Annotated in this window: 207 protein-coding genes, 2 tRNA genes and 1 other RNA gene (1 of these 210 cut by a window edge); 90 read left to right on the top strand and 120 right to left on the bottom strand. The window is 63.6% G+C overall.

All coding sequences use genetic code 11. The annotated features are described in order from the left end of the window. On the bottom strand, positions 1-1,270 hold the 5' portion of the coding sequence (gene cqsA / locus ACQ3C8_RS02580; protein ID WP_428852341.1) for an alpha-hydroxyketone-type quorum-sensing autoinducer synthase. The gene continues 77 nt to the left of window position 1, outside the view; 1,270 of the gene's 1,347 nt are visible here — the first part of the coding sequence; it begins with the start codon at positions 1,268-1,270; its stop codon lies off the left edge, out of view. Positions 1,271-1,398: 128 nt separating this feature from the next. On the opposite strand from cqsA, the gene ACQ3C8_RS02575 reads away from it, so the two are divergent. Beyond that, complete coding sequence (locus tag ACQ3C8_RS02575; protein ID WP_428852340.1) at positions 1,399-2,154, top strand: 5'-methylthioadenosine/adenosylhomocysteine nucleosidase; 756 nt, start codon at positions 1,399-1,401, stop codon at positions 2,152-2,154. Between the two features lie 58 nt (positions 2,155-2,212). On the opposite strand, the gene ACQ3C8_RS02570 is transcribed toward ACQ3C8_RS02575, so the two are convergent. From ACQ3C8_RS02570 to recA, 8 genes are all read right to left on the bottom strand, one after another. After that, entirely contained in the window at positions 2,213-3,904 is a 1,692-nt protein-coding gene (locus ACQ3C8_RS02570; RefSeq protein WP_428852339.1) for a Wzy polymerase domain-containing protein, read from the bottom strand. 248 nt (positions 3,905-4,152) lie between these two features. Then, on the bottom strand, positions 4,153-4,620 hold the full coding sequence (locus ACQ3C8_RS02565) for a pilin (protein WP_428852338.1): 468 nt from the start codon (positions 4,618-4,620) through the stop codon (positions 4,153-4,155). A gap of 213 nt (positions 4,621-4,833) precedes the next feature. After that, positions 4,834-5,529, bottom strand: a complete 696-nt coding sequence (locus ACQ3C8_RS02560; RefSeq protein WP_009523063.1) for a TerC family protein — start codon at positions 5,527-5,529, stop codon at positions 4,834-4,836. 263 nt (positions 5,530-5,792) lie between these two features. Continuing rightward, positions 5,793-6,686, bottom strand: a complete 894-nt coding sequence (gene sucD / locus ACQ3C8_RS02555) for a succinate--CoA ligase subunit alpha (protein WP_428852337.1) — start codon at positions 6,684-6,686, stop codon at positions 5,793-5,795. A gap of 28 nt (positions 6,687-6,714) precedes the next feature. Next, entirely contained in the window at positions 6,715-7,875 is a 1,161-nt protein-coding gene (sucC, locus tag ACQ3C8_RS02550) for an ADP-forming succinate--CoA ligase subunit beta (protein WP_009523061.1), read from the bottom strand. 72 nt (positions 7,876-7,947) lie between these two features. Next, positions 7,948-8,595 carry a DUF2889 domain-containing protein gene (locus tag ACQ3C8_RS02545; protein ID WP_083840404.1) on the bottom strand — a complete coding sequence of 216 codons (648 nt, stop codon included), beginning with the start codon at positions 8,593-8,595 and terminating at the stop codon, positions 7,948-7,950. Positions 8,596-8,715: 120 nt separating this feature from the next. Continuing rightward, complete coding sequence (gene recX, locus ACQ3C8_RS02540; RefSeq protein ID WP_428852336.1) at positions 8,716-9,231, bottom strand: recombination regulator RecX; 516 nt, start codon at positions 9,229-9,231, stop codon at positions 8,716-8,718. Between the two features lie 48 nt (positions 9,232-9,279). After that, positions 9,280-10,416 (bottom strand): recombinase RecA, encoded by a 1,137-nt coding sequence (gene recA, locus ACQ3C8_RS02535; RefSeq protein ID WP_009523058.1) that lies wholly within the window; start codon positions 10,414-10,416, stop codon positions 9,280-9,282. Between the two features lie 276 nt (positions 10,417-10,692). Here recA and ACQ3C8_RS02530 point away from each other — a divergent pair, with 276 nt between their 5' ends. The 5 genes from ACQ3C8_RS02530 to ACQ3C8_RS02510 all read left to right on the top strand — a co-directional run bounded on the left by ACQ3C8_RS02530 (position 10,693) and on the right by ACQ3C8_RS02510 (position 15,451). Continuing rightward, positions 10,693-11,397 carry a response regulator gene (locus tag ACQ3C8_RS02530; protein WP_428852335.1) on the top strand — a complete coding sequence of 235 codons (705 nt, stop codon included), beginning with the start codon at positions 10,693-10,695 and terminating at the stop codon, positions 11,395-11,397. Beyond that, positions 11,394-12,986: a sensor histidine kinase gene (locus ACQ3C8_RS02525; RefSeq protein ID WP_009523056.1), complete on the top strand. Its 1,593-nt coding sequence runs from the start codon at positions 11,394-11,396 to the stop codon at positions 12,984-12,986. The genes ACQ3C8_RS02530 and ACQ3C8_RS02525 overlap by 4 nt, the downstream gene beginning before the upstream one ends. 10 nt (positions 12,987-12,996) lie before the next feature. After that, positions 12,997-13,317 carry a DUF4212 domain-containing protein gene (locus tag ACQ3C8_RS02520; protein WP_009523055.1) on the top strand — a complete coding sequence of 107 codons (321 nt, stop codon included), beginning with the start codon at positions 12,997-12,999 and terminating at the stop codon, positions 13,315-13,317. A gap of 189 nt (positions 13,318-13,506) precedes the next feature. Next, entirely contained in the window at positions 13,507-15,183 is a 1,677-nt protein-coding gene (locus ACQ3C8_RS02515) for an MFS transporter (protein WP_009523054.1), read from the top strand. A 191-nt stretch (positions 15,184-15,374) separates the two neighbouring features. Continuing rightward, a tRNA-Met gene (locus tag ACQ3C8_RS02510) sits at positions 15,375-15,451 on the top strand. Positions 15,452-15,949: 498 nt separating this feature from the next. On the opposite strand, the gene ACQ3C8_RS02505 is transcribed toward ACQ3C8_RS02510, so the two are convergent. Next, positions 15,950-17,311 (bottom strand): Rieske 2Fe-2S domain-containing protein, encoded by a 1,362-nt coding sequence (locus ACQ3C8_RS02505; RefSeq protein ID WP_428852334.1) that lies wholly within the window; start codon positions 17,309-17,311, stop codon positions 15,950-15,952. 46 nt (positions 17,312-17,357) lie between these two features. On the opposite strand from ACQ3C8_RS02505, the gene ACQ3C8_RS02500 reads away from it, so the two are divergent. Continuing rightward, positions 17,358-17,909: a DUF1294 domain-containing protein gene (locus ACQ3C8_RS02500; protein ID WP_428852333.1), complete on the top strand. Its 552-nt coding sequence runs from the start codon at positions 17,358-17,360 to the stop codon at positions 17,907-17,909. Between the two features lie 94 nt (positions 17,910-18,003). Here ACQ3C8_RS02500 and ACQ3C8_RS02495 read toward each other — a convergent pair whose 3' ends face one another. The 15 genes from ACQ3C8_RS02495 to ACQ3C8_RS02425 all read right to left on the bottom strand — a co-directional run bounded on the left by ACQ3C8_RS02495 (position 18,004) and on the right by ACQ3C8_RS02425 (position 33,093). Next, complete coding sequence (locus ACQ3C8_RS02495; RefSeq protein WP_428852332.1) at positions 18,004-18,384, bottom strand: carboxymuconolactone decarboxylase family protein; 381 nt, start codon at positions 18,382-18,384, stop codon at positions 18,004-18,006. 14 nt (positions 18,385-18,398) lie between these two features. Further along, positions 18,399-20,021: a GMC family oxidoreductase gene (locus tag ACQ3C8_RS02490; protein ID WP_428852331.1), complete on the bottom strand. Its 1,623-nt coding sequence runs from the start codon at positions 20,019-20,021 to the stop codon at positions 18,399-18,401. Next, positions 20,018-21,718 (bottom strand): thiamine pyrophosphate-binding protein, encoded by a 1,701-nt coding sequence (locus ACQ3C8_RS02485; RefSeq protein WP_428852330.1) that lies wholly within the window; start codon positions 21,716-21,718, stop codon positions 20,018-20,020. Before ACQ3C8_RS02485 ends, ACQ3C8_RS02490 begins: the two co-directional genes overlap by 4 nt. Before the next feature lie 15 nt (positions 21,719-21,733). After that, positions 21,734-22,714: a tripartite tricarboxylate transporter substrate binding protein gene (locus ACQ3C8_RS02480; RefSeq protein ID WP_428852329.1), complete on the bottom strand. Its 981-nt coding sequence runs from the start codon at positions 22,712-22,714 to the stop codon at positions 21,734-21,736. Positions 22,715-22,797: 83 nt separating this feature from the next. Continuing rightward, complete coding sequence (locus tag ACQ3C8_RS02475; protein WP_428852328.1) at positions 22,798-23,532, bottom strand: GntR family transcriptional regulator; 735 nt, start codon at positions 23,530-23,532, stop codon at positions 22,798-22,800. Positions 23,533-23,708: 176 nt separating this feature from the next. Then, entirely contained in the window at positions 23,709-24,563 is an 855-nt protein-coding gene (locus tag ACQ3C8_RS02470; RefSeq protein WP_009523047.1) for an amidohydrolase family protein, read from the bottom strand. Between the two features lie 57 nt (positions 24,564-24,620). Then, positions 24,621-25,526, bottom strand: a complete 906-nt coding sequence (locus tag ACQ3C8_RS02465) for an ABC transporter ATP-binding protein (protein WP_428852327.1) — start codon at positions 25,524-25,526, stop codon at positions 24,621-24,623. A gap of 9 nt (positions 25,527-25,535) precedes the next feature. Then, positions 25,536-26,366: an ABC transporter permease gene (locus tag ACQ3C8_RS02460; protein WP_009523045.1), complete on the bottom strand. Its 831-nt coding sequence runs from the start codon at positions 26,364-26,366 to the stop codon at positions 25,536-25,538. A gap of 8 nt (positions 26,367-26,374) precedes the next feature. Next, positions 26,375-27,250: an ABC transporter ATP-binding protein gene (locus ACQ3C8_RS02455; RefSeq protein WP_009523044.1), complete on the bottom strand. Its 876-nt coding sequence runs from the start codon at positions 27,248-27,250 to the stop codon at positions 26,375-26,377. Beyond that, on the bottom strand, positions 27,250-28,584 hold the full coding sequence (locus tag ACQ3C8_RS02450; RefSeq protein WP_009523043.1) for an ABC transporter permease subunit: 1,335 nt from the start codon (positions 28,582-28,584) through the stop codon (positions 27,250-27,252). The genes ACQ3C8_RS02455 and ACQ3C8_RS02450 overlap by 1 nt, the downstream gene beginning before the upstream one ends. A gap of 108 nt (positions 28,585-28,692) precedes the next feature. After that, positions 28,693-29,826, bottom strand: a complete 1,134-nt coding sequence (locus ACQ3C8_RS02445; RefSeq protein WP_428852326.1) for an ABC transporter substrate-binding protein — start codon at positions 29,824-29,826, stop codon at positions 28,693-28,695. Positions 29,827-29,991: 165 nt separating this feature from the next. Then, the gene (locus ACQ3C8_RS02440; RefSeq protein ID WP_009523041.1) at positions 29,992-30,324 is read right to left on the bottom strand and encodes a Rieske 2Fe-2S domain-containing protein; all 333 of its coding nucleotides are present in this window, start codon (positions 30,322-30,324) and stop codon (positions 29,992-29,994) included. Between the two features lie 10 nt (positions 30,325-30,334). Beyond that, complete coding sequence (locus ACQ3C8_RS02435; RefSeq protein ID WP_428852325.1) at positions 30,335-31,366, bottom strand: 2Fe-2S iron-sulfur cluster binding domain-containing protein; 1,032 nt, start codon at positions 31,364-31,366, stop codon at positions 30,335-30,337. 17 nt (positions 31,367-31,383) lie between these two features. Continuing rightward, positions 31,384-31,845 carry an aromatic-ring-hydroxylating dioxygenase subunit beta gene (locus tag ACQ3C8_RS02430; RefSeq protein ID WP_009523039.1) on the bottom strand — a complete coding sequence of 154 codons (462 nt, stop codon included), beginning with the start codon at positions 31,843-31,845 and terminating at the stop codon, positions 31,384-31,386. A gap of 39 nt (positions 31,846-31,884) precedes the next feature. Next, entirely contained in the window at positions 31,885-33,093 is a 1,209-nt protein-coding gene (locus ACQ3C8_RS02425; protein ID WP_428852324.1) for an aromatic ring-hydroxylating oxygenase subunit alpha, read from the bottom strand. A gap of 537 nt (positions 33,094-33,630) precedes the next feature. Here ACQ3C8_RS02425 and ACQ3C8_RS02420 point away from each other — a divergent pair. From ACQ3C8_RS02420 to ACQ3C8_RS02410, 3 genes are all read left to right on the top strand, one after another. Continuing rightward, positions 33,631-35,451, top strand: a complete 1,821-nt coding sequence (locus tag ACQ3C8_RS02420; protein ID WP_037030318.1) for a sulfate permease — start codon at positions 33,631-33,633, stop codon at positions 35,449-35,451. Positions 35,452-35,517: 66 nt separating this feature from the next. Next, complete coding sequence (locus ACQ3C8_RS02415; RefSeq protein WP_009523036.1) at positions 35,518-35,997, top strand: Crp/Fnr family transcriptional regulator; 480 nt, start codon at positions 35,518-35,520, stop codon at positions 35,995-35,997. A gap of 52 nt (positions 35,998-36,049) precedes the next feature. Further along, on the top strand, positions 36,050-36,802 hold the full coding sequence (locus tag ACQ3C8_RS02410) for a sulfite exporter TauE/SafE family protein (RefSeq protein ID WP_009523035.1): 753 nt from the start codon (positions 36,050-36,052) through the stop codon (positions 36,800-36,802). A 15-nt stretch (positions 36,803-36,817) separates the two neighbouring features. On the opposite strand, the gene ACQ3C8_RS02405 is transcribed toward ACQ3C8_RS02410, so the two are convergent. The 5 genes from ACQ3C8_RS02405 to ACQ3C8_RS02385 form a co-directional block, all read right to left on the bottom strand. Continuing rightward, entirely contained in the window at positions 36,818-38,206 is a 1,389-nt protein-coding gene (locus ACQ3C8_RS02405) for a sigma-54-dependent transcriptional regulator (RefSeq protein ID WP_009523034.1), read from the bottom strand. Between the two features lie 17 nt (positions 38,207-38,223). Next, positions 38,224-39,252 carry a sensor histidine kinase gene (locus ACQ3C8_RS02400; RefSeq protein ID WP_428852323.1) on the bottom strand — a complete coding sequence of 343 codons (1,029 nt, stop codon included), beginning with the start codon at positions 39,250-39,252 and terminating at the stop codon, positions 38,224-38,226. Between the two features lie 111 nt (positions 39,253-39,363). Beyond that, entirely contained in the window at positions 39,364-40,539 is a 1,176-nt protein-coding gene (locus ACQ3C8_RS02395) for an NAD(P)/FAD-dependent oxidoreductase (protein WP_428852322.1), read from the bottom strand. Next, a complete protein-coding gene (gene amaB, locus ACQ3C8_RS02390) occupies positions 40,536-42,089 on the bottom strand; it encodes an L-piperidine-6-carboxylate dehydrogenase (RefSeq protein WP_428852321.1) in 1,554 nt (517 codons plus the stop codon). The genes ACQ3C8_RS02395 and amaB overlap by 4 nt, the downstream gene beginning before the upstream one ends. 31 nt (positions 42,090-42,120) lie before the next feature. Beyond that, positions 42,121-42,564, bottom strand: a complete 444-nt coding sequence (locus tag ACQ3C8_RS02385) for an Lrp/AsnC family transcriptional regulator (RefSeq protein ID WP_428852320.1) — start codon at positions 42,562-42,564, stop codon at positions 42,121-42,123. A gap of 290 nt (positions 42,565-42,854) precedes the next feature. Between ACQ3C8_RS02385 and ACQ3C8_RS02380 the strand changes: the two genes are divergently transcribed. The 4 genes from ACQ3C8_RS02380 to infA all read left to right on the top strand — a co-directional run bounded on the left by ACQ3C8_RS02380 (position 42,855) and on the right by infA (position 46,139). Then, positions 42,855-43,754: a dimethylarginine dimethylaminohydrolase family protein gene (locus ACQ3C8_RS02380; protein ID WP_428852319.1), complete on the top strand. Its 900-nt coding sequence runs from the start codon at positions 42,855-42,857 to the stop codon at positions 43,752-43,754. Positions 43,755-43,865: 111 nt separating this feature from the next. After that, positions 43,866-44,948: an ornithine cyclodeaminase gene (locus tag ACQ3C8_RS02375; protein ID WP_428852318.1), complete on the top strand. Its 1,083-nt coding sequence runs from the start codon at positions 43,866-43,868 to the stop codon at positions 44,946-44,948. 208 nt (positions 44,949-45,156) lie between these two features. After that, positions 45,157-45,363, top strand: a complete 207-nt coding sequence (locus tag ACQ3C8_RS02370; protein ID WP_009523027.1) for a cold-shock protein — start codon at positions 45,157-45,159, stop codon at positions 45,361-45,363. 506 nt (positions 45,364-45,869) lie between these two features. Then, entirely contained in the window at positions 45,870-46,139 is a 270-nt protein-coding gene (gene infA / locus ACQ3C8_RS02365) for a translation initiation factor IF-1 (protein ID WP_009523026.1), read from the top strand. Positions 46,140-46,276: 137 nt separating this feature from the next. Here infA and ACQ3C8_RS02360 read toward each other — a convergent pair whose 3' ends face one another. Then, positions 46,277-46,807, bottom strand: a complete 531-nt coding sequence (locus tag ACQ3C8_RS02360; protein ID WP_428852317.1) for a Spy/CpxP family protein refolding chaperone — start codon at positions 46,805-46,807, stop codon at positions 46,277-46,279. A gap of 211 nt (positions 46,808-47,018) precedes the next feature. Here ACQ3C8_RS02360 and ACQ3C8_RS02355 point away from each other — a divergent pair, with 211 nt between their 5' ends. Together ACQ3C8_RS02355 and ACQ3C8_RS02350 are read left to right on the top strand one after the other, a co-directional pair. Next, a complete protein-coding gene (locus tag ACQ3C8_RS02355; protein WP_009523024.1) occupies positions 47,019-47,705 on the top strand; it encodes a response regulator transcription factor in 687 nt (228 codons plus the stop codon). 12 nt (positions 47,706-47,717) lie between these two features. Further along, positions 47,718-49,139, top strand: coding sequence for an ATP-binding protein (locus tag ACQ3C8_RS02350; RefSeq protein ID WP_428852316.1), 1,422 nt, complete (start codon positions 47,718-47,720; stop codon positions 49,137-49,139). Between the two features lie 42 nt (positions 49,140-49,181). On the opposite strand, the gene ACQ3C8_RS02345 is transcribed toward ACQ3C8_RS02350, so the two are convergent. Both ACQ3C8_RS02345 and ACQ3C8_RS02340 read right to left on the bottom strand, forming a co-directional pair. Then, entirely contained in the window at positions 49,182-50,240 is a 1,059-nt protein-coding gene (locus ACQ3C8_RS02345; protein WP_428852315.1) for a serine/threonine protein kinase, read from the bottom strand. A gap of 11 nt (positions 50,241-50,251) precedes the next feature. Next, positions 50,252-51,802 carry a DEAD/DEAH box helicase gene (locus ACQ3C8_RS02340; RefSeq protein ID WP_428852314.1) on the bottom strand — a complete coding sequence of 517 codons (1,551 nt, stop codon included), beginning with the start codon at positions 51,800-51,802 and terminating at the stop codon, positions 50,252-50,254. Between the two features lie 229 nt (positions 51,803-52,031). On the opposite strand from ACQ3C8_RS02340, the gene ACQ3C8_RS02335 reads away from it, so the two are divergent. The 7 genes from ACQ3C8_RS02335 to ACQ3C8_RS02305 all read left to right on the top strand — a co-directional run bounded on the left by ACQ3C8_RS02335 (position 52,032) and on the right by ACQ3C8_RS02305 (position 58,077). Then, the gene (locus ACQ3C8_RS02335; RefSeq protein ID WP_428852313.1) at positions 52,032-52,379 is read left to right on the top strand and encodes a hypothetical protein; all 348 of its coding nucleotides are present in this window, start codon (positions 52,032-52,034) and stop codon (positions 52,377-52,379) included. 60 nt (positions 52,380-52,439) lie between these two features. Next, positions 52,440-53,810: a tRNA (N6-isopentenyl adenosine(37)-C2)-methylthiotransferase MiaB gene (gene miaB / locus ACQ3C8_RS02330; RefSeq protein ID WP_009523019.1), complete on the top strand. Its 1,371-nt coding sequence runs from the start codon at positions 52,440-52,442 to the stop codon at positions 53,808-53,810. Positions 53,811-53,821: 11 nt separating this feature from the next. Beyond that, positions 53,822-54,835 (top strand): PhoH family protein, encoded by a 1,014-nt coding sequence (locus ACQ3C8_RS02325; RefSeq protein WP_428852312.1) that lies wholly within the window; start codon positions 53,822-53,824, stop codon positions 54,833-54,835. A gap of 2 nt (positions 54,836-54,837) precedes the next feature. Beyond that, the gene (gene ybeY, locus ACQ3C8_RS02320) at positions 54,838-55,296 is read left to right on the top strand and encodes an rRNA maturation RNase YbeY (protein ID WP_009523017.1); all 459 of its coding nucleotides are present in this window, start codon (positions 54,838-54,840) and stop codon (positions 55,294-55,296) included. Between the two features lie 189 nt (positions 55,297-55,485). Next, complete coding sequence (gene ruvA, locus ACQ3C8_RS02315) at positions 55,486-56,064, top strand: Holliday junction branch migration protein RuvA (protein ID WP_009523016.1); 579 nt, start codon at positions 55,486-55,488, stop codon at positions 56,062-56,064. 44 nt (positions 56,065-56,108) lie between these two features. Further along, positions 56,109-57,167, top strand: a complete 1,059-nt coding sequence (ruvB, locus tag ACQ3C8_RS02310) for a Holliday junction branch migration DNA helicase RuvB (protein WP_009523015.1) — start codon at positions 56,109-56,111, stop codon at positions 57,165-57,167. A gap of 157 nt (positions 57,168-57,324) precedes the next feature. Further along, on the top strand, positions 57,325-58,077 hold the full coding sequence (locus tag ACQ3C8_RS02305) for a queuosine precursor transporter (RefSeq protein ID WP_009523014.1): 753 nt from the start codon (positions 57,325-57,327) through the stop codon (positions 58,075-58,077). A 33-nt stretch (positions 58,078-58,110) separates the two neighbouring features. On the opposite strand, the gene ACQ3C8_RS02300 is transcribed toward ACQ3C8_RS02305, so the two are convergent. Genes ACQ3C8_RS02300 through tyrS form a run of 3 tightly spaced genes read right to left on the bottom strand, consistent with a single transcriptional unit; the run spans position 58,111 to position 60,524 of the window. After that, on the bottom strand, positions 58,111-58,788 hold the full coding sequence (locus tag ACQ3C8_RS02300; RefSeq protein ID WP_428852311.1) for a histidine phosphatase family protein: 678 nt from the start codon (positions 58,786-58,788) through the stop codon (positions 58,111-58,113). Then, entirely contained in the window at positions 58,785-59,267 is a 483-nt protein-coding gene (dtd, locus tag ACQ3C8_RS02295) for a D-aminoacyl-tRNA deacylase (protein ID WP_428852310.1), read from the bottom strand. The genes ACQ3C8_RS02300 and dtd overlap by 4 nt, the downstream gene beginning before the upstream one ends. 3 nt (positions 59,268-59,270) lie before the next feature. Then, on the bottom strand, positions 59,271-60,524 hold the full coding sequence (gene tyrS, locus ACQ3C8_RS02290; protein WP_009523011.1) for a tyrosine--tRNA ligase: 1,254 nt from the start codon (positions 60,522-60,524) through the stop codon (positions 59,271-59,273). Between the two features lie 201 nt (positions 60,525-60,725). Between tyrS and ACQ3C8_RS02285 the strand changes: the two genes are divergently transcribed. From ACQ3C8_RS02285 to ACQ3C8_RS02275, 3 genes are all read left to right on the top strand, one after another. Beyond that, a complete protein-coding gene (locus ACQ3C8_RS02285; protein ID WP_009523010.1) occupies positions 60,726-62,102 on the top strand; it encodes a M23 family metallopeptidase in 1,377 nt (458 codons plus the stop codon). 176 nt (positions 62,103-62,278) lie between these two features. Continuing rightward, positions 62,279-63,442: an anhydro-N-acetylmuramic acid kinase gene (locus tag ACQ3C8_RS02280; RefSeq protein ID WP_428852309.1), complete on the top strand. Its 1,164-nt coding sequence runs from the start codon at positions 62,279-62,281 to the stop codon at positions 63,440-63,442. Positions 63,443-63,605: 163 nt separating this feature from the next. After that, on the top strand, positions 63,606-66,095 hold the full coding sequence (locus ACQ3C8_RS02275) for a heavy metal translocating P-type ATPase (protein ID WP_428852308.1): 2,490 nt from the start codon (positions 63,606-63,608) through the stop codon (positions 66,093-66,095). A 168-nt stretch (positions 66,096-66,263) separates the two neighbouring features. On the opposite strand, the gene erpA is transcribed toward ACQ3C8_RS02275, so the two are convergent. The 3 genes from erpA to rplM all read right to left on the bottom strand — a co-directional run bounded on the left by erpA (position 66,264) and on the right by rplM (position 67,825). Next, positions 66,264-66,638, bottom strand: a complete 375-nt coding sequence (erpA, locus tag ACQ3C8_RS02270; RefSeq protein ID WP_009523007.1) for an iron-sulfur cluster insertion protein ErpA — start codon at positions 66,636-66,638, stop codon at positions 66,264-66,266. A gap of 354 nt (positions 66,639-66,992) precedes the next feature. Continuing rightward, positions 66,993-67,385 (bottom strand): 30S ribosomal protein S9, encoded by a 393-nt coding sequence (rpsI, locus tag ACQ3C8_RS02265; RefSeq protein WP_009523006.1) that lies wholly within the window; start codon positions 67,383-67,385, stop codon positions 66,993-66,995. Between the two features lie 11 nt (positions 67,386-67,396). Beyond that, positions 67,397-67,825: a 50S ribosomal protein L13 gene (gene rplM / locus ACQ3C8_RS02260; protein WP_009523005.1), complete on the bottom strand. Its 429-nt coding sequence runs from the start codon at positions 67,823-67,825 to the stop codon at positions 67,397-67,399. A gap of 642 nt (positions 67,826-68,467) precedes the next feature. Between rplM and ACQ3C8_RS02255 the strand changes: the two genes are divergently transcribed. Further along, entirely contained in the window at positions 68,468-68,890 is a 423-nt protein-coding gene (locus ACQ3C8_RS02255; RefSeq protein WP_009523004.1) for an OsmC family protein, read from the top strand. A gap of 62 nt (positions 68,891-68,952) precedes the next feature. Here the strand turns inward: ACQ3C8_RS02255 and rnpB are convergent. From rnpB to ACQ3C8_RS02230, 5 genes are all read right to left on the bottom strand, one after another. After that, positions 68,953-69,269, bottom strand: an RNA gene (rnpB, locus tag ACQ3C8_RS02250) — RNase P RNA component class A. A 30-nt stretch (positions 69,270-69,299) separates the two neighbouring features. Continuing rightward, positions 69,300-70,139 (bottom strand): DUF3025 domain-containing protein, encoded by an 840-nt coding sequence (locus ACQ3C8_RS02245; RefSeq protein ID WP_428852307.1) that lies wholly within the window; start codon positions 70,137-70,139, stop codon positions 69,300-69,302. Continuing rightward, positions 70,124-71,185: a dihydroorotase gene (gene pyrC / locus ACQ3C8_RS02240; protein WP_428852306.1), complete on the bottom strand. Its 1,062-nt coding sequence runs from the start codon at positions 71,183-71,185 to the stop codon at positions 70,124-70,126. The genes ACQ3C8_RS02245 and pyrC overlap by 16 nt, the downstream gene beginning before the upstream one ends. 3 nt (positions 71,186-71,188) lie before the next feature. Further along, positions 71,189-72,499 (bottom strand): glycerate kinase type-2 family protein, encoded by a 1,311-nt coding sequence (locus tag ACQ3C8_RS02235; protein ID WP_009523001.1) that lies wholly within the window; start codon positions 72,497-72,499, stop codon positions 71,189-71,191. Further along, on the bottom strand, positions 72,496-73,569 hold the full coding sequence (locus tag ACQ3C8_RS02230) for a tartrate dehydrogenase (protein ID WP_009523000.1): 1,074 nt from the start codon (positions 73,567-73,569) through the stop codon (positions 72,496-72,498). The genes ACQ3C8_RS02235 and ACQ3C8_RS02230 overlap by 4 nt, the downstream gene beginning before the upstream one ends. Positions 73,570-73,765: 196 nt before the next feature. On the opposite strand from ACQ3C8_RS02230, the gene ACQ3C8_RS02225 reads away from it, so the two are divergent. Next, positions 73,766-74,596, top strand: coding sequence for a class II glutamine amidotransferase (locus ACQ3C8_RS02225; protein WP_037030305.1), 831 nt, complete (start codon positions 73,766-73,768; stop codon positions 74,594-74,596). A gap of 330 nt (positions 74,597-74,926) precedes the next feature. On the opposite strand, the gene ACQ3C8_RS02220 is transcribed toward ACQ3C8_RS02225, so the two are convergent. The 7 genes from ACQ3C8_RS02220 to ACQ3C8_RS02190 all read right to left on the bottom strand — a co-directional run bounded on the left by ACQ3C8_RS02220 (position 74,927) and on the right by ACQ3C8_RS02190 (position 82,603). Next, on the bottom strand, positions 74,927-75,661 hold the full coding sequence (locus ACQ3C8_RS02220) for an amino acid ABC transporter ATP-binding protein (RefSeq protein WP_009522998.1): 735 nt from the start codon (positions 75,659-75,661) through the stop codon (positions 74,927-74,929). Continuing rightward, positions 75,658-76,341, bottom strand: coding sequence for a glutamate/aspartate ABC transporter permease GltK (gene gltK / locus ACQ3C8_RS02215; protein ID WP_009522997.1), 684 nt, complete (start codon positions 76,339-76,341; stop codon positions 75,658-75,660). Before gltK ends, ACQ3C8_RS02220 begins: the two co-directional genes overlap by 4 nt. A 9-nt stretch (positions 76,342-76,350) precedes the next feature. After that, on the bottom strand, positions 76,351-77,079 hold the full coding sequence (locus tag ACQ3C8_RS02210) for an amino acid ABC transporter permease (protein ID WP_009522996.1): 729 nt from the start codon (positions 77,077-77,079) through the stop codon (positions 76,351-76,353). Positions 77,080-77,142: 63 nt separating this feature from the next. Next, a complete protein-coding gene (locus ACQ3C8_RS02205; protein WP_428852305.1) occupies positions 77,143-78,039 on the bottom strand; it encodes a glutamate/aspartate ABC transporter substrate-binding protein in 897 nt (298 codons plus the stop codon). Positions 78,040-78,210: 171 nt separating this feature from the next. Then, on the bottom strand, positions 78,211-79,515 hold the full coding sequence (locus tag ACQ3C8_RS02200; protein WP_009522994.1) for a Glu/Leu/Phe/Val family dehydrogenase: 1,305 nt from the start codon (positions 79,513-79,515) through the stop codon (positions 78,211-78,213). A 127-nt stretch (positions 79,516-79,642) separates the two neighbouring features. Then, entirely contained in the window at positions 79,643-80,581 is a 939-nt protein-coding gene (locus ACQ3C8_RS02195) for a LysR family transcriptional regulator (protein WP_428852304.1), read from the bottom strand. 165 nt (positions 80,582-80,746) lie between these two features. Beyond that, complete coding sequence (locus tag ACQ3C8_RS02190) at positions 80,747-82,603, bottom strand: ABCB family ABC transporter ATP-binding protein/permease (protein ID WP_428852303.1); 1,857 nt, start codon at positions 82,601-82,603, stop codon at positions 80,747-80,749. A 183-nt stretch (positions 82,604-82,786) separates the two neighbouring features. On the opposite strand from ACQ3C8_RS02190, the gene ACQ3C8_RS02185 reads away from it, so the two are divergent. Beyond that, positions 82,787-83,218 (top strand): acyl-CoA thioesterase, encoded by a 432-nt coding sequence (locus ACQ3C8_RS02185; RefSeq protein ID WP_428852302.1) that lies wholly within the window; start codon positions 82,787-82,789, stop codon positions 83,216-83,218. 53 nt (positions 83,219-83,271) lie between these two features. On the opposite strand, the gene ACQ3C8_RS02180 is transcribed toward ACQ3C8_RS02185, so the two are convergent. The 10 genes from ACQ3C8_RS02180 to ACQ3C8_RS02135 all read right to left on the bottom strand — a co-directional run bounded on the left by ACQ3C8_RS02180 (position 83,272) and on the right by ACQ3C8_RS02135 (position 95,398). Continuing rightward, positions 83,272-84,036 carry an enoyl-CoA hydratase gene (locus tag ACQ3C8_RS02180; RefSeq protein ID WP_428852301.1) on the bottom strand — a complete coding sequence of 255 codons (765 nt, stop codon included), beginning with the start codon at positions 84,034-84,036 and terminating at the stop codon, positions 83,272-83,274. A 37-nt stretch (positions 84,037-84,073) separates the two neighbouring features. Beyond that, a complete protein-coding gene (locus tag ACQ3C8_RS02175) occupies positions 84,074-85,270 on the bottom strand; it encodes an acetyl-CoA C-acyltransferase (protein WP_428852300.1) in 1,197 nt (398 codons plus the stop codon). A 26-nt stretch (positions 85,271-85,296) separates the two neighbouring features. Next, a complete protein-coding gene (locus ACQ3C8_RS02170; protein ID WP_428852299.1) occupies positions 85,297-87,729 on the bottom strand; it encodes a 3-hydroxyacyl-CoA dehydrogenase NAD-binding domain-containing protein in 2,433 nt (810 codons plus the stop codon). 88 nt (positions 87,730-87,817) lie between these two features. After that, entirely contained in the window at positions 87,818-89,605 is a 1,788-nt protein-coding gene (locus tag ACQ3C8_RS02165) for an acyl-CoA dehydrogenase C-terminal domain-containing protein (RefSeq protein ID WP_428852298.1), read from the bottom strand. 52 nt (positions 89,606-89,657) lie between these two features. Beyond that, positions 89,658-90,248 carry a TetR/AcrR family transcriptional regulator gene (locus ACQ3C8_RS02160; protein ID WP_428853016.1) on the bottom strand — a complete coding sequence of 197 codons (591 nt, stop codon included), beginning with the start codon at positions 90,246-90,248 and terminating at the stop codon, positions 89,658-89,660. A gap of 344 nt (positions 90,249-90,592) precedes the next feature. Further along, the gene (gene clsB, locus ACQ3C8_RS02155; RefSeq protein ID WP_428852297.1) at positions 90,593-91,864 is read right to left on the bottom strand and encodes a cardiolipin synthase ClsB; all 1,272 of its coding nucleotides are present in this window, start codon (positions 91,862-91,864) and stop codon (positions 90,593-90,595) included. Positions 91,865-91,891: 27 nt separating this feature from the next. Further along, positions 91,892-92,632, bottom strand: a complete 741-nt coding sequence (locus ACQ3C8_RS02150) for an endonuclease/exonuclease/phosphatase family protein (RefSeq protein ID WP_009522984.1) — start codon at positions 92,630-92,632, stop codon at positions 91,892-91,894. A 31-nt stretch (positions 92,633-92,663) separates the two neighbouring features. Next, on the bottom strand, positions 92,664-93,137 hold the full coding sequence (nudB, locus tag ACQ3C8_RS02145; RefSeq protein ID WP_428852296.1) for a dihydroneopterin triphosphate diphosphatase: 474 nt from the start codon (positions 93,135-93,137) through the stop codon (positions 92,664-92,666). 41 nt (positions 93,138-93,178) lie between these two features. Next, entirely contained in the window at positions 93,179-94,141 is a 963-nt protein-coding gene (locus tag ACQ3C8_RS02140) for a hypothetical protein (RefSeq protein ID WP_428852295.1), read from the bottom strand. Positions 94,142-94,327: 186 nt separating this feature from the next. Continuing rightward, positions 94,328-95,398: a sensor domain-containing diguanylate cyclase gene (locus ACQ3C8_RS02135; RefSeq protein ID WP_428852294.1), complete on the bottom strand. Its 1,071-nt coding sequence runs from the start codon at positions 95,396-95,398 to the stop codon at positions 94,328-94,330. 151 nt (positions 95,399-95,549) lie between these two features. On the opposite strand from ACQ3C8_RS02135, the gene ACQ3C8_RS02130 reads away from it, so the two are divergent. Both ACQ3C8_RS02130 and ACQ3C8_RS02125 read left to right on the top strand, forming a co-directional pair. Next, positions 95,550-95,891, top strand: coding sequence for a zinc ribbon domain-containing protein YjdM (locus ACQ3C8_RS02130; protein WP_428853015.1), 342 nt, complete (start codon positions 95,550-95,552; stop codon positions 95,889-95,891). 318 nt (positions 95,892-96,209) lie between these two features. Further along, positions 96,210-97,247 (top strand): hypothetical protein, encoded by a 1,038-nt coding sequence (locus ACQ3C8_RS02125; RefSeq protein WP_428852293.1) that lies wholly within the window; start codon positions 96,210-96,212, stop codon positions 97,245-97,247. Positions 97,248-97,388: 141 nt separating this feature from the next. Here the strand turns inward: ACQ3C8_RS02125 and aspS are convergent, their stop codons facing one another. The 10 genes from aspS to ACQ3C8_RS02075 form a co-directional block, all read right to left on the bottom strand. After that, positions 97,389-99,191, bottom strand: a complete 1,803-nt coding sequence (aspS, locus tag ACQ3C8_RS02120; protein WP_428852292.1) for an aspartate--tRNA ligase — start codon at positions 99,189-99,191, stop codon at positions 97,389-97,391. 34 nt (positions 99,192-99,225) lie between these two features. Continuing rightward, complete coding sequence (locus tag ACQ3C8_RS02115) at positions 99,226-99,936, bottom strand: DUF502 domain-containing protein (protein WP_428852291.1); 711 nt, start codon at positions 99,934-99,936, stop codon at positions 99,226-99,228. A gap of 35 nt (positions 99,937-99,971) precedes the next feature. Beyond that, complete coding sequence (locus ACQ3C8_RS02110; RefSeq protein ID WP_428852290.1) at positions 99,972-100,316, bottom strand: FmdB family zinc ribbon protein; 345 nt, start codon at positions 100,314-100,316, stop codon at positions 99,972-99,974. Between the two features lie 242 nt (positions 100,317-100,558). Then, positions 100,559-101,995, bottom strand: coding sequence for a sodium:solute symporter family protein (locus ACQ3C8_RS02105; RefSeq protein ID WP_428852289.1), 1,437 nt, complete (start codon positions 101,993-101,995; stop codon positions 100,559-100,561). Positions 101,996-102,189: 194 nt separating this feature from the next. After that, a complete protein-coding gene (gene ubiB, locus ACQ3C8_RS02100) occupies positions 102,190-103,764 on the bottom strand; it encodes a ubiquinone biosynthesis regulatory protein kinase UbiB (RefSeq protein WP_428852288.1) in 1,575 nt (524 codons plus the stop codon). Continuing rightward, the gene (locus tag ACQ3C8_RS02095; RefSeq protein WP_428852287.1) at positions 103,761-104,477 is read right to left on the bottom strand and encodes a ubiquinone biosynthesis accessory factor UbiJ; all 717 of its coding nucleotides are present in this window, start codon (positions 104,475-104,477) and stop codon (positions 103,761-103,763) included. Before ACQ3C8_RS02095 ends, ubiB begins: the two co-directional genes overlap by 4 nt. Before the next feature lie 181 nt (positions 104,478-104,658). Continuing rightward, positions 104,659-105,630, bottom strand: a complete 972-nt coding sequence (locus ACQ3C8_RS02090) for a Tim44 domain-containing protein (RefSeq protein WP_428852286.1) — start codon at positions 105,628-105,630, stop codon at positions 104,659-104,661. 18 nt (positions 105,631-105,648) lie between these two features. Continuing rightward, positions 105,649-106,380 (bottom strand): bifunctional demethylmenaquinone methyltransferase/2-methoxy-6-polyprenyl-1,4-benzoquinol methylase UbiE, encoded by a 732-nt coding sequence (gene ubiE, locus ACQ3C8_RS02085; RefSeq protein WP_009522969.1) that lies wholly within the window; start codon positions 106,378-106,380, stop codon positions 105,649-105,651. Between the two features lie 12 nt (positions 106,381-106,392). Then, positions 106,393-106,812 (bottom strand): gamma-butyrobetaine hydroxylase-like domain-containing protein, encoded by a 420-nt coding sequence (locus ACQ3C8_RS02080; RefSeq protein WP_009522968.1) that lies wholly within the window; start codon positions 106,810-106,812, stop codon positions 106,393-106,395. 36 nt (positions 106,813-106,848) lie between these two features. After that, a complete protein-coding gene (locus ACQ3C8_RS02075) occupies positions 106,849-108,774 on the bottom strand; it encodes an ABC transporter ATP-binding protein/permease (protein WP_428852285.1) in 1,926 nt (641 codons plus the stop codon). 172 nt (positions 108,775-108,946) lie between these two features. Between ACQ3C8_RS02075 and ACQ3C8_RS02070 the strand changes: the two genes are divergently transcribed. From ACQ3C8_RS02070 to ACQ3C8_RS02045, 6 genes are all read left to right on the top strand, one after another. After that, complete coding sequence (locus tag ACQ3C8_RS02070) at positions 108,947-109,450, top strand: sigma-70 family RNA polymerase sigma factor (RefSeq protein ID WP_428852284.1); 504 nt, start codon at positions 108,947-108,949, stop codon at positions 109,448-109,450. 2 nt (positions 109,451-109,452) lie between these two features. Beyond that, positions 109,453-110,253, top strand: a complete 801-nt coding sequence (locus ACQ3C8_RS02065; protein ID WP_428852283.1) for a FecR family protein — start codon at positions 109,453-109,455, stop codon at positions 110,251-110,253. Positions 110,254-110,325: 72 nt separating this feature from the next. Beyond that, on the top strand, positions 110,326-112,485 hold the full coding sequence (locus ACQ3C8_RS02060; protein ID WP_428852282.1) for a TonB-dependent receptor: 2,160 nt from the start codon (positions 110,326-110,328) through the stop codon (positions 112,483-112,485). 197 nt (positions 112,486-112,682) lie between these two features. After that, positions 112,683-113,456 (top strand): SDR family oxidoreductase, encoded by a 774-nt coding sequence (locus ACQ3C8_RS02055; RefSeq protein WP_428852281.1) that lies wholly within the window; start codon positions 112,683-112,685, stop codon positions 113,454-113,456. An 83-nt stretch (positions 113,457-113,539) separates the two neighbouring features. Continuing rightward, positions 113,540-114,115, top strand: a complete 576-nt coding sequence (locus ACQ3C8_RS02050) for a DUF924 family protein (RefSeq protein ID WP_428852280.1) — start codon at positions 113,540-113,542, stop codon at positions 114,113-114,115. Positions 114,116-114,153: 38 nt separating this feature from the next. Continuing rightward, a complete protein-coding gene (locus ACQ3C8_RS02045) occupies positions 114,154-115,080 on the top strand; it encodes a LysR family transcriptional regulator (protein WP_428852279.1) in 927 nt (308 codons plus the stop codon). Between the two features lie 70 nt (positions 115,081-115,150). Here the strand turns inward: ACQ3C8_RS02045 and ACQ3C8_RS02040 are convergent, their stop codons facing one another. From ACQ3C8_RS02040 to ACQ3C8_RS02025, 4 genes are all read right to left on the bottom strand, one after another. Continuing rightward, entirely contained in the window at positions 115,151-115,615 is a 465-nt protein-coding gene (locus ACQ3C8_RS02040) for an HIT family protein (protein WP_428852278.1), read from the bottom strand. Beyond that, positions 115,612-119,601, bottom strand: coding sequence for a DUF3683 domain-containing protein (locus tag ACQ3C8_RS02035; RefSeq protein WP_428852277.1), 3,990 nt, complete (start codon positions 119,599-119,601; stop codon positions 115,612-115,614). Before ACQ3C8_RS02035 ends, ACQ3C8_RS02040 begins: the two co-directional genes overlap by 4 nt. A gap of 272 nt (positions 119,602-119,873) precedes the next feature. Further along, a complete protein-coding gene (locus ACQ3C8_RS02030; RefSeq protein WP_009522958.1) occupies positions 119,874-120,554 on the bottom strand; it encodes a response regulator transcription factor in 681 nt (226 codons plus the stop codon). Between the two features lie 388 nt (positions 120,555-120,942). Continuing rightward, a complete protein-coding gene (locus ACQ3C8_RS02025) occupies positions 120,943-121,521 on the bottom strand; it encodes a YqaA family protein (RefSeq protein WP_428852276.1) in 579 nt (192 codons plus the stop codon). 196 nt (positions 121,522-121,717) lie between these two features. Here ACQ3C8_RS02025 and ilvA point away from each other — a divergent pair, with 196 nt between their 5' ends. Both ilvA and queF read left to right on the top strand, forming a co-directional pair. After that, a complete protein-coding gene (ilvA, locus tag ACQ3C8_RS02020; RefSeq protein ID WP_428852275.1) occupies positions 121,718-123,238 on the top strand; it encodes a threonine ammonia-lyase, biosynthetic in 1,521 nt (506 codons plus the stop codon). A 31-nt stretch (positions 123,239-123,269) separates the two neighbouring features. Further along, positions 123,270-124,103 carry an NADPH-dependent 7-cyano-7-deazaguanine reductase QueF gene (queF, locus tag ACQ3C8_RS02015; RefSeq protein WP_428852274.1) on the top strand — a complete coding sequence of 278 codons (834 nt, stop codon included), beginning with the start codon at positions 123,270-123,272 and terminating at the stop codon, positions 124,101-124,103. A 344-nt stretch (positions 124,104-124,447) separates the two neighbouring features. Here queF and ACQ3C8_RS02010 read toward each other — a convergent pair whose 3' ends face one another. Then, positions 124,448-125,629: an ankyrin repeat domain-containing protein gene (locus ACQ3C8_RS02010; RefSeq protein WP_428852273.1), complete on the bottom strand. Its 1,182-nt coding sequence runs from the start codon at positions 125,627-125,629 to the stop codon at positions 124,448-124,450. Positions 125,630-125,959: 330 nt separating this feature from the next. Beyond that, on the bottom strand, positions 125,960-126,325 hold the full coding sequence (locus ACQ3C8_RS02005) for a hypothetical protein (RefSeq protein WP_428852272.1): 366 nt from the start codon (positions 126,323-126,325) through the stop codon (positions 125,960-125,962). Positions 126,326-126,416: 91 nt separating this feature from the next. Between ACQ3C8_RS02005 and ACQ3C8_RS02000 the strand changes: the two genes are divergently transcribed. Next, positions 126,417-126,662 (top strand): helix-turn-helix domain-containing protein, encoded by a 246-nt coding sequence (locus ACQ3C8_RS02000; RefSeq protein ID WP_009522952.1) that lies wholly within the window; start codon positions 126,417-126,419, stop codon positions 126,660-126,662. A 257-nt stretch (positions 126,663-126,919) separates the two neighbouring features. Here ACQ3C8_RS02000 and ACQ3C8_RS01995 read toward each other — a convergent pair whose 3' ends face one another. Together ACQ3C8_RS01995 and ACQ3C8_RS01990 are read right to left on the bottom strand one after the other, a co-directional pair. Beyond that, positions 126,920-127,942, bottom strand: a complete 1,023-nt coding sequence (locus ACQ3C8_RS01995) for a TerC family protein (RefSeq protein WP_428852271.1) — start codon at positions 127,940-127,942, stop codon at positions 126,920-126,922. 423 nt (positions 127,943-128,365) lie between these two features. Next, the gene (locus ACQ3C8_RS01990; protein WP_428852270.1) at positions 128,366-129,811 is read right to left on the bottom strand and encodes an ankyrin repeat domain-containing protein; all 1,446 of its coding nucleotides are present in this window, start codon (positions 129,809-129,811) and stop codon (positions 128,366-128,368) included. A 115-nt stretch (positions 129,812-129,926) separates the two neighbouring features. On the opposite strand from ACQ3C8_RS01990, the gene ACQ3C8_RS01985 reads away from it, so the two are divergent. The 4 genes from ACQ3C8_RS01985 (at position 129,927) to ACQ3C8_RS01970 (ending at position 134,065) form a co-directional block, all read left to right on the top strand. After that, positions 129,927-130,688 carry a sulfite exporter TauE/SafE family protein gene (locus tag ACQ3C8_RS01985; protein WP_009522950.1) on the top strand — a complete coding sequence of 254 codons (762 nt, stop codon included), beginning with the start codon at positions 129,927-129,929 and terminating at the stop codon, positions 130,686-130,688. A 233-nt stretch (positions 130,689-130,921) separates the two neighbouring features. Then, positions 130,922-131,287: a DUF805 domain-containing protein gene (locus tag ACQ3C8_RS01980; RefSeq protein ID WP_428852269.1), complete on the top strand. Its 366-nt coding sequence runs from the start codon at positions 130,922-130,924 to the stop codon at positions 131,285-131,287. Positions 131,288-131,551: 264 nt separating this feature from the next. Further along, positions 131,552-133,369 carry a sensor domain-containing diguanylate cyclase gene (locus ACQ3C8_RS01975; protein ID WP_428852268.1) on the top strand — a complete coding sequence of 606 codons (1,818 nt, stop codon included), beginning with the start codon at positions 131,552-131,554 and terminating at the stop codon, positions 133,367-133,369. A 243-nt stretch (positions 133,370-133,612) separates the two neighbouring features. After that, positions 133,613-134,065, top strand: coding sequence for an SH3 domain-containing protein (locus ACQ3C8_RS01970; RefSeq protein ID WP_428852267.1), 453 nt, complete (start codon positions 133,613-133,615; stop codon positions 134,063-134,065). A 24-nt stretch (positions 134,066-134,089) separates the two neighbouring features. Here the strand turns inward: ACQ3C8_RS01970 and ACQ3C8_RS01965 are convergent, their stop codons facing one another. From ACQ3C8_RS01965 to ACQ3C8_RS01935, 7 genes are all read right to left on the bottom strand, one after another. Continuing rightward, positions 134,090-135,646: an alkaline phosphatase D family protein gene (locus ACQ3C8_RS01965; RefSeq protein WP_428852266.1), complete on the bottom strand. Its 1,557-nt coding sequence runs from the start codon at positions 135,644-135,646 to the stop codon at positions 134,090-134,092. A gap of 153 nt (positions 135,647-135,799) precedes the next feature. Continuing rightward, positions 135,800-136,795, bottom strand: a complete 996-nt coding sequence (locus ACQ3C8_RS01960) for a Bug family tripartite tricarboxylate transporter substrate binding protein (RefSeq protein WP_428852265.1) — start codon at positions 136,793-136,795, stop codon at positions 135,800-135,802. A 67-nt stretch (positions 136,796-136,862) separates the two neighbouring features. Continuing rightward, positions 136,863-139,007 carry an acetate--CoA ligase family protein gene (locus ACQ3C8_RS01955; protein ID WP_428852264.1) on the bottom strand — a complete coding sequence of 715 codons (2,145 nt, stop codon included), beginning with the start codon at positions 139,005-139,007 and terminating at the stop codon, positions 136,863-136,865. Then, positions 139,004-140,239 (bottom strand): acyl-CoA dehydrogenase, encoded by a 1,236-nt coding sequence (locus tag ACQ3C8_RS01950; RefSeq protein WP_428853014.1) that lies wholly within the window; start codon positions 140,237-140,239, stop codon positions 139,004-139,006. The genes ACQ3C8_RS01955 and ACQ3C8_RS01950 overlap by 4 nt, the downstream gene beginning before the upstream one ends. 17 nt (positions 140,240-140,256) lie before the next feature. Beyond that, positions 140,257-141,465 carry a 3-oxoadipyl-CoA thiolase gene (locus ACQ3C8_RS01945; protein ID WP_009522942.1) on the bottom strand — a complete coding sequence of 403 codons (1,209 nt, stop codon included), beginning with the start codon at positions 141,463-141,465 and terminating at the stop codon, positions 140,257-140,259. A gap of 118 nt (positions 141,466-141,583) precedes the next feature. Continuing rightward, a complete protein-coding gene (locus ACQ3C8_RS01940; protein WP_428852263.1) occupies positions 141,584-143,092 on the bottom strand; it encodes a 3-hydroxyacyl-CoA dehydrogenase in 1,509 nt (502 codons plus the stop codon). Between the two features lie 5 nt (positions 143,093-143,097). Next, complete coding sequence (locus ACQ3C8_RS01935; RefSeq protein ID WP_428852262.1) at positions 143,098-143,880, bottom strand: enoyl-CoA hydratase-related protein; 783 nt, start codon at positions 143,878-143,880, stop codon at positions 143,098-143,100. A 120-nt stretch (positions 143,881-144,000) separates the two neighbouring features. On the opposite strand from ACQ3C8_RS01935, the gene ACQ3C8_RS01930 reads away from it, so the two are divergent. The 5 genes from ACQ3C8_RS01930 to ACQ3C8_RS01910 all read left to right on the top strand — a co-directional run bounded on the left by ACQ3C8_RS01930 (position 144,001) and on the right by ACQ3C8_RS01910 (position 148,241). Continuing rightward, positions 144,001-144,906 carry a LysR family transcriptional regulator gene (locus ACQ3C8_RS01930; RefSeq protein WP_428852261.1) on the top strand — a complete coding sequence of 302 codons (906 nt, stop codon included), beginning with the start codon at positions 144,001-144,003 and terminating at the stop codon, positions 144,904-144,906. Positions 144,907-145,206: 300 nt separating this feature from the next. Continuing rightward, positions 145,207-146,157 carry an AEC family transporter gene (locus ACQ3C8_RS01925; RefSeq protein WP_428852260.1) on the top strand — a complete coding sequence of 317 codons (951 nt, stop codon included), beginning with the start codon at positions 145,207-145,209 and terminating at the stop codon, positions 146,155-146,157. Positions 146,158-146,502: 345 nt separating this feature from the next. After that, positions 146,503-147,219, top strand: a complete 717-nt coding sequence (locus tag ACQ3C8_RS01920; RefSeq protein WP_428852259.1) for an RNA polymerase sigma factor — start codon at positions 146,503-146,505, stop codon at positions 147,217-147,219. A 36-nt stretch (positions 147,220-147,255) separates the two neighbouring features. After that, on the top strand, positions 147,256-147,834 hold the full coding sequence (locus tag ACQ3C8_RS01915; RefSeq protein ID WP_428852258.1) for a ferritin-like domain-containing protein: 579 nt from the start codon (positions 147,256-147,258) through the stop codon (positions 147,832-147,834). After that, complete coding sequence (locus ACQ3C8_RS01910) at positions 147,831-148,241, top strand: c-type cytochrome (protein ID WP_428852257.1); 411 nt, start codon at positions 147,831-147,833, stop codon at positions 148,239-148,241. Before ACQ3C8_RS01915 ends, ACQ3C8_RS01910 begins: the two co-directional genes overlap by 4 nt. 143 nt (positions 148,242-148,384) lie before the next feature. On the opposite strand, the gene ACQ3C8_RS01905 is transcribed toward ACQ3C8_RS01910, so the two are convergent. Further along, positions 148,385-149,560: a hypothetical protein gene (locus ACQ3C8_RS01905; protein WP_428852256.1), complete on the bottom strand. Its 1,176-nt coding sequence runs from the start codon at positions 149,558-149,560 to the stop codon at positions 148,385-148,387. Positions 149,561-149,662: 102 nt separating this feature from the next. On the opposite strand from ACQ3C8_RS01905, the gene ACQ3C8_RS01900 reads away from it, so the two are divergent. After that, on the top strand, positions 149,663-150,295 hold the full coding sequence (locus tag ACQ3C8_RS01900; RefSeq protein WP_428852255.1) for a hypothetical protein: 633 nt from the start codon (positions 149,663-149,665) through the stop codon (positions 150,293-150,295). 234 nt (positions 150,296-150,529) lie between these two features. Here ACQ3C8_RS01900 and ACQ3C8_RS01895 read toward each other — a convergent pair whose 3' ends face one another. Next, positions 150,530-151,057: a single-stranded DNA-binding protein gene (locus ACQ3C8_RS01895; protein WP_428852254.1), complete on the bottom strand. Its 528-nt coding sequence runs from the start codon at positions 151,055-151,057 to the stop codon at positions 150,530-150,532. A 112-nt stretch (positions 151,058-151,169) separates the two neighbouring features. After that, positions 151,170-152,396 carry an MFS transporter gene (locus tag ACQ3C8_RS01890; RefSeq protein ID WP_428852253.1) on the bottom strand — a complete coding sequence of 409 codons (1,227 nt, stop codon included), beginning with the start codon at positions 152,394-152,396 and terminating at the stop codon, positions 151,170-151,172. Positions 152,397-152,678: 282 nt separating this feature from the next. Here ACQ3C8_RS01890 and uvrA point away from each other — a divergent pair, with 282 nt between their 5' ends. Beyond that, entirely contained in the window at positions 152,679-155,552 is a 2,874-nt protein-coding gene (gene uvrA, locus ACQ3C8_RS01885) for an excinuclease ABC subunit UvrA (protein WP_428852252.1), read from the top strand. 18 nt (positions 155,553-155,570) lie between these two features. On the opposite strand, the gene ACQ3C8_RS01880 is transcribed toward uvrA, so the two are convergent. After that, positions 155,571-159,110 (bottom strand): ankyrin repeat domain-containing protein, encoded by a 3,540-nt coding sequence (locus tag ACQ3C8_RS01880; protein WP_428852251.1) that lies wholly within the window; start codon positions 159,108-159,110, stop codon positions 155,571-155,573. A gap of 258 nt (positions 159,111-159,368) precedes the next feature. Continuing rightward, positions 159,369-161,033, bottom strand: a complete 1,665-nt coding sequence (locus ACQ3C8_RS01875) for a Na/Pi cotransporter family protein (RefSeq protein WP_009522929.1) — start codon at positions 161,031-161,033, stop codon at positions 159,369-159,371. A gap of 167 nt (positions 161,034-161,200) precedes the next feature. Here ACQ3C8_RS01875 and ypfJ point away from each other — a divergent pair, with 167 nt between their 5' ends. Together ypfJ and ACQ3C8_RS01865 are read left to right on the top strand one after the other, a co-directional pair. Beyond that, entirely contained in the window at positions 161,201-162,070 is an 870-nt protein-coding gene (gene ypfJ / locus ACQ3C8_RS01870) for a KPN_02809 family neutral zinc metallopeptidase (protein ID WP_428852250.1), read from the top strand. Further along, positions 162,067-162,585, top strand: a complete 519-nt coding sequence (locus ACQ3C8_RS01865) for a GNAT family N-acetyltransferase (protein ID WP_009521117.1) — start codon at positions 162,067-162,069, stop codon at positions 162,583-162,585. Before ypfJ ends, ACQ3C8_RS01865 begins: the two co-directional genes overlap by 4 nt. Positions 162,586-162,627: 42 nt before the next feature. Here the strand turns inward: ACQ3C8_RS01865 and ACQ3C8_RS01860 are convergent, their stop codons facing one another. After that, on the bottom strand, positions 162,628-164,268 hold the full coding sequence (locus tag ACQ3C8_RS01860) for an MFS transporter (RefSeq protein WP_428852249.1): 1,641 nt from the start codon (positions 164,266-164,268) through the stop codon (positions 162,628-162,630). A gap of 214 nt (positions 164,269-164,482) precedes the next feature. Here ACQ3C8_RS01860 and ACQ3C8_RS01855 point away from each other — a divergent pair, with 214 nt between their 5' ends. Together ACQ3C8_RS01855 and ACQ3C8_RS01850 are read left to right on the top strand one after the other, a co-directional pair. Further along, on the top strand, positions 164,483-164,911 hold the full coding sequence (locus ACQ3C8_RS01855; RefSeq protein WP_009521115.1) for a hypothetical protein: 429 nt from the start codon (positions 164,483-164,485) through the stop codon (positions 164,909-164,911). Positions 164,912-164,990: 79 nt separating this feature from the next. Further along, complete coding sequence (locus tag ACQ3C8_RS01850) at positions 164,991-165,725, top strand: DUF502 domain-containing protein (RefSeq protein WP_428849664.1); 735 nt, start codon at positions 164,991-164,993, stop codon at positions 165,723-165,725. A 76-nt stretch (positions 165,726-165,801) separates the two neighbouring features. Here ACQ3C8_RS01850 and ACQ3C8_RS01845 read toward each other — a convergent pair whose 3' ends face one another. The 4 genes from ACQ3C8_RS01845 to ACQ3C8_RS01830 form a co-directional block, all read right to left on the bottom strand. After that, positions 165,802-166,374 carry an adenine phosphoribosyltransferase gene (locus ACQ3C8_RS01845; protein WP_428852248.1) on the bottom strand — a complete coding sequence of 191 codons (573 nt, stop codon included), beginning with the start codon at positions 166,372-166,374 and terminating at the stop codon, positions 165,802-165,804. 121 nt (positions 166,375-166,495) lie between these two features. After that, positions 166,496-166,777: a BrnA antitoxin family protein gene (locus ACQ3C8_RS01840; RefSeq protein WP_428852247.1), complete on the bottom strand. Its 282-nt coding sequence runs from the start codon at positions 166,775-166,777 to the stop codon at positions 166,496-166,498. Continuing rightward, positions 166,764-167,030, bottom strand: a complete 267-nt coding sequence (locus ACQ3C8_RS01835) for a BrnT family toxin (protein ID WP_428852246.1) — start codon at positions 167,028-167,030, stop codon at positions 166,764-166,766. The genes ACQ3C8_RS01840 and ACQ3C8_RS01835 overlap by 14 nt, the downstream gene beginning before the upstream one ends. A gap of 143 nt (positions 167,031-167,173) precedes the next feature. Further along, positions 167,174-169,153, bottom strand: coding sequence for a monovalent cation:proton antiporter-2 (CPA2) family protein (locus ACQ3C8_RS01830; protein WP_428852245.1), 1,980 nt, complete (start codon positions 169,151-169,153; stop codon positions 167,174-167,176). 104 nt (positions 169,154-169,257) lie between these two features. Here ACQ3C8_RS01830 and ACQ3C8_RS01825 point away from each other — a divergent pair, with 104 nt between their 5' ends. The 12 genes from ACQ3C8_RS01825 to ACQ3C8_RS01770 all read left to right on the top strand — a co-directional run bounded on the left by ACQ3C8_RS01825 (position 169,258) and on the right by ACQ3C8_RS01770 (position 179,116). Beyond that, complete coding sequence (locus ACQ3C8_RS01825) at positions 169,258-170,241, top strand: KpsF/GutQ family sugar-phosphate isomerase (protein ID WP_428852244.1); 984 nt, start codon at positions 169,258-169,260, stop codon at positions 170,239-170,241. Positions 170,242-170,243: 2 nt separating this feature from the next. Then, entirely contained in the window at positions 170,244-170,849 is a 606-nt protein-coding gene (locus ACQ3C8_RS01820) for a KdsC family phosphatase (RefSeq protein ID WP_428852243.1), read from the top strand. Between the two features lie 84 nt (positions 170,850-170,933). After that, complete coding sequence (gene lptC / locus ACQ3C8_RS01815) at positions 170,934-171,509, top strand: LPS export ABC transporter periplasmic protein LptC (protein WP_050980988.1); 576 nt, start codon at positions 170,934-170,936, stop codon at positions 171,507-171,509. A gap of 90 nt (positions 171,510-171,599) precedes the next feature. Then, positions 171,600-172,244 (top strand): lipopolysaccharide transport periplasmic protein LptA, encoded by a 645-nt coding sequence (gene lptA / locus ACQ3C8_RS01810; RefSeq protein WP_428853013.1) that lies wholly within the window; start codon positions 171,600-171,602, stop codon positions 172,242-172,244. Between the two features lie 37 nt (positions 172,245-172,281). After that, entirely contained in the window at positions 172,282-173,064 is a 783-nt protein-coding gene (lptB, locus tag ACQ3C8_RS01805; RefSeq protein ID WP_009521104.1) for an LPS export ABC transporter ATP-binding protein, read from the top strand. A gap of 179 nt (positions 173,065-173,243) precedes the next feature. Then, positions 173,244-174,737 (top strand): RNA polymerase factor sigma-54, encoded by a 1,494-nt coding sequence (locus ACQ3C8_RS01800; RefSeq protein WP_428852242.1) that lies wholly within the window; start codon positions 173,244-173,246, stop codon positions 174,735-174,737. Between the two features lie 45 nt (positions 174,738-174,782). After that, positions 174,783-175,133 (top strand): ribosome hibernation-promoting factor, HPF/YfiA family, encoded by a 351-nt coding sequence (gene hpf, locus ACQ3C8_RS01795; protein ID WP_009521102.1) that lies wholly within the window; start codon positions 174,783-174,785, stop codon positions 175,131-175,133. Positions 175,134-175,371: 238 nt separating this feature from the next. Further along, a complete protein-coding gene (ptsN, locus tag ACQ3C8_RS01790; RefSeq protein ID WP_428852241.1) occupies positions 175,372-175,827 on the top strand; it encodes a PTS IIA-like nitrogen regulatory protein PtsN in 456 nt (151 codons plus the stop codon). Between the two features lie 52 nt (positions 175,828-175,879). After that, a complete protein-coding gene (gene hprK / locus ACQ3C8_RS01785) occupies positions 175,880-176,851 on the top strand; it encodes an HPr(Ser) kinase/phosphatase (protein ID WP_009521100.1) in 972 nt (323 codons plus the stop codon). 135 nt (positions 176,852-176,986) lie between these two features. Beyond that, a complete protein-coding gene (locus tag ACQ3C8_RS01780; protein ID WP_009521099.1) occupies positions 176,987-177,313 on the top strand; it encodes a PsiF family protein in 327 nt (108 codons plus the stop codon). Between the two features lie 230 nt (positions 177,314-177,543). Then, positions 177,544-178,431 carry an RNase adapter RapZ gene (gene rapZ, locus ACQ3C8_RS01775; protein WP_009521098.1) on the top strand — a complete coding sequence of 296 codons (888 nt, stop codon included), beginning with the start codon at positions 177,544-177,546 and terminating at the stop codon, positions 178,429-178,431. Between the two features lie 52 nt (positions 178,432-178,483). Then, a complete protein-coding gene (locus ACQ3C8_RS01770; RefSeq protein WP_428852240.1) occupies positions 178,484-179,116 on the top strand; it encodes an LON peptidase substrate-binding domain-containing protein in 633 nt (210 codons plus the stop codon). Positions 179,117-179,178: 62 nt separating this feature from the next. Here the strand turns inward: ACQ3C8_RS01770 and mutY are convergent, their stop codons facing one another. The 3 genes from mutY to mutM form a co-directional block, all read right to left on the bottom strand. Next, complete coding sequence (gene mutY, locus ACQ3C8_RS01765) at positions 179,179-180,336, bottom strand: A/G-specific adenine glycosylase (protein WP_428852239.1); 1,158 nt, start codon at positions 180,334-180,336, stop codon at positions 179,179-179,181. A 121-nt stretch (positions 180,337-180,457) separates the two neighbouring features. After that, positions 180,458-182,389, bottom strand: a complete 1,932-nt coding sequence (locus ACQ3C8_RS01760; protein WP_428852238.1) for a dynamin family protein — start codon at positions 182,387-182,389, stop codon at positions 180,458-180,460. A gap of 230 nt (positions 182,390-182,619) precedes the next feature. Beyond that, positions 182,620-183,465 (bottom strand): bifunctional DNA-formamidopyrimidine glycosylase/DNA-(apurinic or apyrimidinic site) lyase, encoded by an 846-nt coding sequence (gene mutM, locus ACQ3C8_RS01755; protein WP_428852237.1) that lies wholly within the window; start codon positions 183,463-183,465, stop codon positions 182,620-182,622. A 95-nt stretch (positions 183,466-183,560) separates the two neighbouring features. Here mutM and ACQ3C8_RS01750 point away from each other — a divergent pair, with 95 nt between their 5' ends. The 9 genes from ACQ3C8_RS01750 to ACQ3C8_RS01710 all read left to right on the top strand — a co-directional run bounded on the left by ACQ3C8_RS01750 (position 183,561) and on the right by ACQ3C8_RS01710 (position 194,015). Then, positions 183,561-185,366 carry a tetratricopeptide repeat protein gene (locus tag ACQ3C8_RS01750; protein WP_428852236.1) on the top strand — a complete coding sequence of 602 codons (1,806 nt, stop codon included), beginning with the start codon at positions 183,561-183,563 and terminating at the stop codon, positions 185,364-185,366. Further along, on the top strand, positions 185,363-185,962 hold the full coding sequence (gene lolB / locus ACQ3C8_RS01745; RefSeq protein WP_428852235.1) for a lipoprotein insertase outer membrane protein LolB: 600 nt from the start codon (positions 185,363-185,365) through the stop codon (positions 185,960-185,962). Before ACQ3C8_RS01750 ends, lolB begins: the two co-directional genes overlap by 4 nt. 118 nt (positions 185,963-186,080) lie before the next feature. Next, complete coding sequence (ispE, locus tag ACQ3C8_RS01740; RefSeq protein WP_428852234.1) at positions 186,081-186,950, top strand: 4-(cytidine 5'-diphospho)-2-C-methyl-D-erythritol kinase; 870 nt, start codon at positions 186,081-186,083, stop codon at positions 186,948-186,950. 72 nt (positions 186,951-187,022) lie between these two features. Further along, positions 187,023-187,099: transfer RNA gene (locus ACQ3C8_RS01735), tRNA-Gln, on the top strand. 102 nt (positions 187,100-187,201) lie between these two features. Continuing rightward, on the top strand, positions 187,202-188,158 hold the full coding sequence (locus tag ACQ3C8_RS01730; protein WP_009521090.1) for a ribose-phosphate pyrophosphokinase: 957 nt from the start codon (positions 187,202-187,204) through the stop codon (positions 188,156-188,158). 141 nt (positions 188,159-188,299) lie between these two features. Beyond that, positions 188,300-188,920, top strand: a complete 621-nt coding sequence (locus tag ACQ3C8_RS01725) for a 50S ribosomal protein L25/general stress protein Ctc (protein WP_428852233.1) — start codon at positions 188,300-188,302, stop codon at positions 188,918-188,920. 158 nt (positions 188,921-189,078) lie between these two features. Further along, positions 189,079-189,681 carry an aminoacyl-tRNA hydrolase gene (gene pth / locus ACQ3C8_RS01720; protein ID WP_428852232.1) on the top strand — a complete coding sequence of 201 codons (603 nt, stop codon included), beginning with the start codon at positions 189,079-189,081 and terminating at the stop codon, positions 189,679-189,681. 193 nt (positions 189,682-189,874) lie between these two features. Next, positions 189,875-191,953 carry a PhoX family protein gene (locus ACQ3C8_RS01715; RefSeq protein WP_009521087.1) on the top strand — a complete coding sequence of 693 codons (2,079 nt, stop codon included), beginning with the start codon at positions 189,875-189,877 and terminating at the stop codon, positions 191,951-191,953. A gap of 274 nt (positions 191,954-192,227) precedes the next feature. Beyond that, the gene (locus ACQ3C8_RS01710; protein WP_428849663.1) at positions 192,228-194,015 is read left to right on the top strand and encodes a BCCT family transporter; all 1,788 of its coding nucleotides are present in this window, start codon (positions 192,228-192,230) and stop codon (positions 194,013-194,015) included. A 155-nt stretch (positions 194,016-194,170) separates the two neighbouring features. On the opposite strand, the gene ACQ3C8_RS01705 is transcribed toward ACQ3C8_RS01710, so the two are convergent. The 5 genes from ACQ3C8_RS01705 to ACQ3C8_RS01685 form a co-directional block, all read right to left on the bottom strand. Continuing rightward, positions 194,171-194,422 carry a YfhL family 4Fe-4S dicluster ferredoxin gene (locus ACQ3C8_RS01705; protein WP_009521085.1) on the bottom strand — a complete coding sequence of 84 codons (252 nt, stop codon included), beginning with the start codon at positions 194,420-194,422 and terminating at the stop codon, positions 194,171-194,173. A gap of 39 nt (positions 194,423-194,461) precedes the next feature. Next, a complete protein-coding gene (gene coaD, locus ACQ3C8_RS01700; RefSeq protein WP_009521084.1) occupies positions 194,462-194,947 on the bottom strand; it encodes a pantetheine-phosphate adenylyltransferase in 486 nt (161 codons plus the stop codon). Between the two features lie 102 nt (positions 194,948-195,049). Then, on the bottom strand, positions 195,050-195,676 hold the full coding sequence (rsmD, locus tag ACQ3C8_RS01695) for a 16S rRNA (guanine(966)-N(2))-methyltransferase RsmD (RefSeq protein WP_428852231.1): 627 nt from the start codon (positions 195,674-195,676) through the stop codon (positions 195,050-195,052). Positions 195,677-195,802: 126 nt separating this feature from the next. Beyond that, positions 195,803-197,158 carry a M16 family metallopeptidase gene (locus tag ACQ3C8_RS01690; protein WP_428853012.1) on the bottom strand — a complete coding sequence of 452 codons (1,356 nt, stop codon included), beginning with the start codon at positions 197,156-197,158 and terminating at the stop codon, positions 195,803-195,805. 31 nt (positions 197,159-197,189) lie between these two features. Beyond that, the gene (locus ACQ3C8_RS01685; RefSeq protein ID WP_428852230.1) at positions 197,190-198,725 is read right to left on the bottom strand and encodes a M16 family metallopeptidase; all 1,536 of its coding nucleotides are present in this window, start codon (positions 198,723-198,725) and stop codon (positions 197,190-197,192) included. Between the two features lie 85 nt (positions 198,726-198,810). Between ACQ3C8_RS01685 and ftsY the strand changes: the two genes are divergently transcribed. Both ftsY and ACQ3C8_RS01675 read left to right on the top strand, forming a co-directional pair. Beyond that, a complete protein-coding gene (gene ftsY, locus ACQ3C8_RS01680; protein ID WP_428852229.1) occupies positions 198,811-199,977 on the top strand; it encodes a signal recognition particle-docking protein FtsY in 1,167 nt (388 codons plus the stop codon). 389 nt (positions 199,978-200,366) lie between these two features. Beyond that, positions 200,367-204,842, top strand: a complete 4,476-nt coding sequence (locus ACQ3C8_RS01675) for a hypothetical protein (protein ID WP_428852228.1) — start codon at positions 200,367-200,369, stop codon at positions 204,840-204,842. A gap of 84 nt (positions 204,843-204,926) precedes the next feature. On the opposite strand, the gene maiA is transcribed toward ACQ3C8_RS01675, so the two are convergent. Together maiA and ACQ3C8_RS01665 are read right to left on the bottom strand one after the other, a co-directional pair. Then, positions 204,927-205,571, bottom strand: a complete 645-nt coding sequence (maiA, locus tag ACQ3C8_RS01670) for a maleylacetoacetate isomerase (protein ID WP_009521078.1) — start codon at positions 205,569-205,571, stop codon at positions 204,927-204,929. A 9-nt stretch (positions 205,572-205,580) separates the two neighbouring features. Then, a complete protein-coding gene (locus ACQ3C8_RS01665) occupies positions 205,581-206,282 on the bottom strand; it encodes a fumarylacetoacetate hydrolase family protein (protein ID WP_428852227.1) in 702 nt (233 codons plus the stop codon). Between the two features lie 162 nt (positions 206,283-206,444). Here ACQ3C8_RS01665 and ACQ3C8_RS01660 point away from each other — a divergent pair, with 162 nt between their 5' ends. The 5 genes from ACQ3C8_RS01660 (at position 206,445) to ybiB (ending at position 211,602) form a co-directional block, all read left to right on the top strand. Further along, positions 206,445-207,059 carry an ANTAR domain-containing response regulator gene (locus tag ACQ3C8_RS01660; RefSeq protein WP_037029150.1) on the top strand — a complete coding sequence of 205 codons (615 nt, stop codon included), beginning with the start codon at positions 206,445-206,447 and terminating at the stop codon, positions 207,057-207,059. A gap of 348 nt (positions 207,060-207,407) precedes the next feature. Further along, complete coding sequence (locus ACQ3C8_RS01655; RefSeq protein ID WP_428852226.1) at positions 207,408-208,703, top strand: CmpA/NrtA family ABC transporter substrate-binding protein; 1,296 nt, start codon at positions 207,408-207,410, stop codon at positions 208,701-208,703. Between the two features lie 107 nt (positions 208,704-208,810). Further along, positions 208,811-209,737, top strand: coding sequence for a nitrate ABC transporter permease (gene ntrB, locus ACQ3C8_RS01650; protein WP_428853011.1), 927 nt, complete (start codon positions 208,811-208,813; stop codon positions 209,735-209,737). A gap of 10 nt (positions 209,738-209,747) precedes the next feature. Next, positions 209,748-210,551, top strand: a complete 804-nt coding sequence (locus tag ACQ3C8_RS01645) for an ABC transporter ATP-binding protein (RefSeq protein ID WP_428852225.1) — start codon at positions 209,748-209,750, stop codon at positions 210,549-210,551. An 88-nt stretch (positions 210,552-210,639) separates the two neighbouring features. Further along, a complete protein-coding gene (gene ybiB, locus ACQ3C8_RS01640) occupies positions 210,640-211,602 on the top strand; it encodes a DNA-binding protein YbiB (RefSeq protein WP_428852224.1) in 963 nt (320 codons plus the stop codon). A 49-nt stretch (positions 211,603-211,651) separates the two neighbouring features. Here the strand turns inward: ybiB and ACQ3C8_RS01635 are convergent, their stop codons facing one another. Continuing rightward, entirely contained in the window at positions 211,652-212,542 is an 891-nt protein-coding gene (locus ACQ3C8_RS01635) for a pirin family protein (RefSeq protein WP_428852223.1), read from the bottom strand. A 243-nt stretch (positions 212,543-212,785) separates the two neighbouring features. Between ACQ3C8_RS01635 and rpoH the strand changes: the two genes are divergently transcribed. Next, positions 212,786-213,712 carry an RNA polymerase sigma factor RpoH gene (gene rpoH / locus ACQ3C8_RS01630; RefSeq protein WP_009521070.1) on the top strand — a complete coding sequence of 309 codons (927 nt, stop codon included), beginning with the start codon at positions 212,786-212,788 and terminating at the stop codon, positions 213,710-213,712. Between the two features lie 147 nt (positions 213,713-213,859). On the opposite strand, the gene ACQ3C8_RS01625 is transcribed toward rpoH, so the two are convergent. The 5 genes from ACQ3C8_RS01625 to ACQ3C8_RS01605 all read right to left on the bottom strand — a co-directional run bounded on the left by ACQ3C8_RS01625 (position 213,860) and on the right by ACQ3C8_RS01605 (position 218,109). Then, a complete protein-coding gene (locus ACQ3C8_RS01625) occupies positions 213,860-214,453 on the bottom strand; it encodes an SCO family protein (protein ID WP_009521069.1) in 594 nt (197 codons plus the stop codon). Between the two features lie 26 nt (positions 214,454-214,479). Next, a complete protein-coding gene (locus tag ACQ3C8_RS01620) occupies positions 214,480-215,412 on the bottom strand; it encodes a heme o synthase (protein WP_009521068.1) in 933 nt (310 codons plus the stop codon). Next, on the bottom strand, positions 215,409-216,509 hold the full coding sequence (locus ACQ3C8_RS01615; protein WP_428852222.1) for a COX15/CtaA family protein: 1,101 nt from the start codon (positions 216,507-216,509) through the stop codon (positions 215,409-215,411). Before ACQ3C8_RS01615 ends, ACQ3C8_RS01620 begins: the two co-directional genes overlap by 4 nt. A gap of 41 nt (positions 216,510-216,550) precedes the next feature. After that, entirely contained in the window at positions 216,551-217,210 is a 660-nt protein-coding gene (locus ACQ3C8_RS01610) for an SCO family protein (RefSeq protein ID WP_428852221.1), read from the bottom strand. An 89-nt stretch (positions 217,211-217,299) separates the two neighbouring features. Further along, positions 217,300-218,109 carry an SURF1 family protein gene (locus ACQ3C8_RS01605; RefSeq protein ID WP_428852220.1) on the bottom strand — a complete coding sequence of 270 codons (810 nt, stop codon included), beginning with the start codon at positions 218,107-218,109 and terminating at the stop codon, positions 217,300-217,302. A gap of 145 nt (positions 218,110-218,254) precedes the next feature. On the opposite strand from ACQ3C8_RS01605, the gene ACQ3C8_RS01600 reads away from it, so the two are divergent. Then, positions 218,255-218,464 (top strand): twin transmembrane helix small protein, encoded by a 210-nt coding sequence (locus ACQ3C8_RS01600; RefSeq protein WP_009521064.1) that lies wholly within the window; start codon positions 218,255-218,257, stop codon positions 218,462-218,464. Positions 218,465-218,671: 207 nt separating this feature from the next. Here ACQ3C8_RS01600 and ACQ3C8_RS01595 read toward each other — a convergent pair whose 3' ends face one another. The 8 genes from ACQ3C8_RS01595 to ACQ3C8_RS01560 all read right to left on the bottom strand — a co-directional run bounded on the left by ACQ3C8_RS01595 (position 218,672) and on the right by ACQ3C8_RS01560 (position 225,239). Further along, on the bottom strand, positions 218,672-219,532 hold the full coding sequence (locus ACQ3C8_RS01595; RefSeq protein ID WP_009521063.1) for a cytochrome c oxidase subunit 3: 861 nt from the start codon (positions 219,530-219,532) through the stop codon (positions 218,672-218,674). A gap of 80 nt (positions 219,533-219,612) precedes the next feature. Then, positions 219,613-219,828 carry a DUF2970 domain-containing protein gene (locus tag ACQ3C8_RS01590; RefSeq protein ID WP_009521062.1) on the bottom strand — a complete coding sequence of 72 codons (216 nt, stop codon included), beginning with the start codon at positions 219,826-219,828 and terminating at the stop codon, positions 219,613-219,615. Beyond that, positions 219,829-220,437, bottom strand: a complete 609-nt coding sequence (locus ACQ3C8_RS01585) for a cytochrome c oxidase assembly protein (RefSeq protein ID WP_009521061.1) — start codon at positions 220,435-220,437, stop codon at positions 219,829-219,831. It abuts the gene before it with no gap. A 22-nt stretch (positions 220,438-220,459) separates the two neighbouring features. Continuing rightward, complete coding sequence (locus tag ACQ3C8_RS01580) at positions 220,460-220,600, bottom strand: cytochrome oxidase small assembly protein (RefSeq protein WP_428852219.1); 141 nt, start codon at positions 220,598-220,600, stop codon at positions 220,460-220,462. Between the two features lie 56 nt (positions 220,601-220,656). Beyond that, entirely contained in the window at positions 220,657-222,261 is a 1,605-nt protein-coding gene (gene ctaD / locus ACQ3C8_RS01575; RefSeq protein ID WP_009521060.1) for a cytochrome c oxidase subunit I, read from the bottom strand. Positions 222,262-222,302: 41 nt separating this feature from the next. Beyond that, a complete protein-coding gene (gene coxB / locus ACQ3C8_RS01570; RefSeq protein WP_037029143.1) occupies positions 222,303-223,565 on the bottom strand; it encodes a cytochrome c oxidase subunit II in 1,263 nt (420 codons plus the stop codon). A gap of 52 nt (positions 223,566-223,617) precedes the next feature. Then, positions 223,618-224,121 (bottom strand): DUF2244 domain-containing protein, encoded by a 504-nt coding sequence (locus ACQ3C8_RS01565; protein WP_037029050.1) that lies wholly within the window; start codon positions 224,119-224,121, stop codon positions 223,618-223,620. Positions 224,122-224,324: 203 nt separating this feature from the next. Beyond that, positions 224,325-225,239: a methyltransferase domain-containing protein gene (locus ACQ3C8_RS01560; protein WP_428852218.1), complete on the bottom strand. Its 915-nt coding sequence runs from the start codon at positions 225,237-225,239 to the stop codon at positions 224,325-224,327. Positions 225,240-225,361: 122 nt separating this feature from the next. Between ACQ3C8_RS01560 and ACQ3C8_RS01555 the strand changes: the two genes are divergently transcribed. From ACQ3C8_RS01555 to ACQ3C8_RS01535, 5 genes are all read left to right on the top strand, one after another. Then, on the top strand, positions 225,362-226,153 hold the full coding sequence (locus ACQ3C8_RS01555) for a ComF family protein (protein WP_428852217.1): 792 nt from the start codon (positions 225,362-225,364) through the stop codon (positions 226,151-226,153). A gap of 208 nt (positions 226,154-226,361) precedes the next feature. Beyond that, entirely contained in the window at positions 226,362-227,150 is a 789-nt protein-coding gene (locus tag ACQ3C8_RS01550; protein WP_428852216.1) for a hypothetical protein, read from the top strand. A gap of 35 nt (positions 227,151-227,185) precedes the next feature. Continuing rightward, positions 227,186-227,836 carry a hypothetical protein gene (locus ACQ3C8_RS01545; RefSeq protein WP_428852215.1) on the top strand — a complete coding sequence of 217 codons (651 nt, stop codon included), beginning with the start codon at positions 227,186-227,188 and terminating at the stop codon, positions 227,834-227,836. Positions 227,837-227,842: 6 nt separating this feature from the next. Next, positions 227,843-228,181, top strand: a complete 339-nt coding sequence (locus tag ACQ3C8_RS01540) for a hypothetical protein (RefSeq protein WP_428852214.1) — start codon at positions 227,843-227,845, stop codon at positions 228,179-228,181. Continuing rightward, on the top strand, positions 228,166-229,137 hold the full coding sequence (locus tag ACQ3C8_RS01535) for a hypothetical protein (protein ID WP_428852213.1): 972 nt from the start codon (positions 228,166-228,168) through the stop codon (positions 229,135-229,137). Before ACQ3C8_RS01540 ends, ACQ3C8_RS01535 begins: the two co-directional genes overlap by 16 nt. Positions 229,138-229,224: the final 87 nt, after the last annotated feature.

The raw sequence follows: 229,224 nt of genomic DNA, 5'->3' as shown, positions 1-229,224 counted from the left end.
CCGAGACGGCCGGCGCCGCAGTGCGGCGGTTACGCACGCGCTTGCTGGACGACCAGTTCGGCAGGTCGACCTCTTCGCGGATCTCGGCACACACCTCCAGCACCCGGTCAATCTCGATATCGGTCAGTCCCGAGTTCAGCGTCAAGCGCATCAGCGAACGGTTCTTGGGCGTAGCCGGTGCGCAGAACACCGCCCCGAACACGCCGCGCGACTGCAAGGCATTGCGCAGCACCATGGTCTGCGGCTCCGTGCCGGCTTCCAGCGCGATGATCTGTTCCGTGCCGTCCGACACGTTGTAGCCGAGTTCCGTGAGGGCCTCGCGGACCCGCTTGGTCTGGGCCTTCAGGCGCGTCCGGCGGTCGTCGGCCTGGCTGATGAAATCGAGGGCCGCGTCGAACCAGGCAATTTCGTGCTGCAGCAGGCATGAGCTGAAGACAGCCGGGCGGGCTTCGGAGAAGAAATAACCCTTGAAACGCGTCGAGCAGGTGATGAAACCGGCACGTCCGGCAAACGTTTTGGCCAGCGAGGCGGTCCGGAAGTGCACGCGGTCGGACAGGCCGAGTTCCGCGACCAGACCTGCGCCGTGCGGGCCGTGGGTGCCCAGCGAGTGGGATTCGTCCACCACCAGGATGCTGCCGGTGCGCTCCGCGACCTCGACGAACGCTTCGAGCGGACAGACGCTGCCGTTGATGCTGTACACCGAATCGACCACGATGACGCCCGGACCATGCTTGTTGATCTGGCGCTCGGCATGCACGGCATCGTTGTGCATGAACGGAATACTGCGGGCATTTGCCGCGTGCGCGCCTTCCCAGAGCGATACGTGGGCCATCATGTCCAGGTACACCGGGGCATCCGGACCGGCAATGCTCTGCAGCAGGCCGATGTTGGCGCACCAGCCGGATTGCGAGATCAGTCCATCCTCGGCACCCATGAAATTGGCCAGTTTCTTCTCGAGGCGGGCCTGGGGCGTATCGCCGTGCATGAACACCCCGGACATCAGGATGTCGCCGCCACCCAGCAGCACGCGCGACTGCGCCTTGAGCAGTTCCGGCTCATGCAGCAGGCACAGATAGTCATTATTGGACAGGTGAATGGCATCTGCCCCCGGTGTCATGCCGTGCAGCAGGTGATCGCCGCCCCATAGTTTTTCAACGCGATCCACATAGTGCCCATTGAGTCGCGTGCTCACGAAGGCAGGCATGCGGTTCTCTGCGCGATCGGCAGAGTCGGTAGGGAGCGCGGAAGCTTTATCGTCCTGCGGCAGCATGTTCATTCCTTATGAAAATGGAGAGTCGCTTTTTTCAATGCCCTGAACTACGATGACGCGTTGCACAACCGGATCGCGTGGCATCGCCGGTACATTGACATTACACACTGGAATTGTTCTTTTCAAACATGACAATCGGTCTGATCGCAGCAATGCACGACGAAATCGCTTCCTTGCTGCAGCATATGGATGCATACGGCAGTGTCCGTCACATCGGTATGCGTGACTATTACATCGGCCAGATTTATGGGCAAGATGTGGTCGTGGTACTGGCCCGGGTCGGCAAGGTAGCGGCGGCGGCGACCACGGTCACCCTGATCCGCGACTTCTCCGTCGATACGGTGGTCATGACCGGCCTGGCTGGCGGCCTGGCGCGGGGGGTGGCCGTCGGGGACATCGTTGTCGCGGATCGCTTGCTGCAACACGATCTTGACGGTCGGCCGTTCTGGCCGCAATACCAGGTTCCCCTACTGGACCAGGCCGAATTCCCCTGTGATCCAACCCTGCGCAAACGCCTCGAACAGGCGGCCGCATCCTTTCTCCAAGAGGATTTTGAAGCACGTTTGGACACCGACACCCGAACCCGCTTTCGTCTCAAAAACCCCACACTTCATACCGGAATGATCGCCAGCGGCGACCGGTTCATCGGCGACAGCGGAGCCGTCTCGCAATTGCAGGCCAGCCTGCCGGCAGCGCTGTGCGTGGAAATGGAGGGCGCGGCGGTGACGCAGGTCTGCCACGAGTACGGCGTGCCCTGCGCCATCATGCGTACGGTCTCCGACCGCGCCGATGACACTGCGCATCTCGATTTCTCGGCTTTTCTGCGGGACGTGGCGAGCGTCTATTCCGCTGGCGTGATCCAGCGCTTTCTCGAAGCTGCCTGACCCGCGCCGGGCAGCAGGCAGGGCACCTGCGCGTTGAATCGGGTGCAGACGGCGCCGCTCAGCGCCCGGCTGGCAACTCCGGCGGCGTGCAATAAGGCTGCGGCCGTTCGGCTGCCGGCAGCGTGGCGCATAGACGGAGCGTCTGGAAACGCTCCCCGACCGGATTGATCCAGTAGTAGAACCGCAGGTCTTCGATCATGCGTTGCGCTGCAGCCGTATCGCCCTGCATGGCCGTCAGCAGGGCAGTCCGCTGGATCAGCGAAGGGGTCGGCAACACGCGCAACGCTGTCAGATGGCGCGCCAGCGCTTCGGCGGCGTTGGCCCGGCTCAGGGGCATGCGTGCCGTCTGCCGCTGTTCGGCAATATCGCGGAACCAGAACCGTGGACGTACCGGGATAGTCGGGTTGAAAGTCGCAGCCCGTGTCACGTCCTCGGCGCGCTGGTAGTCAATCATCACCGCCGCCAGTCCGGCGCCGCCGACCACCGCACACACGACAGCCCAGCCACGCCAGTTGGCGAGACGCCCCCATATGCCCCGCAGCGGCCAGCCGCCGGGCTCCAGCCACCCCAGCAGAAAGCAGAACAGCAGGAAGAAATACAGGTAATGCAGCGGGTATTCGAGCATCGAATGCGCGCACAGCATGGCCAGCCAACTCAGCCCGAGCAGCGTGGCGGGGCGGCGCGCCCGGTCGGCTGTGCCAACGGCTCCGATTGTCATACGCAGTACGCGCCAGAACCATGCGCCCAGCGTCAGCAACACGCTGCCCGCGCCGATCGTGCCCGTCTTGGCCAGCAGATCGAGCACCTGGTTGTGCGCCTGCTGCGCCAGCTCCACCGTCATGCCAACGGATCGCAACTGCCGCCACTGCTCGATACCGAACTCCATCCAGCCCACCCCGAACCAGGGATGCGTCATGAACATCATCCAGGCATGCCGCCACAGCGCGGCCCGCGCCGAACCGGCATCACCCTCTTCCAGCCGCGCGACGGCGTCGAACAGCTTCCAGCCAAATTCCCGGCTGGCCTCGAGCACCAGCGGCTGCAGGAAAAAGTACATCGGCACCAGCGCCAGGCTGAAGAACACCAGCGCCGCACGCCGCCTGCGCGACGTCGCGAACTCCCATGACAAACCCGCCAGCATCAGGCCCAGCAGCGTGGCCAGCCCGAGATGTACCACACCCGTCCTGGAGCCCGTGAGGATAATCCCAAACACCAGGCACACCGCGGGAACGAGTGCCACAGACAACCGCAGCCGCCGCGCCGCAGCCAGATACACCAGTGCCGCCAACCCGAGGCCATGTACCGTGGCCTGGTGGTTGGGCTGGTTGAGATTTCCCCACAGGCGTCGCTGTTCCGTGGGGAAGTACTCCGACACCAGGCCAAAAAAGGAAAATTCCGCGCGGAACAGCTGCACCACCTGCGCCGCCACGCCCAGCAGGCTGGCCGCCAGCAGCGCCCACGCGATCATGCTCGCGGCATGCAGGGCCTCGTCGCGCGCGCGGACGAGATAACCGCACAGGATGGTGGCCGCGCCGAGCAGAAAGACCAGCGGCGTCAGTCCGGCCAGATCGTTCTGGAATGGACGAATCCACAGGAACTGGACAGCGGTAACGAGCGCCAACGCGAGCGGAAAGAGCACGACTGGAGGCACCGCCGGCATGGGCGTACGCTGCTTGCGGGTCCACAGCAAATAGACGAAGGACAAGGTCCACAGGGCTGCGGCCCACCACTCCCCCGAGAATGTGGACAAAGGCTGCCTGTGAATGGAGACGATAAATGGCATCGCCAATGCAAGAAGCAGTGGCCACCAGGCAATCAAGGGAGAGGATGACGGGAAAGTCGGCGTGGACGGACGGATCACGGGAGGAGCGGGGAGAAATGCCCGGCAGGCGGTCGATACCACGTGTGGCGTGTGTTGCGACCACGCATCTTACGACAAAAAAGGCGCCCGAAGGCGCCTTTTCCATGCAGGAATTCGAGTAGCGAACTACTCTCTCCTTAGTTCTTAACGTAGCCTTGGGTCAAGCAGCCGCCCGAGTAGGCCCACTGCAGCTTGTCGCTAGCATCGGCGGCGGGGGTCATAGTACAGGTTTCTGTCGCGAGAATGCCTTTGAATGCGTTCGGCGTCGCCACGATCACACCATCCGTAACCGTGAGCGAATTGAAGGCACCGGTCGTGACTGCGGTGGGAGCTGCAGGAATACCAGCCGCACCAGCGTCACAAGTAGCCAATTTTGCGGCAGCCGTAGCGCCATCGGCAGACTGATAGCAAATATCGACAGCGAGCTTGTAGGGAGCCATGGCATTGATGACTTCGGTATAAGCCGCTTTCTTCACGTAATTTTGGTAAGCCGGCACTGCGATAGCAGCCAAGATACCGATGATCGCCACAACGATCATCAGCTCGATCAGCGTAAAACCCTTCTGGACGCGCCGAGCGGTACGGCAGAGTTGTTGCATTTTCATTTGGTGACCCCTCGAAAATTCTTAAAGCACACGCGTGCGGGGGATCACAGAGCACACAGCGTGCCAGCCCCATTTGCTGGGGAAAATGACAAAATTTGTGCACTGCCACGTCGGGTCGCCAATAAAAACTGCCAGATTCCGTCACCTGGAGTGACAAAATCTGGCAGTTTTTCATGACGGGCGATCAACACCGCCTGTCAGGTGTTGCACTATTCAGGCAGCGGCACGCGCCTGGCGACGCTGCAGGTAGGTACCCAGGCCGACCACGATAACCGCGCCCAGCGCACCGGCGATCAGGCCTGCGTGCTGCACGTTGTCGGCAAACCAGGCGGCATCGACCGGATCGGAGATGAACATTTCGCCGGCAAGATAACCGAGCAGTGCCGCACCCAGCGTGATGATGATCGGGAAACGCTCCATGACCTTGAGCAGCAGCGTGCTGCCGAAGATGATCAGCGGAATGCTGATGCCCAGGCCCAGGATCAGCAGGGTCACCTGGCTACCCGGAGGGCCATTCTGCGCGGCAGCGGCCACGGCCATGACGTTGTCCAGCGACATCACCAGGTCGGCGATCAGGATGGTCTGGATAGCAGCCCAGATCGAAGCCTTGGCCGCGTGTGACTCATCCTCGTCGCCCTCGTTCAGCAGCTGTACGCCAATGTAGATCAGCAGCATGGCGCCGACGATCTTGAGCCATGGCAACGTCAGCAACTTGACGGCAGCGACGGTCAGCACGATCCGCATGATGATGGCAGCGGCGCTACCCCAGAAGATCGCAAGTTTCTGTTGCTTGGGCGGCAGGCTGCGGGAAGCCAGGGCGATGACCACGGCGTTGTCGCCGGACAGCACGATATTGGTCAGGATGATCGACCCCAGGGCGAACCAGAAGGCGGAAGATGAGAAGTCCAAAAGAATACTCCGTGAAGTGAACGCAGACCGGTGGATGCAAACCGGCGGTCGGAAAGCGGCGGACAAAAAAACCGTGCCACAGAGTGTGCGCGTTGAACCTTTCGATTTCTTTTCAGTCGCGCTTCGGGTTTTCCCTAAAAACGGGGTTTTTGCATCACTTTCCCATAAAAAAGTGATCAATGAATAATTTGTTGCCCGACAGTCCAACAAGAACAGCCAACAAAAAAGGAGGCCGAAGCCTCCTTTTTGAACAACAGCCCCGATTACAGCAAGCCCTTGAGCAGCTTGCCCATTTCGGACGGGTTGCGGGTCACGGTGAAACCGCATTCTTCCATGATGGCCAGCTTGGCGTCAGCCGTGTCGGCACCGCCCGAGATCAGCGCGCCGGCGTGGCCCATGCGCTTGCCCGGAGGCGCAGTCACGCCAGCGATGAAGCCCACGATCGGCTTCTTCATGTTGTCCTTGCACCACCGGGCGGCTTCTGCCTCGTCCGGACCGCCGATCTCGCCGATCATGATCACGGCATCGGTGTCGGGATCGTCGTTGAAGGCCTTCATCACGTCGATGTGCTTGAGGCCGTTGATCGGGTCGCCACCGATGCCGACGGCGGACGACTGGCCGATACCGAGTTCGGTCAGCTGGGCCACGGCTTCATAGGTCAGGGTACCGGAGCGCGACACCACGCCGACGCGGCCCTTCATGTGGATGTGGCCGGGCATGATGCCGATCTTGATTTCGTCGGGCGTGATCAGGCCGGGGCAGTTCGGGCCCAGCAGCAGGGTTTTCTTGCCGCCGGCAGCTTCCTTGGCCTTCATCTTGTTGCGCACTTCCAGCATGTCGCGCACGGGGATACCTTCAGTGATACAGATCGCCAGGTCCAGGTCGGCTTCGACAGCTTCCCAGATAGCGGCGGCCGCGCCTGCGGGCGGCACGTAGATCACCGAGACGGTGGCGCCAGTCTGGGCGGCTGCTTCCTTCACCGTGCCGTAGATGGGAATGTCCGAGAACTTCTCGCCTGCCTTCTTCGGGTTCACGCCGGCGACAAAGGCGTTCTTACCGTTCGCGTAGGCCTGGCAACCCAGGGTGTGGAATTGGCCGGTCTTGCCCGTGATGCCCTGGGTGATGACCTTGGTGTCCTTGTTGATGTAGATGCTCATGTTCGTATCCTTATCCTTGGGCAGCGGCTTACTTGACGGCAGCGACGATCTTGGTCGCGGCTTCGGCCATGGTGTCGGCGGAGATGATCGGCAGACCGGATTCGGCCAGCATCTTCTTGCCCAGTTCTTCGTTCGTACCCTTCATGCGCACGACCAGCGGCACGGAGAGATTCACGGCCTTGCAGGCGGTGATCACGCCTTCGGCGATGGTGTCGCACTTCATGATGCCGCCGAAGATGTTGACCAGGATGCCCTTCACTTCAGGGTTCTTCAGCATGATCTTGAACGCTTCGGTGACCTTCTCGGCCGTGGCGCCACCGCCCACGTCCAGGAAGTTGGCCGGCTCGCCGCCGAACAGCTTGATGGTGTCCATGGTCGACATGGCCAGGCCGGCGCCATTCACCAGGCAGCCGATGTTGCCGTCCAGGCTGATGTAGGCCAGGTCGAACTTGGAAGCCTCGACTTCAGCCGGATCTTCTTCGTCCAGGTCGCGGTAGGCCACGATTTCCGGGTGACGGAACAGGGCGTTGGAGTCAAAGTTGAACTTGGCGTCCAGGGCGATGAGGTTGCCCTTGCTATCGCAGTTCAGCGGGTTGATCTCGACCAGCGATGCGTCGGTTTCCATGTAGCACTTGTACAGGTTGGCGAACAGCTCCACAGCCTGGTCCACCGAGGCGCCCGTCAGGCCGATGGCCGCGGCGACCTTCTTCGACTGCTCGGCGGTGATGCCGGTCAGCGGATCGATGTATTCGGTGATGATCTTTTCCGGCGTGGAGTGTGCAACTTCTTCGATATCCATGCCGCCTTCGCTCGAGGCGATCAGCGCAACCTTCTGCGTACCGCGGTCGGTCACCAGGGAAACGTAGAGTTCATTCTTGATATCGGCGCCGTCTTCGATGTAGAGACGATTGACCTTCTGGCCTTCCGGACCAGTCTGGTGCGTGACCAGCTGCATGCCGAGGATGTTGGACGCGTAGGTCTTGACCTCGTCCATGTTCTTGGCCACTTTCACGCCGCCGCCCTTGCCGCGGCCACCTGCGTGGATCTGCGCCTTCACGACCCACACCGGGCCGCCGAGCTGCTCTGCTGCCTTGAGGGCTTCTTCCACGGAGAAAGCGGGGATACCGCGCGGCACCGGCACATTGTATTTGCGCAGGATTTCCTTGCCCTGATACTCATGGATCTTCATGCGTGTTCCTTTTTACGAGGCTGAAGGTGTTGTTGAATGGGATTCTTGAATCTGGATGCCGATCGGGGAAGATCAGGCGGGAGGCTCCCGATTCTCGTCGGTGACCGGCAGTTTAGCCAGTTCCTCGGAGAAGCTGCCGCGTTCGCTGGCATCTGCGGGCCGATGCCCATACCAGCGCGGGAAGTATTCGCGGACAGCGTCGCCCTGGAAACTCAGTGCATGGCAGCGGTTGAGCTGCGGCGGCGGCTGATTACCGTGGGCTGGGTCACTTGCGGGATCGCGCGTTCGAATGACCTCGCCAGCAAATGCCTGGAAAGCCACGGTCGGCAACAGGCCGCACAGTTCGGTGAGATGGGTGCATCCGTCCGTCCCGCCCAAACGGGCCCGCGCGGCGGCCCGGAATTGCTTGAGCAGGTTCAGCCCGATCAGCTGCCGATACGCCGGCTCGATCGCCTCGCAGTACCCGGGGTACGGGTTCCAGTCGGAACTGGCCGCGGCGTCGACGATATTGAATTGGGTATCGATGGTGATACGTAGCGACAGATCATGGAGCGGTGTGCCCTCCGGACGGAGCTGACCTGTGAAGAGCATCAGGTCACGCGCCTTCATGTCCTTCAGGCGCGTATCGATATCCCATAGTCCGTCGTCCCGCAGAAACACTTCTGCCGTGATGGCGCGAGTATGGCGCAGGGTACGGTTAACGGGCTGGGGAAGTGGCATACACCGGAATGGATACATCCGAAACAATCCCGCGATTCTAGCATGCCAGGCAGCGAGGCTGAGCGCCCCGAGTTCGCAGTGTGGAATTGTGAGGCGCCCGGATCCCATAAATTGGGAAAATCAGGCTTCGAAATCGTCCGGGTCGGTATCATACGGCGAAGGATCCAACGTCTGGTCCAATGTCTCGAGCCAGTCCTTGGCGCCGCGCACGACCTGCCCGACAACGGCAGAGGAAAACCCGCGTGCGAGGAGAAAGCGAACCTGCTTGGCCCGCGCGGCGGCGTCTTCCGCAGGTGCGGCAAAGCGCTTGTGCCAAACGGCCCGGGCACGCTGCAACTCGGTGTCTTGCAAGCGCTGACGCGCTTCGGCCAGGGTATCGGCATCGAGTTGGTGAGCGCCAAGCTCCTGCATGACCCGGCGGGTCCCATAGCGGCCGCCGCGCCGGTGCAGGACACTTTGAGCAAACCGGGTATCGGATAGCCAGTTTTCCCGCTCCAGCGCGTCGAGCAGCAGCGACACCTCTTCCTCGGACGCGGCGTGCGGCGCCAGCTTGCGCGCCAGTTCCGCACGGCTATGCTCTCGTCGGGAGAGATAACCAACGGCGCGGGCTTTCAGGCTCAGAGGTGGGCGGGGCATGGCGCAGGCTGGCGCAGGCAACCGCGCCAGCCGGGGAGCTCAGGTGAATCAGCCTTCGGCCGCCAGCTTGTCGGCCGGTTTGCGGGCGGCGGCTTTTTCCGCTTTCTCGGCCTTGTCCTCTTTGCTACCGGCCTCAGCCTTGGCGGGGCCGTCGGCCTGCATCAGCGAGATACCAAGCTGTTCGCGGATGCGGTTTTCGATTTCACGCGCCAGGTCAGGGTTCTCGCGCAGGTATTCGCGGACGTTGTCCTTGCCCTGCCCGATCCGGTCACCGTTGTAGCTGTACCAGGCACCCGCCTTGTCGACGATCTTGCCTTCCACGCCCAGGTCGATGATCTCGCCTTCGCGCGAAATGCCCTCGCCGTACAGGATGTCGAAAATGGATTCGCGGAACGGCGGAGACACCTTGTTCTTGACGACCTTGACCTTGGTTTCGTTGCCGATGACCTCGTCACCGCGCTTGATCGAGCCGATACGGCGAATATCCAGCCGTACCGACGCATAGAACTTGAGCGCATTGCCGCCGGTGGTAGTCTCGGGCGAGCCGAACATGACACCGATCTTCATGCGGATCTGGTTGATGAAGATCACCAGGCAGTTGGTGCGCTTGATGGTGCCGGTCAGCTTGCGCAGCGCCTGGCTCATCAGGCGGGCTTGCAGGCCGGGCAGCGAATCGCCCATTTCACCTTCGATTTCGGCACGCGGCACAAGCGCTGCCACGGAGTCGATCACAATCATGTCGACCGAACCGGAACGCACAAGGGCGTCGGTAATCTCGAGCGCCTGTTCGCCGGTATCCGGCTGGGAAATCAGCAGGTCCTGGGTATTGACGCCCAGCTTCGCCGCGTAGTTGACGTCGAGCGCATGCTCGGCATCGATGAAGGCGCAAGTACCGCCGAGCTTCTGCATTTCCGCGACAACCTGCAGGGTCAGCGTGGTTTTGCCCGACGATTCCGGCCCGTAGATTTCGACCACCCGGCCTCGCGGCAGGCCGCCGACGCCAAGGGCGATGTCGAGACCCAGCGACCCGGTGGAGACGACCTGGATATCTTCCTGGGGACCGCCGTCGCCCAGGCGCATGACCGAGCCCTTGCCGAACTGCTTCTCGATCTGTGCCAGCGCGGCAGCCAGCGCTTTTTGCTTTTCGGCGTTCATGCCTGCACCGGCCTTTTTGCTGTCGTCCATGGTCGTCCTTTTGCCAAATTGGTGTATAAATGGTTCGCGGAACAGGGCGCAGAGCGGTACGGCACGGAGATGCGCGGCTTTGCCGTGCCACCTGTCCCGCTGCGGTTGTCCCGTTCGCCTATAACATTACGAGACACACTGAATTCCGAAACTGCAGGTACTGTATAAAAAAACAGTGTTTTTAGCAAGCCTTGCGGCTGGCGCTGCGTTGCAATTTTACCCGCCGCCCGGCCCAAACTGCGGCGCGGCAGTGAAACAGGGTGTCAGGAGACTACGATGCGCATTCTGATCGCCGAGGACGACCACGTCCTTGCCGATGGACTGACCCGTTCGCTGCGTCAGTCCGGTTATGCCGTGGACCATGTCGCGCATGGCCTGGAAGCCGATTCCGCCCTGTCCACCCAGAGTTTCGACCTGCTCATCCTCGATCTCGGCCTGCCGCGCATGTCGGGGCTGGAGGTCCTGAGGCGCCTGCGCGCGCGCAATTCCTTGCTTCCGGTGCTGATCCTGACGGCAGCCGACAGCGTCGGCGAACGCGTCAAGGGACTTGACCTCGGCGCGGACGATTACATGGCCAAGCCTTTTGCCCTCTCGGAACTGGAGGCACGTGTGCGGGCGCTGGTCCGGCGCGGGGCGGGCGGCGGTGCGGCACTGATCCGCCACGGCCCGCTGGCCTTTGACCAGGTCGGGCGCATCGCGTATATCGACGACCAGATGCTCGAATTGTCGGCACGCGAACTGGGCCTGCTGGAGATCTTGCTGTCGCGCACCGGGCGGCTGGTATCGAAGGAACAGCTGGTCGACCACCTGTGCGAATGGGGCGAGGAAGTCAGCAATAACGCCATCGAGGTCTACGTCCACCGCCTGCGCAAGAAGATCGAGGTCAACGGGATCCGCATCGCGACAGTGCGCGGGCTGGGCTACTGCCTCGAGAAGTATCAGGCCACGCCAGCCACCACACCCACGCCCGACGCTGTATGAGTCTCCTGCACCGGCTACGCGCACCGTGGACCTCCTGGTCCCCGGCGGCCCATCGGCGGCGTGCGCCCAAGCGCCCGGTACCGCCCGCCAGCGATGCGGAACTAGAACGCGAGTTGCAGCAGATCCTGCCGAACGAAGAACTGCAGTCCAATGCCACGGTACCGCGCTCGCTGTTCGGCGAGATCCTCGACTGGATGCTGGCGCCGCTGCTTCTGCTCTGGCCCTTGAGCATTGCCGTGACCTATCTCGCCGCCAAGGCGATCGCCAATGGGCCATTCGACCGCGCACTGGAGACCAGCGCCATCGTGCTGTCGCAACAGGTACGCGAGGTCAACGGCCGCGTGGTGCTGCAGCTACCGCTCTCCGCCAAGGAAATCCTGCGCGCCGATGAACGCGACAACATTTACTTCCAGGTGCTCGGCACGCGTGGCGAATTCATCAGCGGAGACCCGGACCTGCCGCTGCCGATCGACACCGAGCAGCCCTACAGCGGCCTGGTGCACCTGCGCGACGACAAGCTCGGCGGCAACGATATCCGCGTCGCGCATACCTATATCAGCATACCGGGCGTGGGCGGCAATGCTCCGGTACTGGTGCAGGTGGCCGAGACACTGGACAAACGCGCCCAACTCGCCAACGAGATCATCAAGGGTGTGATCTTGCCGCAGTTCGTCATCCTGCCGCTCGCCGTAGTGCTCGTGTGGTTCGGGCTGGCGCGCGGGCTGGCGCCGCTGACCGCCTTGCAGCAACGCATCCACGCGCGCAATCCGGCCGATACGAGCCCGATCAATGAACGCGCTACGCCACAGGAAATCACGCCGCTGGTCGTGTCGTTCAACGAGATGCTGGCACGTGTCGAACAGTCAGTGAATTCGCAGAAGCGGTTCATCGCCGATGCCGCGCATCAAATGAAGACACCGCTGGCTGGCCTGCGCATGCAGGCCGAACTGGCGCAGCGCGAGCAGTCCCCTGACGAACTGCGCCGGTCGCTGGCGCACATCGCCAACAGTTCGAACCGCACCGCGCATCTTGTCAAGCAATTGCTTTCGCTGGCCCGCATGGAGAACGCCAGTGCCAGCCAGGCCATGGCCCCCACCGACCTGGTGGCGCTGACACGCGAAGTGGTCACGGGCTGGCTGTCCCAGGCGTGGGCACGGCAGATTGATCTGGGCGTGGAAGTGCCGGCCATGCCAGTGCTGATCCTCGGCAACAGCCTGATGTTGACCGAGATGCTCGGCAACCTGATCGACAATGCCATCAGTTACACCCCCAACGGTGGCCATGTCACGGTACGCGTCCACGCCAATTCGGCGGAACGCGAGGTCATGCTTGAAGTCGACGATACCGGCCCCGGCATTCCGGTCGCGGAACGCGAACGGGTCATGGAGCGCTTCTACCGCATTCTCGGCAGTGGCATCGAAGGTAGCGGCCTGGGGCTCGCCATCGTGCGCGAGATCGTGCAGCAACATGGGGGCACGGTCAGCATCCTCGACCACGTGTACGCCTACGAGCCCGTCCGCAGCGGCACGCGTATCCGCATCATGCTGCCGCGCCTGCAGGCGCGCGGCGCCGATGCAGAGCTGGCCTGAGGACATCCGCATGAACCCGCCCGAGCGCCCCACCGCTTCTTCCGATCGCCGCCGCTGGCGCATCAACCTGTCCTGGATCGGCGCGCTGTTGCTGGTCTGGTTCCTGGTGACCTTCGTGATCAGCTGGCACGCCCGCGCGCTGACCTTTCCCTTCTTCCAGTGGCCGTTCTCGTTCTGGGTCGGCGCGCAAGGTGCCCTGATTGTCTATCTGCTCATCATCGTGCTCTACGCCTGGCGCATGAACCGGCTCGACCGCGAAGCCGAGGCCGAGGCTGCCGCGGCCGCCACCACCGAACCGGCGCCTCCCACCGCACCACCTCCAGACGCCTGAGCCGGAAAACCGGCACTCCGATACGCCTGCAGGCATTCGCGTATACCCGTATCCATCCCGCGTTTTGCTGTCAGACCACCGTAAGGTTGGGCTCCCACAATCAACTCGACTTCGGATCACTTGCCAACCCGGCAAGATCTCCGGCATGGCGCCGGCGCTCCGGGGACATAGACAAAACGAGGAGACAACATGGCTACTGCGCAAGCTGCGACGCCACTACCGAAGGCGTCGACACCGATGACCGCCGAAGAGAAGAAGGTGATCTTCGCCTCGTCTCTCGGTACGGTGTTCGAATGGTATGACTTCTATCTGTACGGCTCGCTGGCGGCCATCATCGCCAAGCAATTCTTCTCCGGACTCGATCCAACCTCCGCCTTCATCTTTGCGCTGCTTGCCTTTGCCGCCGGTTTCATCGTGCGCCCCTTCGGCGCACTGGTATTCGGCCGCCTGGGTGACATGATCGGCCGCAAGTACACCTTCCTGGTGACCATCCTGATCATGGGCGCGTCGACGTTTATCGTCGGCCTGCTGCCAAGCTACGCGACCATTGGCGTCGCGGCACCGGTCATCCTCATCGCCCTGCGCATGCTGCAAGGCCTGGCGCTCGGCGGCGAGTATGGCGGCGCAGCGACTTATGTGGCCGAACATGCGCCGCATGGCAAGCGCGGCGCGTTCACCTCGTGGATCCAGACGACGGCCACGCTCGGCCTGTTCCTCTCGCTGATCATCATCCTGATCTGCCGCGAGCTGACTGGCCCGAACTTCGAGGTCTGGGGATGGCGTATCCCCTTCCTGCTGTCGATCGTGCTGCTCGGCATTTCGGTTTACATCCGGCTGTCGATGAACGAGTCGCCAGCCTTCCAGAAGATGAAGTCGGAAGGCAAGACCTCCAAGGCGCCGCTGACGGAATCCTTTGGCCAATGGCGCAACCTGAAGATCGTCATCCTCGCGCTGATCGGCCTGACCGCCGGCCAGGCCGTGGTGTGGTACACGGGCCAGTTCTACGCGCTGTTCTTCCTGACGCAGGTGCTAAAGGTCGACCCCAAGACCGCCAACCTGATGATCGCCGCCGCGCTGGTCATTGGTACGCCGTTCTTCGTGGTGTTCGGCGCGCTGTCCGATCGCATCGGCCGCAAGTGGATCATCCTGGCCGGCTGCGCGCTCGCCATCCTGACCTACTTCCCGCTGTTCAAGGCGCTCACGCACTACGCCAACCCGGCCCTCGAGCGTGCCATCCAGACGGCACCGGTCAAGGTCGTGGTCGACCCGAAGGAATGTACCTTCCAGTTCAACCCGACGGGCACCGCCAAGTTCACCAGCTCGTGCGATATCGCCAAGCAGGTCCTGTCGCTCAACTCCGCCAGCTATGACGCGGAAGATGCAGCTGCAGGCACCGTGGCCACGGTCCATATCGGCGACAAGGTGATCACCGGCTACAGCTCGAAGGGCCTGCCGGCCGACGAAGCCAAGGCCAAGGATGCGGCCTTCAAGAAGGACGTGTCCGAAGCGCTCAAGGCCGCGGGCTACCCAGCCAAGGCCGATCCGGCGCAGATGAACACGCCGATGGTCATCGTCATCCTGGTCATCCTGGTGCTGTATGTGACCATGGTGTACGGCCCCATCGCGGCGATGCTCGTCGAGATGTTCCCGACCCGCATCCGCTACACCTCCATGTCGCTGCCGTACCACATCGGCAATGGCTGGTTCGGCGGCCTGCTGCCCACCATTTCCTTCGCCCTGGTGGCACAGAACGGCAACATCTATCACGGCCTCTGGTACCCGATCATCATCGCGGCCATGACGCTGGTGGTGGGTGGTCTGTTCATCAAGGAAACCAAGGACCGCGACATCTACGCCGACGATTAACCGGGAGCAATCGTTCCTCCATGTTGGGCGGACTTCGGTCCGCCTTTTTTTATGCTGCCGGGCAAGCGGCGCGGTGATGGCCGCCTGAGGGTCCGCAACCTCGCCCCCCACGCGCCCCTGGAACGAAGCCTGTAACGGTGCGGCAGGATCGCTTGACAGCCCAGAAAAGACTGTTTACTATTCCGCTTCTTGGCGAATTAGCTCAGTCGGTTAGAGCGACGGAATCATAATCCGCAGGTCCGGGGTTCGAGTCCCTGATTCGCCACCAAACAAATCAAGGGGTTACAGTGTTCTACGCTGTGACCCCTTGTTCGTTTTTGGCGCCATGTAAGCGTCCTGTAAGCGAATTGCGACGACGTGCCGAGCCTCGCGTCATGATCCCGAGCATGTCCGCTACGCAACGCTAATGTCTAGCTGTTCGCCAACCTTGTATTTTTGCCCAATCAAAGCCATCCTTGCCTTCCACTTCGCCAGAAATAAAGGTACGCGCACGCGTCGGCCCTTGCTCGCTAATATGGATCTCCGTATGTCTCGCCGACGAACCGAATACCAGGTAGCAGTTGGCCGTTGTTGATCCAGGCAATAGGTAGAGCGAGATCACATGCTTGGCATAACAAGCTCTCATCGATTTTCCGTCTAGCTCTTCAGGTAACGATATCGCTTCGCCGCCCTAGTGAGGCGCACGACCTCGCCACCCTTTCCAGGCGCCATTGTTGATAACCGACAAGCATTTCCAGCCTCACGCGCGCGCGTACTGGTTGCAAAACTAGCTGCAGGCAGCTCTTTTCAGCCTCTTGCTAGCCTGCTTACCTTTGGCGAGAGGCTCCTCCTTTGCCCAGAATTCAGGACGCATCCTCGCCTCGCCCAAAAGCAACCGTTCGAGTACCCGCCCCCGGCACTCTGCCGGCCTCCTCTCCATCGCAAGCATTTTCACCAGTTCAGGGCACACCCACACCGACAACGGACTGAATCCCGCTGCACGCATCCTGGCCTTGTATTTCTTCAGCCTTTCAGCGTTCGCTGACGGTTTAGCAGAAGTCTTCAGGCCCATGGCATCACCTCCCGAATGAGAGTCGCCAGCCTCCCGAAGAATTTTCCGGAACAGGTAGACGCCGACATCACCAGACGTTGGGTTTTCGAGAGCATGAATTGCGATTGGCCGCTGACTGACGATTGCCTCATAATCGCCTGGGGCACGCCTGGCAATTTCGTATGGACGATTGCCAACTTGTGCTTCCAGGAAATCCATGTCATTCCAGCCCACGCGTTCACGGCGCCCCTTCCCAAGGGGATCAGTTTTCTTACCGAACATGCGCCATCCGAAGACGATGGAATTAGTATTGTCTACAGGCACATACCAACGCACCATGTGAACGCGGTGGAAGAGTCGCCGCTCCTTTCCATCTTCAAAGAGATAGGCATGGTGTGTCATGTTCGGCAGGGCACACTCATTCATACGCCACCAAACCAAGTCATCGCTGGTTCGCCGCCCAGCCACAAACACCATGGCGGTTGCGTCGCGAACCGGGAAATAATCGATCACCGGTACAGAGCCAAACGAAGGTAATGTTAGCGGGCCTAGATCTAAGTCGGCAGGAACTTCCCCAGGGAACAAGGTCGCAGGCTGATGGAGGACGCTCGTATGCATCTGGTCTGCAATGTTGTCAAGGATCTGCAACCAATTGCAGGGGAAGACATTAGTGAAGGGCACAAACTCCGTTTCACCATCCGGCTCAAACGCGTCCCACAGTTCGAACGGAGGCCGTTGGTCCGACGGGCCCATATATGCAAAGACGAGCCCATCGCGCTCCAACGCTGGATAAGCTCCCTGACAGACGGATTTGCAAAGTCGGGCTCCTTTGTCTGGCTCCGTGGGCGCTTCGAGCAACGTACCATCAACAGCGTAGTGGAAACCGTGATAGCAGCAACGAATTCCGTGGTGCTGAATTACACCATATTCGAGGGAAGCTCCACGATGCGCACAGTGGCGATGCATTACACCAACCTGACCCGAGAGATCTCGAAATGCGATCAGGTCTTCACCAAGAATCCGGATGGGATGCGGAACATCCTTAAGTTGATTCGATAGACAAACGGGCTGCCAGAACCTTCTGAGATATTCACCCAACGGGGTACCAGGCAGTACGTGAGTAATTTCGGCATCCTCGGCCTTCGTGTCTCGCCGCTGGTATGGCTTTATCGATATCCATGCGGAACTGGACAACGTGTTCTGTCATGCCAGCGCCCTGCGCAACCGGGGAATCTCGCCCAAACCGGGCGACCGCGTCATCTTCGAATTGAGCCGGGATGCCCAGGGCAGGGTGTGCGCCGTGAATGTCAACGTCCTGGGAGCGCCCCCTCCCCGGACCAGCATCAGCCCGGCCCCCCTGCTGTTCGGCTGCATCGCGCTGAGCGCCTTCATCGTGGCAGGTGTCCTGGGTGCCTTGCCACCCGTCATCGGCTGGAGCACATCGGTCATGAGCGCGCTCGCCGTGTTGGCTTATTACTCAGACAAGCAAGCGGCAACCCGGAATGCCCGGCGCACTCCCGAACACTCGCTGCACCTGCTGGCACTGATGGGAGGATGGCCGGGAGCGCTGATCGCCCAGCAACTGTTTCGCCACAAGAATCGCAAAACGAGCTTTCAGGTGACGTTCTGGAGCACCGTGGCGTTGCACTCCGCTGCCGTTGCCGCGTGGGTGGCACATTCAACCGGATTGGTCTGATTGGCGCCGTATCGAGGAGCGGACTGACGTCCGATCGACGGTCAAGCCGTGTCGAACAGCTGCCAACCGGTGCGGAGCGCTCCGCGGGCGTGCCTCAAGACTTGGCCTGATGCGCCGCCATCTCCTCCATCAGGATCGGCACCGCCATATTGCAGGCGTGAATACCCATTACGGTCGTCAACTGGATGGCCTCCAGGATCTCGTCCTGGGTCGCGCCGTGATTCAGCGCGTTGCGGATGTGCCGGCGCACGCCAGGACCGTAGAGATGCGTGGTCGCCGCGTTGATGGCGATCATGATCAGCTCCTTGACCTTCTGCGGCAGCGGGCCGTTACGGTGGGGCACGCTGCGGAAGGCCAGGTACGCTTCCATGAATTCGGGATCGAGCTCGCGCATCTGGTCCCACAACACGTTCCAGTCGCCCTTGGCGATATGTTCCTCGCACAACGGCGTGGGAATGCGGGGAGTCTCTGACATGGTGTCTCCTGTCATTATTTTGCAGCCGCCAGCAGCATGTCGGCAGCGCGTTCGCCGATCATGATGGAAGGGGCATTGGTATTGGATGAGGCGATCGTCGGCATGACCGAGGCATCTGCCACGCGCAAGCCGGCGATGCCGTGGACACGCAGCTGCGAATCCACGACGGCGGAATCCGGGCGGCCCATGCGGCAGGTCCCGACCGTATGCCATGCCGTCTGGCCGATTTCCTTGGCGTACTCCAGCAAGGCCTCGTCGCTCATCGCAGCAGGGCCGGGGCGGTTCTCCTCGATCACCACTTCGCGCATGCGAGGCTGGTCGGCAATTTCCCGAATCAGGCGCAGCATGTTGACGGTCGTCTGCGCATCGCGCGGATCGGCCAGGTAGTTGGGCTGGATCGACGGCGCCGCGTTCGGGTCGGATGATGTGCAGTGGATACTGCCGCGCGAATGCGGATACAGCATGAAGCCGCCGACCGAGAATCCGGACCACGGATCCATCCCGGCGATCTTGCTGCGCGAGTAGCGGTCCGCACCGCTGATGTGATAGATGCGGATCATCACATCCGGATGTGTTGCCGCAGTCGACGAGCGCGTAATGGCATGTGCGGTCGACGACGTGCCAGCCAGCAAGCCCTTGCGCCGGAACAGATACGACATGCCGGCGCGCAGCTTGTGCCACGGGCTATTCATCAGGTCGTTGATGGTCTCCGGTACGCGGGTCTTGTAGGTGCAGCGTACCTGCAAGTGATCCGACATGTGCTCGCCAACGGCCGGCAGATCGTGGTGCACCGGAATGCCCAGCGCAGCCAGCCGGTCGCGCTGCCCGATGCCGGACAGCTCGAGCAGTTGCGGCGACTGGATCGCACCCGCGCTCAAGACCACTTCGTGGCGCGCATTGGCGACCCGCAGCTGGCCTTGCCACATATACTCGACGCCCGTGCAGCGCTTGCCCTTGAGCAGCACACGGTGAACGCGCGCATGGGTGCGGATGACGAGGTTGCTGCGCTTGCGCGCCTCTTTGAGGTAGCCGACGGCGGCACTCCAGCGCCGCCCCTTGTACGCGGTCTGTTCAAGATAGCGCACGCCTTCGTAGCTGACGGCGTTATAGTCGGGCGTCTCGCTGATGCCATAGCTCTTGCACGCATCGATCCAGGCATCCGAGATCGTATCGGGCTCGCGTGCCGCACGATCAGTAATCCGGATCGGGCCGTCATGTCCACGGCGCGGATGGTTGCTGTACTCCGTCGATTCGAGTTTCTTGAAGTACGGCAGGACATCCGCGAAGCTCCATCCGTCGACGCCCATGCCTGCCCAGCTGTCATACTCGGCGGGATCGCCCCACACATAGGCCATGCCGTTCAACGCGCTCGACCCGCCCAGCACCTTGCCGCGCGGCCAATAGATGTTCTGGCCGTGCATGTGCTTCTGGGGATCCGTCATGAAGCGCCACGCGTACTTGTCGTTGGTCAGCAGCTTGCCGACGCCCAGGGGGATGTGGATCCACACATGGTTGTCGGCGCCGCCGCCTTCGAGCAGCAACACCCGGTGCCGCCCGCTCTCGGTGAGACGTGCTGCGATCGCGCAGCCGGCCGAGCCGGCGCCGATCACGACAAAGTCAAAATCCTCAGCAGTCATTTGGCACCCGTGGCGCGATGCTTGAAGGAATCACGGCGGAAGCTGTACAGCGCATTCGGATCGACCTGCACATCGACGATGGCCGGCTGGCCGCAGGCCACGGCATCCGCCACAGTCTTGGCAAGATCGGCGGCACGCTCGACGCGGAAGCCACGCGCGCCCCACAGCTCGGCCAGCTTGTCGTACGGCGGGTTCGGCACGTCGGCGCCGAGATAACGCTGGCCGAAAAAGTCACGCTGGTAGGCTTTTTCAGCCCCCCAGCACCCGTTGTTCATGACGATGCAGACGGTGTTGATGCCATTTGCCACAGCCGTACCGATCTCGCTGCTGGTCATGCCGAACCCGCCGTCGCCCATCAGGCTGACCACGGTACGCTTCGGCTCTGCCAGTTTCACCCCCAGGCCGCACGCATACGAAAAACCCACGAGACCGAAATCGAGCGGCGTGAACAGGGCCGGCGACTGGTGATAGTTGAGTTGATCGGTGGCCTGCAGACACAGCGTGCCGGCGTCCATGGTGAACATTGCATCCTGCGGCAGCACGTCGCGCAGGGTCTTGAACAGGAAGCCGGGCTGCAGCGGATCCTGCGGACTGCCCGCCTCGCGGTCGCGTGTTTCGAGCAGTGCCTTGCGACGTGCGACAAAGCCGTCCGTCCAGCTGTTCACATCCGCGCCTGGACCATGATCACGCAGCGCGTCGAGCAGGTCTTCCGCCACCGTGCCGGCATCGCCGAGCACCCCGACGGAGACCGGGAAGAACCGGCCGATGGCAGTCGGCTCGGACTCGACCTGGATGATGTCCGCTGCGGCATTGATGTTCTCGGCCGAGTAGAAGGTCGTGTTGAAACCCAGGCGCGTACCGAGCGCCAGGATGACATCGGCCTGGCGTGCCAGGTCGGATGCCACCACATTGCCGCGCGGACCCATCTGGCCGGCATACAGCGGATGGCCGCACGGGATCGCGTCGCCATGCCCGGGTGACATCGCCACGGGCGCGTTCAGGCGCTCTGCCAGCTTGAGCACGATCGCATGGTGGCGGCCGTTCTTGACACCCCCGCCGGCGACGATCAGCGGCTTCTTCGCATTGCGCAACAGTGCGGCGGCGCGCTCGGTCACGCCACGCGGCGCACCGAAACCGACCTCCAGCTGGCGGCCGGCCGGGGTATAGCTTTCTGCCGATGCGGGTACGTTCTCGGCCAGCAGGTCACGCGGCAGATTCAGCAGCACGGGGCCACGGCGTGGGCTCAGCGCGGTGCGGAATGCCTCGCGCATCATCTCGGGAATCCGCGACGATTGCGTCAGCGTCCAGGTCTTCTTGGTGACAGGCTTGAACAGCGATTGCTGATCGACCTCCTGGAAGGCATCGCGATAGATGTGCGCCGACGACAGCGAACCGGCTAGCGCCACCACCGGCGAATAGGCTGCATAAGCCTGCGCGAGGCCGGTCACGAGGTTGGTGGCGCCGGGGCCATTCTGCCCGGCGAGGAACACGCCGGCCTGGCCAGAAGCGCGGGCGAAGCCATCCGCCATGTGCACACCGGTGCGTTCGTCGCGCACGCCGATGAAGCGGATCGAATCGGCATCGTACAGGGCATCGAAAATTTCCATGCCGGCCGAACCGATCAACCCGAATACGTGCGAGGTCTCTTCGATCTTGAGGGATTCGACAACGGCTTGGCCGCCGGTCATTGCGTTCATGCTCATGCTCTCCAGTTATTCTGCTGCAGCGCCGCTGCTCTTGACGATCTGGCCCATCTTGTCGATGTCCTTGGCGATGAAGCGGTCGAACTCCGCCAGCTCCAGCTTCTGCGGCACGAGGCCCTGCGCCAGCAGCTTCTCGCGCACTTCCGGCATCGCCGACACGGCACGTACTTCACGCGCCAGATACTCCATTACGGGCTTCGGTGTCTTGGACGACATGACCAGCGCGTACCAGATGCTGTAGTCGACATTGGGAATGCCCTGTTCATGCACGGTGGGCACGTTTGGCATCATCGGCGAGCGCTCCATGCCGGTGACACCAAGCGCGCGCAGCTGGCCCGACTTGGTGAACGGCAGCGCCAGGCCAACCGGCGGGAACGAAGCATCGAGTCGTCCACCCACGGTTTCCGCCGTGGCTTCCTGCACGCCCTTGTACGGCACGTGCAGCATCTTGATGCCAGCTTCCTGGTTGAAATATTCCGCCGCCAGATGGGTCGCTGCGCCAATGCCAGCCGAGCCGTAGCTCATTTCACCCGGCTTGCTCTTGGCCATCGCCACGAATTCCTTGACGTTCTTGGCCGGATGGTTGGCATTGACCACCAGCACGGTCGGCGAGCTCGCCAGCAGGGCCAGGCCCGAGAAATCGCGCTTGGTGTCGTACGGCAGCTTCGATTGCAGGGTCTGGTTGACCGAGTGCGACGACGACACGAACAGGATCGACGTGCCATCGGCCGGGGCTTTCAGCAGCAGTTGCGAAGCAACCACGCCACCGGCGCCGGGCCGGTTCTCAACCAGTACAGGCTGGCCCAGCCGGGGCGAGAGTTTTTCCGCGTAGATGCGGGCGATGATGTCGGTCAGCGCGCCTGCGGAAAACGGCACGATGATGCGAATCGGCTTGGCGGGCAGCCTGTTGTCGGGCTGGGCAAATGCCGTACTGGCGCCCAAGGCGCACAGGAGGGCAACAGCCGTTGCCCGGATCGATGTCAGTTTCATTGTCTCGGCTCCACTGTCGTTATTTAAAATGTCGACATTCTAACTATAGTCGATCGCAACAGGACTTGCAAGGGCGCGAACGCTCAGGAAGTGATCGTCTGCGGCGTGTTGCCTGCCGGCGCCTTGGCGTCCGGCTGCGCTTCCAGCCGGGCGAAGGCAACCATGGCCGCGTCGCGGTTCTCCAGTGCCAGTTTGCGATGTGCCGTGCCGGCCGCCTCGGCGTTGCCGGCAATGATCGCCTCGACGATCTTGTGCCAGCTGGCCATGGACGCCGCCCGCCGCTCTGGCGTGGCAAGGCCCATGCGGATATAACGCCCGATCCGCAGCGCAAAGTCGCGCACATACTCGGCCAGCACCACGTTCCCCGACATCTCCATGATGTATGCCACCAGTTCGCCGCTCAGCGTGGCATAGGATGAAAGATCGTCGATCACCGCCTCGAGCCGCTCCAGGTAGCTGCGCAGCGCAGCGGCGTGCGCGGGTGTGCAATGCGCGGCAGCCAGTCCTGAGCCGGTGGTCAGCAGGGAGGCGCGCACTTCATAGAGATCATTCAACTCCTGCGCCGAAAGCCGCGTCACGTGAGCGCCGCGTTGCGGCAGGATGGTCACGAGCCCGCGCTGCTCGAGCAGGCGCAAGGCTTCGCGCACGGTGGCGCGGCTAACGCCGAAGGCAGCAGCCAGTTCGGTTTCCCGCAGGCGCGCGCCCGGCAGGAAACTGCCCTCGGTGATGGATTGACCGAGCTGTTCGGCAATCTGCAGCGGCAACGTCTGAAACAGGTGCGGCTCGAATTTGGCTGGCATGGCAATGGTTGATGACATCTTGAATGTCGGCATTGTCGCAGGTTTTCACGTCCCTGCGCCGGCCAACCCCATGCCTCATCGTCCCATCCGGGGCGCGGACACCCCTCACTGCCCTGCTTCGTTCCTGGGCGATCCCCAAGAAAAAGGGGCGGCTTGCGCCGCCCCTGCCGCGGAGGGTGGAAATGCTGCGGCGGTCAAACAGACAGTTTGAGTACGCGCTTGGCGTTCTTGTACATCACCTTGTCGATGGCGTTCGACGAGAAACCCAGCTTGCCGTAATCCTCCACCGACTGGCCCATCGGACGGAACGGATAGGAGCTGCCGAAGAGAATCTGTTCGCCCATGGTGCCGTTGGCGGCTTCCACATACAGCCCGCCGCCCGGCCCGAAGATATACATGTCCGGCACGATATGGACGTTCTCGTAGCGCAGCGCCACGCCGAGGATCTCGTTCACATATGGATAGAAGCCGTGATAGCAGACGATGGTCAGCGTTGGAAAGGAACGGGCAATATTGGCCACGGCCGACGGATGCACCAGGTCATGATTTGCGGCAGTCGGGCCGGACATGATGGTGACCGGCACGCCCAGCTTGTCGCACGCGTCATATACCGGATAGAACTGACGGTCGTCCGCCGCCACCGGCGGGCTGCCAAATGCTGGCTCGACGTTGATGCCCTTCAGCTTTAGCTTTTCCACCGCACGCTCGACTTCATTCACAGCGGCACGGATGCCCATCGCATACGGATCAACCGAGCCGATGCCGATCAGCTCCTTGAACGGATCAGTCATGCTCTTGATCTCGTCATTCGTATGCTTGATCCCCGGGGTGTCGCGGCCCACCACGACCGAGGCCGTGATGCCAGTCCCCTTGATTTCCTTGACGAACTCCTCGGCGCTCGACGAGCGCGTGAAATGCTCCTTGTCCTTCGAGCCGACGCGCCCGTTCAGCCATTTCACGACTTCGAACGACGGCGTACCCGGCGTCTTGCCGTAAAAGTCATGCAAAAAAGCCGGCCGGCTACGCATGTCGATGATCTTTTGTGCCATGTTGCGATTCTCCTGAGCGTGTGATCGGAGTGAAACAAACTGCCTGGTTCGGAACGGTCATTCAGCCGCTGTAGCGTTCTTGCGCTTGGCATAGGCCTCGACGAAATCGGCCGCTGCCTTGCTGCCGCCGGAGAACGACTTCATCGCCTCCTCATGCAGCAGGGACAGTGCCTGCATCTTCACGTCGTTGGCGCGGTCGCTGGTGAAGAAGCTCGACAGCGAGCGCGGACGCGGCACATCCACCTCGATCACGGCGCGCACCTGCATCGGGGTGTTCGTCATGATCAGCAGGCGGTCTGCCAGGTACACCGCCTCGTCAATGTCGGTGGTCACGAAGAAGTTCGTGCGATGAGATTCCTCAAACAGCTTCGCGTAGTACTCCCACATCAACTCCTTTGACATGGCATCGAGCCCCCGGAACGGCTCGTCCAGCACCATCACCTCGGGGTTGTTGATCATGGCGCGAGCCAGCTCGGCGCGGCGCTGCATGCCGCCGGACAGCTGTGTCGGATACTTGTCGCGGAACGCGGTGAGACCAACCTTGTCGAGCAGGAAGTTCGCCATGTCGCGCGTCTTCTGGTTGTCCTCCCCGCGGGCGCGCGGACCGTACATGATGTTGTCGTAGGTCGTCATCCACGGAAACAGTGCGGACTCCTGAAACACCACCAGGCGATCTCGCCCCGGATGCGTCACGGGCTTGCCGTTGAGGGTGATCTTGCCGGACGTCGGCGATTCAAATCCGGCGATCAGCCTGATCAGGCTACTCTTGCCGCAACCAGACGGACCGATCATCACAGTCAGCTTGCTGCGCTCGATCAGGAATGAACAATCCTTGATCACATCCTTGGCGAACGGACCCTTGCCATACGTTTTGCACACATGTTCGAGCTTGATCTCGCCAGCGGTCACCGCCAATTTCTTGCCGGTGGTATCCACCGGACGTTCTTCGAGTACTGCGGCCATTTCTGCCTCCTATCGCGTCCGCAACCACGGCGTAAAGAATCCGCCCATGCCACGCAGCAATTCACTGCACGCGTAACCGGCGATACCAATACTGATCATGCCCACCACGATCTGGTCGTAAGATCCGCCCACATACGAGTTCCAGATAAAGAAGCCCAGGCCGCCGCCGGAGCCGCTTCCACCGCCGCCTCCACCACCGCCCGAAATCATCTCCGCAGCGACCACCACGTTCCACGTGATACCCATGCCCACCGACGACCCGACCACGATGGAAGGCACCGTTGCCGGCAACACCACGCGGCGGAAGATATCCCATTGGGACGAGCCCATCGCCTGGGCCGACTGGAAGTACCGGATGTCAATCGACTTCGCACCGCCAAGCACGTTGATCACGATAGTGAAGAACGCGCCGAGGAAGGTCACAAAGGCAATCGAAAGTTCCTGCGTCGGCCAGAAGATGATGGCTGCCGGCACCCAGGCCAGCGGCGGGATCGGCCGGAGGATCTCGAAGGTCGGGAACGTAATGCCGTAGAACACGCGGCTAACCGCCATGAGCAAGCCAAGCGGAATGCCGATCACCATCGCCGCGATGAAGCCCGACATCACACGCATCGTGCTCAGGTACCAGCTCGACCAGTAGCCGGCATCCCCCAGCAATCCGCCCCATGCCACCATTACTGACGACGGCGCCGGTACGTTGCCAATCCACGGCAGGCGTACACCTAGCCACTGCTCAGAACGCGAGCCGATTTCCCAGAGAACAAGGAAGACGATGATCGAGATCAATGCACGCCTGCCGGCCCGGCCAAAGAGCGCTGCTTTCCAACGTTTTGCCTTCATATGGCCTCCTAGCCTTCTTTCTCGCCAGCGGCGAACGATTTACGCGCTTCCTCGTGTACGGCCTCCGAGGTCTCGTCGAGGATCTCCCGGAAACGCGGGCTGGTGAGCACGCTGTAGTCGCGGGGGTGTGGAATATCCACCTCAAGGATCTTCTTGGGGCGGCAGGGGCGCGAGGTCATGATCACCAGACGGTGCCCCAGGAAGATCGCCTCTTCCAGGTCATGTGTGATGAAGAAGATCGTCACCTTGTTCTTGTAGTAGATATCCAGGAGCGCCTCGTGCATCACTGAACGCGTGAGCGAATCGAGCGCGCGGTACGGCTCGTCGAACAGCAGCACTTTGGGCTCGTTCATCAGGGCGCGCACGATTTCGACCCGGCGGCGCAAACCTGATGACACTTCACCTGGATAGTTATGCTCGGTGCCGCTCAGTCCCGCATCCGCCATCATGCTGCGGGCCTTCTCGTAGATTTCCTTCTTGCTCATCTTGCCCTGCATGAGCGGACCGAAAGCAACGTTCTCGAGATTGGTCTTCCAGGGAAACAGCGCGCCGTTCTGGAACACCACGATGCGGTCTGCACCAGGATCTGCTTTGGGCTTCTCCGGGCTGCACAGCACCTCGCCATCCATGCGGATGGTTCCTGACGTAATACTGTGGAAGCCCGCGATGGCATTGAGCAAGGTCGTCTTGCCGCAACCGGATGGCCCCACGATCATGCAGATTTCACCGGCTGGAATATCCAGCGTGCAGTGGTCTACGGCCATCACCGCCGCGCCATCCGGATCGTAGATCTTGACGACGTCATCGATCTGGATCGCTCCGCCACGCGCCGCGTTGCTCGGCACGATCAGGCGATCATCTAGTGTTTCAAGTACGGCACTCATCAGCGACCTCCAATCGATTCTTCACGCACACGCCACTGCATCAGGTAATCACCCAGCACACGGACCATCGCACTGGTGACGTAACCCACCACGCCCAAGGTCACCATGCCGATGATGATGGTCGGATAGCGCACCATCGTGTACGACGTATTGATGACGTATCCCAGGCCGTACTGCCCAGAAACCATTTCCCCCGCGACCAGTGAGAACCACGCAACACCGACCGAGATCTGCAGCCCGGTGAATACAAACGGCAGCGAGCCGGGCACGATGACTTCCTTGAATACCTGCCAGCGGCTCGCACCCAGACAGGCGGCGGCACGCGTGTAGGATTCATCGATCGACTCCACGCCGAGCATGGTATTCAGAGCGGTGGCGAAGAACGATGCGAGAAAAGTCAGGAAGATCACCGGTGTTTCCGAGCCGGAAAACATCAGAATGGCCAGCGGGACCCAAGCCAGGATCGGGATCGGGCGCAGCAGCTCAAAGATCGGAAACACGTATTCCCGGAATGTGCGCGACCAGCCGAGGAACAGGCCCAACGGCACGCCCAGCGCCGTCGCTAGCAAGAACGCGATCGCCACGCGCCGGATACTTACCCAGATGTGCTGGTAGTACTCAGGTGTGTAGATCGACATACCGTAGATCGGATCACGGCTCAGGTATTCCGAGACCACGGTGGTCAGGCCTGGCATGTCCTGGAAACGTGGCAGCTTCCAGACCTCGACGGTGAAGTACCAGAAACCGAGGAACAGCGCGAAGCCAATCATCATGAGATAGGGCTTGGGGCTCTTCATCCACTCGCTGACGCGATACATCATCAGGCCGACGCCTGTCAGGACGGCAGTCTCTTTCTCGCCCTGGATCATTTCCTGGTTGGCTATCCGGTACACGTGTTCGGCCTCCTTGGGCAGGCTGAAGTCCTGGCGAATCATCGCGGCAAAGCCGCCCATGACGGCGTTACCGATGGCCGGGAACTTGCGGAACAGGTTGATCATGCTGTCGCCATCGATGACGACGACTTCGGTTCTTTCGAGGCAGGTGGTGGTGGCCAGGTGCCGCCGGCTGCCTTCCAGCACCGATGCCCAGCCGAATACGTCCCCACTGCGCATGGTGCGGTCGGGATCCTGCGACTGGGACGCGTCACCCAATGAATGGCGCACGCTGCCAGACGCAACGATATAGATGTTGCGGGCCGGATCGCCGATCTTGTAGACCACGTCGCCGGCATTGAAGATGACCCGGCGCGAGAGGCCGGTAATCTTGGAGATGAAGTCGTCCGGCGCCATCCGGAATGGCGCCGCACTCTTCAGCAAAACGTCGAGTTGTTCCATAGGTCCCTCTGCGACATCGATGCCGTCGAACGCGGCTGTTAGGGTCCGTCGTGATGCACCTGGCCATCCGCACCGGCCTGGCGCGGCACGGACGGCGAGATACGACCGTTACTTGCCTTTGAACTCGGACTCGGCCAATGCCGTGACCTGGCCGATCGGGCTCTGGAGGCCACGCTCATTCAGGACCGCCTTGGCGAGATCCGGCATCACCGCATCAGGTCGCAGGGACTCCACATTGATACTCTTGATGGAGAAGAGGAACTTCGATGCCTTGTTGATCAGGTTCATGGCATCGTCATTGATGATGTACGGCATGTGCAGACGCGTAGGTGCGCCGCCGACCGTCGCAGGATTCTGGCCATAGAGGGATGCCCACATCATCTTTTCCGTAAGGCCGGTAGTCTGCTTCGCGGCCATGCGCGCGACCTCGGCGGCATTCTTCGGATCGGCCAGGAACAGCTGGGCGTCAAGCTCGGCATTGAGCCAGGCCTTGACGATGTCGGGACGCTGCTTGATCAGGTCCGCACGCATCGTGAGGAAGCCGCCATCACGCTCCTTGATGACTTCACCCGAGACGATCCGCTTGGCCAGGCCTTCCTGCACAAGGCGCGACGCCATCGGCTCCCAGACCACGGCCGCATCGATCTTCTTGGCACGGAAGCCGCTGGTGATGACTTCAAGGTTCTGATTCAGGTAAGCGGCAGGCTGTACCTTCTCGGCCTTGAAGATTTCCTGGGCAAAACGGTCGGAGCAGCTACCCTTCGGTACCGCTACCTGCTTGCCATCGAGCCACTTGATCGCATCCTTTTGCGATGCGAACTGCGGTGCATCCGGACGGGCCAGGAAAATATTGCACTGGTCCGTTCCCATACCCAGTGTCGCTACGATGCGGATATCGGCAACATCCTGCTTGGTAGTCGCGACAATACCGGGCATGTCACCAACGTAGCCAATATGCTGCTTGCCTGCCAGCATGGCGTTGACGATGATGGCGCCTTGCAGGCCGATGGCGAAATCGACGGTGGAACCCTTCGGCAGATACTTCTCGTAGAACTTCTTGTCGCGCATTACCACACCCGACCAGGACTGGGTGTAGTAAGGCTGGTAACCGATCACCAGCTTGACCGGCTCGCCGACTTTTCCATAATCGATGTCGGCTGCGAGGGTAGGAGTGGTACTGGCAAATGCCAGACCGAGCGAAAGCAAAATACGGGGAATCCAACGACTGCTGCGGTACGTCATGATCAATTCCTCCTTATGGGGAGAGCACCTGTCCTGCTACAGGGAGCGCTCGGGTTGCCTCTGTCTCTCGATATGAATCTCTTTCTTCTAATGGTGAAACCAGCACGCGCGGTGCTGTGCTGCAAGAACGCGCCCTGCGACGCGTGAAACGTTGGCTTGTGCGGCTTAACCGCCGTTTGAACTCAATGCTTCGGAACGGACGAGAAAGATGTCGCCATCCTGCACGTCGATGTCATAGCGCTCGAGCGGCGCTTCGGCCAGTCCGATTGCATCCCCGGTGGTGATGTCCCACTGCCAGAGGTGCTGATGGCAGGTCAGCGTGGAACCATCGAAGTAACCTTCGTCGAGGCATACATCCTGGTGCGGACATAGTCCCTGGTAGGCGTAGTAACACTCGCCCGCATTGGCCACCAGTACTTTCGTGCCATCGTCGATGTCATAGCTCTTCATGCCATTGGCCGGGATATCCTCAGCCTTGCAGATATGGATTTTCTTCATCGACGGCTCCTTAGCTGAACTTGTCGTAGCGGATATTCGCGGGTGAGACCCGCGCCTGCAGGAGCAGGCGGACCGACGCATCTACCGCCGGCGGCGGACCAGCGAGATAGGCGCGGATATTCTGTAGCCGGCCGGCCATGCCGCGAGCGGCGGCTTCGTGCACAAAACCATGGTCGAATGCCAGCAGGGGATAGTCGTCGATGAACGCCGGCGTGGCAGTCTCGTCCGAGAACACGACGGTGACGCGCAAGCGGACACCGCACTGCTCACGCAGGCGGCAGAAGGCGTCGAGAAAGAAAGCGTCGCGCATGGTCCGCACGCCGAAATAGACGTCGCCATCATGCGCATCGAAATACCCGTCGCGCGCGGCACGGGTCAAGATCGACATCATGCCGGCAATGCCGCTGCCGCCGGCAATGCACAGGATGTCGTGCTCCGTGTCGGCACTGAAGGTGGCGTGCCCGATGGGTCCGAACACATCCACCGCGGTACCCGCGCGCTCCGCCGCGAACAGCCAGTCCGATACGGCGCCGCCGGGTTTCTTCTTGATAACGAATTCCAGGACGTTGGTCGTCGGTGCATAGTTGACCATCGACCAGCCGCGATAGCCATCGATGCCGGGCACGCGGACCAGCGCGAACTGCCCGGCTTCGAACTGGATGTCGCGCGGCAGCTCGATCCAGATCGACATCACGTCGTGGGTCAGTTTTTCGGTCCGGATGATCCTGCCCGGCATGGCGGCCGGCAAAGCTGCCGGCACGCCATTGACCGGGCGGGCCACTTCGATTTCGAGATCGCCCATCGCCGAGCACTGGCAAAGCAGAAACTCCCCTTCCTGCTTGAGGTACTTCCGCCCTGGCGCATCCGGCCAGTGATCGATGATTTCACCGGAGACCAGCTTGGCCTTGCAGGTGCCGCAGGTGCCGCTGGCACACTCGTATGGCAATCCGATTCCATGGCACAGCCCGCCGTACAGCAGCCGGTCATCGCTGCCGACGGCATAGGCATGTGTTCCGTTTCGTGCGTTGATCTGGATTTTCAAGGGGACCCCCGCACGCGTCAGAATGGAATGTGGTAGCCGTATCCGAGCATGCGTGTCTCCAGGTGAATATTGCGATTCAACAGTTTGGGCCCGTCATCGTCGAGCTTGATGGTGTCGTACATCCGGCCCACCGCAAACAGCTCGGTGGCACCACCCTCGAGCTGCGTGCGGAAAACCTGCAGGCCGCTGACGACCTCGGCCTGGTTCTTGGCGGGATCCTCTTTCACCATCTGCACGGTGGCATGACGGGTGATCGGCGACTTGTCGCTGTTGTGGCGCGGCAGGTTGGTGAAGAGCGTCTTCATGCCTTCCTTGTCATGCTCCAGCCACGTCATCTTTTTACGGATTTCCGGGCTGTACGCCGTGATCGAGTACGAGAAATCCGTATCGCACAGGTTCAGGAAGCCATCGAAGTTCTTGTCATCGAGCTCCATGCACGACTGGTAGATCAGTTCACTGATGCGGTTGCGCGAATCCATGTGGGGTCCTCTTGATTTCGGGATGTCGGGAAACAACGCTCAGGCCACGGCCTGTTCCTTGATCTGTCCATACGGGTCGTACGCCTTGCGGCCCATACGGCGGCTCCATTCCGCGTAGAAGTGACGCATGCCGCCTTCATCGTGGATGGTCATGTTCTCTTCGCGGCCATGCAGCACCCATTTGCTGTCGGTGCGCTCGCGCATCGCCAGGCCCTGGCCATGGCAGCCAAGCAGATCCTCGTGCAGGTTGCGGCCGAACGGTCCCCAGATGGTGTTGTGGTCGCGGATGCGCTCGGCGCGCTCGGCCGGCGTGTCGCGCTTCAGGCCCAGGCCGCGGAACTCGATCATCAGCTTGTTGGGACCAAGCGGAATCGCGGTGTCCATGCGCAATACCGACGTGCGCAGGTTATAGGTCATGCCCGGGAAGATATCGATCAGCACCCAGCCGCCCGGCGCCAGACCAGGCCAGCCCACGCCGCGCTCCTTGCTGCCCTCGTAGGCGTCGTACTTGATCGACATGGAGCCCACCGAGGCATGGCCGTTGGGATAGCCGGTGTACTTGCGGTCGAAGTAGCCCGGCTGGATCATGCCGGTGATGCGATTGAAGTAGTGCATGTAGTCGTGATAAAACTCGCTGTTCGTGTCATGCCACAGCTTGTAGTTGGTATTCACGACCGCGCGGTGGTAGTGGAACACTTCCAGCGGTTCGCTCAGGTGCTCGTCGAGCATGCTCATGGCGTCGCCGATGTACTCCTTCAGCGTGCAGCTATCGTCGTCGACGTTGACCCAGGCGAAACCGCCGTAGCCGACTTCGGTCTTCACTTCACGCAGGCCGGCATGCTGGCAGTCGAAGCGGTCCTGGTAGCCCTGCTTGCCGCGCGAGATGTCGACGCAGTCGCCCATCGAATCGAAAGACCACGCGTGGAAGATGCAGGTGATGCGCTTGGCATTGCCGACCGGTTCGTACAGCAGCGTGTTGCCGCGGTGCGGACAGATGTTATAGAAGCTGCGCACCTTCATGTCTTCGCCACGAATGACGATCAGCGGCGCGCCGCCAGGATGCTGGAAAGTGCGGTAATCGAACGGATTCGGAATCTCCGATTCATGGCAAGCGATGATCCAGCACTTGTTGAAGATCTTGTCCTGCTCTTCGCGGAACAGGCCTTCGTCGGTGTAGATACTCGTTTCCACGAAATGTGACGTCGGGAAATTCGGGACTTCTTTCCATTCAATCGAATTGCGTGCCATCTCTTGACTCCTTTGCTATGCAGCCGGACGGGTTACAGGACTCGACACGTGCGAGACGTTCTGTCGTGGTTAAGCAGCCTCCGTGCCATGCCTGCCAAAATTGCCGGAAAGCCTTTTGCCATCGTGATCGGGCACGTCAGGCGAAGTGAAACGAAAAACGTGATTACGTTTCGATTTGAACCAGGGGGTCGAGGTCGCGTTTCTATTCGAAACGCTGGCTGGCATGGCGGTGGGCAAGTGCGCTGTGCTGCGCAGCTACAACGCGGATTTCGCGGAATCGGAGGAGCGAGGTAAGATCGGGGGTCGGCGCCCTGGAGACGCGCGCGCCGACCTGAAACGGATTCGTTGGCACCTTGCTTGCTTGGCCTTCCGGAACATCGCGCTCACACGGCCAGCGGCATCTCCCGGTGCCAGGCCTGACGCGGCAGACGGAGAATCAAAACGGACAAGCAGCCAGGAACAGCCTTCGAAACAATCCTGCGCGAGGTGCAACGCCACGCGCATGAAAAAACTGACAAAGAAACAGGCTAACCTCAAGTGAAACACAGCTTCAATTCCCAAGGCCGGCTGCAACGCATGCTGCCGATGACCGTCTGGTGGAACCGCGTCAACCGTGAATCCTTGCGGGCCGACGTGCTCGCCGGCCTCAGCGGTACCATCATTCTCGTTCCCCAGGCCGTGGCCTATGCCACCATCGCCGGCCTGCCGCCGGAATATGGTTTGTACACGGCCATCGTGCCGGTGATTCTGGCCGCACTCTTTGGCTCGTCCTGGCATTTGGTATCGGGCCCGACGGCGGCACTGTCCATCGTCCTGTTCGCGACTCTGAGCCCGCTGGCCGATCCGGGCTCCGCGCACTACGTGACGCTGGCGATGACCCTCACCTTCCTGGTGGGCATCCTGCAGCTGGCCATGGGGCTAGCGCGCCTGGGCTCACTGGTGAACTTCATTTCACACAGCGTGGTGATTGGCTTTACGGCGGGTGCCGGGATCCTGATCGCGGTCAGCCAGTTCAAGAACTTCCTCGGTCTGTCGATTCCCTCCAAGGCCGGTTTCATTGAAACCCTGCAGGGCGTATTCCAGAATCTCGGCGATCTCAATCCGTTTTCGGTCGCGGTCGGAACCGTGACATTGCTGGCTGGCATCTTGACGCGCCGCTATGTGCCGCAGATCCCGTTCATGATCGCCGCCATGCTGGTGGGCAGCCTGTTCGCCGCGGCGCTGACGGCGCTCTTCGGCACTGCGGCGAGCGTTGCCACGGTTACGGCGATTCCGCGCAGCCTGCCGCCGATCTCGCATCCTGATTTTTCGATGGACACCATCCGCCAGCTGTCCACGATTGCACTGGCCGTGGCAATGCTGTCCCTGACAGAAGCGCTGTCCATTGCACGGGCGGTGGCGCTCAAGTCCGGGCAGCGCATCGACGGCAACCAGGAGTTCGTCGGCCAGGGCCTCGCCAATTTCTTCGGCAGTTTCTTCTCGGGTTATGTCTCCAGCGGCTCGTTCACGCGCAGCGGCATCAACTACACCGCGGGCGCGCGCACGCCGCTGGCCGCCGTGTTCTCGTCGCTGTTCCTGGTCCTGACGCTGCTGGTATTCGCGCCGCTGGTGAGTTACCTGCCGATCGCCTCGATGGCAGCGTTGCTGTTCATGGTGGCCTACTCGCTGATCGACACCCACCACATCAAGGCCATCGCCAAGACGAGCCGCACGGAGAGTGCGGTGCTGTGGGTGACGCTGTTCGCCACGCTGTTCCTCGATCTCGAGTTCGCTATCTATGTCGGCGTGCTGCTGTCACTGATCTTCTACATCCGCCGCACCGCCCAGCCGAACATCCGCAGCGGCATGCCGGCGCCCGGGGACGACACGTACCATTTCGTGCCCGCAGACGGCAAACCGGAATGCCCGCAACTCAAGATCGCCTTTGTGGATGGCTCGCTGTATTTCGGCGCAGTCGACCACGTGCAGCAAACCCTGCAGAGCATCGACGCCGAACAGCCGACACAGAAGCACGTGCTGATCCTGGCGTCCGGTATCAACTTCGTCGATGTCGCGGGCGCGCACATGTTTGCCGAGGAAGCCAAGCGCCGCCGTGCCATGGGCGGCGGCCTGTACTTCCATCGCCTGAAGGCTCCGGTGGTGCAGGACCTGGCCAAGGGCGGCCAGCTCGAGGAAATCGGCGAGGAAAACCTGTTCGAAATGCGCCAGAACGTGATGGATCGGCTGTACGCAAAGCTGGATCCAACGATCTGCCGCAATTGTCCGCATCGCGTCTTCCGCCAGTGCCACGGCTATCTTCCAAATGGCGAGGCGCGGGAGGAGTCGCCCAGCGAGGCGCCGACGCGCATCAGCGCGTAGCACAGTAGCTGGCGCGCAACCCGGCGCCAGCCAGCAACCAAGCACAAGTGCATGGAAGGAGGAATCATGGACGAGCAACCGAAGATTCTGACGATCGTGAACGAGCCGACCGTTGCCCCTGTCGATCTGCTGGCGCGCGCGCAGTTCTTCGCCGGACTCACGCGACTGCAGTTGCAGCGCATCGCCGCGATCAGCGTGATCCACACGTATGACAAGGATGCCCACATCTACCGCACCGGCGAGATTGCACAGCATCTCTATGTCCTGGCACAGGGCATGGTGCGGTTTGCGGTGGGCCTGGGCGGGCGCGACAACCCCGGCAGCGATATCCTCCACCGCCACGAGGTCTTCGGCTGGGCGGCCATGACGCCCAGCGACAATATCCGCATCGCCAATGCAACCTGCCTGACGCCGTGCACGGTACTGGCCATCAACGGCCGTGAACTGATCGGGCTGATGGAGCAGGACCAGCCGATGGGCTACCAGATCATGAAGCAGCTGGTAGGCCTGATCACGGGCACCTTCACGGCTTCCGTAGCCGGCTGACCCTTTCACTCAATCTGGCCTGCGCGGTCATGCCGGCGGGCGGAGACCTTCTATGCTGCCGCTCCTGCTCCTGATTTCGCTCGGCGTCGGTGTGCTGATCGGCGCCGTCGGCGTCGGCGGCGTGCTGCTGATTCCCGCGCTCAATGTCACAGCTGGCCTGACGATCCAGCAATCGATGGCGACGGCGCTGTTCACATTCATCTTTACCGGCATCGTCGGCACCTGGCTATTCCAGAAGCGCGGCAGTATCGATTGGGGCATCACCGTGCCGCTCTGCATCGGCGCCGCGCTGTTCGGCTTTCTCGGGGCGTGGGCCAACACATGGCTCGACAGCCGTGTGCTAACGCTGATTCTCGCCGGGCTGATCGTGTTCGCTGGCGTTTACACCCTGAGGGGCAGCACCGGCAGCCACCAGGAAGCCTTTGCGGGACAACGCCGCCGCCAGCAGTGGCTGCTCGCGGCCATCGGGGCGGCCGTCGGATTCGGCTCGGGACTCACCGGCGTCGGCGGCCCTGCATTGTCCGTGCCGCTGTTATTGCTGTTTGGTTTCTCTCCACTGTCTGCCATCGGTGCAAGCCAGGTGATCCAGATCCTCGCCTCCGTTTCCGGTACGCTGGGCAACCTGCAGTTCGGCACCATCGATTTCAAGCTCGCAGCCATCGTTGCCGTCGTAGAAGTCATCGGCGTGGTGATCGGCGTGCGTATCGTGCACGCCGTCAATGCGCAGGTATTGCGCAAGGCCGTGGCGATACTCTGCCTGCTGGTCGGTGCGGGACTGGCACTGCGCGCATTCGGCATACTCTGATTTTCTGCAACAGTCTCAGACCGGTTCCTGCGTGGAGCCGTCCTTGGTCATGCCCCAGCGGCGGCGGCGCTCCCACAGCGCCTTGCGGCCAATGCCAAGCAATGCCGCCAGCTCTACTTCGCTGTGCGTATCCTGGTAGAGCAGGATGCATTCCTTGATGTATTCCTCGATCGACAGCGGTTTCTGCGCACGTTCCAGACGCGGTCCGGAGCGGCGCTCGTTGAGCGTCAACTCGGCGAGATCATCGCGCGTCAGCATCTCTGAATCAGCGAGGATGACCACGCGCTCGATGAGGTTCTCCAGTTCGCGGATATTGCCTGGCCAGTCGTGCGCCATCAGCGCCTCGATAAAGTCTCGCCGCATGGTGTAACGGCTGGATGTGCGCCGGCTGTGTGCGCGTAGAAAGTGTTCGGCCAGTAGTTCGATATCGCGGCCGCGCTCGCGCAACGGCGGCACCTGGATGGTGATCACGTTGAGGCGGTAGTACAGGTCTGCGCGGAAATTGCCGGCGGCGGCTTCGGCCTTGAGATCGCGGTTGCTGGCGGCGAGAAAGCGGGTGTCCGTGACATAGCTTTGCGTGGAGCCGAGCGGCCGCACCTGGCGTTCCTGGATGACGCGCAGCAGCTTGACCTGCACATGCAGCGGCAGCTCGGAAATTTCGTCGAGGAAGAGCGTGCCGCCGCTCGCCTCACGGATCAGCCCTTCGCTGGCACTGACAGCGCCGGTGTAAGCGCCCTTGGCGTGGCCGAACAGTTCCGACTCGACCAGGTCGGCGGGAATCGCTCCGCAGTTGACCGGCACAAACGGCCGGTCGGCGCGGTCGCCACCAAAGTGGATGGCCTGTGCCACCAGCTCCTTGCCGGTGCCGCTCTCACCCTGGATCAGGACGTTCGCATCAGTGTGCGCCACGCGCTGGATCACCGTGCGCAGCCGTTGCACAGCATCGCTCTCGCCGATGATCTGGTTCTTCGTGAAGACCTTCTTCAGGCTGCGCTTGAGCACAGCGTTCTCGCGGTGCGTGCGGCGCTCGCTCAGGGCGCGGCGCACGGAGAACATGAAGTCGTCATTGTCGAACGGCTTGATGATGTAGTCGTTGGCGCCGCGCCGCAGCGCCTGGATGGCAGTTTCCACCGACGAGAAACTGGTCATGAGAATCACCGGGATTTCGCGGTCCTTTTGCTTCACAGCCGCGATGATGTCGAGACCGCTCAGGTCCGGCAACTTGAGATCGGTGATGACCAGATCGAAATCCTTCTGGAACAGGCAATCAAGCCCGGCCTGCCCGGTGTGGTACAGGTTGCACTCATAGCCAGCACTGGTCAGCAGCATTTCGACGCATTCGCCGATGCTCACATCGTCGTCGACTACCAGGATGCGTTCCATCACCGCTGGCCGGTTCGCCATGCCACCTCCTGCGCGACTCACTGGTCGCGGAATGCGGGCAGGCCAATCTCGAAGCAGGCGCCCAACCCGGGATTGTTGCGCGCGCTGATGGTACCGCCATGCTCGCGCAGAATTTCACTGCAGATCGCCAGGCCGAGGCCCGTGCCCTTGCCCGTGACCTTGGTGGTGAAGAAGGGCTCGAAGATGCGCTCGAGCATGGCCGGGTCGATCCCCGGTCCATCGTCCATGACCATGACACTGACGGTGTTGCCAGACACTACCGACGTGATGCGGATATGCCCCGCGCCGTTCATGGCTTGGGCGCCGTTGATCAGGATATTGGTAAACACTTCCTGCAACTGCCCCGCATGCGCATAGACGATGGCTTCGGGGTTCTCCTGCAGGTCGACGGTCACGCCGCTAAAGCGCGCATCCGGCAGCAGTACGGCCAGCGCTTCGCTGATGGCGTAGTCCACGGGCAACGCCGTACGCGGCGCGTCGCCCACGCGCGAGAACTCCACCAGACGGCGCGAGATGTCCATCAGGCGCTGCACATTGGAGGAAATATTGGCGAGCCCCTTGCGTACCGTTTCCGGACTAAGGCGATCGCCGGACAAGAGGATCTGTACCATCGAGCGCATGGCGGTGAGCGGGTTGCTCACTTCGTGGCTGACCCCAGCGATCATGAATCCCAGCGTCGCCAGGCGGTTGGTCTGGATATCGGCGACCTTGCGGGCACGAATGGCGTTGCGGTCTTCGATGATCAGGCAGAACCCTTCAGGCAGGGCACGCAGGTGCAGGCGCTCGTGCGTGACGCCGGCGATGGTCTCGCGTGTGACGTCGCATTGCTGCGGTGCAATCCATGGCGCTTCACCGCCGAGCGCGATGATGTATTCCGGTATCAGGTCGGCAAGATGCCGGCCGATGGTCTCCGTATCGAGCCCGAGCTTGTGCGCCTCTCCCCCAACACTCGTGATCCGCCCATCGAAACCCATTACCACGGCGGGCCATGGCAGCAGTTCGATGAACGCAAGCAGAGCATCGTCCGAGAAAGCGATAGATTTCATGGCTCCATGGGGATAAAGACCGCGATCCGTCGGCAAGCCGAACGTCGCGGTCAATTTTTCTGGCAACCATAACGCGTAACGCACGCTGGCGCAATCCTTTTGCCGGCCCCATCAGATGATGTTGCGCTCCATCAGGGGACGCCGTTCCGATATTCGGGAAAAGGCAAGCGGCGAAAGATCAAGTGAACGGTAGCCGCCGAGCAGCATGAGTTCGGCCAGCCCACGTCCGACCGCTGGCGCATGCTGCAGGCCATGGCCTGAGAAGCCATTGGCAAAGTACAGATTAGGGCAGTCCGCATGCAAGCCGAGGATCGCGTTGTGATCGAACACATTCATCTCGTAATAGCCTGCCCACGCGCCCGTCAGGCGCACGGCCGCAAACGCCGGTACACGCTGCGCCAGCGCTGGCCATACCAGGCTCTCGAACGCGCCAATATCGGGATCCAGCGGCAAGTCGTCGAGATCGTCGGCCGGCGCAGGAGCATAACCACACAGGAACTGCTCACCTTCCGGACGGAACCACAATCCACCCGGATCGATGACCAGCGGGCAGCGCGGCAGCCGCTCTGGGCAGGTGAAACTGAACACCGTCCGCCGCCGCGCGTGCACCGGCAGTTCGATGCCAGCCCAGCGTGCAACGACCGCCGCCCACGGACCGGCAGCATTGACGGCCATATCGCAGTGCAACGCTGCACCCTCGCGCACCGTCACGCCCGCTACGCGGGAACCACGTCTTACAAACCCGCTCGCTTCCGCATGGACAAATGCCACACCCTGCGCACGCGCTTTCGTGCGAAAAGCCTGCAACACACTGTAGCCGTCATACCAGCCCTCGCCCGCTCGGCCGAGCGCGCCGCAACGCAGGCCGCGGGTAGCCAGCCACGGAAAGGCCATGCGCAGTTGCGTGGACGACAGCAGATCGACCGCGACGCCGTGCGCATGTTGCATGCGCACATTCTCTTGCAAGGACGCCGCACCGGCCGTACTTGCCAGGAACAGATAACCGGGCTCGACCAGCCCGATGTCGGGCGCCGTTTCGCCCACGCGCAACTGCGTGCCGATGTGCCTGAAGAAGTCGATGCCGTACTGCGACATGCGGATGTTCACCGGTGTCGAGAACTGCTGGCGAATCGAGCTGGCGGAACGTGCGGACGAGGCATTGCCATATGTAGGGTCGCGCTCCAGCACGGTGACCTCGCATGCGCCCGGCGTCTGCGTGAGGAAGGTGGCGATGGCGCTGCCGATGACACCACCGCCGATGATGACGATGCGGAGTGGCGTGCTCATGATGAGCCTTGCGGACTGGGAGCGGTGTCCGCGAAGTCGAATCGGACGCCCTGCGCCAGCGGCAGGCTATCGCCGTAGTTGATGGTGTTGGTGGCGCGCCGCATGTAGCTGCGCCATGCATCCGAACCGGCTTCGCGGCCGCCGCCCGTGGCTTTCTCGCCGCCGAAGGCGCCGCCGATCTCCGCGCCCGAGGTGCCGATATTGACGTTGGCGATACCGCAGTCGCCCCCCGCGCTCGACATGAAACGCTCCGCTTCCTGCATGTCGCGCGTGAAGATGGCGGACGACAATCCTTGCGGCACCGCGTTGTGCAGCGCAATCGCCGTCTCGAACGCGTCGTATTCCAGCAGATAGAGAATCGGCGCGAACGTCTCGCGTTGCATCACGGCGGTTTGTGCAGGCATGCGCACCAGAGCCGGCGCGGCGTACCAGCCGCCGGCAACCGGGGTGCAACGCGTCCCGCCACAGAGAACTTCGCCGCCTTCGCGACGCGCCTGTGCGAGTGCGGCCTGCATGGCGTCGAACGCCTCGGCGTCGATCAAGGGGCCGACCAGCGTTGCCGGATCAAGCGGATGGCCGACCTGGATCGAGGCATAGATGTGCTGCAGTCGTGCCGTCAGTTGCACGCTGATGTCGCGGTGCACGATGAGGCGGCGCAGCGTGGTGCAACGCTGGCCGGCCGTGCCGGCCGCTGAGAAAGTGATGGCGCGCGCGGCCAGCTCCAGGTCGGCGCTCGGCGTGACGATCATGGCATTGTTGCCCCCCAGTTCGAGAATCGACCGGCCGAAACGCGCTGCCACCTGCGCGCCCACCTGCTGCCCCATGCGGCTGCTGCCGGTGGCGCTAAGCACTGGCACCTGCGGCGACTGCGCGAGCACCGCGCCGATCTCCGCGCCACCCGGCAGCACCGCATGCAATCCAGGCCATAGTTGTGCTGCTGGCAGATCGTGCTGCGCGGCGAATGCAGCCCAGGCGCGCTCCAGCAGACGGCTACAGGCCAGCGCGGTAAGCGGAGTTTTCTCCGAGGGCTTCCAGACGATGCTGTTGCCGCACACCAGTGCGAGGGTTGCATTCCACGCCCATACCGCCACCGGGAAATTGAAGGCGGTGATGATGCCGGTGACACCGAGCGGATGCCATGTCTCCATCATGCGGTGCGCGGTCCGCTCGGAAGCAATGGTGCAGCCATAGAGCTGGCGCGAGAGGCCGACGGCGAAATCGCAGATGTCGATCATCTCCTGCACTTCGCCCAGCCCTTCGGACAGTATCTTGCCGCTTTCCCACGTCACCAGCGCGCCCAGTGCCGGTTTGTGGGCGCGCAGTTGCAGCCCGAGTTCGCGCACCAGTTCGCCGCGTACCGGCGGCGGCACGGTGCGCCACTGCAGGAATGCCGCATGCGCATGCGCGATCGCCTGCTGGGCGACAGGGGGCGATGCAGGCTCGAGGCTGCCCAGCAGTGTGCCGTCGATCGGCGAATGGACTTGTTGCGATCCGGACGCGAATGGCGCAGGTTCGCCGAACAAGGCAGTGAAGATGTCCGCAGGCTGCATGGTCGGTCCTCCGGCAAAGCGGTGGCTGTCCCTATACCTTATGCGTAGACAGGAGAATGTGCGTTTCCGTGTTGACAATGCCCTTGATCAGGCGGATGCGGCCGAGCGCCCGGTCGAAGGCCTCGAGGTTGTCGGCGCTGATCTCGGCCACCACATCCCAGCGGCCATTGGTGGAATGCAACGCCGTCACGGCGGGTTCGCCGCGCAGCGCGCGAATGACGTCCGGCGCGCAGCTACCTTCCACCACGATGGTCATCCAGGCGCGAATGCGGTTGGGTTGGGCTGACTGGCGCAGGCGCACGGTGTAGCCGGCGATGACCCCACTGTGCTCGAGCCGCGCGAGCCGGTTCTGAACGGTACCACGCGAAACGCGCAGCTTGCCCGCCAGCGCCGATACACTGAGGCGCGCGTTATCGCGCAGCAGGCCGATGAGCTGCCGGTCGGTATCGTCGAGCCTGATCTGGTCGTCGTCCATGGCATGCCTCCTGAATGGCCAAGAAGCCAAGGGCCAGAGAGTCTAAGGCCACCTGCCCGATACCCCTGCGCCCCTTGGCATCGGTGGCGATAGCGCCGCCACGGCAGTCTGACGGGTACGCACGGCACGGCACGGCACGGCACGGCACCTGTCAGTCTGCTGGCCCTTATTGATCATTATGGGCAATTTCCTGGCGAATTGAAGCACTTTTGAGGCTTCTGCCTGGGCATGCCGTCGACTACGCTATCTATACGGGACACCCTCGCCCCGCCCCGACTGGAGACGCGCCCATGGTCACTACGCCGCAGTTCCTGATGGTCTCGCCAACTTGCTTCGATGTGTCGTATCACATCAATCCGTGGATGCGGCCGGATGCCTGGCAGGAAGATCCGGATGCGATGCGTCAACGGGCGCTGGCGGCGGCCGAGGCCTTGCGCGCGAGTATCGAACAGGCCGGCGGAAGCGTGGAAATGGCGGATGGGGTGCCTGGCCTGCCCGATATGGTGTTTCCCGCCAACGCCGCCGTGGTGCTGGATGGCAAAGCCATGATGGCGCGCTGTCGCTATCCGGAGCGTCAGGGTGAGGAAGTGCACTTCCTGACGCTGTTCCGCACGCTGCAACAGCGCGGCCTGATCCGGGAAATCGTGACGCTCCCACCCGGCTGCTTTCAGGAGGGTGCCGGCGACTGCATCTGGGATGCCGGCCGCCAGCATTTCTGGGCCGGCTTCGGTCCGCGCTCGTCGCGCAGTTCGCTGGAAGCCATCGCAGCGACCTTCGACAAGCGGGTGGTGCCACTGGAGCTGGCCACCGAGCGCTGCTATCACCTCGATGTCTGCTTCTGCCTGCTGAGCGGCGGCGAGATCCTCTACCTGCCTTCCGCGCTCACGCCGCAGGCCTTGCGCACGCTGCGCAGGACGGTGAACCCGGACATGCTGATCGAAGCCACGGAAGACGACCTGCTGCACTTCAATATCAACGCTGTCAGCCTGGGCCGGGAGATCATCACCAGCCTGTGCACGCCAGCCTTGCGACAACGGTTGCAGGCGCGCGGCTATCACGTCACCGAAGTGGATCTTGCGCCGTTCATGCTGTCCGGCGGCGGCGCGTACTGCATGACCTTGCGGCTCGACCGGAGCAGCGCACCGCAACATGGCGCGCTCCATCCCACGCTGGCGGATGCGGCGCACTAGCCATCGATAGCGCGTGGGGTAAAACAGCGGGAGGCGGTACGTACTTGAAAGCGGTACTTGGGGACGATACCTGGGGGCGATGCCGGGAAGCTCGGCGCTGGGAGAACCATCATGACACGCTATCTGGATGTTCAGCACATGCGACAGCTTTGCGCGCGGGTCGGCATTGCTGAGCTGCTGCGCCGTATCGCAGCGGCGATCGAGGCGGATTTCCGGCGCTGGCCCGATTTCGAGAAATCGCCGCGCATCGCACGCTATGCCCGGGAGGGGGTGATCGAGCTGATGCCTGTGGCCGACCGCAGCCATTTCAGCTTCAAGTACGTCAACGGCCATCCCGGCAATCCGCGCCATGGGCTGCCGACCGTGATGGCTTTTGGCGTGCTGTCGGACATGCACACTGGCTACCCGCTGCTGTTGAGTGAACTCACCCTGACCACCGCGCTGCGCACGGCGGCCACCTCGGCACTGGCAGCGCGTTTACTGGGCCGACCCGACGCACGCTGCATGGCCATCATCGGCAACGGCGCACAAAGCGACTTCCAGGCTCTGGCCTTTATGACCCTGCTCGGCGTGCGCGCCCTACGCCTATATGACATTGACCCGGCCGCCATGCGCAAGCTGGCCGACAATCTCTGCGCCGTGTGCGCCGCGAGCGGCATGCCGCCTCCCGAAATCCGGTTGTGCGGCTCGCCGCGCGAAGCGGCGGCGGGTGCCGATATCGTCACGACCCTCACCGCGGCCCAGGCGCGCGCCGAGGTGCTGACGCCCGACATGCTGCTGCCCGGCGTACACGTCAATGCCGTCGGTGGAGATAGTCCGGGCAAGACGGAATTGCACCGCGACATTCTCAAAAATTCGAAAGTATTCGTGGAATATTTACCGCAGACACGCGTCGAGGGCGAGATTCAACAAATACCGGAACCAAATGCCACCGAATTATGGAACGTTCTCAACGGTACCCGTCCCGGACGAACCTCAGAGCATGACATCACGGTCTTCGATTCGGTCGGTTTTGCACTCGAGGATTTCTCGGCATTGCGGGTGCTTTTCGAATTGAGCAGTGCGCTGGAAATCGGTAGCCAGCTCGACCTGATCGCGACTCCCGATTCACCCAAAAATCTCTTCGGCCTGCTGCGACATGCACCATCTGAGCCCAGTCCTGACAAGGCTTGCGCACTCACGCCGTGCATGTGATGCACTGTCCTCGGGATTTCCCTGAGAGGCGTCACAAACTGGTTGACGCCTAGAAAATTTATCCGTATAACGACTCGTGCAGGATCTTAGGGTAAGTGAGGTTGGTGTTCAGTTGATCGCTCATGCGGTTGGTATGTCGATTGTCTGCTTCCTGGATCTTCGTATGCAAGCGAGCGAAAGCTCATATCAACACTATTAAGGAAGTAACATGGCAACGGGTACCGTTAAGTGGTTTAACGACGCAAAAGGTTTTGGCTTCATTACCCCGGAAGACGGCGGTGAAGATCTGTTCGCACACTTTTCCGCCATTGCCGGCACGGGCTTCAAGTCGCTGGCCGAAGGCGCCAAGGTGAGCTTCGATGTGACGACTGGTCCGAAAGGCCGTCAGGCTTCGAACATCCAGGTCATTGGTTAATACCAGCCAGCACCGGAAAGCCCCCGCACTGCGGGGGCTTTTTCTTTGTGGCAGCCCATGTGCCGCCATCATGCCGATGTGCGGTCCGCGCCCTTCCAGGCTGGGACTTTCGCTGTTGCGCCGCATCAAATATAATGACGGATTGCACGGGTTCGCTTGAATCCACAATCATCAAAGAAGCGCGATCAAAATGAAGTAACCCGGTTCTGGCCGGGTGCGGCGACAGGCCGTACGACGAGCATGGCAAGGCGCTCACCGGTGCCAGAATCATTTTGATCGCGTTTCCAATTCTCGCCCGCTTCGCCCCGCCTCGCGTGGCATCCGCTCTGACGAAGCGCCTCGAACTCCTGATGCCGGCCGCGCCCCTCGGGCTGCTGGCCACGCCCGGCCCGTCTGCCGGAACCTCGCGCCTCTGGCGCGACCGCACGCACCCTGCGTCCTCCGCACACGGCCCGCCGCCTGTGCGGCAACACCGCGCTGCCTGAGCGCATAGAAGGAAAAGCAATATGTCAAAAGAAGATCTGATCGAACTGGAAGGCGTGGTTGCCGAAGTGCTGCCCGATACCCGTTTTCGCGTCATGCTGGAAAACGGCGTCGAAGTCGGCGCATATGCTTCGGGAAAGATGCGCAAGCACCGTATCCGTATTCTCGCCGGCGACAAAGTCACCATCGAGATGTCCCCGTATGACCTGACCAAGGCACGGATCAGTTTCCGCCACAAGGATGAGCGCCCGTCCGGCGCCCCGCGTCCGCAACGGCCGGGACAGCGCCGCTAAGGCGTACGCGGTACCGTTCTTGCACAGCCGGCCGGTCTGGCCGCTGCCTGGGCAGGCGTGGACCGCACAAGAAAAAAGCACCCCGCAGGGTGCTTTTTTTTGGCCGGATGGACTGACGCGCCGCGTACCGACCAGACTCAGGCCGGCTGGCGCATCCCGCGTTCGCCGCGCTCCGCCCGCTCTTGCTGGCGCTTTAGCACCTGCTGGCGTTGCTCCGGCGTCAGCAGCGCGAAAATCTTCTGCTGCGTCTCGGCGCGCATCACGCTCAGCGAGGCCCGTGCCTGGGCTTCGGCCCCCGCCAGCTGGCGAGCCTTGGCGGCGTCGAAGGTAGTCGCCAGGCTCAGCTTGCGCAGTTCGGCCCGATTGGCGCGCACGATCTTCATCTGATCGCGCACGGCGGGCATTTGCGCATGGCGGATCTTGAAGATCTGATCCTTTTGCGCGTCACTCAGGTTGAGGCCGCGCATCATCATGCCGTCGCCACGATGATGGCCACGATGGCCGAAATGATGCTTGCCGCGCTCGCCACCGTCATGCTTGTGCATCGCACGCTCGCCCGCAGCCGGCGGTTGTCCCTGGGGTGGCGCCGATTGGGCGGAAACCGCACCGGCACCCAGCAGGGCAGCGGAGGTCATCAGAACGGTGAGATAACGCTTGGTCGTGATCATGTCGAGCTCCTTCTTTCTGGTTGGGTCCGGCCGCCGCGGGAGTGAGTGCGACGCCGAACCATGGATCGAAGTGTCGGCGATGCCCGCGTAAAGTGGGGTGAATGGAGCGTAAAGATCGCGTAAAGAATGTGAGAAAGCCCGGCGGCCGGTTGGCACACCCGGCCTGATCGGGGAAGATAACGTTACCGGAACGCTATCTAGAGGAAAGGCTGTGCGGATTGTACTGGTCGACGACGACACCGAGCTCTGCGCCATGCTGGCGGAATACCTCGCCACTGAAGGCTTCGAGACCGACACGCTGCATGACGGCGAAGCCGGCGTGAAAGCGGCTCTGTCCGGCGACTATGCGGCCGTGGTGCTCGACATCATGATGCCCCGCCTGAACGGCATCGATGCCCTGCGACGCATCCGCCAGAGCAGCCGCATCCCCGTCATCATGCTAACCGCCAAGGGCGACGACATCGACCGCATCGTCGGTCTCGAACTCGGCGCGGACGACTACGTGCCCAAGCCCTGCTCGCCGCGCGAACTGGTGGCGCGCCTGAGGGCCATCCTGCGGCGGTCCGGCGATGCGGCACGGCAAAGCCGTACCACCGAGCCGGCCGCACTCGGCCCGATCCGCGTCTATCCTGAGCAGCGCCGCGCCGAATGGGAGGGCACGCCGCTGGAATTGACGAGCGCCGAATTCAACCTCCTGGAAATGCTGGTGGCCGGCGCCGGACGCGTGCTGACCAAGGCAGCCCTGTGCGAGGGCGCGCTCGGCCGTCCGCATACGCGTTACGACCGCAGCGTCGACGTCCACATGAGTAACCTGCGCCAGAAGCTGGCAGCCTTTGCGGATGGCCAGGCGCCGATCCATACGGTGCGCGGCGTCGGCTACAAGATGGCATTCGAGTAAATCAGAGTCAGCATGGGCCGCCTGTTCTGGAAGATCCTCATCGCCTTGTGGCTGACGCTGATCGGCGTGTCGATTGCCGTCGGCTTCGTGATCGCGCTCTACAACGAATCACGCGCACCCGCGCCTGAAGAACTGGCGAGCGGCCCGCGCATCGCGCTCATGACGAGCGCCGCATCCAATGCCCTGCGCTTTGGCGGCACCCCCGCCTTCGAGGCCCTGCTGGCCGACTGGCCACGCTTCACGCGCGAGCGGCTGTTCGCGGTCGACGGCCAAGGCGCGGACGTACTCGGGCGCACGGTGCCTGCTGCCGCCCTGGCCCGCGCCCGCACGCTCAGCAACGAGCCGCAGCAGGCCGATGACAGCAGCCAGGACCCACGCCGCAGGCCCACCGTGCAGATTGCCACCACCCCGGCCGGTCAGGACATGCTGGTGTTCATCGCCGCCCCCGATGGCGTGGCAGCCGACCGCCGTGGACCGCCTGGGCGCAACCGGCCTGGCACCATCGCCGGCGTACCGATTCCCCCCCTTCTGATCAGCGGCGTGGCCGCACTGGTGTTCGCCGCCCTCATGGCGTGGTACCTCTCGCGCCCCATCCGCACGCTGCGCCGTGCCTTCGACCGGCTCGCCCAGGGCGACCTCGAGACACGCGTCGCGCACGAGATGGGTAAGCGCCGTGACGAAGTGGCCGACCTCGGCCGGGATTTCGACCACATGGCAGCGCGTCTCAGCCATCTGGTCTCCGCCCAGCGCCAGTTGCTGCACGATGTCTCACACGAACTGCGCTCGCCGCTCGCGCGCCTGCAGGTCGCCATCGGGCTGGCCCGCCAGAGCGATATGGCACCGGATGGCCCGACCGCAGCGGCCTTCGAGCGCATCGAGCGCGAGTCCAACCGTCTCGACCTGCTGGTCGGCGAGCTGCTGACGCTGTCGCGCCTCGAGGCACGCGCCGATGCGGCGGGCGATGAGTATTTCGACATGCTGGAACTGACCGAAGCGGTGCTCGACGACGCGCGCTTCGAAGCCGAGAACGCCGGCATCAGCTTGCGGTATGCGCAGGAAGGCTGCACGGCCGATAGCGAGGCGCTGGTGCGCGGGCGGGCCGAGCTCTTGCATCGCGCGCTGGAAAACATCGTGCGCAATGCATTGAAGTATTCACAAACGGGCCAGTCGGTGGATGTCATGCTGCACTGCGCACCGCAGCGCGTCTGCATCTCGGTCAGCGACCAAGGCCCCGGCGTACCGCCCGGGCAGATTGACGCGATCTTCGAACCTTTCGTCCGGCTCGGCAATGCGCCGGCCAATGGCGGCTATGGACTGGGACTGGCAATCGCGCAGCGCGCCGTACTGGCGCATGGCGGCACGATCGTAGCGGCCAACCGGCCGGCGGGAGGATTGATGGTGACCATGACGCTGCCGTTGGCCGCGGGCGCCTGACAGCCAGCGGACAGAAACGCAGACGTTGCCAGGCAGCGCCCGTCATGCGGCGAGCGGCGGTTCCTGCATCAACGCGACCTGCTCGCGCAATTCCAGAATGCGGTCCTGCCAGTAGCGCGGCGTATCGAACCACGGGAAGGCGGCCTTGAACGCCGGGTCATCCCAGCGACGCGCCAGCCAGCCGGAGTAATGGATCAGGCGCAGCGTGCGCAGCGCTTCCACCAGATGGAGTTCGCGCGGATCGAAGCTGCAGAAATCCTCGTAGCCCGCGAGGATATCGCCGAGCTGGCGCGTCATCGCGGCACGGTCGCCGGACAGCAGCATCCACAGATCCTGCACCGCCGGACCCATGCAGCTATCGTCGAAGTCGACGAAATGCGGGCCCGGCAAGACGCCCGCGCCGTAACGCGGAACATCGGCCTCGTCGATCCACAGCACGTTGCCCGCATGGCAGTCGCCATGCAGGCGCAAAAGATTGACGTTACCGGCGCGCGCATAGCAGGCCTGCACGGCTTCCAGCGCCTGATCGACAACACTGCGCCACGCCGGCAACAGCTCCGGCGGAATCATGTCATGCGCCAGCAGCCAGTCGCGCGGCGCATGGCCGAATGAATCGATATCGAGGGTCAGGCGATGGCGGTAGGGTTCGAGTGTGCCCAAAGCGTGGATGCGCCCAAGAAAGCGGCCCATCCATTGCAACGTATCGGGCTGGTCGAGCGCCGGGACGCGGCCAGGACAACGCGGAAAAACCGCGAAGGCAAAGCCACCGTACTCGGGCAGCGTGCAGCTGCCACGGTCGTCTGCCAGCTGCCCCACAAACTCGGCCGCGAATGCCAGCGGCGGCACGGCCGGAATTTCCGCATCGGCCAGTTGCTGTACAAAGCGGTGCTCTTCGAGGATCGCCTCGCGCGTCCAGCGGCCAGGACGATAGAACTTGGCCACCAGCGGCGCACTCTCTTCCATGCCGACCTGGTAGACACGGTTTTCGTAGCTGTTGAGGGCGAGCAGCCGCCCGTCCGGCCGCAGCCCCACCGACTCGAGTGCCTCGAGGATCCGTTCCGGCGAGAGACCCGCGTACGGGACAGTGGGATCGGCGGCCATGGGCAGACGCCTCAGGACTTGTTGCCGCCGCCCAGCAGAGCGGCATGTGGCCGACGGGTGCGCCCCGCGGCTGAATGACCAGCCGGAGCATCCTGCCGCGCCGCGGGCTGCGCGGGTCGGGCCTGCGGTGCACGCGCCGGCGCGCCGTGACGCGGCGCCGGTGTGGACGCGGGACGGCCTTGTCCATTGCCCTGCACAGGCTTGCCACGGGCATGTGCGCTGCCGGCATCCGCACGAGCCGGGTTGCCACTGCTGTTGCCGCGATTGCCGGACGCGCCCTCGTGGCGGGGCTGGCCTTGCGGGGCCGGCGCCTTGGCTTGGCGCGGCGCATTATTCGCGGGATTGCGCGGCGCCCTGGGCGCGCCTCGCGGCGCGTTGCGCGACTGGCGGCCATTGGGGATCGGTTCGGCGGCGATCGTCGGATCGGGTTCGAAGCCCGGCAACACGGTGCGTGGCAGCTCGCGCTTGATCAGGCGTTCGATGTCGCGCAGCAGGCCATGTTCATCGATGCAGACCAGCGAGATCGCTTCGCCTTCCGCTCCGGCCCGGCCCGTGCGGCCAATGCGATGCACGTAGTCTTCGGACACATTGGGCAGATCGAAATTAACGACGTGCGGCAACTGGTCGATGTCGATGCCACGCGCGGCGATATCGGTCGCCACCAGCACGCGCAGCGTGCCGCCCTTGAATTCGCTCAGGGCACGCGTGCGCGCCGACTGGCTCTTGTTGCCATGGATCGCCAGTGCGGGAATGCCGTCCTTGCTCAACTGTTCAGCCAGGCGGTTGGCGCCGTGCTTGGTACGCGTGAACACCAGCACCTGGTGCCAGTCATGCGTCTTCACCAGATGCGCAAGCAGTTCGCGCTTGCGTTCGCGGTCGACCGGATAGATGCGCTGCGCCACGGTTTCCGCCGTGGTGTTGCGGCGCGCCACTTCGATCGAGACGGGCTGGTCCAGCAGCTTGTCGGCCAGCGCACGGATCTCGTCGGAGAAGGTAGCAGAGAACAGCAGGTTCTGGCGCTTCTGCGGCAGCAGGGCCAGCACCTTGCGGATATCGTGGATGAAGCCCATGTCGAGCATGCGATCGGCTTCATCGAGCACGAGGATCTCGATGTTCGACAGGTCGATGGTGCGCTGCCCGGCGTGGTCGAGCAGGCGGCCCGGCGTGGCGACGACGATGTCCACGCCCTTGCGCAGCAGGTCGACCTGCGGGTTGATGCCGACGCCGCCGAACATCACCATGGAACGCAGCGGCAGGTACTTGCCGTAATCGCGCACACTCTCCTCGACCTGCGCAGCCAGTTCGCGCGTCGGCGTCAGCACGAGTGCGCGCGGCAGGCGACGGTTGCCGGCCTGCGCGGCAGCGGTGCCGGACAGGCGCTGCAGCAGCGGCAGCGTGAAGCCGGCGGTCTTGCCGGTGCCGGTCTGCGCGCCGGCCAGCAGGTCGCCGCCGCCGAGCACGGCGGGAATGGCCTGGCGCTGGATGGGGGTGGGCACGGTATAGCCGAGTTCGGTCACCGCACGCACGAGTTTGTCGGACAAGCCGAGTTCAGAAAAGGACATGAATGGATTCAATGGGCACCGGCCTGCGCACAGTGGGTGCGCCAATCACAGGCGGTGTCTGGACATAAGGCGGGGCGACTGGCCCGCAGGCTGCAGGGAAGAAACCCTGCAAGAAGTGGCGTAGTGTACCAGCCTTCTTGCTCCACCCTGCCCGGCCTGGCCCGGCGGTGCGCCACAGCATGCCACAACCCGGTAAAATGGCGGACTGCCCCGTTTCCATGGATCCCTGATGCCTGCTCGCCTGCACTCCCCGTTTTTGCGCGTCCGTGCGCGTCTGGCGACCGGGCTGCTGTGCGGCCTGCTCACATGGTCCGCCCTTGCGCAGACCGCACGCGTGATCCCTGCCGATGCCAAGCGCAGCCAGTTCACCGTGACGTCGAACACCACCGCCACGGTCGGCAACCAGACGCTGCGTTTCGCGCCCGGCCTGCGCATCATTTCGCAGGAGAACCGTCTCGTGCGTCCGCAGCAGCTGGCCGAGCAGACACTGGCCGTGCGCTACAAGCTGGACCTGTACGGCCAGCTGCTCACGGTCTGGATCCTCACCGACGAGGAACGGCGGCGCAGCGAACCCTGAACCTCCCTGATTCACCCCAAGCCCTGATGCCCCCAGGTCAACCACTGAGAACGGCATACCATGCAAAGCAAACCGCAAAAGAAAGTCTTCATCAAAACCTTTGGCTGCCAGATGAACGAGTACGACTCGGACAAGATGGCCGATGTGCTCAACGCCGCCGAAGGCATGATCCCCACCGACCGGCCGGAAGACGCCGACGTGATCCTGTTCAACACTTGCTCGGTGCGCGAGAAGGCGCAGGAGAAGGTGTTTTCCGACCTGGGCCGCATGCGCCTGCTGAAGCAGGAAAAACCTGACCTCGTGATCGGCGTTGGCGGCTGTGTCGCCAGCCAGGAAGGCGCCAGCATCGTGGCACGCGCGCCGTATGTCGACGTGGTGTTCGGCCCGCAGACGCTGCACCGCCTGCCGGACATGCTGGAAAAGCGGCGCGCCACTGGCCGCTCGCAGGTCGATATCTCCTTCCCGGAAATCGAGAAGTTCGATCACCTGCCGCCAGCCCGCGTCGAAGGTGCAACGGCATTCGTGTCGATCATGGAAGGCTGCTCGAAATACTGCAGCTATTGCGTGGTACCGTTCACGCGAGGGGAGGAAGTGTCGCGCCCGTTCGACGACGTGCTGGCGGAAGTCGCGGGGCTGGCCGAACAGGGCGTGCGCGAGGTGACGCTGCTGGGCCAGAACGTGAATGCCTATCGCGGCGCCATGACGCGTGATGCCAGCGAACTCGCCGACTTCGCGCTGTTGATCGAGTATGTGGCCGAAATCCCCGGTATCGAGCGCATCCGCTACACCACAAGCCACCCGAAGGAATTCACGCCGCGCCTGATCGAGACGTATGCCAAGGTGCCAAAGCTGGTGAACCATCTGCACCTGCCCGTGCAGCACGGCTCTGACCGCATCCTGATGGCCATGAAGCGCGGCTACACGATCCTCGAATACAAGAGCATCATCCGCAAGCTGCGCGCCATCCGTCCGGACATTTCGCTGTCGTCGGACTTCATCGTCGGCTTTCCCGGCGAAACCGACGATGATTTCGACAAGATGATGGACCTGATCGAGAGCACTGGTTTCGATACCTCGTTCAGCTTCATCTTCAGCCCGCGCCCCGGCACGCCGGCCGCCAACCTGGCGGACGACACGCCGCACGCCGTCAAGCTCAAGCGCCTGCAGCACCTGCAAGCGACCATCGAGGCCAACGTGCAGCGCATCAGCGAAAGCATGGTCGGCTCGGTGCAGCGCATTCTCGTAGAGGGTGCCGCACGCAAGGATCCCAACGAGCTGAGCGGCCGCACGGAGAACAACCGCGTGGTCAACTTCCCCGTCGCACACGTGCCGGAAGCGCGCCGCACCCAGCTGATCGGCCAGATGCTCGATGTGAAGATCACGCTGGCCTACCCGCACTCGCTGCGTGGCGAAATCGTTGCCACGCAGTAACACCATCCGCCATGGCCAAGATAAATAAATCCCTCGCTGCCGAATTCGTCGCTCCCAAGGACGACAATGCCCGCCTGCAGAACCTGTGCGGCCCGCTCGACGAGAACCTGCGGCAAATCGAGCAGGCGCTGGACGTGACCATCCAGCGCCGTGGCCACCGCTTTACGGTGCGCGGCACACAGGCACAGCAGGGTGCCAACGCACTCGAGACGTTCTACAACCGAGCGCGCTCGCCGCTTTCGGTCGATGAAATCCAGCTCGGCCTGGTGGAGACGCGGCAGGTCGCAGCACACGGCGCGTATCTGCCGGAACTCGAAGATGAAGACGGCGCCCCGCTCGACGAGAACGACGTATCCCCGGCGCTGCAGACCCGCCGCAGCGACCTGCATGGCCGCACGGCAATGCAGCGCGAGTACCTGCGCAATATCCTGTCGCACGACCTGACCTTCGGCATCGGCCCGGCCGGCACCGGCAAGACCTATCTCGCCGTGGCGTGCGCGGTTGACGCGCTGGAGCGCGATGCGGTCAAGCGCATCGTGCTGACACGGCCGGCAGTGGAAGCCGGCGAGCGCCTTGGCTTCCTGCCGGGCGATCTGGCGCAGAAGGTCGATCCCTACCTGCGTCCGCTGTATGACGCACTCTACGATCTGCTCGGCTTCGACAAGACGCAGAAGATGTTCGAGCGGCAGATGATCGAAGTCGCGCCGCTCGCCTACATGCGCGGGCGTACGCTGAACCATGCCTTCATCATCCTCGACGAGGCGCAGAACACCACGCCCGAGCAGATGAAGATGTTCCTGACGCGCATTGGCTTCGGCTCGCGCGCCGTGGTGACTGGCGATACCACGCAGATCGACCTGCCGCGCGGCCAGAAGAGCGGCTTGATCGAATCGCAGCATGTGCTGGGCAATGTGCGCGGCGTGGCCGCCACGCATTTCTCGGCAGCTGACGTCGTGCGCCATCCGCTCGTCGCACGCATCGTCGAAGCCTACGACGCCTATCACGCGCAGCACCGGGACGAATGACCATGCCGAAACTTTCACTGTCCGTGCAAGCTGGCAGGGGCACCCGCCAGCGACCCGGCGTGCCACGTCGCCCGCAGGTCCTTGCGTGGCTCAGGCCCGCGCTGTTTGCCGATGCCGAATTCACCGTCCGTTTCGTCGACGAGGAAGAGGGCCGCGCGCTCAATCGCACCTATCGTGGCAAGGATTACGCCACCAATGTGCTGACCTTCGCCTATGCCGAGAACGAGGACGATCCGGTGCGCGGCGACATCGTGCTGTGCTGCCCGGTGGTGGAACGCGAGGCCGCCGAGCAGGGCAAGCCGCTCGAGGCCCATTACGCGCATCTGGTCGTGCACGGCGCGCTGCATGCGCAAGGCTACGATCACGAGGACGAGGACGAAGCGCAGGAAATGGAAGCACTCGAAACCGAGTTGCTCGCCACGCTGGGTTATCCCGATCCCTATGCAGACCATGCGGCATGACCACTTGCGGTAGCCCGTCCAAGGCGTGGCAGTACATGCAGGATGACGCTGCAGATGGCCTGTCGCCTGCACGGCTCGATCAGGCTGCCTTGAGCGCCTGTCATGGGCCGGAACCCGCCCCTCTTTTTCATCCCTTGCGTCGGGCGCGCGCCCACGCCACACCTGGCCATGTGGCCCTAGGAGAGTGACATGATCGGTCGCATCGTCGGCACCCTGGTCGAAAAGAATCCGCCCTATCTGCTGGTGGATTGCCAGGGCGTCGGCTACGAGATCGCGGTGCCGATGAGCACCTTCTACCAGTTGCCGGGTACCGGCGAGCGCGTGACGCTGCTCACCCAGCTGATCGTGCGCGAGGATGCCCATCTGCTGTATGGCTTCGGCACGGCCAGCGAGCGCGATGCCTTCCGCGAACTGATCAAGATCACCGGCATCGGCGCGCGCATGGCGCTGGCGGTGCTGTCGGGCCTGTCGGTAGCGGAACTGGCCCAGGTGGTGACGCTGCAGGAAGCGGGCCGCCTGACCCGCATCCCCGGCATTGGCAAGAAAACCGCCGAGCGCCTGCTGCTGGAGCTGAAAGGCAAGCTTGGCGCCGACCTCGGCGCAGCCGGCATCAGCGGTCCGGCGGATGCCACGGCGGACATCCTCAATGCCCTGCTCGCGCTCGGCTACTCCGATAAGGAGGCAACCCTGGCGGTCAAGCAGGTGCCGGCAGGCACGGGCGTCTCCGACGGCATCAAGCTGGCGCTCAAGGCACTGTCGAAGAGCTGAGCGACAAACCCACCCATGGATGACCGGCACGGTACACTAGCGCCATGATCGAAACCGACAAACTGGGCGACCGCCTGATCTCCGCCGCTCCCGCCTCGGCACGCGAGGAGGCGTTCGAACGCGCGCTGCGCCCGAAGCTGCTGGACGAGTATGTCGGCCAGGAAAAGATCCGTGGCCAGCTGGACATCTTCATGACCGCGGCACGCCGCCGCCAGGAGCCGCTCGACCACGTGCTGCTGTTCGGCCCGCCGGGCCTCGGCAAGACCACGCTGGCGCACATCGTGGCACGCGAGATGGGCGTCAACCTGCGCCAGACGTCGGGTCCGGTGTTGGAGCGTCCCGGCGACCTGGCAGCGCTGCTGACCAACCTCGAAGCCAACGATGTGCTGTTCATCGACGAAATTCACCGGCTCTCGCCGGTGGTCGAGGAAATCCTGTATCCCGCGCTCGAGGACTACCAGATCGACATCATGATCGGCGAAGGCCCGGCCGCGCGCTCGGTCAAGCTCGACCTGCAGCCGTTCACACTAGTCGGTGCGACCACGCGCGCCGGCATGCTGACCAATCCGCTGCGCGACCGCTTCGGCATCGTGGCGCGCCTGGAGTTCTATACCGCGCCGGAACTGGCGCGCATCGTCACCCGTTCGGCCGGGCTGCTGAATGCAGACATCGCCGAGGACGGCGCGCTCGAGATCGCACGCCGCGCGCGCGGTACGCCGCGGATCGCCAACCGCCTGCTGCGGCGCGTGCGCGACTATGCCGAGGTCAAGGCCGACGGTACCATCACGCGCGAAGTGGCGGATGCCGCGCTAAGCATGCTCGATGTGGACGCGGTGGGTTTCGACCTGATGGACCGCAAGCTGCTCGAAGCCATCCTGCACAAGTTCGACGGCGGGCCGGTGGGCGTGGACAATCTGGCCGCCGCCATCGGCGAGGAGCGTGACACCATCGAGGACGTGCTCGAGCCGTACCTGATCCAGCAGGGCTATCTGCAGCGCACGCCGCGCGGCCGTGTGGCGACGCTGCTGGCGTATCGCCACTTCGGGCTGGCCGCACCGCAAGGCGCGCAGGATCCGTCGGGCGACCTGTGGAATCCGGCCTGACCGCCCTCCCGCGCCATCGCGAGCCGACCGCCCACGATCATGTACCGGCACCTGCGCCATACTGCCGCCCGACGGCAAGCGCATGGCGCGGCACCGCCCAGACGGTGTGCGCGCGGGTGAGCGCGGCTCCTCCTTTCCAACCAATCCGAGACGCTTGATGCCGACGCCTGCTTCTGCTGCTTCCGACGCTCCTGCCGCTCCCACCCCGCGTGTGCCGCGCACCTACCGCTACTACGATTTCGTCATGGTGGCCTTTGTCACTGTGCTGCTGTGCTCCAATCTGATCGGCGCGGCCAAGGCGGCGGAGGTGACACTGCCGGTGATCGGCACGGTCACGTTCGGCGCGGGCGTGCTGTTCTTTCCGATTTCCTACGTGTTCGGCGACATCCTGACCGAGGTGTACGGCTACGGCCGCGACCGCCGGGTGGTGTGGGCCGGCTTCGGCGCGCTGGCCTTCGCCACCTTCATGGCTTTCGTGGTGGTCAACCTGCCCGTGGCCTCGTTCATGAGCAGTTACCAGAAGAGCCTCGAGGAGGTGTTCGGCAATACCTGGCGTATCGCCGCGGGTTCGCTGATCGCCTTCTGGTGCGGCAGCTTCTCGAACAGCTTCGTGATGGCCAAGATGAAGATCTGGACGGCCGGCAAGTGGCTGTGGACACGCACCATTGGCTCGACCATGGTGGGCGAGCTGGTGGATTCCTCGCTGTTCTACATCATCGCCTTCTACGGCATCTGGCCGACGCAGCAGATCATCGCCGTGGCGATTGCGCAGTATGTGCTGAAGACCGGTTGGGAAGTGGTAATGACGCCGGTGACGTATCGCGTTGTCGCTTTCCTGAAAAAAGCCGAGAACGAGGACTACTACGACCACCACACGCGCTTCACGCCGTTCCGCGTGCGTGTGGACTGAACGGGCTGACAGCGCCCCGCGGTGCGGGGGCGCTCAGGCGCGGTCGATTTCGTCGAGCGCCAGTCCCGCGAGATGCTCCGCTTCACCCCAGCTAACCAGATGCAGCCGCCCACCGGCATACTCCAGGCGATTGATCGCCGCATTCAGCAAGTCAGCCGTGCGCGGGCCATGCATGGGCGCACCGCTGGCGGCACGGTACAGGCAATCGAGCACGCCGCCATGGGTGACGATGGCCACCACTTGTCCAAGGTGCCGGCGCGCGATAGCGGTCACAGCGTCGAGCACGCGGCGGTGGAAATCAGCCAGCGTTTCGCCGCCAGGCGGGCCGTAGTCCAGATCGTGGGCGCGCCAGCGGGCATAACCAGCCGGATCGGCCGCCTCGACTTCGCCATGCAGCATGCCCTCGAACGCCCCGAAGGCACGCTCACGCAGGGCCGGATCGAGATGCACCGGTAGGCCACGGCCATGGCTCATACCCTCCGCCGTCTTGCGTGCGCGCTGCAGGTCGCTGGCATAGATCGCGTCGAGCGGCTCATGCGCCAGCGCCGGCCCGAGGCTTGCCGCCTGGACCGCGCCGCGTGCGTTCAGGTCGATGTCGAGATGCCCCTGCCAGCGCCGCTCGCGGTTCCAGGCGGTTTCGCCATGGCGGATCACCAGTAGGCGGGTACTGTCCGGTGGGAGGGATGCCTGCTTTGCAGGACCGTCCGTCATGCCGCGCCTCCGGGCGGCGGGATGCGCAGCCAGAAGGTGACCGGGCCATCATTGGTCAGGCTGACCTGCATGTCGGCGGCGAAGATACCGGTGGCCACCTCGCCCTGCTGGCCATGCTGGCGGCGTGCCTCGGCCACGAAATGTTCATACAGGCGCTGGCCGGTCGCCGGATCGGCGGCAGGCGTAAAGCTGGGCCGGGCGCCGCTGCGCGTGTCGGCGGCCAAGGTGAATTGCGACACAATCAACAATCCTGCCGCTTCGCCGGCTGCGGCGCGCTGGCGCAGCGACAGGTTCATCTTGCCAGCGGCATCGGAAAACACGCGATAGCCCAGCAGCTTGTCGAGCAGCCGCACGGATTCCGCCTCGGTATCGCCGCGCTCCGCGCACACCAGCGCCAGCAGGCCGGGACCGATCTCTCCCACCGTGGCTCCCGCGACATCGACACGGGCCTGGGTGACCCGCTGGATCAGGCCGATCATGCGTCAGGCCAGCGTGACGCGGGCAAAGCGGCGCTTGCCGACCTGTACCACATACGTGCCGGCATCGACCTTCAGACCCTTGTCAGAAATCACCGTGCCGTCGATGCGTACGCCGCCCTGCTCGATGTTGCGGTTGGCCTCGGAGGTCGACGGGCACAGGTTGGCCTGCTTGAGCAGCTGGGCGATAGCCAGTGGCGCACCGGACAGGCTGACTTCCGGAATGTCGTCCGGGACCCCGCCGCGTGCGCGGTGATTGAAATCTTCCAGGGCTTTTTCGGCGTCGGCCTGGCTGTGGAAGCGCGCCACGATCTCCTGGGCCAGCAGCACCTTCATGTCGCGCGGGTTGCGGCCCTGGGCCACCTCGGCGCGCATGCCGGCGATTTCCGCCTCGGGGCGGAACGACAGCAGCGTGAAATACCGCCACATCAAATCGTCCGAAATACTCATCAGCTTGCCGAACATTTCGGAGGGCGCTTCCGAGATGCCGACATAGTTGCCCTTGGACTTGGACATCTTTTCCACGCCGTCCAGCCCTTCGAGCAGGGGCATGGTCAGGATGCACTGCGGCTCCTGGCCGTATTCCTTCTGCAGTTCGCGGCCGACCAGCAGGTTGAACTTCTGGTCGGTGCCGCCGAGCTCCAGGTCGGCCTTGAGGGCCACGGAATCGTAGCCCTGCATAAGCGGATAGAGGAACTCATGCACCGAAATGGGAATCCCAGCCCGGTAGCGTTTGGTGAAATCGTCGCGCTCCATCATGCGCGCGACGGTATAGCGGGCCGCCAGCTGGATCATCCCGCGGGCGCCGAGCGGGTCGCACCACTCGCTGTTGTAGCGGATTTCAGTGCGGGCCGGATCGAGCACCATGCTGGCCTGACGGTAATAGGTCTGGGCGTTGAACTCGATCTGCTCGCGCGTCAGCGGCGGCCGCGTGGCGTTGCGGCCGGACGGATCGCCAATGGTGGAGGTGAAGTCGCCGATCAGGAAAATCACCTGGTGGCCCAGATCCTGCAACTGGCGCATCTTGTTCAGCACCACGGTGTGGCCGATGTGGATATCGGGCGCGGTCGGGTCGAGTCCGAGCTTGATGCGCAGCGGTTGGCCGGTGGCAGCGCTGCGTGCCAGCTTCTGCTCCCACTCCGCGGCGATCAGCAGCTCGTCGCAGCCGCGCTGGGACACCTGCATGGCATGGCGCACGGCGTCGGTAACAGGAAATGGCGTGGCTCCGGGAACCGGCGCACCGGAAGTAGACACAGACATGAGGTAAGTATTTGAATGAATTGGTTCTTTGAAAGGAGACCCGGACAAGTTTGCTATACTTCCGGTCAACCGTTTTCCTGCCAAAGGCGCGGAAAGCCGGTTCCTCAACAAGCAGGGTTGACGTCGCACCTCTCGGGGGAGAGGTCTGGATCACTCGGATCCGGCGCGGCGCCAGCGCTCAACGAATAGTGATTTTACGTGATGTGGCAAAAACTCCGCGAGTTTTTCGCGCGTGAGTTGGTGATCCTCGTCGATCCGACGAATACGCTGCATGCGCGCCGGCGCAAGCAGGTAACGGCGGTGATCGGTTCAACCTTTGCGCTCGGCATGGCCGCAGCGATGGGCGTGGCGCCCGGGGTACCGAACGACGATCCCAACCAACCACGTGTGGCTGAAACCATCAAACTGCCTGATTTGCGCGCCCAGCTGGACCAGCTGGTAGAAGCCGATCAGACCTTCATCCGCCAGGAACGGATGCAGCGTGGCGAAACCGTCGCTTCGCTGCTACGCCGCCTCTCGGTTCAGGATCCCGATGCCGAGGCGTTCATCCGCCGCAATGCAACCGCGCGCAGCCTGTTCGACCTGAAGCCCGGCCAGACCGTGCTGGCCGAAACCGACAGCCGCAATACGCTGATATCGCTGCAGGCCGTGCTGGGTGGCGATGCCGCCACGTCACGCCAGCTGGTGGTCGAACGTGTCAAGAACACCGCTGAACCGACCTACCGCGCGCGTATCGACTCGGTCAACAACGAAATCCGCCATGAAATGCGCTCGGGCGAGTTCCGCCGGGGCTTTTTCAATGGCATGGATGCCGCCAACGTGCCGGATGCGGTGGTCGACCAGGTCGTCTCGATCTTCTCGGGCGTGATCGACTTCCACCACGACATCGATCCGGGCGACCGCTTCCGCATCGTCTACGAAGCCGGTTTCCAGGACGGCGAGTTCGTGCGCAACGGCCGCGTGGTGGCCGTGGAGCTGATCAACAACAACCGCGTGCACCAGGCCCTGTGGTACAGCCGCGGGGACAATGGCGGCGCCTACTACACCTTTGACGGCCGCAGCATGAAGCGTGCCTTCCTGCGGGCCCCGATCGAGTTCTCGCGCATGTCGTCGGGCTTCGGCGGCCGCAACCACCCGATCTATGACAAGTGGCATACGCACAAGGGCGTGGATTTCGCCGCGCCGGCCGGTACCAAGGTATTCGCCTCGGGCGACGGCACGGTGCAGTTCACCGGGCAGCAGAATGGGTACGGCAACCTGATCATCCTGCAGCATGGCCGCGGCTACTCGACGTACTATGCCCACCTGTCGGGCTTCGCCTCCGGTCTCAAGCCGGGCCAGCGCGTCTCGCAGGGCGAGGTGATCGGCTACGTGGGCTCCACGGGCTGGGCCACCGGGCCGCACCTGCACTACGAATTCCGCGTGGACAACGTGCCACAGAACCCCCTGATGGCGGGCGATGTCGCGAGCCCAGCGCTCACCGGCAAGTCGCGAGAACAGTTCCTGGCCTATACGGCGCAGATGCTGTCGCGCATCAACGCACTGCGGACCTTTAACGTGCTGGCCTCGAACAACTGAGCACGACCGCTCCGCGCCTGGGGCGATCCCCCCGCTGCAACACCAGCTGTCACGCCCGCCGCATTCCGGCGGGCGTTTTTCATTGTCGAGCGCGGATGCGCCAGAAGCCATGCCCGGCAAGCATCGGGGCACGCGCGGGAGGGGCATTTTTCACGGACCTGCGGTAAGCTAGCCGCATGCCATCCGACACCCGCTCTTCCCCTCCTTCCCCGGCGCATCCTGCCTCCCGGCGCTTCATCGGACTGATGTCCGGCACCAGCCTCGATGGGGTCGACGGTGTCCTGGTGGAGTTTTCCGGCGACGGTCCCGTGGTCATGGCGGCGGCCTACCGTGAGTTTCCGGCGGCCTTGCGTGACGCTCTGCTTGCCCTGCAGTCCAGCGGAGCGGATGAGATTCATCGCGAGGCGCTGGCGGCCAACGCGCTGGCGCGCTGCTATGCCGACTGCGTTGCGCAATTGCTTGCCAACAGCCAAGCCGCGCCGGGCAGCGTATGCGCCATCGGCGCCCACGGCCAAACCATCCGCCACCAGCCCGGCCTGCACGACGGCGTCGGCTATACGCGGCAAACCCAGCATCCCGCGCTGCTGGCCGAGCTGACAGGCATCTCCGTGGTGGCCGACTTCCGCAGCCGCGATATCGCGGCGGGCGGCCAGGGTGCGCCGCTGGTGCCCGCTTTCCATCAGGCCCTGTTTGGCGGTGCGCCGGATACCCGCGTGGCCTGCAACCTGGGCGGGTTCTCCAATATCAGCATCCTGCCGCCCGCCGGCAGTACCGCGCCGGTACGCGGCTTCGACTGTGGCCCGGGCAATGTCCTGCTCGACCTGTGGGTGCAGCGCCATCGCGGCACGACCTACGATGCGGGCGGTGCATGGGCGCAGACAGGTACGGTACATGCCGGACTGCTGGCGCATCTGCTGGAAGATCCGTACTTCGCCCAGCAACCGCCAAAGAGCACCGGCCGCGACCTGTTCAATGCAGCATGGCTGGACGAACGTCTGCAAGCGTTTCCCACCCTGCTGCCCGCCGATGTGCAAGCCACCCTGGTTGCCCTGACTGGGGAGGCGATCGCCCGCGATATCCGCAGCCACGCACCCGACGCGCGAAGCCTCATCCTCTGTGGCGGCGGCGCTCGCAATGCCGCTGTGGTGACCTATCTGCGCGAGGCGCTGCCGGCGGTCGCCGTCAGTACTTCCGCCGAGCATGGTGTGCCGCCCCAGCAGATCGAGGCGCTGGCCTTTGCCTGGCTGGCGCGCCAATGCATCGAGGGCCTGCCGGGGAATGAGCCGGCCGTCACCGGAGCGCACGGTCCGCGCATCCTGGGTGCCCTGTATCCGGCCTGAGCATCTCCCGCTCCGTTTCCCTGTTCCTTTGGCCCTGCCGCGCCGTGCCCGGTTGCCCTGACCGCATGCTGCCTTCAAGGGTAGAGGGGCTTGACCTTGCCATGATCGGAAGCTTTACAGTAGCTGGCAAGATGCAACGAATCCTCGATTGCAAGGAGCGGAAATGAGCGCAAACCAGACAGGACAGCAGACCGTCAGCCTGCCGGTCGACGGCATGACGTGCGCGTCATGCGTGGGCCGTGTGGAACGGGCGCTGAAGGCGGTGCCGGGCGTGCACAGCGCCAGCGTCAATTTGGCCACCGAGCGCGCCGATGTGACGTTCGAGCGCACGCCAGACCTGGGAGCCGCCGTACAGGCAGCGGTCCAGGCGATCGCCAAGGCCGGCTACAGCGTGGTCCAGCAGGAGATCGTCCTGAGCGTGAGCGGCATGACCTGCGCTTCGTGCGTAGGCCGAGTGGAACGCGCGCTGAAGGCAGTACCCGGCGTCCAGGAGGCGAGCGTCAACCTGACCACCGAACAGGCGCATGTACGCGCCGCCGGCGGCGTGGAGGCCGCAGCCTTGATTGCAGCCGTGGCCAAGGCCGGCTACAGCGCCCAGCGGCTGGACAGCCAACGCAGCGGAACGGATGTGGTGGCGGAGCGCCAGGCCGAAGAATTGCGCGTGCTCAAACGCGACCTGGGCGTGGCCACGCTGTTTGCCCTGCCGGTCTTTATCCTCGAGATGGGCAGCCATCTGGTGCCAGCCTTCCACCATGTCATCGCCAACAGCCTCGGCACCCAGAACAGTTGGCTGCTGCAGTTCGTGCTGACGACCATCGTGCTGTTCGGGCCAGGCCGCCGCTTTTACCTGAAGGGCATCCCCGCCCTGCTGCGCGGCGCACCCGACATGAATTCGCTGGTGGCAGTCGGTACCGCTGCCGCTTACCTGTATTCGGTGGTCGCCACCTTCGCCGCGCACTTGCTGCCAGCCGGCACAGTCAATGTCTATTACGAGGCAGCGGCCGTCATCATCGCGCTGATCCTGCTCGGCCGCTTCCTCGAGGCGCGCGCCAAGGGCAATACTTCGGCCGCCATCAAGCGCCTGCTCGGCCTGCAGGCCAAGACGGCACGCGTGGTGCGCGATGGCGCAGCACAGGAATTGCCGATTGAAGCGGTCGTGCGCGGCGATCTCATCGACGTACGGCCCGGCGAGCGCATCCCTGTGGATGGCGAGGTGCTGGAAGGACACAGTTTTGTCGATGAATCGATGATCAGCGGTGAACCGGTGCCCGTGGAAAAGCAGCCCGGCGCCAACGTCGTGGGCGGCACGGTCAACCAGAATGGCGCACTGACCTTCCGTGCCACGCAGGTCGGCAACGACACCGTGCTGGCACAGATCATCCGCATGGTCGAACAGGCGCAGGGCTCCAAGCTGCCGATCCAGGCGCTGGTGGACCGCATCACCATGTGGTTCGTGCCGGCCGTGATGGCAGCCGCCGCCCTGACCTTCGTGGTGTGGCTGATCTTCGGCCCGTCGCCGGCCCTGACCTTTGCGCTGGTCAACGCGGTCGCGGTGCTGATCATCGCCTGCCCGTGCGCCATGGGGCTCGCCACCCCCACCTCGATCATGGTCGGTACCGGCCGCGCGGCACAGATGGGCGTGCTGTTCCGCAAGGGCGAGGCGCTGCAGTCGCTCAAGGATGCGGCGGTCATCGCCGTCGACAAGACCGGCACCCTGACCAAGGGCCGTCCGGAACTGACGGACCTCGTCCTCGCCCCGGGCTTCGAGCGTCCGGCGGTCCTGCGACAGGTGGCGACGGTCGAGAACAAGTCGGAACATCCGATCGCGCAGGCCATCGTCACCGCCGCGACAGCGGAAGGACTGACGCTCGGCACGCTGGACCGTTTCGAGTCGGTGACTGGCTTCGGCGTACGCGCCGAGGTGGATGGCGTACGCGTGGAAATCGGCGCAGACCGCTTCATGACACGCCTCGGCCTCGACCCCGCGCAATTCTCGGGCGAGGCTACGCGCCTCGGCGATCAGGGCAAGACGCCACTGTATGCCGCCATCGATGGACAGCTGGCTGCGATGATCGCGGTCGCCGATCCGATCAAGGACACCACGGCCGCCGCCATCGCCACCTTGCACCGGCAGGGCCTGAAGGTCGCCATGATCACCGGCGACAATCGCCGCACCGGGGAGGCCATCGCCCGCCAGCTCGGCATCGACGAGGTGATTGCGGAAGTGCTGCCTGACGGCAAGGTCGATGCCGTGAAGCGGCTCAAGCAGGAGCACGGCCCGGTAGCGTACGTGGGCGACGGCATCAACGATGCGCCGGCGCTGGCGGAAGCCGATGTCGGCATCGCCATTGGCACCGGCACGGACATCGCCATCGAGGCGGCGGACGTGGTGCTGATGTCCGGCGACCTGGGTGGCGTGCCCAATGCGCTGGCACTGTCGCGTGCCACACTGGCCAACATCCGCCAGAACCTGTTCTGGGCTTTTGCCTACAACGTGGCGCTGATTCCGGTCGCCGCCGGTATCCTGTATCCGCTCAACGGTACCTTACTGTCGCCAGTATTTGCCGCTGGGGCGATGGCGCTGTCCAGCGTCTTTGTGCTGAGCAATGCACTGCGGCTGCGCCGCTTCACGCCGCCCGCAGCGCATGTGTAAGCCCGGCCGGCTACCGGGAGCGATGCGATGGGTTGCGGGATCCGGACGTTCCACCCCGTCGGGGCTCTTGGAGCCTATCGTCGGACAATAAAAAACCCCGCGATGCGGGGTTTTTCAATCGGGCCAGTGCTTCGCGAGAGCCTCTTGTGAGGCCGGAGGGAATCCGCCTCAGACCGAGAACGATGAGCCGCAGCCGCAGCTGGTGGTCGCGTTCGGATTTTTGATGACGAACTGGGCGCCGCTGATGTCTTCCTTGTAGTCGATCTCCGCGCCAACCAGGTACTGGAAGCTCATGGAGTCGATCAACAGGGTCACGCCATTCTTTTCCATGGCGGTATCATCTTCGTTCACATCCTCGTCGAACGTGAAACCGTACTGGAAGCCAGAACAGCCACCGCCCTGCACGAACACGCGCAGTTTCAGGGCCGGATTGCCCTCCTCATCGATCAGTTGCTTGACCTTGCCCGCCGCGCTGTCAGTGAACACCAGCGGCGACGGAACCTCGCTCATGTCGGCAGCGGTTGCTTCGGCGACTTCGCTCATTGGGTTCTCCTGTAGGGGTTGTACAACGACATTCTAAGCCTTTCGGACAGTTTGTGCCGGAAGGACCAAATTCAATAGGGGCAATCCTTGGCTGGGCGCGGATATGGTCTTTTGCGGCGCACAGGGCTTTTGCGATACCCCTCCCCTGCAGCACCCGTGCGCGCTTGGAGGCAAGGTGTGTCCGCCACGCTGGAGCGGTCACAGCGGCCGCCGAACAACCCCGCCGGGGCGTACGTCGCCTCATCCGGCCTGGAAAACCAGTACACGTGGCCGAAAAAAAGCCGCACAGCAAACTGTGCGGCTTTTTCGCTGCGCTTCCGGACCATATGGGCCGGACACACGCTCCGGAAGCGATTAACGCTTCGAGAACTGCTTGGCGCGGCGGGCCTTGCGCAGACCGACCTTCTTACGCTCGACTTCACGCGCATCGCGCGTCACGAAGCCAGCGTTCGACAGCGCCGACTTCAGCGTGGCGTCATAGTCGATCAGGGCGCGCGTGATGCCGTGGCGGACAGCGCCAGCCTGGCCGGTTTCACCACCACCCGACACGTTGACCTTGATGTCGAACGTTGCGGCATTTTCAGTCAGTTCGAGCGGCTGGCGCACGATCATCAGCGAGGTTTCGCGAGCGAAATACTCGGTGATGGGCTTGCCATTGACGACGATATCGCCCTTGCCCGATTTGATGAACACACGAGCCACTGCGCTCTTGCGGCGGCCGGTACCATAGTTCCAGTTTCCGATCATGGCTGGGCCCCTTAGATTTCAAGCGCTTTCGGCTGCTGCGCGGTATGCGGATGATCAGCGTCGGCGTACACCTTCAGCTTCTTGATCATCGCGTAGCCCAGCGGACCCTTCGGCAACATGCCCTTCACGGCCTTTTCCAGGGCGCGGCCCGGGAAACGCTGCTGCATCTTGTCGAAACTGATTTCGCGGATACCACCCGGATAGCCGGTGTGGCGATAGTAGATCTTGTCGGTCGCTTTCGCGCCCGTCACGCGCAGCTTGCCTGCGTTGACAACGATGATGTAGTCACCCGTGTCGACGTGCGGAGTAAATTCCGGCTTGTGCTTGCCGCGCAGTCGGCGTGCCACTTCGCTGGCAACACGGCCGAGGACTTTGTCCGTCGCGTCAATCACGAACCACTCGCGCTCGACCTCTGCAGGCTTGGCGGAAAAGGTTTTCATGATATTTCCTGACATTGAATGCGCCCGATTTCGGTCTTGCATCGCATGACGTTCATATGCGCCGCTTGATACAAGCCGCCCTGCCGCACGCGCTATAGCGCACGGATTTCCCCCATGGGCAACGGGGAAACCGAGGATTCTATCCATAAACCCTTGAAAAAACAAGGAATATCGGCAAGCAATGTAAAAAGACGAAAAAAAACCCAAGCCGCGAGGCTTGGGTTTAAATCCACCAAAGGAGGAGGGTGGAGGAGACACTGGGAGACTGACAACTCAGAGGCGTCGCTTAAGCCACATTACCTTGCCTAGCGGAACTCATGAAGTGCGTCAATCAATGGTTCCCATTATACACAACCGGTTGTGCAACGCAAGATAAGTTGTCGCGTGAAATGCCGTTTTGTATTGTAAAAAATAGTTTCACCGGCCATAAATCAGGATTAATTCCTTATAAATCAATTGTTTAATACGAGTTGCGTAGCCGCGACAGACCACCTTTAGAGGGTAAACTCAACCCCGCCCCACCATGGTGCAGCGGCCGTCACGTGCTGCACTGCAGCAATTCCATTCCACTCTGGCCCTGTACATTGGGTAGTCGCAGAATCGGTACAATCGTTTCTTGTTTACCACTCAACGGAATGCGTCATGGAATGCAAGGTCAGCTGGATGGGCCCACAGGGCATGAGTTTTATCGCGGAGACGGGCAGCGGCCACATCGTAGCCATGGACGGCGCACCGGAAGGGGGCGGCAATAATCTCGCCCCACGCCCGATGGAGATGGTGCTCCTTGGCACTGGCGGTTGCACCGCCTATGACGTGGTACTGATCCTCAAGCGCAGCCGCCAGGATGTGCTGGGCTGCACCGTCCGCCTGGAAGCCGAACGCGCAGGCGAAGATCCCAAGGTATTTACGCGCATCGTGTTCCACTTTACCGTGACCGGGCGCAACCTGAAGCGGGAGACGGTGGAGCGTGCGATCCAGCTGTCACACGACAAGTACTGCTCGGCCTCGATCATGCTGGCCAAGTCGGCGGAAATGAGCCATACCCTGGAAATCGTCGAGGCCTGAGGCCCTCGACCGGCAGGACGCCGGGAACGATGCGCACGAAAGCCTGCGCAAGCATGGAAAAAGGGCGAAGCAGGTCGATAAGCCGGATTCTGTGCAGTACGCGAAGCCGCGTACCGTGGCAATCATTCATCTGGACCGGCCGTTACCGGCCGGTTCTAGCTCCCTACCCGCAGGCTCGGCGGGCCGCTTCAATGCCTGCCTACTTGGGATTGCTCCGGGTGGAGGTTACCGCGTTTCACCGTAACTGAATACGCTCGTCTCTGTGGCCCTGTTCCTCGCGTCACCGCGGATGGTCGTTAGCCATCACCCTGCCCTGTGGAGTCCGGACTTTCCTCCCCTTCCGCGCATGCGCGGAAGCAGCGATTGCCTGTCCTGCTTCGCGGGGCGCAGTCTACCACCATCCCATCATTCATGCGATGCGCGCCGACCGGGCATCGCGCCGCCCCGGCCGGAAGACGGTCGCGTCCGCGTAGAACGCAGGATCGCTATTGCCTGACCACCATCCCGGAATGCCGAGTACCGGCAAGGGTGTGAGCATGCGGCTGGCAAGCGGTGTCGCCGCGAGGGCGCCAGCAAGGTCAGCATCCGGCCATCGCGGCGCGGCAGGGCCATCAGACAGCCAGGCGTGCGCCGTGATACCACGGTAGGGAGAAACCAGTTTTTCCAGCAAAGCGTGACCAAAGATCAGCACCCGGCAATCCGCCCAGGCGGCGCGGCGCGTCACGAACAACCGGTGCCACGAAAAAGCGCGCAGATCCGCATGCAGTCCGGCATCGGCGGACATCACGAGCGCTGCGTTTTCGTCGAACAGCGTCGCCGCATCGCGCACCGCGCCACGCACCTGTTGGCCATGCAGCGCAATCTGCTCCGCCTGCACGGCATTGAGCCGCGCCTTGGTCTGCGGAAAATGCAGCCAGATCAGGGCATTGAAGAAATCGTGCAGGTTGTCGCGCGTCGGTACGCCGCCGGTCGCATGGATGTGCGTTTCGTAGGCCACGCCCCTCGGGAGTTCCGACTGGGCAATGAAGTGCACGCGATGGCCGGCCGCATTGACCAGGCCCCGACAATCAGCTTCTGCGCTGAGCAGCGTGGTGAGTGTGGCCCCGGAGCGGACGGCTTCGGCCAGCGGCTCACCGATGGTGCGATATGGTGCCAGCCAGGGCTGCGACCAATCGATATCGGCCAGTGGACCGGGCCACGCGGCAATCGCGGGCCCGGGCGCTGCACCGTGCCTCAGAGCGCCTTCCACCGCATCGTTTCACCACCGCGCAGCGGCACGATGGTGGTATCGCCAAACGGCATCTCGGCCGGCAACTGCCAGTCCATGCGCTTGAGCGTGAGGGTGCCGGTATTGCGCGGCAGGCCGTAGAAGTCGGCGCCGTGGAAGCTGGCAAACCCTTCCAGTCGATCGAGCGCGCCCGCATCCTCGAAAGCCTCCGCGTACAGCTCCATGGCGTTGGCCGCGCTGTAGCAGCCGGCGCAGCCGCAGGCGTGCTCCTTCAGGCCCTTGGCGTGCGGCGCACTGTCGGTCCCGAGGAAGAAACGCGGATTGCCGGACGTAGCGGCTGCCACCAGGGCCAGACGGTGTTCTTCGCGCTTGAGCACCGGCAGGCAATAGAAATGCGGCCGGATGCCACCCACGAATAGCGCATTGCGGTTGTACAGCAAATGCTGCGGCGTGATCGTGGCGGCGATCGGCCCCTCGGCGTCGCGCACGTACTCCGCCGCCTGGCGCGTGGTGATGTGCTCGAACACGATCTTCAGCGCCGGGAATTGGCGGCGCAGCGGAATCAACACCTTGTCGATGAACACCGCTTCGCGGTCGAAGGTATCGACGGCCGAATCGGCGACCTCGCCATGGACCAGCAGCGGCATGCCCACCGCCTGCATGCGCTCGAGTACGGCGCTGCAGCGCGCGAGATCGGTCACGCCAGCATCGCTGTTGGTGGTCGCACCGGCCGGATACAGCTTGAGCGCATGGATAAAGCCACTCTCATGGGCTGTGGTGATTTCCTCGGCGCGCGTATTGTCGGTGAGGTACAGCGTCATCAGCGGCTCGAACGACATGCCAGCTGGCAATGCATCGAGGATGCGCTGACGGTAGCCGCGCGCCTGCTCGGTGGTGACCACCGGCGGGCGCAAGTTCGGCATGATGATGGCGCGTGCGAACTGGCGCGCGGTTTCCGGCAGGATACTGGCGATGATGTTGCCGTCGCGCAGATGCAGGTGCAGATCGTCGGGTCGGGTGATGGTCAGCGTATCCGGCGTCGCGATGGAGGTCGTTTGAGTAGTCATGGCTTACAGGATCAGGATGGCGCGATAGTCGTTGACGTTCGTGTAGGTCGGGCCGGTGGTCACCAGGTCGTCGCTGGCGGCAAAGAAGCCGAAGGCATCATGCGCATCAAGCTGGCCACGCGGTGTCATGCCGGCAGTCGCTGCGCGTTGCGCAGTCTGCGGGTCGAGCAGTCCGCCGGCATTGTCCTCGGAACCGTCGATGCCATCGGTATCCGCAGCCAGCGCGTAGAGACCTGGCATGCCTTCAAGCTCGCAGGCCAGCGACAGCAGGAATTCAGTACAGCGCCCGCCCCGCCCCTTCACGCCGGCAGGCAAGGTGACCGTGCACTCGCCACCCGAAATCAACGCAACGGGCGCAGCGGCCGGCGTGCCGTGCTGGCGGATCTGGCGCACCAGCGCAGCGTACACCTTGGCGACTTCGCGCGCCTCGCCGGTCACCGTGTCGCCGAGCATCATCACCGGGATGCCGGCTGCCGCGAACTGCGCGGCACCGGCCTCCAGGCTCGCCTGGGCGGTCGCGATCAGGCGGTTGGTGACGCGCGCGAAGCAGGGGTCGCCTGGCTTGGGCGTCTCCGGCAGTTCGCCGCGCGCACCGCGCTCCAGCCGCGTGCGCACCGGTGCTGGCACGTCGGCCTGATAGCGCTCGAGAATCGCCAGCGCATCCGCATAGGTGCTGGGATCGGGCACTGTCGGGCCGCTCGCGATGGCGCTCGGATCGTCGCCTGCCACATCAGAAATGATCAGCGACACCACCGGGGCGCGGCTCGCATGCGCCAGCCAGCCGCCCTGGATGCGCGACAGGTGCTTGCGCACCACATTCATCTCGGTAATCGGCGCGCCGCAACGCAGCAGCGCATCGGTGGTCGCACGCAGGTCGTCCATGGTCAGGCCGTCGGCAGGCAGGGACAGCAGGCTCGAACCGCCGCCGGACACCAGCACCACCAGCAGGTCTTCGCTGCCGAGCTCGGAAACCGCCGCGAGAATGTCACGCGATGCCGCCTCGCCAGCAGCGTCCGGCACGGGATGGCCCGCCTCGACCACCCGAATGTGATTGGTCGGCAAGGCATGGTGATAGCGCGTCACGACAATGCCCGACACCTCGACCTTGCCGGCACATGCCTGTTCCAGCGCCACCGCCATGGCGCCACCGGCCTTGCCTGCGCCGACCGCCAGTACGCGCCGGTACCCCGTCAGGTCGGGCAGGTGCTGCGCCAGCATCTGGCGCGGGTCGGCCGCTGCCACGGCAGCGTCGAAACTGCGGCGCAGGAGTGCCCGTGCCTGCTCGGTTGCCTGTGTGGTCTCGCCCTGGCTCATAGCGCCTCCGCAATCGCCTTGCCGAGGTCTGCCGTGCCCGCCGTGCCCCCGATGTCACGCGTCAGCGGCGCGTGGGCCGGGCCTGCGGCGAGCACGCGCTCGATCGCATCGAGAACGGCCGCGCCCGCCTCCGGATAACCGAGGTGCTCCAGCATCATGCCGCCGCACCAGATCTGGCCGATCGGATTGGCAATGCCCTTGCCGGCAATATCCGGCGCCGAGCCGTGCACCGGCTCGAACAGGCTGGGATAGGTGCGGTCCGGATTGATATTGGCCGACGGCGCCACGCCGATCGTCCCGGTACAGGCCGGGCCGAGATCGGACAGGATGTCGCCGAACAGGTTGCTGGCCACGACCACGTCGAACCAGTCCGGATGCAGCACAAAATTGGCCGTCAGGATGTCGATGTGATACTTGTCGACCTTGATGTCTGCGTAGCGCTGGGCCATAGCCTCCACACGCTCGTCCCAGTACGGCATGGTGATGGCGATACCGTTCGACTTGGTCGCGGACGTCAGGTGCTTTTTCGGGCGCTTTTGCGCCAGATCGAAGGCGAACTTGAGGATCCGGTCGACGCCGACACGCGACATCACGGTTTCCTGCAGCACCACCTCACGGTCGGTGCCGGCAAACATGCGGCCGCCGACGCTGGAATACTCGCCCTCGGTGTTCTCGCGCACCACGTAGAAATCGATGTCGCCAGGCTTGCGGTTGGCCAGCGGGCACGGAATACCCGGCATCAGGCGCACCGGCCGCAGGTTCACGTACTGGTCGAATTCGCGGCGGAACAACAGCAGCGAGCCCCACAGGGACACGTGATCGGCAATGCCGGCCGGCCAGCCAACCGCGCCGAAATATAGCGCATCGTAGCCGCGCAGCGTGTCGAACCAGTTGTCCGGCAGCATCTTGCCGTGCTTCTGGTAGTACTCGTAGCTGGAAAAATCGAACCAGTCCCACTTGAAATCGATGCCGAACTTGCGGGCTGCGGCGTCCATGACACGGACGCCTTCCGGCATCACCTCCTTACCGATTCCATCTCCGGGAATCACGGCAATACGAAATTGGGACATAGTCTCTGTTGATTGAATGGTCGGTACGGCAATCGATCCGCTACGCCCGGGGCGGCACGCCGGCCGGACAAGCAAGGCACGGAACCGGAACGTGGAACCAGGGCACGGAATCGGGACACAGCCGCGCGGCCGCTTGGCACCGGGGCCGCGGAGCGCGATAATGCGTATTCTATTGCATCCTGTCCGGACCTCCGTCATGTGCCAGCTGCTGGGCATGAACTGCGCCACCCCTACCGACATCACGTTCTCGCTGACCGGCTTTGCCGCGCGCGGCGGCGTCACCGACCACCATGCCGACGGTTTCGGCGTGGCGTTCTTCGAGGAAAAGGCCTGCCGCCTGTTCATCGATAACGCTTCTTCCGCCACTTCGCCAGTGGCAGAGCTGGTCAAACGCTACCCGATCAAGTCGAAGAATGTCATCTCGCATATCCGCAAGGCGACCCAGGGGCCGGTCCTGCTGGAGAACTGCCATCCATTCATGCGGGAACTGTGGGGCCGGCACTGGATCTTCGCCCACAACGGCGATCTCAAGACCTTCCAGCCCTTCCTCGGCGGCGTCTACCAGCCGGTCGGCGATACCGACAGCGAACTGGCGTTCTGCACCATCATGCAGGCGTTGCGCAAGCGCTTTCCCGGTTCGCAGCCGCCACTGAACGAGCTGTTCCACGCGCTGGCCGACATCACGCGGGAGATCACGCTGCACGGCGTGTTCAATTACCTGCTATGCAATGGACAGGCGCTATTCGCGCACTGCTCGACCAACCTGTACTACATCGTGCGCGAATGGCCTTTCTCGACCGCGCACCTGATCGACGCTGACATGACCATCGACTTCGCCCAGGTCACCACCGAAGACGACCGTGTCGCCGTCATTGCGACGGCGCCGCTGACCGACGACGAGGTGTGGACGCGTTTCGAACCGGGCGAGCTGCTGATGTTCCGCGACGGCAAGCTCGAGCTGCGCACCATCGTCCCGATTCCCGAATCGGTCCGCCTCGCCAATGCGGCCAATACCGCCTGTACCTGAGCATCACGTACAAACGGTTTGCATGGGCGCGCACCACGGATGCCAGCACGGGGACAGCACACCTCGGCGTGAGTTGTTGCCAGACAATAGAGCCTGCAGGGCGCCCGTCGGACCACGCGCCTGGCATGTCGATACCGTCAGACCACCCACGGCGGTACCTCGCCGACTCGCCGCAATCCCGCGACGCTGATTGCATCACACCACCTGATGCGCCGAGCCGTCCTTGCGGCAAGCCATAAAAAAGGACGCCGAAGCGTCCTTTTTATGGCTTGCCGCCGCCCCCGGTTGGAGCGGCGCCACGCGCCGGATGCCACCCGAAGGTGACGTCGCTCAATGTGCGAGGATTTTCGACAGGAACTGCCGCGCCCGCTCCGAGCGTGCACTGATATTGCCGAAGAACTCCTCTTTCTCGCAGTCTTCCACGATCGCACCCTGGTCCATGAAGATCACGCGGTTGGCGACCTTGCGTGCAAACCCCATTTCGTGGGTCACGCACATCATGGTCATGCCTTCATGCGCGAGTTCGACCATCACGTCCAGCACCTCGTTGACCATTTCCGGATCAAGCGCCGAGGTCGGCTCGTCGAACAGCATGCAGATCGGATCCATCGACAGCGCCCGGGCAATCGCCACGCGCTGCTGCTGGCCACCCGAGAGCTGGCCCGGGAATTTGTCGGCCTGCGCCTTCAGACCCACCCGCTCGAGATACTTCATGCCATGCGCGACGGCTTCTTCCTTGTTGCGCCCCAGCACCTTGACCTGAGCGATGGTCAGGTTCTCCCGGATCGACAGGTGTGGAAACAGTTCGAAGTTCTGGAAGACCATGCCCACGCGCGAACGCAGCTTCGACAGATTGGTCTTGGGGCTGCCCACCGAGGTGCCGTCGACCGTGATGTCACCTTTCTGGAACGGCTCAAGGCCATTCACCGTCTTGATCAGCGTCGACTTGCCAGAGCCGGAGGGGCCGCACACCACCACGACCTCACCTTTCTTGACGTTTGTCGTGCAATCGTTCAAGACCTGAAACGTGCCGTACCACTTGGAGACATTCTTGATTTCGATCATACAGATACCTTTTTCTGGAAACGCTTGACCAGCAGCGAAGCACTGAAGCAGATGACAAAGTACACGGCGCCCGCAAACAACAGCATTTCAACGATGCTGCCGTCCCGTTCGCCCACGCCGTAAGCCTGTCCGAAGAAATCGGCCAGCGCACTCACGTACACCAGCGAGGTATCCTGAAACAGGATGATGCCTTGCGTGAGCAGCAACGGCACCATGTTGCGGAAGGCCTGCGGCAGCACCACCAGGCGCATCGACTGGAAGTACGTCATGCCCAGCGCATTGGCCGCGGCCATCTGGCCCTTCGACACGCTCTGGATGCCCGCCCGGATGATTTCCGAGTAATAGGCAGCCTCGAACATCGAGAAGGCAATGAGCGCCGATGTCATGCGCAGATCGGTCGAAGGCGACAGATTGAGCATGCTGGTCAGGAACTGCGGAATGATGAGGAAGAACCACAGCAGCACCATCACCAGCGGAATGGAGCGGAACAGGTTCACATACCCGGTTGCGAACCACGACAGCACCTTCAGGCTGGACAGGCGCATCATCGCGAGGATCGTACCCCACACGATCCCCACCACGACGGCCGTCGCGGTGATCTTGAGCGATACCATCATGCCCTCGCCCAGCACATGCAGGGTCTCGGGCGTAATCGAACTGAAATCAAAAGCGTATGCCATGTCCGTGCCTCACTTTCCGCCGATGTAGCCCGGAACGCGCGTGCGCCCCTCGATCCACCGCATGACGAGCATCACCGTGGCGTTGATGACCAGATACAGCAACGTCACGGCAATGAATGCCTCATACGGCTGCGCGGTATAGTCCACCAGCTGGCGCCCTTGCGCCGCCAGTTCCAGCAGGCCGATCGTCGACGCAACCGCGGAATTCTTGAAGATATTCAGGAATTCCGATGTCAGCGGCGGCACGATGATGCGGTACGCCATCGGCAAAAGCACGTAGCGGTAGGTCTGCGGCAGCGTGAAACCCATCGCCAGTCCGGCGTAGCGCTGGCCGCGCGGCAGCGAATTGATACCCGAACGCACCTGCTCGCACACCCGGGCGGCGGTGAAGGTGCCGAGGCACAGCATGCCGGCCAGGAACTGCTGGGCGAACGGATTCATCTGCTTGATCGCCTCGCCGAACGGCAGCAGTTCGGGCATGACGAAATACCAGATGAAGAGCTGCACGAGCAGCGGAATATTGCGGAAAATCTCGACGTAGGTCGCCGCGATCCCGGAGATCCATCGATTGGGCATGGTACGCATCACGCCCAGGACCGAGCCGATGATGAGGGCAATGATCCAGGCCGACAGGCCGACAGTGATGGTCGTGAACAGCCCGGAGATCAGCCAGTCAAGATAGGTCTCACTACCGGAGGCGTCGGCGAAGAATACGCCCCAATTCCAGTGGTAATTCATGTTGCTTCCTCAAAAAGAAACGGAAGGACTTGCCTTCCGTTTCAGCCACGCACTTCCGGCCTGTCAGTCGAATGCCTTGTCGTTCGGATTCTTGAAGAGGGCCTTCATGTCCTCCGACAGCTTGAAGTCGAGGTTCAGGCCGCGCGGCGGAACCGGCTGCTCGAACCACTTCTTGTACATGGCATCGATTTCGCCCGACTTCATCAAGCCGGTGATGGTTGTGTCAGCAATCTTCTTGAACGGGGCATCGTCCTTGCGCAGCATGCAGCCGTAGGCTTCACGCGATTGCGGCTTGCCCACCACGACCCATTCGGCCGGGTTGCGCGCCTTGGCGCGTTCGCCATACAGCAGTGCATCATCCATCATGAACGCGGCGGCGCGGCCCGACTGGAGAGTCAGGAACGACTGGCCATGGTCCTTGGTGCTGATGATGTTCATGCCGAGCTTCTGCTCGTCATTGATCGAACGCAGCAGGCGCTCGGACGTGGTGCCCGCGGTGGTCACGACGTTCTTGCCCTTCAGGTCGGCAAAATCCTTGATGCCGCTGTCGGCCTTGGTCAGCAGACGCGTGCCGATGACGAAGATTGTGGTCGAGAAGGACACCTGCTTCTGACGCTCGAGGTTATTGGTGGTGGAGCCACACTCGATGTCGATGGTGCCGTTCTGCAGCAGCGTGATACGGTTCTGCGAGGTGATCGGAATTTCCTTGACCTGCAGGTTCGGCAGGTTCAACTGCTTCTTGATCGCCTCGACGATCTTCATGTTGATGTCGTAGGAATAACCGACCTGCCGGACGCCGCCGAGATTGTAGTTGAACGGAATCGACGACTCGCGGACGCCGAGCGTGATGACGCCGGTTTCCTTGATCTTCTGCAGCGTGCCTGTCAATTGCTGGGCATGTGCGACCCCGCTTGCGATACCTGCGGCGACCAGCAGCGTTGCCAACTTGACCAATTTCATGAAGATCTCCTTGACCAAAAAAGAAGTGAGAGACTAGCTTATATATCCCCCAGAAATCACAGTATTACGCACGGCTCCAGTGATTTCAACGGGTTTTTCCCTGAGCATTTCCTCTGCACAAGCGGGTTGACGGCAGCCGAAACCGCTGGTCCACCCGCCCGCGCCCGCCCGTCAGGGGTAGAGGCCGCGCATCTCACGCGCCTGCAGGATGCGGGTACAGGCGACGATGAATGCCGCGGTCCGCAAGGTCACATGATTGTCCTGCGCAACCTGCCAGATGGCGCGGAATGCTTCCTGCATAATGCGTACCAGGCGCTGGTTGATTTCTTCCTCGGTCCAGAAGAAGCTGGAGAAATCCTGCACCCACTCGAAATAGGACACGGTCACGCCGCCGGCATTGGCGATCACGTCCGGCGCGACGAGGATATTGCGTTCGCGCAGGATATCGTCGGCTTCGGGGGTGGTCGGGCCGTTTGCCCCTTCGATGACCATCCTGGCACGGATATGGGGCGCGTTGTCCTTCGTGATCTGTCCTTCCAGCGCAGCCGGAATGAGGAATTCGCAATCCAGTTGCCAGAACTGGTCAGCCGGCAGCGACTCGGCGCTGAAGCCCGCTACCGAACCGTTCTGCGCCACGTGCGTGATCAGTGCAGGAATATCGAGCCCGCCCGGCGCGTAGACCACGCCCTTGTGGTCCTGCACGGCAATCACGTGCGCCCCCGCGTCATGGAACAGCCGCGCGGCCACGCTGCCGACATTGCCGAAGCCCTGAACCACCACGCGCGCACCCTTGATTTCCACGCCGAGATTGCGCGCCGCTTCCGTTCCCACCACAAACACACCCCGGCCGGTGGCCTCGCGGCGTCCCAGGCTGCCACCGAGCGAAATCGGCTTGCCCGTGACTACCCCGGTCGCCGTGGAACCTGAATTCTGCGAGTAGGTGTCCATCATCCATGCCATGACCTGCTCGTTGGTATTCACGTCCGGCGCGGGAATGTCCTTGTTCGGTCCGATGATAATGTTGATTTCGCTGGTGTAGCGGCGCGTCAGCCGTTCCAGCTCCGCGCCCGACAGCAGGCGCGGATCGACCCGCACCCCGCCCTTGGCGCCGCCGTACGGTACATTGACGGCCGCGTTCTTGACCGACATCCATGCAGACAGCGCCATCACTTCGGACAGGGTGACATCCTGGTGGAAACGCACGCCGCCCTTGCCAGGGCCGCGCGAAGTATTGTGTTGGACGCGGTAGCCTTCGAAATGGGCGATGGTGCCGTTATCGAGTTCGATGGGCACATCGACGATCAGCGAGCGCTTGGGCCGCTTGAGGGTTTCCACCCAGCGGGCCAGCGAGCCGAGATAAGGCGTGACGCGGTCGACCTGTTCGAGGTAGATCCCCCAGGGTCCGAGGGCATCGGGCCGCAGGTACGACGGCAGGGCATGTTTGGGAGCAGACGAGGGAGGTTGGGAATGCGACATGGCAAGAGCTTCCTTGTGAGAAATTGCCGCCAGCATAGGGCAAGCATTTGCGCGAAATCCAATGCCGTTTTGACATTGCCCCATGCATGTCTTGCATAAGAACATGTTGGAGGCATTCTACTCCGATCTATCGTGATTGCGAGAGCGCCTGCCAGATACGGTCGACCAGCGCGCGCCGCGGGGCCTGGGTCGTCGGCCGCTCGCCCTGCCCGTCGGGATGCTGACGGTACAGGCGCAGTTCGACCTCCACCGAATAGTCGACGTCCGGCGCATGGTCGGCCCGCACCAGGCGACCCGCCAGGACCTCCTCGCGCACCGCCTTGTCCGGCAGGAAAGCCAAGCCATGCCCGGCCAGCGCCATGGCCTTCAGCGCTTCGGCCATGTCCGTTTCGTAGACTTTGTCGAGCGCCGGCCGCCGGGGCAACTCGGTAAGCACGGTGTCCACCACCCGCCCCAGGAACGCACCAGGCGCATAGGCCAGGTAAGGTACCGCGCCGTCTCCGAGCAGCCCGAACTGCGCGCGGCCCGAGGCATCGGGAATGCTGTAGGGCGCCAGCCGCTCGACCCCGAGCGGCAGCATGTCATAGCGCAGCGGATCGAGCTGCACCGGCTGGCGCGCATGGTGGTAGCACATCATCAGGTCGCACCCCCCCTCCACCAGGGTCAGAACGGCGTCGTGCACATTGAGCGCGCGTAGCCGGCACGGCAGGCGGCCGATCTGCTGCTCGATTTGGCTGAGCCAGCGCGGAAAGAATGTTAGCGACAGATTGTGCGGCACAGCAAAGTCGATCATGCTGCCCTGCCCGGACGATTGGCCGCGCAGCAGTTCGCGGGTTTCGCCGATCTGCGCCAGCATGGCCAGGGCCTGCTCGTAGAATACGTGGCCAGCTGGCGTGAGGCGAGTCGGATAGCTCGAGCGATCGATCAGCTCCGTGCCCAGCCAGGCCTCGAGGGACTGGATGCGGCGTGAAAAAGCGGGTTGCGTGACATTACGCAGGCTGGCCGAACGCGAAAAGCTCTGCGTTTCGGCCAGGCTGACGAAATCCTCGAGCCATTTGGTATCCATCCACACATTATGCAGGGGATCCCAGACGAGCTCCACAACAGGCGCGGCCGGCCCCGTCAGGCATGCGCCCGTCCACCGGGACGGACATCCGGCATCGCACCATCGCTGCCAAGGCCCATGCGCCGGACCATCCGGGGCAACCCGATGGCTGCCCCAGCCTGCATGTCAGCCGGCATCCACCGTGGCAGCAGACGCATCGCGCGCCTGGATGCGCCACATCTCCGCATACTTGCCGTTGAGCCGCATCAGGGCCTCGTGCGTACCACGCTCGACGATCCGGCCGTGGTCGAGCACGAGGATCTGGTCGGCCTGCACGACCGTCGACAGGCGGTGGGCGATGACCAGTGTCGTGCGCGTTTCGGCCAGTCGCATCAGCTCCGCCTGGATGGCCTGCTCGGTACGCGAATCCAGTGCCGAGGTCGCTTCGTCGAAGATCAGGATCGGCGGATTCTTGAGCAGCGTCCGGGCAATCGCCACGCGCTGCTTTTCGCCGCCAGACAGTTTCAGGCCACGCTCGCCCACCGGCGTGTCGTAGCCCTCCGGCAACTCGCTCACGAACTGATGGATCTGCGCCGCCTTGGCCGCCGCGATGACTTCCTCGCGCGACGCCTCGGGCCGGCCATAGGCGATGTTGTAGTAGATGCTGTCGTTGAACAGCACGGTATCCTGCGGCACGATGCCGATGGCGCCGCGCAGGCTGGCCTGCGTCACGTCGCGCAGATCCTGCCCGTCGATCAGGATCGCGCCACCGCTGACATCGTAGAAGCGGAACAGCAAGCGTGCGAGCGTGGACTTGCCGGAACCGCTGTGCCCCACCACCGCGGTGGTCGTGCCAGCCGGCACGGCGAAATCGACATCGAACAGGATCTGGCGGTTAGCCTCGTAGGAAAACTCCACATGCGAGAAGCGCACCGCGCCACCCCGGACGTGCAGAGGCTGCGCGTCGGGCCGGTCCGCCACTTCGCGCTCGGTTTCCATCAGCAGGAACATGCGGTCCATGTCGGCCAGCGACTGCTTGATCTCGCGGTAGATCACGCCCAGGAAATTGAGCGGGATGTACAGCTGGATCATCAGCGTATTGACCAGTACCAGATCGCCCAGCGTCATGCTGCCGTCGACCACGCCCTGCGTGGCGCGCCACAGGATGAGGATCAGGCCGATGGCGATGATCGTCTGCTGGCCAAAGTTGAGCAGGAACAGCGAGTTCTGCGAGCGGATCGCCGCGGTACGGTAGGTCTTGAGATTCTCGTCGTAACGGCTCGCTTCGAAGGCTTCGTTGCCGAAGTACTTCACCGTCTCGAAATTCAGCAGCGAGTCGATCGCCTTCTGGTTGGCGCGCGAATCGAGCTCGTTCATGCGGCGGCGGAAATGCATCCGCCACTCGGTCACCAGAATCGTGAATACGATGTAGCCAACCAGTGCGCCAAGCGTGATGATTGCAAACCAGATGTCATAGCGCACGACGAAAAAGCCCATCACCAGCGCGACCTCGATCAGCGTCGGCAGGATGCTGTAGAGCGAGTACGAAATCAGTGACTGGATGCCACGCGAACCGCGTTCGATATCGCGGCTCATGCCGCCCGTCTGGCGCGCCAGATGAAAGCGCAGCGACAGGCTGTGCAAATGCTCGAACACCTGCAGGGCGATGCGCCGGACCGCATTGGCGGTCACCTTGGAGAACAGCACCTCGCGCAGTTCGGTAAACAGCGAGGCGGACAGCCGCAACACGCCGTACCCCACGATCAGCGCGACCGGCACCACCAGCAGCGCGCGCGGATCGCCCGTGCTGAGGTTCATGCGGTCGATCAGCTGCTTGAGCAGGATCGGCACGCCAAGGTTGGCGACCTTGGCACCGATCAGGCAGCTCAGTGCCAGCAGGACCCGCCACTTGTACTGCCACAGGTAGGGCAGCAGGTTGCGGATGGTTTGCCAGTCGGTGTGGCTGGCCGGACGGCTGGGTTGGCCCGGCAGGCGAACAGAAGACGGAATGGGCGGATCGCCCGCGGAGGAATACCGGCGCATGGAAAGACATCCTTGAGAGACCACTATTGTCCCAGAGAACGCCCTGCCGCGCCGGCCGGTTCCCGATACAATGATGGCTAGGCCGACGGCCTGCCAGGCAGGTGGGGAAACCGCCGCGCGCATGGTCCGCTTCCCGGCCCGCCGATTGCCACCCGGCCAACCGATCTCCGCAATCCTCCCGCCATGACTGCCAACGACGCCTCGCACCAGATCGTTTCCCTGCCCGCCGGCAAGATGCCCGAACTGCGAGTGATCCCGATGCCTGCCGACGCCAACATGTACGGCGACGTATTCGGCGGCTGGATCATGGCGCAGGTCGACCTGGCCGGGTCGATCCCCGCCTTGCGGCGCGCCAGGGGACGCGTGGCCACCATCGCGGTCAACTCGTTCGTGTTCAAGAATCCGGTATTCGTCGGCGACCTGCTGAATTTCTACGCGGAGGTCATCCGCGTGGGCCGCACCTCGATCACGGTGGAAGTGGAGGTCTATGCCCAGCGCATGACCGATGCCGAGCAGACGGTCAAGGTGACCGAGGCCACGCTCACCTACGTGGCAACGGACGAGAACCGGCAGCCGCGCATGGTACCAGCGTTGCACGACGCTCCTGCCGACTGATGGCTGGCCACCGCTGAGGGGCCAGAACGCACGTCACGCCTCCTGCGGCGGAATCAGTCGAAAACGGAAAAATCCGGCACCCGCTTCTCGAAGAACGCCGCGAAGGCTTCCTTTGCCGCCGGCTCGCGCAGCATGCGACCAAACACCTCGACCTCCAGCGCAATCTGCGCTGCGATCGCGTCGGCCTGCTGCTGCTTCATCAGGCGCTTGGTGGCGCGCAGCGAGGGCGCGGGCAATCTCACCAGACGGGCCACGCGCTCGCTCACCCGTGCGTCGAGCTCTGCAGCCGGCACCACCGCATTGACCAGCCCCATGTCGAGCGCCGCCTGTGCAGTGAACGGCTCGCCGAACATCAGCAGCTCAGCCGCCTTGCGCGGGCCGACGACGGTCGCCAGCAGCGTGCTCGACGCTGCCTCGGGGCACAGCCCCAGTTGCACGAACGGCAACGAGAAACGCGCGGTGTCGCTGGCGTAGACCAGATCGCAATGCAGCAGCAGCGTGGTGCCGATGCCGACCGCCACGCCACTGACCGACGCCACCAGCGGCTTGGGGCAGGTGCTGACGGCACGCAGGAAGCGGAACACCGGCGCATCGTCGCCAAGCGGCGGGCGCTGCATGAAGTCTTCGAGATCATTGCCGGCCGTAAAGGCCTCCGCATGCCCCGCGATCACAATCACGCGCACCGCCGGATCGTGTTCCGCCTCCGCCAACGCATCGGCAAGCACTGCGTACATCTCCGCCGTAATGGCGTTCTTGCGCACGGGCCGGTCAAAGCGCAGCGTCATCACGCCGGCGGCAATCTCCACTGCAATGCTCATGGCACGCTCCGCTCTGGTGTGTTCCTGCTGCGTGTGATCACACGCGCTCGAAAATGCCGGCCGCACCCATGCCGGTACCGACGCACATCGTCACCATGCCGTACTTCAGCTGGCGGCGGCGCAGCGCGTGCACCACGGTCGCGGAGCGGATCGCACCGGTCGCGCCGAGCGGATGGCCCAGCGCAATCGCCCCGCCCATCGGGTTGACCTTGCCGGTATCGAGCTGCAGATCGTTGATCACGGCCAGCGACTGCGCGGCAAAGGCTTCGTTGAGTTCGATCCAGTCCATCTGGTCGAGCGTCATGCCGGCTGCCTTGAGCGCGGCGGGAATGGCTTCCTTCGGGCCGATGCCCATGATCTCCGGCGGCACGCCGCGCACCGCGAACGACACAAAGCGCGCCAGCGGCTGCAGGTTGAACTGCTTGAGGATCTTCTCGCTGACGACGATCAGCGCACCCGCACCATCGGACATCTGCGAACTGGTGCCGGCGGTGACGCTGCCCTTTGCCGCGAACACCGGGCGCAGCCGCGCCAGGCCCTCGAGACTTGTATCGGGGCGCGGACCTTCATCGAGCGCGATGGTGCGCGATTGGGTCTCGATCTGGCCGGTCGCCAGATTCGCGGTGCGTTCGATGGTTTCGATGGGCGTGATCTCGTCGGCGAACTCGCCCGCCTGCTGCGCGGCCAGCGCCTTCTGGTGCGACGCCAGCGCGAACGCATCCTGCGCCTCGCGGCTCACCTTCCATTGCTGCGCCACCTTCTCGGCGGTCAGGCCCATGCCATAGGCAATGCCGACGTTCTCGTCGCGCTCGAAGATCGCGGGCGACATCGACGGCGTGTTGCCCATCATTGGCACCATGCTCATCGACTCGACGCCGCCAGCGATGATCACATCGGCCTCGCCCACGCGAATGCGGTCCGCCGCCATCGCCACGGCACTCAGGCCGGAGGCACAGAAGCGGTTCACGGTAATGCCGCCGACGGTGTTCGGCAGGCCCGACAGCAGCGTGCCGATGCGCGCCACGTTGAGGCCCTGCTGCGCCTCCGGAATGGCGCAGCCGACGATGGCATCCTGGATCACCTGCGGGTCAAGATCCGGTACCTGGGCCACGGCGGCGCGCAGGATGGTGGCCAGCAGGTCGTCCGGCCGGGTATGACGGAACGCACCCTTGGGCGCCTTGCCGATGGGCGTGCGCGTGGCGGCGACGATGTAAGCGTCTTGCAGCTGTTTCATGTTCTCTCCAACCTCGGGTGACGGTGTCAGTTGCGGACCGGCTTGCCGGTCTGCAGCATGCCCATGATGCGTTCCTGTGTCTTCGACGTGCCGAGCAGTTCGACAAAGGCCTTGCGCTCCAGCGCCAGCAGCCATGCCTCGTCGACCAGCGTGCCGGCCTCGACCGCGCCGCCGCAGACCACTTCGGCAATGCGCGAAGCAATCATGAAGTCATGCTGCGAGATGAAGCCGCCGTCGCGCATATTGACCAGCGACGCCTGGATCGTGGCAATGCCCGAGCGACCCGCCACCGGAATGCCGGCGGGCTTGAGCGGCGCACGGTAACCCGCGGCGGCCAGCGCCTGCACTTCGCGCTGGGCCACGTCGAGCAGCTCATGCACATTGAACACGATGGTGTCCGATGGCAGCAGATAGCCCATGCGCTGCGCCTCGAGCGCCGAGCCCGAGATCTTGGCCATGGCCGCGTTCTGGAAACGTGCCGTGAGGAACTGCAGGTAATTGGTGCTGCCGGCCGCCTGGGCAGCCTGCGCGGCACGCACGGCGATCTCCTTCAGCCCGCCGCCGGCCGGCACGAGGCCGACGCCGACTTCGACCAGACCGATATACGTTTCCATCGCCGCCACGCGCTTGCTCGCATGCAGCAGCAATTCGCAGCCGCCGCCAAGGGCAATGCCGGATGCAGCCGCCACCACCGGCACCGCCGCATACTTGATGCGCATCATGCCGTCCTGGAAGCCCTTCACGAACGGATCGATGCCCTTGGCACCGCCCATCATGAAGGCCGGCATGGCCGCCTCCAGATTCGCGCCGGCCGAGAAGGGGCCACCCGGCGTACCGAGCTGCAGCGACGTCGGCTGCCACACCACCAGGCCGGCGTAGTCGCGCTCCGCCAGTTCCACGGCGCGCATCAGGCCGGCGATCGTATCGGGGCCGATGGTGTTCATCTTGCTCTTGAACGAGGCGATCAGCACATCGCCCCGGCCTGCGCGGTCATCGACCCACAGGCGCACTGCCTCGTCTTCATGTACCGTCTTGCCGGCACTGCGCGCATCCCGCGCGGCCGTCCCGAACAGGCTTGCACGGAAGGCCTGGCGGCCATACACCGGCAAATCCTGGCGACCCACGAAACCGCGCGCCGCCGGCGACCACGAGCCCTGCGGCGCATGCACGCCGCCCTGCTCGGCCACAGGTCCGCTGAATACCCAGTCAGGCAGCGGCGCAATGGCCAATGCCTTGCCGGTGTCGATGTCTTCCTTCACCCACTGGGCGATGTCCTTCCATCCGGCCGCCTGCCAGTCCTCGAACGGACCGGTGGTCCAGCCGAAGCCCCAGCGAATGGCGAGATCGACATCTGCTGCCGATTCGGCAATGTCCTGCAGGTACACGGCGATGTAATGGAACACATCGCGGAACACCGCCCACAGGAACTGCGCCTGCGGATTGGTGGACTCGCGCAGCAGGCGGAAGCGCTCGGCCGGCGCTTTCTTCAGCATGCGCACGACGATCTCGTCAGCCTTGCCCGCGGACGGCACATAGTTGCCCGTGGCCGGATCGAGTACCTGGATGTCCTTGCCGACCTTCTTGTAGAAACCGGCCCCGCTCTTCTGTCCGAGCGCACCGGCCTCGACCAGCCTGGCGAGCACCGGCGGCGTCGCGTACACAGGGGCGAACGGATCGTCCTTGAGGTTGTCCTGCATCGTCTTGATGACGTGGCCCATGGTATCCAGGCCCACCACGTCGGCAGTGCGGAAGGTGGCCGACTTGGCGCGGCCCAGCTTGGAACCGGTGAGGTCGTCGACCACGTCGTACGGAATGCCATACTTTGCGCTTTCCGCGAACACCGCAAGGATCGAGAAGATGCCCACGCGGTTGGCGATGAAGTTCGGCGTGTCCTTGGCGCGCACCACACCTTTGCCGACCGTGCTGGTAAGGAAGGTTTCGAGGCGGTCGAGAATCTGCGGATGCGTGCTGGCCGTGGGAATCAGTTCGACCAGGTGCATGTAGCGCGGCGGGTTGAAGAAATGCACACCGCAGAAGCGCGCCTTCAGCTCGGCGTCGAAACCGTCCGACAGTGCATTGATCGACAGGCCCGAGGTATTGGTCGCAAAAATCGCATGCGGGGCGATGTGCGGTGCGACCTTGGCATACAGGTCGTGCTTCCAGTCCATGCGCTCGGCGATGGCTTCGATGACGACATCGCACTCGCCCAGCTTCGCCAGGTCGTCCTCGTAGTTGGCCGCCTCGATCAGCGCCGCGTCGTCGGCCACGCCGAGCGGCGCGGGCGAGAGCTTGCGCAGGTTATCGATGGCGCGCAGCACGATGCCGTTCTTGGGACCTTCCTTGGCGGGCAGGTCGAACAGCACGACCGGTACCTTGGCGTTGATAAGGTGCGCGGCGATCTGCGCACCCATGACGCCAGCGCCCAGCACGGCGACTTTCTTCACGACGAAATTGCTCATGGTCTTCCCGATTGTCTCAATGTGAGTCACATCGTCCTGCCTGTGCCGGATGGCGGGCAGGACGCACAGGCATCAGAACGGATGCAAATCAGAACAGATCTGCATCCAGCGCCATCAGCGACGCCGAACCGGAACGGGCAGCACGGATCTGCATCGCGGTTTCCGGTAGCAGGCGCGCAAAATAGAAACGCGCCGTGGCCAGCTTGGCGACATAAAAAGCATCGCCCGAGGCGGATTTTTCCAGCGCGATCTTCGCCATGCGCGCCCAGAAGTAGGCGAACACCAGATGCCCGACCACGCGCAGGTACGGCACGGCGGCCGCGCCTGCCTCGTCCTGGTTCTGCATGGCCTTCATGCCGATTTCCATGGTGAGCTTGGTCACTTTTTCACCAAGATCGGCGAGCGGGTTGACGAACTCCTGCATGGCCTCGTTGGTTCCTTCTTCCTCGATGAAGTCCTGTACCAGCTTGCCGAATTTCTTCAGCTTCGCGCCCATGTCGCCGAGCACCTTGCGGCCCAGCAGGTCGAGCGACTGGATGGTGTTGGTCCCTTCGTAGATCATGTTGATGCGCGCATCGCGCACATACTGTTCCATGCCCCACTCGGCGATATAACCGTGGCCGCCGTACACCTGCATGGCTTCGTTGGTGGCGATGAAAGCATTGTCGGTCAGGAAGGCCTTGACCACCGGCGTGAGCAGGGCCACCAGATCGGCCGCTTCCTTGCGTGCAGCCTCGTCGGGGTGCGACAGCTCGATATCGATCTGCGTTGCGATCCAGTACGAGAAAGCCCGGCCGCCTTCGGCGTAGGCGCGCTGCGTCAGCAGCATGCGGCGCACGTCGGGATGGACGATGATCGGATCGGCCGGCTTGTCAGGCGCCTTCGGCCCGGTAAGCGCGCGCATCTGCAGGCGCTCCTTGGCATAGGTGACGGAATTCTGATACGCCACTTCGGTGAGGCCGAGGCCCTGCATGCCGACGCCAAGGCGGGCCGCATTCATCATCACGAACATGGCGTTGAGACCCTTGTTGGGCTCTCCCACCAGCCAGCCGCGCGCACCGTCGAGATTCATGACGCAGGTGGCGTTGCCGTGAATGCCCATTTTGTGTTCGATCGAACCGCAGGCGATGCCATTACGCTCGCCTACTGCACCATTGGCATCGGGAATGAACTTTGGCACGATGAACAGGGAGATACCCTTGGTGCCCGCCGGGGCGTCCGGCAGGCGCGCCAGCACAAGATGGAGGATGTTCTCCGCCATGTCGTGCTCGCCGCTGGAAATGAAGATCTTGGTGCCGGTCAGGCGATACGCGCCGTCGGCATCGGGCTCGGCCTTGGTACGCAGGATGCCAAGGTCGGTACCACAGTGCGGCTCGGTCAGGCACATGGTGCCGGTCCATACGCCACTGACGAGTTTTTCGAGATACAGTTTCTTCTGTTCGTCGGTGCCATGCGCGTGCAGGCATTCATAGGCACCATGCGACAGGCCAGGATACATGGTCCACGCCTGATTGGCCGAGTTCAGCATTTCATACACGGCGTTATTCACCAGCACAGGCAGGCCCTGGCCACCGTAAGCCGGATCGCAACCGAGCGCCGGCCAGCCGGCTTCGACATACTGCTGGTAGGCCTCGCGGAAACCGCTGGGCGTGGTGACCACGCCATTGCCTGCGTACTTGCAACCCTCGCGGTCGCCCACCTGGTTCAGCGGGAAGATGACTTCGCTGCAGAACTTGCCGGCTTCTTCCACCACCTGGTTGATGGTCTCGGCGTCGATCTCGGCATGCGGCGGCAGCGTCTTGAGCGTTCCCTCCACATCCAGAAGTTCATGCAGGACGAACTGCATGTCTCGCAACGGTGCGGAATATTGGCCCATCGATCACTCCTCCAGAATCAATGTTGAGTCAGCCGCCGCACCGCGCCACGCGTCAAATGCGGTACGACTCGATCAGTTTGTGCAACGCCGCCATCGCCAGTTCGGCGCTACGCGGCAAACGCAGGAAACGCGCGTCGTGATGCAGGCTTAATTCAATACCATACATCTCGAACAACATCATTTCAGGATCGGCATCCGCACGCAGATGCCCCTCCTCCTTCGCCTGGTTGATCGCCCGCGTCAGCGCCGTGCGCCAGATGGTGACGATCTTCACCAGTTCCTGCCGTACCGGACTTTCCGGACGGTCATCGTATTCCACCGCGCCGCTGATGAAAATGCATCCGGTCGAGACTTCGCGGATACGTTTCTCCATCCAGCGTCGCGCAAAACCGAGCAGTCTCGGCAGTCCCCGCGGCTCGGTGAGGCTCGGGAAAAACACTTCCTGCTCGAAGCGGCGGCGATATTCGTGCACCACTTCCACCTGCAGGTCCTCACGCGATCCAAAGTGCGCGAAGACACCGCTCTTGCTCATCTGCATGCGCTCGGCCAGCAGACCGATCGTCAGCCCTTCCAGGCCGTTGCGCGAGGCCAGATCCAGCGCTGTGTCGAGGATCGCTGCGCGCGTCAGTTCACCCTTGCGCATGGGGGCGGAAGCCGTTACGGCTACCGCGGCGTCCGGCCGGGCGGTTTGGGTTGTCATCATTTCTCTCCGTTCTTTCCGGGCCTCGCCGGCATGCAGGCATGGCACTCAAAGGCATGCCGCACTGCCGTCTGGCCCGTGTCGTTTCAGTCTAGCGCAGAATCGAACGGTCGTTCAGATTATTGGCGGGGACCTCGCCTGCGGGCAAGACAATTATTAGAAAGCCATTTCTAAAGTCAGCATGCTGATGCGCCGCCATACGCGCACGCAATCGCAGCATCAATGCCTCACATCACCGTCTCCACCGGAACATCCACTGCCCGCGACCCACATGAATGGAACCGGGCTCAATAACGGCCCGCATGGCCGCTAATCATGACGCCGGCGCTGACCAATCCATACGCCAGCCAGTCGAGTGCGCGCCGCCAGCGCGGACGTCGGTCATGCAGTTCGCGCTCCACCGCCACACTGCGCGCGGTCATCGCCAGTTCGAGTGCGTCACGCAAGGAGGCGCTGAAGGCATCGTCCCACACCACCAGGTTCGCCTCGCGCGCCAGCAGCAGGCTGAAGGGATCGATATTGCTCGAGCCGACCGTGGCCCAGACCTCGTCGACCACGGCAACCTTGGCGTGCAAGAAGCTGTCGGTATATTCATAGATCTCCACACCGGCATTGAGCAGCTGGCCATACAGCGCCTGCGTGGCATGGTGCTGCAGCCGGTATTCGACCTGTCCCTGCAACAGCAGGCGCACTCGTACGCCGCGTCGCCGACAGGCCAGCAAGGCCCGACGAAAACGCAGGCCTGGCAGGAAATAGGCATTGGCAATGATCACGTCGTGCCGGGCATTGCCCAGGGCGACGAGATATTCGCGCTCGATAGCGCGGCGGTTGCGCACGTTGTCGCGTAATACCAGGGCGGCGCGTACACCCTCATGGATGGACAGTGTGCCGGCCGCGACCTCGGGCTGCGCATCCGTAGCCGCAACAGCGTGAGCGCCTGAGCCCGACGGTGGCGCCGGGGCACGCTCCACCCGACCCGCGCCGCTGAAGCGCGTCCACAGCACGCGCATCGTTTCCACGATCTGGGCCACGATCGGCCCTTCGACGCGTACGGCAAAATCGTAGCGCGGACCATAGCCCGAATCCTGCAGCGGCGCGTGGTTCAGGTCGTCGATGATATTGATGCCACCGACAAAGCCGAGACGGTCGTCGATCACGGCCAGCTTGCGATGCAGGCGGCGCAGGTAGCGGCGGCGTGGCACCCACCAGCGTACCGGCCGGAACACACGGTAGTGCACGCCGGCCTCGCGGAAGGCGCTGATCACCTCCGGCGGCGGCTCGCCGGTACCGATGCCATCGACCACCACATACACTTCCACGCCACGCCGGGCCGCCTCCACCAGCGCGCGCGTCACGCATTCGCCGGACGCATCGTGCGTATAGATATACGTCTCCATACGCACACTGCGCGTCGCGGCATCGATGGCTTCGCACAACGCGGGGAAATAGAATTCGCCACAGCACAGCAGGTCGACGCGGTTACCGGCTACCGCGCGATTGCGTCGCCACGCCCTGCGCAGCGCGCGGATCGGGCGTTTCAGTGGAGACCGCATCGGCATCAGGGACAGGGCCGCGCCAACACGGGATCAGGACGCGCTGGCCAGCTCGGCCATGAGAGGCACATGGTCGGAGCGCAAGGCCCAGTCGCGGCCACGCAAGGCCTGCGCACTGCGGACATCAAAGCCGCGCACGTAGATCCGGTCCAACTGCCACACTGGCAAGTGGCTGGGAAACGTACACAGCGTGCCCTCGCAGACATGGGCCACTTCCACCGCGCCCAGCGCCGAACAGATGCGGTCATCGAGGCGATTGTTCCAGTCGTTGAAATCACCCGCGATGATGAGTGGCGCATCGGCCGGCACCACCGACTTCACCCGGCGGATCAGCGCATCCGCCTGGCGCTGGCGGCTACGCGCAAACAGCCCGAAGTGCACGCACATCAGATGCGCCTCCACGCCTTCGACGTCGATCATCGCGTGCAGCAGCCCGCGCTGCTCGAAACGGTGATCGGAGATATCGAGGTTCTCGGACATCAGGATGGGATAGCGCGACAGGATCGCATTGCCATGATGGCCGTGGTCATACACGGCGTTCTGCCCGTACACGGAGTGCGGATAGGCATCGGTCGCCAGATAGTTGAGCTGGGTATGATCTGCGTCGAAGATCGCGGCAGCCACCAGGCGATCGTTGCGGTCCTGCACTTCCTGCAGGAACACCAGATCGGCATCCATGGCATGCAGCCCCTGGCGCACGACGTCGATACGCGAACGACGTGCCAGGCCAGTGACGCCTTTGTGGATGTTATAGGTGGCGACGGTGAGTTTCATGCCGGGTCGACTGCCATGCGGGTTCGTTCGTTCAGGCGTGGGAGTTCAGGCTGGAGTCCGTGGCGCACGCCCGCCGCGGCAATTGCAGGATAGCCTCCCCGTTGCTACGCGAGAAGCAGCGCTCCGCCGCAGCCTCGTAAGGCAGCCAGAGCGATTGCAGATGCTCGCGCGGCGCGAGTGTGACCGCGCAACGCTGCGGCACGCACAAGCCGAACCAGTGCTCGGTATTGCGCGTGACACCCGGCGCATAACGGTGCCGCCATTGGGGATAGATTTCGTACTCGATGTGATGGCCCCAGTCCGACAGTACGCCATCGCGCAGCGTCAGGCCGGTTTCCTCGCCGACTTCGCGCCATGCCGTCTCCCGCAGCGGCTCGTCCAGCAGGTCGCGGCTACCGGTCACCGATTGCCAGAATCCCGGATGGTCAGCCCGCTCCAGCAGCAGCACATCGAGCGCTGGCGTGTGGATGACAACGAGTACGGATTCCGGAATTTTGTAGGCCATGCCGATAGCTTACCGCATTCGGATACGCACTGGCTGCAACCCTACGGGGCGACCCGGATGGCCGCCGGATCCACGGCCCCATCTGCCTGTGCAGCGCGGCTACTGTTCCCGGGTCCGTCAGCCAGCCCGCCGGCCAGCCACTCGGCCGATTCACCATGCCCCCAGGCGGCGCGCAGACGGGCCACCAGGGGAATGGCTGCGGACTCGTACGCCTGGGTCGCGGCATCGGCTGCCCGCTGTAGCGCCGCGGCAAGCGCCGCTGCTTCTTGTTGCAGGCGAGTCTGGCGCTCAAGTGCCGCGGCCTCGCGCGACCCGAGCGCGTTGTACTCCTGGATGAGCAGGCGCTGCAGGTCGGCCTGGTCATCACGTCCGTTGGCCTGCTCGAAACGGGCCGTAATCGCGGCACTGGCCTGGCGCGCCTGGCGCAATTCTTCGCCAGCCTCACGGCAGACATCGTCGGCCTTCTGAGCGGCACGGCGTTGCGCCGCCAGTTCACGCGCATGGTGGTCGTACACACGCTGCGCTTCCAGCACTGCCTGGACCGTGTGCTGTGGCGCCACGACCAGCAGGGGATCGGCAACACCGGAGACCGGCACACGCGTCAGCGCCTCTTCCGGCAGACGCACATTACCGAGATCGCCAAGACGCCGCAAACGCGCATCGACCGCGGCAATGGTCTGCAGCCCCAATTGCCGCAGCAGCTCAGCCCGCTGCCCGGTACTGTCACCCTGCTTCGGCAAAACAGGCTCGGCCGCAAGCGAACCGAGGGCCGGCTCATGCATTGCCGGCACATGCCCGCCGCGCGCCGCCGCTGCGATCTCGGGCACGCAGGCGGCCACCGTGGTCGCCACCGATTCCGACATAGCGCGTGCTGCCTTGCGGCTCAGCAGGACAAACTGCACACGCGCCAGAATGATCACCACCAGTCCCGCCCCCAGCCATGCCAGCAAGCTGTCCGCATGCGCCGTGATCCATGCGCTGATCCATTGATAGTCGATGTTCACCGGCCTCTCCCTTGCCTGTTATTCGGACATTAAGAAAAGACTTCGCACAACAGGCGTTCGTTCCAAACCGTAACATTTGGCTACACGTTATGGCTCAACCTGCTGGATCTTCAACGCATGTCCGAGGGGAAGCAACCTCTGCCACAAAGCGCCGCATCGCGATGCCGCCACGAATGTAGTACGGAATCACCCCAAGCCGGGACGCGCCAGCGCCTGTCCATGCCGACGTAATCGCTTGTCTGCATACATGCGCTCGTCCGCATGGCAAAGCGCCCGGTCAGGGTCGAGATCGTCAGGATTCAATATCACACCACCCACGCTGGCACCCGCATAGGCGACTACGTGGTCACCCAGCACAAACTCGCCAATCGTGGTGCCGAGCAAACGCTGCCGGCACGCCTGCAAGGCCGCGCGTGCCTCGCTGTGCTCGATGCATGGCCCCTCGGCTGCAGCCGCTGCCGTGAAGCGCGGCCCCAGGCCGACCACCGCGAACTCGTCGCCGCCAATACGCGCCAGCATGTCCGTTTGCCGCACGGCCGCCTGCAGGCGCTGACCGATCTCGCGCAAGAACAGGTCGCCACACTGATGGCCGTAGGTATCATTGATCTGCTTGAAGTGATCCAGGTCGATCATCACGACCAGCACGCTGCGGCACTCCGCGCGGGCACGCATGATCAGCTGCGACAGCGTTTCGAACAAAGCACGGCGGTTCGGCAAGCCGGTCAACGTGTCGGTCATCGCATGATGCGCAAGTTGCCGGTTGGCGGCTTGCAGATGGTCCAGCAGTAACTCGCGCTCAAGGAAGTTGCCGACCAGCGTCGAAAACAGTCTCAGCAATTTCACGGCACGCTCATCCACGCTGCGCCGGTCGGCACTGGCGCCACACAGCGTACCGAGCAGCGCGCCGGACACCGACCGCACCGGTGTGCTGAGATAGGTCTGGATGCCCAGTTGCCTGGCCGCATCGGAATCACCCCAGCACGCAGCCACATGATCGGTAAACATGCGCTCCTCGTCGAGCGCACGCTTGCACAGCGTATCTTCCCACGGCACGGTCAGCCCTTCCGGAATCGTCATGTCCCCGGTATTGCGGGCGAAACGCACATGCTGCACATTGCGGTCGAGATCAATCGAAGTGAGATAGGTCGATTCGAGACCGGTCACCTCGCTCAGCATCTCCAGCAATGGACGGGTCAGTTCTTCGGTCGACCGGGCGGCGGCATACGACTCCGACAGCCGGTTCAGAAGCGGATCCAAAACAGAATTCTCCAATACACAGTACGAGTACTGGAGCAGTATGCCAGAGCGTTCCGGCGACGGGATCATCCGCGATCAGCCCGGCACCACGCAAGGCCGCAGTATACTTTCGCTCTTTGATGGCCTTGGCCAAGCACCACGAGGACGACACATGAGCACTTTACCTCCCTGCCCGAAATGCCATTCCGAGTTGACGTATGAAGATGGGAGCCTCTACGTCTGCCCGGAGTGCGCGCATGAATGGTCGGCACAGGCTGCCGATCCGACAGAGACAGCAGGCAAGGTGTATCGCGATTCAGCCGGAAACGTATTGGAGGATGGGGATACTGTCACCGTCATCAAGGACCTGAAGCTGAAGGGGTCGGCTGGCGTCATCAAGATGGGCACCAAGGTCAAGAATATCCGGCTGGTCGACAGCGATCACGATATCGATTGCAAGATTGACGGCTTTGGCTCCATGAGCCTGAAATCCGAATTCGTGAAGAAGGTGTGACGAAGGGGCGTGGCACATGTACTGCCCGAAAGGGGAAACACGGCAGGCCTTTTCCAGGTAGCGCCCCGGCCTGGTGTTTGTAAGGCATCCAGATGTGCGCAGGCGGGCTGCGTGTGCTGCGTTTTTGGAAAAGCGATCCTGTCGCAGATCACATCAGTACCTGCCACCGGCCATCATCATGGCGCTGCGATCAAGACTGCGGGCGATGTTGTCGTGCGGCACCCGACTTTGCAAAACACTGCCACTTCACAGTATTTTATTTGGCGGCAAGGAATTTGGCCTTTAGATTCAACGGACTAAATCCACCTGGCAGCCTCCATGAAAGTCGAAAACCATCTCTCTCTAACGCCCACTGATCTCGCCTCAGCCGGGAATATTTCTTCGCAACCAGGAGCAACTGAAAGCAGGAACCGGAATAGTCCGTTCGAGGCTGAACCCGCCCCGTTCAATTTCATCGGCGCGCTGCCGCGCGACATCCTGCACGAAATCCTTAAAAAACTTGATGGGCCTTCGCAAACAGCGCTGTCGTTCACCGACAAGGCAACGCTCGAACTCCATGGGAACATCCTGTCGAGGAAATATGACGGGCTTATCAACGACATCTTCAAAGTGAAGCCGAACAAGCGGCACCAGGATGTCTTTTATGCAATCCACGCGGAGCTTCAGCGCCACAAGATCATCGATCTCACGCCTGCGGATAAAGTTATGATCTGCCGATTCTTCGAGCAGAACGTTTTTGCCGCAACGGCGAAAGAACATGGCACGCTGTGTCAATCCGCGGCTCAGACCGGCTCTGCAATCGTTGCTCGCCATATGATCGCGAGTGTCGAGAGGCACTTCTTCTCTGAGGCATCTCAAGTCAAGGCACAGCAGAGCCTGGATGATTTCACTGCCACCTTTTCCAGGCATGGACTTGCGGATTCACGCAGCATCGTCGAATTTTTGAAATCGGCAAGAACACTGCCGCATCCGGAAGCGTTCACCGCGAAGCTTTACCGCGCTGTTCAGCGCATCAGCGACCGACGTCCGGCCCAAGCCTTGACCAATTTTCTGGCAACGCTAGGACACTGGTTCTCCAGGACGTCACCTGAGGAGTTCATCGGTACGGTTTCATCCAGGGAACTGCTGCATGATCTCAAGATCGTGCGGGATATGCTTCGTGCCGCCACGCCGGTCGCCGCACAATTGGGGAGCCATTCGCTTTCCGAACACCTGTCGGGCACTGAGTACACTGGCGAAAATGCGCTCATCGCGATCCAGCGACAGATTGAGGCAGCAATAGGCCGGGTAGAGGCATACCGCCCGCCTTCGCTCAAGGAAAGAATCAGCAGCGCATTGAAGTCTCGCTTCAAATGAGCCAGCAATTGTAATGGAACGGCGTCGGCGAGCAGTGTGCTGCCACGCCAGACACAGCATTGCACGCTAGCCCTACCCGCACTGCAGGCAAGGACTGGCCGGTCATGACAGCTTGTCAGCGCTCCAGGGCGGAGCGCATGCTCACACGGCCTTCGGCTCCGCCTGACGCAGACGGATATGCAGCTCGCGCAGCTGCTTCTCGTCCACCGCGCTCGGCGCCTGCGTGAGCAGACACTGGGCACGCTGCGTCTTGGGGAAGGCAATGACGTCGCGGATCGAGTCGGCGCCCGCCATCATCGTGACGATGCGATCGAGGCCAAAGGCGATACCGCCGTGCGGCGGCGCGCCATACTGCAGCGCGTCGAGCAGGAAGCCGAACTTGGCGCGCGCTTCCTCATGGTCGATCTTGAGGGCGCGGAATACCTTGCTCTGCACCTCTTCCTGGAAGATCCGCACGGAGCCGCCGCCGATTTCCCAGCCGTTGAGCACCATATCGTAGGCCTTGGCAATGCACTTGCCCGGGTCGGTCTCGAGGTAGTCGAGATGCTCGTCCTTCGGGCTGGTGAACGGGTGATGCATGGCAACCCAGCGGGCGTTTTCCTCGTCGTACTCGAACATCGGGAAGTCGACGACCCACAGCGGATGCCACGCATCGACGAACAGGCCGTGTTCCTTGCTGAAGTCGGAATGGCCGATCTTCAGGCGCAGTGCGCCCATGGCGTCGTTGACGACCTTGGCCTTGTCGGCACCGAAGAACAGGATGTCGCCATCCTGCGCGGCGCTACGCTTGAGGATCTCGGCGATGGCGTTGTCGTGCAGGTTCTTGACGATCGGCGATTGCAGACCATCGCGGCCCTTGGCGACTTCGTTGACCTTGATCCACGCCAGGCCCTTGGCGCCGTAGATGCTGACGAACTGGGTGTAGCTGTCGATTTCGCTGCGGCTGATCTGTGCCCCTTGCGGTACACGCAGGGCCACCACGCGGCCGCCTTCGTCATTGGCCGGACCGGAGAACACCTTGAAGTCGACGTCCTTCATGGCGTCGGTCAGTTCGGTGAATTCGAGCTTGACGCGCAGGTCGGGCTTGTCCGAACCGAAGCGCGCCATGGCTTCGCGGAATTCCATGACCGGGAACTGCTCGGCCAGTTCCACGTTCATGGTGTTCTTGAAGACGGTGCGGATCATGCGCTCGAACAGGTCGCGAATGTCCTGTTCCTTGAGGAACGAGGTTTCGCAATCGATCTGCGTGAATTCGGGCTGGCGGTCAGCGCGCAGGTCTTCGTCGCGGAAGCACTTGGTGATCTGGTAATAGCGGTCGAAGCCGGCCACCATCAGCATCTGTTTGAACAGCTGCGGCGACTGCGGCAGCGCAAAGAACTGGCCGGCATTGACGCGCGACGGCACGAGGTAGTCGCGTGCGCCTTCTGGCGTGCTCTTGGTGAGCATCGGCGTTTCGATGTCGATGAAGCCCTCGGCGTCGAGGAACTTGCGCACTTCCATGGCGACCTTGTAGCGCAGGCGCAGGTTCTGCTGCATCTGCGGACGGCGCAGGTCGAGCACGCGGTGCATCAGGCGCGTGGTTTCGGAGAGATTGTCGTCATCGAGCTGGAACGGCGGGGTCACGGAAGCGTTGAGCACGTTCAGCTCATGGCACAGCACTTCGATCTTGCCGCTGGTCAGGTTAGCGTTGGTGGTGCCTTCCGGGCGCGCACGCACGAGGCCTTTGACCTGGATGCAGAACTCGTTGCGGATGCCTTCGGCAGTCTTGAACATCTCGGCACGGTCCGGATCGCACACCACCTGGACCAGGCCTTCGCGGTCGCGCAGGTCGATGAAGATCACGCCGCCGTGGTCGCGCCGGCGGTGCACCCAGCCGGTCAGGGCCACTGTCTGGCCCATCAGTTCCTCGGTCACCAGACCGCAGTATTGCGTACGCATCGCCATGACTTTTCCTTAGATTTTCTTTCTGGACCCGGCCTCACTGGCCGCGCCCGCTTGCTTTGAATGAATCCTGCCCGCCGTCCCCGGCATCCGCTCCGGCGGCCTGGGCTGCGGCATGGGTTGCGGTCTCCTGGCTGGCCAGATCGGCCGGCGAGACCACCCCCATCGACACGATGTATTTCAGCGCCGTGTCTACGCTCATGTCCAGTTCGATCGTCTCGGCCCGCGGCATCATCAGGAAGAAGCCGGAGGTCGGGTTGGGCGTGGTCGGCACATACACGCTCACATAGTCGCCCTGCAGATGGTTCTGTACATCACCGCCCGGCCGGCCGGTGAGGAAGGCGATGGTCCACGAACCCTGGCGCGGATACTGCACCAGCAGAGCCTTGCGGAAGGCGTTACCGCTACTCGATAGCAGCGTATCCGAAACCTGCTTGACGCTCGAATAGATCGGGCCGACGACCGGGATGTGGCGCAACAGCGCTTCCCACCACGACACCAGCCGCTGGCCGATGAAGTTGTGGGCCAGCATGCCCACCAGCAGGATGAAGATGAGCGTGAGGATCGCGCCCAGACCGGGAATCGACAGGCCGAACAGCCGCACTGGCTGCCATGCTGCCGGCAGCAGGGCCAGGCTCTGGTCCATCGTGCCGATGATCAGGCTCAACACCCACAGCGTGATGGCGAGCGGCATCAGCACCAGCAGGCCGGTGAGAAACCACGTCTTGAGGGCGTTGGATCGAATCATGTGTCAGCTGTATGCCGTGTGCCGCCGCGTCATGTTCAGCTGCCGCTGGAAGCCGCGCCACTGGCCGCAGGCGCAGGTGCGCTGGCGCTTTCCTTGGCCGGGCTGGACGCACTGCCCGCTCCGTCACCGCCGGTACCACCCGTCGTGCCGCCCGCCGTCTGGCTGGCCGGCGCGCTCGCTGCCGCGCCGCTATTGCCACCGCGGAAATCGGTGACGTACCAGCCCGAACCCTTGAGCTGGAAACCGGCAGCCGTCAGCTGTTTCTTGAACGCGCCCGCCGTTCCGCACGACGGACAGTCCGTCAGCTGGGCATCGCTGATCTTCTGCAGAACATCCTTGGCAAAGCCACAGTGGTCGCAACGATAGGCATAAATGGGCATGGAAGCACTCCCAGAATCATCCGCTGCGCCGCCCGTTCCCGAACAGAACCCGCTGACGGCGCAAAGCCTTGAATTATAAACCTTCTTGTGCCCTGCGGCGTGTTTTGTGCCGCGCAGCACGCGGGCGGCCTGACGCAGGCCGATCGGGGGCAACAGACGTATCGGCAGGTACGCCCCACCGGAGCCCGGGACCCAGTCCGCTGCGGGTTGCCGGTGTACGCCACCGCAGGTGGCGAACCGGCTCAGGACAGGTGTACGTGCTTGATCTGCGTGCGATTGGGAATCCACTGCGGCAGCAGCGAGCCAAGCAGCATGCCGCCAAGGCTGAACAGCAAGCCGGCCAGTTGTGGCGGGACGACAGCGTCGGCGAACAGGACCTCGGCCGTCAGCCACGACGTCAGGCCCAGTCCAATGGACAGCAGGCCACCCTGGCGGGTCGCGTGTTTCCAGAACAAGCCGAAGGCCAGCGGCACGAAGGCACCGACCAGCGTGACTTTATAGGCACTTTCCACCATATGGAAGATCGACAGCTCGGAGTTCAACGCAAAGACGGTCACCAGCACCGTCATGGACAGCACCACAAAGCGCATCAGCTTGAGGAAGCGAGCGTCATCGAGCTTCGGCATCATCGGACGGAGGATATTCTCCGCGAAGGTGACGGACGGCGCGAGCAACGTCGCACTGGCGCAGCTCTTGATGGCGGACAGCAGTGCGCCGAAGAACATGATCTGCGCAAACAGCGGCGCATGCTGGAGAACCAGCTGCGGCAGGATGAGCTGCGAATCGGTGTCCTTGTACCTGGCTACCAGTGCGGGATCGATCAGCGTGGCCGAATAGGCCAGGTACATCGGGACGAAGGCAAACATGAAGTACAGCACGCCGCCGGCCACGCTGGCCCAGCCGGCGATCTGTTCAGTACGCGAGGACGAAACGCGCTGGAACACGTCCTGCTGCGGAATCGAACCCAGCATCATGGTGCACAACGCGGCGACGAAGCCAATGATCTTGACCCAGTCGAAGCCGGGCCAGAATTCAAACTTGCCAGCGGCGGCGGCATGCGCCACGACCGTCGACACGCCACCAACCTGGTCGCCCAGCGTATGGCCGATATACAGCAGGCCGCAGACAATGACGATCATCTGGATAAAGTCTGTGATGGCCACGGACCACATGCCGCCATACAGGGTATAGATCAGCACACTGGTCGCACCGAGGATCATCCCGGCCTCCTGCGTGATCGCACCATCCGAAAGTACGAAGAACACCAGCCCGAGCGCCTTGATCTGCGCAGCCACCCAGCCCAGGTACGAAACCACGATGCACAGCGAGATCAGCATCTCGGCCTCGCGCCCGTATTTGTTGTGATAGTAATCGCCGATGGTCAGCAGATTCATGCGGTACAGCGGACGCGCAAAGAACAGGCCCACCAGGATCAGGCACAGCGAGGAGCCGAAGGGATCGGCCACGATGCCCTTCAGGCCTTCGTCCAGGAACACCGCCGGAACGCCGAGCACGGTCTCCGATCCGAACCATGTGGCAAATACCGTGGCGGTCACGATATGAAATGGCAGGCTGCGGCCCGCCAGCGCAAAGTCTGCACTCGTCTTGACGCGCATTGCCGCCCACAGGCCGATACCGATGGAAATGATCCAGTAAGTGATGACAAACCCGAGGAGCATGTGGCTGCCCTTGTGATGTTCGAGAATCGTTCGGAAAGTCCGGCGGCGCCGGGGTGGAAAACAGGCGGAACGGAGCCGCCCCGATCTGCCAAATGGCGCGATTATAACGACAGGCAGACGGTGCCCGGCAATTTCCCTGCGCCTGGTGCGGGCCGGGCGCATGGCCCCCGCCCGGCGGGCGCGATTTCGCTAGATCAGTAGTAGATCCATCCCAGCAGATGGGTCAGGATCATGCCGGCCGCGAGACCGCCCATGAACATCAGCGCGGTGCTCAACATACGGTTGGTCCGGCGCTGCTCCTGCAGCATGGCTGCCAGCAACCGGGGCTCGGTGCCGTCGTCGCGCGACTGGCGCAGTTCGAGCGCCTGATGCACCAGACGCGGAAAATCCGGGAACATCTTGGCCCACTGCGGCGCCTCGACCTTCAGCCGTTCGACGAAGCCACGCCAGCCCACCTGCTCGTACATCCAGCGTTCGAGGTAAGGCTTGGCAGTCTTCCAGAGATCGAGGTCCGGATCGAGCTGGCGGCCCAGGCCTTCCACGTTGAGCAGGGTCTTTTGCAGCAACACGAGCTGCGGCTGGATTTCCACGTTGAAGCGGCGCGAGGTCTGGAACAATCGCATCAACACGATGCCCAGCGAAATCTCGCGCAGCGGCCTGTCGAAGAACGGTTCGCAGCAGGCGCGGATCGCACCTTCGAGTTCCTCGACGCGAGTCTGTTGCGGCACCCAGCCCGACTCTACGTGCAGCACCGCCACGCGGTGGTAATCGCGCCGGAAGAAGGCGATGAAGTTCTGCGCCAGATAGTTCTTGTCGAATTCGGAGAGTGCGCCGACGATGCCAAAGTCGAGGGCAATATAGCGGCCGAAGGTTTCCGGCGCGACGCTCACCAGGATGTTGCCGGGGTGCATGTCGGCGTGGAAGAAGCCGTCGCGGAATACCTGTGTGAAGAAGATGGTAACGCCCGCCGTCGCCAGTTCGTGGAGGTCGACGCCGGCGCGACGCAGTTCGTCGATGCGCGAGATGGGAATGCCGTGCATGCGCTCCATCACGAACACCTCGCTGGCGCACCAGTCCCAGTACACCTCCGGCACCAGCAGCAGCTCGCTGTCGGCAAAGTTGCGGCGCAGCTGGCTGGCGTTGGCGGCCTCGCGCATCAGGTCGAGCTCGTCGTGCAGGTACTTGTCGAACTCGGCCACGACCTCGCGCGGCTTGAGGCGCTTGCCGTCGGCCCAGAGTTTTTCGATCCAGCCCGCCACATCGCGCATCAGCGCCAGGTCGCTGTCGATCACCGGCAACATGCCGGGGCGCAGCACCTTCACCGCGACTTCCTTGCCATGGTGCGGACCGCCACGCAACGTCGCGAAGTGGACCTGCGCCACGGAGGCGCTGGCGACCGGCACCTGCTCGAAGGTTTCGAACAGGTCCATCAGCGGCCGTCCCAGCGAACGTTCGATGATGCGCACGGCCACGGCGGAATCGAACGGCGGCACGCGGTCCTGCAGCTTGGCGAGTTCGTCGGCGATATCCGCCGGCATCAGGTCGCGCCGGGTCGACAGGACCTGCCCAAATTTCACGAAGATCGGACCGAGGCGCTCCAGCGCCAGGCGCAGGCGCTCCCCGCGCGGCTGGTCAAGCTTGCGCCCGAAGGACAGCACGCGCAGCAGGAACTGCATGCGGCGGCTCTTGAAGCCGGAGAGCGCAAGCTGGTCGAGCCCGTAATAGAGCACGACGAACAGGATCTTGCCGAGACGCAGAAAACGGGTCATGCCGATCCACTCTGAGAAGAAATAGGAGAACGTCCAACCGGTCCGGTCCGCTCGAGGCGCTCCAGCCGTTTTTCGAAACGCGCGAGGGCGTTGCGCAAGTCGGTCACATCGCTGCTCAGCCGCTCCAGTTCCGCCGGGCGCACCAGCGTGGGCCGTTCGTCAGTGAGGTATTCGACGACGCTGTCACGCAGGCCGCGCAGCGTCTGCAAGGCATGTCCATGCAGGCGCACCGCACCCGACACCATGCGCTGCGCGGCGACATCGCCAACCACGCGCGACAGATCCTCGGCCACTTCCCAGCGCAGATGCCGCACCAGTTGCGACACCGTATTGGCCAGCTCGGCGTCGCCTTCCAGCCGCACGTGCTTCATCACGCCAGCCTGACCGGCGTTGGCGTAGTCCGCCGCCATGGCTGGCATGGCGGACAGCGGCACGGCCACGGTTACTGCTGCCTCGGCATCCGGCGGCGCCCGCGACACCTGGCCGTCCGACATGATCAGCAGATTGATCTGCAACGGCGCGAGATCGAAGCGTACGGTGCGGCCGGCAAAACCGCGCAGGCTGTTGGCGGCCCACGGCTCCTGCGACAGCAGGTGGTTCAGCGCGGCCGCGAGCAACCCGCCGGCCCGTGCGTCCAGTCCCGCACCGGATGCGGCCGCTGGATCAGGAGCGCTCGAAGCAGCGGAAGAAGAGGCGGAAGCAAACGCGGTCATCTCGGCACAATCCCGGCACACATGGGCAAAATACGCAACTTCCACGGAAGCGACGGACGGATCCGGCACCCTCCATGGCCCAACAAAAAAAGGCCCGCACTTCTGCGGGCCTCCATTCTAAAGCCATTACCAGGTCACGAACGCATCACGTCGTTCCGATGCGCCCACGCCAGGGCAGCAATCAGTTCACCTGCTGGATCCCGGCCAGCACCCAGCCGCCTTCGCCACGGGCCGGCTTGCTGAGGTTCCACACCTCGTTGAACGGCTCGGCGGCTGCGCCGGTGTTCTCGCGGATCATGCCCGAGAAGCGCACGCTGGCCAGATAGGTGTCAGCCTGGTTCTCGATACCAAGCAGCTCGGCATCGAGCGTCACCACGTCGGTCTGATTGGCCGTCTGGCCGCGCTCGGCCAGGTCCATCTTGATCTCGGCGAACATTTCCGGAGTGGTGAACTCGCGGATGTCATTCAGGTTGCCGGCATCCCAGCTGGCCTGCAGACGGACGAAATATACCTTGGCATTGCGCAGGAAGGCATCGGTATCAAAGTCAGCCGGTACGCCCCAGGCCTGTTGTGCAGCCGGAGCGGCCGTCGCAACGGTTGCGGACGGCTGGAAGGCAGCCGGCTGCTGCGGACGCTGGTCGGCAAACGGGTTGGACTGCGGCTCGGCCTGGCGCGCCATGCCGGCGTAGGCCGGTTCCTGGCGACGGGCATTGGCACCACTGCCGCCACGCAGCTTGCGGATCAGCCAGATCACCGCAAAGGCGATCAGCGCGATGATGATGGCATTGGCCAGGAATTGCGCGGCCGCACCGGCCAGGCCGAACTGCGACAGCAACCATGCGATACCGAGGCCGGCGGCCAGGCCGCCGAGGATCCCGCCCATGCCGCCCATGAAACCGCGGCGCTGCGTGGCAGCGGCCGTGCCGGCGGCGCCCGCGGTCGGCGCGGCGGCCTGCTGCGTACCTTGCTGGGTCTGCTGCGTCTGGGTCGGCGCCTGCTGGCGCTGCTGCTGTTGCTGGGTCACGCTCGACGACTGCTTGCCCATGCTACGCGAACCGCCCATGCGCTTGGCATCAGCCTCAAACGCCATACCCAGCGCCAGTGCGCCAATCATCGACCCGACCAGGAATTTCCCACGCAAAAATGAAAACATGTACGTTGCTCCAGTGTTTTAGTATTTCCTGCCGGTATGCAAGGCAACGACGCCTGCCGACAAGTTGAAGTATTCGACAGACTCGAGTCCCGCCTGTTCCATCATTTTTGCAAGTTCCTGCTGACCGGGGTGCATGCGGATCGACTCGGCCAGGTAGCGGTAGCTGTCGGCATCGCCAGCCACCTTGCTGCCCAGCCACGGCAAGACCTTGAAGGAATACACGTCGTAGGCCTTCTCCAGTGGTTTCCACACCTTGGAGAACTCCAGCACCATGACCTTGCCGCCCGGCTTGACCACGCGGTGCATTTCCTTGAGTGCGGCGTCCTTGTGCGTCATGTTGCGCAGGCCGAAGGCCACCGTCACCACGTCGAAATGGTTGTCGGGAAATGGAATGTGCTCGGCATCGCACAGGCACACCGGGGTCAGCACGCCTTTGTTCAGCAGCCGATCGCGGCCAACGCGCAGCATCGATTCGTTGATGTCCGTCAGCCAGACCTCGCCGGTCGGGCCGGCCTGGCGCGCGAATGCCTTGGCGAGGTCACCCGTACCGCCGGCAATGTCGAGGACCTTGAAGCCGGGCCGGATGCCGGCCTGGGCGATGGTGAAGGTCTTCCACAGGCGGTGCAGGCCGGCCGACATCAGGTCGTTCATGACGTCGTAGTTGCTGGCCACCGAATGGAACACGCCGGCGACCTTGCCGGCCTTGTCTTTTTCCTCGACCTTCTCGAAGCCGAAATGGGTTTCGCTCATGCCACGCCTCGTTCAGTGGTGACCGCAGCCACCATGCGCGGCGCCAGCCGCCGCCATCGGCGTGTCACGGTCGACGCCGGCCTCGGCCAGCCGGTCGAGGTAGGCCTGCCACAGCGTGTCCTGCTCCGCGCCGAGGCGATAGAGGTAATCCCACGAATAAATGCCGGATTCGTGCCCATCCGAGAACACCGGCTGGATCGCGTAGTTGCCCACCGGTTGCACCTGCGTGATGGTCACGTCGCGCTTGCCCGTCTGCAGGACTTCCTGCCCGGGGCCATGGCCCATCACTTCCGCCGAGGGGGAATACACCCGCAGCAATTCGAACGGCAGCCGCCACTGCGCGCCATCGTCAAAGCCGATTTCGAGCACGCGCGACTGGGAATGCACGGTGATCGACACCGGCCGGGGGAGATTTTTTTCGAGTCCTGCCATCAGATTGGATCCCTGCTCATGATTCTTGCGCCGGCGTCACCGCATCTGTTGCCCTGCTCCGTCCTGCCCTTCCGGGCCCGGATCGGCTGCGGGATTCGCTGCAATAACGCTTGCCTGAACCCTGTAGCTTACCGCACCCACCCCGCCTTGTCCGGTTTTTCCGGCCATACCGGCCGGTGCAACCGGGCGGTACAACAGGCGGTGCGTATGGAAACGCGCCACCGTGCTGCGGTGGGCAATGCTGACCAGCGCCACGCCAGGCAACCGCTCCAGCACCAGTGTGTACATCGCGGCCTCGGTCTCCTCGTCGAGTGCGCTCGTGGCCTCGTCGAGGAACAGATAAGCGGGCTCTTGCAGCACGGCACGCGCAAAGGCGATGCGCTGCTGTTCACCGGGCGAGAGGCGCAACGACCAGTTGTCGAAGGTATCGAGCACGTCGGCCAGATGCGCCAGGCGACAGGCGGTGAGCACCTCTTCGAGCCGTGCACGCGGATGCGCGGCCGCGCCATCGGGATAGCACAGCACCTCCGCCAGCGTGCCGACCGGCAGGTAACTGCGCTGCGGCAGGAACATCGGCCGCGTCGCCTCGGGCACGGTGATGTCGCCGGCGCCGTAGGGCCAGATGCCTGCCATGGCGCGGAACAGCACGCTCTTACCGCACCCCGACGGTCCGCTCACGAACCAGCGCTCGCCCGGCGCGATGCGCAGATCGAATGGCTCGGTCAGCGGCTGGTCGAGCGGACGGCCCGGCACGTTGAGCGCCAAGCCATGTGCCGCGATCTCCGGCGCGGACGCGGACCGGACGGCAATCTGGTGCACTCCGTCGCGCTGCGCGGCATCGCGTTCGGCCGATTCCATCGCATGGCGGAATTCGATCAGACGGTTGGCCGCTGCCTTCCATCCCACCAGTTCGCCATAGCTATCGACGAACCAGGAAAGCGCGCCCTGCACCTGCCCGAACGCCGACGAGACCTGCATCAGGCCACCCAGCGTCATCTGTCCGCTGAAGTAGCGCGGCGCGGCCACCAGGATCGGAAAGATGATGGCAAATTGCCCATACCCCGAGCGCACGAATGTCAGGCGTCGCGTGTAGTCCATTAATTGCGCCCAGTTGGCGCGGATGCGGCCGAAGCGCCCGGTCAACGCCGCCTGCTCGACCGGCTCGCCACGGTACAGTGCGACCGGCTCGGCATTCTCGCGCAGGCGCACGAGCATGAAACGGAAATCCGCCTCGTAACGCTCCTGCTGGAAGTTGAGACCAATCAACGGACGACCGACAAAGTGCATGATGAGCGACCCGATTACCGCGTAGGCCACCGCGAACCACACCATATAGCCGGGGATCGTGATCTCCGTGCCGAACAGCGCAAACGACACCGGACCCGATACCACCCACAGCAGTCCCACGAAGGACAGCAGCGTCACCACGGAACTGAGCAGGCCGAGCCCGAGCGACAATGCGCTGTCGGTAAACACGCGCAGGTCGTCGGCGATGCGTTGGTCGGGGTTATCGGTGGCACGCGTCTGCTCGATCCTGTAGAACGCCTGATGCGCCATCCAGCGGTCGAGGAACTGCTCCGTCATCCACGTGCGCCAGCGCATCTGCAGCATCATCGTGTAGTACAGCTTGAAGATCGAGGCAATGATGATGGCCGCGGCGATCCAGCAGAAGCGCCACAGCTGTGTGCGGAATTCGGCGAAGTCGCGTTGCTCCAGCGCGTTGTAGAACAGCCGGTTCCAGTCGGTGAACACCACGTTCAGATACACCAGTCCCAGGCTCAGCGCCACGATCACCAGCAGTAGCCCCCAGCCGCCCTTGCTGGCCGACGACACCCAGTACGGCTTGAGCAAGGCCCATGTTTCGCGCGGCCGCAACCGGCTGATGGTGGCGAGCTCGGAAGCCGGCGTCACCGGCAGCGGTACGGGCGGTTCAAGCGTGGGGGCAGCGGAACGCGAGGACATGGCGGGCACCGGAGAATCACGATGGACGCAACGATATCACCATCGCGTGTGGCTGATGCCACACATCACGCATGAATCCGCTTTTCGGACACCGAAGTCATCTGTTAATATGCGAATAGTTCTCATTACCAATCTCATTCCACTCTGGCGGCACGGGTGCCCGCCAACGGCCATGACTCCGCAGATCCTTACCGACGGCGCGTTCCGCGCCTTCTACCGCGAACACAATCCCTGGCTGCAAGGCTGGTTGCGGCGTCGCCTCGGCTGCACGGAACAGGCGGCGGATCTCGCCCAAGATACGTATCTGCAATACCTGACCTCGCAGCCCACAGAACCGATCATCGAACCGCGCGCCTACCTCACCACCCTCGCCAAGCGCGTGCTGTTCAATTTCTGGCGGCGGCGCGACCTGGAGCACAGCTATCTCGAAGCGCTGTCGGCATCGCCTGCGCAATACGTCCCATCGGAGGAGGAGCGGGCGCTGATCATCGACACGCTGACCACCATCGACCACGCGCTGCGCGGCGTCCCGCCGCTGGCCAAGCAGGCGTTCCTCCTCAGCCAGCTGTATGAGATGCCGTACCACGCCATCGCCGACCAGCTCGGCATTTCCGTCATGACCGTGCGGCGCTACATGAAGCAGGCGCTCACGGCCTGCTGCCTCGCCATCCACTGAGCATGGAGCGCGCGTCCGCCGCAGCTAGTGCTCTTTCATCGCCGGCCGAGCGTGCGCTAGGCGAGGCCATCGACTGGATGGTGCTGCTGCGTTCGGGCGAGGTCAGTCCCGACGAACGGGCAGCCTTCGAGCAATGGCTCGCGGCGGAGGATGAACATCGCACCGCCTGGGCCCATGTGTCCGGCCGGCTCGACGACGCTTTCCAGCCGCTGCGCGCCAGCGAGGCGCACGCCAGCGCCGCGCATCATGTCCTGCTGCAGCCCGAGGCCAAACGCGCGCCGACACGGCGGCGCGGCCGCACCGGCCTGCTGGCCATCGCCACCCTGCTGTGCAGCGCATGGCTGGCCGAGCAATACACGCCACTGCTCGACCTGACGGCCGACCTGCATACCGCCACCGGCGAGCAACGGGTCTTCGCCCTGCCCGATGGCAGCACCGTCACCCTCGGCGCACGCTCCGCCGCCGACATCATGTTCGATGGCCAGGAGCGCCGCGTGCGCCTGCGCGCCGGCGAACTGATCGCCACGGTCGTGCCCGACACCGCGCATCCCTTCGTCGTGGAAACCCATGAAGGCCAGGTACGCGTGCGCGGCACGGGGGTCGTCGTCCGGCAGGAAGCGGACCGCAGCTTTGCCCACGCGCTGGACGAAGGCGCCACGGTCACCACGCGCCAGGGCGAACGCGCGGTGCTGCACCAGGGCGAAGCCACCTACTTCCAGCAACTGCACGTCGCCCAGCCGCGTCCGCGCCCCGCTGAACCCAAACGCCCCAGCAGCCCCCTGCCCGTCAAAAACTTCTCATGAGGTGAACACTTTTCGCGAGCTCATTGCACAAGCTATCCGAAGCCCTTTCGAAAAAGAACCAAGGATTAGCTCATGTCTCGTCGAAACACCCCGCGCGAAGGCGCGGCCTTCAAAGTGCAACCGACCCTGTTCGCCGCTGCCACGGCACTGGTCTTCGGCGCCGCCCACGCGCAGACTGCTGCCCCCGCTCAGGCAGCAACCAGCCAGGCCGCTACAACCCTGCCGGAAGTGCAGGTCCGCGCCCCTGGTGACACTCCCTACCAGACCTCGCGCGCGTCTTCGCCCAAGTTTACGGCGCCGCTGCTCGACACGCCCAAGACGGTCACGGTCATTCCACAGGAAATCATCGAGGAACGCGGCGCTGCCTCGCTCACCGATATCCTGCGCACCGTCCCGGGTGTGACATTGGGTTCAGGCGAAGGTGGTACGCCGGTCGGTGACCGGCCGTTCATCCGCGGCTATGAAGCCAGTACCGACATCATGATCGACGGCATGCGGGATGTGGGTCGGTTCACCCATGAGGCATTCAACCTCGAGTCCGTGGAAATCGTCAAAGGCCCGGGCTCGGCCTACAGTGGGCGCGGCGCCACGGGCGGCTCCATCAACCTGGTGACCAAGACACCGAAGGCCGAGACCTTCGCCGCCGGTTCCGTCGGCGTGGGCACCGACAATGCCTTCCGCACCACCGTCGATGGCAACTGGGCCGGCGAGAACGCCGCCTTCCGCCTGAACGCCATGGCCCACAAGGCCGATGTCGCCGGCCGCAATGGTCCCGATGTCGAACGCTGGGGCATCGCGCCATCACTGACGCTCGGCCTGAACGGGCCGACGCGCGCCACGCTCAGCTACTACGCGCTGCGCTCCGACGAAACACCGGATCTCGGCCATCCATTCGATACGATCAACAACACCGGCCGGCCGGTCGTGGTGAACGGCGAGAATTTCTATGGCTCGACCACGCGGGACTTCCGCAAGAATGAGGCCGACCTCGCCACCGTCGAAATCGAGCACAGCTTCAGCCAGGGCCTGAAACTGCGCAACATCACGCGCTACGGTTCAACGCTGAACCAGTACGTGATGACACGCCCGACCATCCACGTGCCGACCGGCATGGTGAACCGCGATGCCCGCACCCGCAACTCGGTGACCACCTCGCTGATCAACCAGACAGACTTGAGCGGCAGCTTCACCACCGGCACGATCCGCCATAGCTTCGCCGCCGGCGTCGAATTCAGCCGCGAGGAGATCAAGACCGGCACGGCGGCCGCTGGCGCGATTCCACGCGTCGACCTGCAGAACCCGGATCCGAACGGCCCATACACCGGCGTCACCAGTTTCGGCCCGCGCAACACGCTGGCCAACCGCACCAAGACGCGCGCCCTCTATGCCACCGACACCATGCACCTGTCGGACAAGTGGGATGTTAATGTCGGCCTGCGCCTCGATGACTACAACGTCACCAACGGTACGCTCACCAACGACTCGACCATCTTCAACTACCAGGCGGGCGTGGTCTACAAACCCGCGCCGAACGGCAGCGTCTACCTGACCTACAGCACCTCCTCCAACCCGTCGGGCGAAACGCTCGGCCAGTCGGGCGGCGCGGATGGCGCAGCCGGCGGTGGCCTGTCGGCGGGCAACGCCAACCTCGATCCGGAACGCAACCGCAGCATCGAACTCGGTACCAAGTGGGATGTGCTCGACGAACAGCTCTCGCTGACTGCCGCCGTGTTCCGCACCGAGAAGAAAAACCAGCGCGCCGAAAACGCACTCGGCGACATCGAACTGATTGGCAAGAGCCGCGCCACCGGCATCGAACTCGGCTTCTCCGGGCAGGTGACGCCGCAGTGGGGCGTGTTTGGCGGCTATACCTACCTGAACCCGAAACTGCTGGCCGACGGCGCCGGCGGCAATGCCGGCAAGCAGCTCAAGTATGTCGCCAAGCAAAGCTTCAGCCTGTGGACCACGTACAAGATCACGCCAGCCTTTACCATTGGCGGCGGCGCGTTCTACATGTCCAACCGCTTCGCCAACGATGCCAACACGCTGGTGCTGCCGTCGTACTGGCGCTTCGATGCGATGGCCAGCTACCGCTTCAACAAGCACTTCGACGTGCGCCTGAACGTCAACAACCTGGCCGACAAGACCATCTACGACGGCTCGCACGTCGGCCTGTTCGCCAACGTCGCGCCGGGACGCTCGGCCATGCTGACGGCCAACTGGAAATTCTGATCAGGCTGGATCGGCAACCGGAAACCGGGCTGCGGCCCGGTTCTTTTTATCGGTGCGGCCAACCCGCCACGGACGCACCGCCGCCCTGCACGCGCGATTGGATCGATATTCCGGACAATCCATCCAGGAGAAGCCGGTTTATCGCGCGCGCCGCTCCGCCTATGCTCAGGCATCGACACTCACACAGGAGATGTGCCATGGCTGACCATTCCATCCGCGGCAAGACCGCCCTCATCGCCGGCGGCGCCAAGAACCTCGGCGGGCTGATCGCGCGCGATCTGGCCGAGCAGGGCGCCAAGGCCGTCGTCATCCATTACAACAGCGCCGCCAGCAAGGCCGATGCCGACAAGACGGTGGCAGCAGTCGAGCGGGCGGGCGCGCGAGCCGTGGCGCTGCAGGCCGACCTGACCAGCGCCGCCGCCATGGAAAAGCTTTTCGCCGATGCAGTGGCAGCCGTCGGCCGACCCGACATCGCCATCAATACCGTGGGCAAGGTGCTCAAGAAACCGTTCGTGGAGATTACCGAGGCCGAATACGACGAGATGAGCGCGGTCAATGCCAAGTCGGCGTTCTTCTTCCTGCGCGAAGCAGGCAAGCATGTCAACGACAACGGCAAGATCTGCACGCTGGTCACGTCGCTGCTGGGCGCGTTCACGCCGTTCTACGCGTCGTACGCCGGCACCAAGGCGCCCGTGGAGCACTTCACGCGTGCCGCGGCCAAGGAGTTCGGCGCACGCGGCATCTCGGTCACCGCCGTCGGCCCGGGCCCGATGGATACGCCGTTCTTCTATCCGGCGGAAGGCGTGGATGCCGTGGCTTACCACAAGACCGCCGCGGCGCTGTCGCCATTCAGCAAGACGGGCCTGACGGACATCGAGGACGTGGTGCCTTTCATCCGCCATCTGGTGAGCGACGGCTGGTGGATCACCGGCCAGACGATCCTGATCAATGGCGGCTACACCACGAAGTGAGCATGCATGCCGTCAACGACGCGCCTGCAGGGTGCGCGTGCAGTCCTGTGCAAGCAGCACGATCCGTTGATCCGGCGGCACGCATGACAGCGGTGCCGCCGGACAACGCGGGCCAGTCCGACCATGAACAGACGGCCACGGACATCGTGCGCTGGTGGCACACCGTCCGCGCCGACTGGTTCAGCCAGCGGCCGCAGTTCGATCTCTGGTTTCGCGCACGCTATCTCGATCTGCACCACGCCGCCGCTGCCGGCGCGCTCGATGCCTGGGCCGAAACAGCCGACGGCGCGCTCGCATTGCTGATCCTGCTGGATCAGTTTCCGCGCAATGCCTTCCGGCAAACCGCCGGCATGTATGCGACGGACGCGCAGGCCCGGCGGATTGCCCGGCAGGCCATCGAGATGAAGTTCGATCTGCAGGTCGATCCCGAATTGCGGCTATTCTTCTACCTGCCGTTTGCACATTCGGAGAACATGGCCGACCAGCAGCTGTCCGTGGCGCTGAACCGGCGCCTCGGCCGTCCGTGGCTCGACCATGCAAAAGCGCATGCGGCAATTATCAGGCGCTTCGGCCGCTTCCCGCATCGCAATGCCCTGCTGGGACGCAGCATGACGGCGCAGGAGCAGGCCTTTCTGGATCAGGGCGGATTCGCAGGCTGACCAGAGCAGCCTTCACTTGAGATCGGCAGATCCGGCACATGGACAGATTCGACCAGTACCGCGTGTTCGCCCAGGTCGCGGACATGGGCAGCTTCATCCGGGCCGCGCAGGCCCTCGACATCCCGCGGGCCTCGGTGTCCGCGGCCATCCAGCAGATGGAAACCCGGCTGGGCGTGCGCCTGCTGCACCGGACCACGCGGCGGGTGCGGCTCACGGCCGATGGCGAGCAGTTGCTGGCGCGCGTGCGCCCGCTGCTGGCCGAAGCGGAAGACATCGACCAGCTGTTCCAGGCCAGCCAGCATCAGGTCTCCGGCCGGCTGAGCATCGATGTCCCCAGCCGCATCGCCCGCCGCCTGATCGCCCCTGCCCTGCCCGGGCTGCTGCAGCGCCATCCGCGGCTGCAGCTGGCGCTCGGGTCGACCGACCGCGCCATCGATCTCGTGGGAGAAGGCGTGGACTGCGCGGTACGCATCGGCGCGCTGCACGAGAGCAGCCTGGTCGTGCGGCCGCTCGGCCAGATCGCCCTGATCAACTGCGCCAGCCCCGCGTACCTGCGCGCGCATGGCGAGCCGGTACGTCCCGGCGACCTGTCGAACGGACACTGGGCCATCGGCTACGCCTCGCCGCGCACCGGGCGCGAAGTCCCCTGGGAATATGTGGCGCACGACGATGGGGGTAACGGCGACACGCACACGCTCGAGATGCCGAGCCGGGTCATCGCCAACAATGCGGAAAGCTATATTGCCTGCTGCGTCGCCGGACTGGGCCTGATGCAGATCCCGCGCTACGACGTCGGGGACTTGCTGGACGCGGGGCAACTGGTGGAGGTCATGCCCGCCTACCGCGCCGCGCCCATGCCGGTGTCGATCGTCTATCCGCACCGGCGCCAGCGCTCGCGGCGGCTGGCCGTTTTCGTGGAATGGTTCGAGGCGCTGATGCGCCCGCATCTGGAAAGCGGCGGCTGATGCCGGGATACCGCGCCGGGATCGCGCGGAAGACACCGGAAGACGCTTGACGCCTCCCGATGCCCCCGTATCAGAGTGCCGCGAGCCGGCTCTGCAGCAGCGCGGTCAGCTGCGGCAACTGGGCCCGGCGTGCCGCCTGCAGGCCGATGTCGGCATTGCGGCGCGGTGTCTTGCCCCACGGCGGATCGGGGAAATAGCTGTCCCACGGATCGCGCGGGATCACGTGCCAGTGGATGTGCGGCACGAGGTTGCCGAGCGAGGCGATATTCACCTTCTGCGGCTGCAGCACCTCGCGGATCGCGCGTTCCACCGTGACCACCACGCGCATCAGCCAGTCGCGATCCTCATCGGAGAGGTCGCCGATCTCCGCCACATGGTCGTTCCACACCACGCGGCAGAAGCCGGGGAAATGCTCTTCCTCGACCAGGATCACACGCGCCAGCGGATGGCGCCAGATCACCTCGCCGCCATCCTGCTCGCACAGTTCGCAGCCCTTCACGACTGTCGGTTCGTTGATGACTTTCGGTTCGTTCATACCAGCACCCGTTCAATACCACCGTTGTTGGCCTTGTTCACGAAGTCGACCAGCCAGTTCTCGCCGAGCACGTGGCGGGCCATTTCGACCACGATGTAGTCGGCCGTGGTGCCGCTGTCGTCGTTGTAGCGCGACAGGCCCTGCAGGCACGACGGGCAGCTGGTGAGGATCTTCACTTCACCCTTGAATGCATCGGCGTCGCGCAGCTTGTCCGCGCCTTTGCGCATTTCCTCTTCCTTGCGGAAGCGCACCTGCGTCGACACGTCGGGGCGCGTCACCGCGAGCGTGCCCGATTCGCCGCAGCAGCGGTCGTTCTTCTCGATCGCGCCGGCGCTGCCGTTCTGCGCCCCCATCAGCGCGTTCACCGTCTTGAGCGGATCCTGCAGCTTCATCGGCGTGTGGCACGGGTCGTGGTACATGTAGCGCGTGCCGGTCACACCGTCGAGCTTCAGGCCCTTCTCGAGCAGGAACTCGTGGATGTCGATGATGCGGCAGCCGGGGAAGATCTTGTCGAACTGGTACCCGGCCAGCTGGTCGTAGCAGGTGCCGCACGACACCACCACGGTCTTGATGTCGAGGTAGTTCAGCGTGGTCGCCACGCGGTGGAAGAGCACCCGGTTGTCGGTGATCATCTTCTCCGCCTTGTCGAAGTCGCCGCTGCCGCGCTGCGGATAGCCGCAGCACAGGTAGCCCGGCGGCATCACGGTCTGCACGCCGGCATGCCACAGCATCGCCTGCGTGGCGAGCCCTACCTGGCTGAAGAGGCGCTCCGAACCACAGCCCGGGAAGTAGAACACCGCCTCCGTATCCGCCGTGGTGGTCTGCGGATTGCGGATGATCGGCACGATCTCGTTGTCCTCGATATCGAGTAGCGCGCGCGCCGATTTCTTCGGCAGGTTGCCCGGCATCTTCTTGTTGACGAAGTGGATCACCTGCTCGCGGACCGGCGGCTTGCCGACCGTAGCGGGTGGATGCGCCGTCTGCTTCTTCGCCAGCTTCTTCATGAAGTCATGAGCGATACGCTGCGCCTTGTAGCCCCACTCGATCATCACCTTGCGGGTGAAGTTGATGGTCTGCGGATTGGTCGCGTTCAGGAAGAACATCGACGCCGCCGTGCCGGGGTTGAACTTGCGCTGGCCCATCTTGCGCAACAGGTTGCGCATGTTCATGGTGACATCGCCGAAGTCGATTTTCACCGGGCACGGCGTCACGCACTTGTGGCACACCGTGCAGTGACCGGCCACGTCCGAGAACTCGTCCCAGTGCTTGATCGACACGCCGCGGCGCGTCTGCTCTTCGTACAGGAAGGCTTCGATCAGCAGCGAGGTCGCCAGAATCTTGTTGCGCGGGCTGTACAGCAAGTTGGCGCGCGGCACGTGCGTGGCGCACACTGGCTTGCACTTGCCGCAGCGCAGGCAGTCCTTGATGCTGTCCGAAATCGCGCCGATGTCGCTCTGCTGCATGATGATCGACTCGTGCCCCATCAGCCCGAACGACGGCGTATAGGCATTGCGCAGGTCAGCGGCGATCCCGCCGTCGCGCAGCAGCTTGCCCTTGTTGAAGCGGCCGTGCGGATCGACGCGCTGCTTGTAGTCGCGGAAATCACCGATCTCCTGATCGGTCAGGTATTCCAGCTTGGTGATGCCGATGCCATGCTCGCCCGAGATCACGCCGTCCAGCGAACGTGCCAGCGCCATGATGCGGTCCACCGCCTTGTGGGCGTCCTGCAGCATCTCGTAGTCGTCCGAGTTCACCGGAATGTTGGTGTGCACGTTGCCGTCGCCGGCGTGCATGTGCAGCGCCACGAACACGCGGCCGCGCAGCACGTCCTTGTGGATCGCCTGCGCCGCATCGAGGATTGGCTTGAACTCGCCGCCGTTGAAGATCTTGCGCAGCTCGGCGCGCAGCTCGTTCTTCCACGATACGCGGATGGTGCGGTCTTGCAGCAGGTGGAACAGCGTGGTCTCCGGCTGCTCCAGCTGGCGCTGCTCGAAGGTCTGGCCGAGCAGGCCCAGGCCGTGGCCGACCAGTGCGGCGCGCGCCTGCACCAGCGGCGTATCGAGATGGCCCTGCAGATACTGCCAGCGGCCGCGCACCGCCTGCACCAGCGCCAGCGCCTGCTGCACGCGGTCTTCCAGCAGTTCGGCGCTGGGGATCTCATTGGCGTCGTCGCTGCGGCCTAGCGGCAGGTCGCCCTTGGCAAAGAAGGCCTCGAGCGCATCCACCAGTTTCAGTTTGTTCTTGATCGACAGTTCGATATTGATGCGCTCGATGCCGTCGGTGTACTCACCCATGCGGTTGAGCGGAATCACCACGTCTTCGTTGATCTTGAAGGCGTTGGTATGGCGCGCGATGGCGGCGGTACGCGAGCGGTCGAGCCAGAACTTCTTGCGCGCCTCGGGGCTCACCGCCACGAAACCTTCGCCGCTCTTGCCATTGGCCATGCGCACCACTTCCGAGGTGGCGCGCGCCACGGCGTCTTCATCGTCGCCGACGATATCGCCGATCAGCACCATCTTCGGGAAGGCGTTGCGCTTGCTCTTGGTGGCGTAGCCCACGGCACGCAGGTAACGCTCGTCCAGATGCTCCAGGCCGGCCAGGATGGCGCCACCCTTGCGGGTTTCGGCGTCGAGGTAATCCTTGATCTCGACGATGCTCGGAATCGCATCGCGCGCCTGCCCGAAGAACTCCAGGCACACGGTGCGCGTCTGCTTCGGCATGCGGTGCAGGATCCAGCGCGCGCTGGTGATGATGCCGTCACAGCCTTCCTTCTGCACGCCCGGCAGGCCCGACAGGAATTTGTCAGTCACGTCCTTGCCGAGACCTTCCTTGCGGAAGCGGCGGCCTTCGATTTCCAGCGTCTCGGTGCGCAGCACGGCTTCGCCGGGCGCGCGCTTGCCATCCGACCAGGTCAGCGAGAAGCGGACCATCGGTGCATCGTGGATCTTGCCGAGGTTGTGGTCGAGGCGCTGCACGTCGAGCCAGTTGCCGTCGGGATCGACCATGCGCCACGACGCGAGGTTGTCGAGCGCGGTGCCCCACAGCACAGCCTTCTTGCCGCCGGCGTTCATGGCGACGTTGCCGCCGATGCACGAGGCGTCGATCGAGGTCGGGTCCACAGCAAACACGAGGCCGGCCTTTTCTGCGGCATCGGCCACGCGGCGCGTCACCACACCTGCACCCGACAGGATCGTCGGCACGGGCTCGGCCACGCCGGGCATGTCGATGCGCTCGACCGGGCCCAGGTATTCCAGCTTCTCGGTATTGATGACGGCCGACATCGGCGTCAGCGGAATCGCGCCGCCGGTATAGCCGGTGCCGCCTCCGCGCGGGATAATGGTCAGGCCCAGTTCGAAGCAGCCCTTCACCAGTCCGGCGATCTCGCGCTCCGTGTCCGGCGTGAGTACCACGAAGGGATATTCGACGCGCCAGTCGGTGGCATCAGTCACATGCGAGACGCGCGACAGCCCGTCGAACTTGATGTTGTCCTTCTCCGTATAGCGGCCCAGCACCTTGAGCGTGCGCTTGCGCAGGTCATAGGCATCGCTGAACTCGCGCTTGAATTCTTCCACCGCCTGCCGCGCCTGCTGCACCAGGTACTCGACCCGGCGCGCACGCTCCTCGGCGCCCGCGTCATGCTGCTGCGCATGATCGGCTACCCGGCGCTTCTCGATCTCGTTGAGGCGGTGATTCAGCGCATCCACCAGCATCTGTCGGCGGCGCGGGTTATCCAGCAGGTCTTCCTGCAGGTACGGATTGCGGCGCACCACCCAGATGTCGCCCAGCACCTCGTACAGCATGCGCGCCGACCGGCCGGTACGGCGCTCGGCACGCAGCTCGTCGAGCATCTGCCAGGCCTCGGAGCCCAGCAGGCGGATGACGATTTCCCGATCGGAGAACGATGTGTAGTTGTAGGGAATTTCGCGCACCCGGGCGGGTGCATCGTCGGCCGCAAGGCGAGCATCGATGACTAGTGGGGCATTCATGAAGACTTGTCCTGGACGCAGGAAAGCGTCTGTCGCTTAAAAAGGAATTGTACTGCAAAGGACAGTTTCGCTGCGCCGCACAACCCCGCCGCCCCTTGTCAATACGACGAATGCAGCGCCCGCTAAAACCCTACCAGACTCAGGAGTATTCGGGAAATCGCACAACTGCACGCCCTGCAGGCTGTCAACAGACCGCACCCCCAAGCGGGAGGGGGTGGGACTGGCTTCGTCTATCAGCCGGCACCTGCAGGGGCCGGGCGCGCCGGCAATGGTCACGACCAGGGGTTGATCGGCTCCGGCGGCACCAGCCGGTAACCCTGGCCACGCACTGTCTCGATCATGCCAGGCGGCAGCTTGCGGCGCAGGCGCACCATGAACACCTCGATCACATTGGAATCGCGCTCGAAGTCCTGGGCATAGATGTGTTCGATCAGCTCGGCGCGCGACACCACGGTATTGGGCCGGTGCATCAGGTAGTCGAGCACCTTGAACTCGTGGCTCGTAAACGTCACCGGCATGCCGTTCCACGTCACCCGGCGGCTGCGCGTATCGAGGCTGACCGGGCCGCACGTCAATACTGGCGAAGCCAGCCCCTGTGTGCGACGGATCAGGGCCCGCACCCGCGCCAGCAGCTCCTGCACATGAAACGGCTTGGTCAGGTAATCGTCCGCACCGCTGTCGATGCCGGCCACCTTTTCGTGCCACTGGTCCCGCGCCGTGATGATCAGCACGGGTGTGTTCACCCCCTCGCTGCGCCAGCGCCGCAGGACGGTCAAGCCATCCAGGCGCGGCAGACCCAGGTCGAGCACCACCAGATCGTAAGGCTGCACGCCGCCCACCTGCCATGCGTCCTCGCCGTTGTCCGCGGCATCCACTGCGTAGGCAGCATCCTTCAGGGTCTGGCACAGGTTGCTGCGCAGGACGGGGTCATCTTCCACCACCAGAATCCGCATTACCGCGCCTCCTCCCGGCAGCGGGAGGCAACCGACGTGCCCGGCGCAGACGTCGCCGGGCACATCGTAAAACAGAGGGTCAGCGCCACCATCGGCGCCATCAAACGCTCCAACATGGTTTAACTCCTGTCATTGAATTGCGCATGCGGAACCCGATCCACGGGGCGTGGACACGCACGCGGTAGACCTAGTGGGCCCTTACCCGGCTGAACTAAGGCTGAACAGTGTCGGCAACCATTCGGCCGTCCACACTGGGGACTGCCGCGCATTGCAGGCACGACTATGCGTACGACGGGGAACACCTAAGACGCGCAGGACGGTGGACCGGTGGCGCACATGTCGACCAGCAGCCACCTGCCTGCGGTAAGACTTTCAGGACAACAACGGATTAAAACCAGTGGCGAAACGGCGCCGCCAGCGCTTCCCAGAAACTGTTGGGAATCCAGAGCAGCACGGCCGTCATCGTCAGATAACGCAGCAGCTTGCCAATCGCCATGTAAACCAGGCTGGACCAGAACGGCAGGCGCAGCCAGCCGGCCAGCGCACACAGCGGATCGCCCACGGCCGGCAACCACGAAAACAGCAGCGCCGGCGGTCCGATACGCCGCATCCAGCGGAAATAACGCTTGTCCAGCGACGGCTTCTTCTGGCGCGGCGGATGGGGCAGGTTGAGGGCGTGCTCGCGCGCATGCAGCCGCGCCTGGCGCTGCTGGCGGTAGCGCACCACCGCGAGCTTGGCCGCGTAGCCGAGCCACCAGTCGATGGCCCCGCCCACGGTATTGCCCGCCGTGGCCACCGCGATGGTCGCCCAGAACATGTCTGGATTGAGCTTGATATAGCCGAACACCGCCGGTTCCGACCCCAACGGCAGCAACGTGGCGGACAGCAGGCTGACAACGAACACCGTCGGCAGCCCCACATCGGGCAAGGCCAGGGTCTGCAGCAGGGAATCGATCCAGGTTTCCATCGCCGCTATATTACGTGGTTCGCGTGCTGCGCAGGCACCGCCCGCAAGCGCCTCAGCCCGCTGGCCCGCGACGTGTTACGCTATCGGCTTCCCGAATTTTTGATCGTCCCGGCCCCGCACGCCCACGAGCCTCGCGCCTGCGCCGCCGGTTCCTGCCGCCTTTTTTGCTGCTTCCCGCCGCTCCTGCCGCCCAGCCATGCCAGTCGATTATCTTAAAAAAGTCCTCACCGCCAAGGTCTACGATGTGGCGGAAGAGTCGGACCTGACCTACGCCGAACACCTCTCTGCCCGCACCGGCAACGGCGTCTGGATCAAGCGCGAAGACACCCAGCCGGTGTTCTCTTTCAAGCTGCGCGGCGCGTACAACAAGATGGCCTCGCTTACGCCTGCCGAACTCAAGCGCGGCGTCATCACCGCCTCGGCCGGCAACCATGCGCAGGGCGTCGCACTGTCCGCGGCCAAGCTGCAGTGCAAGGCCATGATCGCCATGCCGGTGACCACGCCGCAGGTGAAGATCAATGCCGTGCGCGAACTCGGTGGCGAATGGGTGGAAACCGTGCTGCATGGCGACTCCTACTCCGACGCCTACAACCACGCCGCAGAACTACAGGCCAAGCACAAGCTCAGCTTCGTGCATCCCTTCGATGATCCCGAAGTCATCGCCGGGCAAGGCACCATCGGCATGGAAATCCTGCGCCAGCACGCCGGTCCGCTGCACGCCGTGTTCGTACCGATTGGCGGCGGCGGCCTGATTGCCGGCGTAGCGGCCTACATCAAGGCCGTGCGTCCCGAGGTGAAAGTCATCGGCGTGCAGACCGTCGATTCGGACGCCATGAAGCGCTCCAAGGACGCCGGCAAGCGCGTGGAACTGAAGGACGTCGGCCTGTTCTCCGACGGCACCGCCGTCAAGCTGGCCGGCAAGGAAACCTTCCGCCTCGTGCGCGAGCTGGTCGACGAGATCGTCCTGGTCGACACCGACGCCATCTGCGCCGCCATCAAGGACGTATTCCAGGACACGCGCAGCATTCTTGAACCCGCCGGCGCGCTGGCCGTGGCGGGCCTCAAGGCCTACGCCGAACGCGAGAAGCTCAAGAACCAGCAGCTCGTCGCCATCGCCAGCGGCGCCAACATGAACTTCGACCGCCTGCGCTTCGTTGCCGAACGCGCCGACGTTGGCGAATCGCGCGAAGCCGTGTTCGCCGTCACCATCCCCGAGGAACGCGGCAGCTTCAAGCGCTTCTGCGAACTCGTCGGCAACCGCGCCGTCACCGAATTCAACTACCGCATCGCCGACAAGGCGCAGGCGCACATCTTCGTCGGCCTGCAGATCGCCAGCCGCGCCGAAAGCGACAAGATCGCCGCCGCCTTCCGCAAGCAGGGCTTCGCCACACTCGACCTTTCGCAAGACGAACTCGCCAAGCAGCACATCCGCTACATGGTCGGCGGCCACTCCCCACTCGCGCAGGACGAACTGCTGTACCGCTTTGAATTCCCCGAGCGGCCCGGCGCGCTCATGCGCTTTCTGTCGAGCATGCACCCCAACTGGAACATCAGCCTGTTCCACTACCGCAACCAGGGCGCCGACACCAGCAACATCCTCGTCGGCATCCAGGTGCCCAAGAACGACAAGCGCGCCTTCCGCGAATTCCTCAGCTCGCTCGGCTACCACTACGTGGACGAAAGCGAAAACCCGGTGTACAAATTGTTCCTGGCCTGAACCCGGACCGAATTACAACGTATTGCATTTCATGACCCAGCCTGAACACTCGCCGCTTGGCAAACCCTCGGCCTACAAGACCGAATACGATGCCTCGCTGCTGTTCCCCATCCCGCGCCTCGCCAAGCGCGAAGAACTCGGCCTGCATCAGGGCAGCGCCCTGCCCTTCTTTGGCGTGGATATGTGGAACGCCTACGAACTCTCGTGGCTCAACATGAAAGGCAAGCCGCAAGTGGCGCTGGCCACCTGCATCGTGCCCGCCGACACGCCCAACATCGTCGAATCCAAATCGTTCAAGCTCTACCTCAACAGCTTCAACCAGACCCGCATCGCCTCCGTCGAAGCCATGCAGCAACTGCTGCACCAGGACCTCTCCGAAGCCTGCGGCGGCCCCGTGCAGGTGCGCCTCACCCTGCCCGAACAGTTCGGCACCCTCAAGATGCGCGAACTCGACGGCCTGCTGCTCGACCGGCTCGACATCGACACCGACATCTACAGCCCCGCGCCCGAACTGCTGCACGCCAACCACGACGAAACCATCGTCGAGGAAACGCTCGTCTCGCACCTGCTCAAATCCAACTGTCTCGTCACCGGCCAGCCCGACTGGGGCAGCGTACAGATCCGCTACGTCGGCGCGCCCATCGACCAGGAAGGGCTGCTCAAGTACCTCATCTCGTTCCGCAACCACAACGAATTCCACGAACAATGCGTCGAACGCATCTTCATGGACGTGCAGCGCCAGTGCAAGCCCGTGAAGCTCGCCGTGTACGCCCGCTACACGCGGCGCGGCGGACTGGATATCAACCCGTTCCGCACCAACTTCAATACGCCATGGCCGGATAATGCGCGCAATGCGCGGCAGTAACTCCGCCCCGCTCCCTACGCACGCCGCATCCGCACGTCCCCGCTAGCGCACCCAGTCGCGTAGCAGGCGGCCGTCGATGCGGCGGATTTTTTTGATCAGGGTGTCGACGCTGGCCTGCGCCTCGGCTTCCGTGCATGGCTCTGGCGACAGTCGCGCAAGACGCCGCCAGATGCGATCAGATTGATGATGCTCGCGCTTGCCTATAGGTAGGAGGGCGCCACCAAGTGCGGGCAGCTTTGCGAGATGATGCGAGTAGAAAGAGAAAGCGTTGTCGCATAGCGCTCGCAATGCGTGGCGGCGGTCGGCCGTACATAGATTGCAAGCGCACAGGCGAGCGAGATCAATCAGATAACTGCAGTGCTGGCGGATATTTCGTGCTCACGTGCCAGCAAAGCATCTTCGATCATCTGGAAGATGTTCGGATAAACAGGACTATGTCGCGATGCCTCGGGAATGCAATCGAGAGGCCGTTTGCCGGAGTGATCTTTCTGCAGCGGGTCGATACCACCGTCTAGCAAAATCCGGATCACTTCAATGCACTTTGGCGCAATCCCGAAGGGTGTGCTGGCTGCCTCAAGAACATTATGCAGTGCGTTTCGCCCCTCACCATCACACCGCTTGACATCAGCACCGTGCTCAGCCAGCAACTTGACCTTGCTCGGCAACAGGCGCATTGCGGCATGATGTAGCGCGGACCAGCCTTCGTTGCTCACATGATTCACATCGAGACCATGCTGTAAAAGTAGCCGCACAATGGCGTCCGTATCGCGATGCGATTCCCGCACTGCATGGAAGAGCGGCGTCTCGCCGCTTTCGTCAACAATATGGAAATTCGCACCTCTTCGCAGCAGCACTTCGACAACCGCTTGATCAGTTTTTGCCGCGAAAAACAAACCGTTGCACTCCCCTTCTCTTACCAGACGCGCCGTATTTCCAGCGGTTTTCGGGACAGAATAGATTGCTGGATGCAGCATCTCCGCCCAATGCCTCATCAGAGAAACATCGATTTTTCTCAAACCGACTCCCCGCATGAGCGAGAACAGTATCAGGCCATCCTCGAACACCGATGCATTCCTTTTATCCAAAGCATTGGCGAACACATTGCTTTTTGCGATTTCGGACAGAACCGATACGCGGCTGCCATTCCCGAGTTTGATCATTTCCAGATTTTTATGATGGAAAATGGCTGTGGAATTGACGCCGGAAGTCTCGGTCAGGTGCGCGATCCCGTTCTTCACATCCGGCATGCGATCACTCGGAATGTGCGAAAACGCCCGGAGATCTACGCGAACATTGTCTTCCTTGTTTAGTTGCAGTCCTTTGATGACGTTATCGGACAACAACACCGCACGTTTCCGCTCACTAAAGTGATAAGTCAGCGCGCTACGCGGCAACAGGCCAATGCGCACCAGATCCTCCAGCTTACGTTCGGCATGCGGAATCATCAGCAATGCATCCACCTTGGCAGACAGTATTCTGGATTCACCCTCGACGAACGCGCGCATCGTGCGCGACGTCTTTTTCAACTCATCGCAATCCGCTTGCCTCAAGAATCCGCGAATGAGTCTTTTGACATCAAGCGGTGCACTTTCCAGGGGCGAGAGCCTAGTCCTGGGCGTCAACACTATCTGCGCAGTCTCTACGCTCAACGATGTGGCTGACGCCGGTATCTCGTCGGCACCGAAACGAACTTGAGAAACTCCGCCCAACATCATGCGCTCCAGTAAATTAGTTTGACAAAATGGAACGCACATCGTAGAGACGGTTACCCGAACAACCAACAAAACGATTGCAAAACAAGGTTATACGGATACATCAAGCGATGGCATGTCGCAGCCGTCAGCGTGATACGTGCGCTACCGCACCCAGTCGCGCAACAAGCGGCCGTCAATGCGGCGGATTTTTTTGATCAGGGTATCGACGTGGGCCTTGGCCTCGTCCGTTGTGCAAGGCGCGGCAGAGAGGCGAGAAAGACGATGCCGTATGCGTTTGAACAGTTCATCTCGACTTGGCGCCTTCCATTCCACTTCTATCTGCTTGAGAAACGCTGACCTCATGTTGCTCGGCAAGAGACTGCAGCGATATACCACGCAGTCGACAAACAACGTATTCAATGAACTGATGATCCGCTCCGCCGCGGCTCTTTGCTGCGTTGCCGTCTTGCGGCCATCTTTCCTGGCTTTCGGATCGTTGGCAGCCTCCTCGCCTGGCAAAAAGTCCATGGATCAATCTCGCCAAATATAAACAATATTGTCTATATTATCGTAAATTTATCTCTGTAACAGATGTTTGCGCCTAGGCAAACTTGGCGCGATGGTTACTCAGAAAAAACTGAAGTTTGCGGTCTCATTCGGCGGCGTGATCCGCCAGAAACGCACGACGCTCGGCTTGACGCAGGAAGAACTGGCGGAACAACTCGACGTGCATGTGACCGTGATCAGCCGGCTGGAGCGAGGAGCATCGCCACCGAGTTTTGTGACGCTGATGAAGGTGTCGGAGGCGCTGGGGACGCCGCTGTCGGAGTTGTTCAGGGCAGCGGAAGCGTTGAATGAGTTGTAAAAATTGACCTGCAGGTGAGCTTGGTCGCCGCCTATTGTGTATCCAGCGCCTGATTACGCTCCTTACTCGCCAGGGATTGCCTCTCCCCGCCACTGCGAGCTTTGTCAAATACCTGCTTGTGTTCGACCCAACTAAAAGTGGTTGACGAGAACATCGGGGGGGGGATCCCGCAGCCGGCACCGTGCCCGCCGCCCGCTTCCTGTCACGCAAGCCGCGCGGTTGGGTATGCATCCACCGCGGGCTTGCGACCAGGGTTCTCAAGAATCGTCTGCCGACCGCCTCTCCGACTTGGCCCCGAATGGAAACGCTGTGCCGGCCTGGCCCCGCGTCGCGGGAATCCTCAAGGACAGCACCATGGTGATCGCCAGCGTCAATACGGTAAAGCCGAGCGACCAGCTCACCGGGATCTTGTAGACGTCGATGAGAAGCATCTTGGCGCCGATGAAGACCAGGACAATGGCGAGTCCATAAGAGAGCAGGTGGAAGCGCTCATACATTCCGGCCAGCAGGAAATACATCGCCCGCAGCCCGAGAATGGCGAAGACATTCGATGTGAGGACGATGAAGGGATCCGTGGTGATGGCAAAGATCGCCGGGATCGAATCGACCGCAAACACGACATCCACGATACCGATGAGCAGGATCACCACCAACAGCGGGGTGGCCATGCGTACGCCATTGACCACCGTGAAGAAGCGCTCACCGTCATAGTCGGGCGAGAGCTTCAGGTGCCGGTTGATCCAGCGCAGCGCCGGATTGTTGCCGAGGTCCGGCTCCTTGCCGGCGGCCCACCACATCTTGACGCCGGTAAACAGCAGGAACGCGCCAAAGACATACATGATCCAGTGGAACTGGGCAATCAGCCACGCGCCGATCAGGATCATGACGGCACGCAAGACCAGTGCACCGAGGATGCCAATCATCAACACGCGCTTCTGGAAATCCGAGGGTACGGCGAAATAGGTGAAGATCATCAGGAAGACAAAGATGTTGTCGACCGCGAGCGCTTTCTCGACCAGGTAGCCGGTAATGAACTCGAGCGCCTTGTCCTCCGCGAGCGCCCGCATGGCCGGATCCGGGCCGGCGCCGCCGAGGTACCACCATAGCCAGCCGACAAACAGGAATGACACGGCCACCCAGATCATGGACCAGATGGTCGCTTCCCGCATGCTGACGGTATGCGAGCCTTGCCGGTTAAGCGCCAGAAAATCGATCGCGAGCGCGATCAGGACGAACGCGACGAATAGCGTCCACAACAGGGGAGTGCCGATGGAAATCATCGTGACGAGCCTCTCAACCCAAGCCGGCAACGCCTGAGCAACAAATTGTCGGGGATCCTCGCCAGTCTTGCTGCCCGGGACATGTCTGTACCCGGGACACGGTACCGGACGCCGATGGTTGCCAACCCACCAACGTCGGAATGACGGCACCGCAACACAGCGCACTGGGCGCCTGTGTCAGCTACTCCCTTTGAGAGGCGTGTCTATTCAACCAGAAAATTCCCGGATCCGTCAATCGCCGGCTGCCGAACCCCGGCCGCAGTGACATGGAAAACGCCCGACAGCGCTCGACCCGAGCTCCGGGATACGTCGTCGCACCAGGCCAGGCCGCGGTGGCGCGCTTCACCCCGGCCGGTCTGCTGGCTGCGAGTGCTGGCGGCCAGATCAGTGCGCCTCAAGCCGATCCCGGATGGCGAGCCGTCATCATCGTTCGAGCAGCTTGATCAGTTCGTCAGGGACATTGTCGACCCCACGGAGATAATCGATCGGGCGTTTTCCCGCATCGTCTTGCTGGAGGAGATCGATACCGGCGTCGATGAGATGTTTTGCTGTATCGAACACGACCTGCCGGGCGATGTTCGTCCGTTCTGCAAGCACAAGGTGCAGCGCATTCCGCTTGCGGTGATCGAGAAGGTTGATGCCGGCCTCGTGGCGGAGCAGAAGCGCCACCTTGTGCACGCGCAGGTATTTTGCGGCCCAGTGCAGGGCCGTCCGGCCATTTTCATCCGCATGATCGACTGCGACGTTTTTCCGGAGTAACGCCTCCATGACTTTCTCAGTATCGCGATGGCTTTCCCGCGTGGCGCAGATCAGGGGTGTCTGTCCATCTGCCTTGGCAATATTGAAATCCGCTCCGCTTTCCATCAGGATCTCGACGATCTCTACATGCGAGCAAGCGGCTTCAAACAGGCTGGTAAGCCCGCCTTCGCCGACAATGGCCTTGGCCCCGTCTTCCTGGGGCAATGGCGGAGAGCTGATCCGATGGATATCGGGGTGGATAGCCCGGGCCCATTGCTTGACCAGTTCGAGGTTGGGTTTTCCGCCTCGGCGCCGGTCTGCATTGAACTGACGCAGGCACTCCTGGAATGGCGATCGATACTCATTGTGCAATGCGTTGGCAAACACATTGCTCTGGATGAATTTTGACGGAGTAGTAGATTGTTTCCCGCTTCTCGATTTTTGGTCTGAGGCGATATTTTTGAGAAGACCCGTGATCTGGGCGATACCGCCAATCACCTTCGGCATGCGGTCGCTTGAAATACGCGAGAACGCTTCGAGATCGACTCCAACGTGATTGTCCCTATTCAGCAGCAAGCCCCGGATCACGTTATCAGACAGCAGCACTGCACGCTTGCGCGTACTGAAGTTATAGGCAAGCGCGCTGGATGGCAACAGGCCGATCCGCACGAGACCGTCCAGACGCCGTTGAGCATGGGGAATACGCAGCAGTGTGTCGACTTGTGCGGCGCGCTCGTGGTGGTCGGCTTCGAGCACATCGATCCGCTGCTTCATGACCAGCGAGGTCTGACGCAATGCTCTGCGTGCCTGTTTTCCCAAATACCCGGTCACCAGGTTGAGGACCTCCAGGGGCAGCGCCTCGAGCGAGGCCCTTGTATGGGGCGTGGGCGTGGATTTCGAGACCACCGGGGCGCCCGGCCTCGGCAGCTCCGGAGGAAGCGGCAACAGTGCGCCTTGCCCTGGGATTTTTCCTGTCATTGCGTGTTCCGTGAAAATGGGACGAGGAGATGGAACACACATCGTAGTTTTCGTTACGGCCTCGTCCAACCAAACAAATGCAAAATGAGTAGCTGGGGAAATGAGGCGATAAAGTGTGTGGACGCTCTTGGCACGGCTGGCGATGTGCGCCATTCATCCATCCGCCATACTCTGCCTCACCATTTTCAACGACAATACCCGTGCGCCTGCCAACCGGCAGGTCTGTCACTGAGTTGCTGACGGTCGCCACACGTTCGCAAAGGTCGCAATGGATTCCCTCTATCTCGTCGTCGCGCTTGGCGCGATGTTGGCTGGCTTTGTTCAGGGCTTGTCCGGCTTTGCCTTCGGGCTCACCGCCATGTCGCTGTGGGCGTGGACCCTCGAGCCGCGGCTCGCGGCGGCGCTGGTGGTGTTCGGGTCGCTGCTCGGGCAGGTCGTGGCGGCCGTCACGGTGCGGCGCGGCTTCGACTGGCGCTGCCTGCTGCCATTCGTGCTGGGCGGGCTTGCCGGTATTCCGCTCGGCGTGCTGCTGCTGCCGCGCCTGGACATGGACTGGTTCAAGGTGATTCTCGGTACGCTGCTGGTGCTGTGGTGCCCGGCGATGCTGATCATGGCGGCGCGTCCACGCCGGCCGTTCAAGGCTGGCGGGCGTTTCGCGGATGGCCTGGCGGGCATGGCCGGCGGCGTGATGAGCGGCCTGGGCGGCTTTGCGGGATCGCTGCCGACCCTGTGGTGCACGCTGCGCGGTTTCGACAAGGATACGCAGCGCACGGTCATCCAGAATTTCAATCTGTCGATGCTCGCCGTGACGATGGCGATCTATCTGGCCACGGGCCTGATCACGCGCGACATGCTGCCGCTGTTCGCCATCGTGGCGCCAGCCATGCTGCTGCCGGCGCTGTTCGGGGCGCGGGTCTATACGGGCATCAGCGAGGTGGCGTTCCGCAAGATCGTGCTTGGCTTGCTGACGGCGTCCGGCGTAATGATGCTGGCCTCGGCGCTGCCAAGACTGCTGGGCTGGACCGCCTGAGCCGGAGATCGACGGATCACATGCGGACCAGCTGTCGGACGATCCGGACGATCCGGACGATCCGGACGGCATGCTGGCGCGAAGCAGCGGGGCACGCATCCGCAATGTGGACTGCCTTGCCACTTCCGGATGATTGCGCTTGGCGGCCCGGCATCGCAGAATCGACCTGCTGTACCGGTAACGAGCCAGTTACCGCCTTCTGCCAAACGCTGTCTTCAACTCGGGAGTGCGTCATGTCATGGTTCCTGCAAGCCTTACGCAACTACGCCACCTTCAGCGGCCGCGCGCGTCGCAAGGAGTATTGGTATTTCGTGCTGTTCTACATGCTGATCTTTTTCGTGCTGTGGGGGATCGACGGCGCCACGGGTACGGCGGGCGAGAGCAAGGAAGTGGGCCTGCTTTCGGGCATTTTTTCGCTGGCCATGCTGATTCCGTCGATTGCCGTTGGCGCGCGCCGCCTGCATGACACAGGACGCTCGGGATGGTGGCTGCTGCTGTCACTCATTCCGCTGATCGGTGGACTGATCCTGATCTTCTTCATGGTCCAGGATGGCGAGCCGCAGACCAACGCCTATGGGCCCGACCCCAAGGCTGCCTGATATCGTTTGCCAATGCCATACTGATATAGTGCGGCATTCTTTCCTTGCTCCGACCCGCCGATCTGCCGGAACCCGCGTCCAGCCTGTGTCCCGACATTTCGGACCACCATCCGGGTATTTTTCGGTAGCCGGAAACGTCCCCCTCGCCGCATCACTCGCCGCGGCCGAAACGCTCTGATAAGATGCCAGCATCCAGCCCCGGCATGCGTGCCGGGGCATCTCCGGTTTGAGACAGACCGCATCCGACCGCACGCTGCTTTTCACATGCCGACCTTCGCCAAACTTGACGATGCCAGCGATCAGGACCGGCCCACTGAGCCTCCCGGCAGCAGCACGACGCTTCACACCACTGCCGACCGCCAGCTCGACCGTCTGGCGCGTACCGCGCAGCGCCTGACCGGCACAGACAGTTCGGCGATCCTGCTGGTGGAAGGCGACCACCAATGGATCGCCGCCAGCGCAGGACATGTTTTTCCCGATACGCCCCGCACCCTGTCATTTTTCTATCATGCGCTGCAACGCACGTCCATGCTGGTAGAAGACACCCTGGCCGATCCGCGCATGCGTCACCATCCGCTCGTGGCACAGGCGCCAGGCATCCGGATGTATGCCGCATCGCCGCTGCTCGCGGAAGACGGTACCTTGCTCGGCGCGTTCTACCTGTTCGACCATCGGCCCCAGGCGCTGAGCGCCATGCATCGGACCTGCCTCGATGAACTGGCCGGCGTCACCGCCAGTGCCGTGCAACAGAGCCGTGCGCTGGCCTCCATGACGGCCCGCAACGCCACGCTGATGGAAAAAGAGCGACGCATGCTGCTGGCCATCGAGGGCAGCGGCACGGGCATCTGGGACCGCAACGTGGCAGCGGACGAGATCCACTACTCGCGCAGCTGGAAGGCCTTGCTCGGCTATCGCGAGCATGAGCTGACCAACCGCCTGATGGACAGCTACCTGCGTGTACATCCTGACGATATCGACTATGTGCGCGCGACCATACAGGCACACTTCGAACAGAAGACGGAAAGCTACGAGGTGGAGCATCGGCTGCGCTGCAAGGATGGCAGCTATATCTGGGTGTCCAGCCGCGGCAAGGTGGTGAGCCGTACGCCAGATGGCAAACCAATGCGGATGGTGGGTACCACGCAGGACATCACCGCGATGCGCACGATTTCCGAGCGGCTGCGGCAAAGCGCAAAACTGTTGAACGACCTGAGCAGCGAAGTCCCTGGCCTCATGTTCCAGCGACAGCAGCGTGCCGATGGCACGACGCACTATTCATATGTGAGCGCGGGCATCGCCGACATGTATGAGCTGGATCCGGAGGAAGACAGTACGATTGCGCCGGAGGCGATCCATGCGCGCATCCATCCCGATGACCTGCAAACCTATCTGACGTCATTCGAGATCTCGGCGACACAGCAAAAGCCATGGCAACTCGAATACCGTGTGATGCTGCCGCGCCAGGGATTGCGCTGGCGGTACGGCCACGCACGTCCGCAACGCCTCGAGGATGGGACCACGGTGTGGCACGGCCTGATCACCGACGCCACCGAGCGCAAGCGCATCGAAACCCAGTGGCAAGCCCTCGCAACGACCGACTCCCTTACGCAACTGCCCAACCGCCACGCCTTCATGACCAGCCTTGCGGCGGAACTGGCCCGCCTGCAACGCGACAGCACGCGCATGGCGGCAGTGCTGATGCTGGACCTTGACTACTTCAAGTCGATCAATGACCGCTGGGGACATGCCACCGGCGACGCCGCACTGCGCCACTTCGCCAGCCTGCTGCGCCGGCAGTTGCGCCAGGCGGATGTCGCCGGACGCATGGGCGGCGAGGAGTTCGCAGTAATCCTGCATGGCGCCGACACGGCAGCCGCAGCGGCCTTCGCCCGTCGCCTGCAGGAAAGCCTCGAGACCACTCCGCTGCAGCCGGAAGGCCAGGGGCCCATCGCGCTGACGGTGAGCATCGGCATCGCCGCCATGTATGCAAGCGACGGCACGCCCGAACTGGCACTGTCGCGCAGCGACCAGGCGCTGTATCGCGCCAAGGCGGCCGGCCGCAACTGCATCGAGATCGGCTGACCGCCTGAACGGCAGACTGGCGACGCACGACGTTGCCACAGATCACATTGGCTGCGATATCCCATCAAACGGGATGCTCATCGGCACGCGCCCATTCCACCCCGCCGCCGCTCGCCTGCTTCCACACACCCCCGTGCGCTATCCGGCGCATGCTCCCCACCCCGCATACCATCGGAACTTTCAGGACGAGAGCAGTCTGAAGAAGTGTTTTTTGCAATCAAAACAGGGGGAAATCGCTTGCTTATGTCCGTCTCACGCCATGTCTCGGCCGCCGTGGCTGCGCTCGCGTTGTGCGCCGTCACCGGCACAGCCTACGCCCAGCAGTTTGTCAGCATCAGCAACAATGTCGCCAATGTGCGCGCCCAGCCGACTACACGCTCCGAAAAACTGTGGGAACTGAACCGTGGCTATCCGCTGGCCGTGACCAAGCGTCAGGGAAGCTGGCTGAAGGTGCGCGACTTCGAAGGCGACCTGGGCTGGATCTACCGCCCGCTCACAGGCAACACCCCGCATCACGTGGTGCGCGCCAAGGTCGCAAACCTGCGCGCCGCGCCGCAGACCAGTGCACGGCTCGTCGGCAAGCTGGAGCAGTACGAGCTCCTCAAAACTGTCGGCAAGCGTAATGGCTGGGTGCATGTGAAGCGCAACAACGGTCAGCAAGGGTGGGTGGCACAGCGCCTCGTGTGGGGCTGGTAATCGCCACAGCGCGGGTGCAGAGCGCTACAGGTTCCGCGCCCCGATCTTGCCGTCAGTGACGGCAAAGCGGGCCAGTGTCGAGACATCGGTCAGCATCCGCTCAACGGAATCCACGCCACGCAACTCCACCAGCATCTGCTGCGGCGTGACATCGATGCGGAGATAGCCATGCCGGCGACTGTTGGCATACAGCAGGTGGGGATGCAGCCGCACGGCCGCATCCATACGCGCCTGGCCCGGGCCGCGCGAGGTGATGGAGCCGGTGACGAATTCCGTCGCGACCGGCTTGCGTTCCGCATCGGCGGGATTGCGCACGGTGCTCACCATGAAACTGTGCACATCGCCGCCCAGGAATACCGGATTGGAGGGATGGCGCGCGACCAGCGTGTCGATCAGGCGCTGCCGTGCCGCCGGATAACCATCCCAGCCATCCAGGCGATAACGCATCTGGTGATTGATCTCTTCTCCAAGCGGTGAGAACAGCGTCTGCTGGGCCAGCAGGTTCCAGCGTGCCCTGGTCGCCGCCAGCGTGGCATCGAGCCACGCTTCCTGCGCCGGGCCGAGCATGGTGCGCGTGTCGTCCTCGCGCGGCAGGCAGCCCGCCGAGGCACCGGCCGGGGCGCCGGTCCGAAGGTATCCGCAGGCCTGCATCGAACGGTACTGCCGGTCGTCGAGCAGATGGAAATCGGCAAGCCGGCCCCAGTGCCAGGTCGAATACAGCCGTAGTGCGGTTGCGTCGAACAGCATGGCGCGCGGCAACGGCATATGCTCGTAATAGGCGCGATAGGCGGCAGCACGTTGCCGCAGGAAGGCATCGACCGGCGTGCCGTGGCTCGAAGCATCGCCGGCGTAGTCGTTCTCCACCTCGTGATCGTCCCAGGTCAGCAGCCATGGCGCTGCGGCATGCATGGCCTGCAGGTCGGGATCCATCTTGTACTGCGCGTGCCGCTGCCGGTACTCCGCGAGTGTGCGCGGCACCGGGCCGGCATGCTCGCGCACGCGCGGCGGCCGCGTGCTGGTTTCGTAGATATAGTCGCCCAGGAATAGTACGAGATCCGGCTCTTCGGCCAGCATGTGCTGGTAGGCGCCGTAGTAGCCGTGCTCGTAGTTCTGGCATGAGGCCACCGTGAAACGCAGGCGCGGCGCTTCGGCCTCCGGCGCTGGCGCGGTGCGCGTGCGGCCGATGCGGCTGGTATAGCCGCCCGCGCGAAAGCGGTAGAAGAACCATGCCTCCGCTTCCAGCCCGTGCAATTCAACGTGCACGGCATGCGCCTCCTCCGGCCGTGCACGGGCCACGCCGCGCTGCACGATGTGCCGGAAACCTTCATCCTCGGCGATCTCCCATTGCACATCCATCGCCACTGGCGGCATGCCGCCCTGCGCTTCGAGCGGATGTGGCGCGAGGCGCGTCCACAGCACCACGCCCTCATGCGTCGGGTAGCCAGAGGCGACGCCAAGCCTGAAGGGATTGGAGGGAAATGCCGCAGCTGTCACCGGTTCGGCGGCGTGGCTGGCGACCGTTGCCAGCGCGGCGCTGCTGCCGAGCGCAAGCTGCTTGAGGAAATCACGGCGGTCCGGCATGTGGGAGTCCTGTCACGGCGATCCCCCATGGTAACGGACGATTGTGACTGCCGGCGCAGGTGTGTGCGGGATGCCACACCATTGGCCACCCTGCAAACAAAACGCCCCGCCTGGATGCAGCCAGGACGGGGCGGTGGGGGGACAGGGAGGGGCTTAGAGTACCTTGTCGATCATATTGAGCGACTTGCCGATGCTCTCATACACATCGAACTGGTTCTTGATGAACTTGCGGGTCTCGTCCGGACCGATAATGTAGGGAATCGAACCGGCCTGCTCCGTGGCACGACGCCATTTCGGATCCTTGCCCACATCCTGCACGGCCTTCCACAACTGCTCGACCATTGCCGGCGGCATCTTGGACGGAGCGAAGATGCCGCTCCAGCCGGTGATCTTCTCCATGTCCTGCACGCCGGCTTCGCGGGCGGTCGGTACATTCGGCAGATCCTTGATGCGTTCCGGCGTGGTGATGAACATGGCGCGCAGGTCGCCGTGCTTGATCAGCTGCATGAACGGGCCAATACTGCCGCACGCAAAATCCACCTGTCCGGCCATCAGCGCGGCCGTGGCCTCGCCAGTGCCCTTGAATGGAATCTGCTGCGGCGAATTGGCGCCCAGCTTGAGGATGTCGAACAGCAGACGCGGGCCCATGTCGTTGGTGGTAGCCACGCCGGCCGTGGCAAAGTTCATGCCCTTGCCCTTTTCCTTCAGGCCTTTCAGGAACTGCTCGGCATTGGTGTACGGTGAGTTGGCCTTGACCATGCAGCCGTACGGATTCAGTTCGAGCATGCCGATGAAGGTAAAGTCATCCCACTTGTACTTGGTATTCGACGGAGCCACCGCAGGGAGAATCGCCTGGGAACCTGTCCGCGCCAGCAACAGCGTATAGCCGTCGGACGGCGACTGCAGCACCAGTTGCGAGCCGATGATGCCGCTCGCGCCGGGCTTGTTCTGCACCACCACCGGCTGGCCGAGGTAGCTCTGCGCGACCGCCGCGAAGTTGCGGGCAGCGAGGTCGGAATCGCCACCCGCGCTGTACGGCGCGATCAGGGTAATGGGACGGGACGGATACTTGTCCTGGGCCAGCGCCTGGGTCACAGGAACGGCGGCCAGGCATGCTACGAGCAAAGCACTGAGTTTACTGCGCATCATATTGTCTCCTCTACGGGGTACGGCATGCCATGTGGCATGCCGTGTTATCGACGCCGCGTTGTCGAAACTACCTCTTGGCGGGGCTGGCGTCATGTCGAATAACCATCACGCAATCCACCCCGACAGGTCCGTCCGGACCCACCAGAACCGGATTGAGATCAAGCTCCTCTAACTGATCCTCCATTTCGGCTGCCCAGCGCGAGAGGCTGGCCAGCAGGTTGCAAATCTGTGCGCGATCCACGGCAGGCTTGCCGCGCACCCCATCCAGCAAGGCCCCCATGCGCAGCTCTCCGAGCATGCGGGCCGCCTCATCCTCCGCGAACGGCGCGCGGCGGAACACCACGTCGCGCATCACTTCCACCAGTACGCCGCCGCTGCCGACCATGACGATCATGCCGAACGACGGATCGCGCTTGACGCCAACCACCAGTTCCACATGCCCACTGGCCAGCGGCTGCACCAGTACGCCATCGACCTTGGCATCCGGACAATGCCGCGCGGCATTCGCCAGGATGCTGCGATAACCGGTGCGGATCGCCGCTTCATCATTGAGGTTGAGCAGCACGCCGCCGATATCGCTCTTGTGTGTGATGGCCGTCGATTCGATCTTGAGCGCCACGCCCTTGCCGAACTTGTGCCACAGCGCGACGGCATGATCCTCGCTGGTCGCCAGTGCCACCGGCGCCATGGGGATGCCGGCATCCTTGAGCAGGCTCACGCCCTGCACGCTCGGCACCACGCCATCGGGCAGGCGCGGCAGCGTCCGCACGGCATGGACGGCCTGCGGTGCACGTTGTTGCCAACGACGCTGAGCCTCACCATGACGCACCAGCGCAGCAGCGGCATCGACCGCGCGCTCGCCCGCCTGGAACACCGGAATGCCCACCGCCGCCAGCTTGCGCACCGCTTCTTCGGGCGCAGCCACCCAGCACACCAGGCACGGCTTGGTAGCCTTGCGGCAGGTCTCGGTGAGAATCTCGACGAGCACGTCGACGTACGCATGCATCAGCTGCAGCCAGACGATGCCGACGTGGATGTTCGGATCGTCGAGCAGTGTCAGCACCGACTCGCGCAGCAGTTCCGGCTCGCCGACGAACTGGCCGGTGACGTCGACCGGATTGCCGGCCGCACCGAAGGCTGGCAGCAGATCGACCAGGCGCTTGCGGATCGCATCGGTCACCGGCGGCACCGCGAGGCCGACTTCTTCGGCACGGTCGGCCATCATCACGCCCGCGCCGCCCGACTGCGTGGCGATACCGAGGCCGTTGCCCTGCGGCAGCGGGCAGGCGGCCAGCGCCTGCGCCATGTCGAGCAACTGTTCTTCGTTGCGTGCACGGATCACGCCGTACTGCCGGATGACCGCATCGAACACCGCGTCCTCGCCGGCCATCGAGCCGGTATGCGAGGCAGCCGCGCGCGCGCCGGCGGCCATGCGGCCGACCTTGGTCAGCACCAGTGGCTTGCCGAGCTCCTGGCAGCGTTTGGCGAGACGGATCAGCGCCTCGCCATCGCGCACGCCTTCGAGATAACCCGCCGCGACCTTGATGCGCGGATCCTCGATGACCGTCAGCATCAGGTCGGCAAAACCGACATCCGCTTCATTGCCGGTGTTGATGAAATAGCCGAGACCCAGGCCACGCTGGCGCGCGAGCGCAGCAATCGCCGTGCCGAACGCGCCCGACTGCGTGACGAAGGCAATCGGCCCCGACTGCGTTTCGCGGTCGGCATACTGGCTGAAGGTGGCGTAGACGTTTTCAAACGCGTTGATGAAGCCGAGGCAGTTCGGGCCGCACAGCGGCATGCCGTACTCGCGCGCCGCAGCCACCATCTCCGCTTCCATGGCCTTGCCGGCATCGCCCATTTCGCCGAAACCGGAACTGAACACCACGACCGCGCGCGTACCACGCCGGCCCAGTTCGCGAATGGTGGCCAGTACGTCCTGCGCGGGCAGCGCGACGATGGCAAGGTCCGGCGCATCGGGCAGCGCGGCGATGCTGGTGTAGCAGGTCAGGCCGTGCATTTCCGTATAGCGCGGATTGATCGGCCAGATCTTGCCGCGATAGCCCTTCTCCAGCAGATGCTTGAGCGGCCGGCCGCTGACCTTGCCGAACTGCGACGAGGCGCCGACGATGGCAATCGACTGAGGATTGACGAGACAGGTCAGCGCGCTGCGCATGGTGTGTGTTGGCTCGTGATGCGCCGGCCCGTTCATGCATTGCCCTCCATGGATGTGAAAGCCTGAATGCCGGTCTGGGCACGGCCCAGCACCAGCGCGTGCACGTCGTGCGTGCCTTCGAGCGTGTTGACGGTTTCCAGATTCATCAGGTGACGGATCACATGGTATTCGTCGCTGATGCCGTTGCCCCCGTGCATGTCGCGCGCCATGCGCGCAATGTCGAGCGCCTTGCCGGCGCAATTGCGCTTGAGCAGCGACACAGCTTCCGGCGCGGCCTGCCCGGTATCGCGCAGGCGGCTCAGGTGCAGGCAGCCGAGCAGGCCCAGCGTAATTTCGGTCTGCATGTCGGCAAGCTTCTTCTGGATGAGCTGGTTGGCCGCCAAAGGCCGGCCGAACTGCTTGCGCTCCAGCGTGTACTGGCGGGCCGCATGCCAGCAGAACTCCGCCGCACCCATCGCGCCCCAGCAGATGCCGAAGCGCGCGTTGTTCAGGCAGGCGAACGGCGCTTTCAGGCCCACGCCGTTCGGCAGCACGTTCTCGTCCGGCACGAACACATCGTCCATGAAGATCTGCCCGGTGGGCGAGGCGCGCACCGAGAACTTGCCTTCGATCTTGGCCGTCGCCAGTCCCTGCATGCCACGCTCGAGAATGAAGCCGCGTACGGTGTTTGCTTCGTCCTTGGCCCACACCACCATCAGGTCGGCAATCGGCGCGTGCGTGATCCACGTCTTGGCGCCAGTCAGGCGATAGCCGCCGTCGACACGCACCGCGCGCGAGCCCATGCGACCAGGGTCGGAGCCATGGTCCGGCTCGGTCAACCCGAAGCAGCCGAGCAGCTCGGCGCGCGCCATGCGCGGCAGGTATTTCTCGCGCTGCTCTTCCGAACCGAACAGGTAGATCGGCATCATCGACAGCGTGGTCTGTACGCCGAGCGCCGAGCGGTAGGCCGTATCCACGCGCTCGAACTCGCGCGCGATCAGGCCGTAGGCGACGTAGCCCACGCCGGCGCAGCCATAGCCCTTGAGCGGCGCGCCCAAGAAACCGAGATCGGCCATCTCCTGCATGATCTCGATGTCGAACGACTCATTGCGGTTGGCCATCAGGATGCGCGGCATGAGCCGCTCCTGGGCGTAGTCGCGCGCCGCGTCGCGGATCATGCGCTCTTCCTCGGTGAGCGCAGCATCGAGACAAAACGGGTCCTGCCAGTCGAACGGCACGCCGTGCATGCCGGCGCGCGTGAGTTCAGGATTGGTGGCTGGCGCATTCATGGTCATGTCGCCTCCGCTTATCGGCTGGCGCAGTTTTCAAGCACCACGGCAATGCCCTGCCCGACGCCGATGCACATGGAAACCACGGCATAACGGCCCTGCGTGCGCTCGAGCTGGCGCGCCGCCGTGAGCGCGAGACGCGCACCCGAAGCGCCGAGCGGATGGCCCAGTGCGACCGCACCGCCATTCGGGTTGACGCGCGGATCGTCATCGCGCAGCTTGAGCGCACGCGTGCAAGCCAGGGCCTGCGCGGCAAACGCTTCGTTGATCTCGATCACGTCCATCTGCTCGAGCGTCAGGCCGGCGCGCTCCAGCGCCTTGTGGATCGCCGGCACCGGGCCAATGCCCATGATGCGCGGCTCGACACCAACCACCGCGCTCGAGACGATGCGCGCCATCGGCTTGAGGCCGGCGCGCTCGCCGGCAGCCTGCGAGCCAACCAGCAGCGCCACCGCGCCATCGTTTAGGCCCGAGGCATTGCCGGCGGTGGTGACGCCGCCCTGGTGAATCGCCGGCAGCTTGCCCAGCGCTTCCATGGTGGTCGCGCGCGGGAATTCGTCACGAGACACGACCGTGGGTTCTTTCGCGCCCTTGGCCTGGATCGTCACCGGCACGATCTCATCCTTGAAGAAGCCGGCTTCCAGCGCCGCCTGGTACTTGTCCTGCGATGCCTTGGCGAACGCATCCACCGCTTCGCGCGACAGCTCATACTGCTGGGCCAGGTTGTCGGCGGTCTGCGGCATGGAGTCCGCGCCGAATTCCTTTTCGATCTTGGGATTGGGGAAGCGTGCGCCCACGGCCGAGTCGAAGACCCGCATGTCGCGGCTGTACGGCTTGTCAGCCTTGGCCATCACAAAGGCCGAACGGCTCATGCTCTCGACACCGCCGGACAGCATCATCTCGCCTTCGCCCACGGTAATCGCGTGCGCTGCGGAGATCAGCGCGCCGAGGCCGCTGCCGCAGTTGCGCTGCACCACGGTACCGCCCAGCTCCACCGGCAAGCCGGCCAGCAGCACGGCATGACGCGCCACGCAGCGGCTGTCCTCGCCGGCCTGGTTGGCGCAGCCGACGATCACGTCGTCGAGCGTCTTGGCATCGACGCCGGTCTGTTCGATCAGCGCCTTGAAGGTGTAGGCCAGCAGGTCATCGGGGCGCACGGGCGCGAGGCCGCCGGCATTCTTGCCAAAGGGGGTGCGCAGGCCTGCGTAGAGGTAAGCATTCAACATATCGGTGTCTCTCCAGTCTTGTGTCCTTGCCGGAAGCTTCGGCTTCCTTCATCGAGACGCGATCGACAGTGGCCTGCAGTGCACCGCCATGTGGATCGCGTTACATCCTCATGGCGTTCTATTCGCCTGCCTTCATGCTGAGGCCCAGCGCGGCGCGCCGCGCGAACCACACATTGGGGCGGTAGCGGGGATCGCGGAAGCTGTCGTACAGCCCGTCGAGCACCGCTGCCATACGCCCGACCCCAAGTGTGTCCGCAAAGCCCAGCGGGCCGTGCGGATAGGCGAGTCCGAGCGTAACGGCGCGGTCGATGTCTTCCGCCGAAGCCGTACGCGATTGCGCGAGTGCGGCACCGATACTCACGATCATGGCCACAATCCGCTGCGCGATAAAGCCCGGACTATCCCGCATGACCGTCACCGGCACGCCGTCCTTGGCAAAGATGCCGTGTGCGGCATCGCGCCATTGCGGTGCAGTGACGCAGGTGGTCATCACCGTGCGGCGCGTGGCCAGCCCGAAGAGCGTGTCGATAGCCACCGTGCGCTCCGGATCGAGCCCTTCGGCGGCAGCGCTGCGCGAGGCATCGCTGCCCAGCGGCGTGACCACGCACAGCGCCTGGGCCGAGGGCGCGGCACCATCTTCCACACGCACGCCGAGGCGCGTCAGCAGTTCCACCACGGCAGCCCGCTCTTGCGGCAGCGCATGGCTGACCCACACGGGCACATCGGGCGCGGCCGGCGCGGGCGCTTCTTCGGGCTGTGCGGCGCCCTCGCCGTAGCCATAGAAGCCTTCACCGGTCTTGCGGCCCAGCATGCCGCCCTTGACGCGCATCTCCATCATCAGCGCCGGGCGATAGCGCGGCTCCTGGTAAAACTGGTTGTAGATCGCATCGGTGGCCGGATGATTGACATCGAGCCCGATCAGGTCGAGCAGCTCGAAGGGGCCCATGCGGAACCCGGCGGTATCGCGCATCACGCGATCCACATCAGCGAAGGTCGCGGCGCCTTCCGCCACCACGTTCACGGCTTCGAGCGTGAAGCCGCGGCCGACCTGGTTGACGAGGAAGCCCGGCGTATCCTTCACGCGCACCACTTCCTTCTTGATCGAACGCGCCGCCTGCATCAGCGTCTCGGCCACTTCCGGCGCGGTCTTCAGGCCATCGATCACCTCGACCAGGCGCATGCGGTTGACCGGATTGAAGAAGTGCAGCCCCGCCACGCGCTCCGGATGCTTGCAGGCTGCCGCGAGCGTGGTGATGGACAGCGACGAGGTATTCGAGGCGATGATGCAGCGCGGCCCGACCAGTGCTTCGAGCTGGGCCAGCAGCGTGCGCTTGGCATCGAGATCTTCGATGATGGCTTCGACCACGAGGTCCGCGCCATCGACCGCGGCAAGCTTCTGCGCGGGCTGGATGCGAGCCAGCGTGGCGGTCATCTGCGCAGCATCGAGCCGGCCCTTGGCGACGTCCTGCTCCATCAGCGCGCGAATCTTGACGAGGGCGCGATCGGCCACGCCCTCGTTGGCATCGATCATGGCAACCTGGTAGCCGGCGCTGGCAAAGGCATGGGCAATGCCCAGTCCCATTGCGCCCGCGCCGACCACGGCGACTTTGCGAATCGCATCGGTCATGTGTTTCAAGCTCCGGTAAAAGTGGGGGTGCGGCGTTCCATGAAGGCCTGCATGCCTTCTTTCTGGTCGGCCGTATCGAACAGCATTTCAAAAGCGCGCCGCTCGAGCATGAGGCCCGCCTCGAGCGAGGCGTCCGCGCCGGCGAGGGCGACTTCCTTGATAAAGCGGATGGCCTGCGGCGGACGCGAGGCGATGGTGGCGGCCATGGCGAGCGCGCGCTCCATCAGCGCCCCTTCCTCGACCACTTCGGTCACCAGGCCAGCCTGGTAGGCGCGCTGCGCCGAGAGCGGCTCGCCGGTGAGCAGCATGCCCATCGCCTGGTACTTGCCCATGGCGCGCATCAGCCGCTGCGTAGCACCGCCGCCGGGCATGATGCCGACGGTGACCTCGGGCTGGCCGAAACGCGCGTTGGCTTCCGCCAGGATGATGTCGGCATGCAGCGCCAGCTCGCAGCCGCCACCCAGCGCCACGCCATGCACAGCCGCGATGACCGGCCTGGAACATTGCGCGATGGAGCGCCAGTAGCGCGGCACGCCGATCTGGTTGACCTCGGCGGGGCCGAGCGGCGCCATTTCCTTGATGTCGGCGCCGGCCGCAAAGCACGGGCCCTCGCCACACAGCAGGATGCAGCGCGTGTCGTCATCAATATCGAGGGCATCGAAGGCTGCCGCCAGCGCCTGCCGCAACGGGGTGTTGAGGGCATTGCGCGCTTCGGGCCGGTTCAGGCGCAGGCGCGTGACGCCCGGCGCGGGCCGGTCTTGCAGCAGGATGGACGCAGATGACGACATAAGCTCTCCTCCGACAACGTGAGTTGATCTTAGGCCAGAACCTTTATTCACATCCTTTTGATCTATGATGATGAATATTCACCATACAAATAACACTCACACCCAACGGAGGAGACGCCGTTGAACCTGCGCACGTTCGACCTGAACCTGCTGCTGATCTTCGATGCCATCTACACCGAACGCAGCATTTCCAAGGCGGCGGAACGGCTGAGCCTGTCGCAGCCGGCCGTGAGCAACTCGCTCGCCCGCCTGCGCGACCGGCTCGACGACCCGCTGTTCCAGCGCACCGCCGAAGGCATGGTGCCGACGGCCCGCGCACGCGCGCTGGCCGAGCCGGTGCGGCAGGCGCTCGACCTGATCGGCAGCGGCCTGCAGAGCAAGCATGCCTTTGACTACCGCCAGTCCAGGCGCACCTTCGTGATTGCCGTGGAGGACTACGGCGAGGCCGTGATCCTGCCGCGCTTCGTGGACTGGGTCGCCCAGGTCGCGCCGGAGGTGCGCATCAAGATCCGTCCCGAGCCGGCCAACCAGTTGCGCGAGGAACTGAAGAGCGGACGCGTCGATCTCGCCATCGACTATTTCGTGCTGCGCCACACCGAATATGTCAGCCAGCGCGTGATGACCGATTCGCTGCTCAGCCTGACACGCCCCGACCATCCCGGCGTGGGCGACAAGCTCACGCTCGAGACCTATCTGCAACTGCGGCATGTGGCCCTGCTGCCACGCAACAGCGCACAGCCAATGATCGATCTGGTGCTGGCACGCCGCCGCCTGGAACGCCACATCGCGGTGGAGGTGCCGCACTTCCAGTCGATGCCGATCATGGTGCAGACCACCAGCATGATCTGCACGCTGCCCAAGCGCATGGCGACGCTGTACGCCGACCAGTTCCGCCTCAAGACGCACATTCCGCCGGTGGATACGCCGGATTTTCCGATCTACCTCGTCTGGCACAAATCGGCTGAGGAAGACATGGGCCACCGCTGGCTGCGCGAGAGCCTGATGGAGCTGTGCGGCCGGCTGTGAGGACGCGCCCCGGGCGGCGTGGCACGGCAGCATCTGCAGCTGCCGCGCCACCGGCTACCACACCATGGTCCGCCGCCGGGCTGCACGCCGCGCAGGAGACATTTACAATGCATCACTTCAGCGGGCCTGCCGGCCTGCGCCTGTTTGGCTTTCGAGGCCTGTGTTGCCCGCCATCGCACCTTCTTCCGTTGCGCTCCGCCCTGTTCCGCCGCTGCCCCATCGGCATGCCGGCGCGATGAGTCGCGCGCGCGGATCGGCGGCAGCCCACCCGTCTAGCCGCCCACTTCCGGACCTGTATTCGTGAACTCCCCCGCCCTTGCCGCCCTCCTGCCCGTCATCCTGCTGATCGCACTCGGCTGGACCGTGGCCCGCGTGAACTGGGTCAGCAAAGCCTCGCTCAAGGACTTTACGAACCTGCTGTTCCTGGTGCTGCTGCCCGCGCTGCTGTTTCGCACCATGGCGCGCGTCAAGCTGGCGGAACTCGACTTCGCGCCGATCGGCATCTACTTCCTCTCCGTCGGCATCGTGTTCGGCGTGACCATGCTGCGCTTTGGCTTCAACACGCTTTCCGCTGCACGCGGCCTGGCGCACATCTTCAGCAATACCGTGCTCATCGGCGTGCCGCTGATCGGACTGGCATTCGGCGAGCAGGGCCTGGTCGCGCTGTTTACGCTCGTCTCTGTGCACTCGCTGGTAATCCTCACCACCGTGACGCTGATCTTCGAGCTGGCGATTGCCCGCGAGCAGCGCGCGGCCGGCATCGGCGCACACCATTCCCTGCTGCGTACCGTCCTGGTGGCGGTGCGCAAGAGCATTCTCCACCCGGTACCGCTGCCCATCCTGATCGGCCTGCTGTACGGCCAGCTCGGCCTGCCGCTGCCCGAGGTCGTCGATATCTCGCTCAAGATGCTCGGCGCCGCCATGGGCCCGCTTGCGCTGCTGCTGGTCGGCGCCACGCTCGCCTACACCCCCATGGGCTCCATGTGGAAACCCGCGCTGCGCATCGCCCTTTGCAAGGTGGTGGTGCACCCGCTGGTGTTCCTCGCCTGCGCCTGGGCGCTCGGCCAGCGCGGCCCGGCCATCAACATCATGCAGCTGCTGGCCGCCCTGCCCGTGGGCGCGAACGTGTTCCTGTTCACGCAGCGCTACAAGGTCGCCGAGGACGAAGTCTCCACCAGCATCGCCATTTCCACGGCGATGGCGCTGGTGACCGTGCCGGTGGTGCTGGCGCTGCTGGCGCGCTTCGGATAACGCACCGGGCGGCCGTGCGCCCGGCAACCGGCTCGACGTCGCTCCACGCCGCTCCACATTTTCCGCCCCGCCCTGCCGCATTGCGCGGCTGTGGCTTCTCCATTCCGCCCGCTTCACCCATCCCGCGCCCATCGCCCTGGCGCCTTGCCGGAACGTTTTCCGGCGTCCATAGTGCATGAAGATGCGGTGCCGGCCGTGCCCGATCTGGACCCTGATTCGGCACTCGATCCAGCACCCGATTCGGCACCCCCTTGGCCCCGCAAAAATCCTGGAACGCGGCGGCTCGAGGCGGCATCCAATGCCGCACGATGACAGCCACGCCGCGCTTCGCACACGGACAGGACCATGCCACTCTCGCTTGTACGCACCGCCGACCCTACCCTGCCAGACGAGGCGCTGGCCTGCCGGATCGCGGACGGCGACACCGACGCGCTGCAGGTACTGATGCGCCGCTACAACCGCACGCTGTTCCGCACGGCGCGCAGCATCCTGCACGAAGACCGCGATGCCGAAGACGCCGTGCAGGATGCCTTCTACCTGGCGTATCGCGCCATGGGCACGTTTCGCGGCGAGGCACGGCTCTCGACCTGGCTGGTCCGTATCGTCGCCAATGAAGCCAAGCGACGCCTGCGCCGCCGCAAGCGGCACAGCGCCGTCATCGTACTGAACGACAGCCCCCACCGCACAGGCGAATCCCCGGAGCCGAGCATGGATGATGAGGCACCCGCAGCGCAACACACGGAGCAGCCGGACGCAGCCATCTTTCGCGCCCAGACCCGCAAGCTCCTCGAGTCGCGCATCGATGCCCTGCCCGCCGTCTACCGCACGGTGTTCGTGCTACGCGCGGTGGACGACATGCCCGTGGAAGACGTTGCCGCCTGCCTCGGTATTCCCGCCGCCACGGTGCGCTCGCGCTTCTTCCGTGCGCGCGGCCTGTTGCGCACCGCGCTGATGCGTGACATCGGCGTGGGCCTGGAGGAGTCATTTGCCTGTGCGGGCGCGCGTTGCGACCGCATCGTTGCCGGCGTGCTGGCCCGGATCGAATCGCGCGCAGCCCGCTAGCACGGCAACCGCTGCACGCCACACTGGAGAATAACCATGTCTTTCCTGAATTTTTCGGATGCCCCGCTGCTGCAAGGCGGGCGGCGCGCCTTTCTCGGCCAGTCCGGACTGCTGCTGTCCGGCACCGCCGTGGCCCTGCTCGCCGGACGCGATGCACTGGCCAAGACCGGCCACGCCAACACCGCCAACGACGTCGGCATCCTGAACACCGCACTGGGCGCCGAACTCGAAGCTATTGCCGCCTACCAGCTCGGCGCGGAAAGCGGTCTGCTACAGAAACCGGTCCTCGATCTCGCCGTGACCTTCCAGGGCCACCACAAGGAACACGCCGACGTGCTCGCCAAGACCATCCAGAAACTCGGCGGCAAGCCAGTCGACGCCAAAGCCAAGTACCAGTTCCCCACCGACTCGCTGAAGAACCAGACCGACGTGCTGCGCTTTGCCGCCTCGCTCGAAAAAGGCGCGGTCAGCGCCTACCTGGGCGCCGTGCCCGTATTCGGCAACCGCGATCTCGCCAAGGCCGCCGCCAGCATCCTCGGCGATGAAGCCATGCACTGGGCCGTGCTGCGCAACGCCCTCGGCGAAGCGCCCGTACCCTCGGCCTTCGTGTCATGACACCGCGCGCAGCCCTGCGGACAGCGGCATGGGCAACCACACTCGTGCTGCTGTCCACCACCAGCCACGCGGCAAGCGGCGCCACACCTGCCGACCTGCAACGCGGCGCTGCCATCTACGAGCGCTGTGTCGCCTGCCATGCCTTCGAGTACGACCGGACCGGCCCGCGCCACTGCGGCCTGTTCGGCCGGCGTGCGGGGACGGTGCCGGGTTTTCAGTATTCGGCCGCGATGCGGGAGTCGAATATCGTGTGGAATGAAAAGACGCTGGATGTGTTTTTGAAGAGTCCCATGACTGCGGTTCCGGGGACGTCGATGGGATATGCGGGGATTGCGGATGCGGGGGAGCGGGAGGCGTTGATTGGGTATTTGAAGAAGGAGGGGAAGGCGGCGCGATGCCGAAAATGAATTGCTTGGCACGCCCATATCTCAGAGACGTAGCCATTTCGGTTTCGATAGGTAATATTCACTCTGCCGCTGTGAGACGCATCGCAAGCCTCACGCGCAATGACCTCGTTGGTTTGATCGCAAGCAAATCTGGGAGAGCTTGGTTATAGCCAAAAAGTCTGAGTACCGAGAATCTTTGTTAGCGGTGGGGGGATATTGCCCTGCATTAGACTCAGTTGATTGACGATACGTGGAAAAGGGTGATTCCAGCTGTTTGTACCACACGAGATTGGCGCTTCGATGGCCGAAAAGGCTTTGAGCCATGCTTGAACATCGAGCGCACCAGCGCACCCCCCGTGATGGGGCGTAACCAAGACTAGCGGGTTGGTTCGTGAGAGATGATGCGTGACGTCAAGTAGCTTAGGATAATGATGATCACCGGTAAGTAATGCGTTCTTACCTGCGCCTACGATGCCTAAGGCAATGCCGGTCTGATTCCGTGACTGACCAGCAGACGCACGAAATACCCGAATGTGTCCTGGTGACGCGATATGCACGAGTTCAATGGTTCTACCGGGCTTAGTCTTGCCTGCGGGCGCGAGTGCTTTTATGGAAACGTTTTCGCTATCGAGCAAGGCCTTAATGCTCTTGTAAGTAGCAGTGTTTGGTACTTGACTGGGTACGTAGACGCAGGCAATTTTTTGCAACTCCTTTCTAGTGAAGCGCTGGAGGGCCTGATAGTGATCGACATCCCAGTGGCTGATGACAATGTAGACGGGTAGGCTCTCTTTGGTGATTTGGCGCCCTCTTACAAGCGCTCGCACTTGTTTTGCTGAAAACGATTGGCAAGCTCCTGTATCGTAGATAAGTATTGCATCGTCGAAATAAACTTGGTTCCAATTTCCGTGGCCGCAATCGACAACGTCTAGCCGTATAGGGCTAGGTGTCTTAGACATGCTGGAAAAGGCAAGTGGGCTTTCAGTTGGTGTCAGCACAGCGTAGTTTTGAGGGGTCCGAAAAGAAGGAAAATGGATGGTACGGTTCTGGCCCTCTAGTACTGCTCGCAAGAAGGTAGATCCTGCTTCTGCTGGTGCGACATCGCGATATCGAGCACCATCCCAGATATCCACTGGCAGATCGTACCAAGCGCCTTCTCGCATACCACTCTGGCCCTTAGTTTCGTAGCGAAGCCTAATCATGGAGGAACGCCTGTTTCGTCCAGGGCGAATATCGGGCGCGTATCGGGCGCGTAGCTCAGTATGAGCGGTCATACTTTCGACGTCGACGATAGCTTCGTGGTAGTTGGTACCGGAAATGCGACGGACCTGTTGTGCATACATGAGCACTCTTCTTCTCCTAGTGTCGCCTTTTGATTTACGATTGGTAAGGCTATGGTAACCGACATAAAATCGCCAATGATTAAGGCGCATGGAGATCCGCCTATGAAGGCTATCAGCAAAATTGAAGCCGCCGCTCAGCAACTCGACACCGCCATCGATTTGTATTTCGCCAATGTGAACGGACTTGCTGTTTACACCCTCGCCTACGCGAGTTTCAAGGTACTCTTTGATGTTTATCCGCATCAACAAAATGACGGTTTCTGCACGCAGCTTGACGACATTATCGCGGCCGAAGGATGGAAAAGCATGTCGCGGCCAGCCAACTTCTTGAAGCACGCTGACCGCGATCCCAACGCTCTGCTCGAAAATTATCACCCAGACCAAGGAATGTCTGTTATTGGCCTCGCCACGCTTCTTTATCGGCGACTAGCTGGAGACTTCACTCCGAGGATGCGCGCATTCGATTTCTTGGTGGAGGAGGCTGGGTACGATGAGTTAGATGTCGAGGAAGTCGACGAGAATACGGCAAGGGTCGAGCACCATGGTCGCGTTAGGGAAGCTGTGCGTGCTATGCCACGTGATCAGAGAGTCGCGTTCGCCCAGAAAAAGTACCATTTTTTCCTCGAAAATTACGAGCGTTTAAACGCTCTCATTGACGAATGCAGAACTTCCGGCCTAACCCTCACTGAGATAATGAACAAGCATCTTTTAGGATCCGAAAACACCGTAGATTGATCCACGTCCAGATAGGTTTATACGGTATGCAATGTTAGCTCATCTCCTATTGCCCGGACGCGTGGTCGAGATGGCTTTGGCAAACGGCAGTCTGTTGCTCGTCACCGGTCCTCTGTTCATAGGTTGGGAGTGACCACCCGTGATCCACGCTCCCCTCCTCCCAGCTCCATCCACAAAAAACCCGCAGCACTTTCGCACTGCGGGTTCTCATTGACATCATTCCATTGATCCAAATCAGAACGGAATATCGTCATCCATATCCTCAAACCCATTCGACGGCGCCTGCTGCTGGCGGCGTGGGGCCGGGGCGCGTTCGCCGCCACCCTGGCCGCCACCACCGGAACGGCCGCCGTAGCCACCACCGCCGCCGCCCGACGATTCGCGCGAGTAGCCGCCGCCACCGCCGCCTTCACCACCACCGCTGCCGCCACGGCCGCCCAGCATCTGCATCTGTTCGGCCACGATTTCGGTGCTGTACACGTCCTTGCCGTCCTTGTCCTGCCATTTGCGGGTGCGGATGCGGCCTTCGATGTAGCAGGAGGAGCCTTTCTTGAGGTATTCGCCGGCGATTTCGGCGAGGCGGCCGAAGAAGGCGACGCGGTGCCATTCGGTGGCTTCTTTCATGTCGCCGCTGGACTTGTCCTTGTAGCGGTCGGTGGTCGCCAGGCGGATGTTGGTCACGGCATCGCCGCTGGGCATGTAGCGGGTTTCGGGGTCGGCGCCGAGGTTGCCGACGAGGATGACTTTGTTGACGGATGCCATGGTGTTCTCCCGGAGAGCCGCGCCTGCTCCGGCGCGGTAAAGGGTTCAGGATGAAGGGTGTGGATTGCTTGCTGCTTGAGACTCGATAACGCTGGCCTGCCGCCCGTCCTGCTCAGGCCGACACGGGTTGCGGCCGGCGGCGCGAGGGGGGTGCTTTCATGTTCCACGCGATTATAAGCCACAGCCCGAGCACGGCTGCACAGCCGTAGAACACGGCGGGCCGGCCGGCCTGTTTGAGCAGCAAACCGCCGACGGCGCCGCCGACGAACATGCCGAGCGCCTGGGTGGTGTTGTACACGCCGAGGGCTGCGCCGCGCGAGGCCTGGGCGAAGCGTGTGACGAGCGACGGCTGCATGGCTTCGAGGATGTTGAAGGCGAAGAAGAACAGCAGCAGTGCGCCGACGATGGGCCACATGGCGTGGACCTGGGCGAACAGCAGTTGCGCCAGCGTGAGCATGGCAACGGCGGCCAGCAGCACCTGGCGCACCTTGCCGTGGCGCTCGGCCCAGATCATGGGTGGCACCATCAGCACGAAGGAAACAAGCACCACGGGCAGGTAGACCTTCCAGTGCGCGGTCAGCGCGATGCCGGCATCGCTCAGCATGGACGGTACGACCATGAACATGGCGACCTGGGCCGCATGCAGGGCCAGTACGCCGACGTTGAGGCGCAGCAGGTCGGGATTGGCAAGCACGACGCGGAACGGCGTGCGGTCGGTGGCGCTAAGTGCGGGCGGCGTGGGCACGCCGAACAGCACGACGCCGATGGCGATGGCGCCGAGCACGGCCATCAGCCAGAACATGCCGGACATGCCCATCCACTGGTACAGCGGCGAGGCGATGACGAGCGATAGCGCAAAGGTGAGGCCGATGCTGCCGCCGACCATGGCCATGACCTTGGTGCGGTGCTGCTCGCGCGTGAGGTCGGCGAGGCAGGCGGTGATGGCGGCGGAAATCGCGCCGGTGCCCTGGATGGCGCGGCCGATGGTGATGCCGAGCAGGGTGTCGGACATGGCGGCGACGATGCCGCCGGCAATGAAGCACACCAGGCCGAAGAGCATGACCGGCTTGCGGCCGATGCGGTCGGACAGCGCGCCGAGCGGAATATGGAGGAAGGCCTGCATCAGGCCGTAGATGCCCATGGCAAGGCCGACACGCTGGGCGTCGTGTCCGTCCGGCAGGGTGCGCGCGTATTCGGCGAACACCGGCAGGATGAGGAACAGGCCGAGCATGCGCAGCGCGAAGATGCTCGCCAGCGAACCGCCGGCGCGCCATTCGAGCGCCGACATGCGGTCGCGCGTGGCGGATTCTGCAGCAGGGGTAGAAGAAACTGGGGACATGGCCCGTGCAATGTGTGGGTTGGCCGCTCCGAGGAGCGCGGTTCCACGCCTCGGCAGCACATTGACAGCCAGGGCGAGCACACGCGGATCGCCGGGTGGTCGAACTCCGAAAACCGAAGTTCGGTATATTAGCAGGTTTGCTATGGGTCGATTTCGGACCGGCGCGGTTGAAGCGGACCGCCCTGCCCCCACCTGTGGCCTGTGTGACACCGCCCTCGGGGCCCTGCCACGCCCGTTTTGCTTCTTTCCGCTGAAACCCAGCCTGGCGACGCATCGCACACAATGGACGAAATCAAGATCCGTGGGGCCCGTACCCACAACCTCAAGAACATCAACCTCGATCTGCCGCGCAACCAGCTCATCGTGATTACCGGCCTCTCCGGTTCGGGCAAGTCTTCGCTGGCGTTCGATACGCTGTACGCCGAAGGCCAGCGCCGCTATGTGGAATCGCTGTCGGCCTACGCGCGCCAGTTCCTGCAGCTGATGGAAAAACCGGACGTGGACCTGATCGAAGGCCTGTCGCCGGCGATTTCCATCGAGCAGAAGGCCACCAGCCACAATCCGCGCTCGACCGTGGGCACGGTGACGGAAATCCACGACTACCTGCGCCTGCTGTACGCCCGCGCCGGCACCCCGCACTGCCCGGACCACGGCCAGCCGCTGGAGGCACAGAGCGTGGCGCAGATGGTCGATGCGGTGCTGGCGCTGCCGGAAGACACCAAGCTGATGATCCTGGCGCCGGTGGTGGCGAACCGCAAGGGCGAGCATGTCGACCTGTTCGAGGCGATGCAGGCGCAGGGCTTCGTGCGCTTCCGCATCCGCTCGGGCGGCGGCGCGGCACACGAGGCGGAGGCCAAGGTCTATGACGTGGACACCCTGCCCAAGCTGAAAAAGACCGACAAGCACAGCATCGATGTGGTGGTCGACCGCGTGAAGGTCAAGGCGGACATCAAGCAGCGTCTGGCGGAATCGTTCGAAACCGCGCTGCGGCTGGCGGAAGGCCGCGCCATCGCGGTGGAGATGGACACCGGCACGGAGCACCTGTTCAGCTCGAAGTTTGCCTGCCCGATCTGCTCGTATTCGCTGCAGGAACTCGAGCCACGCCTGTTTTCGTTCAACAACCCGATGGGCGCGTGCCCGACCTGCGACGGCCTGGGCCAGATCACCTTCTTCGATCCCAAGCGCGTGGTGGCGTTTCCCAATCTGTCGCTGGCCTCGGGCGCGATCAAGGGCTGGGACAAGCGCAACCAGTTCTACTTCCAGATGCTGCAGAGCCTGTCGATCTACTACGATTTCGACCTGGACACGCCGTTCGAGGACCTGCCGGCCAAGATCCAGGAAGTGGTGCTGCAGGGCTCCGGCAAGGATGTGATTCCGTTCACGTATATCAACGAGCGCGGCCGCACAACCGTGCGCGAGCATGCCTTCGAGGGCATCATCCCGAACCTGGAGCGGCGCTACCGCGAGACCGATTCCATCGCGGTGCGCGAGGAGCTGGCGAAGTACCAGAACAACCGCCCGTGCCCGAGCTGCGAGGGCACGCGCCTGCGGCGCGAGGCGCGCCACGTGAAGGTGGGCGAAGGCGAGCAGGCGCGTGCGATCTACGAGATCAACACGCTGCCGCTGCGCGATGCGATGACGTACTTCCTGACGCTCGAACTGCACGGCGCGAAGCGCGAGATCGCAGACAAGATCGTGAAGGAGATCAGCGCACGGCTGAACTTCCTGAACAATGTCGGCCTTGATTACCTGTCGCTAGAGCGCAGCGCCGATACGCTGTCGGGCGGCGAAGCCCAGCGCATCCGCCTGGCCTCGCAGATCGGCTCGGGCCTGACGGGCGTGATGTACGTGCTCGATGAGCCGTCCATCGGCCTGCACCAGCGCGACAACGACCGCCTGATCGAGACGCTCAAGCACCTGCGCGACATCGGCAACTCGGTGCTGGTGGTGGAGCACGACGAGGACATGATCCGCGCCTCGGACTACGTGGTCGACATCGGCCCCGGCGCGGGCGTGCATGGTGGCATGATCGTGGCGCAGGGTACGCCGGCACAGATCCAGAAGGCGGCGCACTCGGCCACCGGCCAGTTCATGGCCGGCACGCGGCGCATCGAGGTGCCCACCGAACGCGTGGCGCCGGACGAGGAACGCATGCTGCGCATCGTCAATGCGCGCGGCAACAATCTGCGCGAGGTCACGGCGGAGATTCCGGTGGGCCTGCTGACGTGCGTGACAGGCGTGTCCGGCTCGGGCAAGTCGACGCTGATCAACGATACGCTGTACCACGCGGTGGCGCGGCATATCTACAACTCCACGGCCGAGCCGGCGGAGCACGATGCCATCGAAGGACTGGAGCATTTCGACAAGGTCATCAACGTCGACCAGAGCCCCATCGGCCGCACGCCGCGCTCCAATCCGGCGACCTACACGGGCCTGTTCACGCCGATCCGCGAGCTGTTCTCGGGCGTGCCGGCTTCCAAGGAGCGCGGCTACGAGGCCGGGCGCTTCTCGTTCAACGTCAAGGGCGGGCGCTGCGAGGCGTGCCAGGGCGATGGCGTGCTGAAGGTGGAGATGCACTTCCTGCCGGATGTGTACGTGCCGTGCGACGTGTGCCACGGCAAGCGCTACAACCGCGAGACGCTGGAGATCCTCTACAAGGGCAAGAACATCCACGAGGTGCTCGACATGACGGTCGAGCAGGCGCACGAGTTCTTCGGCGCGGTGCCGGTGGTGCGCCGCAAGCTGCAGACGCTGCTCGACGTGGGCCTGGGCTATATCCGCCTGGGGCAGTCGGCGACGACGCTGTCGGGCGGCGAGGCGCAGCGCGTGAAGCTGTCGCTCGAGCTGTCGAAGCGCGATACCGGCCGCACGCTGTACATCCTCGACGAGCCGACTACCGGCCTGCACTTCCACGATATCGAGCTGCTGCTGAAGGTGATCCACAAGCTGCGCGACCAGGGCAATACGGTGGTGATCATCGAGCACAACCTCGACGTGATCAAGACGGCGGACTGGCTGCTTGATCTCGGCCCGGAAGGCGGCGCCGGCGGCGGCATGATCATCGCCAAAGGCACGCCGGAAGATGTGGCGGCAAGCAAGGCAAGCTTCACCGGCAAGTACCTGGCGCCGATGCTGAAGGTGCGGCGCAAGAAATAATGCGCCCGGCGGTGCGGGTCACGTCACGCCCGCTCCACCCCAGGCGCGTATGCCCCGACCGCGCGGCGTCCTCCATACCTGGAAACGTGGCGCTGTCGCAAACTCCCGCAGCATCCTGGATGCTTCGTCGATCCGCATGGCGACCTCGGGCGTTGCGGATGCCCGGTGATACGTTGCGTATTCGATCGGTGCAAGCTGCTGACCCACGGTTCGTTGCTCCAGCAGCTCATGAAGCGTCTTCGGGTGGCGGGCGATCAGCATGGAGACAACCCGGAGCGCACCGTGCAGCACGGCCTGATGCAGGAAATTTCCATCCTCGCCATCCATGGTCATGGGCAAGGCGCCTTTGCATAGCAGAAGATCGACGGCCTGGTGATGGTCGCCCCGGGCAGCAAGGTGGAGGGGCGTGGTGTTGGCGGTCTCGCCGATCTGCAGATGCGGGCCGCACCTGCCCTGGCACAGGCGGGAGTCTTTTTCCGCCAACATGCGGACCATGTCGGCATGGCCGTATTGCGCGGCGTAGTGCATGGCGGTCCTGCCCAGCGCGTCGCGCGCCTGCAGGTTCAGCACTTCGGTGCTCAGCATGGTGCCGATGAGATCCCGGACATTTCCGGCCGCGGCCGACGTCTGCGATGTCTGGCCAGCCGGGCTGGGCAAGCTATCGTTGATCCGGGCAATGGCCAGCATCAGCGGCGTTTGACCGGTTTCGTTGATATCGTTGAGGCTGTCCGGATCAGCCATGAGAACCGCGCGGGCCACGGCCATGTCGCCGTTGGCCAGCGCAGTATGCAGACCACCCCATAACCCTCCGGACAAACGTGCGTGCATCGTGACGTGCTCCTGGCCTGGCGCATCCGGATATTCGGTTGCACCAAGCATGCGAAGAAACCCCGGGAATGAGGTGACGGCCCGCGACAGCGGTGCTGCATCCTCGCCCAGTCTCCGCAGCAGGGCACGCAGTGGCGTGATGCCCTCGAAATTGGGCGCATTGACAATCCGATGCCAGCGCGCCTCGCCAAGGGCACGATACAGCTTGGCGAGACAATCCTTGCCTGCCTCGGGATTCTCAAGCACACCCGCGACCACCGCTTCCAGTATGGTCCGCCCAGTACGGGAGCGCCGCATGGGATCCACGCCGTGCCTGATCATCAGCGCCACGGTCTCGCCAAATTGGTATTCGCACGCCATGTGCAAGGGGGGCGGAATATTGCTCCAGGTGTCCTCGCGCCGTACCAGCTGGGACTGGCAGTTGACCCATGCCTCATATCGTTCCCGCGAGTGACGCGCGGCATAGATCAGCAACATCTTTACCCCCGCTCTCAGGCAACGCCTGGACACAGCATCATGTTGCCCGCGCCACGCGGAGAGCCAGACATGCAGGGCGCTGCCAGAAGACGACATGTGCATGACATCCGCATTCTGTCGCAAGAGAAACTCGGCAATATCCAGCTGCCGCGCTGCCAGTGCGCGTAGCAGAGGCGTGCGGCCAGCCGTGTCGGTGACATGCAGGTACGGGGTCTGACCAACGCGGCTTGTGCTCAGGCACACCACGTACAGACGCCGGAACAGCGAGATCCCCACGCCGTGGGCTGCCTCGATCAGGGCGCGGGACGCTGCCGCGCTGTAGTTCACGAATGTGGCGCAGAACGCGACTGCCTGAGCCTCGCGCGGCAGGCGGGAACCATGTGTCGCCTGCGCGTACAGGAGCGCAAGCTCGACCGGCGAGCACCCATCCCGGTCGCGGGTCTGCAACAGCGTGTCCACGACGGGGTCGCGCGACATCAGCATGGCTTCCATGGCCTGCACATGACACTCCCGCGCGGCGTGATGCAACGGCGTACGGCCGTGATCATCGACTATATGGAGCCGCGCGCCCCGATCGAGCAGATATCGGACGATCCCGGCGTGGCCGGCGCCGGCGGCATAGTGCAAGGCAGTACACCCGGCCTGACCGGCGCGGTGGATGTCGGGCGACAGGCGCAGCAGCCACCGGGCCAGCTCGAATCGGCCGGCGGCCATGACATAAGGTAATAGCGGTACGTTCTCTGCAAGTGCCATGGCGTCGGCAGGCTTGCAGATATCACTGGCCAGAAGCTGATGGCGATGGAAGCACTCCAGGATCTCGCATGCATGCCACTGGTCTGGCAGATCGACCACCGCCTTGAAAACGGCTGCCAGGGCCTCGAACACCAGCGTGCGCGGCAGTACGCGTTCCAGCGCGGCAAGGAAGGCATCGAGCCGGGACAGCATGCGTTCTTCAATGATCCGCCAGAGCGAGTGATAACTGTCGCTGTGTGGCGCTTCCAGTCCCGTGGTGCGTGTAACGACAGCATTGGCCAGCGGCAGGCCACTGAGCCGCCCAACCGCGCGCACACGCTGGATAACAAGATCGCCCTCGGCCGCGAGATTCCACAGCAATGTCAGGCACGCCACATTGCCCCGCAAATCACGGTCATCGAGCCTTTCGACCTCGGATGGCGACAGCACGAAGCCGGATGCCAGCGCGAACAATGCACCCGGAGTCAGGCGATGCAACGCGCCATGTCGCTCCAGGTTCTCGACCACCTCCGGCGGCAGCAGTCCAGTCTGCCGCACATGCCCGGCCGAGAGGCGCGACGGCGGAGCATGTATCAACATAGCTGTAGCGAGAAGATCGCCACGGCAGATGCTGCCATCGCGTACGCAACGCGCAAAGTCCTCCAGCAATGGACGCGGCTCGGGGATGGACGCATACCAGTGCTCGAACTGCTGCCGTGGATCCATGGCACTGCGTGCTGCCAAGGAAGATGCTTCTTCTGGAGGCGCTTCTTCTGGAGATGCTTGCGTGAGGATTTGTGCAGGCGGCATCGGCGGCGATAGTAGCGGCAGGCCGGCCATGTCGGATGGTGAACACGCCCTCAGTAACGCGTGCACGTTCGTATCCCCGGGCAGCTGCACAGGCATGTACGGCGCGGGCAGCGGAATGTTGACGGCGATCCACGCTTGCGATGCATGACGGACCAGAACATCGAAGGACTGGCCGTACAGTGCATACTGGGACAGTGCGGGCATGGAGACAAGGCACGCCTGCATGCGCTGCACCATCGCGGTAGCATCTTCAGCCCGTGGAGTGGCGTCGCCAGGCGGCATGTCGTCCATGAAGAGACGTTGCTCGGTCGCAGTCAGCGGAACGCCTGCCAGCGCGGCGTCCAGCGGCCCGAGATGCGTCACCAGGAAATCGCGGAACTGCGCCAGATCCAGTTCGGCCGTGTCGCGAAATGCGGCTGTCCCTGCGTGCGCTGCGAACAGCACGCCGGCCATGGCGAGCTGAATTTCATGCGGAACGATGCAGGGCTGGGGCCAATGTGTCCGGGCCTGCAGCCAGATTTCCGCAGGCACTGCCGAACGAATTCTGAAGGCCTCGAAACGATCCAGTTCCGCAGCAAATTCCGGAGACACCTGATACGCCATCTCCAGGTCGCCATGCAGCATGGGGATGCCGAAGCATGCGTACAGGTGATGCTTGATGCTTGCCTGATCCTTGGGGCCGGCGAAGGTCGCGGCAAGAAAACGGTACAAGCGCTCCGCGCACAGCATCAACGCTATATCCCGGGAATCGGTGAGCGGTACGACAGCAGTGGAACACTTGATGGGGGAAGCAACCGCTGCGAAAAGGGGCGGCGGGGTTTTCAGCATGACGACGGCACAGACGAAAAAAGCCGCAGTGTAGTGATTGCGTCCGGGCTCGGAGCGGACACGACAGCAATGAACGGGCCCAGCCCTTCAGACCATGCGTTTCCTGCGCCAGACGTGCGCGCTGATGCAGGCTTTACCGTGTCAGGACGAAGTGATGTTGGCCGGAGCCGATGGCTCCGGCGCTGCGGCCGCGTTGCCCGCCGACTCATCGAGCGCCGGATAGGCCATGGTGCAGAACAGTGAGTTGAGGCGCTTCATGTCGCCGATCAGGTCGAGATGCAGCGAGCTGGTCTCGATGCTGTCCGGGGTCTGGCTGGCAATGCGCGCCAGATGGTTGAGTTCGAGCCGCCGTTCGAGTTCACGGAAACTCATTTTCTCTTCCATCAGGCGCTGGGCGCTGCGCTGGTCCTCGGTCAGGAACACCGAAAGACCCAGGCGCAGGTTGGCGATAAGCCGGCCATGCATCTCCGTCAGCTCGGCCATGCCGGCATCGGCGAACTTGAGATGGTGGGCGATCTTCTTGTCCTTGATGTCCTGCAGCATGCGGTCGATGATGTCACCGGCATGCTCCAGGTTGATGGTGAGCGTGATGATCTCGGTCCAGCGGCGGCTGTCCTTGTCGTCGAGTTCCTCGTGGCTCAGGCGGGTCAGGTACAGCTTGATGTCGGTATAGAGCGTGTCGATCTCATCATCCATGCGGCGCGTGATGCCGACCAGCCGCGCATCGTCGGTCTTCAGGATCTGCAGCAGGTTGACGAGCATCTGCTCGACCCGGTCGCCGATGCGCAGCACCTCCCGCGCGGCGTTGCTGAGCGCCAGTGCCGGTGTCGACAGCGCGGCGGGATCGAGATGGCGCTGGCTGACCTGCGCGTCATTGCTGGAGTTGCCGGGCAGCAGCCGCTCGCACAGGTGCGCGACCTGCCCGGTGAAACCGATCAGCAGCACCGCCAGAACGATGTTGAACAACAGGTGAAAACCAACCACCACATGATGGGCCGGCCAGTCGAGCTGCGATAGCCAGCCGGCGGCCAGATGGACGACCGGCAGTGCCACGGCGCAACCGATCACGCGTGACAGCAGGTTGCCGAGCGCCACACGCTTGCCGGGCTGGTTGCTGCCGGCGGTGGACATGAGCGCCGAGACTCCGCTGCCGAGGTTGGCGCCCAGGACCAGGCCGAGCGCCACCGGAATGGAGACGACGCCGGCCGAGGCGAGCGTGCCGCAGAACAGCACCACGGCAAGACTCGAATAGCACAGCAGCGTGAACAGCGCGCCAATCAGCATATCGAGCATGATGTCGCCGGTCAGCGAGGCGAACAGCACCTTGACGCCGGCCGCCTCGACCACCGGCCGCGAGGCGACCGAGATCAGCTCGAGCGCCAGCGTGATGAGGCCAAGACCGGTGAGGACACGGCCGACATGGCCGACACGCGAGCCCTTGCGCGACAGGTGCAGGATCACACCGATGAAGATCAGGAAGGGCGAGAGCCACGACAGGTCGAGCGCGAACACCTGCACCATGACGGCGGTGCCGACGTTGGCCCCAAGCATGATGGCAAGGGCGGGCGTGAGAGCGATGAGGCCACGCGCGACGAAGGAACTGACGATCACGGCGGTGGCATTGCTGCTCTGGACCAGCCCGGTCACGCCGACCCCGGCCAGAAACGCGGTGAAGCGGTTGGTGACGCTGACCGCCAGGATCTTGCGCAGGTTCGCGCCATACACCCGCAGGATCCCTACCTGGACCAGGTTGGTGCCCCAGATGAGCAGGGCAACGCCGGACAGGAGATTCAGGAGAACGGACATGGCACCTCAACGCAACGGGCGCGGCAACGCGGATGGATCGTCGGTCCATTATGCCCCGCAAGGCACAGGAGGGCAAACGCGCAGCAGCGGCCCGCCATACCGCGCGATGCCGGTGCTGGCGCGGGCTGGACGGCCATGCTCTAATATCCGGGCTGAAGGAGAAACCGATGAAATGGGAAGGCAACCGTCAAAGTGACAATGTGGAAGACCGCCGTGGCCAGGGTGGCGGTGGCTTCGGGATCGGCGGACGCGGCATTGGCCTGGGCACGATCGCCGTCGCCGTGGTGGCGAGCCTGATCTTCGGCGTCAATCCGCTTACGGTACTCGACATGCTGTCGGGCGGCGGCGGTGGCATGGTGACACAGCAGCAGCCGGCGGAACGCCCGCCGGCCGATGACAAGCGCGCGGCCTTCGTCTCTACCATTCTCGCCGATACCGAAGATGTGTGGGGCGGCCTGGTGCAGCGCGCCGGCGGCCAGTATGCGGCGCCCAAGCTGGTGCTGTTCCGCGGCGCAACCGCCACGGCATGCGGACAGGGCAGCGCGGCCATGGGCCCGTTCTATTGCCCGGGTGACCGCAAGGTGTACATCGACCTCGACTTCTTCGACACGCTGGACCGCCAGCTCGGCGCACCCGGCGATTTTGCGCAGGCCTATGTGATCGCGCACGAGGTGGGCCATCACCTGCAGAACCTGATCGGCGTGTCCGAGAAGGCGGAGAATGCGCGCCGCCGCTTGCCGGAAGCACAGGCCAACGCCGTCTCGGTGCGCGTGGAACTGCAGGCGGACTGCTTTGCAGGCGTATGGGCGCATCATTCGCAGCGCACCAAGAACTGGCTCGAACCCGGCGATATCGAAGAGGCGATGAACGCTGCCTCGCAGATCGGCGACGATACGCTGCAGCGGCAGAGCCAGGGCACGGTGGTGCCGGAGTCGTTTACGCATGGCACCAGCGCGCAGCGCCTGGCTTGGTTCCGGCGCGGCCTGCAGACCGGTAACGTGAACCAGTGCGATGCACTGTCGGCGCGTCAGCTATGACCTTTGGCAAGGCAGCGGCGCAGCACTGGCGGCTGATGACGGCCGCCGACCTGCCTGCAGTGGAAGCAATCGCGGCACAGGTGCACCCCGGTTATCCGGAGGAAGCGGCAATCTTCGCGGAACGGCTGCGGCTCTACCCGCCCGGCTGCCGCGTGTTCGCGCCGGATGGCGCGGCGGTGCTGGCGTATCTCGTCAGCCACCCATGGCACCTGCTCCAGCCGCCGCCCCTCGACAGCCTGCTGGGCGCCCTTCCCGATTTGCCGAGCACGTACTACATCCACGATCTCGCCCTGCTGCCGCAGACACGCGGCTCCGGCGCCGCGCGCGCCGTAGTGCAGGCACTGGCCGAGCATGCGCTGGCCAGCGGCATGTCCAACATGTCGCTGGTGGCGGTCAATGCCTCGACCGGTTTTTGGGAACGAAACGGTTTCGCGGTCCATCATGAACCTGCGCTGGCGGCCAAGCTGCGTAGCTATGACGCAGCGGCACAGCTCATGATTCGCCGGCTCGGCTGATGGTTGCCGGAGGCCGCCAGACCGGCAGACCACCCATAACGATCAGCGCGCGACGCTGACCCAGCGCGCCACGGCGGGCGGCTGTTCGCCGATATGGAAGGCCAGCTTGCGGTCGCGCAGCGCCACGTCGGCGGCCGTCACGCGGTCGAAGCGGCGCAGGTGATCGACCCACGATTCGTCGACGATCTGCTCGACATAGCGACCGGGATCGGAAAGATCGTGCAACAACTCCCATGACAGCGCACCCTGGCGCAGCCGGCTGCGGCGGCTGTCCTGCATCAGCTTGCGGAAATCTGCGCCGCGCGCCGGATCGATGTGGTATTCGATCTGCACCACGACGTGGCCGGGCTGCGGCGGTGCTTCAGTCTGCGGAGCCTTGAAGACATGCGAAGGCGTCATGTCTTCTTCGATCATGCGGTCGCGGGTCACGCGCAGTGCAACGGTGACGGTGATGATGGCACTGGCCGAGGCGATCAGCAGGCTCAGACGCAGCGAACCGACCGTGGCGATCTGCCCCCACACCGCCGCACCGGACGCGCTGGCACCCATCAGCGCCATCTGGAACATCGACATGCCGCGTGCGCGCACCCAGTTGGGCAAGCCCAGCTGGGCGGACACGCTGAGCGTATTGGCGGCGGTGATCCACGCCCCGCCGCCAATGATCATGGCCGGCACCGCCACATAGGCGTTTGGTGCCACCGCCACGACCGCCATCGACAGCGCCTGCAGCGTCACGCCACGCCCCACCAGCTGCTGCGGGGACATCATCGCCCGCAGGCGCGGCAACACCATTGCCGCACAGATCGCACCCGCGCCCATCGCCGCCAGCATCAGGGTGAACAGGCCCGCGCCACCGCCCTTGAGACCCTGGGCAATCAATGGCATCAGCGCCATGATGGCGGTGGAATGGAAGAAGAACAGGAAGATCAGCAGGAACACCGTCTTCAGGCGCGCGGACTGGCCGACGAACTGCAGGCCGACGCGGATGGCGCTTTGCAGCCGCTCGCGGCCAAGCGGATCGGGCACATGCTCACGCCGCCAGCGCATGATGATGAAGGCGGAAATCAGTGACAGTACCGCGTTCAGTACGAACACATAAGCGCTGCCGAAGCTGGCGATCAGCGCCCCGGCGGTAAGCGGGCCGACGATGCGCGAGGTGTTCATCGACACGCTGTTGAGCGCCACGGCGGCGGGCAGTTGCGCACGCGGCACGAGTTCGGGGATCAGCGCGGAGAACACCGGCCAGCGCATCGCCAGCCCGATGCCGTTGGCAAACACCAGGACCAGCAGGATCGGCGGCGTCATCCAGCCGCCCAGCACCATCACGCAAAGCAGCAGCGCCACGCCGGCCACCCAGAACTGCGTGGCAATGAAGTAGCGCCGCCGGTCGAGGATGTCGGCCAGCGCGCCGCTCGGCAGGCCCAGCAGGAACACCGGCAGGGTTGCGGCGGTCTGCACCAGCGCCACCCACAGCGGCGAGTGCGTCAGCGAGGTCATCATCCACGCCGCCGCGACGTCGTTCATCCACATGCAGATGTTGGCGACCAGCCAGGTGGTCCACAACATGGCGAAGGCGCGCTGGGTCAGCGGGGCGAGTGCCGGGATGGCCGCGAGTCCGCGCGGCTTCTCGTCGGTGGGCGCAGATGCGTCCTTGTTCGGCTCAGGCGGAAGTGGAATTGGCATCAATCACAGGAAGAGAAGCAGGCGCCTCTGCTGGGCGCATAAGACACCGATTCTAGCCGGGAAACAGCCGCCGCGCTGCGTCTGAGGGCCTGCAGCTCCCAGAACCGGCCGGCCGGATGGCGTACCATGGACCGCATATCGCCACGGCGCGGACCTCGCACGGGGCCTGTGCCATACATGTGCGACCGGTACGCCCCCTTGACGGAGACTTTCGATGCCTGCCGATTCACGCACTATTTCAGTCAGGATTACCCGCCCTTGGGCGGACGTGGCCGCCTTCCTCGGTACCCCGGCGAATTTCCGGCAGTGGGCGTCCGGCCTGGCCGGCGGACTGACGCTGACGGCGGCCGATCCGCTGGTATGGGAAGCGGCCAGCGAAGCCGGGCCGTTGCATGTGCGCTTTTCCCCGCCCAACCCGTTCGGCGTGGCGGATCACTGGGTTACGTTGCCCGATGGTTCCACGGTGTACGTGCCCTTGCGCGCCATGGCGCATGGCGCGGATGCGACAGACACGCTGGTCTCGCTGACGCTGTTCCGGCTGCCGGACATGGACGCGGCCCGCTTCGAAGCCGATGCAGCGTGGGTGGCGCGCGACCTGGAACAGCTTCAGCGCGTGCTCGAGCAACCCGCTGCAGCACGCTGAGCGCAGGAACCGGGCACACGCAAGAACTTGCACGACCACGCGTCACCATGCCTCGCTACAATGCGGGACCACCATTGCCTTGTCTTCCTCCATGTTCGCCAAGTTCAAAACCCGCCTGCGCCCGATCATCACCACCTGGCTGGCCGGGGCAATCGCCCTGCTGCCGCTGTTCGTCACGGTCACCATCATCGGCTGGCTGGTGGGCCTGCTCAACCAGTTCATCGGCCCGGACAGCGTCATCGGCCAGCTGTTCGGCGCGCTGGGTCAGCCGTTCGTCAGTAATCCAAAGCTGGCGTACTTCCTTGGCACAGTCCTGCTGCTGATCGGCATCTATCCGCTGGGCGTGGCAGTGCAGTCGCGCCTCAAGCGCCCGCTGGCGCAGCTGATCAACCTGACGCTGCGCCGCATTCCGCTGATCGGCAGCCTGTACAACCTCGCCGACCGCTTCGTGCGCGTGCTCGACCAGAACCAGGATCGCGACATCGGCACCATGAGCCCGGTGTGGTGCTTCTTCGGCGGCGACGGCGTGGCGGTGCTGGCGTTGATGCCCAATCCCGAGCCGGTGAATCTCGACGGCCGCGACTACTATGCCGTGCTGGTGCCGACCGCACCGGTGCCGATTGGCGGGGGGCTGCTGTATGTGCCGGCGGAATGGGTCAGGCCAGCGAATATTGGCGTGGACAAGCTCACCAGCATCTACGTGTCGATGGGCATGTCACCGCCGCCGCCGTTGCGCTCGGGCGATGCCTCGCGTGATGTGGCTGGCGATGTCCCGGGCGAGAGCTCCGGCAAGGACGACCCGCCGATGCGCTGACCGGCCAGCCGCGCCGGCCAGGCGGGCGCCAGCTCCGTGCAACTACAACGGAGACTGTCCATGCGCGCTGCGACCCTCAATGACCGTCGAAGCGGCACACTGTAAATAGCGGCAGGCCGCTGGCGAGCAATTGCGCCGAACCACCCAGTTCGGGCAGATCGACGATGGCCGCGCCTTCTACAACCTCCGCCCCGAGGCGTTCTAGCAGCCGGCGCCCCGCCATCATCGTGCCGCCCGTGGCGATCAAGTCGTCGATCAGCAGCACACGGTCGCCTGCCTTGCAGGCATCGGCGTGGATCTCGACCGTAGCGCTGCCGTACTCGAGTTCATATTCCTCGGTGACCGTCTGGTACGGCAGCTTGCCCTTCTTGCGGATCGGCACGAAACCGAGGTTCAGTTCGTACGCGACAATGGCACCCAGAATGAAGCCGCGCGCATCGATGCCTGCCACCAGATCAAGCTTGGCATCCATATAGCGATGCACAAACACGTCGATCAACACGCGCAGCGTGCGCGGGTTATGCAGCAGGGGCGTGATGTCGCGGAACATCACGCCCGGCTGCGGCCAGTCGGGTACGGTACGGATGTGGTCGCGCAGATAGTCGGCAACGTTGCCGACATCCGGCAATGACATGGAAGCGTGCGCCATGGCGCTCTCCTGCATAAGAAAAACCGTACGATAGCAGGAGCTTGGATCAGGCACGCGCACACCGGCACGTTCATCGCGCGCAACCCGCCTGACACGACCCACCCAACCGGGCCCCGGGCGGCTAGATCTTGTGGGTACGCAGCCAGTCTCTTAGCGCATTGTTCATCCGGGTTTGCCACCCATCTCCGGACATCCGGAATGCCTCGACGATTTCCGAATCGAAGCGGATCGTGACGGACACCTTGGGGTGATCCGATTTCGGCCGGCCGATCCGTTTACCGAGCGGTTTCAACTGTTTGATCTGGGATCCATTCAATTCGAACGTATCCGGGTCTTCGGCGATCCCGCGATTGATAGCCGCATCCTCTTCCGGAGTTGGCATCAGGACTTTACGTTTCGACATAGGCTTTGACCTCCCGCCTGTTCGCCTTGCGCAGACTAATGATGTGCATGTGGTCGCCGCGCTGGGTAAACACTACACAGTAGAGACGTTCCGCGATCACGCCGAAACCGATCTCACGCACTTCCCCGTAGTCGCGCCGATCATCGACCGTGGCCATCACTTCCGACCATTCCAGTTCCGCAGCAAGTGCCAGCGAGAGGCCATGCTTGACGATATTGGTGACATCCTTGCCGGGATCGAAAGTGATGTCCATATATTTATTGTATGTACAAAAAATTGGCGCCGCAATAATTTATTGTACGTACAAAATCATGCTCTGTTGATCGTGCCAGCCATGCCAGGACATGTTCTTTCGGATCAGCACACCTTCCGGCGCCCCGCTGCTGAAACTCGGTGTCAGCGCTCGCCCAACCGCCGCACCGCGCCTTCAAGCGCCTCGGGACAGCCACGCAGCACGAGGATGTCGTTTTCCTGCAGCACCATGTCCGGCGTCGGGTCGAGCGTGCGCACGCCCTGCCGGCGTACCACCGGCACCGACACGCCCATCTGCTCGAGGCCGAGCGAGCCGAGCACGCGCCCGACCCCGACGGAGCCGGGTTCGAGCGGCACTGAATGCAGGCGCACGCCGTCGCCCTCGAACATGTCGTCGTCATCGTCGATGCCGTGGAAGTAGCCGCGCAGCAGGCTATAGCGCGCATCGCGCGCGTCCTGCACATGGCGCACCACGCGCCGCATCGGCACGCCCATCAGGACGAGCGCGTGCGAGGCGAGCATCAGGCTGCCTTCGATGATCTCGGGCACGACTTCGGTCGCGCCGGCCTGTTGCAGCCTTTCGAGGTCGCTGTCGTCGACGGTACGGACGATCACTGGCAGGCGCGGCGCCAGCGCGTGGATGTGATACAGGGCACGGAGCGCAGAAGGGGTGTTGGCATAGGTGACAACCACGGCCGCAGCACGGTGGATGCCGGCGGCGACCAGCGCCTCGCTGCGCCCCGCATCGCCATAGACCACGGTATCGCCAGACGCCGCCGCCTCGCGTACCCGCTCGGGGTCGAGGTCGAGCGCGATGTAAGGAATGTGTTCGCGCTCCAGCATGCGGGCGAGGTTCTGTCCGCTGCGGCCGAAGCCGCAGATGATGATGTGCTGCTCGGTCTGGATGCTGCGCGCGGCGATCTGCGTCATGGCCAGCGACTGCAGCATCCATTCGCTGGCGGCGAAACGCATGGCGATGCGGTCGCTCCACTGGATCAGGAATGGTGCCACCAGCATCGACAGCAGCATGGCCGCGAGAATTGACTGCACCAGCGCCGGATCAGCCAGCTTCAGCGCGCCGATCTGGTTGAGCAGCACCAGTCCGAACTCGCCAGCCTGCGCAAGACCGAGGCCGGTGCGGATGGCCACGCCGGAGGACGAGCCGAACAGGCGCGCCAGGACCGTCACCACCAGGAACTTGAAAACCAGCGACACAAGCAGGAGCGTCAGCACCAGCACGATATGGTCGAACACCACCTCGAGGTCGAGCTGCATGCCGATGGTGATGAAGAACAGGCCGAGCAGCACGTCGCGAAACGGCTTGATGTCGTCTTCCACCTGATGCCGGTACGGCGTTTCGGACACCAGCATGCCGGCGAGGAATGCGCCCAGCGCCATCGACAGGCCAAGGCGGGAGGTCAGTGCCGCCATGCCGAGCGTGATGAGCAGGAGGTTGAGCATGAATAGCTCCTGCGAACGCCGCGCCGCCACCATATGGAACCAGCGGCTCATCAGTTTCTGGCCGACGAACAGCAACAACGCGAAGGCGCCGACGATCTTGGCGGCGGCCAGCGCCAGGGCGAACATCACGTCGCCAGGGTCGCGGCCGAGCGCCGGGACGACGATCAGCAGGAACACCACGGCGATATCCTGGAACAGCAAGACACTGATGATATTGCGGCCCTGGGCAGTTTCCAGCTCCATGCGCTCGGCCAGCAGCTTGGAGACGATGGCCGTGGAAGACATGGCTAGCGCGCCGCCGAGCGCCAGCGCTGCCTGCCAGGAGAGGTGGTAGCGGCCGGACAGCAGCACCGCCGCCGGCGCAGTCAGCGCGATGGTACACAGTACCTGCATGCCGCCCAGCCCGAACACCAGCCGGCGCATGGCGCGCAACTTGGCAAGGCTGAACTCGAGGCCGATGGAGAACATCAGGAAGACGACGCCGAACTCCGCGAGATAGCGGGTCTGTTCGGAGTCACTGGCGAGGCCGAGCGCATGCGGACCAATGAGAATGCCGACGGCCAGGTAGCCTAACATCGGCGGCAACTGGAGCATACGGAACGCGACCACGCCGATCACCGCCGCGGCGAGAAGGACGAGCGTCAGTTCAAGCGGTGAATGCATGGGATGCCGACGGGTGGAGGCGGTTTTTGCAGGACAGGAAAAAGGTCAGTCTGCGGCGGATGGGCGGTCACCCGTCGAGGCATTCATTGTTATACTCCGTCGCCATGATAGCCAATTTCAATCCAGAACGAGCGCTTTCTCTCGCCCGGGAAACGCTGCAGATCGAGGGAGAAGCCGTGCTCGCGCTGCGCGACCGGCTCACGCCGGATTTTGCCGTGGCTGTCGCCCTGCTGCTCAACTGCACCGGCCGCGTCGTCGTTTCCGGCATCGGTAAATCGGGTCATGTGGCGCGCAAGACAGCCGCGACCCTGGCCTCGACCGGTACGCCGGCCTTTTTCGTGCATCCTGCCGAAGCGAGCCACGGCGACTTGGGCATGGTGACGCGCGATGATGTATTCGTGGCCTTTTCGAACTCGGGTGAAACGCGCGAACTGCTGACCATCGTGCCGATCATCAAGCGCATCGGCGCCTCGCTGATCGCCGTGACGGGCAATGCCCATTCCAGCCTGGCCGAACTGTCCGACGCCCACCTCGATGCGCGCGTCGACAAGGAAGCCTGCCCGCTCAACCTGGCGCCCACCGCGAGCACTACCGCGGCGCTGGCGCTGGCCGATGCGCTGGCCGTGTCGGTGCTCGACGCACGCGGTTTCGGCGAGGAAGATTTTGCCCGCTCGCACCCCGGCGGCGCGCTGGGCCGCAAGCTGCTCACCCATGTCCGCGACGTGATGCGCACCGGCAATGCCGTGCCCCAGGTGCGCGAAACCACGCCGCTGGCCCATGCGCTGATGGAAATCACGCGCAAGGGCATGGCGATGACTGCCGTGGTCGACCCACAGGGACACGCTGTCGGCGTGTTTACCGATGGCGACCTGCGCCGCCTGCTGGAGACCACGGTCGACTGGAAGAACCTGCCGATCAGCGAGGTAATGCATACAAATCCTCTTCACATCGGCCCGGACCAATTGGCCGTGGAAGCAGTCGAACTGATGGAAGAGCACCGCATCAACCAGTTGCTGGTGACCGATGACACCGGCCTGCTGGTCGGCGCGGTCCACATCCACGACCTGACCCGCGCCAAGGTGATCTGATCATGGCCGAACCCACGCCTGCTGGCGCCGTCGGCGCGCCGCTCCATGCCAACAGCGACGCGCGCCATCCACAGGCGCTGGAGCGCGCCAGCCGCGTGCGGCTGATGATCTTCGATGTCGATGGCGTACTGACCGACGGCCGCCTGCTGGCCGGCCCGGAAGGCGAGGTGATCAAGGCGTTCGATACACTCGATGGCCATGGCATTAAGCTGCTGGCGCAGTCCGGCATCACACCGGCGATCATCACCGGCCGCCGCTCAGGCATCGTCGCCTGGCGCATGCGGGAACTTGGCATCGCGCACGTGTACCAAGGCGTGCAGGACAAGCGCACGGCGTTCGCCGATGTGCTGGCCAAAACAGGCGTGACAGCGGATGCGTGCGGCTACATGGGCGACGACTGGCCGGACCTGCCAGTGCTGCTGCAGGTCGGCTTTGCCGCCTGCCCGGCACAGGCCCACCGCGAGGTCCACGCCCGCTGCCATTACGTGGCACAGGCCGAAGGCGGCCGCGGCGCGGCGCGCGAGGTGTGCGACCTGCTGTTGCGCGCGCACGGCGCCTACGACGCGCTGCTGAACGATATTCTCGCAGGCGGTGCGGCCCCGACCTGACGCATCGCGTTGCCGTCCGTACCGACCCGCTGATCCCGATAAAGGCCCATCGTGCTGCGTAACCTGCTCTCCCAGCTGATCCAGATGCTCCTGCGGTTCCTGCCGCTGGTGCTGATGGCCATCGTGGCCGGCATCACATTCTGGCTGGTGCAGGTGAACTCGCCGGTCCGCAAGGACGACCAGGAACAGGCCAAGCGCCACGAGCCGGCGTATTACATGGACCAGCTGGCGGCGACCGAACTCGATGACAAGGGCACCACCAAGTACCGTTTCAATGCAAGCCGCATGGTGCAGTATGAGGACGACCAGACCTACGCGGTGACCCACCCCGCCGTGCGCGCCTACGAACCGGGGCGTCCGCAGGTGACGGCCATGTCCGACCGGGGCACGATGAATGCCGAAGGTACCATCATCGACCTGCGCAGCAATGCGCGCGTGCTGCGCGACCAGGGCACGGACGCGGAGCGCGATCCGGTCATGTCGGCGCGCTCCGAACGCTTCGAACTGCTGCTGAACGATGATGTGGTGCGCACTGACAAGCCGGTCGAGTTGCGCCATGGGCAGTCGATCATGCATGCCAATGGCCTGATCTTCAATAATGTCACCCGCGAAGTACAATTGCTGGGTAATGTACGCGGCACAATCGTGTCCAAACCCTGATCCTGGCCTGCCGTCCCAACTTACCCGAATCCGCCCGTGACGACTTCTGCCCCCGCCTTCGACCGCACCCGCCCGGCCCACTCACTGGCCCTGGCCGCCTCCCGGCGCTTTCCGCTGGCGGCCCTGCTGCTTGGCGCCGCATTGACCATCGCGCTCACAGCCACGCCAGCGCATGCGGAACGGGCCGACCAGACCAAGCCGCTGGTGCTGGAAGCAGACAATGCCAGCTACGATGACCTGAAGCAGATCTACGTGCTGACCGGCAACGTGGTGCTGACCAAGGGCACCATGGTATTGCGTTCGCACACTGCCGAAGTGCGTACGGACCCCGAGGGCTACCAGTACGCCGTAGCGATCGCCAAACCCGGCGAACTGGCCTACATCAAGCAGAAGCGCGACACGCCGAACGAATACATGGAAGGCTGGGCCGAACGCATCGAGTACGACGGCAAGCAGGAAGTGTCGAAGCTGATCCGGCGCGCGCGCATGGCGCGTCTGGAAGGGTCGACCGTGGCCGATGAGATTCGCGGCGCGCTGATCACCTACGACAGCCGCAACGCTTTCTACACGGCCTCGGGGGGTGACACCGCGGGCGCGGCGTCCTCGGGCAGCAGCACTGGCCGGGTGCGCGCGGTCCTCGCGCCGCGTGGCTCAAATGCCGCCAGCGCCCCAGCCTCGAACCCCGCACCGGGCGTGACGCTACAGCCAGCGCCGCCGCCTGCCCAGCCACGCTGATCCCGCCACTTATCGCTTCGGCCCCGACACCACGCGCATGACGACAGATACCGCCCGCTCCACGCCCACCGCCGCCCCCGCTTCCAGCACGCTGGAAGTCCGGCATTTGCAGAAGCGCTATGGCACGCGCACCGTGGTGCGCGATGTCTCGCTGGATGTGAAGAGCGGCGAGGTGGTCGGCCTGCTGGGGCCAAACGGTGCAGGCAAGACGACGTCGTTCTACATGATCGTCGGCCTGGTGGCGCTCGACGAAGGCGAGATCATGCTGGATGGCGCGCCGATCAGCACCCTGCCGATCCACCAGCGGGCGCGCATGGGCTTGTCGTACCTGCCCCAGGAAGCCTCGGTATTCCGCAAGCTGAACGTGCAGGAAAACATCCAGGCCGTGCTGGAACTGCAGACCGAGAACGGCAAGCCGCTGTCGAAAGAGGCCATTGCGCAACGGCTCGATACCCTGCTCGATGACCTGCAGATCACGCACCTGCGTGACAATCCGGCGCTGTCGCTGTCCGGTGGCGAGCGCCGCCGCGTGGAAATCGCCCGGGCGCTGGCATCGTCCCCGCGCTTCATCCTGCTCGATGAGCCGTTTGCCGGCGTGGATCCGATCGCCGTCGGCGAAATCCAGCGCATCGTGGCCTTCCTCAAGGCACGCAATATCGGCGTGCTGATCACCGACCATAACGTGCGCGAAACGCTGGGCATCTGCGACCACGCCTACATCATCAGCGAGGGCACGGTGCTGGCAGCAGGTCAGCCGAAAGACATCATCGCCAATGACGCGGTGCGCAAGGTCTATCTCGGCGAAAACTTCCGCATGTAAATCTGGCCGGCGGGAAGAGCGGCGGCAGTCCTGTCTCTGCCCCGACGCCCGCTGCGCAGCGCGCGGCCGAGGCCGTCCGGCGCGGTTTGCCGAACGGTTGCCACTTTTGTTCCGATTCGGCCGCGATCTCCTAGCAACTATCGTTCCATCGCGCGGAGGTTCGACTTACAATAGGTCGAATGAAACCGTCCCTCCAACTTCGCCTTTCACAGCATCTCGCGCTGACGCCCCAGTTGCAGCAGTCCATCCGGCTGTTGCAGCTTTCCACGCTCGAACTGCAGCAAGAAGTCGAGCAGGCCCTGACAGAGAACCCCCTGCTCGAGCGTGAAAACGATTGGCTTGAAAGCCCCGTGCGGATCGGCGCGGATGGCTCCATGAGCGTCCAGAATGCACCGGCCGAGACCGCTTCCGTACCGTCCGCCGCAAATGGGGAGGAACGCAGCGCCGCCCCAGGTGACACCGCAGGCGAGGCCGCCGGCGGGGACCTGGACGACGGTGCCAACGACTATGGCAACGACTGGAGCCTGGACGACTTTGCGCGTCGCCCGCAGGCGGACGAGGATGACCGCGCGCCCATGCAATTAGGTTGTGGCGGCCCGACCCTGCGCGATCACCTGATGGACCAGCTGGCGCCGCTGAAACTGTCGATGCGCGACAAGGGCCTGGTGATCTTCCTGATCGAATCGCTCGACGACGATGGCTACCTGTCCGCTTCCATTGACGAAATTCTGGAAGAACTGCCCGCGGAACTCGAAGTGGAGGCAGATGAGGTGCAATCGGCACTCAGCATGCTGCAGAGCTTCGATCCACCCGGGGTCGGTGCGCGCAACGCGTCCGAATGCCTGGGCCTACAGTTGCGGCGTATCGAGCACCCGGCCAAGCCGCTTGCCCAGGCCATCGTTGCCGGGCATCTCGAACTGCTGGCGACGCGCGACTACACGCGCCTGAAGAAAGCCTTGCAGGTCAATGACGCGGAGTTGAAGGAAGCGCACACGCTGATCCGCTCGCTCACGCCGTTTCCGGGCTTTGCCTTCAGCCGTCCCGATGCCGACTATGTAGTGCCCGACGTAGTAGTCCGCAAGACGCCGGCCGGGTGGGTCGCGCAGCTCAATGCCGAAGTGATGCCGCGCCTGCGCATCAATGACATGTATGCGCAGATCCTGCGCAACAGCAAGGGTGACAGCGGCGCCGCGGGCCTGCAGCAGAAGCTGCAGGAGGCACGCTGGCTGATCAAGAATATCCAGCAGCGCTTCGATACCATCCTGCGAGTATCGCAGGCTATCGTGGACCGGCAGAAGAATTTTTTCACGCACGGCGAAATTGCGATGCGCCCCTTGGTTTTGCGCGAGATAGCCGATACACTGGGTTTACACGAGTCGACTATCTCTCGTGTCACAACCAACAAATACATGGCCACCCCGATGGGAACGTTCGAGCTGAAGTATTTCTTCGGCAGCCATGTGTCAACCGAGACCGGCGGCGCGGCATCATCTACCGCGATCCGTGCGCTCATCAAGCAACTGATAGGAGCTGAAGACCCCAAAACCCCTCTGTCCGACAGCCGGATAGCCGAACTGCTCGGCGAGCAAGGGTTCGTGGTGGCGCGCCGCACCGTGGCGAAATATCGCGAGGCCCTTCGAATCCCGGCAGTCAACCTTCGCAAATCCCTGTAGTAATCGCATCGTCCTGGATGCGATGTCTGTGAAAGGAGAGTCGCTATGAATTTCAAACTCAGTGGACACCACCTCGAAATCACCCAGCCCCTGCGGGAGTACGTGGAAACCAAGCTGGAGCGGGTCATCAGGCATTTCGATCAGGTCATTGGGGTGAGCGTACTGCTGACGGTGGACAACCAGACAGAAAAGGACAAGCGACAACGTGCGGAAATCAACCTGCACCTGAAGGGCAAGGATATCTTCGTCGAATCGCATCACGAAGACCTGTACGCAGCCATCGATGCACTGGTGGACAAGCTCGACCGCCAGGTGATCAAGCACAAGGACAAAGTGCAGAACCATGACCGTGTGGCGCTGAAGTATCAGGCCACAGCGGACGAAGCCCGACTCTGAGCGTTCCGCGCAACCAACACAAAGCCGCACCATGTGCGGCTTTTTTTGCGCCAGAGGGCCCGCAGCGGCGCCAGCAGTGTATGCTTTCCCCACCGAGAGCATGGTATTGTCCTCAGGCATGATCCTCTCGCCCGGCCGGACCTGCTGCGGCGCACAATCCTGCGCCACGGCTCGTCTATAATGTCCGGTCAGGCTGTTCCCCGCCACGGCGAAGATCACTACTGTTCCACTGTCCTTCATGAATCGTTTGGCCAAACTGCTGCCCCCGGGCAACATCGCGCTGGATATCAGCGTCACTAGCAAGAAACGTGTGTTCGAGCAGGCCGGACTGCTGTTCGAAAATAACCACGGCCTGGCACGGGCGACCGTGACGGACAACCTCTTCGCCCGCGAGTCGCTCGGCTCGACCGGCCTGGGCGCGGGCGTGGCCATTCCGCATGGTCGCATCAAGGGCCTCAAGCAACCGCTCGCGGCGTTCATGCGGCTGGCGGAACCGATTCCGTTCGAATCGCCTGATGGCAAGCCGGTCTCCCTGCTGATCTTCCTGCTGGTGCCCGAGCAGGCCACGCAACAGCACCTCGAAATTCTGTCGGAAATCGCCCAGTTGCTGTCTGACCGCGACATCCGCGATGCGCTCAACACCCTGCCGACCCCGGAAGCAGTCCACCAGATGTTGTCCGACTGGCAGCCCTGAGATCTGTCTGCCGCGCGCTGCCGCGTGCGCAGACCCCAATTTGCCGCACGTTATGGAACTGACTGGCGTCACCGCACAATCGATCTTCGATGACAACGCAGCCGATCTCCGGCTGTCCTGGATTGCCGGACTGGAAGGCGCTGACCGTTCCTTCGAGCTCGAATTTGCGCGTGAAGCAACGTCCGCCGCGGACCTCGTCGGTCACCTCAACCTGATCCATCCGAATCGCATCCAGGTGCTCGGCAAGCCGGAGATCACCTACTACCAGCGCCTCGACGAAGAAAACCGCAAGCGTCAGATGGGCGAGCTGATCCTGCTCGAGCCGCCCTTCCTGGTGATCGCCGATGGCGTCGATCCCCATCCGGACCTGGAACTGCGTTGCACGCGCTCATCCACGCCGCTGTTCACCACGCCGGTTTCGTCGGCCGCAGTCATCGACCACCTGCGCCTGTACCTGTCGCGCATCTCGGCGCCACGCGTCACCATGCACGGTGTGTTCCTCGACATTCTGGGCATGGGTGTGCTGATCATGGGCGAATCGGGACTCGGCAAGAGCGAACTAGGCCTCGAACTCATCTCGCGCGGCCATGGCCTGGTGGCGGACGATGCGGTCGACTTCGTGCGCCTCGGTCCTGACTTCGTCGAAGGCCGTTGTCCGCCGCTGCTGCAGAACCTGCTCGAGGTACGCGGCCTGGGCCTGCTCGACATCAAGACCATCTTTGGCGAAACGGCCGTACGCCGGAAGATGAAGATCAAGCTGATCGTCCAGTTGGTGCGCCGCAACGATGGCGAGTTCGAACGCCTGCCGCTCGATTCGCAATACGTGGATGTGCTCGGCCTGCCGATCCACCAGGTCAAGATCCAGGTGGCTGCCGGCCGCAACCTGGCCGTGCTGGTCGAGGCCGCCGTGCGCAACACCATCCTGCGGCTGCGCGGCATCGATACGCTGCGTGATTTCATGGACCGCCAGCGTGCCGCCATGCAGGCGGAATCGCACGCCATCACCCAGGGCAGATTGCTCTGATCGACTGGCTGCAGCGTCAACCAGATTGGCGGACGGTCCGTTGTGTGCTGTAATGGGCTCGCGCTGCGCGCCCAGCCTGTGCATGCGCCGTGCGCACGCGCCTTTCGCCTCGCTACCCTGAATGGAGAGCTTCCCATGAAATCCCTGCTTGCCCTGTGTACCGTGATCGCTTCGCTGTCTGCCGCGCCGGTGTGGGCGCAATCCGCGCAGCCGGCCCAGCCAGCGCAACCCGCTCAGCCGAACTCGCAGCAATCCAAGATGGCCGAGTGCAACAAGTCCGCCGAAGGCAAGAAAGGCGACGAACGCAAGGCCTTCATGTCGAAATGCCTGTCCGCCAAACCGAAGGCCAGCGAAAAGCAACTGGCCCAGCAGGAGCGCATGAAGACCTGCAACAAGCAGGCCGAAGGCAAGACTGGCGATGCCCGCAAGGCCTTCATGAAGGAATGCCTGAGCAGCAAGTAAGCCGCACCCCGACAGCCTGTGCAGGCCGCGCCGCGCGCGGGCTGTCGCGTTCCATACGCCTCGCCTGGTCTTCTGCACCATCTCCGTCTTGCCTTGCATCGCGCTGCACCCCCGCGCCGACCGGCCCGCGCGTGGCAGGCGGCTGTGCCGCCGCCTGCTTGGCCGCGCCAGGGCGACAGCGACCTCAACCATATGCTTTTGACACACGATAATGCTATGCTCGGTGTGTCATGCGTATATTTCTCATTACCGGGATATCCGGCTCCGGCAAATCCGTTGTACTGAATGTACTCGAGGACGCAGGGTATTACTGCGTCGATAACCTGCCTGCGCAGTTCATTCCGGAACTGGCCCAGTATCTCTCCACGCAGGGTTATACCCATCTTGCCGTGGCAACCGATATCCGCAGCCGCGAGACGCTGCGCGTGGTGCCCGAGATCGTGGAAGACCTGAAGACGCGCCATGCAGTGCGCGTCCTGTTCCTGACTGCCAATACCGATACGCTGGTGCAGCGCTACTCGGAAACGCGGCGACGCCATCCGCTGTCGATCCGGCAGGCAGGCGCCATCAACTCCGATACCCTGCCGGCTGAACCGGGCAGCGCCTCGCTGGTCGAGGCTATCGAGATGGAGCGTGAACTGCTGAGCCCCCTGGCGGAAACCGGCCATCGCATCGATACCAGCAATCTGCGCAGCAGCACGCTGCGCAGCTGGATCAAGGATCTGCTCAGCGACGAACAGGAGCGCCTGACGCTGATGTTCCAGTCGTTCGGTTTCAAGCACGGCGTGCCGACGGATGCTGATATGGTGTTCGACGTGCGCTCTCTGCCCAACCCTTATTACGACCTGCAGTTGCGCCCGCTCACCGGCCGCGACCAGCCGGTCATCGATTATCTGCAGAGCCAGCCGATGGTACAGGCGATGGCCGAGGATATCCGCGCGTACGTGGAAAAATGGCTGCCCAGTTTCGTCGCCGACAACCGCAGCTACCTCACGGTTGCCATTGGCTGTACCGGCGGGCAGCATCGCTCGGTGTACATCGCCGAGCGGCTGGCGACATATTTCCGAGCCCATGGTACTGTGTTGATACGCCACCGGGAGCTTCCGGGCGGCGCTTAGAGCGTGCGGCACCCTGACGTGCCGGATACGCTCCAACCTTTTCAGCGCGCGTATGTCCGATTCCAACGTCATCCGTGATATTCCGCTGTTTCCGCTGCACACTGTCCTGTTCCCGGGCGGCCTGCTGCCCCTGCGCGTCTTCGAGGCGCGTTACCTGGACATGGTGCGCGACTGCCTGCGCCAGGACCTGCCCTTCGGGGTGTGCCTGATCGAAAGCGGACATGAAGTGGCCAGCGAGCAGGCGCCGGCCGCGTCCACCGTTACCGCTGAGATCGGGTGCCTGGCGACCATTCTCGATTGCGACATGGAACAGCTGGGGCTCTTGCTGCTGCGCACGCGCGGCGGACAGCGCTTCCAGACTCTGTCCACCCGCACGCAGAGCAGTGGTCTGATACGCGCCGATGTCGCGCTGCTGAGCGAAGACCTGCCCGACTGCAATCCCGGTCTGCTGCTCGAATGCATCGCGGCCCTGCGTCGCATCGTGGCCGCGCTAAGCACCAAGAGCGATATCGAATCGCCGTTTCTCGAACCGTATCAGTGGGATGATCCGGTGTGGATCAGCAACCGGCTGTGCGAGATCCTGCCGATCCCGCTGAAAGCCAAGCAGAAGCTGATGGCGCTCGAGGACGCGGGCATGCGCATCGAGATCGTGCACCGCTTCATGAAACAGCACGCCATCCTGTAGCGCCCGTCATCCGGCAGCGCGTGCCCGCCCGTCATAGCGGTATGCCCGGCGCCTTGACCACCCTAGAGCAGCGTCGGTCGCATCATGCCATCGAGCAGCGTGCGGATCGGCGCTGGCAGGCCGACCCCGTGCAATGCCTCCACCGCGTGCCACTGCGCCTGCGTCGCCGTGCCTTGCGGCGCGGGGGCATCGTCGATGTGCGTCATCGCGAAGCAGCGCGCATGAATCTGCAGCCGGAAATGCGTGAATGTGTGTGACAGGCTCGCGCCCGGCAGGGCACGTCCGGCTTCGCCATAGGGTTGGACATGCGTGCGTGCGAGCGCTTCAGCGACGGGATGCAGACCTTCCTCGGCCGGTCCGGCGGCAATCTCCGGCAAGCTCCATAAACCGCCCCAGATGCCGCGTTCCGGCCGGCGCTCGAGCAGCACCCGGCCCGCATGCAGCAGCACCAGCACGGTAACGGCCCGCTCCGGCAGCGCCTTGCGCGGGCGCGGCGCCGGCAGCCGATCAGTGATGCCTTCCGCGCGGGCACGGCAGATGTCGTGTAGCGGACAGGCCGCCGGCGTCGCGAGACACGCGGGGCGGCCACGCACGCATACCATCGCACCGAGATCCATCAAGCCCTGGGTATACGCTTCGATCCCGCTGTCTGGCAGCGCCGCCTCGGCGTGCCGCCACATCAGGTCTTCCACGCGCTTATCGCCGGGAAATCCCTCGATACCGAATGCGCGCGCGAATACGCGCTTGACGTTGCCATCCAGAATCGCCGCCCGCGCGCCGGCGCTAAAGGCTGCGATAGCAGCTGCCGTGGAGCGGCCGATGCCGGGCAACGCGGCCAGTTGCTCGGCCTCACGCGGGAACATGCCGCCATGCTCGGCGACAACGATCTGCGCGCAGCGATGCAGGTTGCGGGCGCGGGAGTAATACCCCAGGCCAGCCCAGGCGGCCATGACATCATCCGGCGCTGCGGCCGCCAGATCCTGCACGGTGGGAAAGCGCTCGAGAAAGCGCGCGTAGTACGCCAGCACGGCAGAGACCTGGGTCTGCTGCAGCATGATCTCGGACAGCCAGATCCGGTAGGCGTCGCGCGTCCCCTGCCATGGCAGGCCGTGCCGCCCGTGGGTCCGTTGCCAGGCGACGACGCGCGCTGCGAAATCGGCGGGCACGGCACCAGCCGGCAGGGCAGGAGTAGAAGCAGGAATACGACGGCGCGGCTGCATGCAGATGATCCGGTGACGGGGACTGCATTATCGCGCGAATTAGCGCAGCGCCTGCGATGCATGATCGGGGGCGTTCATACCCCTGCATGCCGGGATATGAGCGTGGGCGTGGTATTGCCTTTCAGGCCACCGCGCGGCTGCCCTCCGGCGTCGCACTCTCGAGGATCTGCCGGCCATGTTCGGCGATGGTGGCATTCAGCGCATCGAGTTCGGCAAGCGCGGCCTCCAGCTCGCCGATGCGGCCTTCCAGCGTGTCGGTCGCTTCATGCACGCGCTCGATGGAATCGACGCGGCGACGCAGTTGCTTCTGGTGCTCGCGCACCTGTGCCTCGAGCGGTGTCATAACCGATTTGAACCAGACATCCAGATCGCGATTGAGCGAACTGAACACCTCCTGCACATTCTCGGCCACCACACCGAAGATGCGCGCGACCAGACCCGGCTGCAGCCGGAGCCAGGAATTGACGCCGCGCACCTGGCTCTGCGCCAGCGCGGCCTGGGCCGCCAGTGCATCGCGATACCGGACGGTATCGAACTGTAGCGGCGCCACCAGCGTAAAGGCATGTTCGGCATTGAAGCGCTTGTACATGGCATCGACCATCTGGTGCAGTTGTTCGATCTTGTCGCTGGCGCTGTCGATACGCATCTGCAGGTCGTTGAACAGCGCATCCATGTCGTTACGAATGGCACTCGACAAGAGATGGCCTGACATCGCTTCGCGCGCACTGCGCATACGGCGCCGGACTTCGCGGCCTTGCAGCGTCTTCACGATCTCCGCCGCATGGCGGCCAAACACCATGCGCAAGGCCTTGAACTTGCCGATGCTCTGCTCGAACTCGGATTTCTCGCTCTGGACGCGTTGCAGCATATGCTTGACCATCGCCTGTTTTTTTCCGCGCAGGCTACGTAGCTCGAACAGCTGTTCGACGAGGTCGCGATGGCGCAGTTGCAGCAGCTGCCGGGTGTTGCGTGTCAGCACCTCGACAGCCACCCTCACCTGATCCGCCAGGATTGCATGGCGGCGGGCCAGTAGTCGCTCGGACATGGCCTCTTCCAAGACGGCCAGGCGACTTGCTGCATGCAGCGCCGCATCCCCCGACACCCGGGCAACCAGCCCTTTTTGCGCGGACACCGGATACACCTGTGCCACATCCACGCCCAGCGCCTGGGCCGTGGCTTCCACCTGGGCGCGCAGCTCAGCCTCGGCTTCGTCATGCGGCTTGAGTGGATCCCACAGTCCGTCGATCTTGTTGAGCACGACCAGGCAACGCGCACGCTGCGCATGGGCCACATGCGTCTGCCACAGTTCGAGGTCGCTTTGCGTCACGCCGGTGTCGGCGGCCAGCACGAACACCACCACATGTGCGTCGGGCAGCAGCCGCAATGTCAGCTCGGGCTCGGTGCCAAGCGCGTTCAGGCCCGGGGTATCGATCACCACCAGCCCCTGCCCAAGCAGCGGATTCGGCAGATTGGCAATTGCGTAGCGCCAGCGCGGCAGCTCGAGCGAGCCTTGTGTGCCGGGCGGCAATGCCGCCACGTGGACAGCACTGCCGTCCATACCCAGTGCCTTGGCTTCATGGTGCGACATCCGCACCGTTTCCGCGACATGCTGCAGCGCCCGCGCTACATCCGCCGGCGCCCCAGGGTCGAGCGGTACATGCACCCAGCGCGGATCGGTCGTGGCCTGCCCCAACGGCGTGGCAACATCGGCTTCGATCGGCAGAAGGTACAAGGCCGGCGCGGCCGCCGGATCGTAGCGCAGCTCCGTTGGGCACATCGTGGTACGCCCGGCGGATGATGGCAGCATGCGACGCCCGCTATTGGCCAGGAACAGCGCGTTGATCAGTTCCGTCTTGCCGCGCGAGAATTCGGCAAGGAACACCATGCTGAGCCTGTCATGCGCCAGCATCGCGCGCACGCGGTCGACGGCAGCCTGCACCTCGCCATCGAGCAGGTCCTGCGCCTGTAGCCAGTCATGGAAACGGCCGAGTGCAGCCGAGGCATCGCTGCGCCAGGTGCTGTCATGCTCGAACCGTTGCTGAAGTGAGGTCATGGTGGCCCGTCTGAAAAACCGGCGGATGCCGCAAGCACCCGGTCAGGATAGTGTTGAATTCAACATTTTTTCACAGTGTATCGGAGCCGGGAATGCCCTTGGTGAAATAGGCCCAGGCGGAAGGCATCACACCTGGCTGCCGATCCTGTGCCGGGAACGGGAGTAGAAGCGGGAGCACGGGCGTCAGTGCCGGCAGATGGCTGGCGGCACGGTACTGCAGGCGGACATGGTTAGCGCTGGCATACCGGGCAATAGAAGGTGGAACGCTGTCCCTGGACGATCTGGCGAATGGGGGTGCCGCAAGTCCGGCAAGGTTCGCCGGCGCGGTCGTAGACGAATGCCCGCAGCTGGAAGTAGCCGCTCGCTCCGTCGCTGCCAATAAAGTCGCGCAGCGTGCTGCCGCCCAGCGCAATCGCATCGCCGAGCGTCGCACGGATTTCGGCTGCCAGACGGTCATAGCGCGCCAGGCTGATACGCCCGGCTGGCGTGGTGGGCCGGATGCCGGCGCGGAACAGGCTCTCGGAAGCGTAGATATTGCCGACGCCAACCACCACCTGGCCGCCGAGCAGGACCTGCTTGATGGCAATCTGCCGGCCGCGGGTGTGCTTGTGGAGCCAGCGCCCGCCGAACGCCGGATCGAACGGTTCGATGCCAAGCCGCGCCAGCAGCGGATGGGTATCGAGCGCATCGTCGGGCAGATCGACCCAGAGTACCGCGCCGAAGCGGCGCGGATCGCGAAAGCGCAAGGTGCTGACGCCGTGCGCGCCTTCCAGCAGGAGATCGACATGATCGTGTGGCCCCGGTTCAGGCGCCTGCGGATAGATCCGCAAGGTGCCGGTCATGCCGAGATGGATCATCAGCCAGCCGGCATCCTCCGGCCCCTGGCAGGCGAGCAGCAGGTACTTGCCGCGCCGCCGCACCTCGCCGATGACCCGTCCGGTCAGGCGCGTGGCAAGATCGGCATCGACGGGCCAGCGCAGCCCATGGTGGCGCACCGCCACGGCGGCAATGCGCCGGCCGGTCACATGGGGCAGCAGGCCGCGCCGCGTGACTTCGACCTCGGGCAACTCAGGCATCGAACCACTCCCTCACTTTCGCACTCCAATCCGGACATCGTACGCATTGTAGCGGGCACGCTACAATGCACTGCAACCAGCTTCGGAGTTCCCACATGATGTCGGATCGCTTGGTATCCGCTCTTCGCCTCACCTGTGGCACCGGCCTCTTCGCCACCATGGCTACGTGCGCTGCCCTGCTTGCCGGAACTTCGCCCGCAGCGCACGCGGCACCGCAGGCTGCGCACACTGCCGTCAATCCGGCACGCGCCGCCCTGCCGAAACTCGAACTGACCGACGACATCCTGTTCCAGGTCATGGCCTCGGAAATCGGCCTGCAACGCGGCCTACCGGGCAACGCCTTTCGTACCTATATCGCACTGGCACGCGAGACACGCGATCCGCGCTTTGCCCAGCGCGCCACCGAAATCGCCTTCACCGCCCGCGCGGTCGACCAGGCGCTCGAAGGCGCGCGCCTGTGGTCGGAGATCGACCCGGCGGCGGCCGCGCCCAGACAGCTGATCCAGTCGCTGCTGATCTCGACCGGCCAGTGGGATGAAGTCGAACCCGTGCTTGCCGCCCAGCTCAATCGTGCGCCGCCAGCCCAGCGCGGCGCAACCATCCTGCTGCTGCAGCGCACACTCTCGCGTAGTCCGGATACGGCCGGTGCGCTGGGGGTACTGGAGCGACTGACCGTCAAGGACCGGCAGTTGCCGGAAACCCATCTCGCCCTGGCCACCGCCCGGGCCGCCAACAAGGACAATGCCGGCGCACTGGCGGAGCTGGACCGCGCCCTCGCGTTACGCCCGCACTACGAGCCGGCGGCGCTGATGGCTGCGGACCTGCGCGCGCAGGAGAATCCGGAGGCTGCCATCGCGAGCCTCCGTGCCTATGTGCAGACAGCGCCGGCGTCGATCGACGCGCGCTTGGCGCTGGCCCGCCTGTATCTCGCCAGCGAGCGCGTCGATGAGGCGCAGCAGCAGTTCGAAGCGCTGCGTGCCCGCGCCCCCAACGATGCACGCGTGGCGCTTGCGCTCGGCCTGATCCAGCTGCAGCAGAAACACTACCGCGAAGCGGAAGCGGAGTTGCAGCGCTACCTCAAACTGGCGCAAGCCAGCAAGATGGACGCCGATACCGCCTATCAAGGCCTGTCGCAGGCTGCCGAGGAACAGCGCGACTACAAGGCGGCGCTGGCCTGGATCGAACGCATCGACGACGAACGCCTCGCCACGGCCACGCAGGTCAAGCGCGCGCAGCTGCTCGGCAAGCTGCAGCGCCTCGACGAAGCCCAGGCGATCTTCAAGGAGCTCAGCGAGGAGACTGCCAATATCGATGACCCGGAACGACGCGCGGCGATGCAAGCGTCGCTGCGCCAGGCCGAGGTCGGCATGCTGCTCGAGGCCGGCGCAATCGACCGCGCCCGCGCACGCCTCTCGGCCCTGCTCGAGGCCGAGCCAAACCAGCCGGACTATCTTTACGAACTGGCGATGGTGGAAGAACGCGCGCAGCGCTACGACATGATGGAAACCCTGCTGAACCGCTTCATCACGCTTCGGCCCGACGATCGACAGGGCTACAACGCCCTCGGCTATTCGCTGGCCGACCGCAACACCCGCCTGCAGGAAGCGCTGCAGCTGCTGGAAAAAGCCACGCAGCTTGCGCCGGAAGACCCCTACATCATGGATAGCCTCGGCTGGGTAAAGTACCGTCTCGGCGATCTGCAGACCGCGGCGGACCTGCTGCAGCGCGCGTATGACAAGTCGCCGCAAGCGGAAATCGCCGCGCATCTCGGTGAAGTGCTGTGGCAACTGGGCCGTCGCGACGATGCCAAACGCACCTGGGACAAGGCCCGCCGCCTCGATGACGAGAGCGGCATATTGAAGCGCACGCTCGAGCGTCACGGCGTGGTCCTGCCAGAATGACGACGCGGCGCTCCCTCCTCCGCGCCGGGCTGGTCCTTGGCGCATTGGCCGCAGTGAGCGGTTGCGCCAGCGTGACACCCGGCTCCGGCTTCGCACCCGCAGGCGCGGACCGTACCATTGAACTGCGCGGACGGTTTTCCGCCCGCGCCGAACGCAATGGCCGGGAAGAAGGCGCCCATGGCAATTTCGTCTGGCTGCAGCGCGGCGACAACGTCCAGTTGTCGCTGGTCTCACCACTGGGTCAGACGCTGGCGATCGTCACCGCGCTGCCAGGCCAGGCCACGCTCGAACTCCCCAACCAGGCGCCGCGCAGCGCACCCGAAGTCGATATGCTCATGCAGCAGGCGCTCGGCTTCAGCCTGCCGGTCTCGGGCATGCGCGACTGGTTGCAGGCCCGTCCCGCGCCCGGCCCGGTCGTCCGGGCCGAGCGCGACGCCACCGGTCGCCTGACCCAGCTCGAACAGCACGGCTGGACCGTGCGCTTCCAGGAATATCGCGAGACCTCGGCCGGCGACACACCGCGCGTACGCCGCATGGATCTCGCCCGCACGCTCGACGGTGAGCCGCTGTCGGTACGGCTGGTGGTTGACGAGTAAGGAAACGGTCGGGAAACCGGCGACGAACAAGCCAACGCAGGATCAGACGCGGAATCGCCCGGAGCCCTCGGCAAAAAGCCCGCTAGAATCGGCCCACCAGCTTCCCTCTCATACTCCGATGTCCAGTCCGTCGCCTACCGAACTCGAAAACTGCCCCGCGCCCGCCAAGCTGAACCTCTTCCTGCATGTCACGGGACGTCGTGCCGACGGCTATCACACGCTGCAGACCGTATTCCAGCTGATCGACTGGCAGGACACCCTGCACTTCTCGCGCCGCGCCGACGGCCGCATCATCCATGCCAATCCGCTCGATGGCGTGCCGCCGGACACCGACCTGACGGTACGCGCGGCGCGCCTGCTGCAGGAAGCCACGGGCTGCCGCTACGGCGTGGAACTGCGCATCGACAAGCAGTTGCCGCGTGGCGGCGGGCTCGGCGGCGGGTCGTCCGATGCCGCCACCACGCTGCTGGCCCTCAATCGGCTGTGGCAACTGGACCTGCCGCGCGCCACGCTGATGTCGCTCGGCTTGGCCCTCGGTGCCGATGTGCCATTCTTCCTGTTGGGCCGCAACGCCTTTGCGGAAGGCATCGGGGAGGCATTGCAGCCCGTATCGCTGCCAGCCAGCGTCTACCTCGTGATCCATCCCGGGGTGGAAGTGCCGACACCGGCAATTTTTTCCGACGAGGGATTGACACGCGACACGCCGCCGATCATAATTGCGGACTTTCTTGCATGCCATTTTCCGCACGGATTCGGTCGCAACGATCTGCAGGCGGTGGCGGCAAGAAAATATGCAGAAGTTGCGCACGCGCTTGCATGGCTGGAATCTCATTCGGGTCACGCAAGAATGTCGGGGTCAGGCGCTTGTGTCTTTGCACGTTATACTGACGTGGCCGAGGCGCAGGAGGTGCTGGCGCAGTTGCCGTCCCAGTGGACCGGCAAGGTTGCCAGGAGCCTGGATCGCCACCCGCTCGCAGCGTACGCATAATGCACTGAGCAAGCTTATGTCCGGCGCGTGCATCGCAAAAACGCGGTGCAGTCGAAGGACGACAGGTTGTGTAGGGGAGTAGCCAAGTTGGTCAAGGCACCGGATTTTGATTCCGGCACGCGAGGGTTCGAATCCTTCCTCCCCTGCCAAGTTACACCCATCGTGCGTCATATCCGCATTACGCACATGTCTCGCACCGCCCGGTAAGCCGGAACGTGCGTGCCACAGTCCCGAAGAAACAGGTGCCCCCCATGCGCAGCGAAGGCTTGATGGTTTTCACCGGCAATGCCAATCCCAAACTCGCAGCAGAAGTTGTCCGCCACCTCGGGATTCCACTCGGCAAAGCGCTCGTCGGACGTTTCTCGGACGGCGAAGTCCAGGTTGAAATCCAGGAAAATGTGCGCGGCAAGCACGTCATGGTGCTCCAGTCGACCTGCGCGCCGACCAACGACAACCTGATGGAACTGATGGTGATGGTCGATGCGCTCAAGCGCGCCTCGGCACAGAGTATCACCGCCGCGATCCCCTATTTCGGCTATGCCCGCCAGGACCGCCGCCCGCGCTCCGCGCGCGTGGCCATCTCGGCCAAGGTTGTAGCCAACATGCTCGAAGTGGCGGGCGTCCAGCGCGTGGTGACGATGGACTTGCACGCCGACCAGATCCAGGGCTTCTTCGACATCCCGGTCGACAACATCTACGCTTCCCCGATCCTGCTCAGCGACCTGCGCGAAAAGAACTACGACAACCTGCTCGTGGTCTCGCCGGACGTTGGCGGTGTGGTGCGCGCACGTGCCCTGGCCAAGCAGCTCGGCTGCGACCTGGCGATCATCGACAAGCGCCGCCCCAAGGCCAACGTGGCCGAGGTCATGAATATCATCGGTGAAGTCGACGGCCGCAACTGCGTGATCATGGATGACATGATCGACACCGGCGGCACCCTGTGCAAGGCTGCCCAGGTCCTGAAGGAACGCGGCGCACAGCGCGTGTTTGCCTACTGCACGCACCCGGTGCTGTCGGGTGGTGCCGTGGCGCGCATCGCAGAATCGCAGCTCGATGAAGTGGTCGTCACCGACACCATTCCGCTGCGCGACGAAGCGCTGGCCTGCGGCGGCAAGTTCCGCCAGCTGTCCACCGCCCCGCTGCTGGCCGAAACCTTCACCCGGATCGTGAACGGCGACTCGATCATGTCGCTGTTTGCTGAATCCTGATATAATTCAAAGCTTTACTGAATTTTGCGCCGCTGCCTCGCCCGGCAAATGGGCAAAGCAGCGGCGTATTCGTCCGGAAGGGCCTGAGCCCTTCCTCAACCGGACTGTCTGGTCGCGGGCAGTTCCAATCAGGAGCAACACATGAAAGTCGTCGCTTTCGAGCGTAGCGTACAGGGCACTGGTGCGAGCCGCCGCCTGCGCAATGCTGGCAAGACCCCGGGCATCATCTATGGCGGCAGCGCCGAGCCCAAGCTGATCGAACTCGATCACAACGCAGTGTTCCACGCACTGAAGAAAGAAGCCTTCCACTCGTCGATCCTCGATATGGAAGTGGCTGGCAAGGCTGAAAAGGTCCTGCTGCGTGATTTCCAGATGCACCCGTTCAAGCCGATGGTCCTGCACATCGACTTCCAGCGCGTTGACGCCAACGCCAAGATCCACGTCAAGGTGCCGCTGCACTTCCTGAACACGGAAACCGCTCCGGGCGTGAAGGTCGGTCATGGCATCGTCAACCACATCGCCAATGAACTCGAAGTGTCGTGCCTGCCGGCCGACCTGCCTGAGTTCATCGAAGTCGACCTCGGCGCCCTGGAATTGGGCCAGTCGCTCCATCTGTCCGACCTCAAGCTGCCGAAGGGCGTTTCGGCCGTGCAGCATGGCGGTGAAGAAAACCCGGCAATCGTCAGCATCTCGCTGCCGGCTGGCGAAAAGTCGGCTGAAGCCGATGCCGGCGCAGCCGAAGGCGACAAGCCGGCGGAATAAGCCGGCGGCACGCTGCCCGCGCGCAACCCGCTCCGCTCAAGCCCGCAGGCCAGCCCTGCGGGCTTTTTCTTTGGCGCATGGCAACCACATGCAGCCCCGCCCCGGCAGACGCGCTATCCTTGCACCCGATTGCTTCCGTTTTCTTTCATTGCGTACCCATGATCAAACTCATCGTCGGCCTCGGCAATCCCGGTCAGGAATATGAAGCCACCCGCCACAATGCCGGATTCTGGCTGGTCGATCAGCTGGCCCGCGAGGCGGGCGCCACGCTGCGCCTCGAAAGCCGCTTCCATGGCATGGCGGCGCGCGCCAGCCTGTGGCGTGAGGAAATCTGGCTGCTCGAGCCGATGACCTTCATGAACCGCTCGGGCCAGTCGGTCGGCGCGCTCGCCAAGTTCTACAAGATCCTGCCCGATGAAATCGTCGTCCTGCACGACGAGCTCGACCTGCCGCCGGGCACCGTCAAGCTCAAGCGCGGCGGCGGTGCGGGTGGCCACAACGGGCTGAAGGATATTGCCGCGCATCTCGGCACGCAGGACTACTGGCGCCTGCGTATCGGTATCGGCCATCCGCGCAGCTTGCGTCCGGAAGGCGCCAGCGCCCCCGCCAAGGAGGACGTCGCCGGTTTCGTCCTGAAACCCCCGCGCCGCGAGGAACAGGAACTGATTGATGCCGCGCTGGAGCGCAGCATTCCGGCCCTGAAACTGCTTGCCCAGGGCCAGGCCGAACGCGCGATGATGGGTCTGCACGGCAAACCCTGACCACCAGCAGGGGCCTGCCATCTCTGCGCCCGCCAATCTCGCGCGGGCCCGCTCCATCCTCCGCACATGACCATCGGCTCGTGCGACCCGCTTGCGTCGCGCCCGTCACCAAAGCGACACAGCAACGACATAGTCGCGTCACAGGCGACTCTTACATTGTCAGCTTCCCACAACTGGCAATGGAGAAATCCCAGTGACGAAAAACAGCGTGCCCCCTGCCTCCAGCGATACCGAAACGCAGAACCTGCATTTTGCCGACATCCTGAATGCCCGCCTGTCGCGCCGGCAAACGATGCTCGGCGGTATCTCGGCGACCACGGCCGCCCTGTTCGGCAGTCTGAGCCTGTCGGCCTGCGGCGGTGGCGATGATCCGGCACCGACCACGCCGACGCCCCCCACGCCGACCGACCCGATCGTCAAGCCGACAGCGCTGGGCTTCTCCCCGGTGGCGCACAGCCTTGCCGATGTCGTCAAGTTGCCGACCGGCTACTCGATGTCGGTCCTGTACGCCCTCGGCGACCCGCTGGTCTACGGCATTTCCTCCTGGGCCGGCGATGGCTCGGAAACAGGCGCATCGTACGAGCTGCGTGCCGGCGACCATCACGATGGCATGTATTTCTTCGGGCTGTCAGATGCCGGCGCCTACGACCCCAAGCGCTCGGACCGGGGCCTGCTGTGCCTGAACCACGAAAACATCACGCAGAACTTCCTGCACCCCGCCGGTACGTCGTACACCAACCCGCGCCCGGCCAGTGACGTGGACAAGGAAGTCAACGCCCATGGCGTCTCGATCGTCGAAGTAAAGCGTGGCGCGAGCGGCAACGGCATGACCTATGTGCGCGGTTCGATGTACAACCGCCGCCTGACCGCCGCCACACCGATGGAACTCGAAGGCCCGGTGCGTGGCAATGCGCGCGTTGTGACCAAGTATTCGGCGGACGGCACGCGCACCCGTGGCACGGTCAACAACTGCGCCAACGGCATGACGCCGTGGGGCACCTACCTGACCTGCGAAGAGAACTGGGAAGGTTACTTCCGCCGCGATGCTGACACCACGCGCGCCGACAACGCCAGCCTGAACCGCTACTCGCTTACCGCCAACCAGGGTGGCAGCTTTGGCTGGAGCCAGCTCACCGGTGATCTGTACGAGCGCTGGTACATCGCTGCCACGGGCGCTACGGCTGCCGACGACTATCGCAATGCCGCCAACACCTATGGCTGGATCGTCGAAGTCGACCCGTTCGACCCCAACTCCACGCCCGTCAAGCGCACCGCGCTCGGCCGCTTCGCCCACGAGGGCTGCTGGCCGTGCAACCCGGTCGCCGGCAAGCCGATGGTGTTCTACATGGGTGACGACAAGAGCGGTGACTACATCTACAAGTTCGTCTCCACCGCCAAATACGACCCCGCCGACAAGGGCCTGGCCGCCGGCGCCAAGTACATGAACGACGGCACACTGTATGTGGCGCGCTTCGACGCCAGCGGCGCCGGCGAATGGCTGCCGCTGACCACCGCCAATCCGGCGCTGGCTGCCTTCCCGTCGCTGGCCGACATCATGATCGATACGCGTCTGGCTGCCGATGCGGTCGGCGCGACCAAGATGGACCGTCCGGAATGGGGCGCCGTCAACCCGCTGAACGGCGAGGTCTACATGACGCTCACCAACAGCAACAACACGCTGAGCGCCGCCAATCCGCGCCCGGGCAACCCCAATGGCCACATCATCCGCTGGCACGAAGACGGCGGCGATGCCACCGCCACGACGTTCAAGTGGGACGTGTACGTGTTCGGCTCGCCGACCGCAGCCCCGGCCACCTACAACATCTCAGGCCTGACCGCCAGCAACGATATGTCGAGCCCGGACGGTCTGTGGTTCGATTCGCGCGGCATCCTGTGGATTCAGACCGACGATGGCGCCTACACTGGCACCACCAACTGCATGATGCTGGCCGCTACACCGGGTACCGTGGGTGACGGCGGCGCCGCCACGCCGACCGGCAACGACGGCACCACGCCGGGCGTAGCGACCCTCAAGGGTGCCAACCCGACGGAAGCGAACCTGCGCCGCTTCCTCGTGGGCCCGATCGACTGCGAGATCACTGGTATCGCTATGACGCCAGACCACAAGACCATGTTCGTCAACATCCAGCACCCGGGTGACGGCGGCACTGGCCACTGGCCAGCCAGCCAGACCAACCCGGCGAGCACGGCACGTCCGCGCTCGGCGACCATCGCCATCACCAAGGACGATGGCGGAGAGATCGGCGTGTAAGCATACGTCTCGCCCAGGCCTGCGGGTTGCCTGACGCATGCCGCTTGCGGTCTCCGCGCCCCCGAGTGCCGGTCCTCCGGTCTCGGGGGCTTTTTTACATCGCCAGGTTGTGCCCCATCCTCTGTGCGCAGCATGCATCACCCGCCGTTTGGCGATCCCACTCACGGCGTTTACAATAGCGGCCTTGGCTGTGACGCCATGAGACGCCTGCACGCCACTTTCCGCCTGGGCACGACGGCATCGCAGCGAGCCGCATGCCCGAGCGTCCTGCCCGGTGACCTCCCGGTCAGGCACTGCATTCTTCACCGCGACACTGGTCGACACGCGCGCCCCGCAGGTGCATGCTGTCGTCAAGCCAGTAGCCGATCTCATCGCAGCCAACCTGCGTGACTATGCGGCGCACAGCTTTGCCGTGGCGCCAGCCCTTTGCGCACCGCTCGCAGGCGCGACTCAGAAAGGAGCACATACCGTGGTCTTCCGTATCTCGATCCTCGTGGTGGCCTTGCTGTCCCTCGTAGCAGGCCTCTGGCCCAAAGGATTTCATGTCTTCATCCAGTCCGGTCTCGCCGTGGTCTCGGTCCGCTTCGGCTGGTTCTACCTGCTGGCCGTGTTCGCCACGCTGGTATTCCTGATCTACCTGCTGTTCAGCCGCTTTGCCAACCTGCGCATCGGCGGCGAAGACGCCGAGCCCGAATTCTCCAATGCGAGCTGGATGTCCATGCTGTTTGCTGCGGGCATGGGCATCGGGCTAGTGTTCTGGGGCGCGGCGGAACCCGTGTCCCACTACCTCGCGCCACCGGAAGGCCTCGCCCCGCAGAGTATCTTGGCCGCACGCGCATCCATGCGCTACGTATTCTTTCACTGGGGTCTGCATCCGTGGGCGATCTACGCACTGGTGGGCCTGGCCATGTCGTGGTTCATGTTCAACCGGCAAGGACGCGGACTGATCAGCGACCTGCTGCAGCCGCTGATCGGGCACCGGCACACCGGGTGGATCGGCCATTTCGTCAACATCCTTGCCATTGTGTCGACCGCTCTTGGCGTCGCCACCACACTTGGCTTCGGGACATTGCAGATCAGCGCGGGACTCGAGCGTGTCTTTGGCATACCAGCCAGCACGCTGACACAGATGAGTGTGATCACCGTCGCCTTTGTCCTCTACATGGCCTCCACCACAAGCGGTGTCACGCGTGGCATTAAATGGCTGTCGAACGGCAACCTGGCGCTGGCCGTCCTGCTCCTGCTGATGATCCTCGTGCTCGGCCCCGTCAGTTTCATCTTCGACATCTTCACCACCACGCTCGGCGCCTACCTGAGCCAGCTGGTCAGCATGAGCCTGCGTATGTCGCCGTTCACGGCCAGCACGTGGGTACAGGACTGGACGATCTTTTACTGGGCCTGGTGGATCTCGTGGTCGCCGTTCGTCGGCATTTTCATCGCCCGCATTTCCAAGGGGCGCACGGTGCGGGAATTCGTGCTGGGTGTGGTGATCGCGCCGAGCCTGCTAGGTTTCCTGTGGTTCTCCGTGTTTGGCGGAGCAGCCATGTGGGAACAGATGTTTGGCAACGGGCAGATGGTCGCGGCAGCCCAGAGCGGCTACCAGAACGTGCTGTTCGCCCTGCTCGATACCTACCCGGCGGCGACCTTCCTCGCCGGCCTGACGATTCTGCTGCTGGTCATCTTCTTCGTCACGTCGGCCGACTCGGCGGTGCTGGTGCTGGCCACCATGTCCAGCCCGGAGCGCGGCGACCCACCGGTCTCCCGCCGGATCATCTGGGGCGTGAGCATCGCCGTGATTGCAGCGGCCCTGCTGCTGGCTGGCGGACTCGACGCGCTCCAGAGTGCGCTCATCATCACGGCCTTTCCGTTTGCCGTCCTGCTGGTACTGATCATGTGGTCGCTCTATCGCGTACTCGATGCCGAGTATGTCCGCCAGCGCCAGCTGAGCCTGCGCACGCGGCACGCGATCGAACGCTGGTTGCAGCGAGACAGCGAGGCCGCGGCCGCCATCGCCGCAGCGAGCCGAGACCAGGCGGATCAGCAGGACAAGGCCCAACCCTGAGCCGGATTGCCGGATGCGCGCAACTCGGCGTCCGTCCAGGGATGGCAGCATGGAATTTGGTGAGGTAAGAGCAGAACGACCGGCACAGCCGTGCACCGGCATGCGCGTTCCAAGATGATGCGGAACCCTCGGGATGGGCGAGGGCTCCACCGGAATCAGGCTGCCTGAGTGAGCCTGAGGTACTTCTGCATCAATTGCGTGTGGCTTTCGACCCGCTGGGGATCATTGGGAATGCAAGCCACCGGGCAGACCTGCTGGCACTGCGGGGCGTCGAAATGGCCGACGCACTCGGTGCATTTGTCCGGGTCGATCTGGTAGATTTCCGGGCCCATGAAGATGGCTTCATTAGGGCACTCCGGCTCGCATACATCGCAGTTGATGCACTCATCGGTAATCATGAGTGCCATATTGGTTTCCTGTGGGTTGATGACGCCTGTGCCGTTATTTTAGGCGCTTTTCCCGATTTTCTCCTGCAACCATGCTTCCACCGAGGGAAACACGAACTTGCTGACATCGCCGCCCAACAGGGCGATCTCGCGCACGAAGGTCCCGGAGATGAACTGGTACTGGTCGGAAGGCGTCAGGAACATGGTTTCCACATCGGGCAGCAGGTAACGGTTCATGCCGGCCATCTGGAACTCGTACTCGAAGTCGGACACCGCACGCAGGCCGCGCACGATGACGCGCGCATTGTTCTTGCGCACGAAATCCTTGAGCAGCCCCGAAAAACCCTCGACCCGCACGTTCGGATAGTGGCTCAGCACCTCCGCTGCGATCTGGATGCGCTCGTCCATGGAAAAGAACGGGCGCTTGTTGGGGCTCTGCGCCACGCCGACCACGATCTCATCAAAAATATTCGATGCGCGTCGAACCAGGTCTTCATGTCCGCGCGTCATCGGATCGAATGTCCCCGGATATACGGCGATCACCATACCCACTCCTTAGTTTCGATTACCCTGGCTGTACCCCGCCCTGCATCACCCGGGGCAGCAATGCCCATCGCGGGCTGGGGTTTTCCCGGGTAGCGGCGTAGTTTAACTGGTTTTGGCGGCCAGCAAGTGCGCATGCACCATTCCGGCATGCAGATAGCGGACGATTTCGAGCTCCGCGGGCAGCGCCGCCGACATGTCCTCGCCTGACTCGAGATAGATGTGGCCGCCTGGCTTGAGCCGCGACACGGCAGCGGCGAGTGCCCGGGCGGCGAGCGGGCTGCCGAACGGCGGATCGATGAAGATCACGTCGAAGGCCCCGGGCGGGCAGCTTGCCAGATGGCCTAGTGCATCCCCGGCACGGATGTCCACCATGCCGGCGTGCAGCTTGTCGCGCACCGCCTGCAGCTGGCGGACAGCGGCCGGCAGGCTCTCGACCATCACCACCCGGGCAGCGCCACGCGACGCTGCCTCGAACCCGAGCGCGCCGGAGCCGGCGAACAGGTCGAGGCACGCATAGCCGCCCAGATCCTGGCCCAGCCAGTTGAAAAGCGTTTCGCGAACGCGGTCGGGCGTGGGCCGCAAGCCATCGGCGTCGAGCACGGCCAGCGGCGTCCGTTTCCATTGCCCGCCAATGATGCGGACCTGGCGCGGCACGCCCCGTGGCCGGCCCGGTGCGGCCTTAGATGGGGGAGCGGATGATGGACGGGAACGGGAGCGGGTGGCTGACATGGCAGCATTGTAGCCGCTGCGCGCGCGCCACCCGGGGGTAAAGCCCACGTGATGTAAAGCGTCAGCCGCGCTTGCTCCCGTCGCGCAACCGCAGGCGGCCGAACCGCCGGGACCGGCACGCCGGTATCACTTCGACAGGGCAGCCGGCTGATCTGCCGCGCCCACGATCACGGTCACCATGCGCTCCGGCTGCAATGCGCGCTGGAATGCCATGCGTACCTGGTCAGCGGTAACCGCTTCGACGCGACGCGTCCAGCCGTCGAGATAGTCGAGCGGCAAACCATACCAAGCGATATTGGCGACATTGCCGATCAGCTTGCGGTTGCTGTCGAGCCGCAGCGGAAAACCATTGACGAGGTTGGCCTTGGCGGCTTTCATCTCCGCCACGCTCGGCCCTTCCGCGACGAAGCGCGCCAGCTCCGCACGCAATACGCGCAGCGCCTCATCGGCCTGGTCCTTGCGCGTCTGCACGCTGATCTGGAACGGACCGGGCTGCAGCAGCGGTGCAAAACCGCTCGAAATGCCATAGGTAAGGCCGCGCTTCTCGCGGACTTCGCTCGTCAGGCGCGAGGTGAACCCGCCGCCGCCAAGAATGTGATTGCCCACCAGGATCGCGAAGAAGTCCGGATCGCTACGTGCAATGCCGGGCTGGCCGACGAGCACGTGTGCCTGCTGCGCCGGATGCGGCAGACGGATGTCGCGCGGCGCAGCCAGCGGCAGCACCGGCGGCAAACCGGTTGTGGAAGGCGTGGCGGTTGCGGTGCGCGGCAATCCCGCAGTCAGCTGGTCGGCGATCTGCTGCGCCTGCGCCCGGTCGATGTCCCCAATCAGGGTCACCACGGCGTGCCCGGCATCATAGCGGCGCTGATGGAAAGCCACGAGATCATCGCGCGTGATGGCTTGCACGGTCTCGGGGCTGGCCGTGAAGCCATACGGATGATCGCCGTAGAGCGCGGCATTGAAGGCCCGCGCGGCCATGGCTGCCGGGCGCGTCTCGGCTTCGCGCAACGCCGCTGTCAAGCGGGCTTTTTCCCGCTCGACCATTTCCACCGGATAGGCAGGCCGGCTCACGATTTGCGCCATGAGCGCCACGGCAGCCGTACGTGCGGCCGGGGACGATAGCGTGCGCAAGCGGATCGAAGCACGGTCGTCGGACACGCCGCCGCCAAATTCCGCACCGAGATCGGCAAAGGCATCGGCCAACTCGCCTTCGCTGCGGGCTGGCGCCGCATCTGCTGCTGCCACACCTTTGTCGAGCAGGCCGGCCACCATCGTTGCCAGGCCCGCCTTGTCGCGCGGATCGAAACGCGTGCCGGCATCCAGATCGAGATTGATGTCGAGCATTGGAATCGACGGGCTCGGCACAAAATACACGCGCGCACCGGAGGCTGCAGTCCAATGCTGGATCGGCAGCGCAGCCTGTGCGGCGAATGGGGCGAACAGCGTGGCCAGCAACCAGCCAGCCGATATCCAGTAACGCATCTTCAGCAGCTTCATTCAGGCATTCCGTTGATCAATGGGGCCGGCCTTGCGAGGCCGGCGCTGTGGTTGGCGCTGTGGTCGGCATATCGCCAGGAACAGGTCGCGCCTTGCCGTCGAGCGGCTGCGGCACGAGCGTGGCCACCGTCAGCGCATCGTCCCCGAAATAGCGGGCCGCAACGGCCTGCACCTGCTCTGACGTCACGCTCTGAATGCGCTCCAGCATGCGATCGAGCTGGCGCCAGGAAATACCCGACATCTCCGCAATACCGATTTCCATGCCTTGCCCGAATACCGAGTCGCGCTTGTAGACCTGGCTTGCCACCAGCTGCGCCTTGATGCGCCGCAGCTCCTGCGCGGACACGCCTTCCCGCGCAATCCGTGCCACCTCGGCGCGCATGGCCTGCTCCAAGGCTTCGGTCGTATGTCCCTTGGCCGGCGTGGCCGACAGCGTGAACATGGCGGGACCGCGACCAAGGCCGTCGTAGCCGGCGCTCACGCTATCCGCCATGCGCTGCTCGCGGACCAGCAGGCGATCGAGCCGGGCATTCTCATAGCCGCTCAGCACGGCTGCCAGCACGTCCAGCGCATAGGGATCGGCATCCTTCTCGACATCCCGCAACGCGGGCGTCTTGAACGCCAGCACCACGGACGGGTTCTCCGCCGGCACCTTCACGGCAATGCGCTTGATGCCCTTTTGCGGCGGCTCCTCGCGGAGTGTGCGCGCAGGCAGCGGCCGTGTGGCGACACGGCCATAGGTCCGCTCCGCCATGGCACGCACCGCCTGCGGATCGACGTCGCCCGCCACGACCACCACCGCGTTGGCGGGCGTGTACCAGCGTCGATACCAATCCAGGGCATCGTCGAGCGTCATGTGCTGCAGATCATCCATCCAGCCGACGATCGGATGACGGTATGGCGATGCGACATACATGTTCGCCATCAATTGCTCGAACAGCGTGCCGCTGGGCGAGTCGTCGGTCCGCAGGCGCCGCTCCTCCATGACGACCTTCATCTCGCGGCTGAAATCATCCGGCGCCATCTTGAGATTCGCCATGCGGTCGGCTTCCATCGCCATCAGCTTCGGCAGGTGCGATTTCTCGGCCTGCTGGTAATACATCGTGTAATCACGGCTGGTCATCGCATTGTCACGCCCGCCCAGTTCGGCCACGATGCGTGAGAAGGTACCGGCCGGATAGGCTGGCGTACCACGAAACATCATATGCTCGAGCATGTGCGCGACCCCGGTGGTGCCGCTCACCTCATCCACGCTCCCGGCGCGGTACCACACCTGGTGGACCACGGTGGGCGCGCGATGATCCTCTCTCACGATCAGGCGCAAGCCATTGCGCAGGCGGAATTCGTGCGTCGTCGCGGCGGCGCGGGCCTCTGTCCGCAGTGCACCGGTACGCGGCGCATCGGGCGGTGCAGGCGTCTGGGCCCCAACCAGGGCCGGCGCGGACAGGGCGAGCACCAGCACCGCTGCCCGTATGCGGTGCACAGAGGTGGACAGGCGGGTTGGTTGACGGGATGCGGAGCACCCGGAAAGGACACGAAAGGTCGGCAACATAAGGGGGTCTGCTAGAATTTTGCGCATATGCGCGTACGCACCATACGATAGCGCCACGATATCCGATAGTTGACCGATTACCCACATGTTTAGTTTCTGGAAAAAGCGCAAGGCCCAACCGGCGGAAGCGCCCGAGGCAGCACCACAGGATACCGCGCGCGAAGCTGCGCCAGCCACACCGCCGGATGCCAGCGTCGGCGCGTTGCCGCCAGAAGCCGCAACCCCGGGCCCGGCCGGTTCCGGCATCCCGGCGTCCACTGCCAACGTTTCTGACGCTTCCACCATTGCCACTCTTGCCGCCAGCACGGAAGCAGAGGTCGAAGTGGTTCCGCCACCGCCTGTGCCGGAAGCCGCCAAGCAAAGCTGGATGACCCGGCTGCGCTCCGGCCTGGCCAAGACCAGCCGGAACATCGGCACGCTCTTCGTCGGCGTCAAGGTCGACGAAGCGTTGTTCGAGGAACTCGAAACCGCCCTGCTGATGAGCGATGCCGGGGTCGAAGCGACCGAATTCCTGTTGGGCGAACTGCGCAAGCGCGTCAAGCAGCAGCGCATCGACACCGCGGACGGCGTGAAGGCCGCACTGCGCGACGTGCTCACCGAACTGCTGAAACCGCTTGAGAAGACCATGGTGCTGGGCCGTGCGCAGCCGCTGGTGGTAATGATCGCCGGTGTCAATGGCGCCGGCAAGACCACCAGCATCGGTAAGCTGTGCAAGCATTTCCAGCACTACGGACAGAGCGTGCTGCTGGCCGCCGGCGATACCTTCCGCGCCGCCGCTCGCGAACAGCTGATGATCTGGGGAGAACGCAACGGTGTAACGGTCATCGCGCAGGACGGCGGCGACCCGGCAGCCGTGTCGTTCGACGCCGTCAATGCGGCCAAGGCGCGTGGCGTCGACATCATGATGGCCGATACCGCCGGCCGGCTGCCCACGCAGTTGCACCTCATGGAAGAGCTGAAGAAAATCAAGCGCGTCATCAGCAAGGCTATGCCCGATGCGCCACATGAAGCGCTGCTGGTGATCGACGCCAACACCGGCCAGAATGCGCTCGCGCAGGTCCGTGCCTTCGATGATGCACTTGGTCTTACCGGGCTGATTGTCACCAAGCTCGACGGCACGGCCAAGGGCGGCATCCTCGCGGCCATCGCGCGTCAGCGTCCGGTGCCGGTGTACTTTATCGGCGTCGGCGAAAAGGTCGATGACCTGCAGCCGTTCCGCGCGGACGAATTCGCCGACGCGTTGCTGGGCTGATCCGCACAAGCCCACCGTTGCGTGGGCACCCCGCATGAGCCGCTCCGACAGCCCAGGGCTCCGGATCAAGAGCGTCCTCGAACGACCTCTAGCGCTTTCTTTTCTCTATTTAACAATCGTATTGCCTGATTTTTTCTACTCTGGTTTCTGACGACAGGGACCATGCATCATCCGGCTGCATGCGCAGCATGTTCCTGCATGCCCTCACTCAGGCCCGCGCATCATCATGACGGACCGCGATGAGCCCGTCGCCGTGTTCCTGTGCCTCCCCAGCAGAAAAACGAGCCGGCCAGCGCCACCGCTCGTTTCACCGGACATGACTCCCGCCGCGGCGTGGCAGGGTCAACCTCACTGTTGCTGAGCCGCCCCGTGCGGCAAGGGAGACCTCGATGACTTCTTCGTCAGCACCGCTCCAACGACTCCTTGCGCGGCTCGATATCACGATCGATTTCCTGGTCGGGGACTGGAAAAGAGCCGGCATCACCCCAGACACCGGCGTCACGACCGCGCGGCAAAAAACGTCGCTGCAGCAATCCCATCACTTGCCAACCGGCCAAGCGTGCACGGCAACGGCGACCGCGAAACTCAGCAGGGCAATCCACACCATCAGCCAGCATGGCCGCGAACACGAACGCACGGGCATCGGTCAACCACACAATGTCGTCAGGGACCTCGTTGTCAACCATGCCGGCAAGATTGTGCGCGATATCAGGCGGCATGCATTCTGTGCGACCGGCACGCGAACCGGAACCGTACCGGTCGACGATACGACAGCGTTCTACGGTTATCTGCACACGCTGTTTCCGGGATGGAAGCCTGGCGTGCCGGGCTTTGCCGTGGGTGATAGGGATATGGTGGAAACCTTCGGAAACGCCTTGCTCGTCCTTTTCAGCGAACCGCGCTCGTCAGCGCCCACCGCCCTGGCAATCGCGATGGCACAGCGGCTGGCGGATGTCACGAACGGCGACATCCGCCATGCGCGCGCCGTGCTCGCATACTTGGACACCGCGGGCGCAGAGATGTTGAATCGGTTGTTCGTGCCAGCACAGCCTGGCGCGCCTGCCCCGCTTCCCGCAGACCTGCGCCGGATACTGGCGCACGACAACGTGATCCGCACCGGCGACGCTCCGCTGCGCCACGTCCGGCTGGAGGCCGAGGATCTACAGGCACGCGCCCTGCGCGTCGCCCTCAGTCTCAGCCGGCATCCCCATGACTTCCGCGCGTTGCGCAAGCTGCTTCACCGAGGACTGGACGTCACGCCGGCTGCGGCACGGTTGCTGACAAAACCCGCGCCGCACTGGCTCGACCCCTCTGATACGGGCTGTGCCGACCAGTTGCTGCTACATGCGCTGCAGGCAGCCGACCTCATGCAGACGCCAGCCCTGCCGGAAGAGGATCGTGCCTATGCCGAGGACTGCCTCGGCATGCTGTGTCAGTTGTGGCAGTACGCACGGACCGACCCTGCCCAGATCGCGCGCTACCGGCAGGGACTGACGGCCCGCCAGAGGGGCAATCTCTATGCATGGCATCAAGGATTTCGCAGCGTGGCCGATATCGCGGCGGCGGGCCGTCGGATCCGCAAGGTGTCGATCTGGATGCAGCGTAACGAGGCCATCAAGAAACGCAAGGTGTTGAAGTTCGCGCCGGCACCCTTGCGCGCGCTGTTCTGGGGCAAGGCACCGTTCCGGGCCATGCGCATGGGTGATGGCGGCGCGAGCATGAAGCACCCCGACGAAATGCAGGAAAAGTACGACAATATGCTGTCGACCCTCTCCCGCCACCTGTACCAGCAACTGTCGCGAGAAACCACGCTCGCGTATCAACATCAGGACCCTGGAGAGGTCATCGAAAAACTCCTGTGGCGGCAAGCACATGAAACGTTTGCAAACATGAGTTTTGCAGACGCGGCGCCGGCCACCCGCATCGGAATGCGCGATGTTTCACAGCTAACCGAGAGCGAAACGGAGCAATTGTGCATTGCCTTTCAGCATAAATGCGACGCGGCGGGAATCGGCGATGAAGCGCGGCGCGACTATCTCCGGCGCGCGGGCCATACCCTGGACAATGGCGAGACCACGATCGCTGCGCTGTGCACCCATTTCCTGCCCAGGCTTGACCGTCGCACGCTGGAGCGGGCGTTCCGGCAATGGCATCTCATGCATGAGGTTCCTGTGCCGCAAGTCCTCACGGGCGAGCCGCCTCCAGTAACGCCCCCAGAGATCGCGGCCCAAGGCAACGTGGACATGTCCCAGGCACAGCGCCTTTTTCAGGACGACGAGACCGAAGTACTGCCGCCTTGGCCTGACGAGCCGATCGATACCGCATACCTTCAGGATCGGCAGCCGGGCCCGATGGGGCTGATCGTGCTGCGGAACGATGAAATCCTGCCACGGCCTGCCCCTGCGCCCGCCCGCAGGGCAGCCTGGCCGGCCCGCCTCCCGACCGCGCATGAAATTTTCAAGGCCATGAAGTGCATTGAAACAGCCGACCTGAAACCGGAGGATTCCAGCATCCGCGGCATCCAGCAGCACCTGGTGCGCATGGTGCAGCAGGAACAGGACAACTCGTGGCGCACCGAGGAAAAGGTGGCGTCCGGCATCAACGGGACGATTTTCGCCGGGCTGGGGACCTTCCACTATGTCGGTGCGCGCGTCACGGCAATCGCCGGGGGCGCTGGGTACTTCGGTATCGAGAGCAAGAACTGGGGCATGGAGCTGACGTTCGGCCGCAAAGTCCATCGTGCGACCGGAGCCGAAGCGCGCTATGTAGCGGGCTCAGATACCGAGCTCGAGGAACATCTGAGGCTCTCTGGTGTCGCATCGTTCGGCTACGATTCGGAGTATACCGACACCGAGGGCATCAAGATCCTGGTGCGGCGCGACTATGGCGAGCATGGTGACATCGAATTCCAGATGACGCACGATCCGCAGAGAGTTGAGGCATTACCGATGCTGGGAGAAGATGGCCAGCCGGTGCAATCGTGGCGATACGAGAGCCAGTGTGTCGTGGAATTCTTTGGCAATGCGGCACAGAACCGTCGTTACCCACACGTCGAGACCGCCGGCAGAACGACATTGAAGGACTATGATGCCCGCAGCGTATTCGACAGCTTCGCCAATGAATTTTTTGACAGCAAGCTGATTTCCATCAGCCAGACGCACGCCACAACGAGCAGCCAGAAGACATCGGCGTCCGTCGGCATGCTCGCTCGTGGCGCATTCGAACGCAACAGCCGGAAATTCCAGGTTGGCGGCAGCGCCATGCTCGCCCAGGGTGCGTATACCGCAACCAAGGGGACCACCTTCGATCGCAACGGCCAGCAGGCGCTGGATATGGTGTACTACAACCACGCGTATGACGTGCGTTCCGCCCTCGGCTTGTCCTCGGTAGTCGTGCCCGGCTTCAATCAGGACAGCATGCCCGGCATGACGGCGAATGCCATCGCCGCCGGTGTCACGTCCACCTATCGTGCCAGGGAAAGCCGCGCACAGATTTCCCTGCTCAAGAAGAATGGCCTGATCGACTCGGTATTCTCCTACTTCGGCCAGAACTTCAAGCGGCCGAAGGATTTCCGCGCGGCAATTGCGTCGGAGCAGGTGGCATGGGAAAACTATTTTGGTGGCCCCGAAGAACTGGAAGAAGCCATCCAGCAGGTACTGGCGCATGCCACAAGCCAGAACATCGTCCTGATGGTGCGCTATCGCCTGCGTGAGCATGTCGGCGCCCAGCTCGATGCCCTGAATGCGCAAATTGCATTCCACCAGTCCATCCGGGACGACCGGCGACGCAGCCGCCAGGAGCGCGATCTTGCCGGATTGCATATCCGCAGCCTGCGCGCGGCGACCGGGCAGCTACTATTGCGGCCGGACTCACGGGAACCCTTCGGCCTCGGAGCCTTCTCACGGGTGGAAAAATCGCGCAGCCGTGGCATCAACTACTATGTTCACGCCACCAGCACCCAGACCATTTCCGCTACACAGGAATTGGTCTACAAAGCCCGCAAGGCCACCGAGCGCGACGAGGCGCGACACCTGAAACAGCAGGCATACCTGGATCAGCGCACCTATGGCCGTTTCATGCACAAGGTGGAGCGCCTGCTGCGACTACATCCAGATGCGCCACTGCACAACCGCAAATTGGAGCGGCTGCGACAAGGTTGGCAAGCGTTGTTGCGCCTGCGGCAGGACATCCTGCAAGAAGAGGTCCGTGCGCGCCAGGCACGAGACCCCGCTGCGCCACGACCTGAGGAAGATCAAACCGCGCCACTCCGGAACATGGCGGCCGGCCTGGAAGGGCTGCTGCGCTACCTGGATATCATTGAAGATATCCGCGCCAGAAAGTTTGCAGGAAAACAGGCATTCATGAGAGAAGTCTACAACCCGTCATACCGCCTGTTGAGCGCCGTGCTGGCCCACCCGCAGATCAGCGGCATGGCAGGCGATGCAGGCGCATACGAACAGCGGGTGCTGCAAGCCGTCTACGACTTGAACAAAATGCTCGCATGGAACGACACCATGGTGGCGAACGCGCAGCGTACCTCGACCCTCACGTCTGCCGAGGCACATTTCGCACGGTTGACTGAATGCTGGGAGCAGCGGTGTGCCACCACCCTTGCGGCCCAACTGCATGCCCCCGTAGATGCTTTCGCAGACGAGCTGGCCGCCAGGGCGAGCCAGCGCAGGGAGATCCGCACAAACCGCGAACAGCTTATGCGCCTGAATGCCACCAGCACCGCGGACGACGCTGCCATACACAAGGCCGATCCCACCCGCGACCAGGAACACGCCGAACTTGAAGCGCGAACCCGCGCGGCACGGCATGCACTCCGGCAACGCACTGCATATATTTACCGCCGCACGCGGTAAAGCCGGGCGTTACGATCGACGCAAGATGCATTCTGTGCTCCCCAGGGTCAAGGGGATCCGGTGCATCTCTGCGCTTACGGCCGCTTACTCCGCATCCGGCTGCACCGCCGGCGTGGCGCGCTGGATTGCCTCAAGCTGCATGCATTGCGCAAAGACCCGGCTGATGGTCGGATACGGCGCCAGGTCGACCGCAAAGCGTTGTGCGTTGAAGACCTGCGGGACCAGGCAAGCATCGGCAAGTGTGGGCGTGTCGCCCACGCAGTAGCGTCCGGTGCGCGAATCGCTCGCGAGACGCCGTTCCAGCGCACCGAAGCCAAGCGTGATCCAGTGCCGGTACCAGGCATCCTTTTCGTCTTCGGACACTTCAAGTGTGCGCTTGAGATACTTCAATACCCGCAGGTTGTTGAGCGGATGGATCTCGCAGGCGATTGCCAGCGCCAGCGCGCGGATATGCGCACGCTGCCCCGCATCGCCCGGCAACAGGGGCGGCTGCGGATAGGCCTCGTCCAGATATTCGATGATGGCCAGCGACTGGTTCAGCACATGGTCGCCATCGATCAGCAACGGCACCAGCCCATCCGGATTGCGCGCCAGATACTCCGGCGTATGCTGCTGCCCGCCCTCCCTGAGCAGGTGGACGGGCACGATGTCGAATGGCAACCCCTTCAGCTCCAGTGCAATGCGCACACGGAACGCGGCCGAACTGCGGAAGTAGCTGTAGAGCTGCATCGGCACTCCTCACACGACGCTGACGCGCAATTCGCCAACGCCTTCGATACGCGCCACCATCGTATCGCCGCGCACGATCGCTGCCACGCCTTCTGGCGTGCCGGTGTAGATCAGGTCACCGGGGTGCAGTTCGAACAGCGTGGAGAGAAACGCAATCGATTCCGGCACGGACCAGATCAGGTCGGACAGGTCGCCGCGCTGTCTTTCGGCACCGTTGACCTCAAGCGTGATCGCACCCTTGGCAGGATGGCCAATCTCGCTCGCCGGCACCAGCGGACCAATGGGGGCGGAGGCGTCGAATGCCTTGCCGGTTTCCCACGGGCGGCCCATCTTCTTGGCGGCACCCTGCAGGTCGCGGCGCGTCATGTCCAGGCCGACGGCATAGCCGAAGACGCAGCTCGCTGCCTGTTCGAGCGACAGGTTGCGGCCGCCCTTGTGCAGTGCCACGACCAATTCGACCTCATGCTGGCAATCACTGGTTTCCGGCGGATACGGAAACTGGCCAGTTTCGCCATTCGGCGTGACGCTGACCGCGTCGGCAGGCTTACAGAAGAAGAACGGCGGTTCGCGGTCCGGGTCGGCGCCCATTTCACGGGCGTGCGCGGCGTAATTGCGCCCCACGCAATAGACACGGCGGACCGGAAACAGGGCACTGCTGCCACGCACGGGAATGCCTACCGGCTCGGGCGGGGCGACGACAAAAGCGGACATGCGGATTCTCCACGATCACGGGACAGGAAGGTCGGCCCCGCAGGCGCGCGAAGGCCGACACGGCGAACAGCATACACCCAAGATCGGGGCGCCCGCAAAGCCAGCATGACAGGCGTGATGGTGCAGAACTTGCATGCTGTTCCGGCATTCCCGGACAAACCCATGAAAGCGCCCCATACATCCCCAGCACCGCGCCATCTGCGCATCCTTCTGGTGCAGGACCAGGGTGATACGCACCCGGTCGAGGTCGAGGTGCTGCGCACGGCGCTGGCGGATGGCGGCACACATAGGGTCGAGGTGACGCAGGCCGATATCGGTCTTGCGGATCGCATCCTGGCATGGCAGCCCGACATGATCATCATTGCCTCGGAATCCGCCGCGCGCGATACGGTCGAGCATGTGTGCGTTGCCACGCACGATGCACCGCGGCCGATCGTACTGTTTACCGATAACGATGACGCCGCGCGCATCCGCTCGGCGCTGGCGGCCGGTATTACCGCTTACATCGTCGATGGCCTGCGCCCCGAGCGCGTGAAAAGCGTGCTCGATGTGGCTTACACACGCTTCGAGCTGGAGCAGGCGCTACGCGCCGAACTGGATGCAACCCGCCTGCAGTTGACCGAACGCAAGCTGGTGGAGCGGGCCAAGGGCCGCCTGATGGCCACGCTCGGCCTGACCGAAGACCAGGCCTATCAGCGCTTGCGCAAGCTGGCGATGGAGCGTGGCATCAAGCTTGGCGAAGCCGCGCGACGCGTGCTCGATGTCATGGGCGGCTGAACGCACCGCACTGGCGCATGAGCGGTCCGATGCAGGGGCGATACGCACGTGAATGGAGCGCCGTGGATGGCATCTCTGCCTCCGCCCGTCATCCTGACACGCCTCCTTCGACCGGCGGCCGGCGCACCAGCAAGCCACGAACGACGCGGCGACGCCGTCAGCCGGTAGCGTGCTGGCGTGCTGTCACGCTGCCGAGCGGGCTGGCATGTCACTTGCGTATCCCGTGTGCTGCCAACGAAGGCGCATTCCACTCTTGTCCGTGACCCGCAATGGCACACGGAATTGGACAACGGCGTCCCCTCCCCCGCTCCGGCGGCGGGAGCGGACGCCTATTTTTTTGGAGCGGCGATGACCGAACGCAAGTCCCCTACCTCTCCGGCCACGGCCGGTCATGCGACGCCACTGCCAGACGTGCGCGCGGGCCGCCGGCGCGCCATCACCACGCTTGCGGGAGCCGGCATCATGACCTTGATCGATCCAGTGGTACGGGCCGGTGCCTGGGCGGCCGGCTCGGACGCGCCCGAGAAAACCGAGCTGCGCATCGGCTTCATTCCGCTGACTGATTGCGCGTCGGTCGTCATGGCATCCACGCTGGGGCTCGACAAGAAATACGGCATCAAGATCACGCCTTCGAAAGAGGCATCGTGGGCCGGTGTGCGCGACAAACTGGTGAATGGCGATCTCGATGCCGCGCACGTGCTGTACGGCCTGATGTATGGGGTGCACCTCGGCATTGGCGGACCGAAGAAAGACATGGCCGTGCTGATGAGCCTCAACAACAACGGCCAAGCCATCACACTGTCCAACAAGCTGCTCGAGAAAGGCGCGCGCGATGGCGCCAGCCTGAAGGGGCTGATGGACAAGGAGAAGCGCGACTATACCTTTGCGCAGACGTTTCCGACCGGCACGCACGCCATGTGGCTGTACTACTGGCTGGCGGCCCACGGCATCCATCCGATGAAGGATGCCAAGGTGATCACCGTGCCGCCGCCGCAGATGGTGGCCAACATGCGCGTTGGCAACATGGATGGCTTCTGCGTCGGCGAGCCATGGAACGCACGCGCCATCGCCGACAAGATCGGCTTCACCGCCACCACCACGCAAGCGATCTGGAGAGATCATCCGGAGAAGGTCCTGGGTACCACGGCGGAGTTCGTGCAGAAGTATCCGAACACTGCACGCGCGATGGTCGCCGCGATCCTCGAAGCATCGAAGTTTATCGACGCCTCGGCTTCGAACCGCCGCAAGACGGCGGAGACCATTGCCGCCAAGTCGTATGTGAACACCGACATGGACATCATCCTCGACCGCATGCTGGGCCGCTACAGCAACGGCATCGGCAAGACCTGGGATGACCCGGACGCCATGCATTTCTATCACGACGGTCAGGCGAACTTCCCATTCCTGTCCGACGGCATGTGGTTTCTCACCCAGCACAAGCGCTGGGGCCTGCTCAAGTCGCATCCGGATTATCTGGAAGTCGCGAAGCAGATCAACCGCATCGACATCTACAAACAGGCCGCCGCTGCTACCGGCACGCCATTGCCAAAGAGCGATCTGCGCAGCGCCAAGCTCATTGATGGTGTGGCGTGGGATGCCAGGAACCCCGCGGCCTATGCCGACGGCTTCAAGATCCGCAGCTGACGTCTTTCTCGACAGGTCCTTTATCTTGCTGAGCACAGGAGCTTCACATGAGTCCCCATGCCACATCCCTGCTGAACGGGTTGGCCGCCGAACCCGCTGTCCCACCCATGAACCCAGGCGCGACGGCTGCTGCGCTGGCCATCCCCCCGGTATCATCCGCCACGCCGTCAGCCGATGACCCAGCAAGCAACGAACTGCAGGTACGCGCCACCCACCGCGCACGTGAAGCCGCCGACGCTACCCGGCGCGCCGCACGCCGCGAAGCACTGGGCGCGGCCATCATGCGCGTACTGCCGCCGGCGATCGGCCTGACGTTGTTCGTCCTGGTCTGGCAGATGATTGCCACGAAGATCAGCGGCATCCCGACACCAGGTGTCACCTGGGATGCGGCCCGTGCGCTCTTTGCCGATCCGTTCTACAGCAACGGCCCGAATGACCAGGGTATTGGCTGGAATGTGCTGGCATCGCTCGGCCGTGTCGCGGCAGGTTTCGGCATGGCAGCCGTGATCGGTATCCCGCTGGGTTTCCTGCTGGGTCGCTTCGTGTTCTTCAATCGCATGATGTCGCCCATCGTCAACCTGTTGCGTCCGGTATCGCCGCTGGCATGGTTGCCGATCGGTCTGCTGTTGTTCAAGTCAGCCGACCCTGCGGCCATCTGGTCAATCTTCATCTGTTCGATCTGGCCGATGATCATCAACACGGCGGCAGGTGTCGCACGCATTCCGCAGGATTACCTGAACGTGGCGCGCGTGCTCGACCTGTCGGAATGGAAGGTGTTCCGCAAGGTCCTGCTGCCCGCGGTACTGCCGTACATGCTGACCGGCGTGCGGCTCTCCATCGGCACGGCGTGGCTGGTGATCGTGGCAGCGGAGATGCTGACCGGTGGCGTCGGCATCGGCTTCTGGCTGTGGGACGAATGGAACAACCTGAAGGTCGAGCACATCATCATCGCCATATTTGTCATCGGCGTCGTCGGGCTGCTGCTGGAAACGCTGCTGCTGCAGATTGCCAAACGTTTCAGCTACGAACATTGAGGAGCGCCCCATGGATAGATTCGTTTGCATCGAGCATGTCGACCAGACATTCACCACGCGCAAGGGCGCCTTCGTGGCCTTGCGCGATATCAACCTGAACATTGCCGCCGGCGAATTCATCGCGCTCATTGGTCATTCCGGTTGTGGCAAATCGACCCTGCTCAACCTGATCGCTGGCCTCACCCAACCCACGGCAGGCGGCCTGATCTGCGCCAGCCGGGAAATCGCCGGCCCCGGACCGGAACGCGCTGTGGTGTTCCAGAACCATTCCTTGTTACCTTGGCTCACCTGTTTCGACAATGTCTATCTCGCGGTGGAGCGCGTCTTTGCTGCCAGCGAAACGCGTGCCCAGCTCAGGTCGCGCACGCAGGCCGCCCTGCAGCTGGTAGGGCTGACGCATGCCGCGCAGCGCTATCCGCACGAGATCTCGGGGGGCATGAAACAACGCGTGGGTATCGCGCGGGCGCTGTCGATGGAGCCTAAGGTACTGCTGATGGATGAGCCGTTCGGGGCGCTCGATGCCCTGACGCGTGCGCGCCTGCAGGACGAACTGCTGGACATCGTCGCCGCCACGCACAGCACGGTAGTGATGGTGACGCACGATGTCGACGAGGCAGTGCTGCTGGCCGACCGTATCGTGATGATGACGAACGGTCCGGCAGCCACTATCGGCGAGATCCTGCCCGTGCCCTTGCCGCGTCCGCGCGAGCGGGTGACGCTGGCCGATGATCCGGTCTACCTCGGCTGCCGCCATGCTGTGATCGATTTCCTGTATCACAAGCAGCGGCACCCGGTGCAGCAGGAAGCGGCGTAGGCCGCGCCCGGCGGGATCTGCACAGACAGCGCGGCGGAGCTGCGCTATCATCGGCAGTCCCGCTGTCCCGCCACCCTTGCGCTTCTCCATGATCACCGACGCCACTGCTTCCCTCCACGGATCTTTCTCCGCCGCCCGCTACATCAAGGAAATCGGCCGTGGGGTAAAAGGTGCGCGGCCGCTGCCGCGCGCCGATGTGGAGACCTTGTTCGAGGCGATGCTGCAGGGGCGCGTCAGCGATATCGAGCTGGGCGCCATCCTGATGGCTTATCGCATCAAGGGCGAAACGCCCGAGGAACTGGCGGGCATGCTCGACGCAGCGCATCGCCATTGCGCGCCGCTGGCACCCGTCGCAGGACGACGGGTGGTGGTCATCCCCAGCTACAACGGCGCTCGCAAGCAACCCAATCTGGTGCCGCTGCTGGCCCTGCTGCTGCAGCGTGCCGGGCTGCCCGTGCTGGTGCACGGCGTGCGGCACTTCGCGGGGCGCATCACCTCGCTGGAACTGTTCGACGCGCTGGGCCTGCCGCCCAGCCCCTCCGCATCCGCCGCGTCGGATGCGCTCGCGCGTGACGGCCTGGCCGTGCTGGCCATCGACACCCTCTCGCCGGCGCTCGACGGCCTGCTGGCGCGCCGCGAAGTGATCGGGCTGCGCAACTCGACGCATACGCTGGTGAAGATGCTGCAACCGGTCGGCGACCATGGGCCAGAAGCCGCATTGCAACTGGTGAGCTATACCCACCCCGAGTACCGGGACACCCTGAGCGCGCTCTTTGCGGCGCGCCCGGCGAATGTGCTGCTGACGCGCGGGACTGAGGGCGAAGCCGTCGCGGACGCACGGCGTGCGGGGCGCATTGAGCACCTCTGCGCCCGCCGGACCACGCTGCTGGCCAGCGGCGCGGAAGGCAGCGTCGCCGCCGTGCCCGCGCTACCGGCCGGAACCGATCAACAGGCAACGGTCGCCTACATCCGCGCCGTGCTGGCAGGCGAGGAACCGGTGCCCGAGCCCTTGGCCCAGCAGATCGAAGCCATCCGGCAAGCGGCCGCCTGAGACCGCGCAGTACGGTCCAGCACGTTCGCTTGCGGTGCCGGCGGCTCCGTCATGAGCCGTCAGCAGCCTGTTCCTTGCGCGGCAGCGGAATGCGCTCGGTTTCGCCCGGCACGTGTGGGAACGCATCCGCCTCCCAGCGCGCTTTGGCGGCCTCGATCAGTTCGCGCGCACTCGCCACGAAATTCCATTCAATGAAACGCCGGCCATCGGCAGGCGCGCCACCGACCAGCATCAGGCGCGCGCCGGTGCGAGCGCGCAGGGTGACCGTGCTGCCGGGCGTCAGGACGGCAAGATGATGCAGGGTGAGCGGCTCGCCTTCGATCTCGGCCTCGCCTTCGATCAGGTAGAGGCCGCGCTCCTCATGCTCCGGCGGGATCATCAGCGAAGCCCCGGCATCGAGGTTCAGTGCCGCGTACAGGGTTGGGCTGAAGACCTCGACCGGTGACCGGGCGCCAAACGCCGTACCCGCGATCACGGACACGCAAACACCGGGAAACGTCAGTTGCGGCAGGGTGGCTGCCGGATGATGCGCGAAGGCCGGCGCGATCCCCTCCAGGTCCTTGGGCAAAACTACCCAGGTCTGGACGCCATGCAGGCGGCTGCCGTCCGCCCGCAGAGCGGCGGGCGTACGCTCGGAGTGAACGATGCCTTCTCCGGCCGTCATCCAGTTCACGTCGCCGGGCCGGATGGTCTGCACCGAACCCAGGCTGTCACGGTGCTCGATCTCGCCCTCGAAGAGATAACTGACCGTCGCGAGACCGATATGCGGATGCGGGCGCACATCCATGCCTGCTTGCGGCGGCAACTCGACGGGCCCAAAATGATCAAAGAAAATGAAAGGGCCGACGGTCTGCGCAAGCGCACTGGGCAGCACACGGCGCACGGCAAAGGCGCCGATATCTCGGGTGTGGGGCTTCAACAAGTGCTTGAACGTTGACATGCATCCTCCTGGGGGCACCCTGCCACAGTACTCCGGTTTGGTGGCGAATTCGAGATTGGCCAGGCGGTAGGTGCCTGCAAGCGGCGTGCGAGGCGCTCCAGCGGCCTCATGGGCAATGAGTTCCGGAATCTCGATTGAAAGGAACTATTACCCCTCATCGCGGATCTTATTAGCACTCATGTTTCGAGAGTGCTAATATTGACCCAAGCTAGATCCCAGCAGTTTTTACACAAGGAGTCCCTCGTGAGTGTATCCGCACCTGTCGCGCTTTCTTACGACCGTGCCGCCCAGGGTTCCGCTCAGAAGGCGAACCCGCTCGCCGTCGCCTACACCGGCAATCTCGGCAATATCGACGCCTATATCCAGAGCGTCAACCGGATTCCGTTGCTGACGGCAGAAGAAGAGCAGCGTCTTGCCCGCGATTTTCGCGCCACCGGCGACCTCGACGCCGCCGGCCGGATGGTGATGTCGCACCTGCGGCTCGTGGTTTCCATTGCCCGCCAGTACCTTGGCTACGGCCTGCCCCACGCTGACCTGATCCAGGAAGGCAACATCGGCCTGATGAAGGCCGTGAAGCGCTTCGACCCCGAACAAGGTGTACGCCTGGTGTCGTACGCCATGCACTGGATCAAGGCCGAGATCCACGAGTACATCCTGAAGAACTGGCGCATGGTCAAGGTGGCGACCACCAAGGCGCAGCGCAAGCTGTTCTTCAATCTGCGCAGCCAGAAGACCAGCCTCAACACCCTGACGCCGGAGGAGATCGATGCCGTCGCCAAGGATCTGAATGTCAAGCGCGAAGACGTGATGGAAATGGAAACGCGCCTGTCGGGGGGCGACACAGCGCTAGAAGGTCACAGCGACGACGGTGAGGAATCGTTCGCGCCGATCGCCTACCTGGCTGACCATCACAATGAACCGACGCGCGTCATCGAGGCGCGCCAGCAGGACCGCATGCAGTCGACCGGACTGGAGCAGGCCCTGGAAACGCTCGACGGACGCAGCCGCCGCATCATCGAGGCACGCTGGCTGCACGTCAACGACGATGGCTCGGGTGGCTCGACGCTGCACGAACTGGCAGACGAATTCGGCGTGTCGGCCGAACGTATCCGCCAGATCGAAGTAGCGGCCATGAAGAAGATGAAGGGCGCGCTGGCGGAATACGCCTGACGGTCCTCCCGGGCACCGGGCCGGAAGGCTCCCGCGCCTGCGGGCCCGTTCTTGCACGGCAAAACGCCCGGCTCCTTACGGAGCCGGGCGTTTTTTCTTGCCATGGGATGACTCGCGGGCAGGCCCTGCCGCCCCCCACGCGTGCCGTTACAGCAGCTGCTTCAAATCGTGCACGATGGGGTCCGGCCCCTGGCCATGCTTGACGAACAGGCGCAGGTGGCCCTGCGGATCGAACACGTAGCTGCCGGCCGTGTGATCCATGGTGTAGCCGCCACCTTCCTGCGGCACCTTGGCGTAGTACACCTTGAAATCCGTCGCGAGCTTTTTCAGGGCAGCCTCATCGGCCGGACGCATGCCGAGGAAACGCTTATCGAAATGCGGCACGTACTGCGCCAGCAGTTCCTGCGTGTCGCGCTCGGGGTCGATGGTCACGAACAGCACCTGTACGCGGTCGGCATCGGGACCGAGCTTCTCCATCACCGTCGCCATTTCCGACATGGTGGACGGACAAACGTCCGGGCACTGGGTAAAGCCGAAGAACATCAGCACGGCCTTGCCCTTGAAATCCGCCAGCGTGCGCACCTTGCCGTGGTGATCGGTCAGGGTGAAATCCTTGCCGAATTCGGATCCGCCAGTGATGTCGATATTCTGGAACGATTGCTTGGGCTGTCCGCATGCGGCCAGCAACATCGCCGCAAGAAGGGCGAGCAGAAAGCGGAACAGCGGGCGGGAATCAGGCATGAAAAACATCACTCGACAGAAGGCCGCTAGGCGCGCGGCAGGTACTTGAAATAGTGATCCACCAGCAAGGCCGCGAACAGCAGCGACAGGTAGAGGATCGAGAACTTGAACATGCTGCGTGCCAGCGCATCCGAGTAGTTCTGGTACAAGCGCCACGCATACCACAGGAATCCCGCGCCAAGCAGCAGGGCCGACACCAGGTAGATGTAACCGCTCATGGCATAGACGAACGGCAGGATCGTCGCGGCGATCATGATCAAGGTGTACAGCAGGATATGCAGCAGGGTGAAGCGCTCGCCGTGCGTGACCGGCAGCATCGGCAGACCCGATTTCTCGTAGTCGGCACGCCGGTACAGTGCCAGCGCCCAGAAATGCGGCGGGGTCCAGGTGAAGATGATCAGCACCAGGAACCAGGCTTCGGCCGGTACCTCGTTCGTCACGGCCGCCCAGCCGAGCGCCGGCGGCATCGCGCCCGACAGGCCGCCGATGACAATGTTCTGTGGCGTCGCGGGCTTAAGCAGCATCGTATAGATCACGGCGTAGCCGACGAAGGTGGCGATGGTCAGCCACATGGTCAGGGCATTGGTGAAGGTATACAGCACCCACGCGCCAAGGCCGCCGATGATCGCCGAAAACACCAGCGTCTGCCGCGTCGTAATCTCGCCCGTGGCGGACGGCCGCCACGCCGTGCGGCGCATCTTGGCATCGATGTGCTGCTCGACCAGGCAGTTGACGGCAAACGCTGCGCCCGCGAGCAGCCAGATTCCGGCAGCACCGCCGATGAGCACGCGCCACGGCACCATGCCGGGGGTGGCGAGGAACATGCCAATCACCGCACAGAAAACCGCGAGCTGGGTCACCCTCGGCTTGGTCAGGGCGGCATACTGCCGCGCCGTATGGCGCAGGCGGTGGGGCAGGCTGAGATCGGAAGGTTGGGACGAAGCCAAGGGGGAACTCATGTACGTGCAGCAGAAACGGCTGGAATCGGAACCGTCGCGGATTGACGGGCCAGACGGGTATTGTAAACGAGGCGCACCATCAACAGCAGCAACACCGCCGCGCCACCGTTATGCGCCACCGCGGCCACCAGCGGCCAGTCGAGGACGATGTTCGACAGGCCGGTCAGCAGTTGCAGGCCGAGGAACAGCAGCAGCAACCTGGGCGACCGGCCGAGCGCGGGGTAGCGCCGCGCGCGCATCGCGAACCATCCCAGGTAGGCCAGGACGACGAACGCGAACATGCGGTGCACCCAGTGGATCGCCACCAGCGCCTCGCGCGGAATATAGTCGCCAGCCGCCGTCTTGCCGAGTTCACGCCACAGTGTGAAGCCGTGCTGGAAATCCATCCGCGGCACGAGTTCTCCATTGCAGAGCGGAAAGTCGGTGCACGCCAGCACTGCGTAGTTGGTACTCACCCACCCGCCCAGCGCAATCTGGATCACCAGCAGGGCCGTGCCGATCAGCGCGGGAAGGTAGAGCTTGCCGGATCCCGGATCGTGCTGGCGCGGACGGTCATTGCGCGAGCCCAGCCAGATCAGGCCCGAAAGCAGCAGCATGGCCAGCATCAGATGCGTGCCGACGATGATCGGCTGCAGCTTCATGGTCACCGTCCAGGCGCCGAACGCGCCCTGGATGCACACCAGCACCAGCAGCCCCGTCGCCAGCCATGGCGGCTGACACAACTCCTTGCGTTTACGCCAGGCGAGGAACGCAAGCGTGATCAGCAGCACGCCCACCGCCATCGCAAAGTAACGGTGCAGCATCTCGATCCACGCCTTGGCCATGGTGACCGGACCGGTCGGCATCAGGGCCTCGGCGGCACGGATCGCCTCGCTGGCATGGAATGGCGTGGCGCGGCCGTAGCAGCCCGGCCAATCCGGACACCCCAGGCCGGAATCCGTCAGCCGCGTGAAGCTGCCAAACATGATCAGGTCGAGGGTCAGGAAAGTGGTGATCCACACCAGCTTGCGGTAGCGGTCGCGGCTACCGCGCACCATCACATAGGTGAGAGGAATCAGTGCCAGCAGCAGCCCGATGATCCCGAGTTGAAACAGCATGATTGTCCGTCGTTCCGTTCAGTCGTGAGAAGTCGCGCGGCTCAGCCGACGCGGTTGTATTTCAGCAGCTTGATCATCTCGCTGCGCACCTTGGCCGGATCTGCCTTGGCCGGGAAACGCATCATAAGATTGCCGATCGGATCGACAAGGAACAGATGATCGCGTACATCGCCCCCGGCTTCCACCGGCAACCAGTCGGCAAGGGCCGGAGCCGAGGCACGCAGGAAGCGCACCGCGCCCTGCTCATCGTTGTAGGCAGAGGTCAGCCGGGGATCGATCGGACCGTCGTCGGTGATCATCCACATGGGCACCACACGCTCGCGCTCGGCGCCCTGGCTGACACGCGTCTGACGCGCCAGGAAGAGTTGTTCGGTGCATGCCGTATCGCAAGCGGAACCATGGACGGTAATCAGCAGCCACTTGCCCTTGAACGCGGTAAGCGGCTGGCTTGCGCCCTGTTCGTCAACGACACGCAGGGCCTCGGGGATCGGACGCTGCGGCTGGACCAGCACGCCGTAGTTGGTCTTGCCGCCTGCGGGGCGAATCACGTAATACGTGAAGTACGAGGCGATCACCGGCGACGCACAGAACAGCAATAGCAGCACCATCTTCAGACGGCCGGAACGGGTGCGCGCGTCGATGCGCGGGTCGGGTAGCGTGCTGGCGTCGACGTGGCGGTTAGCGGGATCGTGCGGATGCATGGTGATTTCGTCAGCTCAACAAAAATATGGCGGCCTTGCGGCCGCTGGCAGGCGCTCCGTTTTCCGGGCAACATCCTGCATGGATTCGATCAGTCGGGCGTACCCTCTTGCGGGTCTTGCCGCACTTGCGCTTCATTCGGACGACCGCGCCGGTACCCGGCCACGCCCCAGAAAGCCACCGTCAATGCGGCGAGCGCAAACCACTGGAACGCATACCCGTCATGGCGCTCGGCGCCGCTATCGGGCGCTGGCCAGTCACGCGCCAGCCCATCCTGCGGCCCACCGCTCTGCTGGATCACGAACGGCTGGAGCGTCACATGCCACTCCCTGGCCAACGCGTCAACCTCGACGTTCTGGCGAATCTTGCGACCCGCCTCGTTGGCATCACCCAGGGCAAACACATGGCCGGCGCTGGCAACGGCGACGCCACTCAGTTCCTGTTCGCCCGTGGGCGTGTCGAATGGCGCAATCCGTGTCCGGTCCTGGGCATCGCGCGGCAGCCAGCCGCGGTTGACCAGTACGTAGCGGCCTGCGCCCGACCCGCCGGTAATCCGCAACGGTGTCAGCACATGAAAGCCGGCGCGATTTTCAGCCCTCGCAGCGCCTGCATGTGGCCGGTTGTCAAGCAGAATGGTCTTGTCCGGCTCGAAGGCACCCCGCACTTTGACACGATGGTACAGCACACGTTCCAGCGACAGCTCTGCCTGGTTGACCGTAAGCGGCTCAGCTTGCGCCAGGCGCTCCAGCTGTGCGGCGCGGGCGCGTTTTTCCTGGCCGCGATTGAGTTGCCAGTTGCCCAGCAGACAGGCAGCAATCGTCACCGTCAACGCGGCCAGGGTCGGAACCGGAGCAAACCAGCGGGACAACGATGTGAAGTGTGACGTGGAACGCGATGTCATCAGAGTGCAGGCAACGTCTTCACCGGAAACACCCGGTGGCGGCGTGCGATAATGTGAAGGCAACGGGAAGGCCCCGCTCGCCGGTGACCCTACTGCGCCACCGCTATTCTCCCAGTTTTGCCGCTGTTACGCTTTCGGACCCCACATGCGCATCATCGTCGCCCTCGCCTTCGTGCTGATCATCGGCAGCCTGGCTTCCGCCCTGTATCACATGATGCGCGGCAAGACCACGGATCGCAAAATGGTCTGGTCGCTCACGTTCCGCGTAGGGTTTTCGATTGCGCTGTTCGTCTTCATCCTGATCGCGCACAGTCTCGGCTGGATCCACAGCACCGGCATCCCCGCCGGCATGTAGCCCCCGGCACACGCGTCCGGATATCCTCGCCAGCCCGAATACCGTTCGCGCGTCCATGCGGCATTGCAGCCTGATGCTGTCTCGCGATTGCACGACCAAGAGACAGCGTCGTTGCCCCCGGCCATCCCTGCACGAAAAAAACGCCGCAGGGCCATGACGGCCAGCTGCGGCGCTGCGTGCAGTGGCTCCGGCCGGAGCCACCACGTCTTACATCCAGTACACCACGACGTACAGGCCGAGCCAGACGACGTCAACGAAGTGCCAGTACCATGCAGCGCCTTCGAAACCGAAATGGTGTTCCGGCGTGAAGTGGCCCTTCATGACACGCACCAGGATGACCGCCAGCATGATCGCGCCGATCGTCACGTGGAAACCGTGGAAGCCGGTCAGCATGAAGAAGGTCGAGCCATAGACGCCCGAGGTCAGCTTCAGGTTCAGGTCGGCATACGCATGCATGTATTCATAGACCTGGAAGCCCATGAAGATCGCGCCCAGCAGCACGGTCAGCGCCAGACCCTGGATCACTTGTGCACGCTTGTTCTGCAGCAGCGCATGGTGGGCCCAGGTCAGCGTCACGCCCGAGGTCAGGAGGAGTGCCGTGTTGATCGTCGGGATCGGCCACGGGCCCATGGTGTTGAACGACTCGACTAGGCCCGCCGGTCCGACGTTCGGCCACGTGGCGGTGAAGTCGGGCCACAGCAGCTTGTTGTTCAGGTCACCCAGCCAGGGCACAGAAAACTCGCGTGCATAGAACAAGGCGCCGAAGAATGCTGCAAAGAACATCACTTCGGAGAAGATGAACCAGCTCATCGACCAGCGATACGACACATCGATACGCTTGCCGTACTTACCCGACTCCGATTCGGAAATGGCATCGCCAAACCACGAACGAAGGACAAACAGGAACCAGATCAGGCCAAACGCAAAGACCCACGGCCCCCAGGCGTACCCATTGACCCAGCCTGCCGCACCGGATCCGACGAACAGCATGCCGAAGCTTGCCATGATCGGGTGGTGCGATAGCCCCGGTACGAAGTAGTACGGAGCGTTCGCGCGGTTCGCACTCATTCTATTTTCTCCAGCTCAGTTTTCTAATTCAATGATTCTTCCCGGAAAGGCCGCTTCTGCGTCGCCTTCCCGTCTATTCCTTACCCGACCACCGCCCGCACGATCAGCACGAGCACGCCAATGAAGATGGCGGCGCCAATCAGCGCGGCAATGATCACATGCACCGGGTTGAGCGACATATCCTTGTCATGCTCCGCACCCTTGCGCACGCCAAAAAAGGCCCATGCGATTGCCCGCATGGTCTGCGCAAACGACAGCTTGCGCTTGAGAGCGTCTTTCGGTTGCTCCCCGGCCATTCAACTACCCTGCCCTGGCGTGGCCGGCTCGGCCGGCGCCTGTGCCACTGGCGTATTGATCTCGAAGAACGTGTACGAGAGCGTGATCGTCTTCACATCCTTCGACAGTGCCGGATCAATCACGAACACGACGGGCATGTCACGCTGCTCGCCAGCCTTCAGCAACTGCTGCTTGAAGCAGAAGCACTCCATTTTCTTGAAGTGCTCGGTCGCCTGCTTCGGTGCGTAGCTCGGAATCGCCTGCGCCGAAATGTCGCGCGTCTGCGGATTCACCACTTCGTACGTGATCTGCGCCACCTCACCGGGATGCACTTCCATCGAATTCTTTACCGGGCGGAACCGGAACGGTCCATGCGTATTGGTATCGAACTCGATCGTGATCGTACGGCTCTTGTCCACCTGGGTGTTCTTCAACTCGCCACCATGCAGGTAGCGCGTAGTGACAACATTGATGCCGGTCACCTCGCACAACTTCTTGTACAGCGGAACCATCGCATACCCGAAACCGAACATCAGGGCCACCACGACCACCAGCTTCTTCAGCATGTGGAAGTTCAAGGAACGTTCAGTGGTCGTGTCCTGCGGATCCGGATTCTGCGCTTGTGTCATTGCCTGCCTGAAATCCCGCTGCTCAATGCAGCAGAACCTGTTTCAAAACGATACCCAAAAAAAAGACCAACACGATCGACAACAGGATCAGGCCGGTACGCCGGTTGTTCTTCCGCATGGCGTCGCGCGGATCCCGGGATGGGCTTTTTTGTGGATTCGTCATAAACGGTGTTGCGCATCGTTCCGGGCGGCTGCCAGTGGCGGCCGCCCGGAGCTGGATTACTTCACTTGTGGGGGCACTTCAAAGGTGTGGAACGGCGCCGGCGAGGGCACGGTCCACTCCAGGCCTTCCGCGCCATCCCACGGCTTGTCGGCCGCTTTCTGGCCACCGCGGTACGACGGCAGCACGACGAAGAAGAAGAAGTACACCTGCATCAGGCCGAAGCCCAGGCCACCAATCGAAGCAATCGCGTTGAAATCGGCGAATTGCGACGGATAGTCGGCATAGCGGCGGGGCATGCCGGCCAGACCCAGGAAGTGCATCGGGAAGAACGTGATGTTGAAGAAAATCATCGAACCCCAGAAGTGGATCTTGCCGCGGGCTTCGTTGTACATGAAACCGCTCCACTTCGGGCCCCAATAGTAGAAACCGGCGAACAGCGCGAACAGCGAACCGGCCACCAGCACGTAGTGGAAGTGCGCCACCACGTAGTAGGTGTCCTGCACCTGGATGTCGATCGGCGCCACGGCGAGAATCAGGCCAGTGAAGCCGCCCATCGTGAACACGAAGATGAAGCCGATGGAGAACAGCATCGGGGTTTCGAAGGTCATCGAACCGCGCCACATCGTGGCCACCCAGTTGAAGATCTTCACGCCGGTCGGCACTGCGATCAGCATCGTGGCGTACATGAAGAACAGCTGGCCGGTCACGGGCATGCCGGTCGTGAACATGTGGTGCGCCCACACGATGAACGACAGGATGGCGATCGAAGCGGTTGCGTACACCATCGAGCTGTAGCCGAACAGGCGCTTGCGGGCAAAGGTCGGCACGACGTGCGAGATGATGCCGAACGCCGGCAAGATCATGATGTACACCTCGGGGTGACCGAAGAACCAGAAGATGTGCTGGAACATCACCGGATCACCACCACCCACGGCCGAGAAGAAGCTCGTGCCAAAGTGACGGTCGGTCAGCGTCATGGTGATGGCGCCAGCCAGCACCGGCATCACAGCGATCAGCAGGTAGGCTGTGATCAGCCAGGTCCAGCAGAACATCGGCATCTTCATCAGCGTCATGCCGGGGGCACGCATGTTGAGGACGGTCACGATGATGTTGATCGAGCCCATGATCGACGACGCGCCCAGGATGTGCAGCGCGAAAATACCCATGTCCATGCCGATGCCCATCTGTACGGACAGCGGTGCGTACATCGTCCAGCCGCCGGCAGGTGCGCCGCCCGGAACGAAGAACGAGGCGATGAGGATCAGGGCAGCCGGCGGCATCAGCCAGAAGCTGAAGTTGTTCATCCGCGCGAAAGCCATGTCGGATGCGCCAATCTGCAGCGGGATCATCCAGTTCGCGAAACCGACGAACGACGGCATGATCGCGCCGAACACCATGATCAGGCCGTGCATCGTGGTGAACGAGTTGAAGCGCTCCGGCTGGAAGAACTGCAGGCCCGGCTGGAACAGTTCCAGACGAACGAGCAGCGCCAGCAGGCCGCCCACCATCAGCATGGTGAACGAGAACAGCAGGTACAGCGTACCGATGTCCTTGTGGTTGGTGGCGAACAGCCAACGGCGCCATCCGTGCGGATGATCATGCGCGTGATCGTGCGCATGGTCATGCGGATGTGCGATTGCGTCCGGGGTAGCGGTACTCATCACAAGACTCCTTGATTTCGATTCGTCACGTTGCAGCTGGCTCAGCCTGCTGCGCGGTTGCCCGCTACGCCGGCCTGCTTGTCAGCAGAGGGATTCTGGGCAGGTGCGTCGGCCGCCTTCTGCTCGCCTGCGGCGCCACCGCCTGCAGGGTACGTACCGGCACGGCCGGAAGTGAACTGGGCAGGCTGCACAACTTCGCCGGTCTTGTTACCCCAGTGGTTGCGGGTGTAGGTCATGACCGAGGCCAGCTCGACGTCGGAAAGCTGCTTCCAGGCCGGCATCGCGTTCTTGCCGTGCAGCATGATGTCCATCTGGTCCTTGAGCGGGCCGTTGACGATCTTCGAGCCATCGAGCGCCGGGAAGGTACCCGCGCCCTTGCCGTTCGGCTGGTGGCAGACCGCGCAGTTGGCGGCATACACTTTTTCGCCACGCTGCATCAGCTCGGCCATGGTGTAGGTCTTGGTCGGATCGTCCGCCTTGGCGGCCATTTCCTTCTGCTTGCCTTCCACCCACTTGCTGTAGTCTTCCTGGCTCACGACACGCACCACGATCGGCATGAAGGCGTGTTCCTTGCCGCACAGCTCAGCGCATTGACCACGGTAGACACCCACCTTCTCGGCGCGGAACCACGTGTCACGCACAAAACCGGGAATCGCGTCCTGCTTCACGCCGAAGGCCGGGATCATCCAGGCATGGATCACGTCGTTGGCGGTCAGCACCACGCGGATTTTCTTGTTGACCGGCACGACGACTTCGTTGTCGACTTCCATCAGGTACTCGTTACCCTTGGGCGCCTGGTTGTTGATCTGGTCGCGCGGCGTCGACAGCGTGGAGATGAAGGACACGCCCTCGCCTTCGCCCTTCAGATAGTCATAACCCCATTTCCACTGGTAACCGGTGGCCTTGATGGTGATATCGGAGTTGGTCGTGTCCTTCATGGCGACGACCGTCTTGGTGGCGGGCAGCGCCATGCCGATGACCAGGATGAACGGCACGACCGTCCAGATGATTTCCACGGTGGTGCTTTCGTGGAAGCTGGCGGACTTGGCGCCCTTGGATTTGCGGTGCTTGAAAATGGAGTAGAACATCACGCCGAACACGCCGACGAAGATCACCGTGCAGAGGATCAGCATCATCCAGTGCAGCCAGTGGATCTCGGCCGCAATCCGGGTGACAGGCTCGGTCAGATTGAGCTGACGCACAGCCGGTCCGCCCGGCATGTCCTGGACCGCCAGAGCAGCATTGCCGGCCAACAGGGACGCGCCCGCCAGCAAGCCTGCCAGTGCTTTGTTCAACATTTTCATTTTCATCTACCCAAATTACAGATTCAAATCTGCCTGCGGCGCCTGCCAGCAGTCACGCACTGCGCTGCAGCCACCACGAAAGTTCCTGCGCAAACCTGCGCCGCCTGCCCGGGTCCAGGTACCGGCCCACCGGCACGGTCAACCGCCCCGAATGCAACACCAGTTCCGCACGCGGAGACTCCTCGAGCTCCACGCGCACCCAGCGCGCATTGAATTCATGCCGGATGACGCGATTGGCGCTGACCGATTCCACGACCAGCGCGCCCTGTGCCAGCGTCACCCGCTCATAGTCGGCAGCATGCCTGGCATACACCAGCAACGCCGCCCCCAGCACCAGCATTTCCAGCACGGCGAAGGCGAGGATGATCCACGTCCCTTTCCACGCAAATACAAGCGCGATGGCGACAGATACCAGTAAGATCGAGAGATAAAAGCGTCCGACCTGGCGAGGGGAAAGCGAACAGTTCCGCTTCATCAGCCAGTCCTTTTGCGAGGACGTCATCTTCTCAAACTCTATGCCGCCTCGCGCACGACGCGCGACGCCTGGATCCTGCACGCGCCCCCTCACATGGATCAAGGGACTTGGCCAAACCGGCGCACAAGCTGCGCATCAGCCGATTCACAGCCCGCGGGCTGCGTGCCCCAACCTGGACACACCTGCGACAAACTGGCGCATTATAGAACCGAACGCCAGCAGGAACAAGCTTAACCCGCGCCACGACGGGGCTTGCAGCCTACCAGGGGGACTTGACACAGGCCTCAGCGCGGCCCGGCGCGCCGGATACTGTGGATCGGAATCGACACGCGGCCATCCGCATCGGCAACCTGCCGTGCTGCCGGCGCCAGTTTCCAGGCATGCCCGTACACGATTTCGAAGGTCAATGGAATCACGCCATCCTGGTTGCGTTGTGCCTCCAGCGCCGCATGAACCTGCCCCAGCCATTGGCGGCCATGCAGGGCGCCATCCCCGGCGGCAAACCCGCCCATCAGGTGCACGTCGCGCAACAAGGTATCGGGGCGCTCATAGGTGACGGTCAGGGTTTCCATGTCCATCACGGGCGTGGACCAGCCGCCATGCACCAGCATGTCGCCGATGTCATGCATGTCGACAAACCGCAGCGTGTGCGGCCGTCCATCGACCCCGGCCAGCGCCTGGCGCAGTTCGCGCAGCGTATCCGGACCGAACAGCGAGAACATCAGCAGGCCGCCATCGGCCGTGACCCGATGCCATTCGGGAAATATGCGGTGCGGCTCGGCATGCCAGTGCAGGGCCAGATTCGACCACAACATGTCGAAAGTGCCAGCGGCAAACGGCAGGCGCTCATAGTCGGCCTGCAGCAGGTCGAACACCGGCCGCCGGCCCAGCAGCCGGGCGACCCAGCCACCGCCCCGCTGCGGATCGAGCCGCGCCGCCTCGCGCAACATGCGTGCCGAGAGATCGAGCCCCGCGATCTGGGCATCCGGGTACTGGGCACGCAGCGCCGCCAGCCCATGCCCGCGCCCGCACCCGAGATCCAGTGCACGGGCCGGACTGAGGCGGATATAGCGCATGCGCTCCTGCATGCGCTGGCCGATCTCGCGCAGCAGGTAATCGACCTCGGCAAGATCGGCGGCACGCCGGTCGAAGCCGTGGCGCAAGGCGCGCAGCGACGGGGCGACAGGTGAGACACTCATGACGGCAACATCCGGAACATGTGAAAAGGTGAGACTACGTCTTGTGGGCGGTCAGTATACTGGCCGCCACGTCCTTGCGCGTCCGCCGGCGCAATGGCATACGCCAACACCGTCACCGCCGCATGGTCCCGCCAGTCACACCCGACGCCCTCGATATGCCGGACACCACAGCCCCCAGGGCAGCGCCGCTCGCCCGGCTGGGCGCGGCAGCGCGCGGCTGGCTGCGGGCAGTTGCCGGACGGGCGTTTCCGGACAGCTGCCGGCTGTGCGGCATGCTCGGCACGGAAACTGTCTGCACGCTCTGCCAGGACAGCATCCTGCAACCGGTCCACCGCTGCCTGCAGTGCGGCCTGCCGCTCGCGACCGCTACACTGCGCTGCGGTGCCTGCCTGCGCGATGCGCCGCCCTACGCGCGCACCATCACGCTCGGCGACTATGCTTTGCCGCAGGCCGCGCTTGTGACCGCGCTAAAGTACCGCGCCGAATTGCCGGTCGCCCGCTGGCTGGCGCAACAGCTCGCCAACGCCGTGCAGCGTGAACTCGTGCCGGCTGAACGACCAAGCTTGCTGTTGCCCGTTCCCTTGTCGCGCCGCCGCCTGCAGGCGCGCGGTTTCAATCAGGCCTGGGAGATCACGCGCCACTTGGCCAGGACGCTCGGCTGTGCCGCCAGCCCGGTCGCATTGCAGCGCCGCCGCGATACCACGCCCCAGCCCGGCCTTTCGGTGCGCGCCCGGCGCGCCAATCTGCGGAATGCCTTCACGCTGCCCGCGCCGGAAGCGATACGCGGCCGGCATGTCGGACTGGTGGACGATGTGATGACGAGTGGCGCAACATTGCATGCGGCCGCCCGCTTGCTGATGCGCCACGGTGCAGCGCGTGTCACCTTGCTGGTTGTGCTGCGCACGCCGCGCTGACGAAGCCCCCCGGTCCTCGCAAATAGATCTCCCCCAAAAAGGGGGCCCATTCAAGTATTCCGCCCTCTTCCCGGCACCCCGTTCGTTCGCCTACAGTAGCGAACGGGCATGAGGAAGGGATCGCAGGCTAACCCTGTCCGCCCGCCTTGCGCGTTCATTGCATGCCATCAACCGCCTGTACCGCGCGTCCCTTTCTGGAATTCTCCTCATGAAATCAGCTGCACTGCTGTTGCTCACCACCGTCCTCTCGGCCGTCCTGCAGATATCGCCTTCCCATGCCTGCAGCATGGTGGAGCCCAAACTGCGGCCGAATGTCCGCTACTACCCGATCGTTGGCGACAGTACCCGCCACTGGCCCGCCGAAACCACGGCGCAGATCGGCTCGATCACGTCACTCCTGGTGCCCGCGGACGCGCAGGTTGAAGTCAAGGCGATCAAGCAGGGCATGATGGCGCCGCTCACTATCTTCGGCGAAGCGAGCCACGAACAGATGCGCGCCTCGCGCGACCTGGCGCCGCGCTGGGTAGACCTGCCCTACGATCCGAAGAAATTCCGCTGGGTCCATATCTATGCCTCGAGCTTCGGCGAGAGCGAGATCCGCATGTCCAGCCCCAGCGGCTGGACCCAGAATATGAAGGTCACGCTGGTGTATCCGTCGCCCACCGAGCAGGTGACGCGTTCGCCGGTGACCCTGACGCTGGGTACGGAGACTGCAGCCACTCCTGAGACCGCGCATGTCGACGCCCGCGACAATATCGAAGTCATAGCGCCCGGCCTGGTGGGAGACGGCTGGACAGTTTCCCCCGAGGAGCCCGGCCGCTTCAAGCTGATCCGCGTACTGCAGGTCCAGAAGACCGACGGCGAACCGCAGGTTCGCCTGTTCTTTGCCGGCACCAGCAGCCCACGCTCGGAGACCGTGACGATTCGCCGCGGCGGCACCCTGACAGGTACGTCTTTCCGTTTCCGCATCGAAGCGCGCCCGACGCCCGCCTGCTGATCCGCCCATCTACGCTCCTCACCGGAAATCCACCGATGAAACTCCTTGCCCTGCTGCTGGCGGCCTGTTGTGCCGCTGTGTCCGTACCTGCCTTCGCCGACGTGCTGCCGCCCCAGGCAGCCGATGCAGCCACCCGACTGCGCAACAATCCTAACGCCTACGATCGCGTCGACAATTTCTGCAATGGCAAGAAAAAAGGCGATGCCTGTACGCTGCCGGGCAATCTGTTCGAGGGTGGGGGCGAAGGCACGTGCGTCAATGAAATCAATCGCTCCACCTATGTGCTGGAGATGAGCTGCCAGCGGCCGGGCAGCGTATACATCGACCGCAAGCTGCCGGACGACGGCTTCGTGCACGATGAAGGACTGTGTCGCCAGCAGGCGCAGGAACAAGCAGCCGCCGGCGGCGCGCCAACGGCAACGCGCTGGAATTGCAAGCCGCTCGATCCAACGCCCGCCGACCGGTTCTGCCAGGGCAAGGAGGTAGGCAACGCATGCACCGTCGAACTGCGCTACCAGGGACAGCTCAGCCAGGCCGAGGGGACTTGCCAGCAAATTACCGAGAGACAGGGCTTCTATTACCAGGGCCGCCGCACGATGACGCGCGACGTGATCCGCTGCGAGCCACAGCGCACAGTGACCCGCACCTTCACGCCAGCAACGTGGTGGCAGAAACTCACGCAATAACCTGACATGACCGCCGCGCAAGCCCTGGCCCTCACGCTGGCGTGCGAGGTGCCGTTGATACTGTGGCTGACGGCACGGCTGCCGCACCTGTCACGCACGCGCGTCGCACTGGTCGCGGCCACAGCATCGTGCGTCACGCATCCGCTGGCCTGGCGGTCCGCATTGGCGTTGACGCCTGACATGTACCGCACCGGCCTGTGGCTGATCGAGGCCATCGTGGTGGTGATCGAAGCGCTCTGGTATCTCCTCTGGCTGCGCCCGGGATGGCGGCGCGCGGCGACGTGGTCGCTGGCGGCAAACGCCTCGTCGGCAACGCTTGGAATGCTGGCATGGAAACTCATTTGAGCCCCCGCGACGCCCTTCCCCGCGTCATGCCGCATGCGCTCTTCCTGGCCGCCTTGACGCTTGGCGCACTGTACCTGCCCGTGCCGCTCTATCTCTTCTCGCTGGCGCTGTTCGGATTGCCCCATGTCATCTGGGAGATGGCCTTCCTGCGCAGCCGCTATGGCGCGCGCTGGCCTGCCACATGGTGGCGCGCGCTGTGGTTGGTGCTGCTGGCCCAGGCAGTCTTGCGGACAGCCGTCTGGTATGGCGTCTACCCGGCGGCGCTGAGCGCCATCACCGACCTGCTGGCGCTGCTATTGCTTGGCGCGATCGTCTTGCTCGCACCGCGCGGCACACGCTGGCGTGCACGCCTGGCGGGCGCCGCGCTGGCCGGCATGATGTTCTGGCTGCTGGAGCAAGGCGAAATCCTCGGCGCCCTGCTGATCCTCGCCCTGCTGCACAACCTCACGCCACTGGCCCTCGCCTGGGATCTGGCGCGCGACCATCGGCAGGCACGACGGCTTGCCTGGACCATCTCGGCCCTGTTCGTGCTGCCGCTGCTAATCGCGGTGAGCGGCTGGCAAGGCGGTACGGCGCTGCTGCTCGACAGCCATGGCAGCCTGCTCGATGGCCAGTTGCCCGCAGCATGGAGCGGCGCGTTCCGGCCGGCCCTGTTGTCGGCCGTCGTGCTCGCGCAGTGCCTGCATTACTACTGCGTCATCGTGCTCCTGCCGCAGGCCGAGCGGCAGCGCACCAGCGGCCCCATTCTGCCGGCGCCACTGCGCGGCATGGCGCTGGCGGCGGCAGGATTGCTGACGATCTACTTCGTTGTCGACTACCAGGGCGCCCGCGCACTGTATGCCGTTGCTGCCGGGGCACACGCCTGGCTGGAATGGCCGGTACTGCTGATGGCTCTGCTTGGCCCCGCAATGCATGCGCCGGCAAGCGGCCCGGGTGCGCGGTGGCGCGCCAGCTGAGTCTTGCGCGACTTGCGCAATTTGCGGGATGCCAGCTCACGGGCATTTACGCTATGATGCGTCAGACTTCACGCTCGCCCGTCATGC

Source organism: Imbroritus primus, from assembly GCF_964332355.1.
Lineage (GTDB): Bacteria > Pseudomonadota > Gammaproteobacteria > Burkholderiales > Burkholderiaceae > Imbroritus > Imbroritus primus.
The sequence above is the reverse complement of the archived record's forward strand: the minus strand, read 5'-3'. Positions and strand labels throughout refer to the sequence as shown.

Bases quoted from the DNA above. Each gene is read 5' to 3' on its own strand.
- ACQ3C8_RS02375 (WP_428852318.1), top strand. From the start codon at position 43,866: ATGACACGCTATCTGGATGTTCAGCACATGCGACAGCTTTGCGCGCGG.
- ACQ3C8_RS01620 (WP_009521068.1), bottom strand. From the start codon at position 215,412: ATGAGTTCCCCCTTGGCTTCGTCCCAACCTTCCGATCTCAGCCTGCCC.
- ACQ3C8_RS02575 (WP_428852340.1), top strand. From the start codon at position 1,399: ATGACAATCGGTCTGATCGCAGCAATGCACGACGAAATCGCTTCCTTG.
- recX (WP_428852336.1), bottom strand. From the start codon at position 9,231: ATGCCCCGCCCACCTCTGAGCCTGAAAGCCCGCGCCGTTGGTTATCTC.
- ACQ3C8_RS01920 (WP_428852259.1), top strand. From the start codon at position 146,503: ATGCCACTCTCGCTTGTACGCACCGCCGACCCTACCCTGCCAGACGAG.
- ACQ3C8_RS02165 (WP_428852298.1), bottom strand. From the start codon at position 89,605: ATGGGCCAATATTCCGCACCGTTGCGAGACATGCAGTTCGTCCTGCAT.
- ACQ3C8_RS01945 (WP_009522942.1), bottom strand. From the start codon at position 141,465: ATGTTGAATGCTTACCTCTACGCAGGCCTGCGCACCCCCTTTGGCAAG.
- ACQ3C8_RS01555 (WP_428852217.1), top strand. From the start codon at position 225,362: ATGGTCCCGCCAGTCACACCCGACGCCCTCGATATGCCGGACACCACA.
- ACQ3C8_RS02095 (WP_428852287.1), bottom strand. From the start codon at position 104,477: ATGACCGCGTTTGCTTCCGCCTCTTCTTCCGCTGCTTCGAGCGCTCCT.
- hpf (WP_009521102.1), top strand. From the start codon at position 174,783: ATGAATTTCAAACTCAGTGGACACCACCTCGAAATCACCCAGCCCCTG.
- ubiB (WP_428852288.1), bottom strand. From the start codon at position 103,764: ATGACCCGTTTTCTGCGTCTCGGCAAGATCCTGTTCGTCGTGCTCTAT.
- ACQ3C8_RS02000 (WP_009522952.1), top strand. From the start codon at position 126,417: ATGGTTACTCAGAAAAAACTGAAGTTTGCGGTCTCATTCGGCGGCGTG.
- clsB (WP_428852297.1), bottom strand. From the start codon at position 91,864: ATGCCGATGCGGTCTCCACTGAAACGCCCGATCCGCGCGCTGCGCAGG.
- sucC (WP_009523061.1), bottom strand. From the start codon at position 7,875: ATGAAGATCCATGAGTATCAGGGCAAGGAAATCCTGCGCAAATACAAT.
- ACQ3C8_RS01860 (WP_428852249.1), bottom strand. From the start codon at position 164,268: ATGCCAATTCCACTTCCGCCTGAGCCGAACAAGGACGCATCTGCGCCC.
- ACQ3C8_RS01705 (WP_009521085.1), bottom strand. From the start codon at position 194,422: ATGGCACTCATGATTACCGATGAGTGCATCAACTGCGATGTATGCGAG.
- ACQ3C8_RS02465 (WP_428852327.1), bottom strand. From the start codon at position 25,526: ATGGCCGCAGTACTCGAAGAACGTCCGGTGGATACCACCGGCAAGAAA.
- erpA (WP_009523007.1), bottom strand. From the start codon at position 66,638: ATGAGCGAAGTCGCCGAAGCAACCGCTGCCGACATGAGCGAGGTTCCG.
- ACQ3C8_RS02125 (WP_428852293.1), top strand. From the start codon at position 96,210: ATGAAAGTCGAAAACCATCTCTCTCTAACGCCCACTGATCTCGCCTCA.
- ACQ3C8_RS02530 (WP_428852335.1), top strand. From the start codon at position 10,693: ATGCGCATTCTGATCGCCGAGGACGACCACGTCCTTGCCGATGGACTG.
- ACQ3C8_RS01845 (WP_428852248.1), bottom strand. From the start codon at position 166,374: ATGGCGCACGCTTCCATGTCATTGCCGGATGTCGGCAACGTTGCCGAC.
- ACQ3C8_RS01760 (WP_428852238.1), bottom strand. From the start codon at position 182,389: ATGACCTCACTTCAGCAACGGTTCGAGCATGACAGCACCTGGCGCAGC.
- ubiE (WP_009522969.1), bottom strand. From the start codon at position 106,380: ATGAGCGAAACCCATTTCGGCTTCGAGAAGGTCGAGGAAAAAGACAAG.
- ACQ3C8_RS01865 (WP_009521117.1), top strand. From the start codon at position 162,067: ATGACCTTTGGCAAGGCAGCGGCGCAGCACTGGCGGCTGATGACGGCC.
- ACQ3C8_RS01730 (WP_009521090.1), top strand. From the start codon at position 187,202: ATGCGCAGCGAAGGCTTGATGGTTTTCACCGGCAATGCCAATCCCAAA.
- ACQ3C8_RS02180 (WP_428852301.1), bottom strand. From the start codon at position 84,036: ATGAGCATTGCAGTGGAGATTGCCGCCGGCGTGATGACGCTGCGCTTT.
- amaB (WP_428852321.1), bottom strand. From the start codon at position 42,089: ATGCAGCCTGCGGACATCTTCACTGCCTTGTTCGGCGAACCTGCGCCA.
- ACQ3C8_RS01625 (WP_009521069.1), bottom strand. From the start codon at position 214,453: ATGCCTGATTCCCGCCCGCTGTTCCGCTTTCTGCTCGCCCTTCTTGCG.
- ACQ3C8_RS02300 (WP_428852311.1), bottom strand. From the start codon at position 58,788: ATGACGGACGGTCCTGCAAAGCAGGCATCCCTCCCACCGGACAGTACC.
- ACQ3C8_RS02110 (WP_428852290.1), bottom strand. From the start codon at position 100,316: ATGCCCATTTATGCCTATCGTTGCGACCACTGTGGCTTTGCCAAGGAT.
- ACQ3C8_RS02070 (WP_428852284.1), top strand. From the start codon at position 108,947: ATGACTCCGCAGATCCTTACCGACGGCGCGTTCCGCGCCTTCTACCGC.
- ACQ3C8_RS01875 (WP_009522929.1), bottom strand. From the start codon at position 161,033: ATGTCCGTTCTCCTGAATCTCCTGTCCGGCGTTGCCCTGCTCATCTGG.
- ACQ3C8_RS01685 (WP_428852230.1), bottom strand. From the start codon at position 198,725: ATGTTGCCGACCTTTCGTGTCCTTTCCGGGTGCTCCGCATCCCGTCAA.
- ACQ3C8_RS01750 (WP_428852236.1), top strand. From the start codon at position 183,561: ATGATGTCGGATCGCTTGGTATCCGCTCTTCGCCTCACCTGTGGCACC.
- coaD (WP_009521084.1), bottom strand. From the start codon at position 194,947: ATGGTGATCGCCGTATATCCGGGGACATTCGATCCGATGACGCGCGGA.
- rplM (WP_009523005.1), bottom strand. From the start codon at position 67,825: ATGAAAACCTTTTCCGCCAAGCCTGCAGAGGTCGAGCGCGAGTGGTTC.
- rpsI (WP_009523006.1), bottom strand. From the start codon at position 67,385: ATGATCGGAAACTGGAACTATGGTACCGGCCGCCGCAAGAGCGCAGTG.
- ACQ3C8_RS02490 (WP_428852331.1), bottom strand. From the start codon at position 20,021: ATGACTGCTGAGGATTTTGACTTTGTCGTGATCGGCGCCGGCTCGGCC.
- ACQ3C8_RS02395 (WP_428852322.1), bottom strand. From the start codon at position 40,539: ATGAGCACGCCACTCCGCATCGTCATCATCGGCGGTGGTGTCATCGGC.
- sucD (WP_428852337.1), bottom strand. From the start codon at position 6,686: ATGAGCATCTACATCAACAAGGACACCAAGGTCATCACCCAGGGCATC.
- ACQ3C8_RS02280 (WP_428852309.1), top strand. From the start codon at position 62,279: ATGCCATCCGACACCCGCTCTTCCCCTCCTTCCCCGGCGCATCCTGCC.
- pyrC (WP_428852306.1), bottom strand. From the start codon at position 71,185: ATGACTACTCAAACGACCTCCATCGCGACGCCGGATACGCTGACCATC.
- ACQ3C8_RS02225 (WP_037030305.1), top strand. From the start codon at position 73,766: ATGTGCCAGCTGCTGGGCATGAACTGCGCCACCCCTACCGACATCACG.
- ACQ3C8_RS02445 (WP_428852326.1), bottom strand. From the start codon at position 29,826: ATGACGTACCGCAGCAGTCGTTGGATTCCCCGTATTTTGCTTTCGCTC.
- ACQ3C8_RS01780 (WP_009521099.1), top strand. From the start codon at position 176,987: ATGAAATCCCTGCTTGCCCTGTGTACCGTGATCGCTTCGCTGTCTGCC.
- ACQ3C8_RS02175 (WP_428852300.1), bottom strand. From the start codon at position 85,270: ATGAAACAGCTGCAAGACGCTTACATCGTCGCCGCCACGCGCACGCCC.
- tyrS (WP_009523011.1), bottom strand. From the start codon at position 60,524: ATGTCTGTGTCTACTTCCGGTGCGCCGGTTCCCGGAGCCACGCCATTT.
- ACQ3C8_RS01645 (WP_428852225.1), top strand. From the start codon at position 209,748: ATGGATAGATTCGTTTGCATCGAGCATGTCGACCAGACATTCACCACG.
- ACQ3C8_RS02060 (WP_428852282.1), top strand. From the start codon at position 110,326: ATGTCTCGTCGAAACACCCCGCGCGAAGGCGCGGCCTTCAAAGTGCAA.
- ruvB (WP_009523015.1), top strand. From the start codon at position 56,109: ATGATCGAAACCGACAAACTGGGCGACCGCCTGATCTCCGCCGCTCCC.
- ACQ3C8_RS01840 (WP_428852247.1), bottom strand. From the start codon at position 166,777: ATGTCGAAACGTAAAGTCCTGATGCCAACTCCGGAAGAGGATGCGGCT.
- lolB (WP_428852235.1), top strand. From the start codon at position 185,363: ATGACGACGCGGCGCTCCCTCCTCCGCGCCGGGCTGGTCCTTGGCGCA.
- ACQ3C8_RS02075 (WP_428852285.1), bottom strand. From the start codon at position 108,774: ATGTCCTCGCGTTCCGCTGCCCCCACGCTTGAACCGCCCGTACCGCTG.
- ACQ3C8_RS02115 (WP_428852291.1), bottom strand. From the start codon at position 99,936: ATGATTCGATCCAACGCCCTCAAGACGTGGTTTCTCACCGGCCTGCTG.
- ACQ3C8_RS01545 (WP_428852215.1), top strand. From the start codon at position 227,186: ATGAAACTCCTTGCCCTGCTGCTGGCGGCCTGTTGTGCCGCTGTGTCC.
- ACQ3C8_RS02410 (WP_009523035.1), top strand. From the start codon at position 36,050: ATGCTGCCGCTCCTGCTCCTGATTTCGCTCGGCGTCGGTGTGCTGATC.
- recA (WP_009523058.1), bottom strand. From the start codon at position 10,416: ATGGACGACAGCAAAAAGGCCGGTGCAGGCATGAACGCCGAAAAGCAA.
- ACQ3C8_RS02030 (WP_009522958.1), bottom strand. From the start codon at position 120,554: ATGCGGATTCTGGTGGTGGAAGATGACCCCGTCCTGCGCAGCAACCTG.
- ACQ3C8_RS02515 (WP_009523054.1), top strand. From the start codon at position 13,507: ATGGCTACTGCGCAAGCTGCGACGCCACTACCGAAGGCGTCGACACCG.
- ACQ3C8_RS02405 (WP_009523034.1), bottom strand. From the start codon at position 38,206: ATGGCGAACCGGCCAGCGGTGATGGAACGCATCCTGGTAGTCGACGAC.
- ybeY (WP_009523017.1), top strand. From the start codon at position 54,838: ATGCCGAAACTTTCACTGTCCGTGCAAGCTGGCAGGGGCACCCGCCAG.
- ACQ3C8_RS02090 (WP_428852286.1), bottom strand. From the start codon at position 105,630: ATGTTTTCATTTTTGCGTGGGAAATTCCTGGTCGGGTCGATGATTGGC.
- ACQ3C8_RS02040 (WP_428852278.1), bottom strand. From the start codon at position 115,615: ATGAACGAACCGAAAGTCATCAACGAACCGACAGTCGTGAAGGGCTGC.
- ACQ3C8_RS02370 (WP_009523027.1), top strand. From the start codon at position 45,157: ATGGCAACGGGTACCGTTAAGTGGTTTAACGACGCAAAAGGTTTTGGC.
- ACQ3C8_RS01660 (WP_037029150.1), top strand. From the start codon at position 206,445: ATGAAAGCGCCCCATACATCCCCAGCACCGCGCCATCTGCGCATCCTT.
- ACQ3C8_RS01580 (WP_428852219.1), bottom strand. From the start codon at position 220,600: ATGACGAATCCACAAAAAAGCCCATCCCGGGATCCGCGCGACGCCATG.
- ACQ3C8_RS02220 (WP_009522998.1), bottom strand. From the start codon at position 75,661: ATGATCGAAATCAAGAATGTCTCCAAGTGGTACGGCACGTTTCAGGTC.
- ACQ3C8_RS01725 (WP_428852233.1), top strand. From the start codon at position 188,300: ATGAAAGTCGTCGCTTTCGAGCGTAGCGTACAGGGCACTGGTGCGAGC.
- ACQ3C8_RS02325 (WP_428852312.1), top strand. From the start codon at position 53,822: ATGGCCAAGATAAATAAATCCCTCGCTGCCGAATTCGTCGCTCCCAAG.
- ypfJ (WP_428852250.1), top strand. From the start codon at position 161,201: ATGAAATGGGAAGGCAACCGTCAAAGTGACAATGTGGAAGACCGCCGT.
- ACQ3C8_RS01905 (WP_428852256.1), bottom strand. From the start codon at position 149,560: ATGTATGCACAACAGGTCCGTCGCATTTCCGGTACCAACTACCACGAA.
- ACQ3C8_RS01615 (WP_428852222.1), bottom strand. From the start codon at position 216,509: ATGCTGTTTCAACTCGGGATCATCGGGCTGCTGCTGGCACTGATTCCT.
- ACQ3C8_RS01665 (WP_428852227.1), bottom strand. From the start codon at position 206,282: ATGTCCGCTTTTGTCGTCGCCCCGCCCGAGCCGGTAGGCATTCCCGTG.
- ACQ3C8_RS01915 (WP_428852258.1), top strand. From the start codon at position 147,256: ATGTCTTTCCTGAATTTTTCGGATGCCCCGCTGCTGCAAGGCGGGCGG.
- ACQ3C8_RS01590 (WP_009521062.1), bottom strand. From the start codon at position 219,828: ATGGCCGGGGAGCAACCGAAAGACGCTCTCAAGCGCAAGCTGTCGTTT.
- ACQ3C8_RS01830 (WP_428852245.1), bottom strand. From the start codon at position 169,153: ATGCATTCACCGCTTGAACTGACGCTCGTCCTTCTCGCCGCGGCGGTG.
- ACQ3C8_RS01610 (WP_428852221.1), bottom strand. From the start codon at position 217,210: ATGCATCCGCACGATCCCGCTAACCGCCACGTCGACGCCAGCACGCTA.
- ACQ3C8_RS02195 (WP_428852304.1), bottom strand. From the start codon at position 80,581: ATGGATACCAAATGGCTCGAGGATTTCGTCAGCCTGGCCGAAACGCAG.
- aspS (WP_428852292.1), bottom strand. From the start codon at position 99,191: ATGGCGATGCGTACGCAATACTGCGGTCTGGTGACCGAGGAACTGATG.
- ACQ3C8_RS02160 (WP_428853016.1), bottom strand. From the start codon at position 90,248: ATGCGCAAGGGTGAACTGACGCGCGCAGCGATCCTCGACACAGCGCTG.
- ACQ3C8_RS01835 (WP_428852246.1), bottom strand. From the start codon at position 167,030: ATGGACATCACTTTCGATCCCGGCAAGGATGTCACCAATATCGTCAAG.
- ACQ3C8_RS02230 (WP_009523000.1), bottom strand. From the start codon at position 73,569: ATGTCCCAATTTCGTATTGCCGTGATTCCCGGAGATGGAATCGGTAAG.
- ACQ3C8_RS02430 (WP_009523039.1), bottom strand. From the start codon at position 31,845: ATGGATTCGCGCAACCGCATCAGTGAACTGATCTACCAGTCGTGCATG.
- ACQ3C8_RS01585 (WP_009521061.1), bottom strand. From the start codon at position 220,437: ATGACACAAGCGCAGAATCCGGATCCGCAGGACACGACCACTGAACGT.
- ACQ3C8_RS01890 (WP_428852253.1), bottom strand. From the start codon at position 152,396: ATGTCCCCAGTTTCTTCTACCCCTGCTGCAGAATCCGCCACGCGCGAC.
- nudB (WP_428852296.1), bottom strand. From the start codon at position 93,137: ATGGCCTACAAAATTCCGGAATCCGTACTCGTTGTCATCCACACGCCA.
- lptB (WP_009521104.1), top strand. From the start codon at position 172,282: ATGACGACAGATACCGCCCGCTCCACGCCCACCGCCGCCCCCGCTTCC.
- ACQ3C8_RS02345 (WP_428852315.1), bottom strand. From the start codon at position 50,240: ATGGCCGCCGATCCCACTGTCCCGTACGCGGGTCTCTCGCCGGAACGG.
- pth (WP_428852232.1), top strand. From the start codon at position 189,079: ATGATCAAACTCATCGTCGGCCTCGGCAATCCCGGTCAGGAATATGAA.
- mutM (WP_428852237.1), bottom strand. From the start codon at position 183,465: ATGCCTGAGTTGCCCGAGGTCGAAGTCACGCGGCGCGGCCTGCTGCCC.
- mutY (WP_428852239.1), bottom strand. From the start codon at position 180,336: ATGCAGCCGCGCCGTCGTATTCCTGCTTCTACTCCTGCCCTGCCGGCT.
- ACQ3C8_RS01900 (WP_428852255.1), top strand. From the start codon at position 149,663: ATGAAGGCTATCAGCAAAATTGAAGCCGCCGCTCAGCAACTCGACACC.
- hprK (WP_009521100.1), top strand. From the start codon at position 175,880: ATGGAACTGACTGGCGTCACCGCACAATCGATCTTCGATGACAACGCA.
- ACQ3C8_RS01990 (WP_428852270.1), bottom strand. From the start codon at position 129,811: ATGGCGCACATCGCCAGCCGTGCCAAGAGCGTCCACACACTTTATCGC.
- ACQ3C8_RS01560 (WP_428852218.1), bottom strand. From the start codon at position 225,239: ATGAGTGTCTCACCTGTCGCCCCGTCGCTGCGCGCCTTGCGCCACGGC.
- maiA (WP_009521078.1), bottom strand. From the start codon at position 205,571: ATGCAGCTCTACAGCTACTTCCGCAGTTCGGCCGCGTTCCGTGTGCGC.
- ACQ3C8_RS02480 (WP_428852329.1), bottom strand. From the start codon at position 22,714: ATGAAACTGACATCGATCCGGGCAACGGCTGTTGCCCTCCTGTGCGCC.
- ACQ3C8_RS01825 (WP_428852244.1), top strand. From the start codon at position 169,258: ATGATAGCCAATTTCAATCCAGAACGAGCGCTTTCTCTCGCCCGGGAA.
- coxB (WP_037029143.1), bottom strand. From the start codon at position 223,565: ATGAAAATGTTGAACAAAGCACTGGCAGGCTTGCTGGCGGGCGCGTCC.
- ACQ3C8_RS02470 (WP_009523047.1), bottom strand. From the start codon at position 24,563: ATGGCACAAAAGATCATCGACATGCGTAGCCGGCCGGCTTTTTTGCAT.
- ACQ3C8_RS01980 (WP_428852269.1), top strand. From the start codon at position 130,922: ATGTCATGGTTCCTGCAAGCCTTACGCAACTACGCCACCTTCAGCGGC.
- ACQ3C8_RS02235 (WP_009523001.1), bottom strand. From the start codon at position 72,499: ATGAGCCAGGGCGAGACCACACAGGCAACCGAGCAGGCACGGGCACTC.
- ACQ3C8_RS02185 (WP_428852302.1), top strand. From the start codon at position 82,787: ATGACTGCCAACGACGCCTCGCACCAGATCGTTTCCCTGCCCGCCGGC.
- ACQ3C8_RS02380 (WP_428852319.1), top strand. From the start codon at position 42,855: ATGGTCACTACGCCGCAGTTCCTGATGGTCTCGCCAACTTGCTTCGAT.
- ACQ3C8_RS02440 (WP_009523041.1), bottom strand. From the start codon at position 30,324: ATGAAGAAAATCCATATCTGCAAGGCTGAGGATATCCCGGCCAATGGC.
- ACQ3C8_RS01655 (WP_428852226.1), top strand. From the start codon at position 207,408: ATGACCGAACGCAAGTCCCCTACCTCTCCGGCCACGGCCGGTCATGCG.
- rapZ (WP_009521098.1), top strand. From the start codon at position 177,544: ATGCGTATATTTCTCATTACCGGGATATCCGGCTCCGGCAAATCCGTT.
- ntrB (WP_428853011.1), top strand. From the start codon at position 208,811: ATGAACCCAGGCGCGACGGCTGCTGCGCTGGCCATCCCCCCGGTATCA.
- ACQ3C8_RS02200 (WP_009522994.1), bottom strand. From the start codon at position 79,515: ATGTCGCATTCCCAACCTCCCTCGTCTGCTCCCAAACATGCCCTGCCG.
- ACQ3C8_RS02400 (WP_428852323.1), bottom strand. From the start codon at position 39,252: ATGAAATCTATCGCTTTCTCGGACGATGCTCTGCTTGCGTTCATCGAA.
- ACQ3C8_RS01800 (WP_428852242.1), top strand. From the start codon at position 173,244: ATGAAACCGTCCCTCCAACTTCGCCTTTCACAGCATCTCGCGCTGACG.
- ACQ3C8_RS02255 (WP_009523004.1), top strand. From the start codon at position 68,468: ATGGAATGCAAGGTCAGCTGGATGGGCCCACAGGGCATGAGTTTTATC.
- ACQ3C8_RS02450 (WP_009523043.1), bottom strand. From the start codon at position 28,584: ATGGAACAACTCGACGTTTTGCTGAAGAGTGCGGCGCCATTCCGGATG.
- ACQ3C8_RS02495 (WP_428852332.1), bottom strand. From the start codon at position 18,384: ATGTCAGAGACTCCCCGCATTCCCACGCCGTTGTGCGAGGAACATATC.
- ACQ3C8_RS01985 (WP_009522950.1), top strand. From the start codon at position 129,927: ATGGATTCCCTCTATCTCGTCGTCGCGCTTGGCGCGATGTTGGCTGGC.
- ftsY (WP_428852229.1), top strand. From the start codon at position 198,811: ATGTTTAGTTTCTGGAAAAAGCGCAAGGCCCAACCGGCGGAAGCGCCC.
- ACQ3C8_RS01950 (WP_428853014.1), bottom strand. From the start codon at position 140,239: ATGAATGCGCCAGCCACCAATCCTGAACTCACGCGCGCCGGCATGCAC.
- ACQ3C8_RS01675 (WP_428852228.1), top strand. From the start codon at position 200,367: ATGACTTCTTCGTCAGCACCGCTCCAACGACTCCTTGCGCGGCTCGAT.
- ACQ3C8_RS02525 (WP_009523056.1), top strand. From the start codon at position 11,394: ATGAGTCTCCTGCACCGGCTACGCGCACCGTGGACCTCCTGGTCCCCG.
- dtd (WP_428852310.1), bottom strand. From the start codon at position 59,267: ATGATCGGCCTGATCCAGCGGGTCACCCAGGCCCGTGTCGATGTCGCG.
- ACQ3C8_RS01965 (WP_428852266.1), bottom strand. From the start codon at position 135,646: ATGCCGGACCGCCGTGATTTCCTCAAGCAGCTTGCGCTCGGCAGCAGC.
- ACQ3C8_RS01605 (WP_428852220.1), bottom strand. From the start codon at position 218,109: ATGACATCGCGTTCCACGTCACACTTCACATCGTTGTCCCGCTGGTTT.
- infA (WP_009523026.1), top strand. From the start codon at position 45,870: ATGTCAAAAGAAGATCTGATCGAACTGGAAGGCGTGGTTGCCGAAGTG.
- ACQ3C8_RS02335 (WP_428852313.1), top strand. From the start codon at position 52,032: ATGCCTGCTCGCCTGCACTCCCCGTTTTTGCGCGTCCGTGCGCGTCTG.
- ACQ3C8_RS02425 (WP_428852324.1), bottom strand. From the start codon at position 33,093: ATGGCACGCAATTCGATTGAATGGAAAGAAGTCCCGAATTTCCCGACG.
- ACQ3C8_RS01955 (WP_428852264.1), bottom strand. From the start codon at position 139,007: ATGAACGGGCCGGCGCATCACGAGCCAACACACACCATGCGCAGCGCG.
- ACQ3C8_RS02415 (WP_009523036.1), top strand. From the start codon at position 35,518: ATGGACGAGCAACCGAAGATTCTGACGATCGTGAACGAGCCGACCGTT.
- ACQ3C8_RS01895 (WP_428852254.1), bottom strand. From the start codon at position 151,057: ATGGCATCCGTCAACAAAGTCATCCTCGTCGGCAACCTCGGCGCCGAC.
- gltK (WP_009522997.1), bottom strand. From the start codon at position 76,341: ATGGCATACGCTTTTGATTTCAGTTCGATTACGCCCGAGACCCTGCAT.
- ACQ3C8_RS02285 (WP_009523010.1), top strand. From the start codon at position 60,726: ATGTGGCAAAAACTCCGCGAGTTTTTCGCGCGTGAGTTGGTGATCCTC.
- ACQ3C8_RS02080 (WP_009522968.1), bottom strand. From the start codon at position 106,812: ATGGCAGGACTCGAAAAAAATCTCCCCCGGCCGGTGTCGATCACCGTG.
- miaB (WP_009523019.1), top strand. From the start codon at position 52,440: ATGCAAAGCAAACCGCAAAAGAAAGTCTTCATCAAAACCTTTGGCTGC.
- ACQ3C8_RS02045 (WP_428852279.1), top strand. From the start codon at position 114,154: ATGGACAGATTCGACCAGTACCGCGTGTTCGCCCAGGTCGCGGACATG.
- ACQ3C8_RS01960 (WP_428852265.1), bottom strand. From the start codon at position 136,795: ATGATGCGCAGTAAACTCAGTGCTTTGCTCGTAGCATGCCTGGCCGCC.
- ACQ3C8_RS01540 (WP_428852214.1), top strand. From the start codon at position 227,843: ATGACCGCCGCGCAAGCCCTGGCCCTCACGCTGGCGTGCGAGGTGCCG.
- ACQ3C8_RS02190 (WP_428852303.1), bottom strand. From the start codon at position 82,603: ATGCGCCGGTATTCCTCCGCGGGCGATCCGCCCATTCCGTCTTCTGTT.
- ACQ3C8_RS02485 (WP_428852330.1), bottom strand. From the start codon at position 21,718: ATGAACGCAATGACCGGCGGCCAAGCCGTTGTCGAATCCCTCAAGATC.
- ACQ3C8_RS01970 (WP_428852267.1), top strand. From the start codon at position 133,613: ATGTCCGTCTCACGCCATGTCTCGGCCGCCGTGGCTGCGCTCGCGTTG.
- ACQ3C8_RS01595 (WP_009521063.1), bottom strand. From the start codon at position 219,532: ATGAGTGCGAACCGCGCGAACGCTCCGTACTACTTCGTACCGGGGCTA.
- ACQ3C8_RS01535 (WP_428852213.1), top strand. From the start codon at position 228,166: ATGGAAACTCATTTGAGCCCCCGCGACGCCCTTCCCCGCGTCATGCCG.
- rsmD (WP_428852231.1), bottom strand. From the start codon at position 195,676: ATGTCAGCCACCCGCTCCCGTTCCCGTCCATCATCCGCTCCCCCATCT.
- ptsN (WP_428852241.1), top strand. From the start codon at position 175,372: ATGAATCGTTTGGCCAAACTGCTGCCCCCGGGCAACATCGCGCTGGAT.
- ACQ3C8_RS02385 (WP_428852320.1), bottom strand. From the start codon at position 42,564: ATGGACGACGACCAGATCAGGCTCGACGATACCGACCGGCAGCTCATC.
- ACQ3C8_RS01940 (WP_428852263.1), bottom strand. From the start codon at position 143,092: ATGACCGATGCGATTCGCAAAGTCGCCGTGGTCGGCGCGGGCGCAATG.
- ACQ3C8_RS01820 (WP_428852243.1), top strand. From the start codon at position 170,244: ATGGCCGAACCCACGCCTGCTGGCGCCGTCGGCGCGCCGCTCCATGCC.
- ACQ3C8_RS02055 (WP_428852281.1), top strand. From the start codon at position 112,683: ATGGCTGACCATTCCATCCGCGGCAAGACCGCCCTCATCGCCGGCGGC.
- ACQ3C8_RS02105 (WP_428852289.1), bottom strand. From the start codon at position 101,995: ATGCTCCTCGGGTTTGTCATCACTTACTGGATCATTTCCATCGGTATC.
- ACQ3C8_RS01635 (WP_428852223.1), bottom strand. From the start codon at position 212,542: ATGTCAACGTTCAAGCACTTGTTGAAGCCCCACACCCGAGATATCGGC.
- ACQ3C8_RS02065 (WP_428852283.1), top strand. From the start codon at position 109,453: ATGGAGCGCGCGTCCGCCGCAGCTAGTGCTCTTTCATCGCCGGCCGAG.
- ACQ3C8_RS02455 (WP_009523044.1), bottom strand. From the start codon at position 27,250: ATGAGTGCCGTACTTGAAACACTAGATGATCGCCTGATCGTGCCGAGC.
- ACQ3C8_RS02350 (WP_428852316.1), top strand. From the start codon at position 47,718: ATGGGCCGCCTGTTCTGGAAGATCCTCATCGCCTTGTGGCTGACGCTG.
- ACQ3C8_RS02520 (WP_009523055.1), top strand. From the start codon at position 12,997: ATGAACCCGCCCGAGCGCCCCACCGCTTCTTCCGATCGCCGCCGCTGG.
- ACQ3C8_RS02545 (WP_083840404.1), bottom strand. From the start codon at position 8,595: ATGCCACTTCCCCAGCCCGTTAACCGTACCCTGCGCCATACTCGCGCC.
- ACQ3C8_RS02025 (WP_428852276.1), bottom strand. From the start codon at position 121,521: ATGGAAACCTGGATCGATTCCCTGCTGCAGACCCTGGCCTTGCCCGAT.
- ACQ3C8_RS01550 (WP_428852216.1), top strand. From the start codon at position 226,362: ATGAAATCAGCTGCACTGCTGTTGCTCACCACCGTCCTCTCGGCCGTC.
- ilvA (WP_428852275.1), top strand. From the start codon at position 121,718: ATGCCAGTCGATTATCTTAAAAAAGTCCTCACCGCCAAGGTCTACGAT.
- ACQ3C8_RS02565 (WP_428852338.1), bottom strand. From the start codon at position 4,620: ATGAAAATGCAACAACTCTGCCGTACCGCTCGGCGCGTCCAGAAGGGT.
- ACQ3C8_RS02460 (WP_009523045.1), bottom strand. From the start codon at position 26,366: ATGAAGGCAAAACGTTGGAAAGCAGCGCTCTTTGGCCGGGCCGGCAGG.
- ACQ3C8_RS02035 (WP_428852277.1), bottom strand. From the start codon at position 119,601: ATGAATGCCCCACTAGTCATCGATGCTCGCCTTGCGGCCGACGATGCA.
- ACQ3C8_RS02275 (WP_428852308.1), top strand. From the start codon at position 63,606: ATGAGCGCAAACCAGACAGGACAGCAGACCGTCAGCCTGCCGGTCGAC.
- ACQ3C8_RS02210 (WP_009522996.1), bottom strand. From the start codon at position 77,079: ATGAATTACCACTGGAATTGGGGCGTATTCTTCGCCGACGCCTCCGGT.
- ACQ3C8_RS01690 (WP_428853012.1), bottom strand. From the start codon at position 197,158: ATGCGTTACTGGATATCGGCTGGCTGGTTGCTGGCCACGCTGTTCGCC.
- ACQ3C8_RS02050 (WP_428852280.1), top strand. From the start codon at position 113,540: ATGACAGCGGTGCCGCCGGACAACGCGGGCCAGTCCGACCATGAACAG.
- ACQ3C8_RS02205 (WP_428852305.1), bottom strand. From the start codon at position 78,039: ATGAAATTGGTCAAGTTGGCAACGCTGCTGGTCGCCGCAGGTATCGCA.
- ctaD (WP_009521060.1), bottom strand. From the start codon at position 222,261: ATGAGTACCGCTACCCCGGACGCAATCGCACATCCGCATGACCATGCG.
- ispE (WP_428852234.1), top strand. From the start codon at position 186,081: ATGTCCAGTCCGTCGCCTACCGAACTCGAAAACTGCCCCGCGCCCGCC.
- ACQ3C8_RS01600 (WP_009521064.1), top strand. From the start codon at position 218,255: ATGCGCATCATCGTCGCCCTCGCCTTCGTGCTGATCATCGGCAGCCTG.
- ruvA (WP_009523016.1), top strand. From the start codon at position 55,486: ATGATCGGTCGCATCGTCGGCACCCTGGTCGAAAAGAATCCGCCCTAT.
- ybiB (WP_428852224.1), top strand. From the start codon at position 210,640: ATGATCACCGACGCCACTGCTTCCCTCCACGGATCTTTCTCCGCCGCC.
- ACQ3C8_RS02130 (WP_428853015.1), top strand. From the start codon at position 95,550: ATGAGCACTTTACCTCCCTGCCCGAAATGCCATTCCGAGTTGACGTAT.
- ACQ3C8_RS01770 (WP_428852240.1), top strand. From the start codon at position 178,484: ATGTCCGATTCCAACGTCATCCGTGATATTCCGCTGTTTCCGCTGCAC.
- ACQ3C8_RS02005 (WP_428852272.1), bottom strand. From the start codon at position 126,325: ATGGACTTTTTGCCAGGCGAGGAGGCTGCCAACGATCCGAAAGCCAGG.
- uvrA (WP_428852252.1), top strand. From the start codon at position 152,679: ATGGACGAAATCAAGATCCGTGGGGCCCGTACCCACAACCTCAAGAAC.
- lptC (WP_050980988.1), top strand. From the start codon at position 170,934: ATGCTCCTGCGGTTCCTGCCGCTGGTGCTGATGGCCATCGTGGCCGGC.
- ACQ3C8_RS02475 (WP_428852328.1), bottom strand. From the start codon at position 23,532: ATGTCATCAACCATTGCCATGCCAGCCAAATTCGAGCCGCACCTGTTT.
- ACQ3C8_RS02340 (WP_428852314.1), bottom strand. From the start codon at position 51,802: ATGTCCTTTTCTGAACTCGGCTTGTCCGACAAACTCGTGCGTGCGGTG.
- ACQ3C8_RS02305 (WP_009523014.1), top strand. From the start codon at position 57,325: ATGCCGACGCCTGCTTCTGCTGCTTCCGACGCTCCTGCCGCTCCCACC.
- ACQ3C8_RS02170 (WP_428852299.1), bottom strand. From the start codon at position 87,729: ATGAGCAATTTCGTCGTGAAGAAAGTCGCCGTGCTGGGCGCTGGCGTC.
- queF (WP_428852274.1), top strand. From the start codon at position 123,270: ATGACCCAGCCTGAACACTCGCCGCTTGGCAAACCCTCGGCCTACAAG.
- ACQ3C8_RS02360 (WP_428852317.1), bottom strand. From the start codon at position 46,807: ATGATCACGACCAAGCGTTATCTCACCGTTCTGATGACCTCCGCTGCC.
- ACQ3C8_RS01935 (WP_428852262.1), bottom strand. From the start codon at position 143,880: ATGTCGTCATCTGCGTCCATCCTGCTGCAAGACCGGCCCGCGCCGGGC.
- ACQ3C8_RS01855 (WP_009521115.1), top strand. From the start codon at position 164,483: ATGCCTGCCGATTCACGCACTATTTCAGTCAGGATTACCCGCCCTTGG.
- ACQ3C8_RS01910 (WP_428852257.1), top strand. From the start codon at position 147,831: ATGACACCGCGCGCAGCCCTGCGGACAGCGGCATGGGCAACCACACTC.
- ACQ3C8_RS01995 (WP_428852271.1), bottom strand. From the start codon at position 127,942: ATGATTTCCATCGGCACTCCCCTGTTGTGGACGCTATTCGTCGCGTTC.
- ACQ3C8_RS02150 (WP_009522984.1), bottom strand. From the start codon at position 92,632: ATGAAACTCACCGTCGCCACCTATAACATCCACAAAGGCGTCACTGGC.
- ACQ3C8_RS01975 (WP_428852268.1), top strand. From the start codon at position 131,552: ATGCCGACCTTCGCCAAACTTGACGATGCCAGCGATCAGGACCGGCCC.